Below are 227,721 nucleotides of genomic sequence, written 5' to 3'. Positions count from 1 at the left end.
CCAGTCCCATATGTCGCCGTCGGAGTAGGACAACTGGATCGTGCTGCCGGTCACCTCGACCGGGTCGCCGTACATCGCGGTGGGGTAGTACTCCGCGGCATCTTCGGTCGACAGGTTGATGCAGCCGTTGGTGACGTTGGTGTTGCCCTGCGCGCCGGCGCTCGATGGATTGGCATGGATGAACTCGCCATTGTTGGAGATCCGCACCGCCCAGCGTTCGTGGGCGTTGGTGTAACCGGCCGCGGGGTTGGACATGTAGAAGTCCGCGTATTTCTCGGTGACCACGTGGATGCCGTTGCGAGTCACGTTGCGCGCCTTATCGGCCTCTCCGTAGCTGCAGGGGAAGTCCATGATCACGCCTTCGTCGCGGACCACCTGGATGCGGTGCGACGTCACCTCGGCCTTGACCACCTGCTTGCGGCCGATCTGGATCTTCAGCGACATGTCCTGCAGGCCGTAGGCGCCGTCACCGAACGGCAGCCCGTAGAACTTCGCGTCCACGTTGACGGTGGTACCGGCCGGGTAATACTCGCGGGTCCGGTAGTGGATGCGGGCACCCTGCTGCTCGTCGGGCAGCCAGGCCCAACTGCCCTCGACGGGCGGGTTGGTGGTGACGGTCAGCGCCTTCTCAACGGCCGCCTTGTCGCTGATCGGCGCATCGAACTGGATGATGATCGGCGCGGCAACGCCGACGGTCTGGCCGTCGGCCAACTGGAAGCCGCCATCGACCTTCTTGCTGGGCGCGACAGTGGTGAATTTGCCCGCGACGGGCACCGTCTTGCCGTCGTGGCCGACGACCGACCCGCTCCAGCTATAGCTGGTGTCGTAGCCCAACGGTTCGGTCGTCGTGTACACGGTGCGGTCCTGGTTGAACGCTCCCGCGACAACCTTGCCCTCGGAGCTCGTCAACGCCACCTTCTGGAACCAGCCGTCGCTGACCACAACGCTGACTGGCGCGATCGGAACCACATCCGCGGCGGCGTCGGCGGGCTGGTATTTGAGATTCGGCGCCGACTGCTCTTTCTTCTGCGTTTGCTTGGTCACGGTGCCGCTGCAGGCCGCCAGCACGCTCGGCGCGAACACACCCAGCCCGAGGGCTGTCAAAGCCACCCGCCGATTAATCGGCGGCTCGGCGCGGGTTGTGCTCACGAAATCCAAAGATACCGGCAGGAACGACACGCTTTCCGCCACGACAAGTCGCGAAAATCTACTGGTACGCGAAATTCACGGCTACAGCGCGCACCCGAGCAGGACGGGTTCGGGTTCCAGTGTGATGGCAAACACGTCGCGGACCCCGTCGCGGACGGTGCGCGCCAGCCTGATCACGTCCGCGGTGCAGGCATTGCCGCGGTTGGTCAGAGCAAGCGCGTGCTTGGTGGACAACCGGCAGGGCGCGGCCGGGTCGTCCGGATAGCCCTTGCCGAAGCCCGCGTGCTCCACCAGCCAGCCGGCGGCCAACTTGACGCCGTCGGGCGCCGGGTAGTTGGGCACCGGGCCGTCGGTCCGGTGCGCCAGCGATTCGTAGACCTCCCGCGCGACAACCGGGTTGGTGAAAAACGAACCCACGCTCCAGGTGTCGTGGTCGGCCGCGTCGAGCACCATGCCCTTGCGGGCCCGCAGCGCCAGCACCGCTTCGCGAACCGCGCGCGGCTCGGCACGCTCACCGGTGGCCGCGTTCAGTGCCGCCGTGAGCTCGGCGTAACGCAGGGGCGCGCTGCGGCCCGAATCGTCCAGTGCGAACTCCACTTCCAGTACCACGCTGGGAACCTGCTGACCGCCGGCCCGTTTGAACATGCTGGTGCGATAGCCGAAGCCCAACTCGCCGCCGGGTATCCAGCGCACCGCACCGCTGGCGCGATCCAGCACCCGCACGCGGGTGATCGTGTCGGCCACCTCGGCGCCGTACGCTCCGACGTTCTGCACCGGGGTGGCACCAGCCGAGCCTGGGATGCCGGACAGGCATTCCAGTCCACCCAGCCCGTGTTCGATGGCCGCCACCACCACGTCGTCCCACACCGCGCCCGCCTCGGCGCGCACCAGATTGCCGTCGATGGTGATTCCGCGAGAGGCCAACTTCACCGCGGTCACGTCGGTCAGATCGTCGGCGATCACCAGGTTGGAACCGCCCGCCAACACCAGCACCGGTCCGTAGTCACCGCCGCGGGTCGCCGAGTCCAGCTCAGCCAGCACGGCGACGACCTGTTCGCTACTGGTGCAGGTAATCAGGCGTCGCGCGACCGGTCCCACCCGCAACGTGGTCAACGGCGCTAACGGCACCGCCTCGGCGACGCGTGCACCAGTGAACAGCGATCCGGCTTCGCTCGGATTCATGGCCCGTAACGGTAGCCTGACCTGCTATGCCCCGCTCATTCGACTTATCTACGGACTACGTGGACAGCGTCGAGGATCTTCATCGGGCTTTCTGCGAGGCGGACTACTGGCGGGCCAGACTGGCCGACATTCCGGTCGACGAGGCACGGCTGGAATCGATCCGGGTCGGTGGTGAATCCGGGGACGACGGCACCATCGAGGTGGTGACGCTGCAGGAGGTGCACAGCCACAACCTGCCCGCCATGGTCACCCAGCTACACCGGGGCGATCTGTATTTCCGACGCGAAGAGACCTGGGGACCGGTGACCGACGGTGTCGCGACGGCGTCCATCAAGGGCTCGATCGTGGACACCCCGGTGAATGTGTCGGGGACTGCCGAGCTGTCACCCATTGCTCGCGGCGGCGCCCGCCTGACGTTTCGGGTCACCATCCACGTACGGATCCCCCTGATCGGCGGCAAGGTGGAGAAGATCATCGGCACCCATCTGTCCGATCTGGTGACCAGGGAACAGCGCTTCACCACCGAGTGGATCACCAACAACGCCTGACCGACGCGGGGCTCCTAAGCTGGCGACCATGCGAATCGCGTTGGCGCAAATGCTGAGTGGCAGCGATCCGGCGGCGAACCTGGCGCAGGTCCGCGATTACACCGGCCGGGCTGCCGACGCCGGCGCGACGCTGGTGGTGTTTCCCGAAGCCACCATGTGTCGGTTCGGTGTCCCGCTGGCACCGATCGCCGAGCCCGTCGACGGGCCGTGGGCGGACGGCGTCCGGCGGATCGCGGCCGACTCCGGCATCACGGTGATCGCCGGTATGTTCACTCCGGCCGGTGACGGACGCGTGACGAACACGCTGATCGCGACCGGTCCGGGCACGCCTAACCAGCTGGACGCCCACTACGACAAGATCCATCTCTACGACGCGTTCGGCTTTACCGAGTCGCGCACCGTCGCACCCGGCCGGGAACCGGTGGTGATCACGGTCGACGGGGTCGGCGTGGGCCTGACCATTTGCTACGACATCCGCTTCCCGCAGCTCTACACCGAGCTGGCCCGGCGCGGCGCCCAACTCATCGCCGCCTGCGCGTCCTGGGGTTCGGGTCCCGGAAAGCTCGAGCAGTGGACCTTGCTGGCCCGCGCACGCGCGCTGGACTCGATGAGCTACATCGCCGCGGCCGGGCAGGCCGATCCCGGTGACACACTGGCCGGCTCTGGGTCGACGTCGGGTGCGCCGACGGGCGTCGGCGGCAGCCTGGTGGCCTCGCCGCTGGGCGAGGTGGTCGCCTCGGCCGGTGCCGACCCGCAATTGGTGATCGCCGACATCGACGCCGCCTTGGTCGCGAAGGCCCGGGACAGCATCGCGGTGCTCCGCAACCAGTCGGACTTTGCTCGCAGCGATAGGGCAGAATCGGTCAAGTGACGAAACCACAAGGACCACCGAACGACGGCCCGTCATCGTGGTCTCGTCCCGGGGATCAAGGTCCGTTCGGCCCACCCCCCACCGCGCGGCCTGGTCCCGCCGACTCCGGCGCCGCAGCGCAGCAGTATTCGCCCAGTGCCGACACGCAGCAGGCCGGCTTTCCGCCGCCGCCTCCGCCAGCGGCCCCCACCGAACGGATCGCCGCCCCGCGCGAAGAGCCGGCACCGGCGAAGAAGAAAAGGTTCCGCGATCCGCTTTCCATCGTCCTGATCTGCATCATCGTGGTTTCACTGCTCATCGCGGGACTGATCGGAGGCGAGCTGTACGCCCGGCACGTGGCCGACACCAAGGTCGCCGAGGCGGTGGCGTGCGAGGTCCAGGATCAGGCCACGGCGTCGTTCGGGGTAGCCCCGCTGCTGCTGTGGCAGCTCGCGACGCAGCATTTCACCAATATCTCGGTGTCGACCGCGGGCAACCAGATCCGCGATGCCAAGGGCATGAAGATTGACATCGGCATCAAGGACGTCAAGCTGGACAGGAGCTCCTCGTCCAAGGGCACCATCGGATCGCTCGACGCGACCATCACCTGGACGAGTGATGGCATCAAGGAGTCGGTGCAGAACGCGATCCCGGTGCTGGGCCCCTTCGTCACTAACAGTGTGACCACCCATCCCGCCGACGGCACCATCGAGCTGAAGGGGATGTTGGACAACATCACGACCAAGCCCGTGGTGTCCGGCAAGGGAATTCAGCTACAGATCCAGAGCTTCAACGCACTGGGCTTCACCATGCCGCGGGAAAGCGTCCAGTCGACGCTGGATGCGTATACCGCGAAACTGACCGCCGACTACCCATTGGGTATCCACGCCGACAGCGTGCAGGTGACACCGACCGGCGTGACGAGTCACTTCTCGACCCAGAACGCCACCATTCCCGCCGGCGACAACAACGATTCCTGCTTCGCCAACATCTAGGCGCGCCGCGGTTTAACCGAGGCCGTCGAGGACTGTCCGCGTGCCGGACAGGCCGAGCCTGGTCGCCCCGGCATCCACCATCGCGAGCGCGTCGGCGGCGGTGCGAATCCCGCCGCTGGCCTTGACCCCGAGGCGACCGCCGACGGTCTCGGCCATCAGTGCGACCGCCCGCACCGACGCCCCGCCCGCGGGATGAAACCCGGTCGAGGTTTTGACGAAGTCCGCGCCGGCATCTTCGGCGGCCCGGCACACGTCGGTTAGTGTGCGCCCATCCGAATCACCCAGCAACACAGCTGATTCCACGATCACCTTGAGTACGGCATCGGGTATCGCGGCGCGCACCGCAGCGATGTCGGACCGCACCACACCCAGCCGGCCGGCCAGCGCGGCGCCGACGTCGATGACCATGTCGACTTCGCCCGCACCGGATGCCACCGCCTGGGCGGCCTCTTGGGCCTTGACCGCGGGCACGTGTTTGCCGGACGGAAAGCCGGCCACCGTCGCGACCCGCACACCGCCCGTCGCCACGGCAACCGGGACCATCGACGGGGATACGCACACCGCGTAGACACCCAGCGCGGCGGCCTCCTCCACCAGCGCGACCACATCGGCGTCGGTGGCCTCGGGCTTGAGCAAGGTGTGGTCGACCAGCGCCGCGAGTTGCCCTCGACTCGGCGTCATCAGAAGGGCTCTTCCGGGCCGCCGGGATTGCAGCCGGAGGCGAACATCTCGGCGTCGTCGACGACGGGCCGCCATGGCTCGAGGTTCCAGCTCGTCTTGCCCGGTTGCGCCATTTCGGCGAACTGCCAATGGCAGAGGAACTGTGCACGCATGCCGGGAGTGTCGGCGCCCGGTGCCATCGCCAGCACCTCGGCCCAGGCCTCGTCGGCCGCGGCCGCGGTGCCGGGTTGTTTAGCCGCCAGCCGCCCGGATGGCGTCGGAAAGACCCGCAGGCTGGTCAACCGTCCCCACTGCGTCCATTGCGTGTGGTCGACGAACGGTGCGGCAGGCTTGACCTCTCCGGTGCCGGGTTCGGCCAACGCGGTGCCCGTCACGGGCACCCAGGCCAGCAGGGCGACGACCGCCGCCGCGGGCGCGGCCAGCAGGACCTTCATCGCGTCAGCGCGACTTGCCCTGAATTTCCAGCAGTTTGGGCCGCACATCGACCAGATACACGCCGGCCGCGCAGGCCGCGATTGCCATTCCGAGCACGCCGAAAACGAAGCTCAGAATGGACGTCAACGCGACGGCCAGGCCCAGAATCACCAGCCATACCGGCTTCGTCAGCTTTTCCGCGGCCGTATACGCGTCGGACCGCTGCATTGCTGCGTGCACGAAGGCGTACACCGCCATCACCAAGACAGCGATCTGCAGAACCAACATGACGGTACCCACGGCTTGGTTCACGCCTCAAGGGTATGCGGGCGGCGTCGGAAACGTCGAATCCGAGTTGCCCCGCAGGGCAACCCGGAATCCGTACTACTTCTGGGTGACCTTCTTGGCCGCCGACTTCTTGGCCGGAGCCTTCTTGGCCGGAGCCTTCTTGGCGGGGGCCTTCTTGGCCGGGGCCTTCTTCGCGACCGCCTTGCCGGCCGACTCGGCCTTCTTGGGCAGCTCGATGCCGACCAGCTTGGCCGCACGCTCGCCGACCGCGCGGGTCTGCGAAGCCACGGTGCCCAGCGCTTCCTGGGTCAGCTCGACGGCCTGGTCGACGTAGCCCTCGGCGCGCGCCGTGGTCTCCTCGAACGGCCGCTGGTTGCGCAGCCGCTGCAGCGCGGCCTCGCCCCGCTCGACCAGCTCGTTGTAGCGGTTGGTCGCGGCGTCCAGGTAGCCCTCGGCAGCCTTACGCAGCTCCTCGGGAGTGAAGCGCTCGCGCAGCTCGGTGAACTGCTCGGGCAGTTCGTCTTGCAGCTTGGCGATGCGAGCGCGGCTCTCCTCGACGCGACTGCGGGTGTCGGTGCGCGTGTCTTCGGCGCGGTCGCGCAGGTTGCCGAGGAGCTCGTTCACGGTGGCCAGGGCCAGGTCGGCCGCGCCCAGGGCCGCGAGCAACGGTGCCCGCAATTCTTCGATATTCGTGTTGTCAGCCATGGTGTTTTCCTTTCATGGTTGGTTTTCGTTCTCAGGTTTGTGAAGTGTGTGGTTGGGAAGTCGGGGCAAGCGTCGGCTCCTCGTGCGAGGAGTAGTCAAGACCCGCGGATTGACATGGCACGCGACTTGCCGGGAAACCTCCTGGTTGGTCGGGTCGGGTTGACGATCGAGTGGGTTTCGGCGCGTGGGCGCCGGGGAATCGGTGCATCCTTCCCTTCTGGGTAACCAAGCGGCCGTTGGGATATACGTCACCAACGTGAGCTCAGGCGATTTCGCAGCTGAGCCGCCCAGCCGGGCTACCTCACTCGTGGTTTGCGGATTCGGTCGAACACTCCTCGTGGCTGGATTCGCTTTGCTGGGCAAATGAGGCGTAGATGTCGAGCAGAATCTGCTTTTGACGCTCGGTGATCGCCGAATCGGTGATGATCGCGTCCCGCACTTGGCTCTTGTCGCTTGGCTCGAGAATCCCGGCCCTCACGTAGAGGACCTCGGCGGAAACCCGCAGCGCTTTCGCGATCTGACTGAGAACGTCGGCCGACGGCTTGCGCAGTCCGCGCTCGACCTGGCTCAGGTAGGGATTGCTGACACCGGCCAGCTCGGCAAGCTGTCGGACCGAGACCTGGGCGAGTTCACGCTGGCTTCGGATGAAGCTGCCGATGTCGGAAGCTGCAGTGGACACCTTGGCGGAGAGCGTCTCCTCCGGTGGCATTGCGTGCTCCTCGGGTCCGTTGGCCGACCTTGACAGCTACCGAGCGTACGGACATGTGCTTGCATTTGCAAGCAGTAGTTAGCACCCCTAGAAAAACAGCTGCGCGGCGGCGTAGATCAGCAGGCCGGCCAGCGAGCCCACCACCGTGCCGTTGATCCGAATAAATTGCAGGTCACGTCCCACGTGCAGTTCGATCCGCCGGCTCGCCTCCTCGGCGTCCCAACGTTCGATCGTGTCGGTGATGATCGCGGTGATCTCGATCCCGTACTGCGAGACAAGGTGCTGGGCCGCCCGCACAATCCAGTTGTCGACCTTGTCGCGCAACTCGGCATCGTCGCGCAAAGACTCCCCGATGCGTACGACGGCTTCCGCGATACGGGTGCGCAACGCGCTGGACGGATCATCGACGCCCTCGAGCACCAAACGTTTGAGGGTCTTCCACGCGCTCGCCGCCGCATTGGCGATCTCATCGCGCGCCATCAGCTGCTCTTTGACCGCGTCGGCGCGCGCAATGGTATCGGGGTCGTGTTGGAGGTCGTCGGCGAATTCAAACAGGAAGCGGGTCGCCGAACGGCGTAATTCGTGGTCCGGGTTGCGGCGCACCTTGTCGGTGAAGTCCATCAATTCGCGGTGGATGCGGTCACCGACAAGGTGGTCAACGAATCGCGGCGACCAGGTCGGTGAGTCACGCTCGACCACTCGCTGGATGATCTCGCCCGCGTTCAGCGACCACTGGAAGGCCCGGTCAGCGAGCAACTGGATGAGGGCCTCCTGCCGGTTCTCGGCGAGCAGCGTCGACAAGACCCGGCCCACCGGCGGCCCCCACTGGGGTTCGGCGATGCGGCGCACGATCATCCGGTCGATCACCTGCTGGACGTCCTCGTCCCGCAGCAGCTCGACGAGCACTCGCAACACCGTCGCAGCCTCGCTCGCCACCCGCCCGGCATGCGAGGGCTCCGACAGCCACTTGCCGAGCCGACCCGGGACCTGGGCGTCGCGCAGCTTGGTCTCCACCACCGCCGGCGACAGGAAGTTCTCCCGCACGAAAGTGCCCAGGCCCTCCCCGAGCTGATCCTTCTTGCGCTTGATGATCGCGGTATGCGGGATCGGTATGCCGAGGGGGTGCTTGAACAGCGCGGTCACCGCGAACCAGTCCGCCAGGGCACCCACCATGCCGGCCTCGGCGGCCGCGCCGACATAGCCGACCCAGGCGCCCACGCTGCCGTGCGCCTGCGCCCAGCGGCAGGCCAGGAACACGACGGTGGCACCGACCAAGAAGCTCAGTGCCACCAACTTCATCCGGCGCAGCCCCACCCGCCGCTGCGCGTCCGCCTCCGGATCGGCACCAGCGAATGACTCGGCGAGGGACGCCCGAGTCCGATCCGCCGGGGCCGACGGCACGGTTGACTCTGGCCGCGAAGCGGCCGAGCCGGATGCCTCGGCTCCCGGTGAGGCTCTGTGTACCACCACACCATCATGTATCGCGCGGGCCAGTTAGTGTTACTAGACGGTTGATGAAGGGCCTTTCCGAGAGGTCTCATCCGCCTAATCGGCTCCCCAACGCCGTACTATCGGGGGCGTCTAGGGAATGGAATCGTCGACAGTGACAGAGCAAATCCCGGCTGCAATCGTGAAGACGGACGGCCGCAAACGGCGCTGGCATCAACACAAGGTGGAACGGCGCAATGAGCTGGTCGACGGCACGATCGAGGCAATCCGCCGACTCGGCCGCCACCTCAGCATGGACGAGATCGCCGCCGAGATCGGCGTTTCCAAGACGGTTCTGTACCGCTACTTCGTCGACAAGAACGACCTGACGACCGCCGTGATGCGCCGGATCGCGCAGACCACGCTGATTCCGAACATGGCCGCCGCGCTGACATCGAATCTCGACGGCATCGACCTGACCCGCGCAGTCATCCGCGTCTATGTCGATACCGTGGCGGACGAGCCGGAGCCGTACCGGTTCGTGATGGCGAACAGCTCGGCCAGCAAGAGCAAAGTGATCGCCGACTCCGAGCGGATCATCGCCCGCATGATCGCGGTGATGATGCGCCACCGCATGATGCAGGCCGGGATGGACACCGGCGGCGCGGAGCCCTGGTCCTACTTGATCGTCGGCGGTGTGCAATTGGCCACTCACTCGTGGATGTCGAATCCGCGGATGAGCAGAGACGAACTGATCGACTACTTGACCATGCTCAGCTGGAACGCGCTGTGCGGCATTGTCGAAGTCGGTGGGTCGTTGGACAAGTTCCGAGAGGAGCCGCATCCGTCGCCGATCCTGCCGCCGCGGGAGCCCTGAACCCGCGCTGGCGTGCAGCTCGTTTTGTGAATTACGCCTGTTCCGTGTGACCCTATGACTCTGCCGCGTACGCGATTCGTGCCGGTTGAACCGATAGCATGCAGAGGGCATGCACCGGAGGCCGTTGGGTATTACCTCTCAATTCGTCCGTAGTTCCGGGATATAGAAAGGCTTCCTTCGTTATGGCCGTGCAGCTCACGCCGCATTTCGGCAACGTGCAAGCGCACTACGACCTGTCTGACGACTTCTTCCGGCTCTTTCTGGACCCCTCGCAGACCTACAGCTGCGCGTACTTCGAGCGCGACGACATGACCCTGGAAGGGGCGCAGCTCGCCAAGATCGACTTGTCGCTTTCCAAGCTGCGCCTCGAGCCCGGCATGACGCTGCTGGACATCGGCTGCGGCTGGGGCGCCACGCTACGACGTGCGATCGAGAAGTACGACGTCAACGTCGTGGGCCTGACACTGTCCGAGAATCAGGCCGAACACGTTCAGAAGTCCTTCGATCAGCTGGACACCAAGCGCACCCGGCGAGTCTTGCTGGAGGGCTGGGAGAAGTTCGACGAGCCGGTCGACCGGATCGTATCGATCGGTGCATTCGAGCACTTCGGCCGCGCGCGATGGGGCCGCTTTTTCGAGATGGCGCACTCGGTGCTGCCGGCCGACGGCGTCATGATGCTGCACACGATCGTGCGTCCGCCGTTCAAGGAGGCCAGGGCCAAGGGTCTGCCGCTGACCCACGAAGTCGTTCACTTCACGCAGTTCATCCTGGCCGAGATCTTCCCGGGCGGCTGGCTGCCCACCCCCCAGTTGGTGGAAGAGCACGCTCTTGCGGCCGGCTTTAAGCTCACCCGGGTCCAGTCCTTGCAGCTGCACTACGCGCGCACCCTGGACATGTGGGCCGCCGCGTTGGAGGCCAACAAGGACACGGCGATCGCAATCCAGTCACAGAAGGTCTACGACCGGTACATGAAGTACCTGACTGGTTGCGCGAACCTGTTCCGCCAGGGCTACACCGACGTCGACCAGTTCACGCTCGAGAAGTAAGCGGGCCGGACAGCACTGCGCCCGGCCCGCCGTTCCTGCTCACGTCTACTTCACACACTCGCGTCTACTTCACGCAGGTGAATTGCCCCACGTTGCAGATGCCCTTGAGGAAGAAGTTCTCGCAGCCCGTCAGGTAGTGCACGTAGCGGTCGTAGATCTCTTCGGACTGGATCTCGATCGCCTTGTCCTTGTTGGCCGCGAGGTTGGCGGCCCACATGTTCAGTGTCCGCGCGTAATGCGGCTGCAGCAATTGCACCTTTTCCACCGAGAATCCGGCGTCCGGCGCGAGCTTCAAGAGGTCCTCCACTGCCGGCAACTGTCCGCCCGGGAAAATCACGTCGCCGATGAATTTCATGAATCGGATATCATTCATCGTCAATTTGACGCCGTTTTCATGCATCTGCTTCTGGGTGTAGGCGAGAATTGTATGCAGCAACATCCTGCCGTCGTCGGGAAGGATGTTGTAAGCACGGTCGAAGAACGCGGGGTAACGCTCCGATTTGAAGGCTTCGAAGGCGCCGATCGTGACGATACGGTCGACTCGGTCCTCGAATTCTTCCCAGCCCTGCAGCCGCACCTCGACGGTGCGGTCGGTGGGGATCTTGGCCAGCCTGTTCTTGCTGTACTCGAACTGGTTGCGGCTGAGCGTGATTCCGATGACGTTGACGTCGAACTTCTCGACCGCTCGTTGCAGCGCTCCGCCCCAGCCGCAGCCGACGTCGAGCAACGTCATCCCGGGCTCCAGGTTCAGCTTGCCCAGCGCCAGGTCGAACTTCGCGTTCTGCGCTTCTTCCAACGTCATGTCGTCACGCTCGAAGTATGCGCACGTATAACCCATCGTCGGGTCTAGGAATAGCGCGAAAAACTCATCCGACACGTCGTAGATGGACTGCGACTCTTCGTAATACGGCCTGAGCTGCGTCATGCTAAATAGATACCTCTCGCGTCGGTGACCGCGAGAATGATACCCGACGTGTGCGCACGACTCTCACGACGTCAATGCACAGGTCCGTGAAAATCTTGCGAAACGGTTTCAGTACGAGTAGAAACCCTGACCCGATTTCTTACCCAACATTCCGGCCTCGACCATGCGCAGCAGCAGCGGCGGCGGCCCGTAGTGCGGCTCCTTGAATTCCTCGAACATCTTGTCCGCGATCAGTTTGAGTGTGTCCAAGCCAACAAGATCCGACAGCCGCAGCGGGCCCATCGGGTGCGACAGGCCAGCAACGACCGCCTTGTCGACATCCTCGATGGTGGCGAATCCCGCCTCCACCATCCGGATGGCCGACAGTAGATAGGGCACCAAGAGGGCGTTCACCACGAATCCGGACCGGTCGGAACAGCGCACCACTTGTTTGCCCAGCACCGCGCCGGCGAACTCCTCGGTACGAGCGGCGGCGGCGGTGTCGGTCACCAGCGTGCTGACCAGTTCGACCAGCGGCAGCACGGGCACCGGGTTGAAGAAGTGCAAGCCCAGCACCCGCTGGGGGTTCTTGGTGGCCGCGGCGATCTTCATGATCGGAATGCTCGAGGTGTTCGACGCCAGCACCGCGTCGGGGTCGGTAATCACTTGGTCGAGTTTCGCGAAGACCTCAGCCTTGACGGCCTCGTCCTCGACGATCGCCTCGATCACCAGCTGGCGGTCGGCCAGGTCCTTCAGGTCGGTGGTGAAGGTGAGCTGACTCAGGGCGCGGTCCCGTTCGCGCTCGGTCACCTTGCCCGCGCTGACGCCACGCTCGAGCGACTTCACGATGCGGTTGCGGCCCGCCGTGATCAGCGCCTCGGTGGTCTCGTAGACGGTGACCGCGACGCCGGCGCGGACCGAGACTTCGGCGATTCCGGACCCCATCTGGCCGGCCCCGACAACCCCAACCCGCTGAATCCCTGTGTCGCTCAATGCATTTCTCCAGTCATATTGTCTTACACAGCAATAGGCCCCGCCCAGGATCGCCGGGCGGGGCCTATGCTACTTCAGCCGCGAGGTAACGCAGCTGGGCTCAGTGACTTCACCTATCGGTTTCACTTCGATCCTCGCGGGCTCACGCCCGCTCGTCCTCAGTGACTTCACCTATCGGTTTCACTTCGATCCTCGCGGGCTCACGCCCGCTCGTCCTCAGTGAAACTGACCCTCTTCGGTGGAGCCGGTCAGCGCGGTGGTCGACGAGGTCGGGTCCACCGTGGTGGCGATGCGGTCGAAGTAACCGGCACCGACCTCGCGCTGGTGCTTCGTCGCGGTGTAGCCACGCTCTTCGGCGGCGAACTCGCGCTCCTGCAGCTCGACATAAGCGCTCATCTGGTTGCGGGCGTAGCCGTAGGCCAGATCGAACATCGAGTAGTTCAGCGCGTGGAAGCCGGCCAGCGTGATGAACTGGAACTTGAATCCCATTGCACCAAGCTCTTTTTGGAACTTCGCGATGGTGGAGTCATCCAGGTGCTTCTTCCAGTTGAAGGAAGGCGAGCAGTTGTAGGCCAGCATCTGGTCGGGGAACTCGGACTTGACGCCCTCGGCGAACTTGGCGGCGAGGTCGAGGTCCGGGGTTCCGGTCTCCATCCAGATCAGGTCGGAGTACGGCGCGTAGGCCTTGGCCCGCGCGATGCACGGCTCGAGGCCGTTCTTGACGCGGTAGAAGCCTTCCTTGGTCCGCTCACCGGTGATGAACGGCCGGTCGCGCTCGTCGACGTCCGAGGTGATCAGCGTCGCCGCCTCGGCATCGGTGCGCGCAATCACGACCGTCGGCACCCCGGCGACGTCGGCGGCCAGACGCGCCGAGGTCAGGGTGCGGATGTGCTGCTGAGTCGGGATCAGCACCTTGCCACCGAGGTGGCCGCACTTCTTCTCCGAAGCCAACTGATCTTCCCAGTGCGACCCCGCGACGCCTGCGGCGATCATTGCCTTCTGAAGTTCGTACACATTGAGGGCGCCACCGAAGCCGGCCTCGCCGTCCGCGACGATCGGCGCCAGCCAGTTCTCCACCGACCGGTCACCCTCGACCTTGGCGATCTCGTCGGCGCGCAGCAGCGCGTTGTTGATGCGACGGATGACCTGCGGCACCGAGTTGGCCGGGTACAGGCTCTGGTCGGGGTAGGTGTGGCCGGACAGGTTGGCGTCGCCGGCGACCTGCCAACCGGAGAGGTAGATGGCCTTCAGGCCGGCGCGCACCTGCTGCACGGCCATGTTGCCGGTCAGCGCACCCAGAGCATTGATGTACTCCAGGTCGTGCAGCTGCTCCCACAGCACCTCGGCGCCGCGGCGGGCCAGGGTGTGCTCCTCGACGACGCTGCCCTGCAGGGCCACGACATCTTGGGCGGTGTAGGTGCGGCTGGTGTCTTTCCAGCGCGGGTTGTTGTCCCAGTCGTGCTGGATCTGTTCGGCGCTCTTCGGGGTGCCAACGACAGACATTTGGGCTTACTCCTTACGGATCAAAATTTGTTAAGCCGTACCACCTTCGGGTAGCAGCTTCACTCCTGTGCTAACACGACCATGGCACAGCCTGTTGATGCTGGTCCACCCATTTCCATTGCCAATTTACGCCACGACCAGGCAAGGATTTTGCAAAGTTTGCGAAGGTGCATGGTAACTGAACCGGTTCAGAAGCTACCCGCCAGTAACTAGAATCCGCAGGTCAACCAACAATTTACCGGGACGCTTGTCCGGTTAGAGATTGAAGAGCGAAGCGACCGCTTTCGCCTCGTCGCCGACCGCATATGTGAGCGTTGTAACAGGGCGATCGGCCAGCCCGGGACCGAATTGTTCGGTCGATCCGGCCGGATGGACGTGCGAGATGATCTCCAGCTTGTCGCCCAGCGCCACCGGCGCCTCATGCTCGATCGTGATGCGCAGCGGTCCGGCCATCAGTTCCAGATGCGACGCCAGGTAGTCCTCGATGACGCTCCAGTACACCGAGTTGTTCATATGGTCGAACAGGTCGATATCGGTGACCCGGACCGGAAACTCGTGGATCTCGGCGGCATCATCGCGGCTGCCCGGCTTCAAGTAGCCCTTCCAGCGCAGCCGGTCGACGGACGTGGTCTTGTGCAGACCCTCGAGGAAGTCGTCGGAGATGCGCGACGGCATCTGGGTTTCCCGGTTGATGTTGATCCAGAAGGCCTCGGATTCGATCAGGCCGCCCTTGCGTCCGTCGACGCGAACCCGCATTTCACACCACCGGTTCGAGGTGCCCGAGCACCACCGCCGACAACGCAGCATGTCCTGGAACTCGATCGGGTGCAGCAAATCGAGCATCGTGCGCCGAACGATCCACAGCGGGTGGGTCTCCTCGAAGCCCATCTCACGCAGCTGGTCCTGCCCGATGTCTTGGATGTGCCGGCACGCGGCATCCAGCCGCAACCGGCCGGTGCGGTCGATATCGCCGACCCGCAACGGCCATTCGCGGTCGAATACGTCGGGGTGACCGTCGGGCACCGGCATCATTGATTTGTCCAGGCTCACGACTTCGCTCCCACTTGCCTTACCTGCGTTGTCCCGGGGTTTACCCGAGACCCCGCTGCGAATTGTGCCAATCACGGCGCACAAACGCCAAACCTGACGAGGCCGGGCGTCAGATGCCAAGTCTGCTAACCCAATCTTCGCAGCGCAGGTAACCTGGGTTGAATGTCCAAAACGTTCGTCGGCTCCCGCGTTCGCCAGCTGCGTAACGAGCGCGGATTTTCTCAGGCCGCGCTGGCTCAGCTGCTCGAGATCTCGCCGAGCTACCTCAACCAGATCGAGCACGACGTGCGGCCACTGACGGTGGCCGTGCTGCTGCGGATCACCGAGGTGTTCGGGGTGGACGCGACCTTCTTCGCCTCCCAGGACGACACCCGGCTGGTCGCCGAGTTGCGCGAGGTGACCATGGACCGCGATCTGGACATCAACGTTGACCCGCCCGAGGTCGCCGAGCTGGTCAACGCCCACCCCGTCCTGGCCCGCGCGGTGGTCAACCTGCACCGGCGCTACCGGATCACCACCGCGCAGCTGGCCGCCGCGACCGAGGAGCGCTACTCCGACGGCAGTGGGAGCGGATCGATCACCATGCCGCACGAAGAGGTACGCGACTACTTCTATCAGCGGCAGAACTACCTGCACGAGCTGGATACCGCCGCCGAAGACCTCACGATCCACACCCGGCTGCACCACGGCGACCTGGCCCGCGAATTGACGCGACGGCTCACCGAGGTGCACGGCGTCCACATCAACAGGCGCATCGACCTCGGCGACACGGTCCTGCACCGCTACGAGCCCGAGACCAAGACGCTGGAGATCAGCAATCACCTCTCGCTGGGCCAACAGGTGTTCAAGATGGCCGCGGAACTGGCGTACCTCGAGTTCGGCGACCTGATCGACAGCATGGTCGCCGACGGCAAATTCACCAGCGACGAGTCCCACACGCTGGCCCGGCTGGGTCTGGCCAATTACTTCGCCGCCGCCGCGGTGCTCCCCTACCGCCAATTCCACGATGTCACCGAGAATTTCCGCTACGACGTCGAGCGGCTGTCGGCGTTCTACTCGGTGAGCTACGAGACCATCGCCCACCGGCTCTCGACGATGCAGCGACCGTCGATGCGGGGTGTGCCGTTCTCGTTCGTCCGGGTTGATCGCGCTGGCAACATGTCAAAGCGCCAGTCCGCCACCGGTTTCCACTTCTCTTCCAGCGGCGGCACCTGCCCGCTGTGGAACGTCTACGAGACGTTTGCCAACCCGGGCAAGATCCTGGTGCAGATCGCTCAGATGCCCGATGGCCGCAACTACATGTGGGTGGCCCGCACCGTGGAGCGGCGCGCCGCCCGGTATGGTCAGCCGGGTAAGACCTTCGCGATCGGGCTGGGCTGCGAACTGCGGCACGCGCACCGGCTCGTCTACTCGGAAGGACTCGACTTGTCGGGAGACCCAGGCCGTTCAGCCACACCCATTGGCGCGGGTTGCCGTGTCTGCGAACGTGATAACTGTCCACAGCGGGCCTTCCCGGCTTTGGGCCGCGCACTCGATCTCGACGAGCACCGCAGCACGGTGTCCCCGTACTTGGTGAAGCAACCATGAGCGACACGAAGGCCGGCCACGCCGCCCGCATCCCGTCGTCCACCAAATTTCGCCGGCTGGGCCCGATCAACTGGCTCCTGGCGAAAGGGGCCGCCCGCAAATTGCGGGCTCCCGAGATGCATCTGTTCACCACGCTCGGTCAGCGTCAGGGGCTGTTTTGGGCGTGGTCGCTTTACGCCGGCCGGCTGCTGCGCGGCCGACTACCCCGCGCGGATACCGAATTGGTGATCCTGCGCGTCGCGCATTTGCGTTCGAGCGAATACGAGCTGCAGCACCATCGGCGGATGGGACGCCAATTCGGTCTGGACGCTCACATGCAGGAGACGATATTCGCGTGGCCCGACGTGCCGGACGGCGACGGCCCCCGCGTGATCCTGAGCGCCCGGCAGCAGGCGCTGCTGAACGCGACGGATGAGCTGATCAAGAACCGGTCCATCAGCGAGGACACCTGGCAGCAACTTGCATTGCACCTCGACCGGCACCTTCTCATCGAATTCTGCTTGCTCGCAACGCAATACGACGGGCTCGCGGCGACGATTTCCGCCCTCAACATCGAGTTGGACAACCCGAGGTAACGCCTCAGGCGTAGACGTCGGCCAGCACGGCCAGCGACAAAACCACCGGCAAGATCGGCAGGTCGAACGCGAACGCCGCCCACAGATACTTGCGGCGCCGGCGCAGCACCAAACCCCCGATGGCGGCGCCGACTCCCAGCAGCGCCGACCCCAGCAACACCAGCGGACCCCAATGACCCGCGGTCGCGTTGTCGCCCGCGACCGAAATGGCAAGCAGCCACAGCACATAACCGGTGGCCGCACCACCGATGGCACCGAGAATGGTCTCGCCGCGAATCATCGCCGGACTCAGAAGTTGATCATGTGGCCGGTCAGGCCGTGGAAGCACTCCTGCAGCGCCTCGGACATGGTCGGATGTGTATGCACATTGCGGGCCAGCTCGGTGGCGGTCAGGTCCCATTTCTGCGCCAAGGTCAGCTCGGGCAGCAGCTCGGACACGTCATGGCCGACCAAGTGGCCCCCCAGCAATTCGCCGTATTTGGCGTCGGCGATCAGCTTGACGAAGCCGCTGGGGTCGCCCACGCCATGCGCTTTGGCGTTGGCGGTGAACGGGAATTTGGCTACCACCACGTCGTAGCCTTCGTCCCGGGCCTGCTGCTCGGTCAGCCCGAAGCTGGCGACGTTGGGCTGACAGAACGTTGCGCGCGGCAGCATCCGGTAATCACCGAGTGCCAAAGTCTCTGCACCGGCGATGGTTTCGGCCGCCACCACACCTTGCGCCTCGGCGACGTGGGCCAGCTGCAGCTTCCCGGTGACGTCGCCGATCGCGTAGATGTGGTCGACGTTGGTGCGCATGTAGTCGGTGATCCCGATCGCCTTTCGATCGGTCAGTGCGACGCCGGCCCGGTCCAACCCGAAGCCCTCGACGTTGGGCGCAAAACCGATGGCCTGCAACACCTTTTCGGCCTTGAGTTCTTCCGACTTACCGTCCTTGCTGATCGCTACCCGGACCACGGACCCGTCGTCGGAAATGGAGTCGACCTTGGTTCCGGTGAGGACCTTGACGCCCAGTTTCTTGAACTGCTTCTCGATCTCCTTGGAGACTTCGGCGTCCTCGTTGGGCAGGGCGCGCGGCAAGAACTCGACGATGGTGACGTCGACGCCGTAGTTCTTCAGCACATAGCCGAACTCCATGCCGATGGCGCCGGCCCCGGCGATGACGATCGACTCCGGGAGCTCCCGGGACAGGATCTGTTCTTCATAGGTCACCACATTTTCCGACAGCGACGTGCCGGGAACCAGGCGCGTACTGCTGCCGGTGGCGATGATGACGTTGTCGAACGTGACCGTTTCGGTACCACCGTCGTTGAGATCGACCGACAGCGTGTGCGGGTCGGTGAATCGGCCATAGCCGTGGATCTCGGTGATCTTGTTCTTCTTCATCAGGAAGTGCACGCCGGCGACGCGGCCCTCGGCCACCTTGCGGCTGCGGTCAAAGGCGGCTCCGTAATCGAAAAACGCCTCGCCGCTGATGCCGAACGTCTTGGCTTCTTTGGTAAAGATGTGGGCGAGTTCGGCGTTGCGCAACAGCGCCTTGGACGGAATGCAGCCGACGTTGAGGCAGATGCCCCCCCAGTACTTCGGTTCGACGACTGCGGTGTTCAGGCCGAGCTGCGCGGCGCGAATGGCCGCAACGTATCCGCCGGGACCGGCCCCGAGGACAACGACGTCATAGTGAGAAGTCACGAGCCCAGACTAGTGGGCGAGGACTTCGCACTGCACGACACCGTGGGTGACGGGACCCAGCCTCATAGGTCAATATGGGATGACGGCGACCAGACAATGGCCCGCGCGCGCGCAGTAGTAATAGCCGTACAGGGGTGCCGCGGCGATGACGGAGCCGAACGGTCCCGACATCACCGCGATGGACAGCGCAGCGATCACCGGCCTGCCCTGGACCATCGCCAACATCACCCCGCCGACGGTGCAGGCGACGACGTAGACCAGGGCCATGAACACCGCGGGGGTCTTGTCGAGCGTGTGATACCACCAATAGAACAGACTCAGCCCGACCTCGGCCGTCGCGGCCCACACGCCGATGAGCACCAAGACCAACTTCCACCACTTCAGGTACTGGTAGCGGCCGGGCACGATGACCGACTGCGCCGCAGCACCGGCTTCCTGGAGTTCGGCAACCGGGGGCGTCTCGGCCGCGTCCTTGACGTCCGCTACCTCCGGCTTCTGCGCGGCGAACGATATCGGCTGCGAGCCGGTATCACCGAAGTTCGGCACGAACGGCACCGAGTGCTCACCGGTGTCGTCGAAGTCCGGGACGAATCCCCGGGTGCCGGTGTCCTCGAAGTCCGGAACGAACGGCTCGGTCCCCGGGTTCGGCGCGTGGTCTTTGTCGACCCGCTTGTCAGCCACCGGAGGTCACCTGGATGCCGACGAGCACCCCGAACCAGCCGGGTCCCATGGCCAGAATGAACGCGCCCAGCATCGTGACCCAGCGACGTCCGGAGAACAGGATCGTCAGCAGCCCGGCCACGCTGGGCAGCCCGACCACCAACGCGATGGCGACGTCGGGGCGCACTCGGGTATGAACGAGCACGGTCGACGCCACCCCCGCCAGTAACCCGACCGCGGTGCCGATCAGCAACGCGCTGGCCAGCAGCCAGGGCCGGGGTAACGGGATCACCTCATCGAGCGTACTGAGTTACCGAGTACGAGGCGGGCACGTTTCCGGCACGGCTTGGTCAATAATCGCGCCTCGAACCGACGGGCGCGCGCCTTCCTCGTACGACGCGCCGGTGATCACCGGGATGGCTTCTAGCTGGGCTTTTTCGTCGTCCGAGAAGATGCGGCCGCGACTGAGAAATCGCATGCCTTCGGGTGCCTCCAGGCTGAATCCGCCGCCGCGGCCGGGCACCACGTCGATGACCAGCTGAGTGTGCTTCCAGGCCTGGTATTGCGGACCCGAGATCCACACGGAGACACCGTCGGCTCCCACGTCGAGGACTCCCAGCAGGACGTCACGGTCGCCGACGAGGAAGTCGCCGCGCGGGTAGCACATCGGTGACGACCCGTCGCAGCAGCCGCCCGACTGGTGGAACATCACCGGACCGTGGCGGTCCTGCAGTCGGCCCAGCAGCTGGGCCGCCGCGGCGGTGATGACCACGGCCGCCGGGGCACTCATCAGAAGAAGCCCTGCGCCTTGTCGGTGTAGGACACGAGCAGATTCTTGGTCTGCTGGTAGTGGTCGAGGGCCATCTTGTGGGTTTCGCGGCCGAATCCGGATTGCTTGTAGCCACCGAACGCCGCATGCGACGGGTACACGTGGTAGCAGTTCACCCACACCCGGCCAGCCTTGATCTCGCGACCGGCCCGGTAGGCGGTGTTGCCGTCGCGGCTCCACACCCCGGCACCGAGTCCGTAGAGGGTGTCGTTGGCGATGCCCATCGCGTCGTTGAAGTCGGTGAACGACGTCACCGTCACCACCGGCCCGAAGATCTCCTCCTGGAAGACGCGCATCTTGTTGTTGCCGGAAAAGATTGTCGGCTGCATGTAGTAGCCGCCGGACAAGTCGCCGCCGAGTTCGGCCCGCTCACCGCCGGTGACGACCTTGGCGCCCTCCCCCTTGCCGATCTCGATGTAGGACAAGATCTTTTCCAGCTGGTCGTTGGAGGCCTGCGAACCCAGCATGGTCTCGGTGTCCAGCGGGTCGCCTTGCCGGACCGCCTTGGTCCGGATCGCGGCGAGCTCCAGGAACTCGTCGTGAATGTCGGACTGGACCAGGCTGCGCGACGGGCAGGTGCACACCTCACCCTGATTGAGCGCGAACATCGTGAAGCCCTCGAGGGCCTTGTCCTGGAAGTTGTCGTTGGCGGCCATCACGTCGGAAAAGAAGATGTTGGGGCTCTTGCCGCCGAGCTCCAGGGTTACCGGGATCAGGTTCTGCGACGCGTACTGCATGATCAGCCGGCCGGTCGTGGTCTCGCCGGTGAACGAGACCTTGGCGATGCGGTCGCTGGATGCGAGCGGCTTACCGGCCTCGACACCGAAGCCACTGACGACGTTGACCACGCCCGGCGGGATCACGTCACCGATCAGCGACATCAGGTAGAGGATCGACGCCGGCGTCTGCTCGGCGGGCTTGAGCACCACCGTGTTGCCGGCGGCCAGGGCCGGCGCCAGCTTCCAGGCACCCATCAGGATCGGGAAGTTCCACGGAATGATCTGCCCGACGACGCCGAGCGGCTCCTGGAAGTGGTAGGCGACGGTGTGCTCGTCGATCTGCGACAGCGAACCCTCCTGGGCGCGAATCGCCGCGGCGAAATACCGGAAATGATCCGCGGCCAGCGGGATGTCGGCGGCCAGCGTCTCGCGGATCGGCTTGCCGTTGTCCCAGACCTCGGCCAGCGCCAACGAATCCCGGTTCGCCTCAATGCGATCGGCGATCTTGTTCAGCACCGCGGCCCGCTCGGCCGGAGAGGCCTTGCCCCACGCCGGAGCCGCCGCGTGCGCGGCGTCGAGCGCCTTGTTGACGTCCGCCTCGTCGGACCGCGCCACTTCGCAGAACGTTTGGCCCGTCACCGGCGTCGGATTCTCGAAGTAGAGACCCTTGGCGGGGGCGACCCACTGGCCGCCGATGAAGTTGTCATAGCGAGACTGGTACGACATCAGTGCCCCGGCAGAACCCGGACGTTCGAAAACAGTCATCTGCTCGGCTCCTCGCTCGGATCGTCAACCACAGCTGTAATGCACTTCACACTACCGCTGGGGCCACAATGGCTTCCATGACAGCAGAGGTTGCCGAGGACCCTCAGTCGACTGAAGACGCGTACCTGTGGCTCGAGGACGTCACCGCCGAGACGGCCCTGGATTGGGTCCGCGCCCGCAACGAGCCGACCCGGGCGGAATTCTGCGATGCGGACTTCGAGCGGATGCGCGCCGAGGCGCTGGAGGTCCTCGACACCGATGCCCGCATCCCCTATGTTCGGCGCCGCGGCGACTACCTGTACAACTTCTGGCGCGACGCCGCCAACCCGCGCGGGCTGTGGCGACGCACCACGCTGGACAGCTACCGCACCGACTCCCCCGATTGGGACGTGCTGATCGATGTCGACGAACTGGGCCGCGCCGACGATGAGAAGTGGGTGTGGGCCGGCGCGAGCGTGATTGAACCGGAGCTCACCCGCGCATTGGTCAACCTGTCCCGCGGCGGCTCCGATGCGGTGATCGTGCGCGAATTCGACATGCTGACACGCGAATTCATCCCCGACGGGTTCGCGCTTGAGGAAGCCAAGTCGCAAATCGGCTGGGCGGATCCGGATACCGTGTTGGTGGGCACGGACTTCGGCGCCGACTCGCTCACCGAATCCGGATACCCACGGATCGTCAAGCGATGGCGTCGCGGCACACTGTTGAACGAAGCCGAGACGATCTTCGAGGGAACGCGCACGGATGTCAGCGCGTCCGCGAATGTCGATCGGACGCCGGGCTTTGAGCGAACTTTCGCGGGCCGCTCAGTCGACTTCTGGAACGAAGAGACCTACGAATTGCGTGGTTCGGACCTGATCCGCATCGACGTACCGACTGACGCCGGCGTATCAGTTCACCGCGAGTGGCTACTGATCGAGCTGCGCACCGATTGGACCGTCGGTACCACCACCTACCGCGCCGGCTCGCTGCTGGCGGCTGACTACAACGAATTCCTTGCCGGGACAGCAGATTTGCGAGTGGTTTTCGAACCCGACGAACACACCTGCCTGCATCAGAGCGCGTGGACCCGTGATCGGCTGTTGCTCGTCACCTTGTCCGACGTCGCCAGCCGGGTCGAGATCGTCACGCCCGGCACCTGGCAGCGCGAGCCCATTACCGGAATCCCGCCGGCGACGCACACAGTGATCGCGGCCGCCGATGACACGGGCGACGAATTCTTCTTGGATTCAAGCGGATTCGACATGCCCTCGCAGCTGGTGCGCGGCACCGATGCTGAGCACCTGGAAGAGATCAAGTCCGCGCCGGCATTCTTCGATGCCGAAAACCTGGACGTGAAGCAGTATTTCGTCCCGTCCAAGGACGGCACCGAGATCCCCTACTTCGTCGTGCGGTCACGGACTGTCGAAGGGCCCGGCCCCACGCTGCTCGGCGGCTACGGCGGGTTCGAGTCCTCCAAGACACCCGGGTACAGCGGCGTGCTGGGCCGGCTCTGGCTGGCCCGGGGCGGCACCTACGCGATGGCCAACATTCGCGGCGGCGGCGAGTACGGGCCCGGCTGGCACACCCAGGCGATTCGCGAAGGCCGGCACAAGGTCGACGAGGATTTCGCCGCGGTGGCAGATGATCTGGTGAACCGCGGCATCACCACCGTCGAGCAGCTCGGCGCGCAGGGGGGCAGCAACGGCGGCCTGCTGATGGGCATCATGCTGACCAAGTACCCCGAGAAATTCGGCGCGCTGGTTTGCGATGTGCCGCTGCTGGACATGAAGCGCTACCACCTGTTGCTGGCCGGCGCGTCGTGGGTCGCCGAGTACGGCGACCCTGACAACCCGAGCGACTGGGAGTTCATCTCCAAATACTCGCCCTACCAAAATATTTCGGAGACCCGACACTACCCACAGGTGCTTTTCACCACGTCGACGCGCGACGACCGCGTGCACCCCGGACACGCCCGCAAGATGGTCGCCGCTTTGGAGGCCGCGGGCCATCAGGTCTGGTTGTACGAGAACATCGAGGGCGGGCACGCCGGCGCGGCGGACAACGAGCAGGCTGCGTTCAAGGCGGCCCTGAGTTATTCGTTCCTCTGGCGGACCCTGGGAGGCCCAGCGTGAAGATCCTCGACATCATCGAACTCGGCCTGGTCGCTTCCGGTCTCGCCCTGATCATCGCCGGTTGGGCGCAGGCACGTTTTCGGTTCATCCGCGAGCGGCGCAAGGCCCGGTACTTCTACTGGGGCACCTCAGCTCTCGGCATCGTCTTCTTTGGCTTCGGGACCGGACAACTCTGGCCGAATGCCGTCATCACGACGTTGATCTTCACCACCGTCGTCGTGAGCACGGCGTACTTCACCACGCCGTATTTGAAGGTCGGCGATCAGATCTACGCCTCGACACCGGAAAACCGGGAGCCCGACCCGCCGGTCGAGTAGCGCTAGCCCACACTGAGGCTATGTCTGACTTCGAGACGCTGCTATACAAGGCCGCCGGCCCGGTCGCCACCATCACGCTGAACCGCCCCGAGCACCTCAACACGATCGTCCCGCCGATGCCCGACGAGATCGAGGCCGCCATCGGCCTGGCCGAGCGGGACCCGGGGATCAAAGTCATCGTGCTGCGCGGAGCCGGTCGCGCGTTCTCGGGCGGTTACGACTTCAGCGGCGGCTTCCAGCACTGGGGCGAGACCATGATGACCGACGGCAAGTGGGATCCGGGTAAGGACTTCGCGATGGTCAGCGCCCGCGAGACCGGGCCGACGCAGAAGTTCATGGCCATCTGGCGAGCGTCCAAGCCGGTGATCGCGCAGGTGCACGGTTGGTGCGTCGGCGGGGCAAGCGACTACGCGCTGTGTGCCGACATCGTGATCGCCAGCGAGGACGCCGTGATCGGCACCCCGTACAGCCGCATGTGGGGGGCTTATCTGACCGGCATGTGGCTGTACCGGCTGAGCCTGGCCAAGGCCAAGTGGCACTCGCTGACCGGCCGGCCGCTGTCCGGCGTCCAGGCCGCCGACATCGAGCTGATCAACGAGGCGGTGCCGTTCGAGCGCCTCGAGGCGCGGGTCGCCGAGATCGCCGCCGAGCTGGCGCACATCCCGCTGTCCCAGCTACGGGCCCAGAAGCTGATCGTCAACCAGGCTTACGAGAACATGGGCCTGGCCTCCACCCAGACGCTGGGCGGCATCCTGGACGGCCTGATGCGCAATACTCCCGACGCGCTCGACTTCATCAACACCGCCGAAACCCAGGGAGTACGGGCGGCAGTAGAGCGGCGCGACGGCCCGTTCGGTGACTACAGCCAGGCCCCAGCTGACCTGCGACCCGACCCCTCGCACGTCATCGTCCCTGATAGCGATGGCTAGTAAGACGGGCTAGAAGATAACCAAGACTCGCCCACGGCCCGCCCGAAGTGCTACCGTAACAACTATGTCTCGGCTGACTTCTTGCCTGCGTGCAGGCGCCGCCTTTCTTGCCCTGGGTATGGCCGCTGTGATTTTCCCGACGACCGCGGTAGCAGACTCCACGGAGGACTTCCCGATCCCCCGCCGGATGATCAACACCACCTGCGATGCCGAGCAGATACTCGCGGCCACCCGGGATACCAGCCCGGTGTACTACCAGCGGTACATGATCGACTTCAATAACCACCCGAACGTCTCGCAGGCGGCGATCGACAAGGCGCACTGGTTCTACTCCTTGGCGCCGCAGGATCGCCGGGCCTACTCGGAGAACTTCTACGCCCCGGTCTCCGACCCGCTGTGGGTGGCCTGGCCCAACCACATGAAGATCTTCTTCAACAACAAGGGTGTCGTCGCCAAGTCGACCGACATCTGCAACACGTACCCGCCCGGCGACATGTCGGTCTGGAACTGGGGCTGACTAACCCCCTGACTCACTCCAATTGGCCCCGGGCCGGGCCCGGGGCCAATTGCTTTTCCGTCCCCCGATCGGGGGAGCACCGAATCAACCGTTGTCAGCCCGTTCGGTGGATGTTTGGTGGCCACCTCGCGGGGAATAGTTGTGGCCATGCGCACCGCGACCCCGGCAATGAACCCAGCCACGGCCCTCGACTGGCGTGACCTCGTCGGCGACTCCGACGCCCCGACGACACGGATCGTGCACGTGCACGCCCGCGAGGCCGGGCTGATCGTCGACATGCTGTGTGTAGTGCGTGGCCAGCACGTCGAGCCGGAGGCACGGGTGAAGGTCGGACGCCTTCGGCGCTACCCGGGCACGCACTGCCGCACCTGCGGCGAGTCGGGGCTGCAGGCAAGCGACATCCTGCCGCAAGTGGTGGCGCTGTGACGCCGCGAGGGCGTCAGTAGGGTGGTGAGCTCGTCTGGAGGCGATCGGTGTTGGCCGCCTCCCCGTCGGTCGATCGGTCGTTGTCGGGCGACAGCAGCGGTTCATTGAGCAGCGTACGAACCGCTGGGCGGGGCCCGAACGGCCGCAACATCTGGCTGGCCGGACGCGTCCGCACCGGCGTCGGCCACTAGAACCAGCGGCCCATCAAGGCGGCGACCGACGGCACCATGGACGAACGCACGATTCGCATATCCCAATCTTCTTTCCGCTCATGGCGATTCGGCGAGGAGGCCATACAGGTGGCGCTGAGCACCCGGGCAGGCGCTGGGCCGAATTCGATGTTCCACTGCTCGGGCGGCATGGCCTCCGGGTTATCGGCGTAGGCGTCGGTGAGCCGCTCCGGCGGATTGGCGATCCGCCGGAAGGCGGCGGCGAACGAGTAGGGTTGAACCAATCCGTAGCCCCGGTCGTCTCGAATAACACGTATGCAAACAATTGCGCTCATCGGCTTCCTCGGCGGCCTGATCACCGGCATCTCACCGTGCATCCTGCCGGTGCTCCCGGTGATTTTTCTGTCCGGCATGGGCGGCGGCACCGGCGCCAGCAGTCGCAGCATGCGCGCCACGACCCGTCCATACATGGTGATCGCCGGCCTCGTTTGCAGCTTCAGCATCGCCACGCTGATCGGGTCCGCGCTGTTGTCGGCGTTGCATCTTCCGCAGGACGCCATCCGGTGGACCGCCCTGGTGGTGCTGACCCTCATCGGCCTGGGGTTGATCTTTCCGCCGCTGCAACACCTGATCGAGCGGCCGTTCGCATCCCTGCCACAACGCCAATTTGGTAGCGGCACAGATGGTTTCGGGTTGGGATTGGCGTTGGGCGCGTTGTATGTGCCATGCGCGGGACCGGTGCTGGCCGCGATCGTGGTGGCCGGGGGCACGGCACAGCTAGGCCCGGCCGTGGTCGTGTTGACCGCGACGTTCGCGCTCGGCAACGCGCTTCCGCTGTTGGCTTTCGCGCTGGCCGGTCGGCACGTCGCCGAGCGCGTTGCGTCCTTCCGCCGCTGGCAGCGCCAGATTCAGATCGTCGGGGGAATCGCGATGATCGTGTTGGCGGTCGCGCTGGTGTTCAACTTGCCCGCGATGCTGCAACGCGCCATCCCCGACTACACAACGGCGATGCAAAATCGATTGGACGTCAACGATATCCAGCGCACGCTGATTCCGACTAGCCGCCCGCAGCAACCGGCCACTGGTAGCAACCTGCAATTCAATTCGGGCAACACGAGTAACGGTCTCATCACCAACTGCACCGACGGCTCCACCGAGCTGCAAGAGTGCGGGCAGGCACCCGCCCTCACCGGCATCACCGAATGGCTCAACACGCCGGACGGCAAGCCGCTCGACGCGGCTTCGGTGCGGGGCAAGGTGGTGCTGATCGACTTCTGGGCCTACTCCTGCATCAATTGCCAGCGCGCCATCCCGCACGTCGTCGATTGGTACAACCGGTATCGCGACAGCGGATTGGTGGTGATCGGGGTACACACCCCCGAGTACGCGTTCGAGCGGGTCGCCGGCAACGTGGCCAGCGGTGCCGCCGGGCTGCACATCGACTACCCGATTGCGCTGGACAACGACTACGCGACCTGGAATGCGTTCAGCAACATGTACTGGCCGGCCGAGTACCTGATCGACGCGAACGGAGCCGTCCGGCACACCAAGTTCGGCGAAGGCGACTACGACGGCACCGAGAAGCTGATCCGCCAGTTGCTGGTCGATGCCAATCCGAACGCCCGGCTGCCCGCGCCGGCGAACGGCGTCGACACCACGCCGAAGACCAACCTCACCCCCGAGACCTACCTGGCGCCCGACAAAGCCACCTACTACGGGGGGGACGGCAGCTACCAGCCCGGCACCGCCGGGTTCAACTTCCCGGGGCAGGTGGCCAACGACAGATTCGCCTTGCGCGGCCGGTGGACCCTGGACGACCAGGGCATCACCGCCGAAAGCGACGATGCCGCCATCCGGCTGAACTACACGGCCAGAAATGTCTATGCCGTCGTCGGCGGCACCGGAACCATCACCGTGACCCGGGATGGGAAGACCACCACCACACCGATCGGTGGTGCTCCCACGCTGCACCAGATCGTGGCCGACGACGGCGCGCACCGTGATCAGCTCGACATGCAAGTCAGCAAGGGCCTGCAGGTGTTTTCGTTCACTTTCGGCTAGAAATCGGTTAAGCAACCAGCAGCCCATCCGCCAGTTCGTCGGCTCCGAATAGGAGTTGTGGACTCGTCACACGCGCGGTCGGTTGCCGTCATCGGCAGCGGCGTGGCCGGCCTCACCGCCGCCTACGTCCTGTCCGGCCGTGACCGCGTCACCCTGTATGAAGCCGACGTGCGGCTCGGCGGCCACGCTCACACCCATTTCGTGGACGACGGCGGCCGCGTTATCGGCGTCGACTCGGCGTTCCTGGTGCACAACGACCGGACCTATCCGACGCTGTGCCGACTGTTCGACGACCTCGGCGTGGCCACCCAGCCGTCGGAGATGTCGATGTCGGTGCGCGCCGACGACATCGGGCTCGAGTACGCCGGCGCCCTGGGGGCCAGCGGGTTGTTCGCGTGCCCGCAGGCGCTGCGGCCCCGCTACCTGCTGATGCTCGGCGAGATCATCCGGTTCCACCGCGCTGCCTCGCGGCTGCTCCGCGAGGACGCCGCCGCGCAGGACGTCCCGGAGACGCTGGAAGCCTTCCTGAACCGGTACCGGTTCTCGTCGTTTTTCATCGACTTTTTCATCACCCCGCTGGTGGCCGCGGTGTGGTCGTGCGCCGGAGACGACGCCCTGCGCTATCCGGCCCGCTACCTGTTCGTCTTTCTCGACCACCACGGCATGCTGTCGGTGTTCGGCTCCCCTACCTGGCGCACCGTGACCGGAGGCTCGGCGCAATACGTGCAGGCCGTCGCCGCTCGCCTCGCCGAGGTGTCGACCGGGACGCCGGTGAATTCGCTGCGGCGGGTACCCGGTGGCGTGCGGGTGCAGGCGGGCGCCAACGCTCCGCGCTTCTTCGACGCCGCCGTGGTCGCCGTGCATCCCGACCAGGCGCTGCTGCTGCTCGACGAGCCGAACCCGTGGGAGCGCGCGGTGCTGGGCGCGATTCCGTACTCGACCAACCGCGCGCAACTGCACACCGACGAATCGGTGCTGCCCCGGCATCCCCGGGCCCGCGCATCATGGAATTACCTGGTCACCCCCGAGAAGGACCAAGTCGTGGTCAGCTATGACGTCAGCAGACTGATGCGACTGAATGGCAACCGCCGCTATCTGGTGACCCTGGGCGGTCACGACCGGGTCGATCCGGCGTCGGTGGTCGCCGAAATGACCTACAGCCATCCCTTGTACACGCTGGAATCCGTTGCAGCACAAGCATTATTGCCGACGCTGGACGACGACCGGGTGGCATTCGCGGGCGCCTACCACGGCTGGGGCTTTCACGAGGACGGCGCCGCCTCGGGCCTGGCCGCGGCGCGCCGTCTCGGTGCCGACTGGCCGGCGGCGACCCGCCGGGAGGCGGTGGCACGGTGCTGACGCCCGCGATTTATCGCACCACAATCAGCCATTCGCGACAGGCCCCCGTACGCCATTCGTTCGAATACCGAAGCTACAGCTGGTATATCGATGTCGACGAGCCGCCCCGGTTGCCCTGGTGGCTGCGGCCGTTCGCCCGGTTCCGGGCCTCGGATCACTTCACCGACCCGCAGCACGGCTCATTGCGCGACCGGCTCGGCGTCTTCTTCGCCAACCGCGGCCTGGCCGCCCCCGACGGTCGCATCACCGCGCTGCTGCAGGCACGCGTATTCGGCTATGTCTTCAACCCGCTGAGCGTCTTCTGGTGCCACGACCGCGACGGCCGGCTGCGCCATGTGATCGCCGAGGTACACAACACCTACGGCGAGCGACACGCCTACCTCCTGCCCCCGGCCGAGCTGCCGGTGGTGACCGCGAAGAAGCTGTATGTTTCGCCGTTCAACGCGGTGGACGGTTACTACCTGGTGCGAGCACCACGGCCCGACACCGAAGTCGACATCACCGTGGAGCTGCGCCGCGATCGACAGCCGGCGTTCGTCGCCAACGTGCGCGGACAACGGCGACCGGCGACCGTACGCCAGGTCGCGATCATGCAAATCATTTCGCCACTGGCACCGCTGGTGGTCGCCGCACGCATCCGAATTCAGGGGATCAAACTGTGGTTACGTCGAGTTCCGGTGGTACCGCGATGACCGTACAGACCATCCGAAAGCATTCGGCGGCAATCGAATCCAGGAACTGGCCGGCCGTCGCGAAGGTACCGTCCGGTCCCGTCAGCTCGGCATCAGCCGTGGCCGCCGACCGGCTGCTGCGCCGCGCGGCCGCTCGCCTACCGCTGCGAGTGGCCTACCCCGACGGCACGGCGGTCGGCGCGGCCGACCCGACGGTGCCGACCTTGGTCGTCCACCACCCGGAAGCGTTGGCCCGCCGGATCGGGCGCTACGGCCTGATCGGATTCGGCGAGTCCTACATGGCCGGCGAGTGGTCCTCGGATGACCTCAGCGAGGTGTTGACGGTGTTCGCCTCGTCGGTGGGCGAGCTGGTGCCGCGACCGCTGCAGTGGCTGCGTCCGATTGCGCCGGCCTTCCGGCCGCGGTGGCGGGACGCCAGCCGGGAGCGCGCCCGGCGCAACATCGCCGAGCATTACGACTTGTCCAACGACCTGTTCACCGAATTCCTCGACGAGACCATGACGTATTCCTGCGCTCTGTTCAAGCAGCTGCCGGCGTCCTCGTCGGATTTGGCTGCGGCGCAACACCGCAAGATCGATCGGCTGCTCGATATCGCCGGAGTTCACCAGGGCAGCAGGGTGCTCGAAATCGGCACCGGATGGGGCGAGCTGTGCATCCGCGCTGCCGCCCGCGGAGCAGAGGTCCGCTCGGTGACCTTGTCGGTCGAACAACAGCGGCTGGCGCGGCTTCGGGTTGCCGCGGCAGGGCTGTCCGACAAGGTGGCGATCGACCTCTGCGATTACCGCGACGTCAACGGGTGTTACGACGCAGTGGTGTCGGTCGAGATGATCGAGGCAGTGGGATTCCACGCGTGGCAGCGGTATTTCACCACGCTCGAACAGCTGGTGCGGCCGGGCGGCCGGGTGGCGATTCAGGCGATCACGATGCCGCACGGCCGGATGATGGCCAGCCGCAACACGCATACCTGGATCCAGAAGTACATCTTCCCGGGCGGACTGTTGCCATCCACCCAGGCCATCTCCGCAATCACCGAGTGCCGCACGAATTTACGCACGGTCGATATGGCGTCGCTGCGCCCGCACTACGCCGAAACCCTGCGGCTCTGGCGGGAACAGTTCGTCAGAAAACGGGACCGGTTGGCGCACTTGGGTTTCGATGACGTGTTCCAGCGGATGTGGGAGCTGTACCTGGCGCATTCGGAAGCCGGCTTCCGATCCGGCTACCTCAACGTCTACCAGTGGACGTTCGCACGCGAGGGGCACCGATGAGCGTTGTCATGAATTTGGCCGAGGTGTCCGGTGCCTCGGTTGTCGTTCTCGCCGTGGTGCATTCGGTCACGTTCGCCATCGGCAGGCACATCGGCCGCTATAACGTCGTCGACGTGGCGTGGGGCATCGGCTTCGTCGCCATTGCCGCCGCGGCGGCCATACTGGGCCACGGCGACCCGACCCGGCGCTGGCTGCTGCTGGCGCTGGTGACGATCTGGGGCCTGCGGCTGAGCTGGCACATCCAGCGCAAGACCGTCGGCAAGGGCGAGGATCCGCGCTACGCCGCGCTGCTGCGGGACACCACACCCGGTCTGGTCGTGCGCAAGGTCTTTCTGTTGCAGGCGTTCATCACCTGGTTCGTCTCGTTCCCGCTGCAGCTGTCCGCGGTGACCGGCCCCACCCCGAAACCGCTGACCGCGGTCCTCGCGCTCGGTGTGGCGGTGTGGTTGGTGGGGATCACCTTCGAAGCGGTCGGCGACCGGCAGCTGCGGATCTTCAAGGCTGACCCGGCCAATCGCGGCGTGGTGATGGATCGCGGCCTATGGGCGTGGACGCGTCACCCCAATTACTTCGGTGATGCCACCGTGTGGTGGGGGGTGTGGCTGATCACCGTCAACGGTTGGTGGCCACTGGCCACGGTCGGCTCCCCGCTGCTGATGACGTACTTCCTGGTCTACGTGACCGGAGCTCGGCTGACCGAGAAGTTGATGGCCGGCCGGCCGGGCTTCGCGGAATATCAGCAACGGACGGCGTGTTTCTTTCCGCGACCACCGCGACCGGCACGGCGGTAGCCGTCGCCGCGGCGACTCGGTGGGGAGCGATAGGCTACCTGATAATGACCGGACTGCCGCAGCTGAGCAGCGACCTGGATGAGTTGCTGCGCGAAGTCGCGCGCGGCGACACCCAGGCGTTCGCCGCGGTCTACGACCTCACCAAAAGCCGGGTGTTCGGGCTGGTGATCCGGGTCTTGCGCGACGCCGGCTACAGCGAGGAAACCACCCAGGAGATCTATCTCGAGGTGTGGCGGTCGGCGTCCGACTACGACCCCGCCCGCGGCTCCGCGCTGTCCTGGCTGCTGACGATGGCGCACCGGCGGGCCATCGACCGGGTGCGCGCCGAGCAGGCCGGCAGCCGCCGGGAATCGCGCTACGGCGCCGCCAACGTCGACACCGACCATGATGTGGTCGCCGACTCGGCGATCGCCGGGGACGAGCGCCGCCGAGTCGCCGACTGCCTGGGCTCGCTGACCGACGCGCAGCGCCAGTGCATCGAAATGGCCTACTACGGCGGGCTGACCTACGTCGAGGTATCGCAGCGACTGGCTGCCAATCTGTCGACGATCAAATCGCGCATTCGCGACGCGCTGCGCGGGCTGCGTAACTGCCTGGACGTGCCATGACCGAACCCGCTGATTTCGAACTGCTCGAGCTGGCCACGCCGTATGCCCTGCACGCCGTCTCCGACGCCGAGCGCGTCGACATCGACCGGCAGGTCGCCGCCGCGCCCGCCTCGATCGCGTCGGCCTTCGCCGAGGAAGTTCGTGCCGTGCGCGAGACGATGGCCGTCGTCTCGGCCGCGACCGTCGCCGAGCCGCCGCCGCAGCTGCGGGCAGCCGTGCTGGCTATCGCCGCGTCGAGCCCACTGAAGCGCCAACGACGTTGGCGCACAACCGCGTTGATATCTGTAGCGGCTGCGATCGTGGCGGGGCTGACGGCATTCGGCGTCCAGACGCTGTTGCGCCCGACGCCGTCGCGGTCGGTAGCCGAGCAGGTGATGGCGGCTCCGGACGTGCGCACGGTTTCCCGCCCGCTGGCCAACGGGACGGCCACGGTGGTGTTCTCGCGCGATCGCGGGGCGGGCGTGCTGGTGATGAACAACGTGCCACCGCCGAATCCGGGCACCGTCTACCAGATGTGGTTGATCGGCGCCCAAGGCCCGACCTCGGCGGGGACGATGGGCACCGCGGCCGTCTCGCCCTCGACGACGGCGACGCTGACCAACCTGGGAGCGTCGACCGCACTGGCCTTCACCGTGGAACCCGGCGCCGGCTCACCGCAGCCGACCAGCCCGATACTGGCCACCTTGCCGCTGGCCTAGGTCTGCTTCTTGAGCAGGCTGCCCAGCACCGCGACGATCACGCCGAAAACCACCAGCCCTGCGCCGGCGGTCAGCGTCAGGTTCAGCCATTGACGCAGACCGGCCTCGGCGCCATGCACCATGGCGCCCCCGATCTGGCGGAGGTCACCGGTGGTGCGATTGAGCACGTAGTCGACGTAGCGGCCCGCGACCTCGATGCCGACCCACCCGGCCGCGCCGACGAGCAGCGCAGAGACACCGAGACTCGTCAGCGCCTTGCCGCGGCGCCGGGCGGCGAGCAGCGTCAGCAGGGCGAACCCACCGCACAGGACGGCCGCACCCAGACTCGCCTGCTTGCCCCAGGCGGCGACCCGGCTCAGCTCCCCCTGCCGCAGCTCGTGCGGCACCGACGCCGTCAGCGGAACCGTCAGCGTTGCGGGCACTTGCACGTTGTACTCGCTCAAGATCGGCGCAAACGCGCTGTCGTTGAGCATCGGGGCCACGTCGACCGCCCAGGCGTCGCCGGATCCGGCGTCGTCGAACAGCCAGCGATGCGCCGCCTGGTTCGCCGTCGCGAACAGCGGCGGGAACGAGGGACCGGCCGTGAATGTCGCGGCGGCGTCGTGCACTTGCGAGCTGTCGACCGGATAGCGCCCGGCGCTGTGCTGGGCGATCAACGTCATCGCCCGGGTGGTGAGTTCACCGGCCATCGCGGACTGCAGGGCGGGGTCACCGGCCGCCTGCTGGGCCAGCGCGGTGTAGCCGTTCTCGTCGACGAGATTGCGCTGCACCCATGCCGCGGGGACCGCCACCGCCAGCGCAACCGTGGTGAACAGCCACAGCACTAGCGTCGCGAGGAATCGCACTTGCCCAATCTACGGGCCGATTTACGGCGCGATCCCCCGCACGTATGCCGCTTGCCCGAGGTGCTGGGCGCAATCGTCGACGATGCTGACCAACCGGGCGCTGGCCGTCACCGGCGGGTCCCAGTTGGTGTCGACGACGCGGCCCAGCTCGTCGGCGGTCACGCCGGCGATGTACTCCAGGCTGAGCTTGTGCACCGCGTGGTAGTAGCCGGACAGCAGGTCGGCAGAGGCCCGCACCTTTCCCACCTCTGCCGGGCCGTGGCCGTAGCCGGTGTCCCGGCGGGGCAGGTCCAGCGCGAATCGATCCACCCAGCCGTCGCGGGTCCAAACCTCCTCGACACCGGCCACGTCGGCCAGCTGGATGTCCTGCACTCGGGCGCTGTGCCAGAGCAGCCAGGCGATGGTGTTGGCGTCCGGGGTAGGGCGGTAGCTGGACAACTCGTCGGTCAGTCCGTCGGTGAGCTCGTCGACGTGTTCGATCAACCGGGTGAACGCGTCGCGGAGTAGCTCCCGGGTGGCGGCGTCGCTATCTGACATACCGCGACCTTACTGATCGGCCGCGTGGCGATCGCGAGCGCGGCGGAGCCGGGCGAAGCGGGTCGCCACCATCAGGCCCCGTGATGGACCGCTTCGACGTTGTTGCCGTCCGGATCGCGCACGAACGCACCAAAGTATCCGGGGTGGTATTCCGGCCACAACCTGGGCTCATGCAACGATTCGGCACCCAGCCGCAGCGCCGCCTCGTGAAACGCGCGTACGGCGTTTTCGTCGGCGGCCGCAAAGGCGATGTGGGTCTCCCGATTGGGACCCATCCCGGCGCCCGCAGAAGCATCCGAGATCCAGAACGTCGGCGTGCCGTCGCGTCCGTAACCGATGGCCTCGCCGAAATCCAGCTGCCGCGTAAAGCCCAGGACCGCCAGGACGGTGTCATAGAACGCCTGGGATTTCGAGTAGTCGGCGCAGTTAATACCGATGTGGTCGATCACGAAATGATCGTGGCACGACTTCGGGGACGGTCGTAGATTGATTAGGTGAGCTATGACCTTCTGATTCGCAATGGCACCATCGTCGACGGCCTGGGGAGTGAGCCGTACGTCGGCAACGTCGGAGTAATCGGTGGCGTCATCACCGCCGTCGGCGCCACCAACGGCGACACCGCGGAGCGCGAGATCGACGCGACCGGCCTGCTGATCACGCCGGGTTTCGTCGATCTGCACACACACTATGACGGTCAGTCCATCTGGTCGGAGCGCCTGACGCCGTCCTCCGCGCACGGGGTGACCACCGTGGTCATGGGCAACTGCGGCGTCGGGTTCGCGCCCTGCCGCCAGGAAGACCACGACGTCCTCGTCGACGTGATGGCCGGGGTCGAAGACATTCCGGGCGTCGTGATGACCGACGGTCTGCCCTGGACCTGGGAGACCTTCCCCGAATACCTGAACGCGCTGGACGCCGGCCGTCGCGACATCGATGTGGCCGCCTACCTTCCGCATTCGCCGTTGCGCGTCTACGTGATGGGGCAGCGCGGCGCCAACCGTGAACCGGCCACCGCCGACGACCTCGCGAAGATGCGGGCGCTGGCCAAGGAGGCCATGGAGGTCGGGGCGCTGGGATTCGCGTCGTCCCGGTTGACCATCCACAAGACCGAAAGCGGTTCGCCCATACCGAGTTACGACGCCGCCCGCGAGGAGATCGAGGAGATCGCCAAGGGCGTCGTCGACGGCGGCGGCGGGCTGCTGCAATTCGTGCCCGACATTCCGGCCGGTGGCTACCAACCGGTGCTGCAGACGGTGTTCGACGTCGCCGAGGAGGTCGGGCTGCCGGTCACCTTCACGCTCGTCGTCGCCAACGCCGGCGACCCGACGTGGCCCGACGCGATCAACATGGTCGAGAAGGCGAATGCCGCCGGCGGCGACATCACCGCGCAGCTGCTGCCGCGCCCGATCGGGTTGATCATCGGGCTGCAGCTCACCGCCAACCCGTTCGTGCTCTACCCCAGCTACCAGGAGATCGCGCATCTGCCGTTGGCCGAGCGGGTCGCCGAGATGCGCAAGCCCGAGGTCCGCGCCCGCATCCTGGCCGACAAGCCGGGCCCCGGGCACCCGATCCTGTATGTCGCCCAGATGTGGGACTGGATCTTCCCGTTGGGCGAGCACCCCAACTACGAGCCGGACCCGGCGGACAGCATCGGCGCCCGGGCCAGGGCCCGCGGGGTGAATCCGATGGAAGAGGCTTACGACCGGCTGCTCGACGACGAGGGCCGCGCCATGCTGCTGGTCGCGACCAGCAACCTGGAGCGGAACTCGCTGAACACCGTGGGCGAACTGCTGCACCGCGACGACGTGGTGCTCGGACTGGGCGACGGCGGCGCTCACTACGGAATGATCTGCGACGCCAGCTATTCGACGTTCTTCCTGTCGCATTGGGCCCGGGACCGGGCGTCCGGGCGATTCTCGGTGCCCGAAGCCGTCCGCGAGCTGACCTCGGTTCCGGCGCGGGTCGCCGGACTGGCCGATCGGGGCCGCATCGCGGTTGGATACAAGGCCGATCTCAACGTGATCGACCACGCCGCGCTGCGCCTGCACAAGCCGGTGATCACCTACGACTTGCCCGCCGGCGGGCGTCGTCTGGACCAGACCGCGGAGGGGTACGTGGCCACGATCGTGTCCGGTGAAGTGATCGCCGAAAACGGCAAACCCACCGACGCGCGTCCCGGCAAGCTGATCCGCGGCCGGCAGACCGCACCCGCACCAACGCCATAACGCCACGAAGAGGGGCCCGTCCCGGTTAAGTTATTGCAGTGACGAGCCCGCATTTTGCGTGGTTGCCGCCAGAGATCAATTCGGCCCTCCTTTACGCCGGTCCTGGATCGGCGCCGCTGCATGCTGCCGCGGAAGCCTGGGACGGGCTTGCGGAGAACCTGACCTCGTCCGCGTCGTCGTTTTTTTCCGTGGCATCGGATCTCGCCAACGGGTCCTGGCAGGGCCCCTCGGCGACCGCGATGCTGGCCGTCGCGACCCAATACGTGAGCTGGCTCAAGGCCGCAGCGGCCCAGGCGGAGGCGACCTCAAGCCAGGCCGCGGCCATCGCGGGCGCGTTCGAGACGGCACTGTCGGCCACGGTGCAGCCGGCGGTGGTCAACGCCAATCGCGCGCTGGTGCGGGCGTTGGCGTCGACGAACCATCTGGGGCAAAACGCCCCGACGATCATGGACATCGAGTCCGCCTACGAGCAGATGTGGGCCACGGACGTGGCGGCGATGTCCGGGTATCACGCCGACGCCTCGGCGGCCGCCGAGCAGCTGGCGCCCTGGCAGCACGTCCTGCAAAACCTCGGCGTGCAGTTCAGCAATGGCAACCTGACGTTCGGACCTCACACCGGCACCGGCAGCCTGGCGCACCACGTCAACGCGCTCGCCAGCCTTGATCACACCGGCGGCCATGTCGGGTCCTGGTTGACGGACACTCCCGGCACCGGGTTAGCGCATGCCGGCCCGGACGTGAGCCTGCTCAACTCGCCCACCGCGAGCACCGGCTTCAACCCGGGCACCGCGAGCCTTGGCCTGCTCAGCGATCTCGGTACGGGCGCCACACCGACGGGTTCGGCGGACTGACCCCGCACCGGCGACGCCTATCCTCGAGATCATGCGCACGAAGAAGAAGGTGGACCTGGGCAGGCTCGCCGCCGCCCTGCCCGACTACCCGTTCGCGTACCTGATCACCGTCGACGACGCCTACCGCGTGCACACCGTGACGGTAGAACCGCGGCTGCGGGAATCGATCCTCGACGTCGGTTTGATCGGCGGAGGCACCCGCGAGAACTTGGCCCATCGCAGCGATGCCACCCTGTTGTGGCCCCCGCCCGAGCCGGGTGGGTACTCGCTGATCGTCGACGGCCGCGCCGAGCTCACGGGTGCGGGCTCCGACGCTGTGCGCTGCGAGGTGGTGCCCACCCGCGCACTGCTGCACCGCGACGCCGATCCGGACTCTCCTGAAACGGCCAAGGGCTGTCTGCACGATTGCGTGGTGTTCTCTTTGCCCGCCTGACGGATCGGAACAGCCACCGCCGTACAGGATGTTGATTTCTCAGTAGCGGCAGCAGATCTCGTCGTCGACGACGTCGTCGCCACCGATCCGAGGGTGCCGATGCAGGCCGATGCTCCGGTGACGACAGCGGTACTGCCGGGTGAGGGAGTCGGACGGTTACGGACCCGAACCTACAGGCCCCTCCTAGCCGGACAGCGCGTCGAACAAAGCCGCCAACTGATCCGGCGACACCGACGTGTTGCAGCGGCTGCGCAGGTCCAGGAGCGGCTGCGCGATACCCTTCAGCTCCAACGCCTCAGCGGGATGACTGAGAAAATAGCCACGGACGGATGATTTCGCGTCAGCGGGCGATTGGTTGACCGCGGCAGTCAGCACGTTGTCGGCATCGGGATGGCCATCGAGGTATCCGCTCGCCGCGTTCAGGACCCCGCTGGCGGTGGCAGCGACCCCGCTCGCCGAGCACGGATCAGGCGCGGCAACCGCGGTCGGCGCGATCGTGACGCAGAGAACGCAGCCGACGGCCACTCCGAAAGCTGTGCGCCATGGCGATTTGCTCATTGCTTGATCCCTTCGTATTCGACTGTTCAGTACACCAGTTACCCAAAACGCCGAAAATGCCCGGCCCGAAGCAGACCGGGACGCTGACCGACTTGCCCGCCTAGTAGCGACAATTCGGTCTGTCGCTCGTAGCCGGGCACACTCAATGCCAGCTCACCGGGAGACGGGTGGGACAGTCCGGGTCCGGCCGTCGGACACGAAAGAGCCCGGCCCCCAAAGGGAACCGGGCTCTTTCAGTGCTCGGGACTTTTCCGCCCTTGGGCTTAGAAGTCCATACCGCCCATGCCACCGGTCGGGTCGCCCGCCGGAGCGGCCGCCTTCTCCGGCTTGTCGGCAACGACGGCCTCGGTGGTCAGGAACAGCCCAGCGATGGACGCCGCGTTCTGCAGCGCCGAACGGGTGACCTTGACCGGGTCGGCAACGCCGGCCTTGAGCAGGTCCTCGTACTCGCCGGTGGCGGCGTTCAGACCGACGCCGGCCTTCGAGTTCTGGACCTTCTCGGCGACAACGCCGGGCTCAAGCCCGCCGTTGAAGGCGATCTGCTTCAGCGGAGCCGACAGCGCCACCCGGACGATGTTGGCACCGGTGGCCTCGTCGCCCTTGAGTTCCAGCTCGTCCAGCGACGGAGCCGCCTGCAGCAGGGCCACGCCACCACCGGCAACGATGCCCTCCTCGACGGCGGCCTTGGCGTTGCGGACCGCGTCCTCGATACGGTGCTTGCGCTCCTTGAGCTCCACCTCGGTGGCAGCTCCGGCCTTGATCACCGCAACACCGCCGGCCAGCTTGGCCAGGCGCTCCTGCAGCTTCTCACGGTCGTAGTCGGAGTCGCTGTTCTCGATCTCGGCGCGGATCTGGGCCACCCGGCCGGCGATGGCGTCGGTGTCACCGGCGCCCTCGACGATGGTGGTCTCGTCCTTGGTGATCACGACCTTGCGGGCCTTGCCGAGCAGCGAGATGTCGGCGGTCTCCAGGGAGAGGCCGACCTCTTCGCTGATGACCTGACCACCGGTGAGGATGGCCATGTCCTGCAGCATCGCCTTGCGACGGTCACCGAAGCCGGGAGCCTTGACAGCCACCGACTTGAAGGTGCCGCGGATCTTGTTGACGACCAGGGTGGACAGCGCCTCGCCCTCGACGTCCTCGGCGATGATCAGCAGCGGCTTACCGCCCTGGATGACCTTCTCCAGCAGCGGGAGCAGGTCCTTGACGGTCGACACCTTGGAGCTGACCAGCAGGATGTACGGGTCCTCCAGGACCGCTTCCTGACGCTCGGCGTCGGTGACGAAGTAGCCCGAGATGTAACCCTTGTCGAACCGCATGCCCTCGGTGAGCTCGAGCTGCAGGCCGAAGGTGTTGGACTCCTCGACGGTGATGACACCCTCGTTGCCGACCTTGTCCATCGCCTCGGCGATCAGGTCGCCGATCGACTGGTCGCCCGCCGAGATGGCCGCGGTCGCAGCGATCTGCTCCTTGGTCTCGACGTCCTTGGCCGACTTCAGCAGGGTCTCGGTGATCTTCTCGACGGCCTTCTCGATGCCGCGCTTGAGGCCCAGCGGGTTAGCGCCGGCCGCGACGTTGCGCAGACCCTCTTTGACGAGGGCCTGAGCCAGCACCGTGGCAGTCGTCGTGCCGTCACCGGCGACGTCGTCGGTCTTCTTGGCAACTTCCTTGACCAGCTCGGCGCCGATCTTCTCGTACGGGTCCTCCAGCTCGATCTCCTTGGCGATGGACACACCATCGTTGGTGATCGTGGGAGCGCCCCACTTCTTCTCCAGGACGACGTTGCGGCCCTTGGGACCCAACGTCACCTTTACCGCGTCGGCGAGGGCGTTCAGACCCCGCTCGAGGCCGCGACGGGCCTCTTCGTCATACGCAATTGTCTTGGCCATTGCGAAGTGATTCCTCCGGATTGGGGATGACACGTTCTGGCCGGGCGCAGTGCCCGCGACGGACGACCGCAGCTGTCTAAGGGCTCGGTCTCACCGTCCCGACCTAGCACTCACTGGTCGCGAGTGCCAATGACATTATTAGCACTCGCCCATGCCGAGTGCAAGAACGGGGCCGCCGCTATCGTCCAGCGCGTAAGCCGTCGACGACGACGTCGGTAACCCGTTCGGCCAACTCCGCGTTGTAGGCCTCCATCGCCTGGCATCCGACCAAGATCGATTTGACTTCGCGCACCCCCACGTCCGCGCGCGCCGCGCCCGCTTCCTGCGCCGCGCTCAGCAGATCGCCGAGCATGGCCAGAAAGGCACGCTCGGCGTCGGGCGCCACGGTTTCGATGTCGATGCCGAGGCCGGCCAACGCGTCGACCAGCCCGCGGTCGGTAGCACCCCACCGCAAGACCAGCGAGCGCAGATAGGCGAACAGCGCCTCCCCGGGCCCGACCGATTTCAGCAGCGCATACCCGTCGTCGACCAGGTGCTGCATCCGATCCCGGATGACCGCGGCGAACAGCGCCTCTTTCGTCGGGAAGTGGCGGTATACGGTCCCGGCCCCCACCGCCGCGCGCCGGGCGATCTCGTCGATCGGCACCGACAACCCCTCGGCCGCGAAGGTTTCGTAGGCGACCTCCAGTACCCGGGCACGGTTGCGCGCTGCGTCCGCGCGTAGCGGCCGTGCGGGTTGCGTCATCTGATCCATCCTTGCGTTTGACAAAGCGGGGCGTGCGTTCCGTATAGTGACAATCAACCGGAGCGTTCGCCCCGTTTACTCTACAAGCGTAGGAGCTTTTCATGGCCAAATGGACCACCTCGGACATTCCCGACCAGTCCGGCCGCGTCGCCGTCATCACCGGAGCCAACACCGGCCTGGGCTACGAAACCGCCGCCGCGCTCGCCGAGCACGGCGCCCATGTGGTGCTGGCGGTACGCAACCTCGACAAGGGCAAGGACGCGGCCGCACGCATCACCGCCCAAAGCCCACACGCCGACGTCACGCTGCAGGAGCTCGACCTGACGTCGCTGGAGGCCATCCGCGGCGCCGCAGACCAGCTGCGGTCCGCGCACGACCGCATCGACCTGCTGATCAACAACGCCGGGGTGATGTGGACGCCGAAGTCGACCACCAAGGACGGCTTCGAGCTGCAATTCGGCACCAACCACCTGGGCCACTTCGCGTTGACCGGCCTGCTGCTGGACCGGCTGCTGCCGGTTCCCGGTTCCCGGATCGTGACGGTCAGCAGCATCGGCCACCGCATCCGCGCCGACATTCACTTCGACGACCTGCAGTGGGAGCGCGGCTACAGCCGGGTCGGAGCCTACGGTCAGTCCAAACTCGCCAACCTGCTGTTCACCTACGAACTGCAGCGACGGCTCGCGCCGCATGGGACGACGATCGCCGCGGCCGCCCACCCCGGCGGCTCCCGAACCGAGCTGACCCGCAACCTGCCGCCGCTGATTGCGCGTGCGTCATCCCTGATCGAACCGCTCTTCCAGGGAGCCGACATGGGCGCGCTTCCCACGCTGCGCGCCGCAACCGACCCAGGCGTGTTGGGCGGCCAGTACTTCGGCCCCGATGGCTTCGGCGAACAGCAGGGCTACCCCAAGGTCGTGGCATCCAGCGACAAGTCGCACGACCTGGACGTGCAGCGCCGGTTGTGGACGGTCTCCGAGCAGCTCACCGGCGTGGTCTATCCCGTCGACTAGGGCGGGCTGGTGCCGACCCGCTGCGCCCGGCGCATGCGCCGCGCTTGCGATCGGCACTACGGTCAGCGCAGATCGAGCAGCTGCTCGTAAAATCCGCCAAAACCGCGCGGGCGGTCGACCAGATGGATCTCCAGGATCCAGTGGCACGGCCGCCCGCCGGCGTCTGCGCGCCGCATCGGCTTGCCCGAGCCGGGCGTGATGTACCACTGGACGCCATCGCCGGTGATCTTCTTGTGCGGAAACTCGCCCACCAGATGGCCGGCGATCGGGCTGCCCCACTCGAAACCCTCGGCGCGGGCCACGCCGACGACGTAGTCGAACAACTCGGCACCGGTGACGGATGCGTGCTCGTCGAAATAGTCGCGCCCGGCCTGCCACACTCGCGGAAGTGCGTCGCGGACAGCCTTTTTGGCCGGGTCGTCGCCCAGCACAAACGTGCGCCCGAAGTCAGCTTCCCACTCCTCAAAAATGGGCCCCAGGTCGAGGAACGCGATGTCGTCGGCGGCGATCACCCGGTCCGGCGGATGTTGCTTGAACGGCTGCAGGGTGTTCTCGCCGGCGCGCACGATCCGCCGGTGCCAGTGCCGGGTCACGCCGAACATCTCGGCGGCCAGGTCGCGGATCTCGTCGGACAACGCCTGCTCTCCCACGCCGGGGCGGATCATCGCGCGTCGCGCGATCTCGTCGAACAGTTGCGCCGCCTTGCCCTGGGCATCCAGGAGCCGCTCCACGCGCACATTTTCCCGTGCATTTTGCGGGGTCTCCACTCACGCGATGCTAACTGGCAGGCTGACAACCATGTCTCTGGTCGTGCCGCCGTACCCGCCGCCCCGCTACACCGCCGACGAGCCGGAGGTCAGCGCCTGGGTCAAGCGGGCTGACGCGGCGCCGGACTACGAGACCGCCGGGGTCAAGTACCACTACCTCGCCAACCAGCAGGCGACCGACGGCGACTACGGCCTCTACCGAGTCGACATCGCCCCGGCCGGCGGCGGGCCCCCGGCACACTTTCACCGGACCATGTCCGAGGCCTTCTTCGTGCTGTCCGGGACGTTGAAGCTCTACGACGGCACCGAGTGGGCCGACGGCCAACAGGGCGACTTCCTCTACGTCCCGCCGGGCGGGATCCACGGCTTTCGCAACGAAGCCGACGAACCCGCATCAATTCTGATGCTGTTCGCGCCGGGGGCGCCGCGCGAGGGCTATTTCGAGGGCTTCGGGGCGCTGGCCGACATGACCGACTACGAACGCAGCGAATGGTTCGTCCGGCACGACAACTACTGGATCTGAACGCTCAGGTCGCCCTCGACGTAGCGCTGCAGGTTGGGGCCGACCGCGGCGATCGCCTCGGCGTCGGTCATCGATGCGATGGGTTCGACCTTCCAGACGTAGCGCATCAGCGCGAAGCCCATCATCTGCGACGAGACGAGACCGCTGCGCACCAGGCGGTCGTGTTCGTCGGCGCCCAGCTGTGACACGCCCATCAGGCTGCCCTCGACCACCCGTCGCAGCTTCTCGCGAGTGGATGGTTCGTGCGCTGCGGTCTGCAGGATGGCCCGCAAGGTCGGCCCGACCTCGTCGTCGGCCCAGGCTGCCAGCAGCAAGGTGATCAGCGCGGTGCCGAGTTGGTGGATCGGCGTCGTCCAGACCTTGGCAACGCTCTCCAGCCATTTCTGCGGCGGGGTCGTCGCGGCGTCCAGCAGGCCTTCCTTCGAGCCGAAGTAGTGGTAGACCAGCGCTGGGTCGACATCGGCCGCCCGCGCGACCGCCCGGATGGTGGTTCCGGCCCAGCCGTGATCGGCGAACTCCGCACGGGCAGCGGCCACAATTCGCGCGGCCAGCACCCCGCGTTCATCCCGCGGACCTGGAGTTATCGATTTCTTCGGCATAAGTTTCATCATAGCGTGAATTTCCTCTTGCGTTGAGACTTGTTTCAACGTAGCGTGAGACTAGTTTCAACGAGACGTGAAAAACAGGAGTACGCCATGAGCACTGCCGCTAACCCCGACGTCATGGTCGTCGGCGCCGGCCCGGTCGGCCTGGTCGCCGGCTGCGAACTTGCCCGCCGCGGCATTCGCGTGCGGGTGATCGACAAATTGGCCCAACCGACCGATCAGTCCCGCGCGATCGCGGTGCACGCCCGCAGCCTCGACATGTTCGACCGGATGGGCATCGTCGACGAGATGCTGAGCACCGGAATCAAGGCCACCGCGATGCAGATGTACGCGGGGCGCAGCAAGCTGTTCCGCATCCCGCTCGGCGGTGTCGACAGCGCGTTCCCCTTCACCCTGACCACCGCGCAGACCGAAACCGAACGCGTGCTGGGCGAACACCTACAGTCGCTCGGGGTCACCGTCGAGCGTGGGGTCGAGCTGGTCGCGCTGAGCCAAGACGGCGACGGCGTGCGCCTCACACTGCGGCACCCCGACGGAGCCACCGAACAGGCCGCCGCCTCCTGGGTGATCGGGGCCGACGGAGCGCACAGCATCGTGCGCAAGCTGGTCGGCACCAAGCTCGCCGGTTCCTTTGTCGGCGAACGGTTTCTGCTCGGGGACGTCGACGCCGAGCACACGCTGGACCTCGACTCGATGCATACCTTCTTCGCACCCGACGGCCCGGTCGTGGTGCTGCCGATGCGAGACGGGCGCATGCGGTTTCTCGCCGAGGTGCACGATGCGCCCGGCACCCCGCTGAACCTGCATCCGACCCAGCAGGAACTCCAGTCCATCCTCGATCGGCGGATCGGCGGCATCCGGCTGCGAAAATCACACTGGCTGACCAGTTTCGAGATCCACCACGCGCGGGTGCCCGCCTACCGCTGGGGCCGGGTGTTTCTGGCCGGCGACGCCGCTCACATCCACAGCCCGGCCGGCGGCCAGGGCATGAACACCGGCATGCAGGACGCTTTCAACCTGGTCTGGAAGCTGGCGGCGGTCGTCAACGGTGACGGCGGCGACACGTTGCTCGACAGCTACCAGGCCGAACGCCTCCCCGTCGCCGACCAGGTCATCACCTTCACCAACCGCCTCACCAAGGTGGGCACGCTATCCGGTGTGCCACGCCTGATCCGCAACCTGGCGGTGCGCGTACTTTCACACGTCCCAGCGATACGGCGGGCCATGGCCGACACCGCCGAGGAGGTCAACGTCGGGTACAGCGGCAGCCCGATCGCCGTGGGCCCACGTCTGAAGAACGCCAAAGTGGTTGCCGGTGATCATCTTCCGCACGTCGCCGACGATCTTGTACAGAAGCAGCTCAGCGTCGCCTGCGGCGCGCGTAACCTGAGTCACGCCGTGCTCACCGTCGCCACCGGGCAGGTGGCCCCCGCCGCCGGTGGACCCGGTCAGCTGCAGGTACTGGTCAACGCCGACGACACTCCGGTGGCCGGATACGACGCCGTCATCGCAGACCCGAAAGGCATTGTGGGACAGCGCTTGGGGCTCACGAACGGCGGACGCCTGGTGATCCGCCCGGACGGCTACATCGGGGCCGTCGCCGCCCTCGACGACACCGCCACCATTGCCGACTACTTCGCCACAGTCAGGAAATGAACCGCCATGTACACCTATGCCATCGACGCCGCGGACATGTTCACCGACCGCACGCACCAGTTCGAGAAATTCGGGATCCCGCTCGCCGACATCGAACGGGTCCGGGCAGCCGTCACCGACATGTGGGCCGACACGTCCGGCGGCTGGACCTACGAATGGTCCAAGCTGGCCAAGGAATACGCCGACCGCGGCGACCACTACTTGGCCTCAATGGTCTACGGGTGCGCCAAGTTCCCGTGCCTGACCGACCAGGCACGAGTGACCGCCCTGCACAACCAGCTCGAGCAATTCCAGTTGGCCGCCAAGGACTTCCCGGTGTCCTTCGAACGCCGCATCATCACCGTCGCCTACCGCGGCGGCACCGTCGAGGTGCCCGTCCACCTCTACTCCGTCGACGGCGACTACGCGGCGCGGCCGGTGCTGATCGCCAGCGGCGGGGTGGACACCTGGAAGATGGACATCCACCCATGGTGGGTCGGGTTCACGATGGGCGCCGGTGTATCGACGCTGGCCTTCGACCACCCCGGCACCGGCGAGACGGCGATCCCGCTCGACCAGCACGCTGACGAGGTGATCCGCGGAATCGTCGACTACGCACGAACACTCGGTGACGGCAGGGTGGCCCACTTCGGCGCCTCGTTCGGCGGAAACTTCTCCGCGATGTCCGGGCTGGCCGGGATCGTCGATGCCGCGGTCGATCTCGGCGGCCCGGTCGTCGAATCGTTCGAAGCAGCGAACGTCAAGAACCTGCCTTACGGCATGCACGACATCCTAGGCAACGCTATGCAGTGGGATCACTCGCCCACCCTCGACGAGCTCAGCGCCGGACTCGGAGGTCTAAATCGAGAGAAACTGCTTGCGCAACAGAGTAATTCGTCGATGTTAGTCGTCAACGGCGCCGATGATTATTTCATCCCGCAGTCGGACACCCTGGTCTTCGAAGGCCGCCCGAACACCGAGGTGCACCTGATCGAGGGCACCGGTCACGTCGCGATGAGCAAGGCACCCGAGGTGGTGCCGATGATCATCTCGTGGCTGCGCGCGCAAGTCACACAAGTCTAGGGACTAGCAGCCGAGTTGGTCTGCGAGGTCGAGGAAGTCCCGCGCGGTGAGCCCGTAGGAGGGCGCGGGTTCTGCCCCATGCCCAGGCCGGCGTTCATCGGGGCGGGGAATGAAAGCCGTTTGGAATCCTTGCTCGTGCGCACCTTGCACGTCGTACACGTGGCATGCGACGAGCATGATTTGATCTGGCCGCAGTGCCAGCCATTCGGCCGGGCCCAGGTACGCGCGTGGATCGGGTTTGAAGGCTCCGAACATCTGCACCGACAAAAGCAGGTCAAACCTCAGGCCGGCCGCTTTCACGGTGCGCGTCATTGCCGGGACATCGATGTTTGTCAGCACTCCCAGGGTATGGCGGGTGGTCAACCGTTCTAAGCCGGGAGCAACATCCGGCCAGGGGCGCCGTTGCTCCTCAAAGGCCAGCGCGAGCTCTTCGACGTCGTCCCTGCTGTAGTCCGTGAGACCGTAGGACGGCAGCAGCGGCACGAGCCCCTCCCGGTACACCGCGCGTGCACTCCGCCACGGCGCGGCCTTACCGCCCTGCGCGCCATAACCGATGGTCTGTGCGTAATGGCGGCGCCAGTCGGTCAGTAGCCCATCCCAGTCGGCGTCGGGATGACGGCCGGCATCCACGCGACGGCAGGTGTCGATGACGGAGTTGTAGAAATCGACGCACGTACCCTGCAAATCGAACAAGATCACTGCCGGATTCACCGTCACCTCCGTGAGTATAGTGTTGCCGCCAAAGCATTTTGGCATCTTTATCCAGAGAACCGGTGTACAGCAGCGGCCCCGATAGCGATCGCGGGCACCAGCACCGACACGGCGAACGCCCACGACAGCAGCGTCTTGGTCAGCCTGCCCTTGTCCTCGGCGGCGTTCCCCAGAATCAGCGCACCTCCGACGTGCACCGGACTCATGACCGGTGTCGCTGCAGCCATCGACACCGCAACTAGTCCTAAGAACAACGGAATCCCTCCGTGGGAGCAGAGCGAAATGCAGAGCGGGACAGCGACACCGACGATGACGACGGTCGACGACTCGACGTTGGACAGTATCGCGGTGAAATACGTCAGGGCCGCGACACCCCATACCGGCCCGGATAGCGACAGCAGGGCGCTTTTGAGCGCGTTGAAAACACCGGCCTTTTCGGCTGCACCCAGATATAACAGCAAACCGGTCACCAGAATGACAATCGACCACGGCACGCGCGCCAAAATCGTTGCTTCGTCGGGCCGAAAGACCACCTGCAGCAGAAAAGCCAGGCCGACAGCCACCAGGCCGGCGTTGACATTCGTCAGGATCGAGCTGATCGCCAACACGACGAGCGACACGGCACAAGCCCACCGGTAGCGCACATCGACTCGTGCTGCCTTGGTCGGCTCGGGCTCGATCCGCTCAGGTGACGTGTTCGCGTCTAACGTTCGAGAGTGCCGGGCAGATAGATCTTTTCGATAGAACACAACAACGAGCGCTGATATGACCAAGTGCCCGAGCACGACGATGGCCCATAACCCCCACGGCGAGTAATAGAGGTGGGCCCTGCCAGTCAGGGTGCGGATCAGCGCCCCGCAGGGGCTCAGCGGTGAGAAGCCACCCGAGATGGCTCCCAGCACGGTCGCCACTGACACGGCGACGTAATTGGTCCGATACGCGACGGCGAACTTGGCCATCAGCGGCACCACCAACGCCATGATCGCCGACGGAAACCCGCCAACGGTAGTCAGTACCGCTCCGAGCGCAAATCCGACCCAGGGCACTATGTGAGACCGGTCTCCAATCAGGTTGGTACACAGGGCGATCAGGCGGTCGATGGCACCGCTCTGCTGTGCGTGCGAAAAGAGCAGGCTGACGCCCACGATCAGCACACACAGGTCGGCGGGGAACGCTGAGAGTACCTGTTGCGACGACATCGAGGTGACGCTCGCCAGAATCAGAACAGCCGCACCCGAGGTGATACCCAGATTCACACCCCGCCAGAGCGAGATAACGAGGATGGCTACGAACAGCGCCACAGCCAACGCGGTCACACTCAAAAGGGTCCCTGTTCTGCCGAATTGTCTGCCGTTCTTGTTCTACAGCGCACGACGCGGCGGAGGCGCACAGCACCGGGTGGGCGGCGACGGCATCGCACCGGATGTGCAGCTCGGCGGTGGGACCACACTTTGGATCAGTGTGGATTATTCTCCCCAGGGCGACAAGCTAATCGAGCAGGTGATAGTCGTCGGCAATCATGCTACGAGTGCGCTCGAAGAATGTCTTTCCGCTGTAAGGCAATTGGGTGACAACCTTGCCGCTGGGATGTCGAAAGTAGTTCGTGCAGGCGAGCCAGACCTTGCCCTCCATCGCGGTCTGGATCTCGACGTTGTAGCGGCGCTGGGCGTCCCGCGTGACCTCGATGGTCCGTACCCCGCGACCGCCCATTACATCGAGTATTCGGCGGATGAACGTCGTCTGCGCCTCGTGGATGTAGATGATCGAGTTGACACCATTGGTGTTGGGGCCGTAAAGCGTAAAGAAGTTCGGGTATCCGGCGATCAGCGTGCCCAGGTAGGCTTCGGCGCCGTCGCGCCAGTCCTCGCGCAACTGACGGCCACCGCTTCCGTGCACGTCGATGCTGGCGAGGTAGTCGGCGGCTTTGAAGCCGGTGCCGTAGATGATCGTGTCTACGCGGTGCTCGACGCCGTCGGCGGTGCGCACGCCGCGTTCGGTGATCTCGGCGATTGCGGTCGTTTCCAGGCCGACGTTCGGCAACGCGAAGGTGGGGTACCACTCGCGCGACATCAGCGGCCGCTTGCAACCGGCCGGATAGTCCGGCGTCAACTTGGCGCGCAGTTCGGGGTCGCCCACCTTGCGGTGCAGGTAGCTGCGGGCAAGCTCGGTCGCCTCGCGGGTCTGCGCGGCGTCGACGTCGAAACTCGATGCCTCATAGGCGTCGAAGGCCTCGTCGCGCAGCTTTTGCGCCGCCGCCGGGTTCCGCTCGAACTCTTCGTGCTGTTCCGGGGTGAACGGGAAATCGAAGCGGGGGGCGATCCAGATCGGGGTGCGCTGAAAGACGGTGAGGTGCGCCGTTTCCCGCGCGATCGCGGGGACGTATTGGATCGCGCTGGCGCCCGTGCCGATGGACGCGACCCGCTCGCCCGCCGTCGACTTGCTGTGATCCCACCGAGCGGAGTGGAATCTGCGGCCCCGAAATCGCTGCGCCCCAGGGATATCGGGAATGTGGGGCACATCGAGCATCCCGACGGCGCCCACCACAACGTCGAACTCGTACTCATCGCCGCCATCGGCCACCAGCGTCCATCGTCGCCGGCTGTCCGACCAGCGCACAGTGCTGATCGACGTGTGGGGCCGCAGGTGCGGGCCCAGCCCGTGCCCGGCGGCCACTGCCTCGAGGTAGGCCAGGATCTCGGGCTGGTTCGCGTACGTCTTGGACCATCGGGGGTTGAGCGCGAACGAATACGAGTACAGATGCGACGGAACGTCGCAGGCCGCACCCGGAAAAGTGTTGTGCCGCCAGGTGCCTCCGAATCCGTCGGCGCGGTCGAAGATGGTGAAGTCGTAGCCGCCCGCGGCGAGCTGGATTCCCATCGCGATGCCGCCGGCACCCGCGCCGACGACCCCGACCCGCGGCTTTATCCCCATTGCGCGAAGTAGGGTCGCTCCGGCCGGCTCTTCTCCACCAGGATGAACACCACTCCCCAGGGATCGACGAACCAGGTGGTGCGTACCCGCGCCACCTCGGCGATTCCGCTGACGAGGAAACGGACTCCTTTGCCTTCGAGCTCGGCCCGGGTGGCGTCGAGATCTTCACAGATCAGCGCGACGTGCGAGAGCCCGTGATCGGTCAGGGCCCGGCCGTCGGCACGCTGGCCGGCGGGAGGGTCACCGTCCACGTTGAGGTACTCGATCACCTCCAGCACGCGGTCGCTGCCGTCCGCGAAGCCGACGATGGCCGCTTTCATGCTGGGATCCGCCACCAGCTCACCCATGTCGTCGCGAATGGCATTACCGCTCATGACATACGGCGGCGAGAGCACACGCAGCCCCAATACGTCCCGGTAGAAGACCACTGCGGCCTCACAATCCGGGACGCACACCCCGGTGTGGGCCAACCCGGTAATCACGTTCTCGACCTTACGTCCGGGTGGCGCAGATGGGGAGTGCGTCGGCAGCGGAATCTGACGGGCCGATAATGGCCAGGTGCGGTCAGTCGAGGAACATCAGCGCGTTGTCGCCGCAATGATCAGTGCCCGCCCCGGCGGCACGGTGCCGCTGACGGAGGCGCAAGGCCTGGTCCTGGCCGACGACGTGGTTGCGGACCTGGCGCTGCCGGTTTTCGACAATTCCGCGATGGACGGATACGCCGTGCGCGCCGAGGACACGGCAGATGCCACCCACGATCACCCGGTGGTGCTGCCGGTCGCCGAGGACATCCCGGCCGGGCGTACCGACCCATTGACGCTGCAACCCGGAACCGCGCACCGCATCATGACCGGCGCGCCGCTGCCGGCGGGGGCGACGGGGATTGTGCCGGTCGAAGACACCGACGGCGGCGTGGACACGGTGGCGATCCGCTCACGCGCGCAGCCCGGCAAGCACATCCGCCGGGCGGGCGAAGACGTGGCACCGGGCACCACCGTCCTACGCAGGGGCCAGGTCGTGACACCCGCGGTGCTCGGCCTGGGCGCGGCGCTGGGATTGCCGCGGCTGCCGGTGATTCCGCGGCAGCGGGTGCTGGTGGTCTCGACCGGGACGGAGCTGGTGACGCCGGGCACCCCGCTAGAGCCCGGACAGATCTACGAGTCCAACTCGATCATGCTGGCCGGAGCCGTACGTGAGGCAGGCGCCGACGTGATCGCCGTCGCGACCGCCGAAGACGACGTCGCGCAGTTCAGCGCGATCGTCGATCGGCACGCGAGCGACGCCGACCTGATCATCACCAGCGGCGGAGTCAGCGCCGGCGCCTACGAGGTCGTCAAAGACGCCTTCGGTCGCGAGGGTGATCAGGGAGTCGAATTCGTCAAGGTGGCAATGCAACCCGGGATGCCGCAGGGCGTCGGCCGGGTCGCCGGCACGACGATCGTCACCCTGCCCGGCAACCCGGTCAGCGCGCTGGTGTCCTTCGAGGTGTTCATCCGTCCCGCGCTGCGCGCGGCCATGGGCCTGCCGGATCCGCACCGTCCGCACCGGTCCGCGATTCTCGCCGAGTCGTTGACCTCGCCGCGGGGCAAACGCCAGTTCCGGCGCGCAATTCTCGACATCTCGGAAGGCAGCGTGATCAGCTACGGGCCGCCGGCCTCGCACCATCTGCGGTGGCTGGCCTCCGCGAACGGACTGCTGGACATCCCCGAAGACGTCGTCGAAGTTTCCGCCGGAACCGAGCTGCAGGTCTGGGATCTGAGCTAAGCCGCGGCCGCGTCTTCGTGAAAGTCGTCGGCGGCGTCGAAGGCCCTGGTGCAGCGAACGGCGATCGCCGCGACGAAGACCATCACCGGAATGGTCACCAACGCCTCCGTCAGCCCGATCCAGTCGGCAAGGTGGCCGATCAGCGGCGGCCCGAGCAGATAGCCCAGCCAGCCGCTGGCGGCAACGACGGCAATGGACGACCCCGCGTTGCCCGCCGAGTAGGCGGCGCTGAACGCGGTGGGCACCAATAACGCGACGCCGGTTCCCAGGCAGGCGAATCCGATCACGCTGGCAACGGGGTTGCCGATCGCCAGCGTGACGCCCATCGCGATCGCCGCGAACAGCGCCAGCGCCGGCAGCAGCACGCGGGCCCGGAGGCGCGCCTGGAGGTGAGTGCCCCACAATCGCGTGACAACCATCGTCAGGGTGTACGCGGCATAGCTCAGCGCGGCCAGGCCCGGACTGGCGCCGAGCACGTTGTGTGCGTAGTTGGCCGACCAGTCGGCCGCCGCGCCCTCAGACAGGAAAGACGCAAACGACACCGCGGCAAGGATTCCCACGGTCGTCGTCAACGTGGCGCGCTTCGCCGGCCCCTCCTGCGAAACGAGTGCCGTCGCTTGATCGGGTATCAGGTAGCGGATGAACGGTGCCACGCCAACGAGGGCGATGGCCCCCATCACCACCAACAGCGGGGTGAGCCCGACGCCGGCGCCGACAGAGGCCGCCCCGGTACTCGCTCCCAGCAGGCCCCCGAGGCTCCACATGCCGTGAAAGCGCGCCATGATCGGAGCCTTGCTGAGCCGCTCGACGGTGCCGGCCGCAGTGTTCATCGCGACGTCCATGCCGCCCTGAAAGAAACCCCATACCGCCAGCGCCGCAAACAGCGACAAATGGGAGGAGGCCAGGCCGATCCCAGGCCCGGCGGCCGCATAGCCGACGAGGGTGAGGGGAACCACCCGCTGGCTGCCCCACCGGGGTAGCGACCAATGGCAGAAGACCATGGCCAGGACCGAGCCCAGCGGCATGCCGAACAGTGCGGTGCCGAGCGCCGCGTTGGACAGGTCAAGCTGAGCTTTGACGTGGGGAATGTGGGCAACCCAGGACGCCGCCATCACCCCGTGCGCGACGAAGATGACGGTGACGCTGATTTTCGCGCGGCGCAGCCGCATCGCCGGGTTGTCGCGAGCCTGCGATTGCGTCGGAATTCGTATACCGCCTTCCCGCGTATTAGTTCAATGCTTTCGGGTTGCCCGCCCGAACGACGCAGCACGCCACCGGGGCTCCGTAAGATGACGCCCGTGGCACGACGCCCCCGCCCTTCCACTGAGGAAGGCCCGTCCTACCAGGGACCGACCATCAGCCCACGGCACATGCTCGAGTTGGTGCGCGCGACGGTGCCGCCGGTGCATCCCGCGGGACTGCCATTCATCTCGGCCAGCTTGGCGGTCGCCTTGGTCGGACGCAACCGGAGATGGCCGCGTCGGGCCGGCCTGTTGGCCGCCGGTGCCTGCGCGGCGTTCTTCCGGCACCCGCCGCGGGTGCCGCCCACCCGGTCCGGTGCCGTCGTCGCCCCCGCCGACGGCGTGATCTGCCTGGTCGACACCGCGGCGCCGCCCGCGGAACTCAGCATGGGCGACGCGCCGCTGCCGCGGGTCAGTATCTTCCTGTCGATCTTGGACGCCCATGTGCAGCGCGCCCCGGTCGGCGGCGAAGTGATCGCGGTGCAGCACCGGCCGGGCCGCTTCGGCTCGGCCGACCTGCCCTCGGCGAGCGCCGAGAACGAACGCACCAGCGTGCGGATCAGAACCGACAGCGGCGCCGAGGTGGTCGCCGTGCAGATCGCCGGGCTGGTCGCGCGCCGGATCGTGTGCAACGCGCATGTCGGGGACAAACTGTCGATCGGGGACACCTACGGCCTGATCCGGTTCGGTTCACGGCTGGACACCTACCTGCCCCCGGGCACCGGGCCCATCGTCGCTGTCGGACAGCGCGCGGTGGCCGGCGAGACAGTATTGGCCGACCTGCGATGACCAACAGGATTCGGGGCCGGGCGGTCAACCTGCAGATCCTGCCCAGCGCGATGACGGTGCTGTCCATCTGCGCGGGGCTGACGTCGATCAAGTTCGCCCTCGAGCACCAGCCGAAGGCGGCGATGGCGTTGATCGCGGCGGCGGCGATTCTCGACGGACTCGACGGCCGGGTGGCTCGCATCCTGGACGCGCAGTCACGGATGGGCGCGGAAATCGATTCGCTGGCCGACGCGGTGAACTTCGGCGTCACCCCGGCGATCGTGGTGTACGTGACCCTGCTGGAGACGTCGCCGGCCGGCTGGATCGCGGTGCTGCTCTACGCGGTATGCGTGGTGCTGCGGCTGGCGAGGTTCAACGCGCTGCAGGACGACGGCACCCAGCCCGCCTACACGCACGAATTCTTCGTCGGCATGCCCGCGCCGGCGGGCGCGGTCTCGATGATCGGTCTCATCGGGCTCAAGTTGCAGTTTCCGCAAGGCGGCTGGTGGTCGTCGACGGCGTTCCTGTGCCTCTGGATCGCCGGGACGTCGATGCTGATGATCAGCAAGATCCCGATGCGCAAGATGCACGCGGCGGCGGTGCCGCCGAATTGGGCCGCGCCGCTGCTGGCCATCCTGGCGATCTGCGCGGCGGCGGCGGTGCTGGCGCCCTACGTCCTAATCTGGGTGATCATCATCGCCTATCTCTGCCACGTCCCCTTCGCGGTGCGAAACCAGCGCTGGCTGGCCGCGCACCCCGAGGCGTGGGACGAAAAGCCCGAGCAACGGCGCGCCGCACGGCGCGCGAATCGTCGCGCACAGCCCAATCGTCGACCGATCGTCCGGCTGGGCAGACCGAGCGGGCGATCGATGGCGCGGCTGGGGCTGCGCAAGCCGGGTGGGCGATTGCCATGACAGGGCCTGGCGCGGCGTCCGGACAGCTGACGTTGACCGCCCGGCTGAACACGTCAGCAGTCGACTCGCGCCGCGGCGTCATTAGGCTGCACCCCAATGCCATTGCCGCCCTTGGCATCCGGGAATGGGATGCGGTGTCGCTGACGGGATCGAGAACCACAGCGGCGGTGGCGGGGCTCGCCGACCGGGCGATTCCGGTCAGCACGGTGCTACTCGACGACGTGACGCTGTCCAACGCCGGGCTGCGCGAGGGCACCGCGGTTATCGTCAGCGGCGTCACGGTATACGGCGCCCGGTCGGTGACGCTGAACGGCTCTTCGCTTGCCACCCAATCGATTACATCGGCCCACCTGCGACAGGCCCTGCTCGGCAAAGTAATGACCGTGGGCGACGCGGTGTCGTTGCTACCCCGCGACCTCGGCCCCGGAGCCTCGGCCCCTCCTGGCAGCCGGGCGGCTGCCACCGCGCTGGCGGCCGCGGTCGGGATCAGCTGGACCTCGGAGTTGCTCACCGTCACCGGCGTGGACCCCGACGGACCGGTAAGCGTGCAGCCGAATTCGTCGGTCACCTGGGGCGACGGGGTTGGCATCGGCGCCGCCGCGCCCCGGCCGGGACGTGTCAGCGTCGCGGACCCCGCCATCCACGTCGAGGATCTCAAGGGCTCCCAGGCGCAGGCCCGCAAGCTCAGCGAATGGCTCAAGCTGGCCCTCGACGAACCGCACCTGCTGAAAACCCTTGGCGCCACGACGAATCTGGGTGTGTTGGTGTCCGGGCCGGCCGGCGTCGGCAAGGCGACGCTGGTGCGCGCGGTGTGCGCGGGCCGCAGGCTGGTCGAACTCGACGGCCCGGAGGTCGGTGCCCTGGCGGCCGAAGACCGGCTCAAGGCCGTGGCCGCCGCGGCGACCGCGGTCCGCGACGGCGGCGGCGTACTGCTGATCACCGATGCCGACGCGCTGCTGCCGGCCACCGCCGAGCCGGTGGCCGCCCTGATCCTCGCCGAGCTGCGCAGTGCGGTGGCCAGCGACGGCGTGGCGTTGATCACCACATCCGCGCGACCCGATCAGCTCGACCCGCGGCTGCGCTCCCCCGAGCTGTGCGACCGGGAACTCGGCCTGCCGCTGCCCGACGGCGCGACACGCAAATCGCTGCTGGAGACGCTGCTGAAATCAGTGCCCACCGGCGACCTGGACCTCGATGAAATCGCCGGACGCACACCAGGTTTCGTCGCCGCTGATCTGGCCGCGCTGGTGCGGGAAGCCGCGCTGCGGGCGGCATCACGGGCCAGCGCCGACGGCCAGCCACCGAGGTTGAACCAGGACGACCTGGTCGGCGCCCTGTCCGTCATCCGGCCGCTGTCCCGCTCGGCCAGCGAGGAGCTGACCGTCGGAAACCTGACACTCGACGACGTCGGCGACATGACGGAAGCCAAGCAGGCACTGACCGAGGCGGTGCTGTGGCCGCTGCAGCATCCCGACACCTTCGCGCGCCTCGGCGTCGACCCGCCACGCGGAGTACTGCTCTACGGGCCGCCCGGCTGCGGCAAGACTTTTGTGGTCCGCGCCCTGGCCAGCACCGGACAGCTGAGCGTGCACGCCGTCAAAGGGTCCGAGCTGATGGACAAATGGGTCGGCTCCTCGGAGAAGTCGGTCCGTGAATTGTTCCGGCGCGCACGGGATTCGGCGCCGTCGCTGGTCTTCCTCGACGAGGTGGACGCGCTGGCACCGCGGCGTGGCCAGAGTTTCGACTCCGGCGTGACCGACCGAGTGGTGGCCGCGCTGCTGACCGAGCTCGACGGCATCGACCCGCTGCGCGACGTCGTGGTGCTGGGTGCCACCAACCGGCCAGATCTGATCGACCCCGCGCTGCTGCGCCCGGGCCGCCTGGAGCGACGGGTGTTCGTCGAGCCGCCCGACGCGGCGGCCCGCCGCGAAATCCTGCGGACCGCAGCCAAATCCATCCCGCTAAGCGCCGATGCCGATCTCGACGCCATCGCCGCCGAACTCGACGGGTACAGCGCGGCCGACTGCGTCGCCCTGCTGCGCGAGGCCGCGCTCACCGCGATGCGGCGGTCCATCGACGCCGCCGAGGTCACCGCCGCCGACCTCGAGACGGCCCGCGAAAACGTGCGACCCTCCCTGGACCCTGTGCAGGTGGAGTCGTTACGGTCGTTCGCCAAAGCTCTCTAGCACCGCACGCACCGAGGCTGCGACATCGACCTCCAGCCAGGACGGCATCGGGTCGTCGCGCGCGTGCCGCCGGACGACGGCATAGGGCAAGTCGGCGACGGCGCGCGCGACGGCGTCCACGGTTCGGGAGTCTTTGCGCCCATAGAGTTTTCGGGCTAATACACCGATCTGCTCGGTCAGCGGCGCATTCATCGCGGCCACCGTCTCCTGAAATCGGGCGTCGGGCTGGTCGTCGAGCAGGTCAGCCGGTCGGATGGTCAACAACAGCCGGGCGTCCTGCGGGAGTTCCCGCGCGAAAGCGATCGCGGCCACTGCCATCGCGACCGCGGTTTCGGCCGGCGTATCGGCTGCGTCGCTCTCCGAGGCCGCCATCGCTCGGGACTGGAAGCGGTCCAGCGCCCGCAGCCATGCCGCGGTCAGGATGCCGTCGCGGTTGCCGAACCGGTGATACAGCGTGCCTGCCGGCGCGCCGCTGGATTTAGCGATCGCCGCCACGCTGGCCGCACGCGGTCCGCCCTCGAGCACCAGCGCTCGGGCTGCGTCGAGGATCACATCGGTTTCATGCTTCCGCGGAGGTGCCATGATCTAGTACATTCCTTCTATATGGAACGATTACCCTATATCGATGAGCATGCCATAACTGTCGACGCGAATCGCGTAGACACGTGGTCGGCGCTGCTTCGCGTGATGTGTCACGACCCGCACGACCCGACAGGAGTGCCAATCGGTTTCGTGCTCGACGACGCACAGGAGCCGGAACGGTTGGCGCTGAAGGGCCGCCACGCGTTCGCGGTCTACCGGTGGGTGTTCGAGTTGGACCCGCTGAACGGCATAGCGCCGTCGGGCCGCACCCGAGTGCGCGCCACGACCTGGGCGGACTTCCCGGGACTGCACGGAAAGATTTATCGCGCCCTGGTCATCGGCAGCGGCGCACATCGCGTTGTGACCCGATGGACGCTGAAACGTGTTGCGGCGGCGGTGTTCGCCGAGGGCACCCTGACCGGCGAGACCGCGGCCGATTACACGGACGTCTTCGAAGTCCCCCTCCTCAACGGCGACGCGCGCGGCGCCGAACAGATGTTCCGCGACGCGCTGGGCAGCGCTGCGGGCGCGGGCGGCGGCCTGGTGTTGTGGATCCACCGACACGTGTTGAGATTTCGCCTGGGTCCGTATTCCTCGCCCGATCACGTAATCGGTTGGCCGATCGTGCATTCGGATCACGACGAGATCGTGCTGACGACCAGTGGACCCCTGATGCGCGGCGAGCTGACGCTGCGGCGCCAAGACGGCCGGCGTGCCACCCTCACCACCCGCGTGCACTATGGCCGCAAAATCGCCGCCCGCATGGTGTGGACCGTGGTCGGCCCGCTGCACCGAGTCGTGGCACCGCGGCTGGTGCAGCGCGCGGCCCGCCCCGGCCCACAACGAGTCCCTGTCTCGTAACTGAACCTTGCGGCGCCCTGGCGCGTAACCCGGTCGTATAGATCATCCCGAAGAGGGTGTCGGCCCACCGCATTCCGACACCCAGAGGAGGGTTCAGGATGCCGCACGACAGCCCGGCGAGACCGCGATGATCGCGCTGGAGCCCGCTCCCGCGCTCGTTCGCCTCGGTTCCGCACGCCGGGTCGGATCACTGCGGAATTGGCCTGCTGCCGCGCCGACGAGTCGGGTCATGGTGGTGGCCACCATGGTGTCGATGGTCGCCTTCTTCGACGTCACCGTCGTGAACCTGGCACTCCCGGCCACGGAGCGTGACCTCGGCGGAGGCCTGTGCTTGCAGCAATGGGTGGTCGACGGCTATCTGCTGGCGCAGGCGGCGATGATTCTGCCGGGCGGTTCCATTTCCGATCTGTTGGGGCGAGTGCCGGTCATCCGTTTCGGGCTGGTGGCATTCGGGGCGGGTTCGGTGCTGGCTGCCACCGCGCCCTCGCCGGTCATGCTGATCACCGGGCGGGTCGTCCAAGGCCTTGGTGCGGCTTTTTTGGTGCCAGGATCCCTCGCGCTGATCAATTCCACGTTCGATCGCGCGGATCGTCCCGCGGCCATTGGGTCCTGGACCGCCTGGACCGGTACCGCATTCGCACTCGGTCCACTGCTCGGCGGCATGGCGGTGGACCTGCTGAGCTGGCGATGGATCTATGCCTTGTCGGCGGTCCCGATGGTGATCGGTTTCGCCTTGACCTTTTGGCTGTGCCCGGTACCCCGGCCCGCGCAGCGCGCCCCACTCGATGTCGCCGGGGCCGCCTTGTCGGCCGCCGGGCTGACCGGCACCGTGTATGCCCTGATCGAATCGAGGGACCATGGCTGGGCCGACGCCCGGGTCGCCACGTCGTTGATCACCGGCATCGCCGCACTACTGGCGTTCGTGGCATGGCAGCGGCGGGCCACGCACCCCTTGGTGCCGCTCAGTCTGTTCGCGATCCGTAACTTCGCGGCCGCCAATGTCACCTCCGCATTCGTCTACGGCGCCATTTCCATGGGAGCCCTTGCCATCTCGCTCTACACCCAAGAGGTCGCCGGATATTGCGCGACCGTCGCGGGTTTGGCCACCCTGCCCACCCCCGTGGTGTCGTTTCTTTTCGCCAAGCGCGTCGGCAAGCTGGCCGCACGCTTCGGACCGCGGGTCTTCCTGACCGTGGGACCAACGCTGGCCGGGTTCGGGTTACTGCTCATCCGTCCCGGTCACGGATTCGACATCGTCACCCATCTGCTGCCCGGAACGATCGTGGTTGCCATCGGTTCCGTACTCACGCTGACGCCGCTGGCCGCGGCAAGTCTGGGTTCGGTCGACCCGGCCCGCAGCGGTGTCGCCGCCGCTCTACAAAACGCGGTGGGCAGGACCTCGGCGCTGAGCTCCGTGGCCTGCGTGGGGCTGATCACTGCCGGCACGCTGACCGATTCGAGTTTCGCCAGGCTGCTACAGGTCGCCGCGGGGCTGTATTTTATCGGCGCGCTGGTCGGCGCCCGCTTTGTCACCAAGCCGATGGGCCATGCCGAAACGCCATGCGGCAACGAGACATCCGCGATCGGCGACCGCCCAATGACGCTGGTCGAGGCGCGCTCCGCGGCCGCCTAATTGCAGATAACTGCATTATTGCTTTCTGCTGCACTTTGGGCTTACGATCACCCGATGACAAGTACGGCAGCGCGGCCAGTCACCGAATTCATGAACGACCCGATCGGGTTCTTCGGCCAGTCCTACACCCAGATGCACAGCATCGGACGCGACGAACTCGAAGAGTTACAGCGCCAGGCCATGGGCATCCGATTCCGCGAGCACTACCAACGCATCGAGATACTGCGCAAACTGGCCGACCGGCTCGGCATCACGGAGCTCAACGAATTCAACGACGTCGTGCCACTGCTGTTTTCGCACACCGCGTTCAAGTCATACCCGGCCGCACTGGTCGACAAGAAACGCTTCGACTTGATGACTAGGTGGCTGGACAAGCTGACCAGCTACGACCTGTCCGCGGTCGATACCACCGGCTGCACCGGGATCGACGATTGGATCGAGCGACTCGACGAGCAGACACCGCTCGAGGTCATCACCTCCAGCGGCACCACCGGAACCATCTCAATCCTTCCCAAGGACAAACACGGTGCCGCGGAAGGCATGACGCTGTGGAAGATCTGCCTTTTCCAGACTTTCGGCCAGGAGCCGACCGACGTCGAACTCAACCCGTCGGTCGATGTGGTGTGGCCGAACTTCGCCAACGGCAAGCTCGGTCATCTGCGGATTGCCAACATGATCAAGCGCGGCTTCACCGGTGGCGACGAAACCCGGTTTCATGCGCTCTACCCCTTCGCGGTCGACACCGACCTGATGTTCCTGGCCTCCAAGATGCGGGCAGCGGCGTCGCGCGGGGAGCTCGACCGCCTGGAGATCGACCCCGCGCTGGCCGCTCGCAAGGACGAGTTCATCGCGATGCAGGCGCGCCAGGCCCAGGACATGGATGCCTTCTTCACCCGTATCACCGAGCAGCTACGCGGCAAACGGGTGTTCATGCTCGGCACCTACCACTTGATGTACGACATCGCCAAGGCCGGATTGGAACGCGGCGTGCGCAACGTCTTCTCGCCCGACTCAGCGATTCTCACCGGAGGCGGCATGAAAGGTGTTGCGCTGCCTGAGGATTTCATGACTGTCATAAAGGACTTCCTCGGCGTCGAGCGCATCCAGGTCGGCTATGGCTTCTCCGAGTCGAGCACCTTCCACTGGGGTTGCGGCCAGGGCCGCTACCACGTCGCCCCCTGGGTCATCCCGTTCGTGCTCGACCCCGAGACCAGTGAGCCACTTCCCCGTACCGGTGTGCAGACCGGCCGCGCGGCGGTCTACGACATCCTGCTGCGCGCGCACTGGGGCGGCGTCATCTCGGGCGACGAAGTCACGATCGACTGGGACCTGAAGTGCCCCTGTGGCCAGGCCAGCCTCGCGTTCGAGCCGGACATCATGCGCTACAGCGAGAAACAGGGCGTCGAAGACGACCGGATCACCTGCGCCGCAACACATGAGGTGCACAACGAAGCAGTGGACTTCATGAAGGGTGTCGCCCTGTGATCGCCTACACCGTCCCGCTGTTCTTGCGGGGACAGGTCATTACCGACGATCTCGTCGGATTCGACACTCGCATCGGCGCCGCCCGATTCCAGGCCCCGGACATGGGCAAGTACGTCGAGCAGCTGCCGCTCAAAAACCCCGGGCAGATGAGCGACCTCTACGACCTGAGCTTCGACGAGATCCTCGACGTGCTGGCCGCCCTGGGCGACGCGCTGGACTTCGAGACGAACACGCATCTACAGGAGGCCTACGAGGCCTCCCTGGTGGCCAACGTGCTGCCGGCGGAGATGATGAAGAACAGCTATCTCGTGCTGCGGCCCTTGTTTTCCCGGGACAACGTCACCGAAATCGCGGACAGCCAGGTCGGGCTGGACTACCTCAACGGCTGGGTCCCGCACACATTGCGCGACGGACGCGAACTGCGCGTGCGCGCCTTCGGATCCCGAGTGCTGCATATCCCGGCGGGCAACGGCGGATTGGTCTCGGCCGTGACGATCCTGCGGTCGGTGATCACCCGATCCGACGCCATCATCAAGGCCCCGTCCAACGATCCGCTCACCGCGATCGCCATTGCCCGCACACTTGCCGATGTCGCGCCCGACCACCCGATCACCAGACACCTGGCGGTCGGATATTGGAAGGGTGGCGATCTGGCCGTCGAAGAGGCGCTCTACCAACCCCAGCACATCGAAAAGATCGTAGCGTGGGGTGGCATGACCTCGGTCAAACACGTAACCCGGTACATCCAACCGGGTTTGGAGCTGATCGCGCTGGACCCAAAGCGCAGCGCGACCATCATCGGCGCCGAAGCGTTCGCCGACGAAGACACTTTGCGAGAGGTGGCACGGCGCGCCGCGACGGACATTGGCGTGGCCAACCAGGAAGGGTGTGCCAACGCGCGGGTCATCTACGTGCTCAGCGGAACCGACGCCGGCGGTCTGGCCAACGCGAATCGGCTCGGCGAATTGATCTACCGAGAACTGGTCTCGCTGCCCGACGTCGTGAGCACCCCGCCGCGCTACCCCAACCGCGAGCTGCTCGATCATCTCGAGGCATCCCGCATGACCGACGACTTCTACCGCGTCATCGGTGGCGAGCGGCGCGAGGGCGCCATCGTCGTCTCCCAATTCGACGAGCCGGTCGACTATTCGCCGATGCTGTCCGGGCGGGTCGCCAACATCGTGCCGGTCGATAGCATCGAGCGGGTGACCGCGGCAGTCAACGCCTACACTCAGACCATCGGCATCTATCCTGAGTCGCTCAAACGACAGTTACGAAACACGCTGCCGCTGTTCGGCGCCCAACGCCTGACCAGCCTGGGCTACGCGTGCAGTGTCGCGATCGCGATGCCTCAGGACGCCATCGAGCCGATCCGGCGGATGTGCAAGTGGATCGTCGACGAAGAATGCGACCCCGCCGCGGTCGTTCCGCTCTGGCAGCTGGCCCGCCAATGACCGACCGTCGGACCGCGTATGAGGTCGTCGAGGGAATCGACCTGTCCGGCAAGGTGTGTGTGATCACCGGCGCCTCATCCGGCCTGGGCCGCGAGTCGGCGCGCGCGCTGGCAGCCGCGGGCGCCCACGTGATCCTGGCCGCCCGCAACCAGCAGGCATTGGCCGAAGCCGCCGGGTGGGTACGAGACGAGGTGCCGGGCGCGGCGACCTCGACCGTCGAGCTCGACCTCACCGCACTGTCCAGCGTTCGTGCGGCGGCGGCGACGATCCGCGACATCACACCGGTGGTGCATGTGTTGATGAACAACGCCGGGGTGATGTTCACCCCCCTCGGCCGGACTCGCGATGGGTTCGAATTGCAAATCGGGACAAATCATTTCGGACACTTCGAGCTCACCCGGCTGCTGGTCCCGCGGCTGGCCGCGGCGGGGGGAGCCCGGGTGGTGATCCTGTCCTCGGGGGGTCACGTGATGGGCGACGTGGACTTCGACGATCCCAACTGGAAGCGCCGCGACTACGACAAGTTCGTCGCATACGGCGCCGCCAAGACGGCGAACATCCTGCATGCAATAGAAGCCGACCGGCGGTTGCGCGAGTTGGGGATTCGTGCCTACGCCGTTCATCCCGGCACCGTTGCCACCGCGCTGGCGCGGTATATGTCGCGCGAGGATTTCTCAGACCTCCGCAAGCTCGTCGTGAACAACAGCACGCTACGCGGCGAAACGAACAACGGCCTACTTGACTTCGCCACGCCGGAACAGGGTGCGGCCACCCAGGTGTGGGCCGCGGTAAGCCCCGAGCTGGCCGACCGGGGCGCGCTCTACCTGGAAGACTGCGCGATCAGCGACGCGTGCGCAGCGTATGCGCGCGACGAGCAGCGCGCCGGGGAGTGGTGGACGCTTTCCGAGAAGCTGTGTGCCAGCGCATGAACAGACTGGAACGGCGCAAGATCGAAATGCGGGAAAAGATTCTGGTGGCCGCGTTCGACCTGTTTCTGGCGCACGGGGTCGCGGCCACCACCATCGAGGAAATCTGTGAGCGCGCCGACGTCGCGAACCGGACCTTCTTCAACCACTTCGCGACCCGTCAGGACATGATCCGCGCACTGGCGCAGCGGCGATTGGTCAATTTGCACGACGTCGTCTTCGACCGCTCCGACGAACCGATCCCGGCGCGGCTGGTGGGCGTGTTCGACGACATCGGCACGACGCTGGTCAAAGCGGGCGACACCTACCGCGAGCTGATCGGCGAGATGCTGGCCACCACCGGCTACGGCATTCAGCGTGGATTCAACCTGCACGCCACGTTCGGCGAGCTCATCAAGGAAGGAGTCTCCCGCGGCGAGGTCAGTTCGCGCCACGACGCAGAAACTTTGGCCGACATCATCGTCGGTGCGCTCTCGGGCGGCATCGTCAACTGGACGATCGACGACACCTACTCATTGGAAACCAACCTGCACAACCTGGGTGTCGCGCTGGCCGACTTGCTCAAAGCCTGAGGGCTCGTTTCGCCGAGCCTGTACATTTGCGGACGAAGTCGAGTGAGAGCCTGCAGATTTACAGGCTCGACGAAGCTGATGCGTACTCACGGCTCCGGCAACGCTTTCCAGTCGCGGGACACTCGCGAACCGAACCGCGGACGCCGCCGGTCGAAGAACGCTGCGACGCCCTCACGGGCGTCGGGGGTGCCCATCACGCGGTGGTGCAGCCGCGTTTCCAGCGAGGCGACCTGCCGCGGCGTGTAGTTGTGGATCGCGCTGTCCCACAACAGACGCTTACACAGCGCCGCCGACATCGGCGCGACGTTCACCGCGATGTCGCGGGCCATCTCCAGTGCGTGAGCGAGCACCTGTCCGGCGGGCAGCGCCCGATTCGCGATGCCGAACTCCACTGCCTCCGCGCCGTTGAACGTGCGCCCGGTCAGCAACACCTCGGCGGCCACGCCGAGATTGGTCAGGTGCGTCAATGTCCAGTGCGACATGCAGTCGGGTATCACTCCCCGGCGCACTTGCACCACACCATATTTGGCATCCTCGGCGACGACGCGGATGTCGGCCTGCAGCGCAATGGTCAGCCCGATTCCGATGGCATGGCCGTTGACCGCGGCGATCACCGGCTTGCGCAATTCGAACGCCGGCGGGTCGATCGGCGACGCCGAGAACGCGGCATCGTCGGACGGGCTCTCGAACGGCGTTGCGCCGCCGGAGAAATCGGCACCCGCGCAAAACGCCGGGCCCGCCCCGGTGAGCACGATGGCGCGCACGTCGTCGTCCTCGTCGCAGTCCCGGTACGCCCCGCTCAACAACGCCCCCATCTCCGCGGTGTAGGCGTTGAGGTGGTCTGGTCTATTGAGCGTCAGCACCGCCACGCCCGCGTCGACGTCGACCACCAGATCGGTGCTCATCGCCGTACCGGGCTCCGGTGCAAGGCGCCGATCAGCTCGGCGATGTCCGTGCTGGATGGCGTGTAACCCGGGAAATAGCAACACACTTCGTCGACGTGATCGCCGAACCGCTCGGTGATCTGCCGGGCACACTGCTCGGGGGTTCCGACGATGCCGATCCGGGCCACCATGTCGTCGGTGATCAGGCCCCGCATCTCGGTGAAGCGAGCCTGCTTGGACAACGCGTTGAGTTCCGGCTGGATGTCCGCCCAGCCCTCGACCTCGAGCACCGGCAGGTAGGCCGGTGTCGAGCCGTAGAACGCGATCAGCGAACCGACACCGTTGACGGCGGCGGCCAGGTCGGCCTCGTTGCCGCCGACCGCGACCATGGCCTGGGCGATCAGCTGAAAATCGTTGGCCGATCGCTGCGAACGGCGCAATCCCTCATCGATCGCGGGCAGGGTGCGGTCAGCGAAGTGGCGGGCGCTGTTGAAGGGCATCACCAGCAGGCCGTCGGCGACTTCGGCCGCGGTGCGTGTCATGATCGGACCCAGCGCCCCCATCAGCACCGGAGGCGGCCCGAACGGGTTGGGGCCCGGGTTGAAGTTGGGCGCCATCAGAGTGTGTGTGAAGAACTCACCGCGAAAGTTCAAGCGGGACTGACCTTCCCACGCCGCGAATATCGCCTTGATCGCCGCGATCGTTTCGGCCATGCGCGCCGCCGGCCGATCCCACCGGCTGCCATAGCGCTTTTCGATGTGGACTTTGATCTGCGAACCCAGACCGAGCCGGAATCTGCCGCCGCTGAAGACCTGTAGATCGTAGGCGGCGTGGGCCAGGTGCAACGGACTGCGCGGCGCGGCGATCGCGACGTTGGTCATCAAGTCCAGGCGGGTCTCGTTGGCGGCGATGAGCAGCGGGAAGAACACATCGTGCTGACCTTCGAACGTGAACAGGCCGTCGGCGCCCGTCTCGGCGATCTCGGCCGCACTTGCCGATGCTCCGGTCGGCGATCCGTTGACTTGCAGATGTACCTTCACTCAACCATCCAGTCGCGCAATTAGTTTCCCTATAGGAAAGCACAGCCCGTTATTCCGACAATTGGAACTCCACCATCTCTGCAATCGCGTCGACCGCCTCGCGCAGCGCCACGAGCCGGTCGGCCGCCGACGGCGCCGACAGCACGGCGTAGCGGTCGGCCGCACCGATCGGGATGCGAGACGCCAACATGAACAGCCGCTGTCCCGGGTCATCCTCGTCCGGGCCCAGCAGCGCCTCGCGCTCCGGCAGTGCGGCGCCGCGCGCTTCGGCGATCCGCTCGAACAGAGCCATCATCCGGTCTTCGACATCGACAAGCTGGGCGACAGTCACGGATTCCCCGGGCTCGTCGGGCCACAGGCTCACCGTCGCGCGGGGGTAGGGATCGTCGGGCAGCCACTCGCCCACCCGAATCCGCTCGCCGGTCCGGCTGCGCAGCGAGTATCGGTCGGCGCCCTGATCGATGCATTCGGTGATCCTGCACAGGACGCCGACATCGCATCGTGCATCGCCGCCACCGACTTCGCGGCCGCGCGAGATCAGCACCACGCCGAAGGGCTCACCGGTGTCGACGCAGTGCCGCACCAACGCGACGTAGCGGGGCTCGAAGATGCGCAACGGCAGCTCCTGGTTCGGCAGCAACGCCGTCTCCAGCGGGAACATCGCCAGCTCCATCAGATGTCCAGTTCGCCCACCAACGCGTCGACGACCGCGCGCAGATCGCCGTCGTGCTCTTCGGCCACCCGCCGCTGCCGCTGATAGGAAGCACCGTGGCGCCAAATGTCCTCCACCGCCGCGAGTTCGTCGGTGCAGCGCAGCAACTTCGCGACCGGCTCCAACCGGGTCAGCAGATCGGCGAGATCGTCGGTCACCAAACGCTCGTTGCTGTCGGCGTCCAGGATGATCTCCGCGTCCAGCCCGTAGCGAGCCGCGCGCCATTTGTTCTCCTGGTTGTGCCACGGCGGCATGGTCGGCAACGACTCGTCGGCGTCCAGCTTGCGGTCCAGGTCGACGACCAGGCAATGCGTCAGCGCGACCAGCGCGCTCAGCTCTCGCAAGTTGGACACGCCGTCACAGACTCGCACTTCGAGTGTGCCCAGATGTGGCGAAGGCCTGATGTCCCAACGGACTTCGTCGACATGGTCGATGATGCCGGTCTTCTTCTGGTCGTAGACGAACCCCTCGAATTCCGGCCACGTCTGAAACTGGAACGGCAACCCGGCGGTGGGCAACTGCTGGAACATCATGGCCCGGTTGCTGGCGTAGCCGGTGTCCACGCCGGTCCACCACGGCGACGAGGCCGACAGCGCCAGCAGGTGCGGGTAGTACCTCAGCAGTGACGTCATGATCGGCATCACCTTGTGTGCCGAGGAGATCCCGACGTGTACATGCACACCCCAGATCAGCATCTGCCGTCCCCACCACTGGGTGCGCTTGATCAGCTCTGCGTAGCGCGGCGCGTCGGTGAGCTTCTGGGTAGTCCACTGCGCGAATGGGTGTGCCCCGGCACAGAACAGCTCCATGCCGCGGTCCCGGACGACCCGGCGCGCGGGGCCCAGGGTGTCGCGCAGATCCTGGATCGCCTGCGCGGTGCAGTCGCAGATACCGCTGACCACCTCAACGGTGTTGCGCAATAATTCCTTGTGCACGCGCGGGTTTTCGCCGATCTCGGCGATGACGGAGGTGGCCTCGTTGCTCAGGTCGCGGGTCTGTGCGTCGACGAGCGCAAACTCCCACTCGACACCGAGAGTCGGCCGCGGCGACCGGGCGAAATCGATGTGCGGGACGGTCCTGCTAGCCGGCACCAATGACACCGCACGCCACTCGCTTGCCGGCGTCACCAGTGCTCATCGTCATCGCATCCGGACCCGGCGCCCCGTTGGTCTGGCTGTAGCGCTCCGGCGGGATGTTGGCGAAGTTGTCGGCACCCGCGTGGATGATGATCGCGGTCTTCTCACCCGTCAACAGGTCGTCCAACGCGAAGGCGTCCGTAGTGGTGACCAACGTCCCGGAGCCGTCTTTACGAACCTCCAGTGAGGTGAGGTCCCCGCTGGCGGGCTCGTTCGAGTGACCGGGCGCCTGGAAGTGGCCGCCCGCGGAGAGAAAGTCACCGGGCGCACCGCCAGTGGGGCCAACCGAATTGGCCTCGCACTTGCCCACTTTGTGGATGTGCACACCGTGGAAGCCGGGCGTGATCAGCCCCGCTCCGCTCGTCGCGATCGTGATGCTGGCGTAGCCGTTGCTGAAGTCGAATGTCGCCGTGGCGACCTGGGTGCCGTCGGGCGCCCGCAGATGGGTGGTGATGCTCGGCTTGCGCTCGCCTTCGGCGGCCGCGGCTCCCGACGGCGCGGGTGATCCCGTCCAGACCGGCGGCACGGTACCCGGGACCGACGACGCGTGCTGGGGCGACGAACACGCACTCAGCAAAGCGACGCTGGTGGCTGCGGACAGTGCGGACATGGCGGCGGCAACGACGTTGCGGTGACCGGCAAGCGTAGGCATAGCGAGAGCCTAACCCGGCTCAGGACCCGGAGTCAGCCCGTGACCAAGACGATGACGCCGGGCGGCTGGCCGCTGAGTGCGGGGAGGCGCGGTTCGACGGGCGCGCCCAGGTTTTTGCCCACCGCGTCGGCGGTGGCGTGCTCACCGTCGGCGTCGGTGAAGTACACCGTCGTCACCGTCACTTCGGGTACCGTCAGATTCCCGACGTCGACGACCTTGAAGCCGCCGGCCTTGAGTTGGTCAGCGGCGTGCCCGGCGATGCCTTCCTTGCCGGAGATGTTGAAGACGTGGACATCGGCATCGGTCGCCGCGGGCTTCGGGCTGGTCGAGGTCGATGCGGCAGGGCTGCTGGAGCTGGTCGCGCTCGAGGCGGCCGAAGCCGAGTCGTCGTCGGACTTCCCGGAGGAGCTCAGCGCCTGCCATCCGAGCAGCAGGAAGATGACGCCGAGGAACAACAGCACCATCACCATGGCCCGCAGTGGGAGCCCCGTCGAATCGGGAACGCGCTCTTTCATCGAGCCCTACTGTAGCTAGTCAGGTCACCTCGAAGCCGAGGCGCCGCGCGGCGCGTGCCTTCTGACGGCTGGCGCGCAATCGCCGCAACCGCTTCACCAGCATCGGATCGGCGGCCAGCGCCTCGGGCCGATCGACTAGTGCGTTGAGCACTTGGTAGTACCGCGTCGCCGACATCGAGAACAGCTCCTTGATCGCGTCTTCCTTGACACCGGCGAATTTCCACCACTGACGTTCGAAGGCCAGGATGTCGTGCTCGCGGCGGGTCAGCCCATCGGCGATCTCAGAATCGTCCCCCGATCGATTTGCCCGCGCCATGGCGCTGTCCATATAGCTTCCCCTGGACCCTTCCGGCGAACTCGTCGTACTCGAATGACTTGACTTATATAGGGGCATGTTTCGGCGAATATTGAACCACGCCGCGAACCCTCAAGCCGTAATCCAGACCCGCGAGTCGGCCGATTGCCTTCATTGCTTGCGAAGCCGCCCCTTAAGCTAGCCGACCATGGCAGTCGTTCCCATTCGCATCGTGGGCGATCCGGTGTTGCACACACCGACAGAAGCGGTGCCCGTCGGTGCCGACGGTTCGCTACCGGCAGACCTCGCCGGATTGATCTCCGACATGTACGACACCATGGACGCCGCCCACGGCGTCGGGCTGGCCGCCAACCAGATCGGACACGGTCTGCGGTTGTTCGTCTACGACTGCGCCGACGATCGCGGAATGACCGAGCGCCGCCGCGGGGTGATCATCAATCCGATCCTGGAGACCTCCGAGATACCCGAGACGATGCCCGATCCCGGCGACGACGACGAGGGTTGCCTCTCCGTTCCCGGAGAATCATTTCCCACCGGGCGCGCGAAATGGGCCCGGGTCACCGGCCTCGACGCCGACGGCACGCCGATCACCATCGAGGGCACCGGACTGTTCGCCCGGATGTTGCAACACGAGACCGGGCACCTCGACGGCTTCCTCTACCTGGACCGCCTGATCGGCCGGCATGCCCGCGCCGCAAAACGCAGCGTCAAATCCCACGGCTGGGGCGTCCCCGGGCTGTCCTGGACACCGGGCGACGGACCGGATCCGTTCGGTCACTGATGGTCTCGTGGCCGGACCTCGGAACCCGAGTAACGGTTCGCTACCGGCGTCGGCCAGGATCGGTGCCGCCGCTGACGGATGCGGTGGGACACCTGCTGGCGGTGGATCCGGTGGTGCGGGTGCGGACGAAGACGGACGCAGTCGTCGAACTCGCCGCCGCCGATGTGGTGGCGCTGCGGGTCCTGACCGACGCGCCGGTGCGCAATTCGGCGATCCGGGCGCTCGAGCATGCCGCCGCGACGGCCTGGGGCGGCGACGAACACGCCTGGCTGGACGGCTGGCTGCTGCGGGCCGGGCCCGAAACCGGCCGCACGGCTAATTCGGCAGTGCCACTGGATATCTCCGCCCGGCTCAGCTCGGTCCCCGCGATCGTCGCCTGGTACGACAATCGCGGCCTGAGCCCGCGGCTGGCCATCCCGGATCGTTTGTTGGCGTTGCCGCCCGACCTGGTGGCCGAGCATTCCGAGCGGGTGTCGGTGCGCGATCTGCCGAGCGTCACGCCAGAGCAATGGCCGGGCGATCGCCGGCTCGGCGAATTCGCCCGCGCGGCGGTGACCGATGCGCCCGACGGGACCCGCTGGGTGGGCCTCTCCGAGGTCCGCGCGGCCGGCGGTGCCGCCAGCCTGGAGTGCGAGGAACTGCTTTCCTGGGGTGCGCGTCGCGGCGCCACCCGCGCCTACCTGGAAGTCGCCGAGGGCGCCGACGACCTCGCCGAGCGGCTGGGCTTCCGGCTGCACCATCGCCGCCGCTACTTCGGAGCCCGGTCGCGTGCCTGGGATACCGTCTAGCCATGCCCGACGGCCCGGTCGATGCCGGCGACCCTCCCCCGCAAGCGGGAGGTGCGCCCATCCACCCGGCTTCGCCGCGTTTGCGTTCGCCGCGCCTACGCCTGGCGACCTGGAATGTGAATTCGATTCGCACTCGCCTGGACCGAGTCGTCGACTGGCTCGCCCGCGCCGACGTCGACGTGCTGGCCATGCAGGAGACCAAGTGTTCCGACAGCCAATTCCCCACCCTGCCGTTCCTGGAACTCGGCTACGAGGTCGCGCACGTCGGCTTCAATCAATGGAACGGCGTGGCAATCGCCTCTCGCGTGGGGCTGGACGAGGTGGAGATCGGATTCGACGGCCAACCCACGTGGAGCAGTAAGCCGGAGGTGGCGGCCACCGCGGAAGCCCGCGCCCTGGGCGCCACCTGCGGCGGCGTCCGGGTCTGGAGCCTGTACGTGCCCAACGGCCGCGCCCTGGCCGATCCGCACTACGCCTACAAGCTGGATTGGCTTGCCGCCCTGCGCGATACGGCGGCCGGCTGGCTACACGACGATCCCGCGGCACAGATCGCCATGGTCGGCGACTGGAATATCGCCCCGACCGACGAAGACGTGTGGAGCACCGAATTCTTTGCCGGTGCCACGCATGTGTCCGAGCCGGAACGCCAAGCGTTCAAAGCCATTGTCGACGCGCAATTCACCGATGTAGTAAGGCCTTTCACTCCGGGTCCCGGCGTCTACACCTACTGGGATTACACCCAGCTCCGGTTTCCGAAAAAGCAAGGCATGCGCATCGACTTCATTCTCGCCTCGCCGGCGCTGGCCGGGCGGGTGGCCGATGCGCAGATCGTCCGGGACGAGCGCAAAGGCAAGGCCCCCAGTGATCATGCACCGGTTTTGATCGACCTGAATCCTGAGTAGACCGCGGGCATTCCAGATGTCTCGCGTTGTCTGTGCCTTTGCGACGTGGCAACATTTCGCGTATTAGATACGTGAACAATTTTCGTGGCCGCTGTTAACTTCCCGTTCGGCGGGTATACATGTGGCTACGCAGTTGCAATAGAGCGACCGAAGAACCAGGAGTCATCATGGGCGTCGTCGGAGGGGCAGTCCGTAACGCGGGGAAAACTGTCAATCGCGCGGCAGATGCCACCACCGCCGCCGCGGGCGCCGTCGGGGGCGCCGCAATCAATGGAATCGTCGGTGGTGTCACCGGCGCCGCGGAGGGCATCAAGCGTGGCATCAACTCGGGCAGCCATTCGACTCCCGCGGCCGCACTGGCCATCAGCGCGCTGGGCGTGGCCGGCCTGATCGAGTGGCCGGTGCTGTTGGCCGTCGGCGGTGGCGCGTTGGTGTTGCACCGGCTCAACCGGAAACCGGGAGTCCCGGCCAAGGCCAACCTCACGCCGGTACCCAGCGAGTCGACGCCGCAAAAAGCCGCACCGCGCAAGTCCGCGGCCAAGTCGCCCGCCAAGAAGACGGCGGGGCGCCGGGCCGGCGCCGCCGAGTTGCGCAGCACGAACTGACCGGGAGCCGACCTACGCCGACGCGCGCCGCGACTGACTGTGTGGCCGCCCCGCAGCGTGGGCTGACGGGTCCGGGCAGAGCGTCCCCGTGGCCCTCGGAGCGACCCGAGATGAAAACCGCGGGGCTCGGCGATGCGTCCGATCGGGCTGGACAATCTCCACGATCCCGACGCGCCACAGAAGCGCATAGAGTTCGAGCAACGGCACGCGCAGCACCGAAGCGACAGACGAAAATATCGGATCGGCCAGGGAGTCGGTCGTCGACATAGGTCCGACGGTGACCAAGTCACCCGGCGAGTTGGGAAACCCCTCGTTACTGAAAGGCAAATGATGGCGGAAAAGAAAACTCGCCGGACAACCTCACAGCGCGACGCGGTGGAGAAAATTCGCGAAGGCGAAACCTTCGTCGTGAAGTTGCCGCTGGTCGGGCAGACCGAGATTCCGCGGCCCGAACAGCTGGCGTACTACGGCGGTCTGGCCGCCCTGGCCGCCCTGGAGCTCATCGACTGGCCGGTCGCCCTGGTCATCGTGGCCGGACACCTGCTGGCCAGCAATCACCACAACCGGCTGCTGGAAGAAATCGGCGAGGCGATGGAAGAGGTCTAGCGGCCGTTTTCCGCCGGAATGTGCTCGTGGACCGTCAGCAACAGATGGTCGAACTGGCTCTGGACGGCCGCCGACATTGGCGGCAGGCCGCTGACCTCGTGGATCAGTTGCTTGGCCAGCGTGCGCAACTTGACGTTGGTCTCCTGCGAACGCCATTGCAGCACCCGGAAGGCCTGGTCGGGGCTGATCCGGTAGACGGCCATCATCACACCCTTGGCCTGCTCGATGGCCGCGCGGTTTTCGAACAGATCCGGCAGCGCTTCGTCGAGCACCTCCTGGCGGCTCTCGTTGCGGGCTTCGTCGAAAGTGCCGGTGAGGTCGATGTAATAGCCTGCCGTCCCCTGCACCGCGCCCGAGCCGTCGTCCAGGATGCGATCGGCCACGACGATCGCCTCGTGCACGCCGCCGGACGTATCGACAAACCGGTGCCGGCTCGAGAAAGCCTCCCCGGAATGCAAGGCGTGCAGGAGCAGATCCCGGACGTGTTCCCGATCATCGGGGTGCTTGTGGGACAACATCAATTTCGTCGTCGGAGCGACCGTCCCGGGTTCGTAGCCGTGCATCCGCGCGACCTCGTCGGACCACTCCCAGCGCTCACCGTCGAACCAGAACCGGAAGGTGCCGACAGTGAGATACGCGAGCGCGCCGTCCGCGGTCGCGCTGGTCGGCCGCTTCGGCGCCCGGGTGACGGTCGCGGGGCCCGTTTGCTTGGGCTGCTGCACGTCTTCATCTTTCCACTCCAGGCGATTCACGGTAGAGAATCCACTGATTGAAGTGGTTTTCCGGCCAGCTTCTGCGCCCGTGCGGCGCGAATGACCCAGGTGGGGGTAACGTCGCGTGCAGGCGTTTTTTGGCCACCGAAAAGTAAACAACCGCGGGAGCGCACGCCGAGTGTGCTGAGAGGACGGCTTGGGGCCGTCGACCGTACGAACCTGACCGGGTAATGCCGGCGTAGGGAGATGAAAATGACCGACACCTTATCCGAAACCACTGCACCCTCCGTGACCACCGGACCCATCTGGGGTAGCAGCAAGGCTTACCGCGAAATAGCGGGCCCGGATGGAACCACACTCCGGGTGCCGCTGCGACGAGTGCACCTGTCCAACGGAGACGACTTCGACCTGTACGACACCTCGGGTCCCTACACGGATCCGGGTGCGACGATCGACCTGGCCGCCGGTCTGCCGGCCCGGCCCGGCCTGGTCCGCGACCGCGGCACCCAGCTGCAGCGCGCCCGAGCCGGGGAGATCACCGCGGAGATGGCGTTCATCGCCGTCCGCGAAGGCATGTCCGCCGAACTGGTGCGAGACGAGGTCGCCCGCGGACGTGCGGTCATCCCGGCCAATCACAACCACCCGGAGATCGAGCCGATGATCATCGGCAAGGCCTTCGCGACAAAGGTCAATGCGAACATCGGCAACTCGGCGGTGACGTCGTCGATCGCCGAGGAGGTCGACAAGATGGTGTGGGCCACCCGGTGGGGTGCGGACACCATCATGGACCTGTCCACCGGCAAGAACATCCACGAGACCCGCGAGTGGATCCTGCGTAACTCGCCGGTCCCGGTCGGCACGGTGCCGATCTACCAGGCGCTGGAGAAGACCAAGGGCGACCCGACCGAGCTGACCTGGGAGCTGTACCGCGACACCGTGATCGAGCAGTGCGAGCAGGGTGTGGACTACATGACGGTGCACGCCGGCGTGCTGCTGCGCTACGTGCCGCTGACCGCCAAGCGGGTCACCGGCATCGTCAGCCGCGGCGGCTCGATCATGGCGGCGTGGTGCCTGGCACATCACCAGGAGTCGTTCCTGTACACCAACTTCCACGAGCTCTGCGAAATCTTCGCCCGCTACGACGTCACCTTCTCCCTTGGCGACGGACTCCGGCCGGGCTCGATCGCCGACGCCAACGACGCGGCACAGTTCGCCGAGCTACGCACCCTGGGTGAGCTGACCAAGATCGCGAAATCCCATGGCGTGCAGGTGATGATCGAGGGCCCGGGACACGTCCCGATGCACAAGATCGTCGAGAACGTGCGACTCGAAGAGGAATGGTGCGAGGAGGCCCCGTTCTACACACTGGGCCCGCTGGCCACCGACATCGCGCCGGCATACGACCACATCACCTCGGCGATCGGCGCGGCCATCATCGCCCAGGCCGGTACCGCGATGCTGTGTTACGTGACGCCCAAGGAGCACCTGGGCCTACCGGACCGCAAGGACGTCAAGGACGGGGTGATCGCCTACAAGATTGCCGCGCACGCCGGTGATCTGGCGAAGGGACACCCGCACGCCCAGGAGCGCGACAACGCCTTGAGCACGGCACGATTCGAGTTCCGGTGGAACGACCAGTTCGCGCTGTCGCTGGATCCCGACACCGCGCGGGAGTACCACGACGAAACGCTGCCGGCCGAGCCCGCCAAGACCGCACATTTCTGTTCGATGTGCGGGCCGAAGTTCTGCTCGATGCGCATCACGCAGGATGTCCGCGACTATGCCGCCAAACACGGCCTGGAGACCGAAGAGGACATCGAGGCCATGTTCGCCACCGGAATGGCGGAGAAGTCGGCCGAGTTCGCCGACCACGGTAATCGGGTGTATCTGCCGATCACGCAGTGAATTTCCTGCCGCTCGCACCGCCCGGTACAACGCCGCCGCGGGTGTTGTCCATCGCCGGATCGGACTCCGGGGGCGGCGCGGGCATCGAAGCCGATATGCGCACCATCGCGATGCTGGGTGTGCACGCGTGCATTGCGGTTACTGCGGTCACCGTGCAGAACACCTTGGGGGTCAAGAGCTTTCACGAAGTCCCAGACGAGGTGGTCGCCGGCCAGATCGAAGCCGTGGTCACCGACATCGGCATTCAGGCCGCCAAGACCGGGATGTTGGCGTCGCCGCGCATCATCGACACCGTGGCCACCACCTGGCGCCGGCTCGGTTTGGCGATCCCGCTCGTCGTCGATCCGGTCGCGGCGTCCATGCACGGTGATGCGCTGATGGCGCCGGCTGCCCTGGATTCGCTTCGCAATCAACTGTTTCCGTTGGCGACGCTGGTGACGCCGAATCTCGACGAGGTCCGCCTGCTGGTCGGCATCGATGTGGTGGACGCGAAGTCGCAGCGTGCGGCGGCCAAGGCACTCCATGCGCTGGGCCCACAGTGGGTTTTGGTGAAGGGTGGTCACCTGTGGTCGTCACAGCGCAGCTGCGACCTGCTGTATGACGGGGCGGATTTCCACGAATTCGATGCACAGCGGATCGCGACCGGCAACGACCACGGTGGCGGTGACACGCTGGCGGCCGCGATCGCCTGCGCGCTGGCCCACGGGTTCACCGTGCCCGAGGCCGTCGAGTTCGGGAAGCGATGGGTCACCGAATGCTTGCGCGCCGCCTACCCGCTCGGCCACGGCCACGGCCCCGTGTCCCCACTGTTTCGCCTGTCATGATGGATCTCGACCGGATCGCGGGCATCGCACACCAACCTGACGTGGGCCCAAAGGGTGGTCCGAAAGGGATAGTGGTGCTTACCCACGGCGCCGGAGGTGACCGTGAATCCGAGCTGCTGCAACGAGTTTGCGACGAATGGGCGCGGCGCGGCTGGCTGGCGATACGGTACAACCTGCCGTACCGCCGGCGCCGGCCCAAGGGACCGCCGTCCGGCTCCGCGGCGACCGACCGCGCCGGCATTGACGAGGCAATCACCCTGTGCCGCAGCCTCAACAACGGGCCGCTGATCGCGGGCGGGCATTCCTACGGGGGTCGGCAGACGTCGATGGTGGTCGCCGAGGCGAGCCCCGCGCAGGTGGACGTCTTGACGCTGTTTTCCTATCCGGTCCATCCGCCGGGAAAACCGGAACGCGCCCGCACCGAACACCTGCCCGATATCCGGGTGCCTACCGTCTTCACGCACGGAACGTCGGACCCGTTCGGCACCCCGGCCGAGGTGCGCGATGCCGCCGCGCTGATCGCCGCACCGACCGAAGTTGTCGAAATCACCGGTGCCCGACACGACTTGCGTTCGAAGACCCTCGACGTACCCGCGCTCGCGGTGGACGCGGCGCTGCGCCTGTTGCGCTGAGGCGGAAGACCCCGTCGCTGTGGCGGGAAGCAGCATTTAGTCAGTCCAAACTGGACAGCTTTAACTGTCTAGTTTAGGGTGGTGGGATGGATGGCATCGGCGAGTCCGCTGCAACCGCCGCTCGGGATATTCGAGTGGTCTTCAGCCGCCTACGGCGTCGGTTGAGGGACGTCGAGGTCCGTAGCGATCTCACCCCGTCACAGACAGCGGTGCTCACCCGGCTCTGGAAAGACGGGGCATCGTCGGCGAGCGCGTTGGCCGGCGCCGAGCGGGTACGTCCCCAGTCGATGGCCACCATCCTGGCCGCCTTGGGTCAACGCGGACTCATCGAGCGCGCGCCCGACCCCGAAGATGGTCGGCGCCAGGTGGTCTCGTTGACCGAGGCGGGCCGTCAGCGCGCCGAAAGCGACCGCCAAGTGCGGGAGGAGTGGCTGGCACGCATCTTGCAGGAGCGCTATTCCGAAGCCGAACGTCGCACCATCCTCGACGCGCTGTCATTGCTCGAACGATTGACCGAATCATGAAAGGACGTTGGTTGCAATGGAATTAGGTGTGCACTTTATCGACTTTCTGCCCGGCGACCCGGCTCAGCTGGGTCCGACATTGGCGGACGCGGCCAAAACCGCCGAACAAGCAGGCGTGACGATGTTTACCTTGGCCGACCATTTCCTTCAGATGGAGACCATCGGACGGCCCGCCGAAGATCCGTTCCTCGAGGGCTATACATCGCTGGGTTTCCTTGCCGGGCAAACGACTACGATCGACCTGACCCTGTTGGTCACGGGGGTCACCTACCGCTATCCGGGAGTGCTGGCCAAAACGGTCACCACGCTCGACGTGCTGTCGCAGGGCCGCTCGATGCTGGGCCTGGGCGCGGCGTGGTACGACCGCGAGCATGCGGCCCTGGGCATTCCGTATCCGCCGCTGAGCCAGCGCTTCGAGATGCTGGAAGAGACGCTGCAAATCTGCCGGCAGATGTGGAGCGACGACAACGGGCCGTACGAAGGCAAGCACTACCAGCTGGCCGAGACGATCTGTGAACCGCAACCGATTCGGCGCCCGCCAATTCTGATCGGCGGCGACGGCGAGAAGAAGACGCTGCGGCTGGTCGCGCAGTATGCCGACGTGTGGAACAGCATGTCGTCCGACGTCGACGAACTCCAACATAAGATCGATGTGCTGAATCGCCACTGCGACAAGGTCGGCCGCGACCCCGCTGAAATCCGCAAGACGGTAGGCCTTTTGGTGGTCGACCCGTTCGAGAACGTCGATGAATACCTGAAAACCGCGGAAAGCTACGCCAAGCTAGGCGTCGACATGATCAACGCTGGGCCGGTACCGGGCAACCCCGATCCGGTCGGCTTCATCCGTCGTCTCGGTGACGAACTGATTCCTCGAATCACCGAGATCGGCTGCGCGCCAAGCAGTTAGGCAGCATCGTCGAGGCTCACCGGTAGTGCAACAGCGTCCACGGTGAGGACCACAGCGGGAGCGCCCGAATAGTGGTGGTGTTCTTCAAAACTGCCGCTGATCACCGAGAGGATCCCGCCGATGATGCCGAACACGATCAGCACCGCACCGATCGCTATTCCGGCGATTGCCAACCCGCGGCCGCCTTCACCGGTTTGTTTGATCTTGCCCAGGGCGAGGATGCCGAAGATGATGCCCAAGACCGGCCCGATACCGCAGAGCCATCCCAACAACGAACAGACCAACGAGGCGATCGCCATGCCGTTGGTCCCGACGGCTTGCGGGTAGCCGGGTCCCGGCGGGGGCGAATAGCCCTGCCCCGGCGGGGGTGAGTAGCCGGGCCCCGGCGGGGGCGAATAGCCCTGCCCCGGCGGGGGATACCCGGACTCGCCCGGTGGCGGCGGATAGCTGGGCGGTTCTTCCGTCACGGACGCCTCCTGAGGTCGAGTGGGCCTTACTCTAAGGGCTCAGCCCGGATAGCGCGAGTAGCACGCATCCATGTTGCCGGCCACGCCGCCACGGAACGCCGCGATGCGCGTGAAGCCGGCCGGCACACTGGTCCCATCCGCGTCGCTGGCGACCATATGGTTGGTGAGCAACCCGGCGACGGCCTCGTCGAGGTCACCGGCGGTCAGCAACAACTCCTTGTGCGAGGGGGTGTCGATCGGTTCGGCCATCTTGCGGTGCACCACACCGGTCAGGCACGCGGTGCGCAGCGCGGTCCACGGGCTCTGCATCGGCAGACCGCGTTCGTGCTGTACCGCGAGCGCGTATCTCGACATGACGACCGAAAGGGCGGTGTCGTCACCCTGCGGCAGGGTGTGTTCCTTCTCGTCAGACACCTTCGCCATCGCCGCCAGACCGGACAGGTCGACCAGGATGGTGTTGGTGGCCGGGCAGTAGGACGCGGGTGGACTGGGTTTGGCATCCGGGCAACCGTCCGTCTGGAACGACAGCGTCGGCGGATTCGTCGGTGAGAACACCTTTCCCAACAGCTCCATCAGGGTCGACAAGGTGTCTTCGTTGAGCGGCACCTCACCGGTCTCCGGGTCGCCGTTCGGATCGGTCTGCAAACCCTTGGGCAGGTCGCCGCGGCGCTGCGCGATTTCCTGCGTATTGATCCCGGCGCAGGCCGAAGCGCCACTGATGAAGCCCATCTGGAAGGCGCTGACCCGGTCCAGCGCCGAGCCGTGCTCGTCGTCGTTCTCGGTCTCGGCATCCATCACCGGGTCACGGGTGGTGATGATCCCGGCCAGCACATGGTCGAGCCCGTCGGCGGTGCTCAGCGTGAAGCGCGGGGACTTGCCGGCGGCGACCCAATACAGATACACGCCCGCAAAGCAGTCGGCCTGCTGCTCACGGACGATCGTGGGGTCCCTTCTCGTCACCAGCTTCGCCATCTGCTGCAGGGCGTGTCCGAACTCGTGCGCCAGCACGCCGGTGACCGACATGTCGCCGAAGTAGCGTTGCGCGACGGGCATGAACACCCCGCGATCCCAGGCGATCAAGTTGCAGCGCGACGTGAAAAAGGCGTTGACGAGCTTGTACGTCTCGTTGTGGCAAACGATGGGACTGCTCGGATCGTTGGAGTCGTAGGAGACCAGTTTGGCGACGGGAAGGAACGTTCCCTTCAGCGACTGGCTGTACGTCGATTTCCAGTAGTCCTCGATATCGTTAACCGACAGCAACGACAACTTGTCGATCGCCCCATTGTCGGTGTTGACCACCGTGCCGTTCGTCGCGGGTCCGTTCGCGCGGGGCCCGCTGGGGCCGTTGGTAGCCGCAAGATCGCCCACCCGAAAGGGGTCGTTGAGCATCGACAGGGGTCGCCCCTCGAGGACGGTGGTACACCCCGCTACCACAAGCACCGTGGTTGCACAGGCAATTGCCGCCCCCAGCGAACCGAGCACGGCACGCGTGCGACCGCCATGGCGCCGACGTCGATCTTGCCCGTGGTTCTTCATGACCAACCTCATCCCGACCCGACTGCACGGCAGCATCAAAGGGTCTCATTCTAGATCCGCTGGTTGACTAGCGGAGGAGAAATGAGCGACCCCAGCAAACGCCGCTAGGGCACTCGGGTCCGATGCCTTTTGCCGTGGGGTGGGACGCCGTTGACGCCTGAAATCGACTCGGCATAGCTGCCCACCGCGAATGCCACGCCAGAACCCATGACGGCCAATGCTTCCCGGTTGATGTTGTCGATCGTGTCCCGGGAGCTCTGGAAGTTGGGATCGAACCCGACCCCAACCTGGCCGCCCCACAAGCGCGCTTGCACAGGGGTTTTCAGCTGCGACGCCCCGGTGCTCATGCCGCCTACCGGCACGCCAGCGATCATGAAGGGGTGGTAGTCGGTCCGGGTGCCCAATGGCATGTCGGCGGGCCGCTTTCCGGCCAAGTTGAGATAGCCGGACAGGGTGCGTTCGATACCGGCCGACCCCTCGGGCACATCGCCGAACGTGATCCCCTGTCCGGGCGGACCCGACTGATCACCGTCGTCGGTGAAGAAGCCGGCGTTGGGCGAACCGAGCAGATTGAAGTTCAGGTACATCGCGAGGTCGTTGAGCTGCTGGTCATCCAGGCCGAACACGTAATCCATCACGCCGTTGAGCCCGTCCTCGTCGGCTCCCCAGAATACGAAGCGCACCGCGTTGTTCACCGGCGCCAACGGGCCCAGTTGCAGCGCCGTTTCCAGCACCGCGGCCACCCCGGACCCATTGTCGTTGATACCCGGCCCGGCACGCGGGCCGTCGAGATGGGCACCGACCATGATCACGTCGTTCGGCGAACCGGTCTTGGTCTGCGCCAAGATATTTCGCGATGTGATCTTGCTGTTCTCCGCATCCAGCACCAGTCGCACCGGCGCGCTGGCGTGGGCCAGCGCACTGCCGCCGTAGCTACCCACCACGGCAACCGGCATGGTCAGCTGCTTGTAGTAGCCCGGGGTGAACAATGTGGCCGGGGCGCCCTGACCGTTGGGTGAGCTCACCACGATGAGTGCCGCCGCCGACTTGGCCTTCGCGCTGTTCTGTTTGTCGACGACCGAGCAATGGGCGTCGTCGACGACCGCGATCGCACCCACGGGCAGCGCGGCCGGGTAGTCGCCCGGCGCGCAGCCCGACGGTTGCGTGGGCCGAACCGGTTGGCCGGTGAGGCCACCGGCCGGCGTGCGGACCAGCAACGAAGCCTGGTCGACCGAATAGTTGCTGCCGGCGATCGTCAGCGACGGCTTACCCGGCGACACCGCGTACAACCGGTCAAACTGCGGCGTGGCCACTTCGAACCCCTTGCCGCGCAATACCTTCGCGACATAGTCGACGCTGGCTTCGTAACCCGGCGTCCCCTCGGCCCGGTTGCCCTTGTTGGCGTTGGCGATATCCTGCAGCGCACGCAGGTGGACGAACATCCCGTCCGCGGTAACCTTTGCGGCCAGCGCCCGACCGAGGTCCGGCGGGGCACCCGGCGGTCCCGGCCGCGGCGACGAGCAGCCCGCCACCAGCCCGGTCAGCACCACCACTGAGCACAGCCGGCGGATCATCGGCCCGATCATGGCTTTGCGAGCACGTGGCGGGTGCGGTCCACCATGACTGGAACCCCGTTACGTCCGGAGAGGTCTTGGGCGTACAGAGCCACCGCGTAGGCGACGCCGGCGCCATTGATGCCCAGCGAGGTGCGATCGATGTGATCGAGGGTGTCGGTCTTCTTGTGATAGTTCGGATCGAACGGCTCGTCTGCCGCGCCGCCCCACAGCTTGGCTTGATCGGCGGACTTCTTGGACTCCGCGCCGGAGAACAGGCCGCCCGCCGGGATGCCGGCCAAGGTGAAGCCGTCGTAGTCGGAGCGTCCGTCGAAAGAGGTGTCCTGCGCGGTCTTGCCGGCCGACTTCAGGTAGGCGACGAATGTGCGCTCGATCCCGGCCGAGCCTTCCGGTACCACCGGTTGGCCGCGGGTGTCCGTGGGCAGGGATTGGTCCCCGTCGTAGGTGAAGTAGCCGGGGTTCGGCGAGGCGAGCATGTCGAAGTTGAGGTACAGCGCAATGTTTTTGAGGTCGTCGATATTCAGGGATTCGACATAGTCGCGTGATCCGATCAATCCGAGTTCCTCGGCACCCCAGAAGGCGAAACGCACCGCGTTGTGCACTTGCGGCGAATTCCCCAGCTGCACTGCGGTTTCCAAGACCGCGGCTACGCCAGAGCCATTATCGTTGATACCCGGCCCCTCGGGCACGCTGTCCAGGTGGGCGCCCGCCATCACCACATCGGTGGGCGATCCCGTCTTGGTCTGCGCAATGATGTTGCGCGCTTTGAAATTCTGGCTGCTGGCGTTCAGCTTGATCGTGGTCGGTCCCGACTGGGCGCGCAGTTGCATTCCGGTGGACTTGGTGACCCCGACCGCCGGAATCTTCACCTCGGTCTGCGCCCCAAGGGTGCCGCCCATCTGCTCCTCGTCGACGTTGTCGGCGACGATCATCGCCACGGCTCCACGCTGCACCGCGGCGTTCTCCTTCTGCGCGAACGGGCAGGTGCCGCGGTTCACCAACACCACCGCGCCCTGCACCGCAAGGTTGCCGTAGTCGGGAGCCGTGCAGCCCTCGCCGTTGCCCGCCGACAGCACCAGCAACGGTCCGCTCACCCCGTCGGGTCCCGTGCCGAGGCTGTATTCCAGCGCACGCGATTCGACGGCCTTGCCGCCGACCGTCACGGCCGGCTTGTCGGCGTGAAAGACGCGGGCCGAGAACTCGGGCGTTTGCACATCGAAACCGCTGTGGCGCAACGTGTTAACCACATAATCGACACTGGCTTCATAGCCGGGGGTGCCGACCGCCCGAGTGCCGTTATTGGCATTGGCGATGTCCTGAAGCTTTGTCAGGTGCATCATCATCGCGTCGGCCGTGACCTTGTCGTGCACGGTGCCGGCGAACACCGCCGCGGCAGGATCACCCGCCGGCTCTGAGTTGACCGACCGATGAAAACAGCCTGTCGACAATGCGGCGAGGGCGACCGCGGCGAGCAGCGCCGCCGGCGTTCGTGATTTGTTCACCATCGCGCCCAAGGTTAGACGCCCGTCGCTCGTCAGGGCAGTCGGCTCACCGCGGCGTGAAATCAGACATGCAACCCGCTGAATGGGGCAAACGGAATGTTGCGGACCACAAACCAAACCACCACCAACGACAGCGTCACGGTGGCCGCCCAGCGCTGGTGTTGCCAGCTCCTGATCCGCCTACCCGTCACCCGGCCGTAGGTCCAGACCAGGTAGGCCCACACCAACAACACGACTGCCGCCAAGCCCAACGCGTTGAACCTGGCGGCCGCCATCACATTGCCGTGCAAGAGCGAATAGAGCATTCGCAGGCTGCCGCATCCGGGACAGTCGATACCCAGCAGCGCCTTGGTGGGACATACCGGCAACGGGCCACCCGGGGTGGTCGGATCACCCACCCAGGTAGCGGCACAAACCAGTGTCGCGGACGCAGCGACCATCAGCGGGGCACCGAGCCCACGCGGAAGGGACCACTGGAGGGTCACCGGAAATGCAACCCCTTTAGATCATTGCGGCAAGCGCCGCGGGAGTTGAGGTGTCGGCGGTCAACGCAATGATCGCCACCACGATGCCGTAGAGGACAGCGCTCACAACCGCGGCGATGACCGACCACTTCACCCACTTCTTAGCGGCATCGGCGGCCGCCTGAGCCTCGGCGTACTGACCCTGCGCCCACAATCCACTCACCTGAGTGGATTTGACGATTGCCACGACGCCGAAGGGCAGGCAGCAGAACAGCGTCGCCAAAATGGACCACACCAAGTAGTTATCCGGTTGCTGCCCGGCGGGCTGCTGCGGCGGGTAGCCCGGGGGTGGCGGTTGTGCAGTCATGGATTCTCCAGTCACGAGAAGTTAGCTGGCGTGAAGCGGTGCTTACCATACCTGAGCGAAGTCGACAGGGCACTACGTACGCAAGAATCAGTTCGCCGAGGTTCCCGACATCGACGTCGCCGCAGGGGCGCTCCCCGCCGCCCGGACCCGACAGAAGCCGATGTGCAGCCGAAATTCGTTGCCTGCATCCGCTCGGATGTCATCACCAATTGCGCAGGTCAGCGGCGAATATGGCGCAGCAAGACAATGTCCGGCGGATCGCGTTACACAGCTTGGACATGGGCCTACGATTCGTGTAGTCACACGGCCGCCCGGCAACGCTAAGGAGTCGTTGGATGTCACCTCTGACCGACGCGCTGCGCGCCCCGGCGGCCGCGGCGCTCGTGGCCGGTTTCGCGTTTGCGGGCGCCGCGACTGCGACCGCCGATCCCAATACCGGTAGCGGTGCGGATCTCAACACGTTGGCCGGTGCGCTGTCGAAGGGATACGGCCTCAACAACTGCACCGCCCAGGCGGTTCCCACCGGCGCGCTGGCCTACCTGCAGTGCGGGCCGAGTCCCGACCCCAGCGGGCCGATGCTGGGCAAGTATCTCCTGTTCGGCGACGGCAACGATCTGGCAAACTCGTTCACGGCGCTCGTCGCGGGTGACACCGTGGGTAACTGCGGCGATGCTTCCTCGCCGACGCCGTGGCATCAAGGCAGCTCCACCACCAAAGCGGGATCGGTGGCGTGCGGGACCTTTCAAGGCCATGCGGAAATCATTTGGACCAATGACACCAAGAACATGCTGGGCGTGATTCGCAGCTCCGGCAGCGACGTCCCGTCGCTCTACCAGTGGTGGCGAAACAACGGCTGACGTTTCCCGGTTGGGCGGCAACAGGTTCCGTGCCCGAGTCACCCGGAATGTTGCCAGTGTAAATGGTATTCGGCGGAATTGGTTGCGTCGCCGTCGTTTAGCTCTACGATCATTCTGGCAAACACTTTGCTGGGTCAGTCCCGGCGGTCCGACAACCTCAGGAGTCGAGGATGCTCAACCCGACCAACACGCTGCGCGCCGCGGCGGCCGCAGCACTTACGGCTAGCTTTTTCTGCGTCGGTACCGCCACCGCGACCGCGGACACCACCGGCAGCTCCGCAGACGTCAACACCCTGGCCGCTTCGCTGGCGAAGGGCTACGGCCTCAACAATTGTCAATCCACTGCATTGACGGGTGCCGAAGTCGCAGAGCTCCAATGCGGGCAAAGCCCCGATTCCAACGGACCGGCTTCCGCTATCTACCAGCTCTTCAAGAGCGGTAACGATTTGAGCGGTGCTTACGCGTCCAACCTCAGAGACGTGACCCTCTCCTCGTGCAGCGGCAGCGGCAGCAAAGATCCCGGCCCCTGGCACCAAGGCAGTTCCGACCAGTCGGGCGGCCAAATGGCTTGCGGCACGTACAAAGACGTCAGCTTGGTGCTCTGGACCGTCGACGGCAAGAACGTCTTGGGCTCCATCTTTTCCAAGACTGACGTCCCCGCGCTGTACAAGTGGTGGCAGGCAAACGCCTGACGTTTACAGTTGGGCCACAACGAGTTCCGCGACCGCGCGCATCCCGGCGCTGTTCGGATGCAGCGGCGCGGGCCGGCCGGGCAGCGGCACAACGTATCTCGCCGGTGTGGTCGTCCACGGCTGCGCAGACCATGCATGATGTGCCCGGCTGGCCGCGGCGGCGCCGATGACCTCGCAGCCGGTTGCCGCGGCCGCATCGGCAGTGAGTCGTTCCAGGGTGGCCGCGACGTGGCGGCCCAGGTCGGCATCCGGCTCCGAAATCGGCGGCGCGGGGGTTCCCGCGGGCGGCAGGATGGTCAGGTAGTCGACGAAGAACACCCGTGCGCGTGGAGCCCGCTCGCGCACCGCCTTGCCGACCGCGCACAAGGAATCGAACACCTCATCCAGGGCCCGGTCACGCGCATCACGGTCGAGCATCTCGGCGATCCGGCTGCCCAGCAGCGGTAGCCGCCGGGCCGGCCGCGGCAGTGCCGCCGCCATCAGCAGCGGAACGTAGCCGACGTCGTTGCCACCGATGGTGACGGTGACCAAGTCCTCCGAGCCGTCCAGCGCGGCGGTCTGGGGCAAAGCACCGTGCTGAGGATCGGCGAGCAGGTGGGCGGTGGTCGCACCGGAAAAGGTGACGTCCAGTAGCTCGAGGTTCATCCGTTCGGCGACCTGATGCGGGTAGTTGCGGGCCGATCGGCCCGACCATCGGGGAGCGCCTTGGGCACGCGGCCGGATGCCGGGACCGGCGGCCATCGAGCTACCCAGTGCTACATATCTTTTCATCGTTGCGGACTGGAAGCCTGCGCCCAGAAGCGTTTCGGGATTCGCCCGGCACGTCGCGCCAGGTAGCCGGCGGTCACCGCGGCCGCCATCGCGGCGGCCATGCCGGGCGGGTCGGTGGCCCGGGTCACCGCGGTGGCCAACAGCACCGCGTCACAACCCAATTCCATCGCCAGCGCAGCGTCACTCGCCGTGCCGATGCCGGCGTCGAGAATCACCGGAACGCCGGCCCGCGCGACGATCATCTCGATGTTGTGCGGGTTGGTGATGCCCAGGCCGGTCCCGATCGGCGAACCCAACGGCATCACTGCGGCGCAACCCGTGTCCTCCAGCCGGTGGGCGAGCGCCGGGTCGTCGTTGGTGTAGGGCAGGACCACGAACCCGTCATCGACCAATTGTTCTGCGGCCCGGACTAATTCGATCGCATCAGGCAACAGCGTGCGTTCGTCGGCGATCACTTCGAGTTTGACCCAGTTGGTGTTCAGCGCTTCGCGGGCCAGCTGGGCGGTGAGCACCGCTTCGGCCGCGCTGCGGCACCCCGCCGTGTTGGGCAGCGGGGTGATGCCGAGCCGATTGAGCAGGTCCAGCAATCCGGTCCCGCCCTCGGAGTCGACCCGGCGCATCGCGACGGTGGTCAACTCGGTGCCCGAGGCGGTCAGCGCCTCCTGAAGCACTGCCAGGCTTGTCGCTCCCCCGGTTCCCATGATCAGCCGCGAAGCGAAGCTGCGGTCCGCGATCGTCAACTTGGATTCCGCCCCGTGAGGATGCGGGTCAGCATGGCCCGCTGTGGGGGTACCTCCCGCTTGCGGGGTAGAGAGGGGCACATTAGACCTAGCCACCCTGCACCGCCGTCACTATCTCGAGCCGAGCCCCATCGAAAAGCTTTGTGGTCCAACTAGACCGCGGCAGCACGGCGTCGTCCATGGCTACCGCGACACCCCGTTGTGGGAAGCCCAGCGACTCCAGCAACCCGGCGACGGTGGTCTGTCCGTCGATCTCGACCGCATTTTCGTTGACTACCACGATCATCAGCGCACTCCAACCGGAACGAGTTCGGACACAATCTGTTCGGCGGTCCACGGCGCCAGCAGAAACCCTGACCGGCCGTGCCCGGAGGCGACCAGAGTGCGTTCGTCCAAGCGATGCACGAGGGGCAGATTATCCGGTGTCATCGGGCGCAGCCCGGCGGCGCACTCGGCCAGCTCGTACTCGCCCAGCGCCGGCAGCACCGCACACGCGTCGTCCAGCAGGTCGCGCACGCCGGACACGACCGGGGCGGTGTCGCGGCCGTGCTCGTACTGCGTCGCGCCCACCACCACCCCATCGGCACGCGGCACCACGTACACCTGGCGACCATGCACGCGCGCCCGAATCACTCTGCCCAGCAGCGGCATACAGCCCTTCCGCCAGCGCAGCCGCAACACCTCGCCCTTCACCGGGCGCACCGGCAGGCCGGGCCATAACGCCGGCGCGTCGATGCCGTTGGCGATCACCACCGCGTCACCCGCGACCCGCGACAGCTCGTGCGCCGCGGGTGCCCACTCGACGCCGAGCCGGTCGCAGTCCGCCGACAGTGCGTCGAGGATCGCGCGGTTGTCGACGGCCAGCTCGGTAGGCGCCCGGAAGCCGTGCCGGATGCCTTGCGCCAGAAGTGGTTCGACGTCACGGGCGGCAGGCTCCCAGACCACTGGATGTCCCTGGCCGGCCAGCCAGTCCGCGACGGTGCGCAAGTCGGCGGCGTCAGCCCGGTCGACGGCCACCACCAGCGACTCGCGGGCGGTGACCACCTCCGGCGGCAACCCGTCCAGATAGCCGCCCTCACGCCACAGCCGCAGCGACTCCAGGCCCAGCCGCAGCAATCGTTCCTCACCGGGCCAGGCTTCGCTGTGCGGGGCGAGCATGCCGCCGGCGACCCAGGACGCCCCGTGCTCGTCGGTGCGGTGCACCCGCACCGACCATCCGGCCTGCGCCGCCCGGCGCGCCACCGACAGCCCGATGACGCCGCCGCCGACGACGGCCAGCGCCCCTACCTCTGAAGGCATCTTCAGCTCCCTTCGCCGGCATGATCCGGATCAGGTGTGACGGTAAGGGCAGCTCCGGTTGTCCCGGCTGTGCCCACTCTCAGCCCCGCAGATCGCCCGGGACTCCCGTGTATCTCGTTGTTCGGGTTCTACGCTAGCGCGCTAGCGTCGCGGTGTGCACGATCCCGCCACCCGTCTTACCGCCGCGCGGCTGTATCTGTGTACCGACGCGCGGCGCGAACGCGGCGACCTGGCCCAATTCGCCGACGCCGCCCTGGCCGGCGGGGTGGACATCATCCAGCTGCGCGACAAGGGCTCGGTCGGTGAACAGCAGTTCGGCCCGCTGGAGGCGCGCGACGAGCTGGCCGCCTGCCAGATCCTCGCGGACGCGGCACGCCGGCACGGCGCGCTGTTCGCGGTCAACGACCGGGCCGACATCGCCCGCGCGGCCGGGGCCGACGTGCTGCACCTGGGACAGGGCGACCTGCCGCCGGCGGTGGCTCGCGAAATCGTCGGGCCGAACCCGCTGATCGGCCTGTCCACCCACGACGCCGACCAGGTCGCCGCGGCCGCCGACGATGTTGCCGACTATTTCTGCGTGGGCCCGTGCTGGCCCACCCCCACCAAACCGGGGCGCGCGGCCCCGGGGCTGGGACTGGTCCGCGCCGCGACCGCCGTCGGGACCGCCAAACCGTGGTTCGCGATCGGGGGCATCGACGAGCGGCGGCTGCCCGAGGTGCTCGCGGCCGGAGCCCGTCGAATCGTGGTGGTGCGCGCGATCACCGCGGCCGACGACCCCCGGGCCGCGGCCGAGCGGCTCAGGTCAGCGCTTCTAGCAGCGAGCTGATCCGGGGACTGAGCTGCGACGGCGCCTGATCCGCATCACCGGGCATGCACCAGACGAAGACTCCGTCGTCGATCTCCAGCGTTCGCGGCAGGTGCTGGCGCCGTTGGTCGCCGCGGCCCAGCGGAACCAGCGCCGTCGCGGTGCGCAGCCGTTCCCAGCTGGCGGCGAAGCCAGGATGCAGCGGCAGGTCGGTCACCTCGTTCTCGGCGACCCAGCGCATCTCGGCGCTTTCCCGGTTGGGCACCGTGTGCAGCAACTCGCCGGCGTCGGCGACGACAGTCGTGTAGGTCCAGTGCGTACCGGCGAGTCCGGTGACCTGTGCGGTGACCACGGTCGCCCGCACCGCGAGGCGCTCGGCCGACAGACCGGCCTCTTCGTGGGCCTCGCGGACCGCCGTCTCCTCCGGACTCTCGTGGCTGTCCCGCGCACCGCCCGGCAACCCCCAGGTGCCGCCCTGATGGCTCCAGACCGCCCGATGCTGCAAAAGCACCGCAGGGGTACCGTCAGGCCGTGGGGCCCGCACCAGCAAACCGGCCGCGCCGTACCGACCCCAGTAGTGGGCGCCGTTGTCGGATATCACCCATCCGTCACCGTCGCCATGCACGCGTTCAGGATATGCAGGCGATCACCGAAATTGGGTCCGCCTCCCCCCATCCGTCCCGACATTCTCTTAGAATTCGCTTATACAGGTTCGAGTAGCGCATTCCGGAGACCGAAAGTTGAGGTCTGAACAGACGTGACGGTTGAGCTGGCGCACCCGTCAACCGAACCGCTGGGGTCGCAGTCGCCGGGCGAACCGGCCCACCCCCGTTGGTGGTTCATCTCGACGACCCCGGGCCGCATCCTGACGATCGGCATCGTCTTGGCGGCACTCGGGGTCTCCAGCGCCTTCGCGACTTCGACCACGATCAACCACCGCCAGCAGGTGCTGTCCACCGTGCTCAACCACACCGAACCGCTGGCGTTCGCGGCCGGACGGCTCTACACGACGCTGTCGGTGGCCGACGCCGCGGCGGCCACGGCGTTCATCGCCCAGGCCGAGCCGTGGCCGGTGCGGATGCGCTACGAGCAGGCCATCACCGACGCGGCGGTCGCCGTGACCCGCGCTTCGAGCGGCCTGACCGATGAGCCGCTGGTGCAGCTGCTCGGCAAGATCAACGCCGAGCTGGCCGTCTATACGGGCCTGATCGAGATTGCGCGGACCAACAACCGGGAGGGCAACCCGGTCGGTTCGTCGTACCTGTCGGAAGCCTCGGGCCTGATGCAGTCGACGATCCTGCCCGACGCGGCGCAGCTCTACCAGGCGACGGCAGAGCGGGTGGACTCGGAAACCACCGCGTCCACGCATTTCCCGGCTCCGGTGGTCCTCGTCATTGCCACCACGGTGGTCTTCGGCGTGTTCTCACACCGCTGGCTGGCCCGGCGGACCAGGCGACGGATCAACCCGGGGCTGGTCGTGGGCGCGCTCGGTATCCTTGTCATGGTGGTGTGGGTCGGGACTGCGCTAACAATCTCCACGGCCGCCAGCCGTAGCGCGAAAGACACGGCGGCCGAGTCGCTCAAGACCGTGACCAGCGTGGCGATCACCGCGCAGCAGGCCCGGGCCGACGAGACGCTGTCGCTGATTCGGCGCGGCGACGAGCAGATCCGCAAACAGTCGTTCTATCAGCGCATCGACTTCATGCATCAGCAGATCGACCAGTACATGGCCCGCAGCGATGCCGTCGACAAACCCGACCTGCAGGGCGCCGACCAGCTGCTGGTCCGCTGGCGCCAAGCCAACGACCGCATCAACTCCTACATATCGGTCGGTAACTATCGCTCGGCCACCCAGATCGCGCTGGGCAGTGCCGAAGACGACTCGACCCCCGCGTTCGACAAGCTCGAAGACCAGTTGGGCAAGGCCATGACCCAGTGCCGCACGCATCTGCGCAACGACGTGATCAACGCCCGCAGCGGGCTGTCCGGCGCCCAGGTCGGCGGTGTGGTGCTCAGCCTGGGGGCCGCGATCGCTGTCGCTTTGGGCCTGTGGCCGCGGCTGAAAGAGTATCGATAATGGACCGTCTGCCCAGGACCCGCCGGGCGTGCGTTGTGCTCGCCACGGCGATCCTGCTGGCGGGTTGCGGGCACACCGAATCGCTGACCGTGGCCACCGCGCCGACCTTGCCGCCGCCCACCCCGGTCGGCATGGAGCAACTGTCGGCAGAACCGCCACTGCCGCCGGATGAAGCCAGCCAGGATTGCAACGCCACCGCCAGCCTGCGCCCATTCGCCACCAAGCCCGAGGCCGACGCCGCGGTGGCCGACATCCGGGCCCGCGGCCGGCTGATCGTCGGGCTCGACATCGGCAGCAACCTGTTCAGCTTCCGCGACCCGATCACCGGCGAGATCACCGGTTTCGACGTCGACATCGCCGGTGAGATCGCGCGCGACATCTTCGGTGCCCCTTCGCACGTCGAATACCGAATCCTGTCGTCCGACGAACGCATCACCGCGCTGCAGCACTCCGAGGTCGACATCGTCGTGAAGACGATGACCATCACCTGCGACCGCCGCAAGCAGGTGAACTTCTCCACCGTCTACCTCGACGCCAACCAGCGCATCCTGGCCTCGCGCGACTCGCAGATCGCCAAGGTGGCCGACCTGTCCGGCAAGCGCGTCTGTGTGGCCAGGGGCACCACGTCGTTGCACCGAATCCGCCAGATCGACCCGCCGCCGGTCATCGTGTCTGTGGTGAACTGGGCGGACTGCCTGGTCGCCATGCAGCAGCGGGAGATCGACGCCGTCAGCACCGACGACTCGATCCTGGCCGGGCTGGTCGAGGAAGACCCGTATCTGCACATCGTCGGACCGAACATGGCCACCCAGCCCTACGGCATCGGGATCAATCTGGACAACACCGGGTTGGTCCGGTTCGTCAACGGCACGCTGGAACGAATCCGCCGAGACGGCACGTGGAACACCTTGTACCGCAAGTGGTTAACGGTTCTCGGCCCAGCGCCCGCCCCGCCCGTACCCAGGTATGTGGACTGATGGTCGAGACCGAACCCGACGCCGGTTCCGACGACACCGATCCGGGCACCCAGCCGCCGGACACCCAGACGGGTGCGACGACGGGACGGGCGAACGCCACCCAGGCCCTCTTCCGTCCCAACTGGGACGACGATGACGACGACTCCCTGCCGCATATCACGCTCGGCAGCCCGGACACCGAACCGCAAGACCGGATGACGGTCGCGACCCGAGTGCTTCCGCCTACCCGGCAGCTCGGTGGTGGGTTGGTCGAAATCCCCCGGGTACGCGACATCGACCCGCTCGAAGCCCTGATGACCAATCCGATGGTGCCGGAGCGTAAGCGGTTCTGCTGGAACTGCGGAAAGCCCGTGGGCCGGTCCGGATCCGAGGGCAAGGGCGAATCGGAGGGCAAGTGCCCGTCCTGCGGAAGCCCGTATTCCTTCCTGCCCCAGTTGAATCCCGGCGACATCGTCGCCAACCAGTACGAGGTCAAGGGCTGCATCGCACACGGCGGGCTGGGCTGGGTGTACCTGGCCGTCGACCACAACGTCAACGACCGCCCGGTGGTGCTCAAGGGCCTGGTGCATTCCGGTGACGCGGAGGCCCAAGCGATCGCGATGGCCGAGCGGCAGTTCCTCGCCGAGGTGGTCCACCCGCAGATCGTGCAGATCTTCAACTTCGTCGAGCACACCGACCGGCACGGCGATCCGGTCGGCTACATCGTCATGGAGTACATCGGTGGGCAGTCACTCAAGCGGGGCAAAAAGGACCCCAGACTGCCGGTCGCCGAAGCCATCGCCTACATACTGGAAATCCTGCCCGCGCTGAGCTATCTGCATTCCATCGGCTTGGTCTACAACGACCTCAAGCCCGAGAACATCATGCTCACCGAAGAGCAGCTGGAGCTGATCGACCTGGGCGCGGTGTCGCGGATCAACTCGTTCGGCTACCTCTACGGCACACCCGGCTACCAGGCGCCGGAGATCGTGCGTACCGGCCCGACGATCGCCACCGACATTTACACCGTGGGGCGCACGCTGGCGGCGCTCACGCTGAAGCTGCGCACCCGCAACGGCCGCTACGTCGACGGGCTGCCCGAAGACGACCCGGTGCTGGCCACCTACGACTCGTTCGGCCGGCTGCTGCGCCGCGCCATCGACCCCGACCCGCGGCGCCGGTTCGGTTCCGCCGAGGAGATTTCCGGGCAGTTGATGGGGGTGCTGCGGGAGGTCGTCGCCCAGGACTCCGGGATACCGCGGCCCGGGTTGTCGACGCTGTTCAGCCCGAGCCGCTCCACCTTCGGCGTGGACCTGTCGGTCGCCCACACCGACGTGTATCTGGACGGGCAGGTGCATTCCGAGAAGCTGACTGCACGGGAGATCGTGACGGCGCTGCCGGTGCCGCTGGTCGATCCGACCGACCTCGCCGCCCCGGTACTGCAGGCCACGGTGCTCTCCCAGCCGGTGCAGACCCTGGACTCGTTGCGCGCCGCGCGGCACGGTTCGCTGGCCGCAGAGGGCATCGACGTGTCGGAGTCCGTCGAGCTGCCGCTGATGGAGGTCCGTGCGCTGCTGGACCTCGGCGACGTGGCCAAGGCGACGCGCAAACTCGACGACCTGGCCGAGCGGGTGGGCTGGCGCTGGCGACTGGTCTGGTTCCGGGCCGTCGCCGAGTTGCTCACCGGCGACTACGACTCAGCCATCAAGCATTTCACCGAGGTGCTGGACACCTTCCCCGGCGAGCTGGCGCCGAAATTGGCGCTGGCCGCCACCGGCGAGCTCGCCGGCAACGTCGACGTGGACAAGTTCTACCGGACGGTGTGGCGCACCAACGACGGCGTGATCTCGGCGGCTTTCGGGTTGGCGAGATCGCTTTCGGCCGCAGGTGATCGAATGCGCGCGGTGCGCACCCTCGACGAAGTGCCGGCGACCTCACGGCATTTCACCACGGCGCGGCTGACCAGCGCGGTGACCCTGCTGTCCGGCCGGTCGACCAATGAAGTCACCGAGGAGCAGATCCGCGACGCCGCCCGGCGCGTGGAGGCGCTGCCGCCCACCGAGCCGCGGGTGTTGCAGATTCGCGCGCTGGTACTCGGCGCCGCGATGGACTGGCTCGAAGCCAACCAGGCCAGCACCAACCACATCCTCGGCTTCCCGTTCACCCAGCACGGGTTGCGGCTGGGTGTCGAGGCATCGCTGCGCAGCCTGGCCCGGGTAGCGCCCACCCAGCGGCATCGCTACACGCTCGTCGACATGGCCAACAGGGTGCGACCCACCAGCACGTTCTAGTTTCTGCTTCCGCTTACCGCCGCCCGCTTTCGCTTCCGCCCGCTTTCGCTCGCCCCGCTTTCGCTCGCCCCCCTTTCGCTCGCCCCCCTTTCGCTCGCCCCCCTTTCGCTCGCCCCCCTTTCGCTCGAGTGTGCATCCTGGTCGACCTGAGCGCACACTCAAAACCCCTGGCGCACACTCGATGCGGCCAATGCGGCGCGGACCCGTCTCAGGATCGCGGCGGGCCGGTCCTCGGCCACGACCCGGACGACGACCCAGCCCATCTGCTCGAGCATTTCCAGCCGCCGGATGTCTTTGACGTATTGCCGTCGATCGGTCCGATGTTGGTCGCCGTCGTACTCGACCGCGACCAGCCGGTCCGGCCAGCCTAAGTCCAGGTATGCGACCGGTATGCCGTCTACCCCGAGCACCGGTATCTGCGTTTGCGGCCGGGGCAGGCCCGCGTCGACGAGCAGTAGCCGCAAGTAGCTCTCCCGCGGCGACTGAGCACCACCGTCGACCAACTCCAGCGCGGCCCGCAGGCGGCGAACTCCGGGCGAGCGCGAGTGGCACGCGACGATCTGCAGCACGTCGTCGATCTTGAAGCCCGTTGCCCGAGCGAGCGTGTCCAGCCGCGCGACCGCCGAGTGGACGGCCCCTCGCCGGCCGATGTCGAAGGCAGTTCGCTCGGGCGTCGTCACACTCATTCCGTCGACGAGCTGTACCTCGTTGTCCTGCAGCCCATCACGCCGGGCCAGTACACCCGGTGGGGTACGTGAGTTGGCGTGTATCAGCTCTACGGGGACACCATCGGGAATCCATTGGGCGCCGTGCAATGCGGCGGCCGCCGCACCGGCGACAACGCCTCGGCGCTTCGACCAGAGCCAGGCGGCAATGATCCGCCGTTCCAGCGATATCTCGACATCGTTAGACAGGTAGACATTCGGAAACAGCGCGCGGTGGTTCGTCTGCAGTTGATGGCGGGTCAACGCGCCGCGCGCGAGGGCCACGCTGCCAATAAACGGTTGTCCCAGGTACGGCATGTAGCGAACACTCGCACATCAGCGGCGAGTGCGATTTCGTCTATCCACAAGCCCGTCGGTGAGCATCGACGGCGCCCTGGACGCACACTCAAAGCCGTGAGCGCACACTCGATGCGTCGGGCGTCGGCTCATCCCGCCAGCAGGTCTGCGCAGTCGCGGGCGATGGCCAGCTCCTCGTTGGTCGAGATGACCAGCACGGTGATCGGTGAATCATCGGTCGAAATCCGCTGCGCGCCTTTACCTGCCGACGCGTTGCGGCTTTCGTCGAGCACGACCCCCAGCTCTGCCAGTCCCGCCATCGCGTCGCGACGCACCGCCGAATCGTTCTCGCCGATCCCCGCGGTGAAGCTGATGACATCGGTGTGACCCAGCACGGCCAAGTAAGCACCGATGTACTTGCGCAAGCGGTGAATGAACACCTCGTACGCCAATTGTGCTGAACTGTCGCCCGATTCGATCATCGCGCGCAGCCTACGGAAGTCGCGTTCGCCGGCCAGACCCCAGACACCCGACCGATTGTTGAGCATGGACTCGATCGCATCCACATCCATGTTCGCGGTGCGCCACAGGTAGCTGATCACGCCGGGGTCGATGTCGCCGCTGCGGGTGCCCATCACCAGACCCTCCAACGGGGTCAGACCCATCGACGTGTCGACCGGCCGGCCACCGGCGATCGCCGACGCCGACGCGCCGTTGCCCAGATGCAGCACGATCTGATTCAGGCTGTCGAGCGGTCTACCCAGAAACGCGGCGGCCTGCTCACTGACGTAGCGGTGCGACGTGCCGTGAAATCCGTAGCGGCGTATCTGGTATCGCTGCGCCAGCTCCCGATTCACCGCGTATGTAGCGGCCGCGGCGGGCAGGTGATGGAAGAAGGCCGTATCGAACACGGCGATCTGTGCGACGTCGGGGAGCAGTTTGCGCGCTACCTTGATGCCCTGCACCGCGGGCGGATTATGCAGCGGGGCAAGCTCGGACAGCTTATCCAAGTCGGCGACGACGTCATCGTCGAGCAATGTCGGGCGGTAAAAATCCTGACCGCCGTGCACGACTCGATGTCCGACCGCCAACAACCCGCTCGACTTCAGGTTGATTCCGTCCTCGGCCAGCTGGCGGAACGCAAGGCGCAGCGCCTCCTCATGGTCGGCGGCCCGCCCTGACGGCTCGCCGATCTCCCCGATGACCCCGCTGGCGCGTGTCGCGCCGGAGCCGGGTTCCAGCAGCTGGAATTTGAGCGACGACGACCCCGAATTGATGACGAGCACAGCCCGATCAGCCATGACCGACACCCTGCGCCTGGATTGCGGTGATCGCAATTGTGTTGACGATGTCTTCCACCAACGCGCCGCGGGACAAGTCATTCACCGGCTTGCGCAGGCCTTGCAGCACCGGGCCGATCGCGATGGCCCCCGCGCTGCGCTGCACCGCCTTATAGGTGTTGTTGCCGGTGTTGAGGTCGGGGAAGATCAGCACGGTGGCGTGACCGGCAACCGCCGAGCCGCGCAGCTTGGTCGCCGCGACCGAAGGTTCTACCGCGGCGTCGTATTGAATCGGCCCCTCGACCAGTAGCTGCGGATCCCGGACGCGCACCAATTCCGTTGCCTTCCTGACCTTGTCGACGTCGGCCCCGCTGCCGGAATCGCCGGTGGAGTAGGACAGCATCGCCACTTTCGGCTCGATGCCGAACTGCGCGGCGGTGCGTGCCGAGCTGATCGCGATATCGGCGAGCTGCTCGGGCGTGGGGTCCGGGACGATCGCGCAGTCGCCGTAGGCGAGCACCCGGTCGGGCAGGCACATCAAGAAGATGCTGGACACCGTCGAGACGTCCGGGGCCGTCCGGATGATCTCGAACGCCGGGCGAACCGTGTGTGCCGTGGTGTGGGCGGCACCGGAAACCATGCCGTCAACCATGCCGTTGTGCACCAGCATGGTGCCGAAATACGAGACGTCGTGCACGATCTCGTGGGCTCGCTCGACAGTGATTTTCTTCGCCTTGCGTAGTTCGGCGTACTGCTCGGCGAATCGGTCGGACAGCTCTTCGTCATGCGGGTCGATGATCCGCGCATTGCGCAGGTCGACTCCGAGTTCTGCTGAGCGCAAACGAATTTGAGCTTCGTCGCCCAGGATGGTCAGGTCCGCGATAGAACGCTTCAGCACCCGTCCCGCGGCCTTGAGGATCCGGTCGTCGTTCCCTTCGGGAAGTACGATGTGCTTGCGATCGGCACGGGCCTGCTGCGTGAGCCGGTGGGTGAACATCTGCGGGGTAGTCACCGCCGGGATTGGAATAGCCAGCCGCGCAATCAGATCCGCGACGTCCATGTGGCTGTTCACCAGCTCCACGGCGGTGTCGATCTTGCGGTGCGAGCTGGCCGTGACCCGGCCCCGGGCCGCGGCGACCACACTGGCCGTGTCATAAGTGCCCAACGCGGTGGCGACGATCGGTAGCCGCAGCCGCAGGCCGGCCACCAGCGACGCGATGGACGGATGCAGGTCGAAGCCGCCGTTGAGGATCAGGCAGCACAGCGACGGAAACCCTTCGGCAGCATGCGCACTCGCGACGGCCAACACCACATCCGAGCGATCGCCGGGAGTGATCACCGCCATGCCGTCGCGTAGCCGTTCCAGCACATGGTCCGCGGTCATTCCCGCCACCAGCACGCCCGTCGCCTCGCGTCCGACCAGTTCGGCGTCGCCGCTGACCAGTGTGCCGTGCACCGCAGCCTGTAATTCGACCACCGTCGGCGCAAGCAGCAGCGGATCATCCGGCAACACATAGGTGCGCGGTTCGAACGAGCGCAGCGCGGCCGCGACTGCCTGAAGCTCCGCGGGCTCGCACCGGTTGGCGACCACGGCCGCGGTGTGGGCACGCTGCGCGGCCAGCTCGGCCAGACATATCTCGACGACCCCGGCGACCTGATCGGCGCTGCGGTCCTTGGCCCGCACCGCCAGCAACACCGGCGCACCGAGATTGACCGCGATGCGCGCATTGACCGACAGTTCGGCGGGACCGGTGACATCGGTGTAGTCGCTGCCGACGATCACCACTGCATCGCAGGCCTGCGCCATCGCGTGATAGGCGTCGACGATGCTGGCGATCGCCGCGTCGGTATCGGCGTGGATCTGCTGGTAGGTGACGCCCACGCACTGTTCGTAGGACAGGCCCGCGGTAGTCCGCGTCAGCAGCAACTCCAGGATGTAATCGCGATCCTCACTGGGATCCTCCGGCGATCCGCTGCGCCCGGCTGTACCGCGCTTGCCATCGCCTTCGAGCCGGGTGATCGGCCGGAACACACCGACTTTGGCGACTGTGGCGGTCAGTCGGTTCAGTAGTCCCAGCGCGATCGTCGACTTGCCGGTCTCCGGCTCGGGCGCCGCGATGTAGATCGCTTTCGAAACGGAACCAGTGTCAGCCAAGTCGCCGCAACCTGGGCGCCAGATCCTTTTCGAAGAGCTCCAGGAAGCGCCGCTGGTCGTGCCCGGGCGCGTGGAACACCAGGTGGTTGAGGCCCCAGTCGACGTAGTCCTTGACCTTCGCGACCGCTTCGTCGGGATCCGATGACACGATCCAGCGCTTGGCCACCTGCTCGATCGGCAGCTCGTTGGCGGCCTTCTCCATCTCAAGGGGGTCGTGAATGCTGGTCTTCTGCTCGGCCGTCAGCGATAGCGGCGCCCAGAACCGGGTGTTCTCCAGCGCCAGGTCCGGGTCGGTGTCGTAAGAGATCTTGATCTCGATCATCCGGTCGACCTCGTCGGGGTTCTTGCCCGCCGCTTCGGCGCCCTCGCGCATCGCGGGGATCAGCTTGTCCTTGTACAGCTCCTCGCCCTTGCCGGAGGTGCAGATGAAGCCGTCGCCCGCGCGGCCCGCATACTTGGCGACCTGCGGTCCACCCGCCGCGATGTAGATCGGGATGCCGCCCTCGGGCACGTCGTAGATCGAGGCGCCTTTGGTGTGGTAGTACTCGCCCTCGAAGTCGACCCGGTCACCCAGCCACAGCTCGCGCATCAGCCGCACCGATTCGCGCAGCCGGGCGTAGCGCTCTTTGAACTCCGGCCATTCGCCCTCGTATCCGGTAGCGATCTCGTTGAGCGACTCCCCGGTGCCGACGCCGAGGAAAATGCGATCCGGGTAGAGACACCCCATCGTGGCAAACGCCTGGGCGATGACGGCGGGGTTGTACCGGAAGGTCGGAGTCAGCACCGAGGTCCCCAGGATCAGCCGCTTGGTGCGCTCGCCGACCGCGGTCATCCAGGCCAGCGAGAACGGGGCGTGTCCGCCCTCGTGCCGCCACGGCTGGAAGTGGTCACTGACGGTTGCGCTGTCCATGCCGTGCGCTTCGGCGGCGACGGCGAGTTCGACGAGCTCGCGCGGAGCGAATTGTTCAGCGGACGCTTTGTATCCAAGTTTGAGTTCAGCCACGAGTCTTTTCTACTCCTATCCCCTTCTAGACTCGCGGGCATGGCATCAGCGCCAAGACTTGTTCAAATCACCGACACCGTGCACCTCGCCCGGGGTGAGGCCGTCAACTGGACGCTGGTCACCGACGACACCGGCGTGATGCTGATCGACGCCGGCTATCCCGGCGACCGCGAGGCGGTGCTGGCCTCGCTGAAAATGCTGGGCTACGACGCCGGCGACGTGCGCGCGATCCTGCTGACCCACGCCCACATCGACCATTTGGGCTCGGCGATCTGGTTCGCCGGCGAGCACGGCACTCCCGTGTACTGCCATGCCGACGAAGTCGGCCACGCCAAGCGGGAGTATCTGGAACAGGTATCGGTCCTCGACCTCGCGCTGCGGATCTGGCGGCCACGGTGGGCCGTGTGGACCGCCCATGTGGTGCGCAGCGGCGGCCTGATCCGCGACGGAATTCCGACCACCAAGCCGCTGACGCCCGAGATCGCCGCGGGGCTGCCGGGCCACCCGCGGGCCGTTTTCAGCCCCGGCCACACAGGAGGCCACTGCTCATACCTGGTCGACGGCGTGCTGGCCAGCGGCGATGCGCTGGTCACCGGGCATCCCCTGATACGTCACGACGGGCCGCAACTGCTGCCCGCGATCTTCAGCTATAGCCAGCAGAGCTGCATCCGAACCCTTTCGGCGCTGGCCCTTTTGGAGACCGAGGCCCTGGCGCCCGGTCACGGCCCGCTGTGGCGCGGCCCAATCCGCGAAGCGACAAACGCGGCACTGGAAAAAGCGGGCGCTCGGTGACTGTTGCCAAGTCGATCGCGTTGTTCGCCCTGGCGGCGCTGTTCGAGATCGGCGGTGCCTGGTTAGTGTGGCAGGGAGTGCGCGAACATCGCGGCTGGGTGTGGGTGGGCTCGGGCGTTATCGCGTTGGGCGCCTACGGCTTTGTCGCGACCCTGCAGGCCGACGCCCATTTCGGTCGCATCCTGGCCGCATATGGCGGCATCTTCGTGGCCGGCTCGCTGTTGTGGGGCATGGGCTTTGACGGGTTTCGCCCCGATCGGTGGGATGTCTGCGGCGCGCTGATCTGCCTGCTCGGTGTGGCCATCATCATGTACGCCCCGCGAACTCACTGAGTCCCAGATGATCTCGCAACGTCTCGCCGGCGTACTCGGTGCGGAAAGCGTCGCGCTCCTGCAATAGGGGCACCACCCGGTCGACGAATTCGTCGAGACCGTGCGGCGTCAGATGCGGCACCAGGATGAACCCGTCGCACGCGTCGGCCTGGATGTACTCGTCGATCTCGTGCGCGATCCGGACAGCGGTGCCAACGAACTGTTGGCGGCTGGTGACGGCGATGATGAGCTCCCGGATCGACAACTTTTCCGCTTCCGCGCGTTCGCGCCAACTGGCGGCGACCGCTACCGGGTCGACGTGGCGGACCCGACCCTCGGTGATGCTGCTGTCGGTGACCGGATCGACATCGGGTAGCGGGCCCTCCGGGTCGTAGTCCGACAGGTCGCGGCCCCAGACCTGCTCGAGCATCGCGATCGCCGTCGCACCACTGACCTGCTGGTAGCGGATGTGGCGCGCCTTGTCCTCGGCTTCGGCGTAGGTATCGCCTAGGACGAAGGTTGCCGCCGGAAAAACCTTGAGCTGGTCGGGATCTCGACCGTAAGATGCCGCCCGGCCCTTGACGTCGGCGTAGTAGCGCTGCCCGTCTTCGAGTGACGAATGCAGGGTGAACAAGGCGTCGGCATAGCGCGCGCCGAAGGAGCGGCCATCGGCGGAGTCACCGGCCTGCAGCAGGATCGGATGGCCTTGCGGCCCCACCGGTAGCGTCGCGAAACCCCGCACGTCGAAGTCGGGACCCGCATGCTCGACCGCGCGGATCCGATCCGGATCCACGTAGACCCCGGCCTCGATATCGGCCAACACGGCGTCGGCATCCCAGCTGTCCCAGAATTGCCGTGCGACGGTGAGGAACTCCTCGGCCCTCCGGTATCGGTCGGCATGATCCAGGAACCCGCCGCGCCGGAAGTTGGCGCCGGTGAACGTATCCGACGAGGTGACGATGTTCCAGCCGCCGCGACCACCGGACAGGTGGTCAAGGGTGGCGAATTGTCTTGCCACCTCGAATGGTTCGTTGAAGGTGGTGTTGATCGTCCCAGTCAGCCCGATCCGGTCGGTGACAGCCGCCAGCGCCGCCAGCACGGTGAAGGTGTCCGGCCGGCCCACGACGTCGAGATCGTAGATCCGGCCGCGGTGCTCACGCAGTCGCAACCCTTCGGCGAGGAAGAAGAAGTCGAACAGTCCCCGCTCGGCGGTGCGGGCCAGGTGCACGAACGAGTCGAATTCGATCTGGCTGCCCGCCGTGGGGTCGGCCCACACGGTGGTGTTGTTGACGCCCGGGAAGTGGGCAGCCAAGTGAATCGGCTTGCGGTGCTTCCCGTTTCTGATGCTCATTCGGTCAAGCCCCAGCGCTTGGCGATCAGCTCATGGGACCGCAGCCGGTCGGACTGCCGGTGCGTCACCGACGTGATCACCAGTTCGTCGGCGCCGGTCACCCGCTGCAGTGCCTCTAACCGTTCGGCCACCTCGTCCGCGGTACCGACGAATTGCGTTGTGATCCGGTCCTTTACGACGGCCAACTGCTCTTCGGTCAGCGGTGGAAGGTCGTCGGGGTCGGGATAAGGCATGGCGCCCAAGCCGGTTCGGATCGAGTACACCCAATGGCCGTAGCCGGCGGCCAACCGCTGCGCGGCGGCGCTGTCATCGGCGACCACGATGTCGGCCGACACCACCACGTAGGGCTTCGCCAACGCCGCCGACGGCACGAACGTCTCGCGGTAGGCTTCTATCGCCTCCAGCGCGGTGGCCGGCGTGATGTGATAGCTGGCCACGAACGGCAGTCCCAGGGCTCCGGCAACCCGCGCGCTTTGTCCCCGGGTGCTGCCGAAGATCCACGGCCGCAGCCCAGTACCTTCGCCCGGCACCGCATGCACGTCGAATTTGCCGACCCGATATGTGCCATCGAGGAAGGCGAGAATGTCGTTGACCTGCTCGGCGAAGTCGGGTGATAGCGCCTCCGGCTGCTGCAGGATTCCCATCGTCGCCTGCAACTGTTCGAGATCGAGCAGCCCGCGCAGGTCGAAGGGAGTCGGAACGACGACACCGTCCACCTCGTGCCACACCCGCGGCGGCCGGGGTTCCGTCGTCTTCTTGGGTTTGTATTCCTCGGAGCGGCGCTGCCCGGACCGGCCGACACCGAGATCGATGCGCCCGGGATAGAAGGCCTCCAGCATTCCGAAACTTTCGACGACCGCGATGGCGGTGGTGTATCCCAGCTGCACCGCCGCAGCACCCACGTGAATCGTGTTGGTAGCGGCCGCGATTTGTCCGATCAACACCGCCGGAGCGGCACTGGCCACAGCGACGAAGTGGTGCTCGGCCACCCAGTAGCGGCGAAAACCCCAGCCTTCGGCACGTTGGGCCAGTTCGATGGTGTTGCGCAACGCCGTCGCGGCGTCGTCCCCCGCGCTGATCGGCGCGAGGTCCAGAATTGACAGCGGAACGTTCATCGCTTCACCACCGCATATCGGTTGGGCGCCACCGGAAGGCCGAGTCGGGCGCGCAGCGTTTCGCCATCGCGATAGGCGGTACGGAATCGGCCGGCCCGCTGCAGTAGGGGAACCACGTCGTCGACGATCACCGGCAGATCGGTGGCGTTGACTGCCGGTCGCAACCGCGCGCCGTCGATGCCGAGGCGCTGCCACTCCAGCAGCAGGTCCACCAATTCCTGTGGATCTCCGGTGAAGTTGAGCGCATCGGAGCGGGGATCGCCGTCACCGCCGAACGACACCACCACGTCGGCATAGACCTTGAGCCGCGCGCCACCGGCGGCGGACACCTCGTCGAGGATGCTGCGCAACGAGGTCTCGTCGGAGGGCGTGATGAACACGAGATCAGCACTGGCAGCAGCGAATTCATAAACCGGTCCGAGGTGGGCCAACGCGGCGACGACCGGCTGACCCTGCGGCGGGCGTGGTGTGATCGACGGCCCTTTCACCGAGAAGAACTTTCCGACGAAGTCGATGTAGTGCAGTTTGTCGACGTCGACGTAGCGGCCGGTGGTCGCGTCGCGGATAATCGCGTCGTCCTCCCAGCTGTCCCAGAGCCGGCGTACCACGTCGACGTAGTCAACGGCCTCCTCGAACAAGCCGTCCAGCGATCCGTCCCGGCGGCCGAACAGCGCCGCCTCGTGCGCGGTGGAGCTGACCCGCGGCTGCCAGCCCGCCCGGCCGTGCGAGACATAGTCAAGGGTTGCAATGGATTTGGAGATGTGGAAGGGCTCGGTATGGGTCACCGTCGCCACCGGGATCAGCCCGATGTGGCGCGTCACGGGCGCGATGCGGGCCGCGACCAGCGCGGCGTCGCCACGCCCGGCGAGCCGTCGCGGGGAAATCTGTTCGCGCCGGCCGGGCTGCGGCATCAAGCTGTCGTCGATGGTGAGGAAGTCGAGCAGCCCGCGTTCGGCGCTGGCCGCAAGACCCGCCCAGTAGCGGCCGCTCAGCGCCGACAAAGTGTCGGGGTCCGACGCCAGGGTGGCCCGCCACGCCTGGGGATCCCAGCCGTATCCGTCCAGCGCGACGGCCAGGTGCAGCTGCTCACGGCTCATGTGAGCCACTTCTCGAATGCGATCGGGAAGACCGGACCTTCGGACGGCAACGGCTCGGACAACCGGCTGTATCCGGTGGCCTGATACAGCTCCTCGGCCTCGGGCTGACGATTGCCGGTCATCAGGTAGACCTTGCGGTAGCCGCGCGCGACGATCTGTGCTTCCAGCTCGGCCAGCAGTGCCATCGCGTACCCGCGGCGGCGGTGCGCGCTGTCTGTCCAAATTCGCTTGAGTTCTGCCGTCTCGGCGTCGAATCGACGAAACCCGCCGCCGGTCACCGGGCGGCCATCCAGTAGGCCGATCAACATGCCCCCGTCCGGTGGCGCGAACTCGTCGGAGGGGTTGTCCTGGAGCCACGCCAGCACCGTCGGTGGTGTGCTGTCGTAGCGCTGCGCGTACTCCACGGCCAGCTCCGCCAGCAACGGCTGCGCCAGCGCGTCGTCCAACGCCGCCGCCACGAACTGGAGCCGGGTCTTGGACATCACCTCACCTCCAACGCCTACCAGGCGGATGCATTCCGGCCGGCGGTCTGCCCGGGCCTGGCCGATCGTGTTGCGGTGACATATCGGGGCGTAATCGCATTGTCATCGGGGGTGCCACGCCAGCGGGTGCCCATTCCGATCGCGGTGAACAGATCAGCGACATTCCTTTCGACGGTCTGCCAGCCATGGTCCGCCAGATACTGCGGGACAGCGCGATATTCGCCCGGGTAGATCAACCCGGCCAAGTCGACGTCGAGACCGAATTGCCGCCAGCTGTCGACGAACGTCTGCGCGGCCTCCAGCTGGAATGAAGTCCAGGTCGGTAGGTGATCGCCGGCGAATCGACTGCCCGGCGCACTGACCGCACAGACGTCACGCAGCAATTGGTCCTGTCCCTCGGGGGGCAGGAACCCGATCAGCAGTGTCTCGGCGATCCAGGCCGTCGGTTGGGCGGCGTCGAAACCCACCCGCTGCAGGGGCGTCAACCAATCTCGCCGCAGATCGGCGCCCACCGCGCGACGGTTCGCGGTCGACTCGGCGCCCAGTCCGCGCAGCACGGCCGTCTTGAAATCGATGACGTCCGGCTGATCGATCTCGTAGACCGTCGTTGCGGGCGGCCACCACAGCCGGTACGGCCGGGTGTCCAGGCCGGAACCCAGGATCACCACTTGGCGAACGCCCGCCCGTCCGGCAGCGGCAACGAATTCATCCAAGAACCGGGTGTGCGACCCGAGGAGGCTGATCAGCCCGGCCATGATGGCGTTGTCGCCGCCGTCGTCCGCGTACCGTTGGTCTTCGACCATCCGGGTGAAGTACTGCACGCCCGCGGCACGCACCAACGGCTCGGCGAACGGGTCGCTGAGCAGACCCTTAGTGGTCGCCAGCGCCCTGGCGACCGCGCCGAATGTCGCGGTCATTCCGACGCCGCTGTCGGGACCCCACGTGTCGTCGTCGGTCCGTGCCATCAGACGTCGGAGCGGCGCCGCAACGCTAGTGCGACGACCGTTCGCCAACCCAGTAGCAACAGTGCGGTGACCGACGCCGCGACCACGACGAAACTCGCGGCCACACCCGCGGAACTGGCCTTGCGCAACACCATGCCGATCACGACGGTGCACAGCCAGATCACCACCCCGGTGGGCGCCACGGCGGTGGGCCGCCGCCACCCCCGGCCGACCAGCCAACCGATCACCGTGCCGGTGAGAAACGGCCAGGCCGTCGTCGCGATGCCGGGGATGTTGAGGCCTTCGTCGTGGCTGCGGCGTCCCACGGCACAGAACAGGAGCACAGACAGCACGTCGACGCCCAGCCACCCCAGCCGCTGCATGCAGCGAGACTACCGGGCTGGGCGGGGACACTGTTCTTCGCGTCGGACGCGGTGGCAGGCTGACCTCTATGAGTACTCACAAGCCTCCGGCGTTCAACCGAGAAGACCCCCTCGGCCTCGACGCATCGTTGTCGAGCGATGAGATCGCGGTGCGAGACACGGTCAGAAAGTTCTGCGCCGAGCACGTGATCCCCTACATCGCGGAGTGGTTCGAGATCGGCGACCTTCCGGTCCGCCAACTCGGCAAGCAGTTCGGCCAGCTCGGCCTGCTGGGCATGCACCTGGAGGGCTACGGATGCGGCGGTGCGTCGTCGGTGCACTACGGCCTGGCCTGTACCGAGCTGGAGGCCGCCGACTCCGGGGTTCGGTCGATGGTCTCGGTGCAGGGATCGCTGGCGATGTTCGCGATCTGGAACTTCGGCTCCGAGGAACAGAAGCAACAGTGGCTTCCCGGCATGGCCGCCGGCGAACTGCTCGGCTGCTTCGGGCTCACCGAACCCGACGCCGGGTCCGACCCCGCGGCGATGAAAACCCATGCGCGAAAAGATGGTTCGGACTGGGTTCTCAACGGCCGCAAGATGTGGATCACCAACGGTTCGGTCGCCGACGTCGCGGTCGTGTGGGCCAACACCGATGACGATGGGGGCCGCGGAATTCGGGGTTTCCTAGTCCCGACCCGGACCGCGGGCTTCACCGCCAATACGATTCACCACAAGCTGTCATTGCGGGCGTCGATCACCAGCGAGCTGGTACTCGACGACGTGCGGCTACCCGCCGACGCGATGCTGCCCGATGCCCAGGGCCTGCGCGGCCCGCTGTCCTGCCTGTCCGAAGCGCGTTACGGCATCGTCTGGGGATCCATGGGAGCGGCACGCACGGCGTGGCAGGCGGCGCTCGAATACGCGACGCAACGCACCCAGTTCGGCCGGCCGATCGCGGGATTCCAGTTGACCCAGGCGAAACTCGTCGACATGGCCGTCGAATTGCACAAGGGACAGCTGCTGTCACTGCACCTCGGCCGACTCAAGGACAGCGTCGGGCTGCGTCCCGAGCAGGTCAGCTTCGGCAAGCTCAACAACACCCGTGAAGCGATCAAGATCTGCCGGGTCGCTCGAACCATACTGGGCGGCAACGGGATATCGCTGGAATACCCGGTGATCCGGCACATGGTCAACCTGGAGTCGGTGCTGACCTACGAGGGCACCCCCGAGATGCACCAGCTGGTGCTCGGCCAGGCTTTCACCGGTAGCGACGCGTTCCGCTGACAGGAGTACCCAATGCCCGCGCGACTCGAATACACCTCCGAACATCACCAATTCCGGGAACTGGTACGCGATTTCGTGCATCAGACGGTGGTTCCCTCCCACGAGACCTGGGAACAAAACGGTCAATGGGACCGCTCGCTGTTCATCGAAGCGGGAAAGCTTGGGCTGCTGGGCTTTTCGGTCCCTGAGCACCTCGGCGGGGCGGGGGTGACCGACTTTCGCTATAACGCGATCGTGATCGACGAATTGCAGCGGGCCGGGGCCGCGTCCGAGGCGATTTCGTTCACGCTGCAAAACGACATCGTGCTGCCCTACCTCACCGATCTGACGACGCCCGCGCAGCAGCAACGATGGCTACCCGGCGTGGTGACGGGCGAGACGGTACTCGCGATCGCGATGACCGAACCCGGCACCGGAAGCGACTTGGCCGGGATCCGCACCTCCGCGGTGCGCTCGTCCGATTCGCAAGGCGACCACTACGTCGTCAACGGGTCCAAGACGTTCATCTCCAACGGCCAAAGCGGCGACCTGTTCGTCATCGCGGTGCGCACATCGCCGGACCGGCACAGGGGCCTGTCACTGCTCGTCGTCGACGCCGACACCCCGGGATTCCACCGCGGCCGCAATCTCGAGAAGATCGGCCTGCACGCCCAGGACACCAGCGAGCTCACGTTCACCGACATGCGGGTGCCAGCAGACAACCTGCTTGGCGAAGAGGGCGCGGGCTTCTACCAACTGGTGGGGAACCTGCCTCAGGAGCGACTCGCGCTGGGGGTGGGCGCGGTGGCCGCCGCCGAAGCCGTCTTGGCCGAGACGCTCGAGTACGTCCGCGCCCGCAAGGCCTTCGGCACACCGATCGCCAGCTTCCAGCACAGCCAATTCGTGCTGGCCGAACTGGCGACCGAACTCGACATCGCCCGCACCTATCTCGACGACTGCCTCGCCGAACACCTGGTCGGCGGGCTGACCGCGGCGCGGGCCGCCCGGCTGAAATGGTGGACCACCGACCTGCAGGTACGCACCGCCGATCGGTGCCTGCAACTGCACGGCGGATACGGCTACATGCGCGAGTACAGCGTGTCGCGCGCGTTCGTCGACGCCCGCATCCAGACGATCTACGGCGGGACCAACGAGATCATGAAGACCATCATCGCCAAGGACCTGGGTATCTGATGGCCGTCGAAGCCAATGTCAGTGTCGCCTTGATTTACAAGTGCTTTGGTTACGTGCTCAACTCCTTGGTCGACGGGTAGCACGCACGGCTGTAAGACTCAGGCATGCCGTACGTGCGCTTGGTCGCGTGTCTGGTCGCCGCGTGGCTCGTGGCGGCCTGCGGGCACAATTCGCCGCCGACCTCCTCACCGGCCGGCTCCGCCGACCAGGCCAAGGCCGATGCCGTGCTGCGGGTGGTGCAGAACTTCATGACGCAGGCGCACCTGAAAGCCGCGATCGTTCGCGTCACGGTGGACGGCAAGGAGGTCCTCACCCAGGCCGTCGGCGAATCGATGACCGGGGTGCCGGCGACAACCGACATGCACTTCCGCAACGGGGCGGTCGCCATCTCCTACGTGTCGACATTGCTGCTGAAGCTGGTCGACGAGAAGAAGCTGAGCCTTGACGACCGATTGTCGAAGTGGCTGCCCGACTTTCCGAATGCCGGGCGCGTCACGCTGGGGCAACTGGCGCAGATGACATCCGGGTACCCGGATTACGTCATCGGCAACGATCAGTTCGACAACGATTCGTACGCAAACCCGTTCCAGCAGTGGACAACTCAAGACCTTCTCGCGCAGATCTCCGGGCGGCCGCTGCTCTACGATCCGGGAACAAATTGGAACTACGCGCACACCGATTACGTGCTGCTGGGGCTGGCGATGGAGAAGGCGACCGGTCAAGGCATGCCGACGCTGCTGGGCAACGAGGTGCTGGGCCCGCTCGGTCTGAAAAACACGGCGAACTCCGATACCCCCGCAATTCCCTGGCCCGTCCTGCACACCTTCAGCTCCGAGCGGCGTAAGGCGCTCAGAATCCCCGCTGGGACACCGTTCTACGAAGAGTCCACGTACTGGAACCCGTCCTGGACCATCACCCACGGCGCCATTGAGACCACCAACATCTACGACATGGAAGCCACCGCGGTCGGCATCGGCTCGGGCAAGCTGCTCTCGGCGGACTCGTACCAGAAAATGGTGTCGACCGCGCTGCGCGGCAAGACGCACACCCAACCGGGCTGCCCAAGCTGTTTCGACCAAAGCGAGGGCTACACCTACGGTCTGGGCATCATCATCTCCGGCGATTGGCTGATGCAGAATCCGTTGTTCTCCGGGTGTGCGGGTGTCGAGGCCTACCTGCCGGCCCAGAAGATCGCGATCGCCGTCGCGGTCACGTACGCCCCGGAGGCATTCGACGACCAGGGCAACTACAGTAATCAGGCCGACATACTGTTCCGCAAGATCGGCGCGGTGATGGCTCCGAACGCAGCCCCACCGATGCCGCCGGGGAGATGAGCGAAGGAGTTTCAGGTATGCGGGTTCGTGCAATCGCCGCCTGCACGCTGGCCGTGGGTGCGCTGGCCGTGCCAACTGCCGTCGCCGATCCCACCGGCACGCTGCCCCCGATGACAGCGACCAACGGCGGTCCGATCATCGGCGGCGGGGGTGCCGCCCCGCAGATGTCGCAGCAACTCAAAGGCCTCAACGATCCGAACGTGCAAGAGGTCGACGGCCCGGATGCGGCTCAATTCATCGCTGCCGCAGCCGGTATCAGTGATCGCGACCTCGCCTTGCCCTTCATGGCGCTGCAGCGGGCGTTGGGATGCCAGAAGAACAATGCCGGATTCGGGGCGCGTGCCTACCGCCGCAACGACGGGAAGTGGGGAGGCGCGATGCTAATCATCGCCAAGAGCGCTTTCCCGGACGCCGCTGCGATGAAAGCGTGCGAAATGTCCAACTGGCGCAGGCCTTCGATGGGCAGCCCAACGTCGATGTGCAACAGCGGCTGGGCTTATCCCCCACCGACATTCAACGACAAGGGGGGTGACTACATCGTGTTGCTCGCCGGCACGAACTCCGACTTCTGCACCGCGCTCAACGGGAACTACAAGGGCACCGCGGCCGCCTGGCCGTGAGCCTTCGTCCTGACAGCTTTCACAGCGGCCCTGCTACCTAAAGCCACTGGCCATTCGCGTAAACGTGTTAAATTTCCCTAGTCAGACTCCTGTCCAATACGAGGTGAACGCCATGGATTTTGGGTTGCTGCCGCCGGAAGTGAGCTCCGCGCTCATGTACACGGGTCCCGGGGCGGGGCCGATGTTGGCCGTCGCGGCGGGCTGGGACGCGGTAGCCGCCCAGTTAGAGTCCACCGCCAGCGGTTACTCGTCGGAGGTCTCGGGGCTGACCGGCCGGTGGTGGGGGCCCTCGTCGATGACGATGGCCGCCGCGGCCGCACCGTATACGGCGTGGCTGCAGGCTAGCGCCGCCCAAGCCGCACAGACTTCCGCCCAGGCGTACGCGGCGGTTGCCGCCTACGAGGCGGCGTACGCGATGACGGTACCCCCGCCAGTGATCGCGGCCAACCGGGCGCAGCTGATCGCCCTGGTCGCGACCAATTTCCTGGGGCAGAACACTCCCGCGATCGCGGCCACCGAAGCCCAGTACATGGAGATGTGGGTCCAAGACACCACCGCGATGTACGGCTATGCCGCTGCTTCCGAGTCCGCGAGCACCTTGACCCCATACAGCGAACCGCCGCGGACCACCAACCAGACCGGGCAGGCCGCTCAGGCCCGCGCGGTAACTCAGGCCGTAGGCAACACCAGCGCCCGCACCGCCACCCCCGGCCAGGGCAGTAGCGGTAGCCCGCAAGGTGGCCACGGCGGTCGCGGTGGAGGCGGTGACGGTGGCGGGCACTTCGGCGGCGGCGGCAGGCACTTCGGCGGCGGCGGCTTTCACGGGGGCTCCCCGACCCCATTGACGGCGCAGGTCTCCGATCCGACCGGGGTTTCCAGCTTGTTGGGATCACCAGGGCTAGCGGGTACCTCAGGGATCCAACCTCAGTTCGATCCCGGGCTGTTGAGCGGGTAGCGAATTACGTTGTAGCCGTCACCGGCTATCGGGTTCTCCCGCGGCCAACGTGGCGATCGCGATCCAGCGGTGATGGAAATGCCGATAAATGCCGCTCCGCAATGCTTTTCACGATCTTGGAAGAGTCGCAGCCGAAGCCCGGAATGAGATCGGCACCGACTCTTCGGCACGTTAATCGTCGATGTGCGTCGGTGGCTCGTTGAAGGCAAGACCCGAAGGGTGCTGATCGGGACCCAGCGTCTGGCAGTTCGTACTGGTGACGTACACGGGAGACCCGTCGCGCCCGCCAGCAGGGGGGAACACTACGCAGCGTTGCCAAGTGCCGTCGGGCTGAACGGGCCCGTCACACTTGCTGACAGCGAGTCCACCGAACTGGCAACCAGCACTGGCAGGGGGCGACACGGCGATCAGCGCGCCGGCCGTCAGTACGGTAGCCAGTCCTTCGCGGATGAGGTGTTTCAACGGCGTCCCCGGCTCAATCGTCGATGTGCGTCGGCGGGTCCGCAAAGCCGAGACCCCCGGGGTGCTGGTCAGCGCCCATCACATCGCATTGCTTTTCGGGCACGAGGAAGGAACTGGCGCCGCTGGGCACCAAGCGGGTGGTTACCACGCACCGTTGCCAGGTGCCGTCAGGCTGGATGGGTCCATCGCACCTGCTCATAGAGCTGCCACCGTATTGGCAGCCGGCACTGGCCGGGGGCGCGGCGGTGAACAGCGCGCTGGCCGTGAGCACGGTGGCCAGTCCTGCGACGATGAAGTGCTTCATGCTGGTTGGGACATTACCGCTATTGAGCAGGCCGGCGGGATGAGCGCGCCAGAATGTACCGACCGTGTGTCCGGACATCAGGTGTACCCACCGACAACTGAACGTTCATCTCGCTGAAGTCGTACGGTGGACTTGCGCTGCGGAGACTGTAGAGGCCAAAAGGATCTCGAGACCTGAGGAGAACCATGTCGCGCCATCGCGTCGTCATCATCGGAAGCGGGTTCGGCGGGCTGAATGCGGCCAAGGCGCTCAAGCGCGCCGACGTCGACGTCACCCTGATCTCGAAGACGACCACCCACCTGTTCCAGCCGCTGCTCTACCAAGTCGCCACCGGCATCTTGTCCGAAGGCGAGATCGCCCCGGCCACCAGGCTGATCCTGCAGAGGCACAAGAACGTGCGGGTGCTGCTGGGCGAGGTCTACGGCATCGACATAAAGGCCAACACTGTGACGTCGAAGTTGATGGGCATGGAGACGGTGACGCCCTACGACAGCCTGATCGTGGCCGCCGGCGCCCAGCAGTCCTACTTCGGTAACGACCAGTTCGCGACCTACGCCCCCGGCATGAAGACCATCGACGACGCCTTGGAGCTGCGCGGCCGAATCCTCGGCGCCTTCGAGGCCGCCGAGGTCACCGACGATCCCGCCGAACGGGAGCGGCGCCTGACATTCGTCGTGGTCGGAGCCGGACCGACCGGCGTCGAGGTGGCAGGACAGATCAAGGAACTCGCCCACCGCACCTTGAAGGATGCGTTTCGGACCATCGAGCCCCGCGATTGCCGGGTGATCCTGCTCGACGCCGCGCCCGCGGTGTTGCCGCCGATGGGCGAGAAGCTGGGCCTCAAGGCACAAAACCGGCTGGAAAAAATGGGCGTCGAGGTCCAGCTGAACGCGATGGTCGATGACGTGGACTACATGGGCCTCACTGTCAGGGAGAAGGACGGGACCAAGCGCCGCATCGAATGCGCGTGCAAGGTGTGGGCGGCCGGCGTCCAGGCCAGCTCGCTGGGCAAGATCATCGCCGACCAGTCGGACGGCACCGAGGTCGACCGCGCCGGACGGGTCGTCGTGGAGCCCGACCTGACCGTCAAGGGCCACCCCAACGTCTTCGTGGTCGGCGACCTGATGTCGGTGCCCGGGGTTCCAGGGATGGCTCAGGGCGCGATTCAGGGCGCGCACTACGCCACCGCAAGGATCAAAGACATCGTCAAGGGCACCGACGATCCGGCAACGCGCAAGCCCTTCAGCTACTTCGACAAGGGCAGCATGGCGACGATCTCCCGATTCAGCGCGGTCGCCCAGGTCGGCAAGCTGGAGTTCGGCGGCTTCATCGCCTGGCTGGCGTGGCTGGGGCTGCACCTGCTCTACCTGGTCGGCTTCAAGAACCGGTTCACCACAGTGATCGCCTGGTTTATCACCTTCTTGGGCGACGGGAGGGGCCAGATGGCGATCACCACCCAGATGATCTACGCCAGGGTGGTGACACAGAACTGGCTCGAGGCGCAAAACCAGGAAGCGCTGGCCGCCGCTGACCGAGCGGCCGAACAACGAGCCGGCTAGCTCAGGGCCTGGTCGATATCGGCGATCAGATCGTCGGTGTTCTCCAGGCCGACCGAGATACGGACCACGCCGTCGCCGAGCCCGATCGCGGCGCGACCGTCCGGCCCCATCGCCCGGTGTGTCGTCGTCGCCGGGTGTGTGACAAGCGATTTGGCGTCGCCCAGATTGTTCGAGATATCGATCAGGCGCAGCTTGTCCAGCACCTCGAACGCCCGCTCCTTGGCACCGCCGGGTGCGTCTAGTTCGAAGGTGAGAACCGTTCCACCGCCGGACATCTGACGCTTGGCCAAGTCGTACTGCGGGTGCGATGCGAGATACGGGTAGCGCACCCATCTCACCGCCGGATGTCCTTCCAGGAACTCCGCGATCCGGTGCGCCGAGGCGTTGCTGTAATCCACTCGAACCGCCAGTGTCTCTAGGCCTTTCAGTAGCACCCAGGCATTGAACGCGCTCATCGCCGGGCCGGTGTGCCGCATCAGCTTCTGCACCGGGCCGTCGATGTACTCCTGGTCGCCGAGGATGGCACCGCCCAGCACCCGACCCTGACCGTCGATGTGCTTGGTGCCGGAGTACACCACCACGTCGACCCCGAGCGGAAAGCCTTGCTGCAGCAGCGGCGTGGCAAAGACATTGTCCAGCACCACTTTTGCGCCCGCACTGTGCGACAGCTCGGTCACCGCGGCGATATCCACCAGGGACTGCATCGGGTTCGACGGCGTCTCGAAGAACACAGCTCGGGTGGGCTTGGAGGAGTCGGCCAGCGCCCGCTCCCATTGCGCGAGGTCGTCGCCGTCGACGAAGACGGTCTCCACACCCCAGCGCGGCAGGATCTCGTTGCACACCACGAAGCACGAGCCGAACAGGCTGCGGGCGGCTACCAACCGATCGCCGGCGCCCAGCAGCGCGCCCAGTGAGGTGAACACCGCGGCCATGCCGCTGGCGGTCGCGAACGCCGCCGGCGCGCCCTCGATCAACCGCAGCCGTTCCTCGAACATCGACACGGTGGGATTGCCGTAGCGCGAGTACACGAAGCGCTCCAGCTCGCCGCTGAACGACTGCTCGGCCGCCGCCGCCGACGGATAGACGTAGCCGGAGGTCAGAAACATCCCCTCGGCGGTCTCGTCGAACTCGGACCGCAACAGCCCGCCGCGCACGCCGAGGGTGGCTTGGCCGACGCCATCGGGCAGTGCTGCGGGTGTGCGAACCGACGGTTTGTCGGTCATTGCTGTTTCCAGGGCAATCCGACCGCGCGCCAACCGCTTTCACCACGGTGGCCGAGCGCGTCGAGATTGCCCTCGAAACCGTCCAGCACGTTGTAGGACGGCGCGATGCCCGCGTCGGTCGCAGTCTCGGCTGCACCGATGGAGCGGTTGCCCGAGCGACACAGGAAGACCACCGGACCTGACTCCGCCGGGAGCCGGTCCTTCAGTTCGGCCAGGAAGTTCTGGTTGCGCTGCCCGGACGAGGTGTTCCACTCGATGAAGACCGCATCGCGGCCCAGACTCGACAAGTCGGGCACCCCGACGAACCGCCATTCGGCGTCGGTGCGCACGTCGACCAAGACCGCCTGGGGATTGTCGCTCAGCAACTTCCATGCCTCGAGCGGGGTGATATCTCCTGCGTAGCTCATTCGCGTGAGTCTAGTTAACGGCCCCGGGACACCGCGGCGGCCACGTCGCGCGCCCGGTCTCGCGCGGCCGCCACATCCGGTGCGGTGGCCAGTGCGACCCCACACCGCGGGCCGGGTCCTCGATCGAACACGCGGAGATCGCTTTCCGGAACGGCCAGCGCCCCGGTCAGCGCCGCGGCAGTGGACGCCGGGTGACTCGTGCGCGCGGCGGCCGGTGAAATCATCAGGGCGTCCACCGGTAGGCCGAGAATTGCCCGAGCCTGCAGGTCGAACGCCGAAAGCCGCTGGCTGCGCAGGGTTACCCAGGCACTCTGCGGCAGGACGGCGCTGACGTCGGCGAAGTACACCTCGTCGCCGTTGATCATCAATTCGACCCCGAACACACCGCGGCCACCGAGTGCTTTGACGATGCGCGCGGCGATCGACTTGGCGGCGTCGAGGGCGGCCGGGCTCATCTTCTGGGGCTGCCAGGATTCCAGCACATCGGGTTCGGCGCGACGGTGCCCGATCGGTGAGCAGAACTCGATCACCGGGCCGGTCGGGCCCTCACTGCGAATTGCGAGCAGGGTGACGCAAAATTCGACCTCGACCACCGTTTCGGCCAACACCCGCTGCTGCGCGGCTTGCCCCACCGCGCGTCGCCAGGCGGGCTCGATGTCGTCGGACCCGGATACCAGCGAACGCCCGGCCGTCGGGCCCAGCGACTCCACCAGCAACGGATACCCGCCGTGCGCGGCCACCGCCTGCAGTTCGCCGACCGATCCGACGAACCAGAACGGCGCGGTAGGCAGGCCCAGCTGGTCGGCCGCCAACCGGCGCAGCGCCTCCCGGTCGTGGGTCAGCCGGACGGTACGCGCGTTGGGCACCAGTTCGACGGCGTCGTCGTCGGAGCGGGCAGCGAGCACCTCGAGGGCAGCGACGGAGACCGGCTCGGTGGCGGTCACCACGAAGTCCGGTCGCAGCCGGTCGATCGCTGCGGACAACGCGTCGGTCACCGGGTCCGTGTGCTCGTCGACCTGGGCGCCGAGCCGCCGCAGGGCGAGTGCCAGCTCCCGGCTGAGCTCGCCGGAACCCAGCAACATCACCCGGGGCCCGCCCGCGGTCTCTAGCTGTCCTTCGGTCACGCCGTCAGTCACCAGCTAAGGATAGGTGCGCCACGAGAGCAGTCCGGCGCCGATTACGGCTGACCGGGCAATAACCGCACCATAAGGCCGGTGCCTTCGGCCAGAACCGCGTCGTCACCGTCGATCAATTCGGCGGAGACGAAGGCCTTGCGCCCCTCGGTACCGGTGACCCGGCCCCGCACCAGCAACGGCACGTCGATCGGGGTGATCTTGCGATAGTCGACATGCAGGAACGCGGTCCGGCTGATCGGGCGACCCGCGGCGTGCGAGATCATCCCGAACATGTGATCAAACAGCAGCGGCAGCACACCGCCGTGCACCGCCATGTTGCCGCCGACGTGGAACCGCGTGAAATGGCCTCGCATTTCGCAGCCGTCGGGCTCATATCGCGTCAACGTCCACGGCGGCAACAGCAGACTGCCCATGCCGGGCAGTGCCGGAGCCCGCCCGGACGGCGCTACACCCTCATCGGCCTGAAACGGCCCCAGCAGCTCGACCAGTGCGGCGGCCCGATCGGCCGCGTCGTCCCAGACGTCGTCGGCCGGATCGGCCGACACGGCAAGGTCCTGCAGCCGGCGCATGGCCGCCACGAACCGCACGAATCCCGGGCCCGGGGTGACCGGGCCGTATTCCGGGAAGCCGCCGTGGTGTTCGTATTCGGGATCGAGTTCTTTCGGGTCGGCTTCCGTCACTGGCGCGCCGCCAGGATGTCGCGGCGCACGATGGTCTGATCCCGTCCCGGCCCGACGCCGATGCACGAAACATGTGCTCCGGCAAGCTCTTCCAGGCGCAACACGTAGTCACGCGCTTTGGCGGGCAAGTCGTCGAACTCGCGCGCGGCGGAGATGTCCTCCCACCAGCCGGGCAGCTCTTCATAGATCGGTTCGGCTCGGTGCAGATCGGTCTGGGTCATCGGCATCTCGTCGGTCTGCACCCCGTCGACGCGATAGCCGACACACACCGGCACGGTTTCCAGGCTGGACAGCACATCCAGCTTGGTCAGGAAGTAGTCGGTGATGCCGTTCACCCGGGTGGCATAGCGCGCGATCACGGCGTCGAACCAGCCGGTGCGGCGCCGGCGCCCCGTGGTCACGCCGAACTCACCGCCGGTCTTGGACAGGTATTCGCCGAACTCGTCGTGCAGTTCGGTCGGGAACGGCCCGGAGCCCACCCGGGTGGTGTAGGCCTTGAGGATTCCGAGCACGGTGGTGATGCGGGTCGGGCCGATGCCGGATCCGACGGCCGCGCCGCCCGCGGTCGGATTCGAGGACGTCACATAGGGATACGTGCCGTGGTCGACGTCGAGCAGCGTGCCTTGCGAGCCCTCCAGCAGCACGATCTCGCCGGCCGCCAGGGCGTTGTTGAGCAGCAGCCGGGTGTCGGCGATGCGGTGCCGGAACCCTTCGGCCTGTTGCAGCAGGGCGTCGACCACCTGGTGGGGATCCAGCGCCTTGCGGTTGTAGATCTTGACCAGGATCTGGTTTTTGAGGTCCAGGGCGCCCTCGACCTTGTGGGTCAGCAGCTCGGGGTCGAGCACGTCGGCGACCCGGATACCCTGGCGGGCGATCTTGTCCTGGTAGCACGGGCCGATGCCGCGTCCGGTGGTGCCGATCTTCTTGTTGCCCATGTAGCGCTCGGTGACCTTGTCGATGGCCACGTGGTAGGGCAACAGCAGATGCGCGTCGGCGGAGATCAGCAGCTTCGAGGTGTCGACACCGCGATCCTCCAGGCCCTTCAGCTCGTCCAGCAGCACACCGGGATCGATCACCACACCGTTGCCGATGACGTTGGTGACACCGGGCGTCAGCACTCCCGACGGAATCAGATGCAGGGCGAAATTCTCCCCGGTCGGCAAGACGACGGTGTGCCCGGCGTTGTTGCCCCCCTGATACCGCACCACCCACTGCACACGCCCACCGAGCAGGTCAGTGGCCTTACCTTTGCCCTCGTCACCCCATTGGGCGCCGATGAGGACGATTGCCGGCATGACATGCTCCCGCCTGGTCTCGCCTGCTTATTGTGGTCCAGCCGGGGACCAACCATATCCTGGCGACGATGCGGGCCGGTTGCGGCCCGCTGAGGAGGCAGGCAATTCAGCTCGAGCCCAGCAGGTCGCGAGGAGCCCATGAATATCGCCGCGGACACGGTCGGCGTGGCGGTGTTGTGCTTCGCGGCGCGGCGAGTGCCTGCTCCGCTCGACGGCCTGCCGACCCATCACGCCGAGAGCGCGGCCGACGTCGCCGCCATCGACGCCGCGATCGGGCCCTACCGACGACTGGTCATCCTCGGCGTCGACGCCGAGCTGGCCGCCGTGCTGAGCAGGCTGCTGCGCGCCGAACGACTCGACATCGAAGTGGCCTACGCCCCGCCCCGCCGCACCCGCGCCACGCGTATCTACCGCTCACCGGCGGGCCGGCGAGCGGCCCGGCGGGCCCGGCGCGGCACGCCCCGGCGAGTCACTCTGGTGCGCGACGAGACCGGCGCGGTGATCGTGGGCCGGGCCGGCTGGCTGCCTCCCGAGGGCCGGCAGCGGATTCACGGCGAGGCCGTCGTCGATGACACACAGCTGTTCGACGGCGACGTCACCGGCGCGTACATCGAGCCGACACTGGCCATGCCGGGCCTGCGAGCCTCGGTGCACGGAACCTGGCGCCGGTGGGTCGCCGGCCGCGCCGTCCAGCTGGGCAGCACCGGCGTCAAGGTGATCCGGGACGGTGTCGCCGCGCCCCGCCCGGCCCGGCGATCGACGTTCTACCGCCACGTCGAAGGCTGGCTGCTGGTCCGGTAGTTTCGACCGGTGGACTCACACGGGCACGCATCGGTGCGGCCCAGCCCGATCTTTCTGGCACTGGTCGGATTGACGGCCGTCGGAGGCGTGCTGGCCTGGCTGGCCGGCACGACCGTCCGGCCGATTTCGTACGCCGGGGTCTTCATCTTCGTGATCGCCGGCTGGTTGGTGTCGTTGTGCCTGCACGAATTCGGGCACGCGGCGACCGCGTGGCGATTCGGCGACCACGACGAGGCCGTGCGCGGCTACCTGACCCTGGATCCGCGGCGCTATGCCCACCCCGGGCTGTCACTGCTGCTGCCGATGGTTTTCATCGCGCTGGGTGGGATCGGCCTGCCCGGGGCCGCGGTGTACGTGCGCACCTGGTTCATGACGCCGACCCGCCGCACCCTGGTCAGCCTGGCCGGCCCGGCGGCCAACCTGTTGCTGGCGGTGCTGCTGCTGACGCTGACCCGGCTGCTGTTCGACTCGGAGCACTGGGTGCTCTGGGCCGGTGTGGCGTTTCTGGGTTTCCTGCAGATCATGGCGGTGGTGCTGAATCTGCTGCCCATCCCCGGCCTGGACGGCTACGACGCCCTGGAACCGCATCTGAGCCCCGAGACACAGCGCGCCGTGGCGCCCGCCAAGCAGTACGGCGTGTTCATTCTGCTGTTTCTGCTGTTAGCTCCCGCGGTCAACCAGTGGCTGTTCGCGATCGTGGACTGGTTCTTCGACTTCTCCGGGGTGCCGCACCTGCTGGCCAGCGCCGGCAATTCGCTGACCCGCTTCTGGAGCCGCTGGTTCTAAGTCTTGCAATACATGCGATTCCACGCATATATTGATCGGCATGGGCGCCGGACACAGTCACACCCCCGCCGAGGCCGACGCGTCTCGGATGATCCCCCGCATGATCATGGCCGCCGGGATTCTGGCGACGTTCTTCGTCATCGAGCTCACCACGTCGCTGCTGATCAATTCCCTTGCACTGCTGGCCGATGCCGGGCACATGCTGACCGACGTCGTCGCGGTGTTCATGGGACTGGCCGCCGTGATGCTGGCCAAGCGCGGCAGCACGTCGCCGGACCGCACCTACGGCTGGCACCGCGCCGAGGTCTTCACCGCGGTGGCAAACGCCGTGTTGCTGGTCGGGGTGGCGCTGTTCATCCTCTACGAGGCGATCGAACGGCTCGGCACGGGAGCGTCGATCCCCGGCGTGCCGATGATCGTGGTCGCGCTGGCCGGGTTGGTCGCGAACTTCGTAGTGGCGATCCTGCTGCGGTCACAGTCCGAGGGCAGCCTGGCGGTCAAGGGTGCCTATATGGAGGTCATCGCCGACACTGTCGGCAGCCTGGGCGTGCTGATCGCCGGCATCGTGACCGTCACCACGCACTGGCCCTACGCCGACGTCGTGGTCGCCATCTTGGTGGCCCTCTGGGTGCTGCCCCGGGCGTTCGCTCTGGCGCGTGCGGCACTGCGGATCCTGTCCGAGTCGTCGCCGGCCCACATCGACGTCGAGGAGTTGCGTTCGGCGCTGGGCGCCGTTGACGGCGTCACCGACGTGCACGACCTGCACGTGTGGACGCTGTCGCCGGGCAAGGACATGTGCACAGTGCACCTGACCAGCGCCGGCGACTCCACCCGCGTGCTGAGCGATGCGCGCGAGGTCCTGCACGACCGCGGGCTCGAGCACGCCACCGTGCAGATCGAGAATCCCGACCGCGACAACGAATGCTCAGAGAGCAGCTTCTAGAGCCCCAGCTCGTTGCGGGCCGCCGGGTCGCAGTCGTCGAGCAGATCCAGGCAGCGGTTCACCTCGTCGATCTCACCGATCGCGTCGGCGGCCTTGGCCAGCGCCGCCACACAGCGCAGGAAGCCGCGGTTGGGCTCGTGCGCGTAGGGCACCGGCCCGAAGCCCTTCCAGCCGTTGCGGCGCAACTGGTCCAGGCCGCGGTGGTAGCCGGTGCGGGCGTACGCATACGCCGTGATGGCCCGGTCCTCGGCCAGTGCCTCCTCGGCGAGGGCCGCCCAGGCCACCGACGCCGACGGATGAGCCGCGGCGACGATGCCCGGATTCTCGTCGGCGAGCAGTTCGGCTTCGGCTTCGCTGTCGCCGGGCAGCAGGATCGGCTCGGGTCCCAAGAGATCGCCCATCGGTGTCATAAGTTCTATTCTGCCGTCCCGCCGCGGGTCGCTAAGCTGCAACTCATGCCCAACCCATCGGAGCCCGACCGCGAACACGGGGTCGAGCCTGCTGGCGGCGCGGAATCGGAGCAGGTCGATGAGGCCACCGAGGCCTACCCGCTGGTCCCTCCCGACCCCGAGACCGAAACCGTGGTGATCAATCCCGATCCGAACAACCAGCTCGAGGGCGACCCGGCAGCGCAGCAGCTCGAACGTCGCTTCACCGCGCCCGGCTTCGACGCGAAAGAAACGGCGATCATCGCCACCACTCCGGAGCCCGCGACAGAAGTGTTCTCGACGGTACCGGGGCGGCCCGGCTCGCCCGGCCCGCTTGGGCAGCCGCCGTTGTCTCCGAAAGCCGCTGCGCCGCAATCTATCCCGGGCCGCGACGGGAACAAGCCACGGTCGGTGTCCAGGAACTTCAACTGGGGCTGGGTGCTGGCGATCACCGTGATCGTGTTGGCACTGGCGGCGATCGCAATCCTGGGGACCGTGCTGCTGACCCGCGGAAAGCACTCCCACGTCTCGCAGGAAGACCTCGTGCGCCAGTCCATCCACTCCTTCGACACCGCCGTGCAGCGCGGCGACCTGACCCAGCTGCGCAGCATCACCTGCGGCACCACCCGCGACGGCTACGTCGATTACGACGAGCACTCCTGGAGTGAGACCTACCAACGGGTTTCGGCGGCCAAGCAGTTTCCGGTGATCGCCAGCATCGACCAGATCGTCGTCAACGGCCAGCACGCCGAGGCCAACATCACCACGTTCATGGCCTACGACCCGCAGGTCCGCTCGACGCGCAGCCTCGACCTGCAGTTCCGCGACGATCAGTGGAAGATCTGCCAATCCCCGAGCGGCTAGACGCGGAGTTTCGCGCCGAGTGCGCGGCCAGCCGCACGTTCGGTGCCGAGTGTGCGGCCAGCCGCACGTTCGAGGAGAGCGGCTAGACGCCGACTGACTTTCCGGCGCAGTGCAGGTCGTTGCAGGCCTCCACGACGCGCTCGGTCATGCTGGCCTCGGCCTTCTTGAGGTAGCTGCGCGGGTCGTAGACCTTCTTGTTGCCCACCTCGCCGTCGACCTTGAGCACGCCGTCGTAGTTGGTGAACATGTGGGCGGCGAGCGGGCGGGTGAACGCGTACTGGGTGTCGGTGTCGACGTTCATCTTCACCACGCCGTAGCGCAGCGCCTCCTCGATCTCCGACTTCAGCGAGCCCGAGCCGCCGTGGAAGACGAAATCGAACGGCTTGGAACCCTCGGACAGTCCGAGCTTGGCGACCGCGACCTTCTGACCCTCGTCGAGGATGTCGGGACGCAGCTTCACGTTGCCGGGCTTGTAGACGCCGTGCACGTTGCCGAAGGTCGCGGCCAGCAGGTACTTGCCGTGCTCGCCGTGGCCCAGCGCGTCGATGGTCTTCTCGAAGTCTTCCGGGGTGGTGTACAACTTGTCGTCGATCGCGCCCTCGACGCCGTCCTCCTCGCCACCGACCACGCCGATCTCGACCTCGAGGATGATCTTCGCCGCCGCGGCGTCCTTGAGCAGCTCCTTGGCGATCGCGAGGTTCTCGTCGATCGGCACCGCCGAGCCGTCCCACATGTGCGACTGGAACAGCGGGTTCTTGCCCGCGGCCACCCGCTCCGCCGAGATCGCCAGCAGCGGGCGCACGTAGGTGTCCAGCTTGTCCTTGGGGCAGTGGTCGGTGTGCAACGCGACGTTGATCGGGTACTTGGCCGCGATGCTGCGGGTGAACTTGGCCAAGGCGACCGCGCCGCTGACCATGTCCTTGACGCCGAGGCCGGAGGCGAACTCCGCACCACCGGTGGAGAACTGGATGATGCCGTCGCTGCCGGCGTCGGCGAAACCCTTGATGGCGGCGTTGACGGTCTCCGAAGAGGTGCAGTTGATGGCCGGGAAGGCGTACGCATTCTCCTTGGCGCGTCCCAGCATCTCGGCGTAGACCTCGGGGGTGGCGATGGGCATGAATTCCTCCTGAAGACTTCAGTTGCCCCAGTATCGCAACCCGACGTTGGCGGCGGGCACCCACCTCGGGGCCGGTATGTTGAGACATCATGAGCACCGCCGTGACGGCCCTGCCCGACATCGTCGACCCGATGTTCTGGATCGGACCCCAGGGCCTGTTCGCCTCCGCGGTGCTGCCGACCATCCTGGTCATCGTCTTCGTCGAGACCGGCCTGCTGTTTCCGCTGCTACCTGGCGAGTCGCTGCTGTTCACGGGCGGATTGCTGGCCGCCCATGGAACGCTCAATATCTGGGTGCTGGCCCCGTCCGTCGCGCTGGTCGCGATCCTCGGCGATCAGACCGGGTATTTCATCGGTCGACGGATCGGCCCGGCGCTGTTCAAGAAGGAAGATTCCCGGTTCTTCAAGCAGCACTATGTGACCGAGTCGCACGCCTTCTTCGAGAAGTACGGGCCCGCGGCGATCATCCTGGCCCGCTTCATGCCGTTCGTGCGGACGTTCACGCCGGTCGTCGCCGGGGTGTCCTACATGCGCTATCCGGTGTTCCTGGGATTCGACATCGTCGGCGGCGTGCTCTGGGGCAGCGGTGTGACGGTGGCCGGCTACTTCCTGGGCAACGTGCCGTTCGTCCACCAGAATCTGGAAAAGATCATTCTGGCCATCCTGTTCGTCTCGCTATTGCCGGCGCTGATCGCCGCCACGCGGAGTTACCTGGCGCGACGGCGCAACCAGGTCGATCAGGACACCTGAGTTCTGCGGTACTGAACGAAGCCGTCGAACAGCTCGGGCCTGTCCACCGAACTCTGCTGCACGGCATCGGCCGGGTCGGTACCGAGCAGGATCCGCTTGATCGGGATCTCCAGCCGCTTACCGGTCAGCGTTCGCGGAATCCCCGCAACCACCAGGATGTCGTCGGGCACATGACGCGGTGAGGCGTGGCGGCGGATCTCCGCCACGATCCGCGAACGCAGCTCCTCGTCGAGCTCCACCCCCCCTTCGAGGTCAACAAACAGCGGCATCCAGTAGCCGCCGTCGCTCTGCTCGACGCCGACGACCAGGCAGTCGCGCACCTCCGGGATACCTTCCACCGCGCCGTAAATCTCCGCGCTGCCCATCCGAACCCCTAGCCGGTTCAGGGTGGCATCCGAACGGCCATGCACCACAACCGATCCCCGATCGCTGATGGTGATCCAGTCGCCGTGACACCACACCCCCGGGTACTTCTCGAAGTAAGCGGCGCGGTAGCGGCTGCCGTCGGGGTCGTTCCAGAAGAACACCGGCATCGAGGGCATCGGCTGGGTCAGCACCAGTTCGCCTTCTTCGCCGATCACGGGTTGCCCAGGGCCCGTCCAGGATTCGATGGCCGCGCCGAGGCAGATGCAGGACAGCTCGCCGGGCACCACCGGCACCGTCGGACTTCCGCCGATGAACGCGGTGCACACGTCGGTGCCACCGGACAGCGATACCACCGGAACTTTGCGGCCCAGCCCTTCCTGCACCCACGCGAACGCGGAGGCCGGCAACGGCGAGCCGGTGGAACCCACCGCGCGCAAGTTGTCGAGCGGGTACGACTTGCCGGGCGTGAGTTCCTTTTTCGCGCAGGCCAGCAGGTAGCCCGCGCCCGCGCCCAGCATCGTGACGTTGTTTTCCGCCGCGACGCGCCAGAGGCCGTCGGTGCCCAAATGTGTTGGGCTGCCGTCGTAAAGCACGATGGTTGACTCGACCAGCAGCCCGGACACCAAGAAGTTCCACATCATCCAGCTGGTGGACGAGTACCACAGGAAGCGGTCGCCGGGGTGCAGATCCAGTTGCAGGCTCAGGTATTTCAGGTGCTCGAGCACTACGCCGCCGTGACAGTGCACGATGCCCTTCGGCTTGCCGGTGGTGCCGGACGAGAACATCACCCACAGCGGATGCGCGAACGGCACCGGCGTGATCTCGAGGGGAGCCTCTTCGGCGACCGCCGCCGCCCACGGCACCAGTTGGTCGTCGCTGGGCACGTCGAGTCCGAGCCGCGGCACCAGGACCGTGGCCCGCAGCGTCGGCATCGCCTGCCGAATCGCGGCCAGTTCGTCGCGGCGATCAATCCGCTTGCCGCCGAACACCGAGCCGTCGGTGGCCACCAATACGGCCGGATTCACCTGACCCAGCCGGGCGATCACGCCGTCGACCGCGAGGTCCTGGTTGCACACCGCCCAGTACGCGCCGATGCTGGCCGTGGCCAGCGCCGCGACGACGGCCTCGCCGACATTGGGCAGGAATCCGACAACGCTGTCGCCGGACTGGACGCCCAGGCCGCGCAGGTACGCCGCGAACGCCGCGGTCTCGCGCTGCAGCCGCGCCCAGGACCACTCGCAGGTGCCGTCCTCGCCGACGACGATCATCGCGGGCCGCTCGTCGGTGGCGTGCCGGAACACCTCGGTGGCGTAATTCAGCGTCGCGCCGGGGAACCACTCGGCGCCGGGCATGGAACGGTTGCCCAGTACGGCCAGCGGTGGGGTGTCGGCCTGGACGTCGAAGAACTTGAAAATCGCGTCCCAGAACCATTCGATGTCGGTGACCGACTTCGACCAGAGTTGTTGGTAGTCATCAAAATGACCGCGCCCGGTCTCGTTGAGCCAGGCCGAAAAGCGGGTGAGGTTGGCGGCCTCGAGGGTCGCCTCGTCGGGAATCCAGCCACCCGGTTCGGTCATTGGCCGGGCCGTTCGGCGTCGTTGCCTGCTGTCACGGCGGTGACGTTACATGCGGCCTCCATCAGCATCCACCCCGACAGCTGCACCGACAGGTCCCGCTCGGGAGTCGCAGAAGCGTTCACCGCGCCCGCGACGAACTGCGCCTGTGCGCCACCGATCGTCGGCAGCTCGGCGTCGCGGTCCCAAAACGACCCGAACAGCGGCAGCCCGTCCACTGTCTGCCGGTAGTCCCAGGCCGATTTCGCGCTGGACAGCACGATCGTGCGCGCGGTGTCACGGGCCACCGCATCGTCGGCGGACTCACCGGGCAGGTCGGTGACGACCAGCGCGAGGTAGCGGGCGGTGATGCCGGCGAAGAGTCCGCCGTCGCCGCCACCGGAACCCTTTAGCACCCCCGACGGCGCCATGTGTTCATGCACGGCGGCGACCAGCCGGTGTACCCGCTGGCCATGTCTGGCCCTGACCTCGGCGCCGGTGCGCTTGGCCAACTCGGTTTCCAGCCCGAGCACGACGCCCTGGCAGTAGGTGTACTGCGCGCGGACCAGCGAGCCGGCCTTGATGCCGTCGAACACCAAATGCGTTTCGGGGTCGATCAGGGTGCGGTCAATCCAGTCGCCCATCTGCCCGGCGCGTTTGAGGTGGTCTCCATACCGGGCCAGAAAGATTCCGGCCGGCCCGTTGCCCGGGGCGTTGAAGAACTGGTCTTGCTTGCGCCACGGAATGCCGCCGCCGTCTTCGGGCACCCACGCCTTGAGGAACTGGTCGGCAAGCGTGGGCAGGGCGCGGCTGCGCTCGACGCCGGCTATCCGGGCGGCGCGTTCCAGCGCCAGCGCCAGCCACGCCATGTCGTCGTAATAGCTGTTGGTCCAGCGAAAGTTGTTGCGCAGTCGGTGCGAGCGGACCTGCCGGTTGATCTGGGTGTGCCGGTGCGGCTGCGGGTCGCGCAGCTGCGCATCGACAAGACAATCGAGCAGATGCGCCTGCCACCAGTAGTGCCAGGTGCCGAACAGCCGGTCCCGCCGCGTCGCCGGCCAGGCCACCACTCCCAGCTGGGTCCCCGGCAACCCCCACAGCCGTTTCAGGTGGCGTTGCGCGACAGCCGCTTCGGCGCTGGCAGCCCGGTTGGCCCATAGCTGATCCATACCTGCCGATCCTGCCTCATCCACCGCACCGGCGGAGTTGACCTGCCGCTGAACCAAAGGTGACCTACTGTGAAATATGCGCTATCGGCAAACCATTTCGGGGACCACGCATTCCTTTGCGGGGCTGGTCGACGTGATGGCGAAGGCAAGTCCGTTGCGCTCCGGTGACCAGCTGGCCGGTTGCGCGGCCGGATCGGACGCCGAGCGGGCCGCCGCGGCGTGGGTGCTCGCCGACATACCCCTGGCGACGTTCCTCAACGACGTCGTCGTGCCGTATGAGACCGACGAGGTCACCCGGCTCATCATCGACAGCCACGACCGCGAGGCATTCCGCCCGATCGCACACTTGACCGTGGGGGGTTTCCGCGACTGGCTGCTGGAGGCGGCATCCCGAGACGACAGTGCGGGGCGCATCGCCGCCATCGCCCCTGGGCTCATCCCGGAAATGGTTGCGGCGGTGTCGAAGATCATGCGCAACCAGGACCTGATCCTGGTGGCCGCCGCCGCGACGGCCACCGCCGCTTTTCGAACCACGATCGGATTGCCGGGCACGCTCGCCACCCGCCTGCAGCCCAACCACCCCACCGATGACCCCCGCGGGATAGCCGCGGCGGTGCTCGACGGCCTGCTGATGGGCTGCGGTGACGCGGTGATCGGCATCAACCCCGCGACCGATTCGCCGCACGCGACGTCGGACCTGTTGCACCTGCTCGACGACATTCGCCAGCGGTTCGCGATTCCTGTGCAGTCGTGCGTGCTGTGCCATGTCACGACGACGATGGAACTGATCGACCGGGGCGCGCCCGTCGACTTGGTTTTCCAGTCGATCGCGGGCACCGAGGGCGCCAATGCCGGCTTCGGCACCTCCATCGCGATGTTGACGGAGGCCAATGAGGCCGCCCGGTCGCTGCACCGCGGCACCGCCGGCGACAACGTCATGTATCTGGAGACGGGTCAGGGTTCGGCGCTGTCGGCCGGGGCTCACCTCGGCGTGGGAAACAAACCGGTCGACCAGCAGACGCTGGAGGCGCGGGCCTACGCGGTGGCTCGGGCGCTGCAGCCGCTGTTGATCGACACCGTGGTCGGGTTCATCGGACCGGAGTACCTCTACGACGGCAAGCAGATCATCCGCGCCGGGCTGGAAGACAACTTCTGCGGGAAGGTGCTGGGCCTGCCGATGGGCGTCGACGTCTGCTACACGAACCACGCCGAAGCCGACCAGGACGATATGGACACGCTGCTGACCCTGCTGGGCGCGGCGGGTACCGCGTTCGTCATCGCCGTTCCCGGCGCCGACGACATCATGCTCGGGTACCAGAGTCTGTCGTTTCACGACGCGTTGTACGTGCGAAAAGCGTTGGGACTGCGGCCCGCACCCGAATTCGAAGCCTGGTTGGCCGGCCTCGGTATGGTCGACGCCGACGGCCGGATCCTTCCCGTCGACCTCGCGACGTCTCCACTGCGCGCGCTGGCGGCCGGTTGATGGGCGACATCTGGGCGCCACTGCGGGCCACCACGCAGGCCCGCATCGGGCTCGGGCGTGCCGGGAACTCGTTGCCGACCCGGCGCGTGCTGGAGTTCCAGGCCGCGCACGCGGCGGCGCGTGATGCCGTTCACGACCCACTCGACGTCGACCGCCTCGTCCAGCGGCTGCGCGAGATCGGCATCGACGAGCCGCTTCGGGTGAGCAGCCAGGCGACGTCGCGCAGCGAGTACCTGCGCCGGCCCGATCTCGGTCGCAGCCCCGCGGACTTGTCGAGATTGCCAAAGACCAAGGCGGACATTGGTTTTGTGCTCGCCGACGGGTTGTCGCCACGTGCCCTGATCGACCACGCCACCGGCATGGTCGACGCGCTGATTCGCGAATTCGACGGCCGCTACCGCATTGCCCCGCTGGTGATCGCCACTCAGGCGCGCGTAGCGCTCGGGGACCACATTGGTGAAGCCCTCGGCGTCACAACGGTTCTCGTGCTCATCGGCGAACGGCCCGGGCTCTCCGTCGCCGACAGCCTGGGTATCTACTTGACACATCGCCCGGCGCCGGGGCGCACCGATGCGGACCGCAACTGCATCTCGAACATTCATCCGCCCGACGGCCTCGACTACGCCACGGCGGCGGCCGTCGCTGCGGCGCTCGTCGCCGGGGCCCGCGCGCTCGGCCATTCGGGCATCGCCCTCAAGGACACGACCCGCCACAGTTCAGCCGAGATTGGCTGCCGCGGTGTGTAATTCATGCAGCGCCTGGCATGCCATGGCGCCCAGGTCTTGGTCCGCGCCGGGTTCGGCCCAGCGCGCGTAAGCCGTCTTGAACGCCAGGGCACCCAGCTCCGCCGCCAATACCGCGGTCGGCTCGGGTACGCCGCGGGATTGCAGCGCTTCGACCATCGCCAAGGCCAGCCCAATCTGCTTGAGCGCATTGCGTTCCTGAAGCTCGACGCTGGCAGCGATCGCGGCCTTGAGCCGGGGGGCGAGTTCCCGGTTGAACGACGTGAACGCTGCCGCTGCCGACTTCAAGCCGGAGCACACAGCGCTCAGCGGTGTCGCGTCGGCGGGCGCTGCGCCGATGCCCTCGCGGAGCAGTTTCGCGATGGCGTCTTGGCCAGCCGCCAGCACGTCACGCTTGTCCGGGAAGTGCCGAAAGAACGTGCTCTTGGTCAGGCCCGCGCGCTCGGCGATCTGCGCAACCGTCGTCTCGTCGTATCCGCGTTCGCTGAACAGGTCCAGCGCCGCGGCGACCAAGCGTTCGCGTGCGTCCGGTTCCCAACGAGCCATGACCCCACCCTAGTGATGCGACCATTATCCCGTCACTGCTGTACGGTGATGGGACCATAGTCGCATCACATGAACGGAGCTGCTCGTGCGCGTATTCGTCACCGGCGCCAGCGGAGGAATCGGCTCGGCCGTCGTCTCGAAACTGATCGCCGCCGGTCATCAGGTCGTGGGCTTGGCCCGATCCGATGCCTCGGCCGCGACCATCACCGGACTCGGCGCTGAGCCGCTGGGCGGGGACATCACCGACCTCGCCGTCCTGCAGCAGGCGGCCCGCGACACCGACGGCGTCGTCTACCTGGCGTTCTCGCACGACTTCAGCGCTGTCGGGGACGCCGTCGGAGACGAAGCCCGTGCGGTCGCCGCACTCGGCGACGCGCTGGTCGGCACCGGCAAGCCGCTCGTGCTGGCCAACGGCACCCCGGTGGTGGCCGGACGCCCGAGCACCGAAGATGATCCCTTCACCGTCGAGGGTCCGGTGGCCGGACGCGGTCGCACTGGCCAGGCTGTCATCGATCTGGCCGAGCGCGGTGTCCGGTCCGCCGTGGTCCGGCTGCCGCGGTCGGTCCATGACGCCGGGGGCCGCTACGGCTTCTCCAGTCTGTTGATCCAAGCCGCACGGCAGCGCGGCGTATCGGCCTACGTCGGCGACGGTGCGCAACGCTGGCCCGCCGTGCACCGAGACGATGCGGCGTCGTTGTTCCGGCTTGCCCTCGAAGATGCCCCGCCGGGCTCGGTGTTGCACGCGGTGGGTGACGAAGGAGACCCCATGCGGGTGATCGCCGAAGTGATCGGCCGCCGGCTCGGTGTTCGGGTCGAATCCGCGTCCGCCGAGATGTTCGGCCCGCTGGGCACCATATTCGCTGTCGACCAGCCCGCTTCCAGCGCACTGACCCGTCAGCGGTTCGGTTGGCAGCCAACACATCCGACACTGCTCGAGGATTTGGAGACCGGCGACTACCCCGAGTAAGCGCCCATTCGGGCGGGGCGTCGGCCGTGCGTCCTTGGCTCTGACTGTGCGCTGGCGGTTTTGAGTGTGCATCGGAGGCCGGGCTCGGTCGGCGTGTCGACGCACACTCAACGCCGTGGGCTCATACTCGACGCCTCCGGTGGAGAGGATGGGCGCCTCACACTCGACGCGGTACCTAGGGTCGACCCGCTACCAGGCGCGGCTGAGGTCGCCGTGCTGCCGGATCCAGGCATGCATCGCGATCCCTGCGGCGACACCGGCGTTGATGCTGCGAGTCGAGCCGAATTGGGCGATCGACACCGTGAGCGAGGCCCCGAGCCGGGTGTCGTCGGTGATGCCCGGCCCTTCTTGACCGAACACCAACAGGCACCGGCGCGGCAGCGAAATTTCCTCCAGGCGCGCGGCCCCGGGGACGTTGTCCACCGCGACGACGCTCAATCCGGCTGCCGTCGCGAAATCCATCAACTCGGCGCTGCTGTCGTGATGGCACAGCCGTTGATAGCGATCAGTCACCATGGCGCCGCGGCGATTCCAGCGACGCCGGCCGATGATGTGCACGGTGTCCACCGCGAAGGCGTTGGCGGTGCGCACGACCGAACCGATATTGGCGTCGTAGCCGAAGTTCTCGATCGCGATGTGCAGCGGGTGCCGGCGTTGGTCGATGTCGGCGATGATCGCTTCCCGGGTCCAATACCGGTAGGAGTCGACGACATTGCGAGTATCGCCGTCGCGCAACAGAATTGGGTCGTACCGCGGATCGTCGGGCGGATCGCCCTCCCAGGGCCCGACGCCGGTCGGCGATACTCCCCATTCGGTGGGCCCGGGTTCACTCATCGCTGCGTCCAGACACCCGCGTGGGTGCCGACGATCGCCACCGTCGCATACAGCAACGCCTGGTTGATTTCGCCCTGGGTGCACAACGACGCCGAGACGTGCACCGCGTCCAGCGAGGCGTCGGGCAGGATGAGCACCGACGACCCGTACACCGCACAGGCCGGGTTCAGGCCGCGGCCGGGCACGGTCGGCGACGCGAGCAGCATCATCGGGCCGCCGCGGCGGGCGGAGTCGTCGCGGTAGCGGGCCGCGATGGATTCGGTCTGCAGCCCCAACAACATGTAGCCGTTGCCGGTGAAGGCACCCGGATCACCGAGCTGCTCCTTGGTCACCGGGGTTCCGTCGGCACGCCAGGCCGTCAGGCTGGTGGTCTGGACTACCAGGCCGGTGTCGTTGACGTTGGTCGGCATCAGCCCCAGCGGGAACGCCGCCGGATAAGCGGCGGAGGTATCGGCGATGCGGTCCCGCGGCGAATAGGTGTACACGCCGCGCACCTGACTGCGGTCCTTCAGCGGGCCCAGGCACACGGTCCCGGTCAGCCGGTCGGGGGGCGCCGACAGGGGCGACCGGATGTCACGCACCGTGGCCATCGCGTTGTCGCAGCTGCCCAATCCGGTGGACTCCATCGGGTGGGCGACTGCGCCGTAGAGCCCGAACCGGATGTCCTCGGGTTTGGCGTGCGGTGCCTTCGGGTCCGTCGGTGAGGCGTCGACGTCGATCAACACGTAGTCGCCGTCCCACCGCAGGTTCGACACCGACATGTTCCAGCCCAGCAGTGCCAGCGATTCGCCCAGTCGCGCGCCCTGTGCGCCGTAGGGCTGCACGGCGTGGTTGGACCCTGAGCAGCCCGTCAGGCAGACGGCCAAACAGGCTGCTATCGCAAGGAAAGTGCGCACCGCGGTGACGGGCCCTAGCCCAGCCCCAGATCGGCCAGGCCCAGCACGCTGCGGTACAGCAGTCCCTCCGCCTGGATGGCCTCCGCGGCGCCGGTGGCACGGTCCACCACGGTGGCCACGCCGACCACTTCGGCGCCCGCGTCCTGGACGGCGTGCACCGCCGTCAGCGCCGAGCCGCCGGTGGTGCTGGTGTCCTCGACCACCAGCACACGTTGACTCGTTACCTCGGACCCCTCGATAAGACGTTGCAGGCCATGGGCTTTCGCCGACTTGCGCACCACGAACGCGTCGATCGGGCGGCCGGGCGCATGCATGATGGCGGTCGCGACCGGATCGGCGCCCAGGGTCAGCCCGCCGACGACCGCGTACTCCCAGTCCGCGGTGAGTTCGCGCATCAGGATGCCGATCAGTGCGGAGGCCCGGTGGTGCAGGGTGGCGCGACGCAGGTCGACGTAGTAGTCGGCTTCCTTGCCCGAGGACAGCGTGACCCGGCCGTGAACCACCGACAGACGGCGTACCAGCTCGGCCAGTTCCGCACGGTCAGATTCGGCCACGGCCTTAAGCACCCTTTATTTGTCTACCGTTGCAGCACAACAGATTTCAGTGGAGGTAATTGCTGGCCTGCTGGCCGTTGCGCCCGGTGGACGGCGGCGGGCGCCGGATGGCTTCGGTGCGGCCCTCGTCGCGGCGGCCCGGCTCCGGGGCGCGGCGGTTGGCCTGAACATCAGAGCCGAGCAGCCCGGACACATCCTGAGCCGAGCGCCGCGGCGGCAGCTCCGCCCGCCCGGCCGGGGCCAACGGACGGCTCGGTGCCGCGTTGCGAAGTCCTGCGGGCTCGTCGCTTTCGGCAGGCACCGGCGGCAACACCCGCAACAGGTCGTTGAACTGACGCACCGTCCGCAGACCCTCGTCCCACTGGGCGCGAGTGCTGGAGACGGGCAGGGCGACCAGCGTCCAGTTCTGCTCGTTCCACATGATCTCCGCGCTATCCGGCGCGGTGTGCGCGAAGGTGACCATCCGCCGGTCGCAGGCCCGACGGGCCGCGTCCAGGTTAGTCGAGTACACCATCCGCGGGCCGATCGCACCCAGCAGCCAGATGTCACTCTCGCGGGGCTCTTTGAGTCCCTTGAGCCGCAGGTCGACCACGACGTTGGTACCCACCTTGCGGTGCAACGCGATCACCGTGGCGACTTCCTCGAGATCGAAGATGTACACCGCCTCGCCGCGGATTTGCCCCAGCACGACGTTGTGGGCGGAGACGTCTCCCACCGTCGACATCACGCCGCGCTTCCAGCGCTTGAGAATGTCGGTCGATTCGCGCTCGAAGTCGAAACCGTGCGAGCGGGCCCACGATTTACGCCTCCTGCTGCGTCCCCGCCGTCGATCGATGTCGACGTACAGCAACACCACCGCGCCGACGAAGCACAGCGCGGAGAGCGTGAACCATAGGGGGACCATCCTAAGTAGCGTATCTGCTATGGGACCGGAACCAAGAATGCGACCTGGTCACAACCACATTAAGGTTTGCTGGGCCGCGTAGGGTTCCGTCCATGGTCTACGAGGGCTACCAGCTGATACGCGTCGCCGCCGCCAACGGCGTTTGCCGGGCGACGATCGACAACCCCCCGATCAACCTGCTGGACGTGCCACTGCTGAACGAAATCGGCCGGCTGGCGCGCGAGGTCGCGGCCGACGACGAGGTACGCGTGCTGGTCGTCGACTCGGCCGACCCGGAATTCTTCATTGCCCACGCCGACGTCGGGCTGATCCTGGACCTCCCCGCCTTGACAACTGGAGCAGACGTCGCGCTGCACGACGAACTGACGCCGTTCCACGCGACGACGGAGTTGATCCGCACCCTGCCGAAGGCCACGATCGCGGTCATCGAGGGCGTCTGCCGCGGTGGCGGCTGCGAGTTCGCGATGGCGTTCGACATGCGGTTTGCCGCGCTCGGCTCGACGGTCCTGAGTCATCCGGAGTTGGCGGTCGGGATCATCCCCGGCGGTGGCGGCACCCAGCGGCTGCCCCGGCTCATCGGCCGGGCGCGGGCACTGGAAGTCATCCTCGGCTGCATGGACATCGACGCCGCGACAGCCGAAGCCTGGGGATATGTGAACCGCGCGCTGCCGGCCGATAAGCTCCGGCGATTTGTCGACAAGCTCGCCGCACGCATCGCGTCGTCGCACGCGGTAGCCATCGCGAACGCGAAGCGTGCGGTAGACGCCGCTGCCGAAGGCGACGTGGCGACCGGCCTGCGCATCGAGGATCAGCTGTTTCGCGAGACCCTCGCGCAGCCGCGCGCACGCCAACTGATCCAGGCAGTGATCGACGCCGGCGCCCAGACCCGTGACTTCGAGTTGGGCGACCGGCGTCGATAGAACTGCCTTGAATGGTGACGACCCGCAAGCGGGAGGTGCCCGGCTACGCCGTGCTCGCGATGGCCACTAGCCCAGGATCAGCGCGTCCCCGTCGGGACCGACATTCACGGGAATCGTGTCGCCGTCGTGCACCTCGCCCGCCAGCAGCATCTTGGCCAACTGGTCGCCGATGGCCTGCTGCACCAGCCTGCGCAACGGCCGGGCGCCGTAGACCGGGTCGAATCCTCGCTGCGCCAGCCACTGCTTGGCCGGCAGCGACACCTCGAGCTGCAGCCGCCGCTGCGCCAACCGCTTCTGCAGCTGGGCCAGCTGGATGTCGACGATCGCCACCAGCTCGCCGGGCTCGAGGCCGTGGAAAATGATCACGTCGTCGAGCCGGTTGATGAACTCCGGCTTGAACGCCGAGCGCACCGCGGCCATCACCTGCTCCTCGCTGCCGCCTGAACCGAGGTTGGACGTCAGGACCAGGATGGTGTTGCGGAAGTCGACGGTGCGGCCCTGGCCGTCGGTGAGGCGGCCCTCGTCGAGCACCTGCAGCAGCACGTCGAACACGTCCGGGTGCGCCTTTTCGATCTCGTCGAACAAGATCACCGTGTAGGGCCGCCGGCGCACCGCCTCGGTCAGCTGACCGCCCTGGTCGTAGCCGATGTAGCCGGGCGGGGCGCCGACCAGCCGGGCCACCGAGTGCTTCTCGCCGTATTCGCTCATGTCGATGCGAACCATCGCGCGTTCGTCGTCGAACAGGAACTCCGCCAGCGCCTTGGCCAGCTCGGTCTTGCCGACACCGGTCGGCCCCAGGAACATGAACGAGCCCGTCGGCCGGTTGGGGTCGGCGACTCCGGCGCGAGAACGCCGTACGGCGTCCGAAACCGCTGCCACCGCCTTCTTCTGCCCGATGACACGCTTGCCCAGTTCGTCTTCCATCCGCAGCAGCTTGGCCGTCTCGCCTTCGAGCATCCGCCCGGCGGGGATACCCGTCCACGCCGACACCACGTCGGCGATGTCGTCGGGACCGACCTCCTCCTTGAGCATGACGTTCTCTCGAGCCTCGGCCTGCGGGAGTGCGGCGTCGAGCTTCTTCTCGACCTCGGGGATGCGCCCGTAGCGCAGCTCGGCTGCCTTGGCCAGGTCACCGTCGCGTTCGGCGCGCTCGGACTCCCCGCGCAGTGTGTCCAGCTGTTCCTTGAGTTCGCGGACGATGTCGATGGCGTTCTTCTCGTTTTGCCACCGGGTGGTCAGTTCGGCCAGCTTCTCCTTCTGGTCGGCCAGCTCGGAACGCAACTTCTCCAGCCGTTCCTTGGACGCCGCGTCTTCTTCCTTCTCCAGCGCCATCTCCTCGATCTCGAGCCGGCGCACCAGGCGCTCGACCTCGTCGATCTCGACGGGCCGGGAGTCGATCTCCATCTTCAGCCGGCTGGCGGCCTCGTCGACCAGGTCGATGGCCTTGTCCGGCAGGAACCGGGCGGTGATGTAGCGGTCGGACAGGGTGGCCGCGGCCACCAGCGCGGAGTCGGTGATGCGCACCCCGTGGTGCACTTCGTAGCGATCCTTCAGCCCGCGCAGGATGCCGACGGTGTCCTCCACCGACGGTTCGCCGACCAGCACCTGCTGGAAGCGGCGTTCCAGCGCGGCGTCCTTCTCGATGTACTTGCGGTACTCGTCGAGGGTGGTGGCGCCGACCAGCCGCAGCTCGCCGCGAGCCAGCATCGGCTTGATCATGTTGCCGGCGTCCATCGCGCCCTCGCCGGTCGCGCCGGCACCGACGATGGTGTGCAGCTCGTCGATGAAGGTGATGATCTGCCCGGCGGAGTTCTTGATGTCGTCGAGCACGGCCTTGAGCCGCTCCTCGAACTCGCCGCGGTACTTCGCGCCGGCCACCATCGACCCCATGTCCAGGCTGACGACGGTCTTGTCGCGCAGGCTCTCCGGGACGTCGCCCGCCACGATGCGCTGGGCCAGGCCCTCGACGATCGCGGTCTTGCCGACGCCGGGCTCACCGATCAGCACGGGGTTGTTCTTGGTGCGACGAGAAAGTACCTGCACGACGCGGCGAATCTCGTTGTCCCGCCCGATAACCGGGTCGAGTTTGCCCTCGCGGGCGCGCTCGGTCAGGTCGGTGGAGTACTTCTCCAGCGCCTGATAGGTGGCCTCGGGATCGGCGCTGGTGACGCGGGCGCTGCCGCGCACCTTGACGAACGCCTCTCGCAACGCCTGCGGGGAGGCACCGTGGCCGGTGAGCAGTTTGGCGACGTCGGAGTCGCCGGTGGCCAGGCCCACCAACAGGTGTTCGGTGGAGACGTATTCGTCGTCCATCTCGGTGGCCAGCTGCTGGGCCGTGGTGATCGCGGCCAGCGATTCGCGGGACAGCTGCGGTTGCGAGCTGGAGCCGCTGGCCTGGGGCAGCCGTTCGAGCAGGTGCTCGGCTTCGCTGCGAATGGTCGAGGGCTCGACGCCGACAGCCTCCAGCAGCGGCGCGGCGATCCCGTCGTTCTGTGTCAGCAGCGCCAACAGCAGATGAGCGGGCCTGATCTCAGGGTTACCGGCCGCACTGGCCGCCTGTAAGGCTGACGTCAGAGCCGCTTGCGTCTTGGTTGTCGGGTTAAAGGAGTCCACTCCGCCCTCCATCGTGGGTCTAAAAGGGGTATGCAAAATGCTTGTCGCGTTGTTCAACGCCGTCAAGGTTGAGTCTGTTCCGCTCAAGTTTAGATTTTGTGGAGGAATTTTTCCAGCATGGGCACCGTCTACTCCGGCCTCGCTCCGCCGCCGCGCAGAATTCCGGTGGCTTTCCGGATCGCCGAGGCGCTGCCAATGCGCTGGCGCTATGTCTGGACGCTCTTCATCGTCGCGGTCGCACCGATCGCGCTGTGGCTCCGAGTACCCCTGGCCTTCGCCGCGACGGCGACATTCACCCTCGCCGGGATCTACGCAGCACACCTGTACGGCGCGCGTACCCGGATCGGATTGCTGAGGTGGGGCCGGGTCGCGTCCGTGACGAGCACCGAAACACTCTCGCGCGCAGCGCGGTTCAACGCCCGTCTTCCGATGGCACGCGGATGGAGGGTCACCCGGCAGCGCTACAGCGGCCCGAACACCAGGACGAAGGTGTCCTACACGCTCGACGGCCATCCGGGAGACCTCGTGGTGCGTGGGCGGGAATACGTCGACGGAGTGATCCTGGCCGACGAGCGCAATCCGGCGCGGGCCCGCGGCGTGACCGCGTTCGCCTACGACCTCGACCGCGACCAGAGCGGCAACTGGGTCGGCACGCTGCGCCCGCGCCTACGAGTGGGGATGGCCTCCTGGCTGGTCATCGTGATCGGGTGGCTGGTGCTGGCCGGTTTGGCAGCCACCGGAATGCGCACCAACCTCGCCGGCGAGAGCCCGTCCGCGAATGTGCCGGACGCCGGCACGTTGCAGGTCAGCGGAAGCGGCACGAAAAAGACCATCCCGTGCAACGGCGGCTATCTCTCGGTGAGCGGCGTGGACAACATCGTCACCGTCACCGGCCACTGCACCAGCGTCAGCGTCGCCGGCAAGGGAAATCGCGTCACCGTCGACAGCATGGATGCGGTCAGCATCTCGGGCACCGGCAACGTCGTCACCTATCACTGGGGCTCGCCGGAGGTCGCCAACGCCGGAACCTCGAACGCCGTTCGACAGCGTTGACGAGGGCGATGTCTGCCTGGGCGAGCTTAGAATCGGCCTCCGTGGGCTTAGACGACTCCGATGCGCTGCGGGTGCTGCGCGACGCTCTCGCCCCGGACGACTCGGGCGCCGGTGGCGAACTCGTCCACCGCTTCTACACCCACTGGTTCGCCCTCGACGTCTCGGTCCGCGACCTGTTCCCACCCGAAATGGACGCTCAGCGAGCCGCTTTCGGTCACGCGCTGCACTGGGTCTACGGCGAGCTGGTGGCGCAGCGTGCCCAGGAGCCGGTGGCCTTTCTTGCTCAGCTCGGCCGGGATCATCGCAAATACGGTGTGCTGCCAAGCCATTACGAGTCGTTGCGGCGCGCGCTGTATGCGACGCTGCGCGCCCAGTTGGACCAACAAAGCCCGGGGGCCTGGACCGACGCCGTCGAAGAGGCGGCCGGTCAATCGCTGAATCTGATCACCGGGGTGATGAGCGGTGCCGCAGATGCCGAAGAGGGACCCGCCTGGTGGGACGGCAGCGTCATCGAACACCACCGCGTCTCCCGCGACCTCGCGGTCGTCCGGCTGCGGCTGGACCGGCCGATGCATTATCACCCCGGTCAGTACGTCAACGTCCAGGTCCCGCAGTGCCCGCTACGCTGGCGATTCCTCAGCCCCGCCATCCCGGTCGATCCCGACGGAGGCATCGAGTTTCACGTCCGCCAGGTTCCTGGCGGCCTGGTCAGCACCGCAATCGTCAACGAAAGCCGACCGGGCGACCGCTGGCGGTTATCCAGCCCGCACGGCGGCCTGCAGGTCGACCGCACCGGCGCCGACGTCCTGATGGTGGCCGGCAGCACGGGTTTGGCACCGCTGCGGGCGCTGATCATGGACCTGTCCCGCTACGCGGAAAACCCGCGGGTGCATCTGTTCTTCGGCGCGCGCTACCGCTGCGAGCTCTACGATCTGCCCACGCTGTGGCAGGTCGCTTCGCACAACCCCTGGCTGTCGGTGTCGCCGGTGTCGGAATACAACGGCGACCCCGCATGGGCCGCCGACTACCCGGACGTCACGCCGCCGCGGGGCCTGCACGTACACCAAATCGGGCGGCTGCCTGACGTGGTGACGAAATACGGCGGCTGGGGCGACCGGCAGATCCTGATCTGCGGCGGGCCCGCGATGGTCCGCGCCACCAAGGATGCGCTGATTGCCAAAGGTGCCCCGCCGGAGCATATTCAGCACGACCCGTTCTCGCGCTAAGCCCGGTTACTACAGCTAGGCTGGCCGCGTGCATGTCGTGACCCTGCGCGACCCGTCGTCGTCGTTGGCCGCCCAATTCGTGCCAGACGCGGGCATGATCGGCACCTCGCTCACCGTCTCCGGAGTGGAATTGCTCGGCCAGCGCCGCGGACTGGATGCCTACCTCGAAGCCGGCAAGACGATGGGGATACCGATTCTGTATCCCTGGGCAAATCGGTTGGGCAGCAACACTTATACGGCCGAAAATGTGACCGTCGAGTTGACGCCGGGTGAAAACGGGGTACGGACAGACCCGAACGGGCTGCCCATCCACGGCACTCTCGCCGCTTATCCGGGCTGGCGGGTGGTGGCCGAGTCGGCCAACGAGCTGACCGCCGAAGTGGACTTCGGTGCCGAGCCGCGGCTGCTGGCCAGCTTCCCGTATCCCCATCTGCTGACGGTGTCGGTGCGGCTGGCCGACCGGACGTTGACGGTGCGCACCACCGTCACCGCGACCGGCGACATCGCGGTCCCGCTGTGCTTCGGCTTTCATCCTTACCTACAGGTGCCGGACGCGGCGCGGCGCGAGTGGATCCTCGAGACGCCGCCGCTGCGGCATTTGAGCCTCGACGAACGAGGACTGCCGACCGGCGAGGCTTCCGAGCAGCCGGCCACGAAAGAGACTTTGGGCGACAACACTTTTGACGATGCCTACGACCGCGTGGACGACGGAGCGGTGTTCGCGGTGTCCGGCGGCGGACGCCGCCTGGAAGTGCACTTCGAACAAGGGTATTCAGCGACCCAGATCTTCGCGCCGCCCGGCGAGGACGTGGTCTGCTTCGAGCCGATGACCGCTCCGACCGATGCGCTGAGCCGCGGCGGCTACCCATCCGCGCCCCCCGGTGAGCCGGCGGTCGCGGTGTTCTCCATCCGGGCCTAACGGACGGCATCCATGCATCCCGAGATCGCGCAGATGATCCAGCACTGGGACTCGGTGATAGCTCTTCTCGACGCGCAAGTTCAGCGGATGCGCACCGAGGCGTTCGCGGTCAGCGACGAGAGCGGCACCGTCGAGGCGACCGTCAACGGACAGCTGCGCCTGACCGATCTGCGTATCGATCCCCGGATCCTCGGACTCGGCGCCCGGGAGGTGAGCGGGCGGATCAACGAAGCACTCGGCGCGGCAGCAGAATTCACGAACGAATGCATCGAGGCGGAGGTCGGTGAACTGGAGGACGAGGTCGTCGAGGCCTTGGTAAAGCTGCGGAACTTACCGCCGGCGAAGTAGGGCCTCAGGCCACCCAGATCCGTCGCTCCTGCCGGTGGGCGGACGGCGCATCCAGCTCCGGATTGCCGTCGGCGCGGAGCGTGTAGGGAAATATCAGTCCGATGGCCACGTCAACTCGCGCACCGACTATCCGCAAGCGGTCCCGATCGTCGTCGACTGGCTGCAAAATCTCGATGAACGCGTACCGCCCGATGAAGACCGCCGAGCGTGGCGGACTGGGCTGATACGCAATTTGATCACCAAGCACGCCAAGGGAAACCGTGCCGCGGTCGATGTTCTGTTTCACCAATTCGAAATTGAACCGCCGCTGAGCAACCTGGAACTCGAGGCCGCCGGTTTTGCGCTGGCCGAAGTCGCGGACCGCTCCGACTTCCCGCGAGTGGCCGCCCTGATCCGCTCCGAGCGAGATTTCCCGACCAAGTCGGTACTGGTCGAATGGCTAGGCAAATTCAAAACAGAAGAAGCGAAAGAGCTTGCTGTTAGCCAACTTCCGAATCCCGCAACGCGGATCCCGGCCATGCGTGCCCTGGTGCGACAGAAGGCCACCGGGGTGCGTGACGCGGTCGCCGTGTACCTCGACAAAGAACACGAAGTCTTCCGCAAGGAAGCACGTAAGACCCTCGACAAACTCCCCGAGGACTAACGGCCCTTACGCGGCTGCCACACCACCAGCGCGGTGCTCTTGGGCACCACCGCGACATCGCGGCGCTGGTTGGCGCGCAGCACGGCGATCTCCTCGGCCATTTCCTTCAGCCGAGATTGCAACGCCTCGACCTGGTTGGTCAGCTCGATGATGCGCTTGATGCCGGCGAGATTGACGCCCTCGTCTTGCGAGAGCCGCTGCACCTCGCGCAGCAGATCCACGTCGTGCTGCGAATAACGCCGCCCACCACCGGAAGTGCGGCTCGGGATGACCAGCCCTAGGCGATCGTAGGTGCGCAAGGTCTGCGCATGCATACCGGCCAGCTCGGCCGCGACCGAGATCAAGAAGGTCCGGGCCTCTTCTCGCTTAGAGTTTTTCGGCATCAGCGATTACCCGCCCATCCCGCCCGGGGATTGAAACCGCTGGCGCGCTCAGCCTCCGCATACGCCTCCAGCGCCTCCTGAGCAGCGCCCTCCAGGTTCGGCGGCACAGCGACTTTCACGGTGACCAGCAAGTCGCCGCTGCCGCCGCTGCGCTTGGGCACACCGCGTCCACGCACCCGCAGGATGCGTCCGTCGGTGGTGCCTTTAGGCACCCGGACGCCAACCTTCCCGTCCAGCGTGGGCACTGAAAGTGTTGAGCCCAAAGCTAATTCGCTGAAGCTGACCGGAACGGTCACGGTGAGGTCGTCGCCGTCGCGGCTGAAGACCTTGTCCGGCCGGACATGCACCGTCACGTACAGGTCACCCGACGGCGCTCCGCGCAACCCTGCCTCGCCCTGCCCGGGCAGCCGAATCCGTTGTCCGTCTTCGACTCCGGGCGGGATCCGCACGTTGATGGTGCGGGTGCGGGTGGTGACGCCGGTGCCTTTGCATTCGTCGCAGGGGTGCTCGATGATCGATCCGCTGCCCCGGCAGTCGGTGCACGGTTCGGAGAATCCGAATGCCCCCTGGTTGCTGCTGACCACGCCGGCGCCGTTACAGGTGGGACACACCTTCGGGCTGGTGCCCGGACGCGCCCCGCTGCCATGGCAATTCGTGCATGGCGCCGGGCTGGTCAGCCGCAATGGCATCGCGACGCCTTGGGCGGCCTCGACGAAGTCCAGCTCGGTCTCGGTTTCCAGGTCGTTGCCGCGTCGGGGCCGGCTGGGACGGGCACTTGCTCCGCGTCCGAACAAGCCGCCGAAGAGGTCACCGATGTTGGTGCCCCCGCTACGGCCCGCGGCGTCGAACAGATCGTTCAGATTGAACTCTGCGCCGTCGCCACCTACGTTGAAGCCACCGAAGCCACCGGTGTCAAACCTTCGACCGCCAAGACCACCGCCGGCGAAGAGCCGACGGGTTTCGTCGTACTCCTTGCGCTTAGCGGCATCCGACAGCACGTTGTGTGCTTCTGACACCGCTTTGAACCGCTCACCCGCGGCGGGGTTGTCGGGGTTCGCATCCGGGTGCAGATCGCGCGCCAACTTGCGATAGGCGCGCTTGATCTCTTCGGGGCTGGCGTCGGAGGAGACGCCAAGCTCCTTATAGAAGTCCTTTTCGACCCATTCACGCTGGGCCATGTCGCGTCACCCCCTTTCACCTTTCTCGTTGTTGTCCTGATTCTGTGCCTTATTCACCGGAGGTGTCGGCGTTATCGTCCGTGTTGGCCGGTCCGGTGTTGGCGGGCTCGGGTGCGGCAGCGGCTCCGCTGTCAGCCGGAACGGTGTCGACGACGCCGACCAGAGCGTGACGCAGCACGTTTTCGCCCAGTTTGTAGCCCTGCCGCATGACAGTGCCGATCACCGGCCGGGACCCGTCGCCTTCGTGCTGCACGGCCTCGTGCAGTACCGGGTCGAAGTCCTCACCCTCCTCGCCGAACGCCGTCAAGCCGAGCCCGGTCAGCGCGCTGTCCAGCTTGTCGGCAACCGACTTCAGCGGACCCGATTCCAGATCACCGTGCTTGCGCGCGCGATCGAGATCGTCGAGCACGCCCAGCAATTGGCTGACGACGGTGGCCTTGGCCCGATCCGCCGCGGCCTGCTGGTCGCGCAGCGCCCGCTTGCGGTAGTTCGCGAAGTCGGCTTGCACCCGCTGCAGATCGGCGGTCAGCTCGGCAACCTTGTCGTCGGCGCCTTGCTCGGTCCCGGAACCTGCCGGGGCGGTCCCTCCCGGCACCCCACCTTGTGGGGGTCCGGGAGGGACGTTCCGTACTTCTCCGGTCTCGGGATCAATCCGCCGCTTGTCGGTCACAGTCACCTGTTCCTGCGGATTGCCATCCCGTTGTTGATTTCCTTGAGTCACTTGGACTCCCGGTCGTCGTCGACCACCTCCGCGTCCACGACATCATCAGCGGAGCCGGATGAGCCGCCGGACTCGGGGCCACCGGCCTGCGGGCCGGCCGCCTGAGTGGCTTCGTAGATCGCCTGACCCAACGCCTGAGACTCCTGGCCCAGCTTCTCCATCGCCGACTTGATCGCGGCGATGTCGGTGCCGCCCAGCGCCGACTTGGCGTCGGCGATCGCAGCGTCGACCTTGGACAGCGTGTCTTCGGGAACCTGCGACCCGCCCTCGGCTTCGCGCTGCTCCTTGACGAACTTCTCCGTCTGGTAGACCAGCGATTCGGCCTGGTTGCGAACGTCCGCCTCCTCGCGGCGGTTACGGTCCTCCTCGGCGTGCGCCTCGGCGTCCTTGATCATCCGGTCGATCTCCTCCTTGGACAGGCCGGAGCCCTCCTGGATTTTGATCGTGTTCTCCTTGCCGGTGCCCTTGTCCTTGGCCGTGACGTGCACGATGCCATTGGCGTCGATGTCGAAGGTGACCTCGATCTGGGGCACGCCGCGCGGAGCCGGCGGGATGCCGGTGAGTTCGAAGGAACCGAGCAGCTTGTTGTGCGAAGCGATTTCGCGCTCACCCTGGTAGACCTGGATCTGCACCGACGGCTGGTTGTCATCGGCCGTGGTGAAGGTCTCCGACCGCTTGGTCGGGATCGTGGTGTTGCGCTCGATCAGCTTGGTCATCACGCCGCCCTTGGTCTCGATACCCAAGCTCAGCGGTGTGACATCAAGCAGCAGAACGTCTTTCACCTCACCCTTCAGGACACCCGCCTGCAGGGCGGCGCCGACGGCCACGACTTCGTCGGGGTTGACGCCCTTGTTGGGCTCCTTGCCTCCGGTGAGCTCCTTGACCAAGTCGGTCACCGCGGGCATGCGGGTGGAACCACCGACCAGCACCACGTGGTCGATCTCGGACACCGAGATACCGGCGTCCTTGATGACCGACTGGAACGGCTGACGCGTGCGGTCGAGCAGATCCTGTGTGATGCGCTGGAATTCGGCGCGCGTCAGCTGCTCGTCGAGGAACAACGGGTTCTTGTCCGCGTCGACGGTGATGTAAGGCAGGTTGATCGACGTGCTCTGGCTCGAGCTCAGCTCGATCTTGGCCTTCTCGGCGGCCTCACGCAGCCGCTGCATCGCCATCTTGTCCTTGGTCAGGTCAATTCCGCTGGTGCCCTTGAACTTGTCGACGAGCCACTCGACGACACGGTCATCCCAGTCATCCCCACCGAGGTGGTTGTCACCACTGGTGGCGCGGACCTCGACCACACCCTCGCCGATCTCGAGCAGCGAGACGTCGAAGGTGCCGCCGCCGAGGTCGAAGACCAGGATGGTCTGCTCCTTCTCGCCCTTGTCCAGGCCGTAGGCCAGTGCCGCCGCGGTCGGCTCGTTGACGATCCGCAGCACGTTCAGGCCGGCAATCTGGCCGGCTTCCTTGGTCGCCTGACGCTGGGCGTCGTTGAAGTAGGCGGGTACGGTGACGACCGCGTCGGCGACGTCCTCGCCCAGATACGCTTCGGCGTCTCGCTTCAACTTCATCAGCACGCGGGCGCTGATCTCCTGAGCGGTGTATTTCTTGTCATCGATCTCGATGGACCAGTCCGTGCCCATGTGCCGCTTGACCGAACGGATGGTGCGGTCGACGTTGGTGACCGCCTGGTTCTTGGCGGGCTGACCGACGAGCACTTCACCGTTGCGCGCGAAGGCGACAATGGACGGCGTGGTGCGTGAGCCCTCGGAGTTGGCGACGACGACGGGGTCGCCACCTTCCAGGACTGCGACGACGGAGTTGGTGGTCCCGAGGTCGATACCGACCGCACGAGCCATAGTGATTCCTCCTGATTGAGTAGAGCTTCTTTGGTGCCACTATGCTGAGTGAACCCCGCTCAAGCCTGCCCCTGAGGGCCTCGGCCTGTCAACCCAGTATTGAGTCTGGGTCACTCAACTTGTCGATTATGCTAACGATCGGTGCCGGCAGGTTGTTCCCGGCGGCCTCACGATTTTTCAGACGGTCATCGTCGGCCCCGCCACCAGGCAAGACGGCGCCACCACCACAACTCGCCATGTCGTTGAAATGACGTTCTCGTTAATTAGACGTGCGTAGATCTACTAAGCAGTACCGTCTGGATGTCTTGCACATCTGTCCCAGTTCCTCCACGAGAAGGGCGAAGCACCATGACTGCTCCGCGGGCCGTCGTTGCGCTTCGCGCAACCCCATACTGTTGTTCCCACCTGCGATGAAATCCGGCCGTTCGGCATCGCGCTCTGCGTGGTGGCACGAGTGGGCCGCGCCCCTGTGGATCGGCTGTAACTTCACCGCCTGGACCCGCCTGCTGGTCCGCAACCACTTCGCCGTGCACTGGAGCCGCTGGCACTACGTGGTGCTCTACACGGTCCTCAGCGTGGTCAACTCTTTTCTGGGGATGTGGCAGAGGGTGGTGTTCGGGAAGCGAGTCGCCAACACGGCGATCGCCGATGCGCCGATCTTCATCGTCGGACACTGGCGTACCGGCACCACCATGCTGCACGAGATGCTAGTCCTCGACGATCGCCACACCGGTCCCACGACTTACGAATGCATTGCCCCGCACCACTTTCTGCTGACCCAGCGGTTTGCCCGATTCGCCGAATTTCTGACGTCGAAGCACCGCGCCATGGACAACATGGACATGAGCATGGCGCATCCGCAGGAGGACGAGTTCGCCTGGTGCATGCTTGGCCTGCCCTCGCCGTACCTGACCATCGCGTTCCCGAACCGGCCGACCCAGGACGAGCAGTATCTGGATATGGACAAGCTGACCTCGCGAGAATTGGAGACGTGGAAGCAGACCCTCTTCCGTTTCGTTCAGCAGGTTTACTACCGTCGTCACAAGGCAGTGGTGCTGAAGAGTCCGACACATAGTTTCCGGATCAAGGTGCTGCTGGAGATATTTCCGCAGGCGAAGTTCATCCACATCGTCCGGGATCCGTACGTCGTATATCCGTCGACCGTCAACCTTTTCAAATCGTTCTCCCTTGTCCACGGCCTGCAACGGCCGACCTTCCAGGGATTGAACGAGAACGTGCTGTCCACCTACCTCGACCTGTATCGAAAGCTGGACGAGGGGCGAGAACTCGTTGACCCGTCAAGGTTTTACGAATTGCGCTACGAGGATCTCATCGGCGATCCCGAGGAGCAGCTGCGCAAGATGTACGAGCACTTGGACCTGGGCGACTTCGAGCGATACCTGCCGCGGCTGCGGAGATACCTTGGCGACAAGGTGGCCTACCGGACGAACAGCTACGAAATGACGATCGAGCAGCGCGCGCTCGTCACGGAGCGCTGGGCCGAGGTCATCGATCGCTACGGTTACGGGACCGCGGCCCAGGATGCGCTGTTCGAGCGCGAGAAGGCTGCCGCCGCAGGGTAATTCAGCGAGCCGCGATTTCCTCGATCAGCGCGAGTACCGCCCGGGTGGCCGCGCTCGTCGACCGGGCCGCAGACGTGGTGACAAACAATCGCCATTCGAGGTCGTAGTCGCTCACGCGCAGTGTGGCCAGGCCGAAATCATCGATCTCATCCAGGACGGTCCAACTCAGAAACCCGATCCCCAGGCCGTTGCGGATGTAGGTCGCGGCGGTGCCCAGGTCGGCGACCTCCACCGCGACGGTGCGTTCGACGCCGGCAGCGGTGAATGCGTTGTCGATCACCGTTCGGGTGCCGTATCCCGGTGGGCTGTCGACGAACGACATTCCTTCCAACTCGGCCAGCGGCACCGAGTCTCGTTGGGCAAGTGGATGATCCGCAGGCACGACCAGGAGCAGCGGAACGGCGGCGACCAGACGGGCATTCAGGTCGGCTGGCGGCGGCCCGGTGAAGACGAGAAAGGCGACGTCGAGATCGCCATCGCGGAGCTGTCCGGCGAGGCCGGCCGATCCGGCGCTGGCGGCGCGCAAGTGAACCGTCACTCCGGGATGCCGGGCGTGCAGTTCGGACAGCACCGCGGGCATGTCGATCACGCTGATCGACGTCAGAATCCCCACCGTGACGGTGCCGCGAATAGAGCCACGGGTGGCGTTGACGGCGTCCTTTGCCGCGCGGGCGGCGTCCAGGGTTTCGCGGGCGCGGGGTCGCAGCTCCTCTCCCGCGGGCGTCAGCTCGACGCCGGCGGAGCCCCGGACAAATAGCTCAGCGCCGAGTTCTCGTTCCAACGCCTTGATCGTCGCCGACACACCCGATTGGACGACATGCAACTTCTTCGCGGCCTCCGTGAAGCTCCGGTTGTCCGCGACGGCGAGAAAGTACTCAAGATGGCGAAGCTCCATGCAGCAATTATCACCGTCCGTGCTGACTTCTATCAGAACATGTCGTTGGCCCTGATGCCTCAGCTAACCGTAGCGTCGACCTCGTCGAGCGTGCCCGACCGCCCGTTGACCAACCCAACCCCCAACATTGCTGGACGTGCCAATGACTCTGCAAGCTCCCGCCCTTACCAGGACCAGAACGCGCTGGTCGTCTCCGTCCACCGACGACCAGTTCGTCGTCGAGAACCCCGCGACGGGCCGGACCGTCACCGTGGTCCAGGGAGCGGGGCCCAACGAGGTCGACCAGGCCGTTCGCAAAGCCCACGCCGCGCACCTGCGCTGGAAGCAGCGGCCGGCCCGAGAACGAGGCGGCTACCTGCGCGAGATCGCCAAGGTCATCCGCGACCACGCGGATGAACTCGCCATGCTCGAGTCACGGGAAATGGGCAAGCCGATCGTCCAGGCGCGCCAGTTCGACCTCGAAGCGGCGATCTCCATCTTCGAGTTCTTCAGCAGCATCGTGGAGTCCTTGCCGAACAAGGCGCGCGACCACAACACGGTCCTGGACGTCACCACGTTGGAGCCGTACGGGGTGATCGCCGCCATCGTGCCGTTCAACTGGCCACCCATCCACACCGCCGGAAAGATCGCGCCGGCACTCGCCGTGGGTAACGCCGTCGTGCTGAAACCACCGGAGCAGACGCCCTCGGTCGTGCTGCGCATGGTGGAACTGATCCAGTCGGTGCTTCCGGACCGCGTCGTGCACGCCGTACCCGGCAAGGGTGAGGTGGGTGCCGCCCTCGCCGGACACCGGCTAGTGGGCAAGGTGTCTTTCACCGGGTCCCCGAGGACGGGCTCGGCAGTGATGCGCAATGCTGCCTGCAACCTCACCCCGACGCTGATGGAGCTGGGTGGAAAGAACCCGTTGATCGTCTTCGAAGACGCCAACATCCACGAGGCGCTGATGGCGGCCATCGACGGTGGCTTCTTCAACCAAGGCGAAGCATGCACCGCGTCGTCGCGAATCCTGGTGCAGGACAAGATCTATGACGAGTTCTCGGCGAAGCTGTGCAGGGCGGTGACCCGGTTGCGAGTGGGCGACGGCGCCGACCCCAGGACCGACGTCGGGCCATTGGTCACGCGCGCGCAGCAGAAACAGGTCCTGGACTATCTCAAGCTCGGCGTGGCCGAAGGTGCGCGCATCGCCGCCCAGGCGCCGCTGCCCGACGATCCTCGCCTGGCCGACGGCTTCTACGTATCACCGACCGTGCTGACCGATGTGACTCCGCGTATGCGGGTAGCCAGGGAGGAGATCTTCGGTCCGGTGGTCACGCTGATCCCGTTCACCGAAGAAGGTGAGGCGGTGCGGATCGCCAACAGCACCCCGTTCGGATTGGTTGCGGCGGTGTTCACCCAGGACAGCGATCGGGCGCTGCGGGTGAGTCGGCAGATCCGGGCCGGCGCTGTCTTCGTCAACAACTATGTGCGGATCGCCATCGGCACCGGATTCGGCGGGGTCGGCCACAGCGGATTCGGGCGCGAGCATGCCGAGGAGACGTTGGCGGAATACGGGTACACCAAGACGATCCGGTGGGCCGCTAAGCGCGACGAACTGCCCTACTGGACCGCCGCCAACCGCGTACTGGAGAGCTAGGGACAACCAAGTGCGGACCATCGCACTCGAAGAGCATTACGCCACACCGGGATTCCTGCGTGGGCCGGGTAGCTGGCTCGCGTCACGTGCGGGCCTGATCGAAGCCATCTCCGATCTCGGCGACGCCCGCATCGCGGCGATGGACGAGGCGGGTATCGACCTGGCGGTGCTGTCCTTGGCCGCGCCCGGCGTCGAGCAGCTGGACGGCCCGAAGGCGGTTGCGCTGGCGCGTGAGTGCAACGATGAGCTCGCGGCGGCGGTCGGTCGATACCCCGAGCGGCTGGCGGGCTTCGCGACGGTACCGATCAGCGCGCCCGACGCGGCGGCTGACGAACTGGAACGAGCAATGCGCAAGCTCGGCTTTTTGGGCGCGGTGATCAACGGGCACAGCCAAGGTCGCTATTTGGATGACCCCTACTTTGAGCCGGTCCTCGATCGCGCGGCCACGCTCAACGCTCCGATCTACCTGCACCCGACGATCCCACCGGCGGCCGTCATCGAATCCAGCTACGCGGGGTTCGCCCCCGAGGTCACGTTCGCGCTGGCGACGGTGGGCTGGGGCTGGCACATCAACACCGCCACACATGTGCTGCGCCTGATCCTTGGTGGCGTGTTCGACCGCTACCCGGACTTGCAGATCGTCATCGGCCACATGGGCGAGGCGACATCGTTCATGCTGCCGCGCTTTGACGCCACGTTGAAGCCGGAACTGACCGGGCTCAAGCACCCCGTCAGCACTTACCTGCGACAGAATCTGCACTACACGTTCGCCAACTTCAACGACGAGGCGACCTACGCGAACCTGGTCGCGCAGGTCGGCATTGACCGCGTGGCGTTTTCGGCCGACTATCCGTTCGGATCGATGAAGGCCGCCCGCGCCTTCCTGGACGCGCTGCCCCTCACTGACGATGAACGGGCGCGCATCAGCCATCGCAACGCTGAGCAGCTGCTGGGGCTGTGACCCGCGGTAACACTTTGCCAACGGCAATATTTCAAAAGCGCGTCGCCACCGTTCGTTTCGCCACCCACTGCGTAATCTACGTCTGACATCTCGAATCTTGGGGAGCGAACGCGTGCGCTTATCGCAGAATGCACGGCGGAGCCTGGCGGGTGGCTCGCTGGTGCTCGCCGGCCTGCTGGCCAGTCCCGTGCTGATGTCGGGGTGCAGCTCCGTCATTGAGGGCCGGCCGGTCGCCCTGCCCGGCACCGGACCCACCGAGCCGGCCTTTCCCACCCCACGACCAAGCGCGACTCCGCCGTCGCCGTCCAGCCCGATTGCGGCCCCGCCGACCACGCCGGCCACCCCGACCTTGCCTGCCGGGGCCATCCCGCTGCCGCCCGACCAGAACGGCTACGTCTTCATCGAGACCAAGTCCGGCATCACGCGCTGCCAGATCAACAAGGACAGCGTCGGGTGCGAGGCCCCATTCACCAACTCGCCCTTGCAGGACGGTGAGCATGCCAATGGTGTCCACATCACCTCCGGTGGCTCTGTCCAATGGATATTGGGCAACCTAGGCGCCATCCCGGCCGTCACGATCGACTACAAGACCTACGACGCGCAGGGTTGGACGATCGACGCTTCCGAAGCCGGCACCAGGTTCACCAACGGCCACACCGGGCACGGCATGTTCGTCAGCGTCGACAAGGTCAACACCTTCTGAGTCGCGTCGCCCAACGGCTACCCGTGGACGCCGCTACTCGCGCTACCACCACTTGAGCTGCTGGAACCACCGCTACTCTCGCTGCCACCGCTTGAGCTGCTCGAACCGCCAGGGCTACTCTCGCTGCCACCACCACTGGGGGATCCGCCGCCACCAGCCAGCCCGCCGCCAGAAGTTTCGTCGCCACCAGCCGGCCCGCCACCAGAAGGTTCGCCGCCACTGCCGGATGGCCCGCCGCCGCTGGGCGACACCCCACCTCCGGCGGGCGTACCACCCTGGGGCGGCCCGTCGCCGGGAGTCCCGTGGCCCGGGGCGGGGCCGCTACCGGGCCCACCACCATGCGGCCCTCCACCTTGTGGCCCACCACCATGCGGCTCACCACCGCCGGGATTCCCGCGGGTAGGACCTGGGCCGCCGTCGCCCGGGTTGCCGGAGGGCCCGCCGGGCCTGCCACCTCCCGGCCACGACCCTTGCCCCGCCGGGGGTTGGTGGGGCGGCGGGACGCGGACCGGCGGCGGGACGTGGACCGGCGGTTGCTCGGCAGGCGGCGATGGGCGAGACGGAACCCGGATCGGGGGCGGGTTTGCCGGCGGGTCAGGCAGATAATCCGGCGCCGCCGGAATCGGCGGGAGCAGCACCGGAAGCGGCACGGCCGGGGCCGCGGGAACCGGAGCTGCGGGCAGTGGGGCTGGGGGAACCGGGGCTGCGGGCACCGAAGCTGCCGGCGCTCCGCCGGCGGGTGGGCTCAGCGGCTTGGGCGCTGCCGCCTTCGTAGCCGCCGCTGGCCCGAGTTCAGGCACGAGTGCCTGCTGGACCGGAGCGATGAGGTCGTGGATCGGGGCGGGCAGCAAACCGACAGTCGTGCGAATGCCAAGGCTCAAGGCGACCTCTAATGCCAGCGCGGCGCTAAAGCCGGCTACTGCCAACCCAGTTCCGACCAAAAGGCCTGCCCTACGTCGCGGTTCGCTCTCACCCGAAGCGCCCAGGACGACAGTGCTGGCATTCGCCTCGTCGTCTGCCACGGCGCTGTAGGCGATGTCCTCCTCGCCTCGCGCGTCGCCGGTGAAGCTCAGATATTCGGGTAGGGCAGACACATCGATCGCGCCCGTGCCGGGGTCTTGTGCGTAGGCCAGCACGCCAGTCGAAGACGCGAGCATATTCGCGGACGCCAGGGCGGCTCCCCGCGCTAGGGCTGTCTCCGGCTCCTCCGGTGTGTTCACGGTGAGCGACGTCGCCTGTTCCAATTGCGGCTTGATCGGCGCGATGTCGACGCCGCGGCCGATCACAAACAGACCGCCGGGGCGCGTCGGCAGCTCGTCGAGCCCGGCCACCAGCTCCATCAGCTCGGCGTTGGCAATCTGCCCCGAGGGGCTGTTCAGGTGTTCTTCGTGGATATCCGCGATGGAACCGTCGGAGGTTTCGACAACGGCCAAAGTCGCGGTGCCCGGCTCCAGGAACAGCACCGCGGTGCTGTCGTAACCCATTGCCCCGCCGACAAATTGGGTCAAAGCGGTCGCCGCCAGGAACGCCGAGACCAGCATGACGTTCTCAACTTTGTGGGCGGCCAGCGCGTCGCGTAGCGCTGCCGCTTCGAGTTGGTCGGTGCACGCCACCCCGACGGCGGACAGGTCAAGGCCGGCGCCGGCCGCATCTTCGCGGGTGCCCAGGATGGCGGCGACCACTCGATCAGACGCAGTGACGGTGGGTGAGTCGTCGCTGGCGGAGACGTCGAACTCGTTCTCGTCTACCGTGGCGCCGTCAGCGTTTTCGCCTTGCAGCAGGACCATCTGAACCGAGGCCGGCGCCATCGATACTCCAAGCACGATGTCCATGAGCCACGCCTCCACAATCTTCGCGGCCGGCCATGGCCAGGCTGAGGGAGAGACCACGCGGACCGCAAACTGATCGTCGCCGGGCGAGCTGTGCCGGCTTCCTGCCGTAGTTATGTGGGCCTTATGAAGTTCAGGTAGCTACGAGAGGGCATGGACCGCCTGCTTGTCAGTACGATCGGTGCCGTGGCACGCCCACCTGAGGACTTCAATCAACCGACCCGGCATCGAGACGTCAATCCGGGTGATCGCGCGGCATCCGGCGAGCCCCCGCCGCCCGCTCCCGACCAGTTCGGGCCCCCGCTGGATCCTCTCGATGAGGAGACCGAGCCCACCGCCTGGTACCGCAGGCCGGTGATACTGATCGGCTGGGGCTTGATGGTGCTGATCCTGATCGCCCTGATCATCTACGGCATCATCCAACTCGTCGAAGACCAGGGCACTGGCGGCACCCCAAGTACCACCACGACGCCGTCGCTTACCCCCACGACCACGACCACCACGACGACCACCACGACGACTCCGCCGCCGAGCACCACAACCACGACGACCACGGCGCCACCCACCAGCAGCGCCGCCCAACCACCCGCACATCAACCGACCCAGCAGGAACCCACGCGTCGGCATCACTGGCCGTCATGGCTACCCACGACCATCCCCGCGTTGCCCTAACAACTTGGTTTCAATTAGGTCAACGTTTGACGGCCGATCGGAAGCTGCGCGCGTGGGGTCCGCGCCCGCGGAACTCTTCCGGCTAGTCTCGGCGACCATGGCAAGGCACGCGCCGGCGGACTATGGCGTCGATGACCCGACCGTCTACATCTATTACGACGACGAGTACGGCAGCGCGGATCCCGAGCCCGACGACCCGATTCCCGGTTGGCGCAAACCGGTTGCCTTGGTCGGGTGGGGCATCCTGATCGCGATTCTGATCGCGCTGATCGTCTGGGGCATCATCCAGCTCGCGCACGGCGCCCCGCCGCAGGAGCCGGCACCCAGCACCACCCCCGTGACCGCCACCACGACGACGACCCGGCCGTCGAGTACCGCGAGTGTGACGCCAACGCCATCGAGTGAGCAAACGACCACCACCGAGCCTCCGACGGCATCCACCGAGGACACGCTCCCGTCGACGACGCCGACCACCTCGTCGGGCGGGGCGTACCCGTTGCCGCAACTGCCGTCGGTGATCACGCTGCCCGAGCTGCCCGGGCTACCGACGGAGATCACGTTGCCGCCGGGCCTGTGAAAAGGGCTTCCACTTAGACTCGCGGGAACCCACAGCCACAATTACGACAAAACACAGGGGTACACCAGATGAGCGAGTCGCTCGGGTTGTCGATCGGGGTAGCCAACCTGGTCGCGGCGCGCGCCGATCGCGATCCGGTGACTCGCAAATCCGTGTTGACCCTCTTCGACCAGCGGCCATCCGAAGTCGGCCTCCCGGAGGAAAATCCGGATCCCGCTGAAACCGGCCTCGTGATGCGGGGATTCGTCGAACGGGTCGGCGACCGTACGCCATTGGTCGCATCCGACGGGACCAAGTACCTCGGGGACGCGCTGACCGTCGAAGCGCTCGAGGCGATGGCACGCGCTGTCGACTACGGAACGCCGGTCACGATCGCTGTACCCGCGTATTGGTCGCCGGAGCAGTCCGCGGCGCTGCGCGAGGAGTTTTTCGCCCAACCGGGTTTGGCGCCCGGCGGCGTCCCGCCGACGCTGGTCTCCGATGCCACCGCCGCGCTCACCGCGCTGCGCGCCGAACCGGACTTCCCGACGGAAGGCGTCGTCGCACTGTGCGACTTCGGCGCCAGCGGCACCACCGTGACACTGAGCGACGCGGGGGCGGGCTTGGCACAGATCGGGCCGTCGGTTCGGGATCGCGATTTCTCCGGCGACGCGATCGATCAGCTCATTCTCGACCGCCTGCGCGAAAGCATTCCGAGCGACAGCAGCGGCGGCGTGGCCAGCACGACGCGGATGGGGTCACTGGCCCGTCTGCTCGACCAATGCCGGCGCGCCAAGGAGGACCTGTCGACCGCGACGGTGACCACGCTCCCGGCGATTACCGGCGAGGATGTCGAGTTGTCCCGCAACGAATTCGAGGAGCTACTCTCCGGACCGTTGGACGAATTCGTCACAGGCGTCGAAAATATCTTGCTACGCAACGAGATTCCGAACTTGGCCGCCGTGGCCACGGTCGGCGGCGGCGCCGTCATCCCGCTGCTCGGCATCCGACTCTCCGAACGCCTTGGGGTGCCGATCCACACCGCAGCACAACCTGCGTTCAGTGCCGCAATCGGCGCGGCCACCATCGGTCAACGGCAACCTGCGTCCGGTCAGCAGCCCGCGTCGAGCGCCGTGGCGAGTCCCCCCATCGAGAACCCGACGCAATTGGCGAGCGTGGCGCCGGCCGACATGACGCAAATCCTCCCGGGCGCCCCGGTCGAAGAAGAGGGGCCCCTGGCGTGGTCAGAGGACGAAGAGGAGGACGATCCCGTCCCCTACACGGGCCCCGAACACAGCGGCCAATATGTCCGCGACGCAATGGAATTCGACGACGCGGACGACGATCCTTACGGTGCGCCGCCGCCCTGGTACAAGCGCACCGCCGTGGTATTGAGCCTGGTCGCCGCGGGAGTTGCCATACTGGTGGCCGTGGTGCTGGCATTGACGCTGGGCGAGGAGAACCCCGGGCCGGTCCAGAACCCGCCGACTCAACCGACGGCCCCTCCGCCTGAGCAAACGGTGACCATCACCGAGTCGAACACCAGCCCCACCACGACGACCCCGCCACCGCCGCCCCCGTCGACGACGACCACTACCGAGGCGCCCCCGCCGCCGACCGAGGCGCCCACCACGACCTATCAGCCGCCGCCCGCACCGACGACGACGGTCCCACCGCCGACCACCGACACCTTCACGCCGCCGATACCGCCCACCCGAGAGCGACACTGGCCGTGGCGGCGCTACTGACGCGGCTGGACGTCAGACATGTCGTATCCGCGTGCGGCGAAGTCGGCCACCATCGCCTCGGCGCTGCGCACCGCGGCACGGCAAGCCTTAGTGGTGAATGGGTCGTTGAGCGGATGCTCGGCCCGGCGGCGCCAGCGTTGCGCCGCGGCGAATGCGGCCCGCGGGCCCTCGCGGGAGTCGGCGTTGCGATCCTGGGGATCCAGACCCAGCCGGCTCGCAGCCCGGGTGCCCGACCCGCCGATGATGCGGCGCAGTGACGCGATTTCTTCAGGGTTCAATGTCGTTGGACGAGAAGATAATTGACTGAGCAGCCGAAGCTCCTCGAATGCGTTGGTGTCGGCCAGCAGCGGGTCGATATCGGCAATGACGTAGGGCGTCGCGACGATCGGGAAAACCTCCACGAACCTGCGCAACGACACCAGCGCGGTGTGCGCCTTGAGCATGTCGGAGCGCTGCGCGAATTGCTGATCGATGACCTCACGCAGCGCCACCAGACCGCTGCGCTCCAGCAATTCGTCCGCCAGACCGGCCGCGTCGGCGACTCCGGCGGCCAGCACGGCGAGCGAGATCCGCAGGCCGAACATGCCGAACCGGTCCAGCAATTGGGCGCGGGTCACCGCGTCGACGGGCAGCGGACTGTCGACCCGGACGAAGCGGTCGACACTCAGCATGGCCTTGCTGAGTTCGGCCTTGTCTGCCCCGGCGAGCTTCTGCAGTGCGATGAACTCACTTTGGCGCAGCGTGCGGGCGGTCAGCGCCAGCAACCCCGATACCGGCACCACCGCTTGGCAGATCCCCGTCTGATTCATCTCCTTGGTGAATCGCTGCGCCACGTCGGCCGCCGAGAGCATCGCGTCGATCCGGCCCGCTCCGATCTCGTCGGCCCGTGATGCCACGCCGATGATGCCCAGTGCGCCCGCGGACCCGCCGACGAGTTGCCCAATCTGTTTGAGCAAAGCGATATCTGCGGCGTTGAGGGTACGCAGCAGGAACACCACCGCGTCCACCCGCGGCACCCCGTCGGGGGGTACCAGCAGCCGCAGGGTGCGCTCGGAGGCCTCACGCGTCAACGACGACGTTCCCGGGGTGTCGATGATGGTGGTATCGGCTAGCTCTTCGGCCGGCCATTCGACGTCCAGGTCGGCCACGTCGGCGGGGTTGAGCATCCGGAAGTCGAACGTCAGCCCGGATCCGTGATTGATCGGTACATTGGAATGCCTTCCGCCCCAATGGTTTGCGGTGACCTTTGGGGTGGGCCCGTGCCGGAACCAGGTCACGATCCGGGTGGCCTCGGTGGCGTCGGTCGGGGCGATGTCTTGGCCGACCAATGCGTTGAGCAGAGTGGACTTTCCGGCCTTCAGCGTGCCGGCCAGGGCGATGCGGATCGGTTCGTTCAGCCGTGCGCCGATGCGGTCCAGTTCGTAGAAAACCTCGGGCCGCTGCCGGTACGCCGGCTCACTGCGGTAGGCCTGGATGGTCCCGCCCAAAATCGCACGGACTCGATCGCTAGTGCTCACACCCGTCCTACGGTCACCTGTGGCGTCAGTTTGTCCACATTGTCGGTGACCTGGTTCAGGATATTCAACTGCCGCTCGAGTTCACGGACCTTGTTGTCGCGCTCCGCTTCCTCCACGTGCGCCGCGGCGATGATGGACTGCAGCGATTCGTTGAGCGAACGGGAGATCTCGTTGGCGATGTCGCGGTAGTGGTCGCGCAGCGTGCGGTGGATGATCTTGAGTCGGTCGCGAGATTCCTTACCGACCACGAACGAGATGTCGTCGACAAAGCGCCGTACATTCGTCTTGGCCTCGGCGCGGGCCCGCAGCAACCGGTTCTCCTTGTCCTCCTTGTAGGCCATGCGGCCCAGGATCAGCCCGGCGCCCACCGACAGCGGGTTGAACAGGCCCAGCCCCGCTACCGAGGACAACATGCCGATCATCACCACGCCTCCGTACGAACCGCGCAGCCCGCTGACCGCTTTCTGGCCCTTGCCGGCCGGCTTGGACTCCAGCTCGGAAATCGACTTGAGCTGGCCGAAGTCCTCGCCCATCGCGCGTTGACTCAGCTCGGGAGTCAGCACCGAATCCAGCCCCGCCGCGGCGAACGAACGGGCTACGTCGTCGGCCAGCTGCTCGGCGCGCTGGTAGGCCCACACGAAGTTGTCCCCGACGGCGGTCGCGACCGCTTCCTCGACGTCACTGCCGATCTCGGCCCAATGCCGGGTCGGGTCGCACGAGTCGATCTGGCGCTCGATGTCCTCGGTGAGCGCGCGGAATCGGGCCCGCATGTCGTGGTCGACATCGGTGCTCAGGTCGGTGAATCCATCGTTGAGCACCTGCTGCCACAGTGCGGTCCGCTCCAGCGCGTCCAGCGCGTCACGCTTGCGCCGCTCCAGGTCGTCGCCAAGCCGGTCACGCAGCCCCGGATCGTTGACGACCGCGAGTTCTGAACCCGCAGACATTGTCAATTGCTCTGCAGCCGAACGGATATCGCGTAAGACCTGGTCGCGCACCCGGTCGGTCTCGCGGGAAAGCACCTTCTCGCTGAGGAATTTGACGATCGCCGGGAAGTTCGATTCCTCGTTGAGTTCGGTGTCGTTCTGTGTGACGGCGTGGCTGCGCAGCAGCGACGAGACCGGCAGGATCGGTATCGGCACGCCGGCGCGCTGCAGGTGCGCGGTGTTGGCGGCGACGACGTCGCGCCAGTGCGGATAGAGGTCGGTCTTGGTGGCCGCCAGCACCCCGACGGGGCAGATCCGGTGGGCCTGCCGGAGGAACCACATCTCCGGTTCGGTCAGTTCCTGGCTGGTGTCGCTGACCATGATCAGCGCGTCCGCGTTGGGCAGCAGTCCGAGCGTCGCCGACAAGTGCGGCTGCCCGTGGCCACCCACGCCCGGGGTGTCGATGAACGCCAGCCCGCCCTGCAGTAGCGGGCTGGGTGCAGCGATCTCGACGCGCAAGACTTCACGGCTGCCGGCTTGCGGCGCTCGTCGCAGGTCGGTGTTGATGTCGTCGATCGGGATGTCGACTGGCATGGATTCACCGTCGGGGCCGGCGGCCACGATCAGCCGGGCCGACGGCGGGTCGCCGTGGCTGACAACGGTGACGACCACGGTGGCCTCGTCGTCGCCTACCCGCGCCACCGGCAGGTTGAGCAGCGAGTTGAGCAGTTGACTCTTGCCCTGTTTGAGCTGTCCGGCGATCACGACGCGGATCTGCGGGTCGGTGATGCGCTCACGGGCGCGTGCTAGTCGCTGCACGAGGTCATTGCGTTCGTTGAGTTCGGCGATAGCAATGGTGTGGTCGATCAGCTCGACGATCACGCTGACCCGTCTCGGATCACTGGGTTGAGTCACCGCACGTCCCCACTTTCTCACATCTGCGATTACGGTATGCGCGCGAATCGGCGGGGATCAAAAGATCCCCGCCGATTCGCTATGTCCGCGCGTTACCCGTGCGGACCTCCGACGTGAGCGGGCGACGGGTGGGGCGCCGGCGCCGGTGCGTGCACGGGGGCCGGCGCGTGCGGAGTGCCTTCGAACACCGACGGACTGTGCGGGGCCGGGGCATGCTCGACCGGAGCCGGCGCATGCTGAATCGGCGCGGGCGCATGCTGAACCGGGGCCGGCGAGTGCTGAATCGGCGCATGCTCGACCGGGGCCGGCGAGTGCTGCACCGGCGCGGGCGAGTGCTGAACCGGGGCCTGTTGCACCGGCTCGTGGATCACCGGTCCGCCCGCACCGGCGTGGCCGGCAGCACCGCCCGAACCCCCACCGTGCAGGCCAGAGCCGGGGTTCGACGGCGGCGTCGCGTGCCCACCAACGCCGCCTCCGGCACCGCCGCCGCCCTGAATGACCGGGCCCTGTCCGGCCGGTCCGGTCGGACCGTGCTGAGCGCCGATGCCGCCGTTGCCGGCGACGCTGCCGCCGCCTCCCAGCGTGGCGCCTTCTTGGCCGAGGATGCCGCCGTGGGCACCGCCGCTGGCACCCGTGTTGATGCCGCCGCCAGCTCCACCGGCCGGGAAGCCGCCGCCAACGCCGACCCCCCCAGCGCCGCCGGCAACGGCGTGGCCGCCCAAACCTGCACCGCCGGCTTCAGCGTGGCTGCCCAAACCTGCGCCGCCTGCAACGGCCGAGGATTGCGGCGTCGCGTGGCCTCCCAGTCCACCCTCGCCGCTCAACATGCCGGTGCTGCGTTCGCCGCCGACGCCAAGACCAGCGCCACCTGCTGCGGCGGCACCGCCTTGACCACCGACGCCGACTCCCCCGAGCGGGCCTGCCACATGAGGAGTGGCGGCACCGTTCAGCGCAGCACCCTCGCTAGCGATCAACCCCGCCTGACCGCTAGCGCCGGCGCCCAGTGCGGCGTTACCCCCCGCGCCGGCGAATGCGCCGACGTTGCCGGCACCGGCCGGCTGGCTGCCGGCACCGGCCGGCTGGCTGCCGGCACCGGCCGGCTGGCTGCCGGCACCGAAACTCGCCTGGCTCGCCAGAGCGGCCTGGCCTCCGAAGCCGGCTTGGCCGCCAAGACCTGCCTGACCACCAGCACCGGCGCCGAAACCTCCGCCGGCTTGACCGCCAAACCCTCCACCGGCCTGGCCGCCGAAGCCACCGGCAGCCTGGCCCCCCAAGCCCGCCTGACCACCAGCACCGAAACCACCACCGACCTGGCTACCAACGCCGACCTGGCTACCAGCACCAACGCCGCCGCCAACCTGGCCACCAAAACCGCCACCGGCGCCAACCTGACCGTCGGCACCGAATCCCCCGCGGCCCCCGAAACCGCCACCAGCCTGACCGCCAGCACCAGCACCGAAACCACCGCCAGCTTGGCCGGCAAAGCCACCAGCAGCCTGGCCCCCCAAGCCCGCCTGACCACCAGCACCGAAACCACCACCGACCTGGCTACCAACGCCGACCTGGCTACCAGCACCAACGCCGCCGCCAACCTGGCCACCAAAACCGCCACCGGCGCCAACCTGACCGTCGGCACCGAATCCCCCGCGGCCCCCGAAACCGCCACCAGCCTGACCGCCAGCACCAGCACCGAAACCACCGCCAGCTTGGCCGGCAAAGCCACCAGCAGCCTGGCCTCCCAAGCCCGCCTGACCACCAGCACCGAAACCACCACCGACCTGGCTACCAACGCCGACCTGGCTACCAGCACCAACGCCGCCGCCAACCTGGCCACCAAAACCGCCACCGGCGCCAACCTGACCGTCGGCACCGAATCCCCCGCGGCCCCCGAAACCGCCACCAGCATGCTCACCAAAGCCGCCGCCAGCCTGGCCGGCAAAGCCGCTGCCGGCCTCACCTCTCAGGCCAGCAGCGGTGTGGCCGCCCAAGGCTGCACCTCCGCCAAAGCCGCCTTCGCCGTTGAGACCAGCGCCAGCACCGAATCCAGCGCGACCACCGAGACCATCCTCACCGCCAGCACCCGCGCCGCCTCCGAACCCAGCGCCGCCTTCAACTCCGCCACCAGCCCGCAGCCCAACACCCTCACCGAAACCAGCACGGCCGCCAAAACCGCTCTCACCACCAAGGCCGAGACCGGCACGGCCGTCCAGGCCAACTTCACTGGCCAGACCGAAACCGGTGTGTCCACCAAAGCCACCACCAAGACCAGCGCCGCCGTCGCCGCCGAAACCAAGACCGGCGCGGCCGCCGAATCCGGTCTGGGCACCCAAACCGACGCCCGCCAGACCGCCACCGCCAAGACCAAGGCCGGTGTGTCCACCAAAGCCACCCCCAAGACCCAAGCCCGCATTTATCCCGACGCCCAGACCGAACTCGCCGCCGAAACCGCCGCCAAAGCCGGTGCCGTGGCCGAATTCACCTACGCCAGGCCGTCCGTCGCCCCAGCCGTGCCCCCAACCGGGCCGCCCGTCGCCCCAACCGGGCCGTCCGTCGCCCCAACCAGGCCGCCCGTCGCCCCAACCGGGCCGTCCGTCGCCCCAACCAGGCCGCCCGTCGCCCCAACCATGGTGGGGTCCTCCCCAGCCTGGCTCACCCCAACCCGGACGGAAGCCGCCCCAGCCAGGCGCGAAACCGGGGCCAAACCCACCGGTGCCCGGACCGAATCCGCCCCAACCGGGCTGAAAGCCGAACCCGCCGTAGCCAGCGCCGTACAGTCCGGCGTCGACAGCGCCGACGAGCCCGCCAGCCACGTCACCCACCAGGGCGTCGCCCACTCCGAGGGCGGCGCCGACGCCGTCGACAACCGGCGCAACCGCGTCACCCACCAGCGCGCCCGCGTCCTGCGCAACTGCGTCGATAAGGCCGGGTCCGTACCCGTAGCCCGGGTCGTACCCCGCGTACCCGGGGTCATAGCCGCCATAGCCCTGGTCATAGCCGCCATAATCGGGGGCGAAGCCGTACTGGTCGGTGAGCACCTGCTGCAACCCACCGATCGGGTCGCCCAGGCCAAGTGGCAGACCCGGTACGGCGCTGGCCAGCGCGGAGGAGAACTCCTCCGGAGCCACATTGACCAGACCGGCGTCGGTCATAGCCTGCCCGGGACCCGAAACGAAAGCGCGGGCCGCGTCCGGGTTGGCAAATAAATCCATGATGTATTGGATCAGGCGGTCCATGATTGATTCCCCTTCGAAATCCCCTTCGCCGGCTCGACCGGCGTTCTGCAATACACGCTATGGGCTTTGCGGATGCTCGGAATCGGGGACGGATCCCCCAGCTCGCCAGGACCTCACCGGGATCCGCCGGGTCGCCCCGTTAGGGGATTAGGGGGTTTGCGGGGGGTCCCGATACAGGACCGACGATGCCCCTATTAGGCAGCATTAACGCAGATCAGGAAGGTTATTGCTCGACCGCGGAAGCAGCGGTTTAGCCGTGCAGGCCGAAGTCGTGGTGCTCGGGGTCGGCGGGGTGCGGGTGGGCAGCCGGGTGGTCCCACACACTCAGATCGTGCGCCGGAAATCCACCGTGGTCGACCGGGCTATCTTGCGCCTCTGCTCCGGTGAACTGCACCGATGCTCTGGGAGGGTCAATGCCCAACGGCTGCGGATCGACCGGCGGCCGGATGGGCGCCGGAGTGGCAGGCTGATGGATCACGCCGCCTGCTGGTGCATGAGAATCGACCACGCCGGCGGGAGTGTGCGGAGTGAAAGCATCGAGAGCGGCCGCGGCCGCGCCGCTTGCCCAGACGTTTCCGTGATCAGCGGCGGGCGTCCCCGAGACAGGGCCGGCCGGAGTGCCCACCGACAGCGAATCCGTCACCATGGGAATCAGATTGTTCACGTCCGCGCTGGTCACATCGGTAAGGTGGGCATCCGCGATGGACTGCGCGGGATTGGCGGCGTAGCGCGCCGCGGCGTCGGGATCACGCACCAGCGAGATCACGAAGTCGAGCAATGAGTTTGCCATCGAGCGCACCTCCTTGCCGCCCTCTGCCCTTGCCGTCGTCGTCGCCAGGGAAAACCCAGTGAATTAACACGATGCTATCGGCTCAACCGAGCCATGTGATCGGTGCACAACCCACTTGCCACCCGACTGCGTTAGGGGGTGTTGCTTTAGGGGAATAGTGGCGCTACGGGGATGGCTACCCAGCTGCGGGGGTTGGTGCGGTTATGGTGAAAAAACCGCTCCCAACCACCAACGCAGCACCGATTAGGGGGTACGCGCCATGAGCGACTCCCCGATGGCGGCGGAAACCGTCCAGGCCCTGGCCAACGCGTCGGTGGTTCCAGTGAAGCTTGTAATCAGTGGTGGAGTCGGAACCGGCAAGACCACCGTCCTTGCTGCCGCCCGGGACACGCTGCGGCAGGCCGGGCTAACCGTACTGGCCCGGCCTCCCCACCCAGGCGATCCCCCCGATGTGGCGCTCGTGATCGACGACGCTCACCTGCTGAGCGAGCCCGAACTGCTAAGTCTCACCGAGCGCGTCGCCGACCCGCGCACCACGGCGGTGGTGGCCGCCGAGCCGCAGGCGCGCCTGCGGGACCTGACCGTGGCGATGGAACGGGATCGACCGCGCATATCCCTGGGTCCTCTTCCCGTCGCCGAGGACGTGCTGGCCTGCACCGCCGGTCTCCCGTTTCTGGTGCACGCAACGGCCGAGGGCGCACACTCCCCGACCCGTGCGGTCAGGTTCGCGTTGATCGCACGGTTGCGCCGGCTCGATGAGCCCGACCTGGACACGCTGCTCATCATGTCGCTGACCCAAGAATTGGGAGCAGCTGATGTGGCCGCGGCACTGGGGATTTCGACGGCGGACGCACGCCAACTGGTCGATCGGGCACACGCCAGTGGACTGATCGAGCCGTCGCACAGCCCCGACTTCCTGGAGCTGCTACACGGCGCGACTGCCCAGATCGTTGGTAACGCCCACCATCGCGAGGTTGAAACCGCGTTGCTGCGTTCGCAACTCGACATGTCGGCGGTTTCGCCTCAGCTCGCATTGCGGCTCGCCGAACACGGGCTCAAGGACGATCGACTGGCGGCCATTCTCGCTCGGCAAGCCGCCACTGCGCGCGGCGAGTCCGCCAGGGCCGCAAGGCTTTACCAGGCCGCGGTCAACGCCGGTGCCGAAGGGCTGACGTCTCGTGTCGCCGACGCGCTGGCTCTCACCGGAGACAGTGCTGCCGCGGCAGCACTGGCCGACGGTCTGCTCAGCTCCCCCGATTCCGCCGAACGCGCTGCGGCGGTTCGGATTGCGGCCAGCGTTGCGGCCCATGAGGGCAACGCGAATCAGGCGGCGGAATTGTTCGGCTGGCTTGGCCCGCACCCGGACGCGGTCGTCGGCGCGGCCGCAGTGATCACGCTCGCCGCGATCGGCGATCTGGCAACGGCAGGCGCCGCGCTGCGCCTCAAGGACTCCGGCCCGCCGACGATCGCCGCCCGCACCGCGCGCAGTCTGGCCGAGGGGCTACTGATGACCATGGACCAGCCGTATCCCGCCGCGATGGCGAAACTCGGCCAGGCCATCTCCGCCGAACAACCTGCGAGCGAAGTCATTCCGGACAGCCCGGCGGCGCTGATTGCCTTGGCCGCGATCCACGGCGGTGATCCAGTCCGCGCCCGCAGCGTGATCGGCCGCGCCGTGCGCGCCGACGGTGACGGGCTGTTTGCGCCGCGACACAACTTGCTGTCCGGCTGGATCAAAATGCAGGACGGACAGCTGGCATCGGCAAGCGCGGACGTCGCCGCCGCCGGCTCTGCCGGGCTGCACCGGCGCGACGCGTTGTGGGCGGCGGCACTGCAGACGGCGATCGCGCGTCGCGGCGGCGACACCGGCGCCCTGCACAAACATTGGTACGCAGCCATGGAGGTGCTGGCCGAGTATTCCGTCGACCTGTTCACGCTGCTGCCGCTGGGCGAGTTGTGGGTAGGTGCCGCCCGGATACGCCAGGTCGAGGCGCTGCGCCATGCCCTGGATCAGGCCTTCACCCTGCTGGAATCGCTGGGCAGCCCGATTTTGTGGTCAATCCCACTGCATTGGGCCGGTGTGCATGCGGGAATCCTCGCCAACGCACCGGAGTTGGTCGCCCCGCATGGGCAGGCCCTTGGCGCGGCGGCCGGAGCCAGCACCGTTGCGCAGGCCCTGTCAGGCGCCGGCCGCACCTGGCTACGCGTTCTGGCCAACCAGGTCGACGCCGACGAGGTCACCGCATCGGCCCGGTCGCTATCACATGTCGGTTTGACCTCCGACGCGACCCGGCTGGCCGGCCAGGCCGCGCTGCAAACACCTGACGGCAGAGTGTCCGGAGCGATGCTGCAACTGGCGCGCGACCTCAAATTGGGCGCGTCCCCGGGCGACATTCCCAGCGGGCTGACCGACGACGAACCGCAGGGCCCGACAACGCCGTCGCCGCCGCACCAACCAGCCTCGGGTTCTCCGCTGTCCCAGCGCGAACGTGAAGTCGCCGAACTACTGCTGCTGGGCATGCCGTACCGCGACATCGGCGGACAACTGTTCATTTCGGCGAAGACGGTCGAGCATCATGTCGCCCGGATCCGTCGCCGGCTGGGCGCCGGATCGCGCTCCGAGATGTTGTCTATGTTACGTGCCATGCTGACCCCGGAGAGCTAAGCCGCAGGTCAGTGGCTTTGAGCAAACCCGGTTAGGGCAACCTTTCTCGCGTCGATAGCGGCGCAGATGTCACTATGAGCTAGCAAAGATCGAACGAATTTTCGTTAAGTAACGATGCAATGGGGAGAGACCTGCTGTGACCACGCAGACGCTCATCAGGATGGTGCTGGGGCTGGGCCTGACCGCGGTCGTGGTCTTGTTTGCACTCAAACGCGTCTGGTGGCTCTACCGGCTGGTCATGTCGGGCCAGCCGGTCAGCGGCCGCACCAACGACATCGGCACCAGAATCTGGACTCAAGTCGCCGAGGTGTTCGGCCAGCGCAAGCTGCTGAAGTGGTCCATCCCCGGTCTTGCCCACTTCTTCACCATGTGGGGCTTCTTCATCCTCATCACGGTCTACATCGAGGCCTACGGCACGCTGTTCCAGCCCAATTTCCACATCCCGATCGTCGGCCGGTGGGACGCGCTGGGCTTTCTGCAGGACTTCATCGCCCTGGCCGTATTGGCCGGCATCACGACCTTCGCGATCATCCGGTTGCGCAGCGAGCCAAAGGAATACGGCCGCCAATCACGTTTCTACGGTTCCCACACCGGCGGCGCGTGGCTGATTCTGTTCATGATCGCCATGGTCATCGTCAGCTTTGCGATCTTTCGCGGCGCCTCCGTCAACACCGGAAACTTCCCGTACGGCTGGGGGGCGTTCTTCTCGCACGGCATGGGCGCGCTCATGCATCCGCTGGGTACGACGGCCAATGAATGGATCGAAACATTCGCGCTGCTGGCTCATATCGCCGTGGCGCTTATCTTCCTGATCATCGTGCTGCACTCCAAGCACCTGCACATCTTCCTGGCGCCCATCAACGTGACGTTCAAGCGGCTGCCCGACGGCCTGGGCCCGCTGCTGCCGATGGAATCCGGCGGCAAGCCGATCAACTTCGAGGATCCCGGCGAGGATGACGTTTTCGGTCGCGGCAAGATCGAGGACTTCACCTGGAAGGGCAATCTCGACTTCGCGACCTGTACCGAGTGCGGGCGTTGCCAATCACAATGCCCGGCCTGGAACACCGGTAAGCCGCTGTCACCGAAGCTCGTCATCATGGACCTGCGCGACCACTGGATGGCCAAGGCGCCGTACATCCTGGGCGAGAAAAAAGCAGAGCCGCTCGAGGGTCTGGACCTCGAAACGGTCCACGAAGAGGGCCACCACGTCCCGGAGTCGGGCTTCGGCCGCATTCCCGGGCACGGACCGGAACAGGCGGCCCGACCATTGGTCGGCACCGCCGAACAGGGCGGTGTGATCGACCCCGACGTGCTGTGGTCGTGCGTGTCCTGCGGCGCCTGCGTCGAACAGTGCCCGGTGGACATCGAGCACATCGACCACATCATCGATATGCGCCGCTACCAGGTGATGATGGAGTCGGAGTTCCCGTCCGAGCTGTCGGTGCTGTTCAAGAACCTGGAGACCAAGGGCAACCCGTGGGGCCAGAACGCCGGGGACAGGACCAACTGGATCAGCGAGGTTGACTTCGACGTCCCCGTCTACGGCGAAGACGTCGACAGCTTCGACGGCTACGAGTACCTGTTCTGGGTGGGGTGCGCCGGCGCCTACGACGACAAGGCCAAGAAGACGACCAAGGCCGTCGCCGAGCTGCTGGCCATCGCCGGGGTGAAGTTCATGGTGCTCGGCACCGGGGAGACCTGCAACGGTGACTCGGCACGCCGGTCCGGCAACGAGTTCCTGTTCCAGCAGCTGGCCGCCCAAGCCGTCGAGACCCTCGACGGGGTGTTCGAGGGCGTGGAGACCGTCGACCGCAAGATCGTCGTGAGCTGCCCGCACTGCTTCAACACGATCGGCAAGGAATACCGCCAGCTGGGCGCCAACTACAGCGTGCTGCACCACACCCAGCTGCTCAACCGGCTGGTGCGAGACAAGAAGTTGGTGCCGGTGACCCCCGTCTCGCAGGACATCACCTACCACGACCCCTGCTACCTGGGCCGACACAACAAGGTGTACGAGGCACCTCGTGAACTGATCGGCTTCGCCGGGGCGAACCTCACCGAAATGCCGCGCAACTCCGACCGCAGCTTCTGCTGCGGTGCCGGCGGTGCACGCATGTGGATGGAAGAACACATCGGTAAGCGCATCAACCACGAGCGGGTCGACGAGGCGCTGGCCACCAACGCGACGACGATCGCGACCGGCTGCCCGTTCTGCCGCGTGATGGTCACCGACGGTGTGAACGACCGGCAGGAAGAGGCCGGCCGCAGCGGGGTCGAAGTGCTCGACGTCGCCCAGATCCTGCTCGGGTCGCTCGAGTACGACAAGGCGACGCTGCCGGAGAAGGGCACAGCAGCAAAGGAAGCTTCCGAAAAGGCTGAACGGGCCGCGAAAGCCGAGCCCAAGGCCGCTGCACCGGCGGCGCCGGCCGAGGCTCCGGCCGAGACCGAAGAACCCGTGGCTGCCGAGCCGGAGCAGCCGACCAAGACTGCCGCGGCGCCCGCGAAGGGGCTGGGGATCGCCGGCGGTGCCAAGAAGCCGGGCGCCAAGAAAGCCGCGGCCCCGGGCGCCGAAGCTAGCACCGAGGCCGCGGAGGCCAAGGCTCCCGCCGCACCCGCCAAGGGCCTGGGGATCGCCGGCGGCGCCAAGCGACCCGGCGCCAAGAAAACAGCCGTTGCCCCGGCCGCCGAGGCACCGGCCGCCGAGACCGCGGAAGCTAAAACGGAAGCCGCACCCGCCAAGGGGCTGGGTATCGCCGCCGGCGCCAAACGACCCGGCGCCAAGAAAACAGCCGCCCCGGCCGCCAAGGCACCGGCGCAGGAGGCCGAGCCGGAGAGCACGGAGCCCGCTGAGCCCAAGACCGAGGCAGCGGAACCCAAGGCGCCGGCCGCACCGGTCAAAGGTCTGGGTATCGCCGCGGGCGCCAAACGGCCCGGCGCCAAGAAGGCGGCACCTGCAGCCCCGCCAGCCGAGACCAAGCCGGCCGCCGCGTCCGACGAGCAAAAGACCGAGGCCCAACCGGAGCCGAAGCCGCAGCCAGCCGAGGAAACCAACGGCGACGCGGCACCACCAGCAACGCCTGTTAAGGGGCTGGGCATCGCGCGCGGCGCCCGTCCTCCGGGCAAACGCTGATCACGGATTGGCCTTATCAGCAAATTTCAGTGGACAGCGATGGCAGCATAGGTGACGTGACCACTCACCAGGTGCCCGTGCACAGCCCCGGCCACCACCGGCAGCGGACCTTCGCGCAGTCGTCCAAGCTTCAGGACGTTCTGTACGAAATCCGCGGTCCGGTGCACCAGCATGCTGCGCGGCTGGAGGCCGAGGGTCACCGCATTCTCAAGCTCAACATCGGCAACCCGGCGCCGTTCGGCTTCGACGCACCCGACGTGATCATGCGCGACATGATCCAGGCGCTGCCCTATGCCCAGGGCTACTCCGACTCGCAGGGCATCCTGCCGGCCCGGCGCGCGGTGGTCACCCGCTACGAGCTGGTCGACGGCTTCCCGCGATTCGACGTCGACGACGTATTCCTGGGCAACGGGGTATCCGAGCTGATCACCATGACGCTGCAGGCCCTGCTCGACAACGGCGACCAGGTGCTGATTCCCTCCCCCGATTACCCGCTCTGGACGGCGTCGACCTCGCTCGCGGGCGGCACACCGGTGCATTACCTGTGCGACGAAACACAGGACTGGCAACCGGATCTCGCCGACCTGGAATCGAAGATCACCGAGCGCACCAAGGCGTTGGTCGTGATCAACCCGAACAACCCCACCGGCGCCGTCTACAGCCGCGAAGTCCTGAGTCAGATGGTCGAGCTGGCGCGCAAGCATCAGCTGCTGCTACTCGCCGACGAGATCTACGACAAGATCCTCTACGGCGACGCCAAGCACATCAGCCTGGCCACACTGGCGCCCGACCTGTTGTGCCTGACCTTCAACGGCCTGTCGAAGGCCTACCGGGTCGCGGGATACCGGGCCGGCTGGCTGGCGATCACCGGGCCCAAAGACCACGCCGGCAGCTTCATCGAAGGCATCAGCCTGCTGGCCAACATGCGGCTGTGCCCGAACGTCCCGGCCCAGCATGCGATCCAGGTCGCCCTAGGCGGCTACCAGAGCATAGAAGACCTGGTGCTGCCCGGCGGTCGGCTGCTAGAGCAGCGAGACGTCGCGTGGACCAAACTCAACGAGATTCCTGGGGTGTCCTGCGTCAAGCCGGATGGCGCGCTGTACGCCTTTCCGCGGCTGGACCCCGAGGTCTACGACATCGAAGACGACGAGCAGCTGGTCCTCGACCTGCTGCTGCAGGAGAAGATCCTGGTAGGGCAGGGAACCGGCTTCAACTGGCCGGCACCGGATCACCTGCGCATCGTGACCCTGCCGTGGGCGCGTGACCTGTCGGCCGCAATCGACCGGCTGGGCAACTTCCTGACCAGCTACCGACAGTAAGCGGGTTCCCCCCGCCTCTACGGTGGACCGGGTGACCCACTCTCACGCGCACAACCTGTCGTCAGGTCCGTCCCCGCTGGGGCCGTTGCCAGCCAAAATCGTGGTGGGCCTGCTGGTGGCGATCGGGATAGCCGTTTTAGCCGGTGCGGCGTTGTTGTGGCCCAGCCAGCAGCATGTCGACATCCCGATGCCGTACCAGAGCGCGACCGGCGGGGTAGTGACCACCCAGCGCGCGCACGTGCTGTCCAGTGGACTGGGCGACTGTGGCAGCGCGTCGGCCAGTCAGGTGCTCACCACGGATCCGCAGCCGGCAGCTCCGGGTGCGGGACGCTGCGTCGAGACGGTGGTCGCAATCGATTCGGGACCGAATGCCGGCGCGAAAACCTTGTTGGAGTCCTCGCCGGGGCCCGGCCAGCCGCAATTCGCCGCCGGCGACCACATCCGGGTCACGCGGCAGGTCGACGCCGACGGCGCCACCACGTACGCGTTCTACGACTTCGAGCGCGGCTGGTCGCTGGTCGCGCTGGCCCTGGCGTTCGCGGTGGTCATCGTCGCGGTAGCGCGCTGGCGTGGGCTGCTGGCGCTGGTCGGGATCGTGGTCGCGTTTCTGGTGTTGGTGGTGTTCTTGCTGCCGGCGCTGCGCGACGGCGCACCCGCGGTCCCGGTGGCCCTGGTGGCGTCGGCGGCGATCCTGTACGTGGTCATCTATCTCGCGCACGGAGTCAACTTGCGCACCAGCGCCGCCTTGCTGGGCACCTTGTCGGCGTTGCTGCTAGCCGCCGGATTGTCTTGGGCGGCAATAGAGGTGACGCATTTGACCGGGCTGTCGGATGAACAGAACTCTGCGGTCAGCGCGTATCTGGGCAGTGTGTCGATCAGCGGCCTGCTGCTCGCCGGATTCATCATCGGATCGCTGGGTGTGCTCAACGATGTGACGGTGACGCAGGCCTCGACCGTCTTCGAGCTCGCCCATGTCGGCGGCGACACCTCCCGGCGGGCAATCTTCCTGAGCGCCATCCGAGTGGGGCGCGATCACATCGCGAGCACCGTCTACACGCTGGTGCTGGCTTACGCCGGCAGCTCGCTGCCACTGCTGTTGCTCTTCAGCGTCGCCAACCGGTCGCTGAGCGACGTGCTGATCAGCGAGAGTGTGGCCATCGAACTCGTGCGCTCCGCGGTCGGCGGAATCGCACTGGCTCTGTCGGTGCCGTTAACGACAGCGATCGCCGCGGTGCTGGCCAAACCGACTGGTGTCAACCCCGTTCCAGCAGCTCCAGCAGGTAGCCGCCGTACCCGGACTTGACCATCGTGCGCGAGCGGGTCGCCAGCTCGTCATCGGTGATCCAGCCCTGCCGCCAGGCGATTTCCTCGGGCACGCCCACCTTCAGTCCCTGCCGACGTTCCAGCGTGCGGACGAAATCGCTTGCGTCCAGCAACGAGTCGAATGTTCCGGTGTCCAGCCACGCCGTGCCGCGGGCCATCACCTCGACCGCGAGCTGACCCCGGTTCAGATAAATCCGGTTGACGTCGGTGATCTCGTACTCGCCACGGTCGGATTTCTTCAGGCCCTTGGCGATTTCGATCACGTCGTTGTCGTAGAAGTACAGGCCCGGCACCGCGTACTTGGACTTCGGCGTCTCAGGTTTCTCCTGCAATGACAGCGCCATCCCGTCTTCACCGAACTCGACGACGCCGTAGGCCGACGGGTTCGCCACCCAATACGCGAAAATTGCTCCACCACTTACAGATTGGAAGCGGCTCAGGTTGGTACCCAAACCCGGGCCGTAGAAGATGTTGTCTCCCAACACCAAAGCCGCCGAATCGTTGCCGATGTGCTTGGCGCCCAAGACGAAAGCCTGCGCCAGACCGTCGGGCTTTTCCTGCTTGACGTAGCTGAGGTTGATACCGAATTGCGAGCCGTCGCCGAGGAGACGCTGAAATCCAGCCGCGTCGTGTGGGGTGGTGATCACCAAGATGTCGCGGATTCCGGCCATCATCAAGGTAGAGAGTGGGTAGTAGATCATCGGTTTGTCGTAGACCGGCAGCAACTGCTTGCTGATGCCCATCGTGATCGGGTGCAGCCGGGTGCCCGAACCACCGGCCAAGATGATTCCGCGCATGTGTGGCTCCTATGCCTAGGTAACGAGGTCGGCTTCGGTGAGTTCGGTGGCCGCCAGCGCCGACGCCAGGTCCTCATGGCGGAATACCGAGGTGACATGGTCGTGGACCACCCGGAATGCCAACGCGCCGGCTCCTTGCTGCTCGGCGACCACGACGCCGTCGTGCACATACAGCTGGCCGAGCTCTGTGGCCGCCGAGCGGGAGGTGGCCCAGTTGCGCAGCGCTTCGTGGCCCTGGGCGGCTCCGTGCGCGTTGCCAATCTCGATGTCGTCGCTCGATAAGGCCGCCAGGGTCTCGGTATCAGCGGTGTTGAGCGCGTCGTGCCAAGCCAGTACGGTGGCGATCTCCGATGTGGTCATGGTCTGCAAATTACCGTGTGGCACTTTCCAGCACGTCGTTTCCCCGACGTTGCTAGAGAGGCGTGCGCTCCAGCCAGCTTTGCCACACGGCGTCGTCGCCGAACAACTCGATACTCGTGTCGGCGAGCGCAGTTCGGCGCGCGATCGCCAGCAACAGCTCGGTGGCACCGCCCCGTAGCGCCACGCTGCCCTTGCCGTGCTCGTGTGACCAGGTGATGCCGGTGCCGGAGACGCCGATCGTCCATTCGCCGGCTTGTCCCAGCCCGGGGTCGGTCGCGTGCAGGTGCAGGGTGTCGCCGTCCGCGAGCGGCAGCGGAATTCCGTTGCTGCCGGCCCGGATCTCGATCCGCTCGAGGAACTCGGAGATCCCGTCCGCGGCGATATCGGGTCGGAGGCTGAATTCGCGCCCGAGCGCGATGGCCGCGTCGGCCCGATGCACCGACGTTTCGTGCAGGCGACGCCGGATCCACCAGTTCGCAGGACGCTCCCCGAGAAAGGTCCACACCGGCGTCTGCACACCCGAGAGCTCGACGGCTTCGACAAGACGTTGCGCTCCGCCGTGCAACCAGGAGATCGCGTCGGCCGGGTCTGGCGGCGGCTTGCCGCCCTCGACGCTGTAGATGTCGAGCGGCTGGTCGAGTCGGTCCCGCACGATTTGCGCCGCCCAGCGATCGCCGCGCCCGACGTGGCGGAACAGCTGCTTGAGGTTCCAGCCCGGGCAGGTGGGCACCGGGTGTGACTCGTCGACATCGCGGAAAAGCTCCGAAAAAGCGCGGTTTTCGTCGAGAAAGGCAGCCGCGTAATCCACGGAATCAGGCTACTCGGCAGAAGTGCGACCTAGGGGCGCCGCGCTCCGAGCCGGTACACCCGCCACCCCGCCTGTTTCCAGCGTTCGGCGTCCAGGCAGTTGCGACCGTCGACGACGACGCGAGCCCGCACCCGGTCGGCGAGGTCGTCGGGGTCAAGGCTGGTGAACTCCGGCCACTCGGTCAGCACCAACACCGCGTCGGCGCCCTCGCATGCCTCCGCGACCGAGACCGCGTAGTTCAGCGTCGGGAACAGGCGCCGCGCGTTTTCCAAGGCTTTTGGGTCGTAGACGTTGACGGCGGCCCCGTTGAGCTGCAGCTGGCCCGCGACGTTGAGCGCCGGCGAGTCACGGACATCGTCGGACTCGGGCTTGAACGCCGCACCGAGCACGGCGATGTTGGCGCCAAGCAGCGAACCGCCGCACGCGGCGGTGGCCAGCTCCACCATTTTGGTGCGCCGGCGCATGTTGATGCTGTCCACCTCGCGCAGGAACGTCAGTGCCTGGTTGGCTCCCAACTCACCCGCGCGGGCCATGAACGCCCGGATGTCCTTGGGTAGGCAGCCACCGCCAAAACCCAAGCCCGCGTTGAGGAATTTGCGTCCGATCCGTGAGTCGTACCCGAGTGCATCGGCCAGCAGCGTGACGTCGGCACCCGACGCCTCGCACACCTCGGAGATCGCGTTGATGAACGAAATCTTGGTCGCGAGAAAGGCGTTCGCCGCAACCTTGACCAATTCCGCTGTCTGCAAATCGGTTACCAGGAACGGTATGTCGGCAGCTAGGAGCGGCGCATACAGCTCGCGGATAACCTCCTCAGAGCGCACCGAATCCTCTTGGATACCAAGCACAATGCGGTCCGGCTCCAAGGTGTCGTGCACCGCGTGCCCCTCACGCAGGAACTCTGGATTCCACGCGATTTCGACATCGACTCCCGAAGGTGCCAGCGCAGCGGCCCGCACGGCCAGCTCTGCCGCAGTGCCCACGGGGACAGTCGACTTGCCGACCAGCACGGCCGGCCTGCTCAACCGCGGTACGAGATTGTCGATGACGGCGTGGACGTGGCTGAGGTCGGCGCCGTATTGACCCTTCTTTTGTGGGGTGCCGACGCCCAGGAAGTGCACGTCGGCGAAATCGGCGGCCAAGTCGTAGTCGGTGGTGAACCGCAGCCGCCCGGCAGCCAAGTTGTCGGTCAGCAGCTCTCGCAGACCCGGCTCGTAGAAGGGGATGTCACCCGCGGCGAGCTTGGCGACTTTTCCTGGGTCGATGTCGACACCGATGACCTCGTGCCCCAGTTCCGCCATCCCGACCGCATGCGTGGCACCCAGATAGCCGGTGCCGAAGACGGTGCATCGCATACGTCCGGTGTAGGTGGCCGCCATGAGCTAATTGCATCGCGTCGCTGAGCGGGAGGCAAACGGAAGGTGACAGGTGGCTCTCGGAGAACTACCGGTGACCAAACCCGCCGTGACCGCCACCGAAACCACCGCCACCGTGGCCGCCGCCCGGGAAGCCGCCGCCACCGGGGAACCCACCGCCACCGTGACCTCCGCCACCGGGGAAGCCGCCGCCACCGGGGAACCCACCACCGCCGTGGCCGCCGCCCGGGAAACCGCCGCCGCCAGGGACCCCACCACCATGGCCGCCGCCGGGGCCCGGGTTGCCGGGGAACCCACCACGACCGGGACCTTGATTGCCGGGGAACTCACCACCGCCGGGACCCGGGCCGATCGGCCCGCCGGGCACACCAATGATCGGTGGGATCGGGATCGGGATCGGTATCGGAATGGGGGGCGCGACCGGCGCGGGAGCCGGAGCCTCCGGAACCGGAATCGGAGCGGGAGCCTCGGGAACCGGGACGGGAGCGGGCGCCGCCGGGACCGCGACCGGCGCCGGCGCCGGCGCCTCCGGAACCGGAACCGGAGCGGGCGCCTGAGGAACGGGTGCCGGCGCCGGGATCGGGGCGGCCTCGGGCGCGGGAGCGGCCGGAGCCGGTGCGGGAGCCGCGGGCGCCGGAACGGGTACCCCCTGGGCGGGGGCGACGATGTTGTGGCCCGGAACGGGCTTCACACCGGCGGTCGGCCGGATTGCGATCGCCAGTGAAACGACCAGCGCCGCCACCCCGACGATGAAGATCGCTGCGACCGCGCTGCCTACCAACCCGAAGGACCTGCGCTCGCGGTAGTCGGCAAGCTCGGTCGCGGCGGTGTGCGTACCGGTATAGGCCTCGGCGTAGTCGTCGGGGACGGCGCTGTATGCCAGCGCGTCCTGATCGGAATCCGCGACATCGAAGTATCCGGGCGCCACCGCGAACGGGTCGAGGGCACCGGTGCCGGGGTCCTGGGCGTAGGCCTGCGCGGCCGTGGATGACGCGAACAGTGGGGCATGCGCCGAGGCGAGCGCCGCGCCGCGAGCCAGCGCGGTGTCCGGCTCCTCGGGCATCGCCAGCGGCAGCGTCGTTGCCGCCTCCAGCGCGGGCTTGATCAGTGGGATGTCGACGCCGGAGCCCACAACGAAGACCGCACCCGGGCGCGTCTCCAGCGCCTCAGCCTCCGAGACCATCGTGGCCAGCTGCGCGACCGCCGCGTCGTCGTCCTCGGGCAGGGTCTGGCGATGCACATCGGCGATCGATCCGTCGGCGGTGTCGACGATCGCCAGCGTCGCGGTGTCGGGTTCGATGAACAACAGCGCGGTCTGCGCATAGTTGGTCTCGTTGCCGACCGCTTGCGCTAGGGCCGCCGCGGCGAGGAACGCCGAGACCAGCATCACATTCTCGACCTTGTGCGCGGCCAATGCATCGCGCAGCGCGGCAGCCTCGACGGGATCTGTCCAGGTGACTCCCGTCGACGTCAGCTGGTAGCCGCCCTGGGCCGCACCCTCCTGGGTTCCCAGGATCGCCGAGACCACTTGGTCGGCGGCGCTGGTCGTTGCCGCGTCATCGTCGGACGCAACGTCGAAATTGTCTTCATCGACGGTAGCGCCGTCGCCATTTTCGCCTTCGACCAGCACCATCCGGACGGCCGTCGGCGCCATCGAAACACCAAGTACGGTGTCCACTGCCCCTCCAATGTCGTTTGCTAGACAGTGACTTGAGGAACGGCGTCATCGCAGGCTCCGGCCACCTCGAGACGTCGTGAATCCCCACCCTGTATTCCCCTAGCGACTCGATTTTACGCGTGCTCCCCTACCCGCGCCCGGGCGCGAAACGACTAATGGTGCCCGCCGCCACCGCTGTGGCCGCCGCCGAAGCCACCGCCACCTCCGAAGCCACCGCCACCGCTGTGACCGCCGCCACCAAACCCGCCGCCCCCGCCACCGAAGCCGCCACCACCGTGGCCGCCACCCCCGAACCCGCCGCCGTGGCCGCCGCCCCCGAAGGGGCCGCCCCCGCCGATAGGACCACCACCGCCACCTCCGAAGGGACCGCTCGGAGCATGGCCGCCGCCACCACCCATGGAACCGCCGCCACCGAAGGGACCGCCGCCACCGAAGGGCCCAGACCCGCCAAAGGGTCCACCCGAAGGCCCACCACCGATCGGCCCGCTCGGCGCGTGTCCGCCGCCGCCGAGGGGACCACCGCCGATAGGACCGCCTCCCCCAAAGGGACCGCCGCCGCCAAAGGGACCACCGCCGCCGCCGATAGGCCCACTCGGGGCGTGCCCACCACCACCCGGACCCGAGCCGGGCAGATGACCTGGACCGCCACCATTGGCACCACCCGAACCTGAGCCAGGCGGTGGAAAATGCCCACCACCTGGACCACCGGGGCCAGAGCCGGGCAGGCCTGACTCGGGAGGAGTTTGATGCGGGGGCGACTGCGGGTCCGTGCCCCAGCCCGGCCACTGACCACGGACCGGTAACGGTTGTTGCTCCACGGGTAGTGGGGGCATCAGCCGCGGCGGAGCCTGGATCACCGGCGGGCCCATGAGCCAATTCGGAGCAGGCAGGTGCACGGGAGCCGGGACTACCGGAGGCAGCACAACCGGTACCGGGGCCGCGGGAGCCGGGGCCGCGGGCAACGGCGGCGGGGCCGCCGGAAGTGCTGCGGCCATCGGCGGCTTCAACGGCTGAGGAGCCGCCATCGGCCGGGGCGCACTCACTTCCGGCCTTGGGGCGGACGCCTGAACGGGCGGCGCCGCGGGGGCCGGTTGGGCCGGGACGATGAGGCTTTGGTTGGGGGTCGGATGCAGCGCGATATCCGTCGTACGGATGCCGATCGCCAGCGCGATCTCCAGCGCCACCACCGCGCTGATCGCAACCACCGCCATCCCACTGCCGAGCAGCAGCATCGGTCTGCGACGGGGCTCGCCGTCGTCCGGATCGTCAAGATCGGATGGGCTGATGACGACGGTGGGAGCGTCGGCGTCGTCGTCCGGCATCAGGCTGTAGGCCAGCTCGTCGAGCTCGGTGCCGGAAAGGTACGTCACGCCAAGGTATTCGGGACTGGCGGACGGATGGACGGCACCGGTGCCCGGGTCTTGCGCGTAAGCCAGTGCCGCGGTCGACGAGGCGAACAGCGGGGCGTTCGCCGACGCCAACGCGGCCCCGTGGGCCAGCGCCGTTTCCGGCTCTTCCGGCACGCTCACCGTCAACGCGGTCGCCGACTCCAGCGCCGGCTTGATCGCGGCGATGTTGACATCCGAACCGACCACGAACACGCCGCCCGGCGGCAGGTCGAGCTCCTCGAGCCCGGAGATCATCCCGGTGAGTTGTGCGGTGGCCTCTTCGTCGGACTCGGGATCGAGCTGTTCTCTGTAGACGTCGGTGATGGCACCGTCGGCAGTCTCGACGACGGCCAGCGTCGCGGTGTCGGGCTCCACGAACAGCACAGCGGTGGTCTCGTAACCCATTGCGCCGCCGACGGATTGGCCGAGCGCGGCGGCGGCAAGGAACGCCGAGACCAGCATGACGTTCTCGAGTTTGTATGCGGCCAGCGCGTCGCGTAGCACGGCGGCGTGCAGCTGGTCGGTCCATGTCACGCCGATCGAGGACAGCTCAAGGCCGGCATCGGCCGCACCCTCGCGGGTGCCCAGGATTGCCGAGATCACCCGATCGGGAACAGCGGTGGGTTCTGTGTCGTCGGTCGCGGCGACGTGGAATTCATCCTCGTCGACCAAAGCGCCATCGGCGTTCTCGCCTTCAACCACGACCATCTGGACCGACGTCGGCGCGATCGAAACCCCGAGCACGATATCCAAAACCAACCCCCTCCAAAGGTGTTGCTAGCCGAGCGATGCTCGGGCGGAGGAGAAACCATTGACTATCTAATAATCGCGCAGGAAAGCTGTGCGGGCACCCTGGCGAAGCTATGTAGATCTTATGAAGTTCTCATAGGAGCGAGACGGCGTCGGCCCCCGCTGCCCCTGGTACTTCGAGCCGACCCGCGAACTGCCGTACGGGTGTTCGGCCGGGCTGGTCAGTCGCAAGATGCACAGCTGCCCGATCTTCATGCCGGGCCACAGGGTGATCGGCAGGTTGGCGACGTTGGACAGCTCAAGGGTGATGTGACCGGTAAAGCCCGGATCGATGAAGCCCGCGGTCGAGTGGGTCAGCAGGCCAAGCCGGCCCAGCGACGACTTGCCTTCCAACCGGCCGGCGAGGTCGTCGGCTAACGCGACCTGCTCCAGGGTCGAGCCGAGCACGAACTCGCCCGGGTGCAGCACGAACGGCTCCCCTTCGGCGGGTTCCACCAGGCTGGTCAGTTCGTCCTGCTGCTTGGCGGGGTCGATGTGGGTGTAGCGGGTGTTGTTGAACACCCGGAACATGCTGTCGAGGCGAACGTCAACGCTCGAGGGTTGAACCAGGGTGTCGTCGAACGGGTCGATGCCCAACCGGCCGGCGGAGATTTCGGCCCTGAGATCGCGATCGGAGAGCAGCACGCGACGAGCCTATCGGTTGCTCGTTGTCCCGCGTTCAGTCGGCGAGATACGTTTCGCCACCCTTGGCGTAGCCGCCTCCGGTCGTCGTGATGTGGACGTGGTCATAGTGGCCGAGCCTGCTCGTTTGCGCTCCATGAGGCGTGTAGTAGACGCCGCGCCAAATCGCGTCCTGTATCCCGAATCGATTCGCGTTCTGCAGCACGTACGCGACGATCGCGTTGCCCAGCGCGATGCCCTGCGCGCTCTCGGGACTGGGGATCATCACATCCAGCGCCAGGCCGAGGGGATGCCAAGGCAGCGGATCCGGTCGGACACCGCCGATTTCGTGAATCTCCGGGAACGTCGCACTGATTGCGCGCGACGTCAGGATCGTGCGCACCTGCAGGCCCTGCTCGGAGGCGAGCCCGACGGGCAAGAAACGGGATCGGACGTGGTATCTCGATGCGACCGGCTGGACATCGGGGAGGCCCATGCCCGCTGTGCCGTGCGGGATATTCGCTTCCGCCGCGACGATTTCCAAATGGCTCGGCGCGACGTCACTAATAACGGGTGTGGCTTCCGCCGGGGCGGCGAATGGACCGACATCTCCCGCCACCGCGAAGAAGACAGCAGCGGGGGCCAGCAGCGCTGCCAGGACTACCGGCGACTTGCGTCGCTTCCTGGCTAATCTGTGCCGCCCCATCCCGAGCACATTACGACATGATCACGAAAGAATAAATGTGAGCATTTTAAATTTGCGGTGATAGTCCCATTAGAGCGTCGGCATTCAACGGTCGCGACTGGCCGCGGACCCGGGTGCTAGCCTTCTTGGGCAACCGCGCCGATGTAGTTCAATGGCAGAACATCAGCTTCCCAAGCTGAATACGCGGGTTCGATTCCCGTCATCGGCTCCACGATGAACTGCTGGTCGCATGGTCAGATTCGGCCTTCTGCGTCGGCGTAGCGCCGAAATATGGCCCACAGCAATTGATTTCGTAACAACACCCAGCCTGCCGCTGAGGGTATAACCCGCTGGTAGCTTTACGCCCATGGGTGCTTTGGATGGACGCGTGGCCTTGATTACCGGCGGAGCTCGAGGACAGGGGCGTGCACACGCACTGGCGTTAGCGGCCGAAGGAGCCGACATCGTGGCCGCCGATGCCCCGGATGCGATGACGGACCTGACCTACCCCCTGGGCACCGAGGACGACTTGCGGGATACGGCGAAACTGGTTGAAGCGCTGGGTCGGCGTTGCGTGCCGCTCACCCTGGACGTGCGCGATTCGGCCGCGGTGCGCGACGCGATCACACAGACGGTCGCCGACCTGGGCAGCCTCGACATCGTGTTGGCCAACGCCGGAATCGTCAGCACCGGGCTACTGGAAGACGTCAGCGACGTGGTGTGGCGACAACTGATCGACACCAATTTGACCGGCGCATTTCACACCCTGCGGGCGGCCATTCCGGTGATGCGGCAGCAGCGTTTCGGCAGGATCGTCGTGACGTCCTCGATGGGTGGCCGGATGGGCATCCCCGAGCTGGCCGCATACAACGCCACCAAGTGGGGCGTCATCGGCCTGGCGAAGTCCGCCGCCCTGGAGGTCGCCAAGGACGGCATCACGATCAACGTCGTCTGCCCGACGACGACTCAGACACCGATGGTGCAGCCCGCCGGCGGCGACGACATCCCCGACGATCTGGTGCGCCGGATGATGAAAGCCAACCCGATACCTCAACCCTGGCTGCAACCCGAGGACGTCAGTCGCGGAGTGCTGTATCTGGTCACCGACCCCGGGGTCATCACCGGAAGCGTGCTAGAGATCGGCCTCGGCGGCAGCGCGCGCATCCACTGACAATCTGGCCTACGGGAGTATGTGCACACCCCACCTGCCGAGCAGAGGCTGCACCAGTACGAAGTAAGTGATGTTGGGGTCACCCGCGAGCGATGTGGACATCACCAGGCCGACCGCGGTCACGGTGCCGTCGGCGTTCTTCACATAACCCGGACCACCACTGTCGCCTGGCTGGGCGAACACGTTGGCTTCGATGACTTCGCCGTCAATGCTCTTGACGGTGCCGCAAGTCTCCCCCGTCATTGCACCGAGCTTGCAGAACGGCATGCCGGCCTTGATCTGGGAAGCACTCAAGGCACCCCGGACGCGTTGGCCCGCGACATCACCGCCCGGAGCACCGACGCCCGGGTCAAGACGGATGATCGCGGCGTCTTTGAGGTCGCCTAGCACCTCGCTGCTGGTGATGTGTCCGAGCGGGACGTTCTCGTCGTAGGTGAAGGGCGCAGCGTGGTCGCAATGCCCGCTGGTGAACAGGTAGTAGCTACCGTCGTTGCCTTGGGCGGCGAAACCCGTTGTGCACTTGGTGATTCCATCGCTGACCAGGATTCCCGGCGCGGGAGGCGGCGCCGCCAGGGCTGTACCCGCGAAGGAAACCGCGCACGTCATCGCGGCACCGGCCAGCCCAACCCCTCGAACCCAACGTGCGGCCACACCGCTCTCCTTTTCTTGGCTGCCCTCGACCACGGCCCGACATCACGTTGACAGAACGCCTCGCCGTTGCCAAATCGTGACCGATACTTGATCAATTGATCACGCGCCCTTGCGCTTCCGCAGCTCAGCGGCCATTTACCATCTCTATTGCAACTCTGTCAGTTAAAAAGGAATTGGGGCTATGCGCGCGGATATTCGATGTGCCGTTGCTGTCATCGGAATCGGCGCGAGCGTGATCGCGGGGACCGCCGTCGTCAATCTGCCGGTCCCGGTGCCGGCCGACGTGAGCCTGGCGGCGGCGAGCCAGTCGAACCCGTTTCCGATCGCGTCGATGCTGCCAACCCGCGGCCAAACGGTGGGCGTGGCACACCCCGTCGTGGTGAACTTCCGCGCACCCGTCGCCGACCGGCATGCGGCCGAGCGTGCGCTGGGGATCACCTCGACGCCCGCGATGACCGGCAAGTACGAATGGCTCGACAACAAAGTGGTGCAGTGGACTCCCGACCGATACTGGCCGGCGCACACCACGATCGCACTGACGGTGGAAGGCCAGCCCACGGAGATCAAAACGGGCCCCGCCGTCATCGGTATTGCCAGCATCTCCGAGCACACCTTCACCGTAAGCATCGACGGAGTCGAGACAGGCCCGCCGTCGTCACTGCCGGCGCCGCACCACCGCCCGCACTTCGGCCAACAAGGCGTGCTGCCGTCCTCGTTGGGTAGACCCGAGTACCCGACCCCGGTCGGCTCGTACACGGTTCTGTCCAAAGAACGCTCGGTTCAGATGGATTCGAGCAGCGTCGGCATCCCCGTCGACGATCCCGACGGTTATCTCGTGACGGTCGACTACGCCGTCCGCATCACCAACCATGGCCTTTTCGTGCACTCAGCTCCCTGGGCTGTCAATTCGCTCGGGCTGGAAAATGTCAGCCACGGCTGCATCAGCCTGAGCCCCGAGGACGCCGAGTGGTACTACAACAAGGTCAACGTCGGCGACCCGGTGATCGTGCGAGAGAGCACTAACGAATTGCCCTCGTCGTAATACCATTGTCGTGCAACCTCTTTGCTGACGTTTGTCGCGCGCCCCTTTACTGACGTCGAGTTCGGCATGATCAGATGCGCTCTGCTACAACAAAAATGACCCGCCAGGTGTAAACCCGGCGGGTCATTCAATTCGATCGGTGATCAGCCCCCGTGCACCGGCGACGGACCTGGGGAAACCGGCTGCCCGGCGACCGGCCCACCGGTCGGCGCCGGACCGGTCGGCGCGTCCTTCACGCCGGACATGTCGATCAGTGGCGCAACGGGAATGCCATCCGCGACCCCACCAAGGGCAACCAGCGGAGCCCCCAGCGGCAACGGAGCACCAATCGGAGCGCCCAACGGCAAGGGGGGAACCACAGGCACCGGAGGCCCGAGCGCAATCAGCGGTGCGCCCGCCGGAACCGGAACAATTCCCGGACCGGGCACCACCATTGGAATGCCCGCCATGTCGGTCAACGGGGCGGCGCACGGTGCTGCCGCTGCTCCCGCGGCACCCACCGGTCCGCCGGCTGCCGGGGCGGCGCCGGCCTCGCCGGCCTGCCCGTACATGCATGCCCCGCCACCTGTCATATGTGGGACGGCTGCAGCGTCCGGGCTCAACGCTATGGCGGCACCGCATAATCCAGCGCTAGCAACAACACCGATGTTGAATCGATCGAAGATCGTCATCAACGTCCAACTCCTTCATTCGCGCAGCAGAACCACATAGCCGTGTTCACGTCGCTCCTCGACGACGACCCCATTCTTAGTGGCGCGTGTAGAACACGACGCGCGCCGCACCGCGCCGTTTCCAAATGGTGACGTTACGACGGCGTCACAGGTAGGTAGCGCGAATACTGCCGCGCGCCAAGGGGATCAGCGAGGCGATGGCTGACGGCTGTAAAGCCGGATCAGCGCCATGATCCCGGTAAGAAGAATGGTGAATAACGCTGCTGACGCGCCTGATTCATACACGTCGGCAATCTGGATGGTTTTGCCTCCGCGGACCGCGACGCCGTCGGGCGCATGGATCAGGCTGGTGAAGACCTGGGTGGTAGTGGAAAGCCAGAACAGGCACAGGAACCGGGTTTGGTACTGCGGGTCGGTGGCCGGGTCGACCGAAAGCACCGTCAGCGCGTCTTGGCGCGGCAACCGCGGGTGCAGGTACACGGTGCCCATCGCACCGGCACCGAGCACCTGCAGGATGGTGTATCCCGCGAACTCTTGGCCGGCCGCGAGCGGCATGAGCAAATCCTAAGCCGAGCTCGCAGCATATTCTCGTCGTTTCGTCCAGCGGGCTACTCCGACGGTGGGGCCGCCTGACCTTACGGTGGCGACCCGGGACAGGTTAGATCTCCACTATGGGCGAACGTGTCACGTTCCAAAGCTCCACGGGCGCGAAACTGGCCGGGATCGTCGAGATCCCGCAGACGGAGGTGCGCGGTTGGGGGGTGTTTGCGCACGGCTTCACCCTCGGCAAGGACTGTCCGGCCGCGGCCCGCATCTGCAAGCAGCTCGCCGCCGACGGAATCGGGATGCTGCGCTTCGACGCGCTGGGTCTCGGTGGATCCGACGGGAACTGGGGTGACGGGTCGTTCACCGTCAAGGTCGACGACGTCGTCCAGGCTTGCGAGTTCATGGTCGACCGCGGGACGCCGGCCGACATCCTGGTCGGGCACTCTTGGGGTGGCGCCGCGGTGATCGCCGCGGCGATGCGGTCGCCGGGCGTGCGGTCGGTCGTCACGGTCGCGGCGCCGTTTGACCCCAGCCATGTCGAAAAGCATTACGACGCAGTGGTCGACCGCTGCTTGTCGGAGGGCAGCGTCGAGTGGCTGGTCGGGGGGCGCAAGCTGACCCTCAAGCGCGCCTTCGTCGAGGATGTCCGCGCGGCGCACCTGCACGACAAGATCAAGAGCTTGCGGCTGCCGCTGCTGATCCTGCACTCGCCCACCGACAACACGGTCGGCATCGAGAACGCGAGCGAGATCTTCCGCTTGGCCCGCCACCCCCGCAGCTTCGTCTCGCTCGAGGGCTCCGATCACCTACTCACCGCCCGCGGCCAAGCTCACCGCGCCGGCCGGATCATCGGCGCCTGGGCCGACGCATACCTGGGGGCCGACGCGGTAAGCCAGCGGACAGACGGCAATTCGCGCATCGGCTGAGTCTTCGGGCGGCCGACGAACAGTTCGCAGATCCAGCGCCCGTGCAGCTGGACGATGAGGTGCCAGCGCGCACCGTCGCGGCGGCCGGGTGATCGCCCGCACTGGCCAAACGGCGGCCTCACCCGCCGATCATCCACCGATGAGTTCAGAGGCCCGCTCGGCGATCGCATAGACCGTCGCGGCGGTGTTGGCCGACGGAACCGAGGGCATGACGGATCCGTCGGCGACCCGCAGGCCGCTGACGCCATGGACCCGCAATTCACTGTCGACGACCGACATATCCGTATCGCCCATCGCGCACGTTCCCACCGGGTGGAAGTACGACTGATATGCCGCCTTCACGAAGATGCGCAAGGCATCGTCATCGGCGTCGCGTCCGGGTGCGACTTCCGCGTCACGCCACGAGTCGTAAGCACTTGCCGCGCCGATCTTTTGGGCCACCCGCAGGGCGGCGACCAGCGTGCCCAGGTCGCGCTCGTCGCCGAAGTAGTTCGGGTCGACGATCGGCAGCACGCCGGCGTTCGGCTTCGACAGCCGCACGCTGCCGCGGCTGTACGGCAGCATCACCGAAGCCGCGATCACGTAGCCGATCACGCTGCCGTCGTCGCCCGGCAAGCCGATGCCGGTGGAATCGATGAACAGCAGTTGCGCGTCGGGGCCGTCGCCCGCGTGCTCGGTCTGGATCAAACCCATCGCCTCGCCGTGACCGCTGCGGCTCGGCGGTAGCGGCCGGGCAGCGCTGTACACCACCGGCGCCATGACGTGGTCGTGAAAATTAGAACCCACGCCGGGCAGGTCGAGGGTGACCCCGACGCCGACGTCCCGAAGGTGTTGCGCCGGGCCAACTCCCGACAGCATCAGCAACTGAGCCGAGCCAATCGTGCCCGCGGCCAACACCACTTCACCCGAGCGGGCGACCGACATCGACGTCCCGCCGCCCGTGCTGTATTCCACGCCGGTGCAGCGGCCGTTCTCGATCCGCAGCCGGTGCACCGTGGCGTCGGCGACGAAGTCGAGGTTCGGCCGGCCCAACACCGGCAACAGATATGCGTCCGCGGCGCTGAGCCGTTTCCCGTCGACGATGTTCAGGAAGGCCGGTCCGAAGCCGACCTCCAGTCCCCCGCCGATGTCGGTGGCCCTGCGGTACCCGCACTGCACGGCGGCATCCAGGCCGGCGGCGATAACGGGATGCAGCGGATCGATCTCGGCGATCCTCATCGGGCCGCTATCGCCGCGCAGTGCCGGATCGCCGCCTACAGCGGTTTCGCTGCGCTTGAAGTAGGGCAACAGGTCGTCGAACCCCCAGCTCTTGGCGCCGACGTTCTCCCACGCGGCATAACTGGACCGATGTCCGCGGACGAACATCATGGCATTGGTGGACGACGACCCGCCGATGCCCCGACCCCGGACCAGCCGGATTGACGACCCGGTGGCCGCCTGCACGGTCGTCGAGTCACCCCAGTCGGCCGGACCGCCGATCATCGTGGGCCACAGCTGCGGGGTGGCACTGGCGGCAGGTGGGGTCGCGCCGCCGGCTTCCAGGAGCAACACCCGGATGCCGGGCTGCGCCGAGAGTCGGCTGGCGATCACACATCCGGCGACGCCGGCGCCCACGACGACGACGTCGTAGGAGCTCGACGGATTCGATGCTGACGACATGGAGGCTTCCTTTACGTCTATTGTTAACAGTGATAACAACAGACACGGTATCATTGATTGCTAACACCGCAACGTCGAATTTGTTATCGTTGAAAACATGGATAGTCGCCGAACGCGTACCACCGGCGCCGAAGCGGCCGAGAAGGTACTGGAAGCCGCAGCCGGGCTGTTGGTGTCCGGCGGCGTCGACGCCGTCTCTACCAGGGCCGTCGCGTCGGCGGCGGGCGTGCAGCCGCCGACGATCTATCGGCAATTCGGCGACAAGCAAGGGTTGCTCGATGCGGTCACAGGCCACGTGTTGCAGAGCTACCTACAGGACAAGAGGCGGGCCGTCATTACCGACGACCCCGTGCAGGACTTCCGCGACTCGTGGGATCTGCACGTCGATTTCGGCCTCACCTACCCCGATTGCTACATCCTCGCGTATGTCCAGCCGCGCCCCGGCAAGATGCCGGCACTGGCCCGCGAATCGCTGGAGATCCTGCACGGGTTGATCGGGCGAATCGGTGATCACGGCCTGCTCAAGATGAGCGTCAAGCGTGCCGTGGAGTACGTGCATGCCGCGGCGGCGGGTTACGTGCTGGCCCAGATTCGCATACCACCGGAGGGACGCGACCTGGAGCTGTCGACCATCACCCGGGAGAACGCCATCGCCGCGATAGCGACCGACGGCTTCCGGCAGGCGGCCCCTTCGGATCTTCCGGGACGGGCAGTCGCGCTACGAGAGTCGTTGCGCGGCAGCACTAATGGCGCGCTGACGCCGGGCGAAAAGGCGATGCTCGCGGAATGGCTGGACCGCTTGGCCGATCAGGCGGACGCGTAACGCCGCTGTTCAGCGATGCGGGCGGAACACCGGCAGAATCCGGTATTTCGCGGTGAAGCTCGCTTCGCTGTATTCGTCGCCGACCTCACCGTCATGGGCGACGATCGTCGGCGCGTCGACCGCCGAGAAGCTGAATTCGGGCACCTGCAGCTCGTGGTAGAGGGGGCTGCGCCGCAGCCGTCCGAAGACGAGCGCGGTCAGAATCCTGGCCGTGGCGAACCGGCGACCCGTTTCGAGGATCCGCACGTCGATCAGACCGTCATCCAGGCGGCTGCGTCGGGACGGGGCGAACCCGCTGGGCAGATACAACGAGTTACCGAGAAAGAACAGCGACGTCAGCAGCGTCTTGTTGTCGTAGCGGATGCGGACGGGCTGGTCGCTGCGCAGCGTGTGCAGCATCGCGTAGAACCCGGCGAGCGGCTTGCCGATGCGTTTCTCCAGCTTTTCGCGCTTTTGTACGAAAGCCGGATACGCACCGATGCTGGCGGTGTTGATCACGATCCGACCTTCGTTGAGGCACACCAGATCAACGCGCGCCACGCTGCCGCGACGGATCGCCTGCACGGTCTTGCCCACGGTGTCGCAGCCGATGTCCTTCGCGAAGTGGTTGAGCGTTCCGGCGGGAAAGACCGCCAGCGGCAGCCCCGCGTCGACGGCGACCGCCGCGGCGGTGGACACCGTGCCGTCGCCCCCGCCCACCGCGAGCACCTCGGCCCGCGAGGCGGCATCGCGCAGCGCCTGCTCGGGGTCGTCGTCGGGACCGAGTGCCACGATCTCCGCCTTCGGCAGCTCGGCACGAACCTGATCGATGACGCGAGCCCCGGTGCCGCTGCCCGACGCCGGATTGACCACCAGCACCACTCCGGAACCATCGGGCCGTTCCGGCGTCTCGACGCGCAGCGGTTCTGACTGTGGCAGAGCGGGTTCCGCAACCGGCGGGACCAGCCGCCCACCCAGGACCGCGATCCCGGCGCCGATGCCCAACCCGACGACGACATCACCGGGGTAGTGCGCGCCGGTCGCCACTCGCGACAATCCGACCAGTCCGGCCAGCAGCGCCAGCCCGAAGCCCAGTGGCGGATTCTCCAGACCCACGCCGACGGCGAACGCGGCGGCGCTGGCCGAGTGTCCCGACGGTAATGAGTTGGAGGTCGGGCGGCGGTGGGCTCTTCTGACCACCGGCACCGAGTCGTAGAGCGGGCGGGGGCGCGGGCGGATTCGCTTGGCGACCTGGTTGGTGAACAAGCTCGTGACACCAAGCGTCACCAGTCCACGGGTTGCGCCGCGCTGCACGGACGGCTTCCTTGTCGCGAGCAATCCGCCGGCAATGACGAACCACAGCTTGGAATGGTCGGCTGCCCGGGTCAGCGGCGGCATGACCGTGTCGAGCAGCGGGGTGGGAGTTTCGGCCACCGCGACGAACAACTCGCGATCGAGGGTGCCCAGACCCCGGGTGATCTGCTTGATACCGCGCGCGCGTTGCCAGGGGCCCCTGCTCATTTGCTACACCCTAACCGGGGGACTGATAAGAATTGACGCACCATGACCAGGCGGGCGACGGACTATCACCGGCGGTGGCTGGCCAACGCCGAACGTCTGGGCGTGCCGCCGGCGGTCACCGCCGCGATCGCCGGGCAACACGGCATCACGCCGGAGAGCTTTCACGTCCTGAAGGAAATGGCCGAGATCAACGACCCGGATGGCAAGTCGTTCTTCCTGATTCCGCCGGGCACCACCGGCGCCGAGGCGCGCGGCGCCACGCTGCTGACCTACGTCTTCAACGCGGGCACCGGCTACGGCGGCCCGACGAGACAGCCCACCGATTTCCCCGAGACGCCGTACTCCGCCGACGAGGTGCAGCGGATTGTCGATCGGCAAGAGGCAAACAAATGGAGCTACGACCAGGACGTCGGATTCGTCGACCGCAATGGCGGTCGCCTGGTCACCACACCGAACGGCATGCTGATGGGCCTCGGCGGCAACTGGATCCAACGGCTGTTCAGCCAGCAGGGCGGCACCGCTTGGGGTGACATCTTCATGGTCAACGTCTCGATCGACGAAACGGGGCCCGCTCGTCGGCTCCGCCAGATCGTGGAGTCCGGGCACGCGTGGTACTCCGACCGCAACGGCCGGCCGAGGGAAAGCAATCTCGCCCTTGACCGCGTGCTGCACCACGAGGAGCTGCATTCCCAGCAGTGGGCCGCCAGAGGACACGCGCGCATGATCACCGCTTACCTCTGGGAAGTGCTCCGCGACAGGCTGTTTGGCAAGACGAACCGGCTCGAAGCGCAGGCCGGTCTGGCCGACGGCGGCTACCAATGATACAAGGCGCGAATGCCGTTGTGTAGCACCATCAAACCGATCAGGACCAGGATCGCCGCCAGCAGCGCGGCGTTGTTTTTCTCCATCCAGTTCTTGACGCGTTCCAGGAGATCATCGAGACGGTGACCCGCGGCGGCGTAGGCCAGGATCGGGACCGCGACCGTTGACGCGGAAACGGCGACGAAGATGACACCGGCCGACAACTTGTCGACGTCGTGCAGGTCGCTGGTCCCGATGGCCACGCCGGCCGCCAAGCACATCAGAAGCACCTCTAGCCGGATCACCGTGAGCACCAGCCCGGTGATGGCCGCGCGCCTGGGGCGCATTGTCGAAAACGAACGCATCCAGGCGGGTGACTCGGTGTGCCGATGCCGGGTCACCCACCGGTAGATGCCGAACAGGATCAGCGCGGACCCGAGCACCACCCGCAGCCAGGACGCCCATGCCGGTGGCGACTTGTGCATTCCGCCAAGGGCGCCGGAGCCCTCGACGAAGAGCACCGTCTGTGCCACCAGCCCGAACAGCCAGCCGCCGAGGAAGGCCAGCCCGGCCGGCCGCGGTTGCGGTGCGTGCAGCACGAGGACGGCCGGGATGAGCGACAGCGGAGAGATGGCGATGACGAGCGCCAGCGGAATGAGCGTGGTCAACAGCGAGCTCCAGCTTCCTGCCACGGGCAGCAATCCTCTCATCGAGCCGGCCGTCGTGCCACCGAGCGCGGCGCGCTCGCTGTCCCGGCGCTCACCAGACACACCCGGATGGTTGTATGTGAATTGCAGCGCAACCACATTCATCGATCCCGCCCGGACAGCCTCAGGCAACCAACACGATAGGCAAGACGTTCGAGGGAGACACTAGGGGAAGATCACGTGGCTCGGATTCACCTTGGGCACATTTTCCACCTCGCCGGCTCTCCGCTGGTGTCCGAAGCCGTCGACGCGCTGGTGTCAATCCCGGGAGGCGCATTGGTGGTCGAAGACGACGGCAAGGTCGCGTTCTGCGGTGACCGCGCCGGCGTCCCACTCAAGTACCGGTCGACACCCGTGACGGATCACCGGCCCGGGTTTCTGCTTCCGGGCTTCGTGGATACCCACGTTCATTTCCCGCAGACCTTCGCCGGCGACTCCTACAACGGTGGGCAACTGCTGGAATGGCTGAACTACTGCATCTACCCCTCGGAAGCCCGCTTCGCCGACCAGAACTTCGCACGGCGGGCGGCGGTCGAATTCTGCGATCGGCGCATCGCGAGCGGAACCACGGCAGCCATGGTCTTCGGATCCCCGTTTCCCGAGGCCCAGGATGCCCTGTTCACCGAAACGGCTCGCCGCGGGCTGCGGATCGTCAGCGGCCGTGGCATCCAGACCGTCGGACCCCAGGCCGCCAAACCGTTGATGACGTCGGAAGACGACGCGATCCGACTGGCCCGCGAGGAGATCAACAAATGGCACGGGGCCGACACCGGCAACGTGCACACCGCCCGGTTGCATGTGGCGCTGGTACCGCGATTCGCGATCGCGGTCACCGCGGAGACTCTGAAAAGGCTTGGCGAACTTTATGATTCGGTCCGAGATCGCGGCGTGTACTTCCACACGCACCTCAACGAGAACAACCGCCCGGGCAGCGGCGAAGTCGACACGACCAAGCAGATTTATCAGGTCGACTCCTACCTGGACACCTACGACGGCAAGTTTCTGCCCGGCTCCAAAGCCGGCGGCCCGAGCATGCTCGGGCGGCGCAGCATCATGGCGCACGCGGTGCACTGCCAGGACGTGGAGCTGCAGCGGATGTCGGAGACGGGCACGTCGATCGCGCATTGCCCCGTGTCACAGCAGTTCCTCGGCTCCGGCACCATGCCGTGGCTTCGCACGGTTGCTTCGGGGGTAAACATCGCCGCCGGAACGGATTTCGGCGGCGGAGACGAGTGGCCGATTCCGCAGGTGCTCGCCGCGGCGTTCAAGGTACACATCTGCGAGCCGGGCGACGCGGGCGTGACGATGCATCCGGCCGAGATGCTGTTCCTCGGAACGCTCGGCGGTGCCCGCGCGCTCGACATGGAGGACCGTTTCGGCAACTTCGACGTGGGCAAGGAGGCCGACTTCGTCGTCATCGACCCGAACCGCACACCCGCGCTGCGGGCCGTGATCACCGAGGGCGTGCGATCCGACGACCCGGCGATGGCCCGGGACCAGACGCTGTTCGGCTTGCTGATGCGAACGCGCGAGACCTCCATCAACGGTACCTACGTTCAGGGCCGCCGGCTGTAACCTCCACCGGGCCTAGCCCTTTCGGCGCAGTGTCCAGGCCGGCACCCAGTGCGTCACGGTTTTCCGCTTGGACCCGTACACGACGGGATAGGTCACCAGCCCCCACCAGTCGCCCTGCTCGCACAGGCCCCAGCAGCTCAGCAACCCTTCGACGACCTTGTGCAGCTGCAAACCGTTGGGCTGATACCGGCCTGAGCGATGCGGCTCGCGCGGGAAAAGCACCGTCAGGTCGATCAGCACCGCGATCGGCGGACGCACCACCCGAAACGGATGGCGGACCGGCTGCCCGTTGTATCCGATCGACGCGAGCGGCCCCATCGTTCGATCATACGTTCGAAAGATGAAGGTCTGGTTGCGTTCGGTCAATCACAACTCGGCAACCCGGGCAAATCGATATAGTTCGGCTCGCAACCGACCGCTACGACGGGAGAGATCCGGATGACCAGGCTTATCGCTGCGGGCTTACTGGCCTTGGGCGGGCTGATGACCATCGCGGTGGGCGTGGCCAATGCCGACGAAATTCAGGTCGAGGGCGTCTACTCGACGCTGGGCGCGTGCGAAGCCGACGGCCCCCATGTCGAGCTAGCCCAAAACGACCACTTGTGGACGCATTGGGACTGCCGCCAGCACGACGATGGCCTGTACTACCTGTACCTGACCAACTAGAAGAGCGCGCCCGGCAACGCCCGGGTGTGCTTCTGGCACCATAACGGTGTGTCAGGGCGTCGCGTGCTGGACCCGCTGATCGTCGGAGTACTGGCCACCGCGGTAAGCCTTGTCGACGCCGGCCGTCCCTCGTTCTGGTACGACGAGGCCGCGACCATATCGGCCGCATACAGTCGCTCCCTTGGTCAGCTGTGGCAGATGTTGAGCAACGTCGACGCCGTCCACGGCCTGTACTACCTGCTCATGCACGGCTGGTTCCAGCTCGTCGGCGCAGGCGAGTTCTGGTCTCGCGCACCAAGCGGTCTGGCCGTCGGAGGCGCCGCGGCCGGAGTCGTGGTGCTGGGCAACCAGTTCTCTTCTCGCATCGTGGCGCTGACCGCCGGGGCGATCTGCGCGGTGCTGCCGCGGTCGACGTGGGCAGGCATCGAAGCCCGCCCCTACGCCATGTCGATGATGGCCGCGGTGTGGCTGACCGTACTGTTCGTCTACGCCGCGCGCCGCGACAGCGCCGCAATTTGGCTGGCTTACGGTGTTGCTCAAGCGGTTTCGATCGTGTTCGACGTGTACCTCGTACTGCTGTTGCCGGTGCACTTCGCCTTCCTCTGCGCCTTCCTGCGCACGCGAACGGTGGTGGCCCGGTTTGCCATCACGTCGGTTTTGGCGAGTTGTACCGTGGCGCCGTTTCTGGTCGTGGCCGCGGGTCAAGTGCATCAGATCAGTTGGGTCGCACCGATCGGGCACCGAACGATCGAAGACGTGGCGGTTCAGCAGTACTTCGAGCGCAGCCCGTGGTTCGCGGTGTTGTCGGCACTGGTGATCGCGGTAGCCCTTGCCGTGTGGCGCTGGACAGATACCAAACTCGTTGCGGCAGATAAGCAGTTGCTGACGTTGGCGGTCGCGTGGCTGCTGATACCGACCGCGGTGATCGTGGTGTGGTCGGCCCTGGTTCACCCCATCTACACGCCGCGCTATCTGTGCTTTACCGCGCCGGCGCTGGCCCTGGTCCTGGGCGTCTGCATTGGCGCACTGGCGGCCAAGCCCTGGGTGGCGGCGGCGCTGGTCACCGGTTTCGCCGTCGCGGCGGCACCGAATTACCTTCGGGTGCAACGTAGCCCGTATGCCAAGTACGGGATGGACTACAGCCAGGTGGCCGATCTGATCACCGCCGAGGCGGCGCCGGGCGATTGCCTACTGATTAACGACACAGTGACGTTTATGCCCGCACCGATGCGGCCGTTGATGGCGGCGCGCCCCGACGCCTACCGCAAGTTGATCGACCTCACCCTGTGGCAGCGGGCAACGGACCGCAAGGACGTCTTCGACACCAACCTGATCCCGGAAGTCGTCGCCCAACCGCTCAGTGGTTGCCACGTCGTGTGGATCATCACCCAGGCCGACGAGTCGCTGCCCGCCCACGAGCAGGGTTCGGCGTTGCCGCCCGGGCCGCGCTATGGAGCCACACCGGCCTTCGCGGTCCCGCACGACCTCGGCTTCCGGCTCGTCGAGCGCTGGCAGTTCAACCTTGTTCAGGTGTTCAAAGCGACGCGGTGATCACCAGATGCGGATGTAGTCGACGAGCATCCTCGCCGGGAAAACACCCGCGGCGGGATCGCCGGCACCGACGCCGCCCACCGCAAGCGTGAACATCGGCGTCATCCAGTAGCCGGGGATGTTGAACGGCCACCGGAAATCGTCGGGAGCACCGCCGGCAACGTGAATGGGTTTGTTGCCAACCTTGAAGTACTCGGCGCCGTCCCGCGAGAACTCGAATCCCTCTTCGCCCCAATGCATTCGCCAGGTGTGCCAGTCGCCGTCGACCAGTCCGGGAATCGATTTGCCTTCCCAGGTCTTGCCGTTGGATGCCGCGTGCACCGTGGTGCCCGGAGCCCAGGTGCCATTGCCGTACCACTCGAAGATGTCGACCTCGCCGTCCGGCAGCGGGTCCTCGTTGACGCCCCAGAACGAGGGCCACAGACCGGGGGTCAGGCAGTCCAGTTTGATCTTGGCTTCCCAGGTCTGGTTGATCATGCTGCGGAAATTGCCACGCAGTTTGCCGCTGTAATAGGTGTTGCTGAAAAAGTCGTGGGTGGCGCACAGGACGAGGTTGGAGTGCCCGTCCTGAAAAACGTTTTGTCGGTCGTCGCGGTAGATCCCCTCGACGGGCGGGAAGACGTCGTCCTGCCAGGTCTGGATCGTCCACTTGCCCGGATCGGGAGGAGATCCCGGAGGCCCGTCGAACTCGTCGGCAAAGATGAACGGCCCACCCGGTCCAGCAGTCGGCGCGTCCGGCGGTGCGGGGCGCGCCGCGGCTTCCGGGAGAGGCGTCGCCGCCGCAGCTGCCAGCATGCCGAGCCCAGTCGTCAACAACATGCTGCGACGATCCATATCCACGTACCACCCATCGCTAAAAGGCCGGGAAATCCGGCTTGGCACGATGCCCCTCGGCCAACTCTCGCAAACGGTGTTATACAACCATGCGTCGGGATAGCGCGCATCCTGCACCCAGAGGCATCAGAAGACCCGCACCCAGTCGACCAGCATTTCCGACGGATAGGCGCCCGCCGCAGGGTCACCGCCCCCGGAACCGCCGACCGCGAGGTTCAGCACCGGAAACATCGTGTACCCGACGTCGTTGAACGGCCACATTCGGAGCGAGTCGTGCAGATCCTCGATACCGGTGGCCGGGACGCTGAAGTACGGTTCGGCACCCTCGGCATAGTCTTCCCAGAAGTACATGCCGCCCGCATTCCACGTCACCCGCCAGTTGTGCCAGGCGCCGTCGACCGCGATCGGGCGGGTCTCAAAGGCCGTGCCGTCCGGATTGGCGTGCACGGTGGTACCCGGGGGCCACTGCCCGTTGCCGTACCACTCCATCAGGTCCACTTCCCCGCTACGACCCGGATCGTCATTGGACAACCACCAGGCCGGCCAGCAGCCGCCGGTAAGGCAGTTGAGTTTGACGCGCGCCTCCCAGGTGGTCCCGATGGCGCCCCGCCAGGTGCCGCTCACCAGGCCGCCGAAGTAGTCGCCCCCGTCTCGGTTGGCGCGCAGTACCAGGTTCGACTTGCCGTCGACGAACACGTTCTGCCGGCTGTCGCGGTACTGCCCGAAAAACTCGGGCCGGTCGAACCCGGTCGGATTATGGATCGGCGTACGGTGGTTAGCCACAAGCCATTTCGACGGATCGGGAGCCGAGCCGGCCGGGCCGTCGAATTCATCGTGAAACAGGTACGACCCGGAGCGGGCCGGCGCGGCGCCGGCGCTCGCAGTGGGGATGGCCGCGGCCAGCGCACCGAATCCCGCCAGCGTCATCATCCGGCGACGATCCATACCTGGCATCCGCAGACCGCTTTCGGCTCAAGGGGTGCCCGCAGCATAAAGCAGTTCCTTGAGCTGACTTTGCTGCTCGGCGGCGAGCCGGGTCAGAATTCGCTGCTCGGCGACCGCCACGGCGGTATCGGCGCGCTTCAGCAGGGCCTTGCCGCGCCGCGTCAGTTGGGCCGGCATCGCGCGACCCGCCGGCGCCGACGTTGCCCGGCTCAGTGCGCCGCGGTCCTCGAGTGCATGCAGCACCTGGTTCATCGCCTGCGCGGAGACGTTGGTGCCGCGCGCCAATTCCGCACTCGTAAGCCCGGGGTGGTTGGCCAAGATCCGCATGCAGACGAATTCGGGCAGGCCGATCCCCAGCGGTTTGAGCTCCGCGGCAACCTGGGGCCGCAACGATGCCATCACTCGGTACAGCAGGAACCCCAAAGGCTCATCGTGGGATTGACTCATCCCCACATGCTGGCACGCGCCGCATCGTTTATCCCACGCAACCATCAACTTTGTTGACATTACCGGAGTCGGTGGTATCAAGGAGCTTGATGGTCCGACAAGAAAGGAACACAAAGATGTCTGGTGACGGATTGTTTGGCGGCCCCGGCGGTTTCGGGGGCGGTTTCGGTGGTCCCGGCTTCGGCTTCGGCGGCTTCGGTGGCGGTCCCGGCGGTTTCGGAGGCGGGCCCGGTGGCTTCGGGGGCGGTTGGGGTAAACACGGTTGGGGCCATGGCGGGCCCGGCGGTCCCGGTTTTGGAGGCGGTTTCGGTCCGGGTGGCCGCCCTCCGCTCAAGCGCGCGGCGTTTGTCACCGCGGCGCTGCTACTCGACGGGCCGGCCGACGCCGCGCAGATCGTGCAGCGGGTGACCGAGGCGACCGAGGGAGCGTTCACCCCGCCGCAGGACGTGGCAGAACTTGCCATCGGGCTGCTCGCCGGCCGTGGCGTGGTGACCGTCGACAACGGCGTGGCGACGCTGACCGAGCTCGGCAATAACCTGCTGGCCTGGCGGGGCGTCAGCAGCGAAACCGCGCACGCGTTCCTGGGGCGGGCAGCCAAGTTCGGCGACGTCTTCAAGATCCGCCGCGAACTGTTCGAGATCGCCGGCCTGGCGCGCACGATCACCTGGACGGGCACCGATGAGCAAAAGCAACAGCTCGCCGCGGCGCGGACCAAGGTTCTCGAAGCGCTACGCGAGGCGAAGAAGACGCTGCATCGCGTTCTCGGCGAGGAGTAGCGCAACCACTCCCACCGCCCACACGAGTATCGGTCTCGGCCGGGCGCAGCATTTGCCCGCCTCCGAGCGACAAGCCATGACCGCAGTCGATGGCGCAATCTGTCGCTCGGAGGCGGGCAGAGGGCACCTACCTTTGGGCAGCGAACGCATGAGACGGATGTGAGAACCCGCAGCGCCCGCCCAGCCCTCAGGCGGATCCGGGCTCGCTGATCTTGACCAACGTCTTGCCGATGTTGGCCCCGGTGAACAACCCGTTGAGAGCGTCAACGCACGACTCGATGCCCTGAAAAATGGTCTGGCGGTGCTTGAGTCGGCCTTCGGCCTCCCATTGACGCAGCGAGGCGAAGGCTTCCTCGAATCTGCCCCACTGATCGAGCGCGTTGAATCCCTGCATCAGCGCTGTCTTCGACAGCAGGTTCACATAGTTGGCCGGACCCGGGTGCTCCCCGGTCAGGTAGCTGGAGATGACGCCGCAGAGCACGACTCGCGCGTTGGCCGCGAGCCGGCCGAGCACCGCGTTGAGGATCGGGCCGCCGACGTTGTCGAAGTACACGTCGACGCGGCGCGGGCAATGCTGCTTGAGGGCGGCGGGCACGTCTTCGTTCTTGTAGTCGATGCACGCGTCGAATCCGAAGTCCTCGACCACCGCCCGGCATTTCTCGGGTCCGCCCGCGATGCCGACCACCCGGGCGCCGGCGATCTTGGCGATCTGCCCGGCCACCGACCCGGTGGCACCCGCCGCCGCCGAGACCACCACCGTCTCACCAACCTTCGGTTTACCGATGTCCGTCATGCCGAAGTAGGCGGTGGCACCGGTCGGGCCGTAGACCGACATGATCGCCAGCTGGTCGTCCTCACCCGGGATGGGTGTGCTGAACAGGTCGTCGCGGACGATCACGTATTCCTGGAAGCCGGTCAGCGTGGTGATCACGTCGCCAACGGCGTAGGCGTCGCACCGGGAGGCGACGACTTCGCCGATGCCGGCCGCCCGGATCACCTCGCCGAGCTGCACCGGCGGAAGGTAGCTCGGCTGGTCGTTCAGCCAGGTCCGGACCGCCGCGTCCAACCCGACGTAGGTAGTCCGGACCAATGCCTCACCATCGGCGGGTTCGGGTGCCTGGCCGGTGATCAGCTCGGTGTCATCGGGTGCAACCAGCCCGGTCGGGCGGCGACGCAACAGGATCTGGCGATTCGGCATGTCGGGCACGGTGCTGAAACTACCGATTGAAGCCGAAACTACCTATCAGGCACCGTCCAGTGGGAGCATCTGTCCATGGAATCGCAGGACGACCCGGAAAAACGGATTCGGGACCTGGAGCGCCCGTTGGCCGACGCCGCGCGCGCGTCCGAACTGGGAGGCGCACCGCAGGGCGGTCAGAGCTACCCGCCGCCGCCACCCGGGCCTGTTCCGCCTCCACCACCGCCGATGTACGGCTATGGCGGCCCCTACGGCGGGCCCGCGCCCAAACCACCGGCGGGCAACCGCATGTGGTGGATCGTGGGCACGATCATCGTCGTCGGCGTGCTGGTTCTCGCGGGAGGCATCGCGGCCTTTGCCGCACACCAGCTTTCCGGTGTCCGGTCGATCATCAGCTCAGGTGTGACCACCTCGCCGGTGACCACTTCACCCCGAACCACGACGCGTAGCCCGGGACCGTCGACGTTGCCGCAGCCGCCACAGGGCGCGCCGCTCGACGTGTCCGGCATCGACGAGAACAAGACCATCGCGTGCAACGACAACGCGGTCACCGTCAGTGGAATCAACAATACGATCGTGATCACCGGCCACTGCGCGAGCCTGTCCGTGTCCGGCATGAAGAACTCGGTCACCGTCGACGCCGCCGACACCATCGAAGCGTCCGGCATGAACAACCATGTGACGTTTCACTCGGGCGCGCCGACGGTCTCCAACTCCGGTGTCGACAACGTCGTCGAGCAGGGCTGAGCTGCCTCAGTCGGCGTCCATCGCGTCGGCCAGCGCCAGATAGCCCTCGAATTCGGCGTGTTGCGCCCTGGCCCGAAACCCTTGCAGGAATTGCCGATAGCCGGACTCGTCGCCACGGATTCGGGCCAGCAGTGCCCGCAGCCGCAGCACCGGAATGTCGTGCAACACGAAGCCCGGCTCGGTCGGGACGTCCGCGAGTCTGTCGATCGCGCGTTCGGCCGCCTCGATATCGCCGGGGCCGCCGCGTGCCAGCAATGTCTCGACAAGTGCGGTGGTGGCGGGCGCCCGGAACATCATCGTCCCGGCTTCGAACTGCGCGTTGAGGATCCGGGAAACCAGGTCGATCGCGCCGTCGAGATCACCGGATCGGGCACGCCCACGGGCGATTTCGACGTCGGTCATTCGACGAATCGCGACGATCAGCTTCTCATCGACGAGCATCTCGCGCGCCTTGGCCAGATATTCGAAGCCCGTCCCTGCGCTTTCGTCGTTGCAGTGGATCAGCGCGGTGGCCCGATTCACTAGCGCGTACGCCAGCGCGGCGTTGTCACCGGACCGTTGCGCGATTTCCAGCGACTCAGCCGTCTGCGTCACGTCGTCGGCGTTGGGCAGCACCCCGCCGTTCTGCACCGCGGCCGCATATTTGTACAGCTGCGCGAACGGGTGGGTGGTCGGGTCGAACGACCTGGCCATCGCAATGCCCTCCTCGAGATCCTGTCGCCAGCCCGACCGGCCCAAAAACATTCCGGCTGCGCCCTTTAACGTGATCGCCCAGGCCAGCGGGGAGCCGATCACGAAGTTACCCATAGTGGGATCGCCGTGAGCGACGTCGATGATCCGTTGCGCCAACTGCAGGCATTCGGTCGCCTCGCCGACCTCCCACTTGGCCTGGGCGGCAGCGTAGAAAAGCCCGGCAGTCATCGCCGGATCGCCGATCGACTCGACAAGCGTGGCGAACTCCATCGCCATGTCGGCCGCCTCCCGATGTTGGGAGTTGAACGTCAGCGTGGTGAGGTGGCCCGCCATGCCTACCGCCAATGACCTCTTATCGCCCGCCTGCGTGGTAAGAGCGCGTAATTCGTCGAATCCTGTCTCGTCGGGCGTGCCGCCCACTTGAAATGCACTGCCGCACAGCAAGGCTCGTGGCGCGATGCGCATGGCCAGTCGATCGGGGTGATCGTCGGGGAGCCGGTCGGCGAATCGCTCGGCCTGTTGCCAACTGGCCCGGGCGGCGCGGATATCCCGTCCGCCATACCAAGTTCCGGCCCGCATGTACCACTCGTAGGCCTCACGCACGTCCCCGGCCGCCGCGTACTGAGTTGCGACGATCGAGGCCTCGTGGCCGGTGAACTCGCCGTAGGTGCGCTGCAACACCGCCGCCACCCGGCGGTGCAATTCGGCTCTGCCGGACTTCAATTGGGATTCGTAGGCCACCGCCTGAATAAGCGGATGACAGAAGGCGTACGTCGCGTGCGGGGCGAAGCCGACCTGTTCGACCAGTGCCGCCTGCACCAGTGGCGCCACGTCGACAGTGCCCAGCAGACATTTCAGCAATTCGGTGTCGAACTGCGCGCCGATGACGGCTGCGGCGTTCAGAGTGCGCTTCGCCGTGGCATTGAGCCGATCGATGCGTGCCCCGATGATGCCCTGCAGGCTGGCCGGAACGTGGATTTCTCGCACTTCGCGCACACACACGTAGGCGCCCGGCACGCCCTCGAGCTCACCCCGCTCGGCGAGGTCACGCACGATCTCCTCGGCGGCGAATGGCACGCCGGCCGCCCGGTCGGCGATCACCGCCGACAATCCGGCCACCGAAGGGTCGGCCCCCAACAGCTCATTCATCAATTCGGCGATGTACGAATCACCCAGTGGCTCAAGGGCGAACGGATGCGCGCCCGGGATATGTGCCAGCGGCCCCGAGTATTCGGGTCGATAGGCAACGAGCAACGTCGCGTGCATTCCGGGTACCGCCGCCGCGAATTCGGCAAGCAGCGATTCGCTCACGCTGTCGATCCACTGAGCATCGTCGATGACGTAGATCGCGGACTCGGGCCGAGCCAGCGAAATGGTGTTGATCAGGTCGACCAGCCGGCGGCGCCGGGCGTCCGGGGTGATGTCCGGGCACGGCGTATCGGGATCGCGGATGCCGAGCAGGTCATCGAGCAGCACCAGGTCCTCGGCACCCGCCCCGGGGATTTCGGTGCGCACGCGTGCCCGTGCCACCTCCAGGGTGAGGCCGCCCAGACCGAAGACCGCGCGCAGCAACCGGGAGATCACGTGGAAGGGAATCTCGCGGGTATGGGATTCGCAATAGGTGACCGACACCTCGAATCCGGCACTGCGCGCTATGCCTAACGACTCGCGGACCAGCCGGGTCTTGCCCACGCCCGGGCGGCCCGTCACCGTAATCACCGTTCCGGCGCCGCGGCTGGCCTGGTCCAGTAATTCCGCGACGGCTTCCTTCTCCCGCTGCCGCCCGACGAGGCGGGACTGGCGGCGCGCCTTGCGGTGTTCGCCGTCGGTGGCCAGCAGGCGCCGCGCCGGCACGGTGGTGGCGAATCCCTTGATGTGCACGGTCTCGGGCTCACCCAGCACGGCCCGGTCCTCGACGAGCCGTGCCGTCGATTCGCTGAGCATGACACCGCCGGGCGGCGCCACCGATTCCATCCGCTGGGCCATGCCCACCTGTTCGCCCACCGCGGTGTACCCGAGATGAGTCGCCCCCAGATCGCCGGCGATCACCTGGCCGGAATTCAGCCCGACCCGCAAGCGCAGGTCGATCCCGTCCCGGCGGCCCACCTCGACCGCCAGTTGGCGGACCACCTCCTGTATGTCCAGCGCCGCCAGGCAGGCGCGAAACGCATGATCCTCCAACGTGATTGGGGCGCCGAAAAGCGCCATGATGCCGTCGCCGGTGAACTTGTCGACGGTGCCGCCGTAACGCTGGACCACGGTTGCCGACTGATTGACAAGCTCAGTCATCACTTCGCGCAGCCGCTCGGGGCCCAACGACGCGGCGATGTCCATCGACCGCACCACGTCCGCGAAGAGAACGGTCACTTGCTTGTATTCGGCCGTCTCGACATTGGGCGCAAGCGGGGCGCCGCAGGAATCGCAGAAGCGTGCACCTTGACGCGGCTCCGAGCCGCACACCTGGCACACCAACGATGCTGGCGTCACAGCTCGACCCTAGGCGTAATCCCCGCTAGTGGGAACGCCCGCAAATCGGCGGATTATGTTTGCTCATCCGCGTTGTCGTCGAGGACGCTGACCGCGATGCCATAAGGCAGGAACCGCACCTTCCGCTTCGGATCGACATTGTTCTTGTTCGCGCGCAACGCGTCGAGCTCGTTGGCATAAACCTCTTCGACCTGAGCTCCACCCGCGGCATCGACGGTGTAGATCGCCCAGACGCCGTCACCGGCCTCGCCCGCGGTTTCCGGCCGGGACCGCGGCCGCCGCGACAGGTCGTCGAAGAACGCAGACCAACCCGTCCGGGCGCCCGGAGCAGCGGCGAACCTGCTGACCCGCTCGAACACGTCGCGCAGCCCCTCGCTGCCCTCCCTGATCACCCGATCGAACTCCTCGGGATCAAATCCGAATGCACCGTGCTCGCCCACGCGGCCTCCTTGCAGCTCGTAGCGTTACTGCCCAGTGTGCGCCCGCGCGAGGTGATTCGCCACGGAGTTTGCTTCAAGCGAGAAAACAGCCGCTAATAGCCGGGGCCCAGGAACGGGTTCTGCGGGTACCCGCCGCCCGGATAGCCGCCTCCGTAGCCCCCGCCCGGATACTGCCCGGGATATTGCTGGGCCGGATATTGCGGAGCCGGGTTCGCGGGTACCTGACTGGCCGGCACTTGGATCGGGATCGGCACCGGCAGCAACGGAACGTGGATCCACTGCGTGGTCATCGGCACCGTCGTCGAGGTCGGCGGCGGTGGTGGAGGCGTCGTCGTGGGCGGCGGCGGCGGTGGAGGCGTCGTCGTCGGCGTCGTCATGACCGGAGGCTGAGTCGTCTGCGGTGGACGCGGGTGTGGATGCGTGACGACCGGCGGCGGTTCGGCGGTGACGACTGGTGGCGGCGGCGGAGGTGCCGGCGGCGGCTCCGGCGGCGGCGGTGGGGGCGGGGGCACGCTGACGGGCGCCGGCTCGGCGCTGGGCGGCGGTGGCACGGCGGACGGCGGCGCTGGCGGAGGCGGGGCAAGGCTTGGCAGCATCGAACTCACCGGCGGCACCGGGACGGGCACCATGGTGGGCACCGGGGGCGCCTGATGGTTTTCGATTCCCGTCAGCGTGTACGCCACGCCGCCGATCGCGGTCATGGCCACCAGTGCGAACATCCCGACGACCAACTGCGACAGCCGCACCCGCCGCCACGCCCGTTGCCGGGGTGGTTCGATCACGTTCAGGCGCATCGACCAACCACCGGGGTTGCTTTCTTCGTCGAACGCCTCGGGCGTGTACGGCACCCGGATATCGCCGGGGTATTCGGTCTGCGACCAGGCCAACTCGCGATCGGTGAGAGCTTCCTCGTCGATCACCAATAGGTCACCGACACCCAGGTCGACGACCTCGCCTGCGGCGGCCGACGAGGTCAGCAAGCCGATCGACGTGCGGGTGCGCAGGTCGACTTCTTCACCGCGGGCGGCCAGCAGTAGCGCGCCGGCAGCGGCCGCGAATGCGGGTTGCGACGGTGACACGACCGGTCGTCGGCTGTGCACCGAAAGGCGTTCGTTGACAAGAGGAATGCTGGCGCCGCCGCCGACGGTGACCACCGCGGACAGGTCATTCCAGCTCTTGCGATGCCGGCACAGCATGTCGTCGAACGCGTAGATGAGCCCGGTCAGCCGGTCCTGGATCAGGTCACCCAGCTCGTCACGGGTGAACTTCATCGTGGCCCGGCGTCCGCCGAGTTCAGCGGCGAATTCCGTTGCCCGTTCGGTGGATAACTGCTCTTTTGCGGACCGGCACTGCTCTCTTAGCCGGGCCAGCTGCCCGACCGCTGCGGTGCTGGCCGGGTCGATACCGCTACCGTGTCCCAGCTCCTCGAACACGCAGAGTAACAATGCCTGGTCGATCACGTCGCCGGAGAAATCCGTGTAACGCATTGTGGCGCTGAGGGGTTTGAAATCGCCCGCGAGGTCTATCAATGTGGCCGACGTCCCCGAGCCACCGAAATCGAGCAATCCGACGACACCGGTTGCCGCGAGGCACAGCTCCGCATTCGCCGCGGTCAACGACGCGATCGCGTCCGAAACCAGGCGGGGCGCCATACCGCTTCGAACAAAGCCCAAATGTGTTCGTAGCCCGTTGCGTAATGCCTGGGCGGTAGCGGGTTTCCAGTACGACGGAACGGCGATCGAGATCTCCGAGGAACCTGCGTCCGCACCGGCAGCCAAAACCATCGCGTCCAGTGCTTCGACCATCAACAGGTCGGGGTCGTGAGCGGAGCCGTCGACGGACACCAGCGCCACCGAGTCACCGACGCGGTCGACGAACCCGCTCATCAACATGCCGGGCTCAGTGAGGTTCGGGTCCTCTTCGGGTAGACCAACTTTCGGTGCGCAGTGTGGGTAAAGCGTTAGTACCGCACGACGTGAAACCGGTGGGTTTCCGTCACGCGCTGCGACCAGGTTCGTGGTTCCGATCGACAACCCAAGGGGGTCGTACATAGAGCGAATACTTTCGTCTATAGGGGTCGGTGGCCAGCGTTAACGATAGCCGCGGACACGCGGAAAGCCGATGGCTTGCAATGCCATTGGTATCGCGCCGATGCGATTGTGTCACCGAAGCGGTACTAAAAACCCCTTGACAAGCGCGCCGCGGTCACACGACGGTGAGTGGCAGCGAACGCCGCGGCTCGAACTGAAACGACGCTCCGCCACTGAACTTGACCACTTCCACCTCAGGTAGTTCGGCTGCCGTGGCTTCGGTTTCGGTGAATCCGGCGGTCCAGTCGGTGACCGTCCCGCTAACACGCACCTCGATATGCGGATCCACCGCGGTGGCGATCGCTTGCAGGGGCTGCACAGAGTCCGGCGAGCACAACGAGATCCACGAACCGTCGTCATGGGCCGGCGACCGATGCACGGCCAGCCGGTTGGCCTCGATGTCCGCCGAGACGTAGCCCGCTGGATTGAGCAGCGGATGCAGCTCCAGCACCCGGAGCACGCCTTCGGGCCCGCCCGGCAACTTCAGCGCCCGGTGAATGCGTTCGGCGGCCACGCCCGCGATGCCGATCAAGCCGCGGGTGCATACCGAGAGGGCTTCGGCCTCATCGGTGGCACGTGCGCGCACCGCGATCGCGAACGACAGGTAGAGCAGGTGCATCTGCAGGCAGACCTCGTCGGCGATCCGGACCAGTGCCGAATGCGAGAAGGCGGCAAAGTCGAGATCGGACAGCAATGCGCCGGAGTAATCCGGCTGCCCCTCGTCGGAGGTATCGATAGCAGCGAGTTCCCATGTTGCGGCGCGGGTTTGGCGAACGATGTCGAGCGCCGGGATGCCCTGGACCTCGGGATACGACTCGTCGATGATGACGGTCCACGCGCAGTGCGGATGCCGATCCGCGGGGGTCCGCGGCGGCCGGTGCAGCGGACGCACCTGAGCGCGGGCGTTGGTCGCCACGGCGGTGGCGTCGAAGGTCGGGTCCTCGATGGTGTGGCACATCCCGAACACGTACTGCTCGCCCATCGGCTCGACGTCGAGCAGGGCGCCGCAGTGGTCCAGGTGGAATTCGCCGTGCCAGCGGTCGTGGACGGTGTAGCGGAAATCCATGAACTGCGGCGGGGCGCCGATGTCGAGCTGCAGACCCTTGAAAATGGTCACGATGTCGACGCCCTCGTACTTCAGGGCCTGCTGCATGCGCCTGGTGTAGATCGGGCTGGCGCCCGCCCACTCCTCGATGGCGATCTGCACCATCTCGTCGCGGCCGAACGAGCTGATGCACCACGCCATGCCGGACCGATCGATCAGCTGCCCGACCAGCAGCAGTTCGGGAACCAGAACGGCCAGCTCGGCACGGGACAATTGCGCGTATCGCGAGGGGCTGCTCACGCTACAAAAATAGACTCGACTATGTTATAAAGTCAACAATGTCCATTGCTGCAGGCCAGACGCCGGGACGCGCCGCCAGTCCGACCCGGCGCACCAGTGCGCCGCGCAAACGTGGCGACGACACCCGGGCAAGGATCATCGACGAGACGGTCCGCTGCATCCAGGAGGAGGGCTTCGCCGCTGCCACCGCCAAGCACGTGGCCGAACGCGCGGGAGTCACGTGGGGCGTCATCCAATACCACTTCGGCGATCGCAACGGGCTGCTGATGGCCGTCGTCGACGACGGGGTGGACAGACTGATCGAGAGCCTGTCGTCGGCCGATGTCAGCGAGCTACCGCCGCAAGAGCGTCTCGAAGTCGTCATCGACACGGCGTGGAGTTGCTACAGCAGCCCGACGTCGATGGCCGCCTTCGAAATCCTGCGGGCAACCCGCGGGAGCCTGGGTGATTCTTCGCGTCGGCACCTGCTCGAGATGAACTCCGCGATCGCCGAGCTCGGTCGGCTGATCACCACAGATCCGGCGAATGCTGGTGTGGCCGAAGTGATTTGGGCGACGCTACGGGGTGTGGTGCTGGCCCAGATGGTCACCGGGACCAGCATCGATTGGAGCCTGGAACGACGGGCCCTGATCGACATGGTCGCCCGTGTGCTGCAATGACGGAATGACCCTCGACGATCTCGCCGACATCGAAGCCATCAAGCAAGTCAAATACCGGTATCTGCGCTCGCTGGACACCAAGCGCTGGGACGACTTCACCGACACGCTGGCCGAAGACATCAAGGCCGACTACGGGCCGTCGATCGGTAACGAACTGCACTTCACCAACCGTGCCGACTTGGTCGAGTACATGCGCACATCGCTTCCGCAGAACGTCGTCACCGAACACCGGGTGACCCATCCGGAGATCATCGTCACCGGCGATACCGCTACGGGCAGTTGGTATCTGCAGGATCGCGTCATCGTCGCCGAGTTCGACTTCATGCTGATCGGTGCCGCCTTCTACCGCGACCAGTATCGGCGCACCGACAACGGGTGGAAGATCAGCGGCACCGGCTACGACCGGACCTACGACGCCACAATGTCGTTGAAAGGCTTGGACTTTACGCTCAAGTCCGGGCGCGCAATCGCCGGCGTCGACTGAGCGCTACTTGGTGATCGCGATGACGGCGCCGGGCCGCAGCCATTTCATGATCGACACCAGCTGAGCATCGTCGACCGCTACGCAACCCTCGGTGGGTGCGCCGTCGGTGGTGTGGAAGAAGAACGCGGCGCCGCCGCCCGGGGTTTTGTTCTTGTTGACGCCCATCACCACCGCGTGCTTGTACTGCGGGATTTGCAGGTTCTCACTCTCGCCGGTGTTGAACGGGCACTGCGCCTTCGGGCACACCTGCATCGAGTTGAAGGTGGGGCTGTGGTCGTCGCCGCTCCACCAATGGTTGGCATCGCCAACTTGGGTGTAGGGCAGCCCGGTACCGGGGTTCGGCGCCGTCCCGAATGCCGAGTCGAGGCTGTAGACGCCCGTCGGCGTGGCCGGAACTCCGCTCTTGGCCTGCGGCGCCATGCCCGCCGACCCGACGTGCGTCGGGACGCCGGTGCGCAGCGGCTGCCAGCCGGCGGCGGTGCGCTGATAGATATCGATGGTCGCGTTCGAGCCGCCGGTGCTGACGACCGAAACCACCTGAGTGGCATTGCCCACCTGGTTTGCGAACCACGGCGTGCCGGCCAGGGGGTTACCCGTCGGGGCGGCGCACGAAATCGGGGCGAGAACCAGTAACGCGAAAAGTGCGCACGCCGCGGCGCGCAGCAAAGCTAGCAGTCGGCGCATGCCCTCAATCGTCGGGCCCCGCCAGGCTCAGGGTCAAGTAAAGCTTTAGCCCCGGTTGGGTCACAGCGCTGTGATCAACGAAAACCCAACCACAGCAACGGTTTAGGACGAAGCACCACGAGCCACACCAGCGTGTACAGATATCCCAGTGCCCACCCGGCCAGCACGTCGGACGGGTAGTGCACGTTCAAGGCGACCCGGGAAATCCCAACCAGGACCAGGACGAGGGCGCTGACCGTCAGCGCGACCCGACCCTTCGTCGCGCTCATCATCGGCGACACGACGGCCAGCAGGGCGAGCAGGGAAGCCGTCGTCTCGAGGGCGTGACCGGACGGAAACGACGTCTGGGATATGGCCACCAGCGTGGTCGACGGTCGCGGGCGGTTCGCCAGGCCCTTGGCCGCCGCCGTCACCAATCCATTCAGCAGCCCGCAGGCCAACAGCAGCAGCGCGGCGCGAACGTTGCGTCGCACCAATGCGGCCACCGCCGCCACCGTGTCCAGCAGCCGCAGCGGCACCGGCCCTAGCGCAATCGACACCGCGTCCCAGAACCGCACCCACACCGGATGCTTGACCGCAACGTCGTGCGAGGCGTTCAGCAACGACCAATCGAAAGAATGCAGCCAACCCCAATCCTGGCGGTAGCCCACCCACATCACCGCGTATGCCGCTATGGCCACCAGAGCGGCACAAACGGCAATACCGGCGCGTGGGCGGGTCATCCCTTCAGCGATACCAGCCTCACCACGCAGATCGGGGTAGCCACTCGGGGCGCGTCATACTGGCGTCATGGCGGTTTTTGTCCGCAGGTTGCTCGGCATCGGCAAGCTCCCCGACGACCTGCATGCAGAAGTCGAAGCGGAAGGCCTGCTGTATCTCGCCGACTATGTGGCGGTGACCAGGCGGTTCAGCGGCATCATCCCCGGGGTGCGGATGCCGCGCAGCGTCGCCTACTACACGGGCTCGCTGGTGCTCACCAGACAACGCGTGCTGGCGACGCTGTCGATGTTGCCGAAGCTGGCCGGCGTCACCGTCGACGTGCGCTGGGATGCGGCGCACACCGGCGCGGCCCGGGCCGAGATCTCGTCGGCGGGCTTGGCGGTCAACGTCGACGTCGCGCAGGCGGACGAGAGGTTCAGCGGCGAGCTTTCACTGCTTTACAAGGCCTCCGTGCCGGCGGATGTGCTCAGTGGACTGCCGCTGCGCTTGCTGACTTTTGACATGTCGCCGGACTGCATCGTCCGCGCGGTCGGTGCCACCTATAGTCCGTGAAGTCCGTGTCGGGCCAACTCACAGCCTGAACATTTCGCGGGACATCGCCGCATCCTCGACGAAACTTTCGCGCCGGTGGTAGCGGGGTTGGGCAGGCATCTCCCGACGCCGCGGCGTGACGACCGCGGCGCAAACACCGATGACGGTGTCGGCGACCCGGCGTGCGATTTGCCGACCAGTCGAGTTGCGCGGCGCGGAAATTCGGTCGGGACTGATCCGTTTGTTGACCGTGGGCCGCCTCGCCCCCACCGCGATGTCAGTCACGGGTTGATTCCGCGAATGTGAGCTGCTGTCCGGCCAGGCGTTGCCGGGCATACTCGCGCCCTTTGTCGCGGTCACGCAGCACGGCGCCCGCGATGTCGGCAAGACGGACCACACGCCCGCCGGCACCCCAGTTGCCGTCGGGGATTTCGTTGCCAATGACCCAGACCCGCAGCCGGTCCTGGTCGTAACGCCCGTTTTCGGCCGCCAGGATCGCGTCGGTGATGGCGGCGAAAGCGCTTGCGGCACGCGCCTCGTCGAGCTGGCCCTGGGGCACTGAGGCGATCACCTTGTAGTGCGGGGCCGCGGGCGTCTCGCCGGCATGCAGCACCGCCGCGGGCCGGTGCAGCCACACCTTGGCCAGCGACCGCGCAACAGGATCGGACGGGTCGGCTCCCTCATGCTCGATCAGGATCTCGGCGAGCTGGCGCAGCAAGCTCTTTTCGGCGTCCGCGGGCAGGGCCTGGTCGGGAATGTACTCGTCGAGCATGGGCATAGCGGTCTGCCTTCCGATCGCGGTGGCGGGCCTCAACCACCCTGAGTTGTTTAATACAACGCAGACTAAGGAAGCTGGGTTGCAAAGTCAAACCCTGATAGGGTGGCAACATGTCCGATCTGCGGGACCGCTATGTCGCCGACAACTGCTCGATCAAGCGGGCGCTCGACGTTGTCGGCGAAAAATGGACCTTGCTGGTCATGCGGGAGGCGTTCTACGGCGCGCGCCGCTTCGAGCACTTCCAAGCCCGCATCGGATGTGCACGCAACATCCTCAGCGAACGCCTGGTGACCCTGACTGAAGCCGGGATACTCAAGCGGGTTCCTTACCGCGAACCCGGACAACGCGAGCGACACGAATACCGGCTCACCGACAAGGGGTTGGACCTCATCACCGCAGTCATCGCCCTCATGCAATGGGGCGACCGTTGGCAAGCCGATGCGGATGGACCGCCGGTCCAGATCCTGCACCACGATTGCGGACATCCCGTCGAAGCCGTCCTGCGCTGCTCCCACGACAACACTGTCCTGACCGCCCGGGACCTTCAACCCGTAGCCGGTCCCGGCGCTCGCCTGGCATCTGACAGGTAGAGATTTGGCAGAGGCGTTGTCCCGGCGCCCGTTCCGGCAGCACGCTCAGCGGGTGATCCGCACCGCCTAGGTGATCGACCAGAATTCGAGCAGGGTGCGCAACGTCGCGACCAGCGGGAGCGGTTGATCGAGCATCGGATGGTGGCCGGCTTCGGCCAGCTCCACGAACGGGCCCCGGAGTTGGAAGATGGAGCGGAGCCGCTCGCCCATCGCAGCGGACACCAACCCCGCCTCGCAGCTCAGATATCCTATGCGGCAACGCATTTGGGCAATCATGGTTTCCATCGACTCTTCGTCGTCGGGTTGTGGTTCGAGAAACTCACCGTCGAAGATTGTCGGGTCGAATTTCCACACCCACCTTTTGCCTTCTTTGCGGACCGATTCGCCGGCGATGTGCTTTGCGATGTAGGGCAGGACCAAATCCTGCGTGGGCACCGCTGCGAAGTGGGACAGGATTTCATCTCTCGACCCATAGTCGGTGCGTCTACGGTTGCGCAGCCGTTTGGCTTCGGGCGCACGGTCTCGCAACGGCGAGTCGACCACCACGACGCTGTTGATCTGGTCGCCACACTGCATCGCCGCGATCGCCGCCACCCAACCGCCCATGCTGTGGCCGACGATCGTGGGCCGCCCTGAGGCCCCGGCGGCAGGCAAGATCTCCATCACTTCCGTTGCCCAGGTTTCCAGGTCGTAGTCGGCGCGGGTGTCGCTGTCGCCGTGCCCGGACAGATCCGGTGCAATCACGCGATGGGTACGGGAAAAGAACGGCGCGATGTGGTCCCACCAGCCGGAGTGCGCGGCGCCACCGTGGACGAACACGACGGGCGGTTGTTCCGGGGCGCCCCAGGTGCGCAGGTGAATTCGGCATCCGTCGACTTCGACATCGCAATGGTCCGGTTTTTGACCGAGCGCAGCGGTGAACCAGGACGGTTCGGCCGGTGTCGGGTGAGAACGGGAAAACAAGTCCGTACCCTCCGTGTTCACGATGAAAGTCAGCTCAGTCGACGTCCCACACTAGCGGCGGCGAATCGAATCTAAACGACACCAAGCCCTCTTGGATCAACCTCAGCGCGGTAGGCGGCTTGGCGACCTGCTACTACGCGATGTAGTATTTGGCTATTGTCCGCCGGCCCCATGGAGGTGCACGGTGAAGTGGAGTTTCGCCCAGATCGCTCTGCTGATCATTTGTGCTCTGCACGTCATTCAGGCTGTGATCGGCCTCATTCTCGAGCCCAGCTTCGCCACCGGTCCCGGCGCGCCGACCGTGCAACTGCTCGGCATGGACTACAACGGCTGGCACGCCGTGGCTGGCCTGGCCCTCTTCGCGCCCGGCCTGGTGTTCGCCAGACGAAAGTCGTGGGCGGTGCTGTACCTGATTCTCGCCGCGATCGCCGGTGCGCTACCGGGAATCTGGGCCTTCTTCTCTCATCAAGTCGCCTTCATCTTCACCTTCCCCAACAACACCACCGACGCGGTGGTCCACCTGGTGACCGGGGCGGTGATGGCCGCGGTCGCGGCAGTGCAGATCCGCCTCGACGGTGGACTCAGAAACTCGCTGGCCGATTTACATAAAAGCCCTTGATCGCCGAGCGGTAGGCCGTACCTTGTTGGCGGCAAACAACTTTCACAACCGCTGCCACGGACAACCCGCCGTGCGGTCGGTTACCTATTCTGCGTGATCGTCATCAGCGGCCATGGCGGCTGCCGGAGCACGGCCAGGCTGCCGATCACCGCCGCGAGCAGGCCGGTAAGCACACCGATCAGCGCGACGCGATTGGCGTCGACGGCCGGCACCCAGGATGCCTTGCCCTCGCGGATGACGAAGACGCCGCGCGGCTTTTCGACCGGGATCACGGTGGCGCCGTCGGCGGTCTCGAAGGGCTCGCCGTAGACGCGCCGGGCGCCGCCATCGATGGGCAGTTGGTCGAGCACGTCGGAATACTTCACTGCACACTCCTTTTCGTGGTGTTCTGAGCCCGCACCGTCGGTCGATATTGCTCGTTGTGTTCGCGCAGCGTTGCTAGATTGACGCTAATGCCATTCTCCGCCGACGAGTCCCCCGATGGCGCAGTGAGCGAACATGCGTTCAGCCCACCGGATCGTCGCGTGGTGTACCGGGTGATCGCCGAACGCCGGGACATGCGGCGGTTCGTGCCCGGCAGCACGGTGCCCGAGGAGGTGTTGGCCCGCCTGTTGCAGGCCGCGCATGCCGCGCCCAGCGTCGGGCTGATGCAGCCGTGGCGTTTCCTCCGGATCACCGACGACGCGCTGCGCCGCGGTATCCACGCGCTCGTCGACGAAGAGCGCCCGCGCACCGCGCAAGCGCTGGGACCGCGGGGCGAGGAGTTTCTGCGGTTGAAGGTCGAGGGCATCCTCGAATGCGCCGAACTCCTCGTGGTGGCGCTGGCCGACAATCGCGACGTCCACGTTTTCGGCCGGCGCACGCTGCCGCAGATGGATCTCGCGTCGGTGTCCTGCGCGATCCAGAACCTGTGGTTGGCCGCTCGGGCCGAAGGGCTTGGGGTCGGCTGGGTTTCATTGTTCGATCCGCAACCCCTGGCTGAGCTGCTGGCGATGCCCGCCGGCGCGGAGCCGGTGGCCATCCTGTGCGTGGGCCCGGTGCCGGAATTTCCGGATCGGCCGGCGCTGGAGCTCGACGGCTGGACGCACGCGCGACCGCTGTCGGAGTTCGTCTCCGAAAATCAATGGGGTCACCCGCCGGACGACCGGCCCGGCCGGCCCGCGCCGGGCAACGGTACCGGAACGGCCACCACGGTGCCGTCCCATTCCGTGTGACGCGTCAAAAGCGGGTAGCTTTCGATTTCTGTTCGCGCAGATCGTTTCGACCAGCTGGCAATCTGCTGTTGTCCGACTGGGTGGCACACCCAGATTCATCGCGCGTCATTCCGGTATCGTCGCCGGTCGCAGGACAAGGTGAATAAGGTGACGGAAATGACCGGCGACAACGTACTTATCGTGCACTGGCACGACCTCGGGCGCTATCTCGGCGCCTACGGTCACCCGGATGTCTGTAGCCCGTGCTTGGACCAGCTCGCCACCGAGAGCATCCTGTTCACCCGGGCCCATGCCACCGCGCCGCTGTGCACGCCGTCGCGAGGATCGTTTTTCACCGGCCGCTACCCACAAAGCAACGGCCTCGTCGGTCTGGCCCACCACGGCTGGGAATACCGCGCCGGCGTTCAGACCCTACCCCAGCTACTATCCGAATCTGGCTGGTATTCAGCTCTTTTCGGCATGCAGCACGAAACGTCCTACCCGAAACGCCTGGGGTTCGACGAGTTCGACGTGTCGAACTCCTACTGCGACTACGTGGTGGAAAAGGTCGAAGAATGGCTGCGCAACGAGGCCCCGCAGCGGGGTGGCCGACAACCGTTCCTGCTGACGGCCGGATTTTTCGAAACGCACCGACCGTACCCGCGGGACCGCTACGAACCGGCCGATAGCGCGGCCGTCGATCTGCCCGACTACCTGCCCGACACCCCGGAGGTGCGCGGTGATCTCGCCGACTTCTACGGCGCCATCACCTCGGCCGATGCGGCAGTCGGGCGGATGCTGGACACGCTGGCCGAGACGGGCCTGGATGCCAGCACCTGGGTGGTGTTCTTCACCGATCACGGGCCGGCCTTCCCCCGGGCGAAATCCACCCTGTACGACGCGGGAACCGGCGTAGCCCTGCTCATCCGCCCGCCCACCGGGCGCGGGCTGGCCCCGCGGGTCTACGACGAGTTGTTCAGCGCCGTCGATCTGGTCCCGACGTTGCTGGAGCTGCTCGGCCTCCACGTGCCGGCCGAGATCGAGGGCGTGTCGCACGCGCGCGCCCTGCTCACGCCCGACACGCCGGCAGAGCCGGTGCGGGAGCAGGTGTACACGATGAAGACCTATCACGACTCGTTCGACCCGATTCGGGCAATCCGCACAAAGGAATACAGCTACATCGAGAATTACGTGCCACGCCCGCTCTTGGACCTGCCGTGGGATATCGAACAGAGCCCGTCCGGTTTGGCGGTCGCGCCGTTCGTCCGATCGCCACGTCCGGAGCGCGAACTCTACGATCTGCGGACCGATCCCACCGAGACCACCAACTTGCTGACCAATGGCGATTCGGGCATGGACGCGATCGCCGCCGATTTAGCTGTCCGCCTTAATGATTGGCGCCAGCGCACCGGCGACGTCATCCCCTCGGACTTCGCGGGCAGCCGCATCGCGATGCGCTATACCGAGACCTATCTACAGATCCATCACACGACGCCGACAAGCCGCTCGGCGATCGCCGCCGATCGCGGCGTCGAAGAGTAGGAAGTCCTTATCCGTCGACCCGGCCGACCTCGGCGACGATGAACACCCGCCGGAACGGGAAGATCGTCGTGCCGTCAGCCCGGGGCGGGTAGGCGTCGTCCAGCAACGGGATCAGCTCCTCGCGAAACTGCTCCCACCCCTCGTCGTCGAGCCGCTCGCGCACCGGAACCAGGGCGGTGCCGGTGATCCATTCCAACACCGGGTGCTCCCCGGTCAGCTGGTGCAGATACGTCGTCTCCCAAGCGTCGACCCGGCAGCCCACATCCATCAACAGATTGGCGTAGTGCGACGGCGGCTGGACCACCGCGCCGACCCGGAAAGGCACGTCTTTCAGCGTCTTTGCGTAATGTTCGCGACGCGCCACCGCGCGTACGGCGGCATGCGACGGGGTTTCGAAGTTGCCCGGAATCTGGACGGCGATCCAGGATCCGGCCGGTAGCTGGCTGGCCCAGCGAACCAGCAGGTCGGCGTGATCGGGAACCCAGTGCAGGGCCGCGTTGCTGACCACCACGTCGGTGTCGGGTTTCGGCCTCCAGTCACGTAAGTCGCTGACGGAGGCATCGATCCCGCGTTCCCGGGCGGCGGCCACCATCTCCGGCGAGGTGTCCAGGGCCTCGATGGCCGAGCCGGGCCACCGCTTCACCAGGTACTTCGTCAGATTGCCTGGTCCACAACCCAGGTCGACCACCCGACGTGCCCGCTCGATCCCCACCCTCGAGAGCATGTCGTAAAACGGGCGGCTGCGATGGTCTGCAAATACGAGGTAGACGTCGGGATCCCACATGTCGGTCCTCCTGATCAACACCGCAACTGGTCGGCCATCTAGACAGAACCGTATTACCGCATCGTGCCCCCGCGCTCCCCGAGTGGCCCAGAAATCCGCACCGGAACCGGTCAAACGCCCAGGATCGGCTTCTCCGGCGGGATAGCATCGGCATTCGTGGCGTCCGGAACAGATCCCATCGATCCGCCCATCCCAGTTCCCGACGTTCCCGGTGCCGACGTTCCGCCCGGCGCCGAAGGATTGCCTCCGCTCTCGGCATTGTCGGCACATGAACGCAGGGTGGTCGCGGTCTCCGCCGCCGGCGATCTCGCATTGCGCACCTGGGTCTCGTCGCTGCTGGCCGCGACGACCGCGCCGGTCGTCGTCGCCACCTCGTTGCGCCACACCAAATCCGGTAGCGAGCGCGCCAACCTGAAGTTCTACGCCGAGCTGGCGGCCGAGCATGACCCGGCGAAGTCGTTCCCGGCGCCGACCGAATTGCCACAGGTGTCGTCGCGACCGGCGGGCCCGCTGGCGAAATGGATCGCACGCGGCACCGTCGACAACATCTCGTTTCCCAGCAGCTTCACGGCGATCAACCCCGCGATGCGTAAGCGCTGGGATGCCTGGAGGTCCAATAACGTCGTGCGCGCCCAGCATTGGCGCCATGACGACGGACCGCGCCCCACGCTGTGCGTCATCCACGGCTTCATGGGGTCGTCGTACCTGGCGAACGGCCGCTTCTTCTCGATGCCGTGGTATTACCGGTCCGGCTACGACGTCGTGCTGTACACGTTGCCATTTCACGGCCAGCGAGCCGAAAAATGCTCGCCGTTCAGCGGTTTCGGCTATTTCGCCGGCGGACTCAGCGGCTTCGCCGAGTCGATGGCCCAGGCCGTACACGACTTCCGGTCCATCATCGACTATTTGCGTCACACCGGCGTTGACCGCATTGCGCTGACCGGCCTCTCGCTGGGCGGCTACACCTCGGCACTGGTGGCCTCGGTCGACGACCGGCTGGAGGCCGTCGTTCCCAACTGTCCGGTCGTCACGCCGGCGACGATGTTCGACCAGTGGTTCCCGGCCAACAAACTGGTCGGCCTGGGGCTTGGGTTGTCCGGCATCAGCCGCGAGGAACTAAGCGCCGGGCTGGCTTACCATGGCCCGTTGAACTACCGACCGCGGCTTTCCAAGGACCGGCGGATGATCATCACCGGCCTCGCCGACCGGATGGCTCCCCCGGCACAGGCCGTCATGCTCTGGGAACACTGGGATCACTGTGCGCTGCACTGGTTTCCCGGCAGTCACGTACTGCATGTGAGTCAACTGGACTACCTGCGCCGGATGACCAGCTTCCTGAGCGGCTTTATGCTGGACTAGCCGCTTCGGTTCGCAGCGCGCGATGCGCTCCCGCCACCGGCGTCGGCCAGTCCAGGCGCGCCAGCAGATCGCCGGGCGGGTCGGTGTGACCGTCAAGTCGTTGCGTGGACAACAGATCCAGTGCCGCCAGCGCCGGCCCCTGGTTGCCGCGCTGCGGTATCAGCCCGGCTACCGGCAGTGCGCCTTCCGGTGGCGTGTCGGTGAGGAAGGCACACGCGGCCGCGACCGTGTTCTGGTCTCCCGACCGCGGGCCGGCGATCTCGAGGGCGGTGCACGTCTCGCGGGCCGGATGTGAGCGGATCGCCGCCAAGGTCTCGGGCAACGCCGCATCAACCGCGATCCGGTATGCCGCAACGTAATCCGAGCTTCCGCGCTGCACCGCACGCCAGGCCTCGCGGGCATTGGCCGGCAGCCAGCGTGGCACGTCGTCCGGCGCGACAGTGCTCGCTTCCCATCCGATTTCGCGAAGGTGGTCCGCGAGCCGCCGGGCGGCAACCTCGGCGGTCTCATACAGCGGGATGCGCGACGAGCGTGCCTGCAGCGCCGGCAGGTTATCCGCGGCCGACACCGTGATACCGACCCATGTCTCGCGCCGTGAGACGTCGGATGCGTTGTCGCGGCTGGTGATACGCACCTTGTCGGCGCGGATGCCGTAGCGGTCCAGGTACCGGGCGATCAGCTCCAGCGGAAGCACCGCGCCGTCGGAGCTGGACGGGCCGATCCGCACCAACGCGGTTGTCTTTGCGACAACGGCGGACTGAGTCTCAGGTTCCGCCGTTCGGTTGGAACCGCGGCCCATGATGGCCAGCCGACGCCTCAGGATCGTGGTGAAGTGCAGACCACGCCACCAACCGAACAACACGATCACCGCCGCCACGGCGATGCCGATCAGCCAGTAGTCGCGATTCGAGTGCCAAGGGTAGGCCAGCGCCGCGGGCACAATCGCCAGTGCCGCCAAGCTGATTCGGGCGCTCCCCGGGATCGGGATCGAGCTCACGAGGTGGTCTCCTTCCGTCGGCGCGCGGCGATTGCGGTTGCGGCGGCAACCGCCGCGACAATCAATGCCAGCGCGGCGGTCCCGACGAACGCGACGGTCCGCGGGGTGTTGTCTTTGGGCGCCGGTGCCGGGGGCACGGCGACCGGCTTCGCCGGCGTTGCGGCGGCCCCGGTGCTTGCGGGCAATTCCCACGTCAGGGCTGCCAGTGGGTCCACGCTGCCGGTGCCGACGATGTTGGACGGGGCCCGGGCACCGTTGTGCGCGGTCGCGGTGATCCGGCGCACCACCTCCGTGGCGGACAGCGTGGGGTACTTACTGCGGACCAGCGCCGCGACGCCCGATACGTAGCCGGAGGCGTAGCTGGTGCCGCTGAGCGCGCTCAGTTGCTGATGATCGTCGGGCAGGCCGTTGGCGAGGCTGCCGCCGTCGCGATTGCTCACCGACACAATGCTTTCGCCCGGCGCCGCGATACCCACCCACGGCCCGGACATGGTGAATTTCGACGGTTGCCCATCCGGGTTGAGGGAGGCCGCCGACAGCACGTACGGCTGCCACCACGACGGAGTGGACACCGACGTGACGCCGGCCCAATTCCGCGCATCGTCCGGTCGGCCAAGATCGGTGAGCGGGTTTGACTCACAGGACATTCCGCCGCCGACCGATCCGGTCGCCCCGGTATTGCCCGCGGCCGCGACGAGCACGGCGTCCTTGTCCACCGCAGCGTAGCGGATCGCCGCCCCGAGCGCGGCCTGATCGACGGGTCGATCGGCGGGTACGCACGTTACCTCCGAGATGTCGATCACCCGGGCCCCGAGATCGGCCGCATGCACGATCGCCCGGCCCAGCGTGGCGACCTCGAGGGACACCCGCGCCACCATCGGATCGCCGCCCGGCGAGCGCGGCGAGAACTTGCCGGACGCCGTCCGGATCGCCAACACGCGCGCGGCGGGGGCGACCCCTGAGAAGCCGTCCTCGGCGGACGGCTGGCCGGCGATGACTCCGGCCACCAGCGTGCCGTGCCCGTCGCAGTCGGTCAGTCCGTCCGTCGTCTCCACGAAATCGCCACCGGGATCGACATTGGGTAGCCGAGGCCCCGGCCGCACGCCGGTGTCGAGCACTGCCACCAGCTGACCCTCACCGCGGGAAAACTGCCATGCCGCAGGAAGATTCAGCATCGCCTGGCTGCGGGTCACCGCAGCGGGATCGCTCCCCGGGATGACACCGGAAGTGCTGCAGGGCCCGCGTTGCTCCATCGGCTGCACCGGTCCCGCAGTTCCGCTGGGCGGTTGCGCACCCGGGTCGACCACCGGCTGGCTGATCGCCGACGCTGGTGGACAAGCCCATGGCGCAACGGCTTGCGAAAAGGCCAACGCCGCCGTGAGGCAAGCGAATCCGGCACGAATCATCGATTGAGCACCCAGGCGAACAGACCGACCAGATAGGCGATGACGGGAATCAACGAGGCGTCCAGGCCGGCCGCGACGAAGCCCAACAGCCGGCGCAGCGGCAGCGAATAGGTCTCGGGCGAGGCGATGCCCGGGTTCAGCGCCACCACGGCCCACGCCAACGCCAGCGCGACGAGCACCACCGCCGCGATGAGTGCGGCGAAGAAGCGTCCGGTCGAGGCATACAACACCAGCAGGGCACCGGCGACCAGGTAGGGCTGGGACAGCAGCCAGGCCTTGCAGGCGGCCGAATCCCACACGCGGGCACGCAGGACCGAGGTAGCCGCGATGGCCGCCACCACGTACCAGCCCCATCCACTCAACGACTCGGGGCGCAACGCGATCGCCACCGAGCCCAGGACACTGAGCAGCACGGCGCCGGCGATAAAGCCGTTCTGATGAGCATCACCGATGCGCACCCGCCGAGGCAGGTCCTCGAGCACCCGAAGCGCGGGCGCCGACGGACTCGGGTCACCGGGCGCCGGAATGACCGGCAACGGGAAGCGCGCCCACAGCGCGGAAAGCTGCGCCGCTTCGATGATCACCAGCAGCGCCGCCACGATCAATCCACCGCCGATAGCCAGTATCGGTAGCCGCCAGAGCAATTCGGCGCCGGCGGCCAACAACACCCCGGTCCCGAGCACGGTAGTCGCGGTGAAGAAACCCACGATCCGCTCGCGCTCGTTGCTCGGCACCATCAGGACGATCAGCGACCACGCGGTCACCCCGGCCGCGGACAGCACCAGCTGTGCCGCCCCGAACTTTCCGGGCACCGCCAATGCCAGGGCCGCGCCGATGGGCACCAGCGCTGCCATCGACAGCGCCGTTCCGGTGCGTTCCGAGCGCAGCGTGACGAACAAACCGGTGATCGCGGTCACCGCCGCGATCACGCTGACCGCGACCAGTCCGGTCAGCGCGCCGGTGGCTACGCGGTAGCTCACGCCCAGGCCCGTCGCCAGGAAGGCCACGACGATCGCTGCGGCCAGCGCCCCGCGCTGGATCTGCGCTATACCCCATGGCTTCAGCCGTGATGTCGAGAAGATCATCGCTGCGTCGGCAATGTCCTCGACGATGCCTGGTGCGGCCGGGCCGGTCGGGACCGGCTGCAGCGCAAGCAAATCCCCATCGACGACGCCGACGGTGTCCAAGCTGGCGTCCAGACTGAACGGCGCTCCGCCGATGGGCGCCAGGCTCAGCTGGGAAACCGCACCGGGGCGCGCTGCACCCTCGGGGTCACCACCATCACCGTTCTGGGCTGTCGGGACCACCAATCGCTGTACCGCGGGCAGGATTTCGCGCAGCGGCAGTTCGGTGGGCAGGGCAACTTCTGTCAGCCTGCTGTGCGCGAGGATTGCCACGCGAACGATTGGCATGACGGCGCCGGACGTCACCGGACCCTCGAATTAGACTGCGGCCGTTCCTGGAACATCGTGTTCTCTCTCTATTTCGTTGCGATTACGCGTATTGGGTGGACAAATCTCGGGACAGCCGCTGATTGGGGAACCAGTGGCCATCGGGCAGGCAGGCGGTCAAATGCTCGATCGCGACGGCAATCGCGAACGGTGTTCCCGGACTGAACGTCGAGACCCATTCGCCGTCGAACGCGCGGGACGGACTGACCAGGATCCGGCCCGCGGTGGTGTCCACGATGCTCATTCCGACTTCGGTGGTGGCATGCCGGCCGTCGCGATGGCAGCCGGCGACGACCTCCACGTAACTACGCGGGCCGGTGAAAACGGATTCCACCACCGCTCGCGCCGATTCCGGAATACCCAGGTAGTCAAGGACTTCCGCCAGCGGCGCACCGGAGCGCAGTCGCTCGTCAGCCCGGGCTCCAACGCGCGCCGGCATGCTGAACTCCGCGAACTGCGCCGGCGGCCGCTGGCCCATGCCGACACCGAGGACCGGAACCAGCGCCCGGGCATCGTCGATGTTCATGGCGGTGAAGGTGACCAGCTGCGCGCTACGCAGCGCGACGATGGTCGCCGAACGCGTGCCGGTATTGCCGGCGCGCCGCGCGACAATGCCGCGCAGCAACTCGCCGGCACCGCCGGCTGCGCCGGAGCCCACATAGCGCAAATCAAGCCATTGGTCGGGAAAGCACACCACTTTGATCCAGTCCGCGACCGCCGGATTCACCACACCGTCCGGTGACATCAGACCCATCCGGGTCAACTCGTCCTTCTGACTTTTGAAGAACGCGGCTCGTTGCGCGGCATCGCGGTATGGCGTCGTGATCGCCAAAACCCATGGGAAGCTACCTGCTCCACTGGTTTCCGCGATAAACCACGCGTTTTCGACCGTCAGCTCGACGGCATTGGGCTCGACACTCATCGAGGCGGGACTAGCCGCCCCACTTGGCGGCTTCAGCCGTGTCGCGGGCATACATGGCCAGCGTGTTGTTCTCGTGTGTGCTGGCCATGGCCTGGTAGGACCGCACCAACGCCTCCATGGCCTGGTTCCACTGCGCCTGCCAAACCTGGTAGGTCATACCGGTGTCACCCTGCCAGGCGTTCTGCAGTGCGGCCTGTTCGGTGGCGATATCGGCGCCCAGCCCCTGCATCGTGCCGGCGTAGCCGGACATGTCGGCGGCATGGCTCAGCATCGCCGGGTAGTTGTACATAATCTGCGACATCTCAAGTCCTTTCGCGGTTACTAGTGGTCGGCTCAGAACGAGGTGTAGCCGGACGCGGCAGCGGCGTCGGCGGCCACATAGGTGCCCGCTGCGTCACCGAGGTTGGCCTGGGCGATGTCCAGCAGGGTGTTGACCCGCGCGGCCATTTCCACGAATCGGGCGTGCGCGGCCTGAAACGCCGCCGACGACTCACCCTGGTGGAAAGCCTGGGCGGACATTGCCTCCTGCTCGGCCCCGTTGATCGTGCTGCGCATCAGGGCCGCCTTGGCGCTGAACGCCGACTGCGAGGCGACCAACTGCGGAATGTGAGCATCCAGAAGACTCATGATGTTTCCTTTCTCTTCCGTCCCTTACGATTTCGGTTATTGGCTGACATATTGCTAACTTTCGGGGCCCCCTCCCCCCGCTTCATCGGGCCCACCCGAGCCCTCGCCGTTCTGGTCCCAGGTGCCCGGCACCATCGGCATCCGCGGGCCGCTGCCGAATTCATCGCCGGCCATCTCGGTCAGTCCCGACGCCCGCAGATCCGCGTCCTTGTGCGCGGTCCCGGCGAACCCCAGTCGTCCGGCCCCACTTCCCGAAGCCATCGCGGCAGCAGCCAGTAGCTCTTCGTCCGCCGGGCCACCCCAGTCCGGGTCGACATCGACGTTCATATCGAGGAATTCGTCGCCGTGGTCACGCATTGCGGCACGGCGGCGCCGGCGCGCCGCGGCTGCCCGACCCGGCACCGCCGCAGCGGCGGCCGGGATCGTCGCGGCCGGCGCCTTGACCCCACTGCGGCCACCCAGCGTCGGGCCAAACCCGGTTTCCGGGTCGCCGCCGGCGGCGACCGCGTAACCGAAAGTCCCGGCGACCGGCGCCGGTGCCGGCGCGGGCGCCGGACTGGCCGCCGAGGCGGGCGCGGACGCCGGAGCCGAAGCGGGCGCCGGCGCCGGTGGGGCCATGGCGGCCACCGGAGGCATCGAGGGAGCTTCAGACGCGAGAGCCGGTGCCGGTGGCAGGGCCTCGGCGGGCGCGGCGTCGGGATTCTGCAAATAAAAGTAGGCGCCGAGGCCGATAATGAGCGGTATCAACAGGAACGGCGCCGTCAACAGCACGGTCCAGAACGTAGTACCGAATGGAATGAAAAACGCCTCGTAGGCGATAAAGAACAGCAGCGGGCCGTTGGCCACCAGGAAGGGCCCCAAAGCCTGCATGAACTGCTGGATCATGTCGGACAGGTTCTGGAAGAACTGCTGCAGTTGCTTGAGCAGATTGTCCAGCCAGTTGCCGGAGTCGGAGTCGTTCGGCGCGGCCAGGGTCGAGAAGTTGTTGGCTTCGGCACCGGGGCGCAGCACGTTGGGCGCCGGGCTCAGCTCCGGCGCCGCCGCCAGCGCCGCACCGGAGACGACCTGATACGTGCTCATCGTCGTGGCGGCCTGGACCCACATCCGCGCGTAGTCGGCCTCGTTGACCGCAATCGGAATCGTGTTGATCCCAAAGAAGTTCGTCCCTACCAACACTCCGTGGATGGTGTGGTTGGCGGCCAACTCCGCCAGCGTCGGCATGGCCGCGAGCGCGCCGGTGTATGCCGCCGCCGCGACCTCGTGCTGAGCGGCCACACCAGCGCTGTCGGCACTGGCCTGCATCAGCCACGCCAGATATGGCACATGCGCGGCCGCATACTGCTCGGCGGTCGGCCCTTCCCACGCCCCCGCTTGTACCTCCGCCAGTAGCCCACTGAGTTCGGCTGCCGCGTCAGCGTATTCGGTGCTGAGCGAGGTCCATGCCCCGGCGGCCGCCAACAGCGGCCCCGGTCCGGGACCAGCGGTCAGCAACGCCGAATGCACCTCGGGCGGAGCAGCCATCCAGATGGGCGCGGTCATGATCAGGCGCCCGCCGCTCCGTACGTGACGGCTGCCGCGGCGTCACCCGCGAGATAGCTCGCCCCACCTTCGCCCACACCCACACCGGCGCGGCCCAATTCCTCGACACCCTCGGCGGCCACCGC

General features: G+C 66.6%; 228 protein-coding genes, 1 tRNA gene, 3 pseudogenes and 1 riboswitch (2 of these 233 cut by a window edge). Of the genes and pseudogenes, 104 read left to right on the top strand and 128 right to left on the bottom strand.

Going from position 1 to position 227,721, the window contains the following annotated elements:
* On the bottom strand, positions 1–1,191 hold the 5' portion of the coding sequence (locus tag OK015_RS05470; RefSeq protein WP_268129857.1) for a L,D-transpeptidase. Its footprint begins 177 nt before the window's first position; only the first 1,191 of its 1,368 coding nucleotides appear in the window; it begins with the start codon at positions 1,189–1,191; its stop codon lies off the left edge, out of view.
* A 39-nt stretch (positions 1,192–1,230) separates the two neighbouring features.
* A complete protein-coding gene (locus OK015_RS05465; RefSeq protein WP_268129855.1) occupies positions 1,231–2,331 on the bottom strand; it encodes a UDP-N-acetylmuramate dehydrogenase in 1,101 nt (366 codons plus the stop codon).
* 26 nt (positions 2,332–2,357) lie between these two features.
* Between OK015_RS05465 and OK015_RS05460 the strand changes: the two genes are divergently transcribed.
* From OK015_RS05460 to OK015_RS05450, 3 genes are read left to right on the top strand one after another with little or no spacing between them, the layout of a single operon-like run.
* Positions 2,358–2,879: a DUF2505 domain-containing protein gene (locus OK015_RS05460; protein WP_268129854.1), complete on the top strand. Its 522-nt coding sequence runs from the start codon at positions 2,358–2,360 to the stop codon at positions 2,877–2,879.
* A gap of 28 nt (positions 2,880–2,907) precedes the next feature.
* Positions 2,908–3,750, top strand: a complete 843-nt coding sequence (locus OK015_RS05455) for a carbon-nitrogen hydrolase family protein (protein ID WP_268129852.1) — start codon at positions 2,908–2,910, stop codon at positions 3,748–3,750.
* The gene (locus OK015_RS05450) at positions 3,747–4,724 is read left to right on the top strand and encodes an LmeA family phospholipid-binding protein (protein ID WP_268129851.1); all 978 of its coding nucleotides are present in this window, start codon (positions 3,747–3,749) and stop codon (positions 4,722–4,724) included. The genes OK015_RS05455 and OK015_RS05450 overlap by 4 nt, the downstream gene beginning before the upstream one ends.
* 12 nt (positions 4,725–4,736) lie before the next feature.
* On the opposite strand, the gene deoC is transcribed toward OK015_RS05450, so the two are convergent.
* From deoC to OK015_RS05420, 6 genes are all read right to left on the bottom strand, one after another.
* Complete coding sequence (gene deoC, locus OK015_RS05445; RefSeq protein WP_268129850.1) at positions 4,737–5,405, bottom strand: deoxyribose-phosphate aldolase; 669 nt, start codon at positions 5,403–5,405, stop codon at positions 4,737–4,739.
* Positions 5,405–5,839, bottom strand: a complete 435-nt coding sequence (locus OK015_RS05440; protein WP_268129848.1) for a DUF2599 domain-containing protein — start codon at positions 5,837–5,839, stop codon at positions 5,405–5,407. Before OK015_RS05440 ends, deoC begins: the two co-directional genes overlap by 1 nt.
* A 4-nt stretch (positions 5,840–5,843) precedes the next feature.
* Positions 5,844–6,131 (bottom strand): DUF2516 family protein, encoded by a 288-nt coding sequence (locus tag OK015_RS05435; RefSeq protein ID WP_268129847.1) that lies wholly within the window; start codon positions 6,129–6,131, stop codon positions 5,844–5,846.
* A gap of 72 nt (positions 6,132–6,203) precedes the next feature.
* Entirely contained in the window at positions 6,204–6,812 is a 609-nt protein-coding gene (locus OK015_RS05430) for a heparin-binding hemagglutinin (RefSeq protein WP_268129846.1), read from the bottom strand.
* A gap of 301 nt (positions 6,813–7,113) precedes the next feature.
* Positions 7,114–7,521, bottom strand: coding sequence for a helix-turn-helix domain-containing protein (locus OK015_RS05425; protein WP_268129844.1), 408 nt, complete (start codon positions 7,519–7,521; stop codon positions 7,114–7,116).
* Between the two features lie 87 nt (positions 7,522–7,608).
* A complete protein-coding gene (locus OK015_RS05420) occupies positions 7,609–8,991 on the bottom strand; it encodes a DUF445 domain-containing protein (RefSeq protein ID WP_442791207.1) in 1,383 nt (460 codons plus the stop codon).
* A gap of 133 nt (positions 8,992–9,124) precedes the next feature.
* Here OK015_RS05420 and OK015_RS05415 point away from each other — a divergent pair, with 133 nt between their 5' ends.
* Together OK015_RS05415 and pcaA are read left to right on the top strand one after the other, a co-directional pair.
* Positions 9,125–9,826, top strand: a complete 702-nt coding sequence (locus tag OK015_RS05415) for a TetR/AcrR family transcriptional regulator (RefSeq protein ID WP_268129843.1) — start codon at positions 9,125–9,127, stop codon at positions 9,824–9,826.
* Positions 9,827–10,008: 182 nt separating this feature from the next.
* Entirely contained in the window at positions 10,009–10,872 is an 864-nt protein-coding gene (gene pcaA, locus OK015_RS05410; RefSeq protein ID WP_268129842.1) for a cyclopropane mycolic acid synthase PcaA, read from the top strand.
* 64 nt (positions 10,873–10,936) lie between these two features.
* Here pcaA and OK015_RS05405 read toward each other — a convergent pair whose 3' ends face one another.
* The 4 genes from OK015_RS05405 to OK015_RS05390 all read right to left on the bottom strand — a co-directional run bounded on the left by OK015_RS05405 (position 10,937) and on the right by OK015_RS05390 (position 15,322).
* The gene (locus OK015_RS05405; protein ID WP_268129840.1) at positions 10,937–11,797 is read right to left on the bottom strand and encodes a cyclopropane mycolic acid synthase family methyltransferase; all 861 of its coding nucleotides are present in this window, start codon (positions 11,795–11,797) and stop codon (positions 10,937–10,939) included.
* 108 nt (positions 11,798–11,905) lie between these two features.
* The gene (locus OK015_RS05400) at positions 11,906–12,769 is read right to left on the bottom strand and encodes a 3-hydroxybutyryl-CoA dehydrogenase (protein ID WP_268129838.1); all 864 of its coding nucleotides are present in this window, start codon (positions 12,767–12,769) and stop codon (positions 11,906–11,908) included.
* 216 nt (positions 12,770–12,985) lie between these two features.
* The gene (gene aceA, locus OK015_RS05395) at positions 12,986–14,272 is read right to left on the bottom strand and encodes an isocitrate lyase (protein ID WP_268129837.1); all 1,287 of its coding nucleotides are present in this window, start codon (positions 14,270–14,272) and stop codon (positions 12,986–12,988) included.
* A 255-nt stretch (positions 14,273–14,527) separates the two neighbouring features.
* Positions 14,528–15,322: an acyl-[acyl-carrier-protein] thioesterase gene (locus tag OK015_RS05390; RefSeq protein WP_268129835.1), complete on the bottom strand. Its 795-nt coding sequence runs from the start codon at positions 15,320–15,322 to the stop codon at positions 14,528–14,530.
* Between the two features lie 162 nt (positions 15,323–15,484).
* On the opposite strand from OK015_RS05390, the gene ramB reads away from it, so the two are divergent.
* Positions 15,485–16,909 (top strand): acetate metabolism transcriptional regulator RamB, encoded by a 1,425-nt coding sequence (ramB, locus tag OK015_RS05385; protein ID WP_268129833.1) that lies wholly within the window; start codon positions 15,485–15,487, stop codon positions 16,907–16,909.
* Positions 16,906–17,484, top strand: coding sequence for a carboxymuconolactone decarboxylase family protein (locus tag OK015_RS05380; protein WP_268129831.1), 579 nt, complete (start codon positions 16,906–16,908; stop codon positions 17,482–17,484). The genes ramB and OK015_RS05380 overlap by 4 nt, the downstream gene beginning before the upstream one ends.
* A 4-nt stretch (positions 17,485–17,488) precedes the next feature.
* Here the strand turns inward: OK015_RS05380 and OK015_RS05375 are convergent, their stop codons facing one another.
* The 6 genes from OK015_RS05375 to exaC form a co-directional block, all read right to left on the bottom strand.
* Complete coding sequence (locus OK015_RS05375; protein ID WP_268129829.1) at positions 17,489–17,764, bottom strand: hypothetical protein; 276 nt, start codon at positions 17,762–17,764, stop codon at positions 17,489–17,491.
* Positions 17,765–17,772: 8 nt separating this feature from the next.
* Complete coding sequence (gene lpdA, locus OK015_RS05370) at positions 17,773–19,170, bottom strand: dihydrolipoyl dehydrogenase (RefSeq protein WP_268129828.1); 1,398 nt, start codon at positions 19,168–19,170, stop codon at positions 17,773–17,775.
* A 69-nt stretch (positions 19,171–19,239) separates the two neighbouring features.
* Positions 19,240–19,851 (bottom strand): hypothetical protein, encoded by a 612-nt coding sequence (locus tag OK015_RS05365; RefSeq protein ID WP_268129826.1) that lies wholly within the window; start codon positions 19,849–19,851, stop codon positions 19,240–19,242.
* Complete coding sequence (locus OK015_RS05360) at positions 19,844–20,122, bottom strand: putative holin (RefSeq protein ID WP_268129824.1); 279 nt, start codon at positions 20,120–20,122, stop codon at positions 19,844–19,846. Before OK015_RS05360 ends, OK015_RS05365 begins: the two co-directional genes overlap by 8 nt.
* Before the next feature lie 18 nt (positions 20,123–20,140).
* Positions 20,141–20,620: a DUF779 domain-containing protein gene (locus tag OK015_RS05355; RefSeq protein ID WP_268129822.1), complete on the bottom strand. Its 480-nt coding sequence runs from the start codon at positions 20,618–20,620 to the stop codon at positions 20,141–20,143.
* A complete protein-coding gene (gene exaC, locus OK015_RS05350; protein ID WP_268129820.1) occupies positions 20,620–22,143 on the bottom strand; it encodes an acetaldehyde dehydrogenase ExaC in 1,524 nt (507 codons plus the stop codon). Before exaC ends, OK015_RS05355 begins: the two co-directional genes overlap by 1 nt.
* A gap of 77 nt (positions 22,144–22,220) precedes the next feature.
* Between exaC and OK015_RS05345 the strand changes: the two genes are divergently transcribed.
* The 5 genes from OK015_RS05345 to OK015_RS05325 all read left to right on the top strand — a co-directional run bounded on the left by OK015_RS05345 (position 22,221) and on the right by OK015_RS05325 (position 26,446).
* Positions 22,221–24,257 carry a prolyl oligopeptidase family serine peptidase gene (locus tag OK015_RS05345; RefSeq protein WP_268129819.1) on the top strand — a complete coding sequence of 679 codons (2,037 nt, stop codon included), beginning with the start codon at positions 22,221–22,223 and terminating at the stop codon, positions 24,255–24,257.
* Positions 24,254–24,574: a hypothetical protein gene (locus OK015_RS05340; RefSeq protein WP_268129818.1), complete on the top strand. Its 321-nt coding sequence runs from the start codon at positions 24,254–24,256 to the stop codon at positions 24,572–24,574. Before OK015_RS05345 ends, OK015_RS05340 begins: the two co-directional genes overlap by 4 nt.
* Before the next feature lie 20 nt (positions 24,575–24,594).
* Positions 24,595–25,503 carry a crotonase/enoyl-CoA hydratase family protein gene (locus tag OK015_RS05335; RefSeq protein WP_268129816.1) on the top strand — a complete coding sequence of 303 codons (909 nt, stop codon included), beginning with the start codon at positions 24,595–24,597 and terminating at the stop codon, positions 25,501–25,503.
* A gap of 64 nt (positions 25,504–25,567) precedes the next feature.
* Complete coding sequence (locus OK015_RS05330) at positions 25,568–26,020, top strand: DUF5078 domain-containing protein (RefSeq protein ID WP_268129814.1); 453 nt, start codon at positions 25,568–25,570, stop codon at positions 26,018–26,020.
* Between the two features lie 147 nt (positions 26,021–26,167).
* Positions 26,168–26,446, top strand: coding sequence for a hypothetical protein (locus OK015_RS05325; RefSeq protein ID WP_268129812.1), 279 nt, complete (start codon positions 26,168–26,170; stop codon positions 26,444–26,446).
* 13 nt (positions 26,447–26,459) lie between these two features.
* Here the strand turns inward: OK015_RS05325 and OK015_RS29035 are convergent.
* Positions 26,460–26,702: pseudogene (locus OK015_RS29035) on the bottom strand (hypothetical protein); the annotation flags it as partial.
* A gap of 229 nt (positions 26,703–26,931) precedes the next feature.
* On the opposite strand from OK015_RS29035, the gene OK015_RS05315 reads away from it, so the two are divergent.
* From OK015_RS05315 to OK015_RS05285, 7 genes are read left to right on the top strand one after another with little or no spacing between them, the layout of a single operon-like run.
* Complete coding sequence (locus tag OK015_RS05315; RefSeq protein WP_268129810.1) at positions 26,932–28,677, top strand: cytochrome c biogenesis protein DipZ; 1,746 nt, start codon at positions 26,932–26,934, stop codon at positions 28,675–28,677.
* A 57-nt stretch (positions 28,678–28,734) separates the two neighbouring features.
* Complete coding sequence (locus tag OK015_RS05310; protein ID WP_268129809.1) at positions 28,735–30,036, top strand: NAD(P)/FAD-dependent oxidoreductase; 1,302 nt, start codon at positions 28,735–28,737, stop codon at positions 30,034–30,036.
* The gene (locus tag OK015_RS05305; RefSeq protein ID WP_268129807.1) at positions 30,030–30,728 is read left to right on the top strand and encodes a DUF1365 domain-containing protein; all 699 of its coding nucleotides are present in this window, start codon (positions 30,030–30,032) and stop codon (positions 30,726–30,728) included. The genes OK015_RS05310 and OK015_RS05305 overlap by 7 nt, the downstream gene beginning before the upstream one ends.
* Positions 30,725–31,996 carry a class I SAM-dependent methyltransferase gene (locus tag OK015_RS05300; protein ID WP_268129806.1) on the top strand — a complete coding sequence of 424 codons (1,272 nt, stop codon included), beginning with the start codon at positions 30,725–30,727 and terminating at the stop codon, positions 31,994–31,996. Before OK015_RS05305 ends, OK015_RS05300 begins: the two co-directional genes overlap by 4 nt.
* 8 nt (positions 31,997–32,004) lie before the next feature.
* Entirely contained in the window at positions 32,005–32,787 is a 783-nt protein-coding gene (locus OK015_RS05295) for a DUF1295 domain-containing protein (protein WP_268132460.1), read from the top strand.
* 44 nt (positions 32,788–32,831) lie between these two features.
* On the top strand, positions 32,832–33,395 hold the full coding sequence (locus OK015_RS05290; protein WP_268129805.1) for a sigma-70 family RNA polymerase sigma factor: 564 nt from the start codon (positions 32,832–32,834) through the stop codon (positions 33,393–33,395).
* Entirely contained in the window at positions 33,392–34,093 is a 702-nt protein-coding gene (locus tag OK015_RS05285) for an anti-sigma factor (RefSeq protein WP_268129803.1), read from the top strand. The genes OK015_RS05290 and OK015_RS05285 overlap by 4 nt, the downstream gene beginning before the upstream one ends.
* Here the strand turns inward: OK015_RS05285 and OK015_RS05280 are convergent.
* The 3 genes from OK015_RS05280 to OK015_RS05270 all read right to left on the bottom strand — a co-directional run bounded on the left by OK015_RS05280 (position 34,090) and on the right by OK015_RS05270 (position 35,924).
* Complete coding sequence (locus tag OK015_RS05280) at positions 34,090–34,938, bottom strand: hypothetical protein (protein ID WP_268129801.1); 849 nt, start codon at positions 34,936–34,938, stop codon at positions 34,090–34,092. The two genes, OK015_RS05285 and OK015_RS05280, sit on opposite strands and share 4 nt — an antisense overlap.
* Positions 34,939–34,959: 21 nt before the next feature.
* Positions 34,960–35,475: a mycothiol transferase gene (locus tag OK015_RS05275; RefSeq protein ID WP_268129799.1), complete on the bottom strand. Its 516-nt coding sequence runs from the start codon at positions 35,473–35,475 to the stop codon at positions 34,960–34,962.
* Positions 35,476–35,546: 71 nt separating this feature from the next.
* A complete protein-coding gene (locus tag OK015_RS05270; protein ID WP_268129797.1) occupies positions 35,547–35,924 on the bottom strand; it encodes a VOC family protein in 378 nt (125 codons plus the stop codon).
* Positions 35,925–35,969: 45 nt separating this feature from the next.
* Between OK015_RS05270 and OK015_RS05265 the strand changes: the two genes are divergently transcribed.
* The 3 genes and pseudogenes from OK015_RS05265 (at position 35,970) to OK015_RS05255 (ending at position 38,984) form a co-directional block, all read left to right on the top strand.
* Entirely contained in the window at positions 35,970–37,700 is a 1,731-nt protein-coding gene (locus tag OK015_RS05265) for an N-acyl-D-amino-acid deacylase family protein (protein ID WP_268129795.1), read from the top strand.
* Between the two features lie 38 nt (positions 37,701–37,738).
* Positions 37,739–38,327, top strand: a pseudogene (locus tag OK015_RS05260) (PPE family protein); the annotation flags it as partial.
* Between the two features lie 255 nt (positions 38,328–38,582).
* Complete coding sequence (locus tag OK015_RS05255) at positions 38,583–38,984, top strand: pyridoxamine 5'-phosphate oxidase family protein (protein WP_268129792.1); 402 nt, start codon at positions 38,583–38,585, stop codon at positions 38,982–38,984.
* Between the two features lie 183 nt (positions 38,985–39,167).
* Here OK015_RS05255 and OK015_RS05250 read toward each other — a convergent pair whose 3' ends face one another.
* From OK015_RS05250 to OK015_RS05240, 3 genes are all read right to left on the bottom strand, one after another.
* A complete protein-coding gene (locus OK015_RS05250) occupies positions 39,168–39,542 on the bottom strand; it encodes a heme-binding protein (protein ID WP_268129790.1) in 375 nt (124 codons plus the stop codon).
* Between the two features lie 263 nt (positions 39,543–39,805).
* Complete coding sequence (gene groL / locus OK015_RS05245) at positions 39,806–41,431, bottom strand: chaperonin GroEL (RefSeq protein ID WP_268129789.1); 1,626 nt, start codon at positions 41,429–41,431, stop codon at positions 39,806–39,808.
* Positions 41,432–41,609: 178 nt separating this feature from the next.
* The gene (locus tag OK015_RS05240; RefSeq protein WP_268129787.1) at positions 41,610–42,176 is read right to left on the bottom strand and encodes a TetR/AcrR family transcriptional regulator; all 567 of its coding nucleotides are present in this window, start codon (positions 42,174–42,176) and stop codon (positions 41,610–41,612) included.
* 101 nt (positions 42,177–42,277) lie between these two features.
* Here OK015_RS05240 and OK015_RS05235 point away from each other — a divergent pair, with 101 nt between their 5' ends.
* Positions 42,278–43,189 (top strand): SDR family NAD(P)-dependent oxidoreductase, encoded by a 912-nt coding sequence (locus tag OK015_RS05235; protein WP_268129786.1) that lies wholly within the window; start codon positions 42,278–42,280, stop codon positions 43,187–43,189.
* A gap of 62 nt (positions 43,190–43,251) precedes the next feature.
* On the opposite strand, the gene OK015_RS05230 is transcribed toward OK015_RS05235, so the two are convergent.
* A complete protein-coding gene (locus OK015_RS05230; RefSeq protein ID WP_268129784.1) occupies positions 43,252–43,956 on the bottom strand; it encodes a M24 family metallopeptidase in 705 nt (234 codons plus the stop codon).
* Positions 43,957–43,987: 31 nt separating this feature from the next.
* On the opposite strand from OK015_RS05230, the gene OK015_RS05225 reads away from it, so the two are divergent.
* On the top strand, positions 43,988–44,479 hold the full coding sequence (locus tag OK015_RS05225) for a cupin domain-containing protein (RefSeq protein WP_268129783.1): 492 nt from the start codon (positions 43,988–43,990) through the stop codon (positions 44,477–44,479).
* Here OK015_RS05225 and OK015_RS05220 read toward each other — a convergent pair.
* A complete protein-coding gene (locus OK015_RS05220) occupies positions 44,467–45,078 on the bottom strand; it encodes a TetR/AcrR family transcriptional regulator (RefSeq protein WP_268129782.1) in 612 nt (203 codons plus the stop codon). The two genes, OK015_RS05225 and OK015_RS05220, sit on opposite strands and share 13 nt — an antisense overlap.
* Before the next feature lie 96 nt (positions 45,079–45,174).
* On the opposite strand from OK015_RS05220, the gene OK015_RS05215 reads away from it, so the two are divergent.
* Positions 45,175–46,740, top strand: a complete 1,566-nt coding sequence (locus OK015_RS05215) for an FAD-dependent monooxygenase (RefSeq protein WP_268129780.1) — start codon at positions 45,175–45,177, stop codon at positions 46,738–46,740.
* 6 nt (positions 46,741–46,746) lie between these two features.
* Positions 46,747–47,802, top strand: coding sequence for an alpha/beta hydrolase (locus OK015_RS05210; protein WP_268129779.1), 1,056 nt, complete (start codon positions 46,747–46,749; stop codon positions 47,800–47,802).
* Positions 47,803–47,805: 3 nt separating this feature from the next.
* On the opposite strand, the gene OK015_RS05205 is transcribed toward OK015_RS05210, so the two are convergent.
* From OK015_RS05205 to OK015_RS05190, 4 genes are all read right to left on the bottom strand, one after another.
* Complete coding sequence (locus tag OK015_RS05205) at positions 47,806–48,519, bottom strand: HAD-IA family hydrolase (RefSeq protein WP_268129777.1); 714 nt, start codon at positions 48,517–48,519, stop codon at positions 47,806–47,808.
* 41 nt (positions 48,520–48,560) lie between these two features.
* On the bottom strand, positions 48,561–49,829 hold the full coding sequence (locus OK015_RS05200; protein ID WP_268129776.1) for an SLC13 family permease: 1,269 nt from the start codon (positions 49,827–49,829) through the stop codon (positions 48,561–48,563).
* A gap of 172 nt (positions 49,830–50,001) precedes the next feature.
* Entirely contained in the window at positions 50,002–51,444 is a 1,443-nt protein-coding gene (locus OK015_RS05195; RefSeq protein ID WP_268129775.1) for a flavin-containing monooxygenase, read from the bottom strand.
* Positions 51,435–51,926 carry a VOC family protein gene (locus OK015_RS05190; RefSeq protein WP_268129774.1) on the bottom strand — a complete coding sequence of 164 codons (492 nt, stop codon included), beginning with the start codon at positions 51,924–51,926 and terminating at the stop codon, positions 51,435–51,437. The genes OK015_RS05195 and OK015_RS05190 overlap by 10 nt, the downstream gene beginning before the upstream one ends.
* Positions 51,927–52,002: 76 nt before the next feature.
* On the opposite strand from OK015_RS05190, the gene moeA reads away from it, so the two are divergent.
* Positions 52,003–53,208: a molybdopterin molybdotransferase MoeA gene (gene moeA, locus OK015_RS05185; RefSeq protein ID WP_268129773.1), complete on the top strand. Its 1,206-nt coding sequence runs from the start codon at positions 52,003–52,005 to the stop codon at positions 53,206–53,208.
* Here moeA and OK015_RS05180 read toward each other — a convergent pair.
* A complete protein-coding gene (locus OK015_RS05180) occupies positions 53,205–54,377 on the bottom strand; it encodes an MFS transporter (protein ID WP_268129771.1) in 1,173 nt (390 codons plus the stop codon). The two genes, moeA and OK015_RS05180, sit on opposite strands and share 4 nt — an antisense overlap.
* Positions 54,378–54,506: 129 nt before the next feature.
* On the opposite strand from OK015_RS05180, the gene OK015_RS05175 reads away from it, so the two are divergent.
* From OK015_RS05175 to OK015_RS05165, 3 genes are read left to right on the top strand one after another with little or no spacing between them, the layout of a single operon-like run.
* Positions 54,507–55,238, top strand: coding sequence for a phosphatidylserine decarboxylase (locus tag OK015_RS05175; RefSeq protein WP_442791206.1), 732 nt, complete (start codon positions 54,507–54,509; stop codon positions 55,236–55,238).
* Positions 55,235–56,131: a CDP-diacylglycerol--serine O-phosphatidyltransferase gene (gene pssA / locus OK015_RS05170; protein ID WP_268129770.1), complete on the top strand. Its 897-nt coding sequence runs from the start codon at positions 55,235–55,237 to the stop codon at positions 56,129–56,131. The genes OK015_RS05175 and pssA overlap by 4 nt, the downstream gene beginning before the upstream one ends.
* Positions 56,128–58,317, top strand: coding sequence for an AAA family ATPase (locus OK015_RS05165; protein ID WP_268129769.1), 2,190 nt, complete (start codon positions 56,128–56,130; stop codon positions 58,315–58,317). The genes pssA and OK015_RS05165 overlap by 4 nt, the downstream gene beginning before the upstream one ends.
* Here OK015_RS05165 and OK015_RS05160 read toward each other — a convergent pair.
* A complete protein-coding gene (locus tag OK015_RS05160; RefSeq protein WP_268129768.1) occupies positions 58,291–58,899 on the bottom strand; it encodes a helix-turn-helix domain-containing protein in 609 nt (202 codons plus the stop codon). The genes OK015_RS05165 and OK015_RS05160 overlap by 27 nt on opposite strands.
* Before the next feature lie 21 nt (positions 58,900–58,920).
* Between OK015_RS05160 and OK015_RS05155 the strand changes: the two genes are divergently transcribed.
* The 6 genes from OK015_RS05155 to OK015_RS05130 all read left to right on the top strand — a co-directional run bounded on the left by OK015_RS05155 (position 58,921) and on the right by OK015_RS05130 (position 65,830).
* Complete coding sequence (locus OK015_RS05155; RefSeq protein ID WP_268129766.1) at positions 58,921–59,760, top strand: DUF2867 domain-containing protein; 840 nt, start codon at positions 58,921–58,923, stop codon at positions 59,758–59,760.
* Positions 59,761–59,887: 127 nt separating this feature from the next.
* Complete coding sequence (locus OK015_RS05150) at positions 59,888–61,393, top strand: MFS transporter (protein ID WP_268129764.1); 1,506 nt, start codon at positions 59,888–59,890, stop codon at positions 61,391–61,393.
* A gap of 54 nt (positions 61,394–61,447) precedes the next feature.
* Positions 61,448–62,878, top strand: a complete 1,431-nt coding sequence (locus tag OK015_RS05145; protein WP_268129763.1) for a hypothetical protein — start codon at positions 61,448–61,450, stop codon at positions 62,876–62,878.
* Entirely contained in the window at positions 62,875–64,332 is a 1,458-nt protein-coding gene (locus OK015_RS05140) for an acyl-CoA reductase (protein ID WP_268129761.1), read from the top strand. The genes OK015_RS05145 and OK015_RS05140 overlap by 4 nt, the downstream gene beginning before the upstream one ends.
* Positions 64,329–65,261 (top strand): SDR family NAD(P)-dependent oxidoreductase, encoded by a 933-nt coding sequence (locus OK015_RS05135; protein WP_268129760.1) that lies wholly within the window; start codon positions 64,329–64,331, stop codon positions 65,259–65,261. The genes OK015_RS05140 and OK015_RS05135 overlap by 4 nt, the downstream gene beginning before the upstream one ends.
* A complete protein-coding gene (locus tag OK015_RS05130) occupies positions 65,258–65,830 on the top strand; it encodes a TetR/AcrR family transcriptional regulator (protein WP_268129759.1) in 573 nt (190 codons plus the stop codon). Before OK015_RS05135 ends, OK015_RS05130 begins: the two co-directional genes overlap by 4 nt.
* 86 nt (positions 65,831–65,916) lie before the next feature.
* Here OK015_RS05130 and OK015_RS05125 read toward each other — a convergent pair whose 3' ends face one another.
* From OK015_RS05125 to OK015_RS05095, 7 genes are read right to left on the bottom strand one after another with little or no spacing between them, the layout of a single operon-like run.
* Positions 65,917–66,735 carry an enoyl-CoA hydratase-related protein gene (locus OK015_RS05125; protein ID WP_268129758.1) on the bottom strand — a complete coding sequence of 273 codons (819 nt, stop codon included), beginning with the start codon at positions 66,733–66,735 and terminating at the stop codon, positions 65,917–65,919.
* On the bottom strand, positions 66,732–67,754 hold the full coding sequence (locus OK015_RS05120) for a TIGR03617 family F420-dependent LLM class oxidoreductase (RefSeq protein WP_268129756.1): 1,023 nt from the start codon (positions 67,752–67,754) through the stop codon (positions 66,732–66,734). Before OK015_RS05120 ends, OK015_RS05125 begins: the two co-directional genes overlap by 4 nt.
* A gap of 49 nt (positions 67,755–67,803) precedes the next feature.
* On the bottom strand, positions 67,804–68,427 hold the full coding sequence (locus tag OK015_RS05115) for an LON peptidase substrate-binding domain-containing protein (RefSeq protein WP_268129754.1): 624 nt from the start codon (positions 68,425–68,427) through the stop codon (positions 67,804–67,806).
* Positions 68,427–69,566 carry a glutamate--cysteine ligase gene (locus OK015_RS05110; RefSeq protein ID WP_442791265.1) on the bottom strand — a complete coding sequence of 380 codons (1,140 nt, stop codon included), beginning with the start codon at positions 69,564–69,566 and terminating at the stop codon, positions 68,427–68,429. Before OK015_RS05110 ends, OK015_RS05115 begins: the two co-directional genes overlap by 1 nt.
* Positions 69,547–70,254: a superoxide dismutase[Cu-Zn] gene (gene sodC, locus OK015_RS05105; protein WP_268129753.1), complete on the bottom strand. Its 708-nt coding sequence runs from the start codon at positions 70,252–70,254 to the stop codon at positions 69,547–69,549. Before sodC ends, OK015_RS05110 begins: the two co-directional genes overlap by 20 nt.
* A 32-nt stretch (positions 70,255–70,286) precedes the next feature.
* A complete protein-coding gene (locus OK015_RS05100) occupies positions 70,287–70,769 on the bottom strand; it encodes a LytR C-terminal domain-containing protein (RefSeq protein ID WP_268129751.1) in 483 nt (160 codons plus the stop codon).
* 19 nt (positions 70,770–70,788) lie between these two features.
* Positions 70,789–71,097 carry a DUF3263 domain-containing protein gene (locus tag OK015_RS05095; RefSeq protein WP_007768412.1) on the bottom strand — a complete coding sequence of 103 codons (309 nt, stop codon included), beginning with the start codon at positions 71,095–71,097 and terminating at the stop codon, positions 70,789–70,791.
* Between the two features lie 175 nt (positions 71,098–71,272).
* Between OK015_RS05095 and OK015_RS05090 the strand changes: the two genes are divergently transcribed.
* The 4 genes from OK015_RS05090 (at position 71,273) to OK015_RS05075 (ending at position 74,161) form a co-directional block, all read left to right on the top strand.
* Positions 71,273–71,866, top strand: a complete 594-nt coding sequence (locus OK015_RS05090) for a peptide deformylase (protein ID WP_268129740.1) — start codon at positions 71,273–71,275, stop codon at positions 71,864–71,866.
* Positions 71,866–72,654, top strand: a complete 789-nt coding sequence (locus OK015_RS05085) for a GNAT family N-acetyltransferase, cg3035/Rv0428c family (RefSeq protein WP_268129739.1) — start codon at positions 71,866–71,868, stop codon at positions 72,652–72,654. The genes OK015_RS05090 and OK015_RS05085 overlap by 1 nt, the downstream gene beginning before the upstream one ends.
* Positions 72,655–72,656: 2 nt before the next feature.
* Entirely contained in the window at positions 72,657–73,556 is a 900-nt protein-coding gene (locus OK015_RS05080; RefSeq protein WP_268129737.1) for an exodeoxyribonuclease III, read from the top strand.
* 167 nt (positions 73,557–73,723) lie between these two features.
* Positions 73,724–74,161, top strand: coding sequence for a hypothetical protein (locus OK015_RS05075; RefSeq protein ID WP_268129735.1), 438 nt, complete (start codon positions 73,724–73,726; stop codon positions 74,159–74,161).
* Between the two features lie 12 nt (positions 74,162–74,173).
* Here OK015_RS05075 and OK015_RS05070 read toward each other — a convergent pair whose 3' ends face one another.
* Positions 74,174–74,428, bottom strand: coding sequence for an Rv1535 domain-containing protein (locus OK015_RS05070; protein WP_268129733.1), 255 nt, complete (start codon positions 74,426–74,428; stop codon positions 74,174–74,176).
* Between the two features lie 63 nt (positions 74,429–74,491).
* On the opposite strand from OK015_RS05070, the gene OK015_RS05065 reads away from it, so the two are divergent.
* A complete protein-coding gene (locus OK015_RS05065; RefSeq protein ID WP_268129731.1) occupies positions 74,492–74,767 on the top strand; it encodes a hypothetical protein in 276 nt (91 codons plus the stop codon).
* Here OK015_RS05065 and OK015_RS05060 read toward each other — a convergent pair.
* The gene (locus OK015_RS05060; RefSeq protein ID WP_268129730.1) at positions 74,764–75,519 is read right to left on the bottom strand and encodes a PAS and ANTAR domain-containing protein; all 756 of its coding nucleotides are present in this window, start codon (positions 75,517–75,519) and stop codon (positions 74,764–74,766) included. The two genes, OK015_RS05065 and OK015_RS05060, sit on opposite strands and share 4 nt — an antisense overlap.
* Positions 75,520–75,631: 112 nt before the next feature.
* Positions 75,632–75,742, top strand: a riboswitch (TPP riboswitch).
* Between OK015_RS05060 and thiC the strand changes: the two genes are divergently transcribed.
* The 5 genes from thiC (at position 75,733) to OK015_RS05035 (ending at position 80,272) form a co-directional block, all read left to right on the top strand.
* Complete coding sequence (gene thiC, locus OK015_RS05055) at positions 75,733–77,385, top strand: phosphomethylpyrimidine synthase ThiC (RefSeq protein WP_268129728.1); 1,653 nt, start codon at positions 75,733–75,735, stop codon at positions 77,383–77,385. It overlaps the preceding riboswitch by 10 nt.
* Positions 77,382–78,209: a bifunctional hydroxymethylpyrimidine kinase/phosphomethylpyrimidine kinase gene (gene thiD, locus OK015_RS05050; protein ID WP_268129727.1), complete on the top strand. Its 828-nt coding sequence runs from the start codon at positions 77,382–77,384 to the stop codon at positions 78,207–78,209. The genes thiC and thiD overlap by 4 nt, the downstream gene beginning before the upstream one ends.
* The gene (locus tag OK015_RS05045) at positions 78,209–78,841 is read left to right on the top strand and encodes an alpha/beta hydrolase family protein (protein ID WP_268132455.1); all 633 of its coding nucleotides are present in this window, start codon (positions 78,209–78,211) and stop codon (positions 78,839–78,841) included. Before thiD ends, OK015_RS05045 begins: the two co-directional genes overlap by 1 nt.
* Before the next feature lie 86 nt (positions 78,842–78,927).
* Complete coding sequence (locus OK015_RS05040; protein ID WP_268129725.1) at positions 78,928–79,365, top strand: MarR family winged helix-turn-helix transcriptional regulator; 438 nt, start codon at positions 78,928–78,930, stop codon at positions 79,363–79,365.
* A 16-nt stretch (positions 79,366–79,381) separates the two neighbouring features.
* Positions 79,382–80,272, top strand: a complete 891-nt coding sequence (locus OK015_RS05035) for an LLM class F420-dependent oxidoreductase (protein WP_268129723.1) — start codon at positions 79,382–79,384, stop codon at positions 80,270–80,272.
* On the opposite strand, the gene OK015_RS29210 is transcribed toward OK015_RS05035, so the two are convergent.
* The 6 genes from OK015_RS29210 to OK015_RS05005 form a co-directional block, all read right to left on the bottom strand.
* On the bottom strand, positions 80,269–80,739 hold the full coding sequence (locus OK015_RS29210) for a DUF4190 domain-containing protein (protein WP_268129721.1): 471 nt from the start codon (positions 80,737–80,739) through the stop codon (positions 80,269–80,271). The genes OK015_RS05035 and OK015_RS29210 overlap by 4 nt on opposite strands.
* A gap of 39 nt (positions 80,740–80,778) precedes the next feature.
* On the bottom strand, positions 80,779–82,275 hold the full coding sequence (locus OK015_RS05025) for a peptidase (RefSeq protein ID WP_268129719.1): 1,497 nt from the start codon (positions 82,273–82,275) through the stop codon (positions 80,779–80,781).
* Positions 82,276–82,379: 104 nt separating this feature from the next.
* A complete protein-coding gene (locus OK015_RS05020) occupies positions 82,380–83,849 on the bottom strand; it encodes a M28 family peptidase (protein ID WP_268129717.1) in 1,470 nt (489 codons plus the stop codon).
* An 8-nt stretch (positions 83,850–83,857) separates the two neighbouring features.
* Positions 83,858–85,354 (bottom strand): M28 family metallopeptidase, encoded by a 1,497-nt coding sequence (locus tag OK015_RS05015; RefSeq protein WP_268129715.1) that lies wholly within the window; start codon positions 85,352–85,354, stop codon positions 83,858–83,860.
* Positions 85,355–85,413: 59 nt separating this feature from the next.
* A complete protein-coding gene (locus OK015_RS05010; RefSeq protein ID WP_268129714.1) occupies positions 85,414–85,791 on the bottom strand; it encodes a DUF2752 domain-containing protein in 378 nt (125 codons plus the stop codon).
* Between the two features lie 61 nt (positions 85,792–85,852).
* A complete protein-coding gene (locus OK015_RS05005; protein ID WP_268129713.1) occupies positions 85,853–86,182 on the bottom strand; it encodes a CD225/dispanin family protein in 330 nt (109 codons plus the stop codon).
* 335 nt (positions 86,183–86,517) lie between these two features.
* On the opposite strand from OK015_RS05005, the gene OK015_RS05000 reads away from it, so the two are divergent.
* Together OK015_RS05000 and OK015_RS04995 are read left to right on the top strand one after the other, a co-directional pair.
* A complete protein-coding gene (locus tag OK015_RS05000; protein ID WP_268129712.1) occupies positions 86,518–87,039 on the top strand; it encodes a serine/threonine protein kinase in 522 nt (173 codons plus the stop codon).
* 170 nt (positions 87,040–87,209) lie between these two features.
* Complete coding sequence (locus OK015_RS04995; protein ID WP_268129710.1) at positions 87,210–87,731, top strand: serine/threonine protein kinase; 522 nt, start codon at positions 87,210–87,212, stop codon at positions 87,729–87,731.
* A 3-nt stretch (positions 87,732–87,734) separates the two neighbouring features.
* Here OK015_RS04995 and OK015_RS04990 read toward each other — a convergent pair whose 3' ends face one another.
* The 4 genes from OK015_RS04990 to thiO all read right to left on the bottom strand — a co-directional run bounded on the left by OK015_RS04990 (position 87,735) and on the right by thiO (position 90,541).
* Entirely contained in the window at positions 87,735–88,502 is a 768-nt protein-coding gene (locus OK015_RS04990) for an SGNH/GDSL hydrolase family protein (protein ID WP_268129709.1), read from the bottom strand.
* A complete protein-coding gene (locus tag OK015_RS04985) occupies positions 88,499–89,203 on the bottom strand; it encodes a thiazole synthase (RefSeq protein WP_268132453.1) in 705 nt (234 codons plus the stop codon). The genes OK015_RS04990 and OK015_RS04985 overlap by 4 nt, the downstream gene beginning before the upstream one ends.
* A 127-nt stretch (positions 89,204–89,330) precedes the next feature.
* Complete coding sequence (gene thiS / locus OK015_RS04980; RefSeq protein ID WP_268129708.1) at positions 89,331–89,528, bottom strand: sulfur carrier protein ThiS; 198 nt, start codon at positions 89,526–89,528, stop codon at positions 89,331–89,333.
* A complete protein-coding gene (gene thiO / locus OK015_RS04975; RefSeq protein WP_268129707.1) occupies positions 89,528–90,541 on the bottom strand; it encodes a glycine oxidase ThiO in 1,014 nt (337 codons plus the stop codon). Before thiO ends, thiS begins: the two co-directional genes overlap by 1 nt.
* 154 nt (positions 90,542–90,695) lie before the next feature.
* On the opposite strand from thiO, the gene thiE reads away from it, so the two are divergent.
* On the top strand, positions 90,696–91,367 hold the full coding sequence (thiE, locus tag OK015_RS04970; protein WP_268129706.1) for a thiamine phosphate synthase: 672 nt from the start codon (positions 90,696–90,698) through the stop codon (positions 91,365–91,367).
* Here the strand turns inward: thiE and OK015_RS04965 are convergent.
* Entirely contained in the window at positions 91,339–91,971 is a 633-nt protein-coding gene (locus OK015_RS04965) for an NUDIX hydrolase (RefSeq protein WP_268129705.1), read from the bottom strand. The genes thiE and OK015_RS04965 overlap by 29 nt on opposite strands.
* A gap of 132 nt (positions 91,972–92,103) precedes the next feature.
* Here OK015_RS04965 and glnX point away from each other — a divergent pair, with 132 nt between their 5' ends.
* The 3 genes from glnX to OK015_RS04950 are packed head-to-tail and all read left to right on the top strand — an operon-like array spanning position 92,104 to position 96,670.
* On the top strand, positions 92,104–93,423 hold the full coding sequence (gene glnX, locus OK015_RS04960; RefSeq protein WP_268129704.1) for a protein kinase G-activating protein GlnX: 1,320 nt from the start codon (positions 92,104–92,106) through the stop codon (positions 93,421–93,423).
* The gene (locus OK015_RS04955; RefSeq protein ID WP_268129703.1) at positions 93,423–94,400 is read left to right on the top strand and encodes a glutamate ABC transporter substrate-binding protein; all 978 of its coding nucleotides are present in this window, start codon (positions 93,423–93,425) and stop codon (positions 94,398–94,400) included. The genes glnX and OK015_RS04955 overlap by 1 nt, the downstream gene beginning before the upstream one ends.
* The gene (locus tag OK015_RS04950; RefSeq protein WP_268129702.1) at positions 94,400–96,670 is read left to right on the top strand and encodes a serine/threonine-protein kinase PknG; all 2,271 of its coding nucleotides are present in this window, start codon (positions 94,400–94,402) and stop codon (positions 96,668–96,670) included. The genes OK015_RS04955 and OK015_RS04950 overlap by 1 nt, the downstream gene beginning before the upstream one ends.
* A 158-nt stretch (positions 96,671–96,828) precedes the next feature.
* On the opposite strand, the gene OK015_RS04945 is transcribed toward OK015_RS04950, so the two are convergent.
* The 4 genes from OK015_RS04945 to fgd all read right to left on the bottom strand — a co-directional run bounded on the left by OK015_RS04945 (position 96,829) and on the right by fgd (position 102,109).
* A complete protein-coding gene (locus tag OK015_RS04945) occupies positions 96,829–97,692 on the bottom strand; it encodes an endonuclease domain-containing protein (protein WP_442791205.1) in 864 nt (287 codons plus the stop codon).
* 128 nt (positions 97,693–97,820) lie between these two features.
* Positions 97,821–98,972, bottom strand: coding sequence for an acetate kinase (locus OK015_RS04940; RefSeq protein WP_268129700.1), 1,152 nt, complete (start codon positions 98,970–98,972; stop codon positions 97,821–97,823).
* Positions 98,965–101,106, bottom strand: a complete 2,142-nt coding sequence (gene pta, locus OK015_RS04935; protein WP_268129698.1) for a phosphate acetyltransferase — start codon at positions 101,104–101,106, stop codon at positions 98,965–98,967. Before pta ends, OK015_RS04940 begins: the two co-directional genes overlap by 8 nt.
* Complete coding sequence (fgd, locus tag OK015_RS04930) at positions 101,099–102,109, bottom strand: glucose-6-phosphate dehydrogenase (coenzyme-F420) (protein ID WP_268129696.1); 1,011 nt, start codon at positions 102,107–102,109, stop codon at positions 101,099–101,101. Before fgd ends, pta begins: the two co-directional genes overlap by 8 nt.
* Positions 102,110–102,148: 39 nt before the next feature.
* On the opposite strand from fgd, the gene OK015_RS04925 reads away from it, so the two are divergent.
* Together OK015_RS04925 and OK015_RS04920 are read left to right on the top strand one after the other, a co-directional pair.
* Complete coding sequence (locus OK015_RS04925) at positions 102,149–102,901, top strand: MBL fold metallo-hydrolase (RefSeq protein ID WP_268129695.1); 753 nt, start codon at positions 102,149–102,151, stop codon at positions 102,899–102,901.
* Positions 102,898–103,233, top strand: a complete 336-nt coding sequence (locus OK015_RS04920) for a YnfA family protein (RefSeq protein WP_268129694.1) — start codon at positions 102,898–102,900, stop codon at positions 103,231–103,233. Before OK015_RS04925 ends, OK015_RS04920 begins: the two co-directional genes overlap by 4 nt.
* On the opposite strand, the gene OK015_RS04915 is transcribed toward OK015_RS04920, so the two are convergent.
* The 6 genes from OK015_RS04915 to OK015_RS04890 are packed head-to-tail and all read right to left on the bottom strand — an operon-like array spanning position 103,208 to position 108,584.
* Positions 103,208–104,563 (bottom strand): NtaA/DmoA family FMN-dependent monooxygenase, encoded by a 1,356-nt coding sequence (locus OK015_RS04915; RefSeq protein ID WP_268129692.1) that lies wholly within the window; start codon positions 104,561–104,563, stop codon positions 103,208–103,210. The genes OK015_RS04920 and OK015_RS04915 overlap by 26 nt on opposite strands.
* Entirely contained in the window at positions 104,560–105,678 is a 1,119-nt protein-coding gene (locus OK015_RS04910) for an LLM class flavin-dependent oxidoreductase (RefSeq protein WP_268129690.1), read from the bottom strand. The genes OK015_RS04915 and OK015_RS04910 overlap by 4 nt, the downstream gene beginning before the upstream one ends.
* Positions 105,675–106,775: an LLM class flavin-dependent oxidoreductase gene (locus OK015_RS04905; protein WP_268129689.1), complete on the bottom strand. Its 1,101-nt coding sequence runs from the start codon at positions 106,773–106,775 to the stop codon at positions 105,675–105,677. The genes OK015_RS04910 and OK015_RS04905 overlap by 4 nt, the downstream gene beginning before the upstream one ends.
* Positions 106,772–107,257, bottom strand: a complete 486-nt coding sequence (locus OK015_RS04900) for a GNAT family N-acetyltransferase (RefSeq protein ID WP_268129688.1) — start codon at positions 107,255–107,257, stop codon at positions 106,772–106,774. The genes OK015_RS04905 and OK015_RS04900 overlap by 4 nt, the downstream gene beginning before the upstream one ends.
* Positions 107,258–107,274: 17 nt before the next feature.
* Positions 107,275–108,222: an SAM-dependent methyltransferase gene (locus OK015_RS04895; protein WP_268129686.1), complete on the bottom strand. Its 948-nt coding sequence runs from the start codon at positions 108,220–108,222 to the stop codon at positions 107,275–107,277.
* Complete coding sequence (locus OK015_RS04890) at positions 108,222–108,584, bottom strand: DUF3054 domain-containing protein (protein WP_268129684.1); 363 nt, start codon at positions 108,582–108,584, stop codon at positions 108,222–108,224. Before OK015_RS04890 ends, OK015_RS04895 begins: the two co-directional genes overlap by 1 nt.
* 68 nt (positions 108,585–108,652) lie before the next feature.
* Between OK015_RS04890 and OK015_RS04885 the strand changes: the two genes are divergently transcribed.
* The 5 genes and pseudogenes from OK015_RS04885 to OK015_RS04865 form a co-directional block, all read left to right on the top strand.
* Positions 108,653–109,849, top strand: coding sequence for an acyl-CoA dehydrogenase (locus OK015_RS04885; protein WP_268129683.1), 1,197 nt, complete (start codon positions 108,653–108,655; stop codon positions 109,847–109,849).
* A gap of 12 nt (positions 109,850–109,861) precedes the next feature.
* Positions 109,862–111,022: an acyl-CoA dehydrogenase family protein gene (locus OK015_RS04880; protein WP_268129681.1), complete on the top strand. Its 1,161-nt coding sequence runs from the start codon at positions 109,862–109,864 to the stop codon at positions 111,020–111,022.
* Positions 111,023–111,126: 104 nt separating this feature from the next.
* Positions 111,127–112,356 (top strand): serine hydrolase domain-containing protein, encoded by a 1,230-nt coding sequence (locus OK015_RS04875; RefSeq protein ID WP_268129679.1) that lies wholly within the window; start codon positions 111,127–111,129, stop codon positions 112,354–112,356.
* Between the two features lie 17 nt (positions 112,357–112,373).
* Entirely contained in the window at positions 112,374–112,976 is a 603-nt protein-coding gene (locus tag OK015_RS04870) for a hypothetical protein (RefSeq protein ID WP_268129678.1), read from the top strand.
* Between the two features lie 112 nt (positions 112,977–113,088).
* Positions 113,089–113,712 (top strand): annotated as a pseudogene (locus OK015_RS04865) (PPE family protein); the annotation flags it as partial.
* 390 nt (positions 113,713–114,102) lie between these two features.
* On the opposite strand, the gene OK015_RS04860 reads toward OK015_RS04865, so the two are convergent.
* Together OK015_RS04860 and OK015_RS04855 are read right to left on the bottom strand one after the other, a co-directional pair.
* Positions 114,103–114,393: a CDGP domain-containing protein gene (locus tag OK015_RS04860; protein WP_268129676.1), complete on the bottom strand. Its 291-nt coding sequence runs from the start codon at positions 114,391–114,393 to the stop codon at positions 114,103–114,105.
* Between the two features lie 13 nt (positions 114,394–114,406).
* Positions 114,407–114,697, bottom strand: a complete 291-nt coding sequence (locus OK015_RS04855; RefSeq protein ID WP_268132449.1) for a CDGP domain-containing protein — start codon at positions 114,695–114,697, stop codon at positions 114,407–114,409.
* Between the two features lie 185 nt (positions 114,698–114,882).
* Between OK015_RS04855 and OK015_RS04850 the strand changes: the two genes are divergently transcribed.
* On the top strand, positions 114,883–116,256 hold the full coding sequence (locus tag OK015_RS04850) for an NAD(P)/FAD-dependent oxidoreductase (RefSeq protein WP_268129674.1): 1,374 nt from the start codon (positions 114,883–114,885) through the stop codon (positions 116,254–116,256).
* Here OK015_RS04850 and OK015_RS04845 read toward each other — a convergent pair.
* Genes OK015_RS04845 through OK015_RS04825 form a run of 5 tightly spaced genes read right to left on the bottom strand, consistent with a single transcriptional unit; the run spans position 116,253 to position 120,997 of the window.
* Positions 116,253–117,479, bottom strand: a complete 1,227-nt coding sequence (locus OK015_RS04845; protein WP_268129672.1) for an O-succinylhomoserine sulfhydrylase — start codon at positions 117,477–117,479, stop codon at positions 116,253–116,255. The two genes, OK015_RS04850 and OK015_RS04845, sit on opposite strands and share 4 nt — an antisense overlap.
* On the bottom strand, positions 117,476–117,886 hold the full coding sequence (locus tag OK015_RS04840; protein ID WP_268129671.1) for a rhodanese-like domain-containing protein: 411 nt from the start codon (positions 117,884–117,886) through the stop codon (positions 117,476–117,478). Before OK015_RS04840 ends, OK015_RS04845 begins: the two co-directional genes overlap by 4 nt.
* A gap of 14 nt (positions 117,887–117,900) precedes the next feature.
* The gene (locus OK015_RS04835) at positions 117,901–119,022 is read right to left on the bottom strand and encodes an ATP-grasp domain-containing protein (RefSeq protein ID WP_442791204.1); all 1,122 of its coding nucleotides are present in this window, start codon (positions 119,020–119,022) and stop codon (positions 117,901–117,903) included.
* A gap of 41 nt (positions 119,023–119,063) precedes the next feature.
* Complete coding sequence (locus OK015_RS04830) at positions 119,064–119,702, bottom strand: PaaI family thioesterase (RefSeq protein ID WP_268129669.1); 639 nt, start codon at positions 119,700–119,702, stop codon at positions 119,064–119,066.
* Positions 119,699–120,997, bottom strand: a complete 1,299-nt coding sequence (locus OK015_RS04825; RefSeq protein WP_268129667.1) for an adenylosuccinate synthase — start codon at positions 120,995–120,997, stop codon at positions 119,699–119,701. The genes OK015_RS04830 and OK015_RS04825 overlap by 4 nt, the downstream gene beginning before the upstream one ends.
* A gap of 138 nt (positions 120,998–121,135) precedes the next feature.
* On the opposite strand from OK015_RS04825, the gene OK015_RS04820 reads away from it, so the two are divergent.
* Genes OK015_RS04820 through OK015_RS04810 form a run of 3 tightly spaced genes read left to right on the top strand, consistent with a single transcriptional unit; the run spans position 121,136 to position 123,527 of the window.
* On the top strand, positions 121,136–121,798 hold the full coding sequence (locus tag OK015_RS04820; protein ID WP_268129665.1) for a peptidase M50: 663 nt from the start codon (positions 121,136–121,138) through the stop codon (positions 121,796–121,798).
* Between the two features lie 9 nt (positions 121,799–121,807).
* The gene (locus OK015_RS04815) at positions 121,808–122,584 is read left to right on the top strand and encodes a site-2 protease family protein (RefSeq protein ID WP_268129663.1); all 777 of its coding nucleotides are present in this window, start codon (positions 121,808–121,810) and stop codon (positions 122,582–122,584) included.
* Positions 122,585–122,624: 40 nt separating this feature from the next.
* Positions 122,625–123,527: a cation diffusion facilitator family transporter gene (locus tag OK015_RS04810; RefSeq protein WP_268129661.1), complete on the top strand. Its 903-nt coding sequence runs from the start codon at positions 122,625–122,627 to the stop codon at positions 123,525–123,527.
* On the opposite strand, the gene OK015_RS04805 is transcribed toward OK015_RS04810, so the two are convergent.
* The gene (locus OK015_RS04805) at positions 123,524–123,937 is read right to left on the bottom strand and encodes a DUF3151 domain-containing protein (protein WP_268129659.1); all 414 of its coding nucleotides are present in this window, start codon (positions 123,935–123,937) and stop codon (positions 123,524–123,526) included. The genes OK015_RS04810 and OK015_RS04805 overlap by 4 nt on opposite strands.
* 45 nt (positions 123,938–123,982) lie before the next feature.
* Here OK015_RS04805 and OK015_RS04800 point away from each other — a divergent pair, with 45 nt between their 5' ends.
* The gene (locus OK015_RS04800; protein ID WP_268129658.1) at positions 123,983–124,819 is read left to right on the top strand and encodes an Rv0361 family membrane protein; all 837 of its coding nucleotides are present in this window, start codon (positions 123,983–123,985) and stop codon (positions 124,817–124,819) included.
* Positions 124,820–124,901: 82 nt separating this feature from the next.
* On the opposite strand, the gene fbaA is transcribed toward OK015_RS04800, so the two are convergent.
* Entirely contained in the window at positions 124,902–125,936 is a 1,035-nt protein-coding gene (gene fbaA, locus OK015_RS04795) for a class II fructose-bisphosphate aldolase (RefSeq protein WP_268129656.1), read from the bottom strand.
* An 89-nt stretch (positions 125,937–126,025) separates the two neighbouring features.
* Between fbaA and OK015_RS04790 the strand changes: the two genes are divergently transcribed.
* On the top strand, positions 126,026–126,685 hold the full coding sequence (locus tag OK015_RS04790; RefSeq protein ID WP_268129654.1) for a DedA family protein: 660 nt from the start codon (positions 126,026–126,028) through the stop codon (positions 126,683–126,685).
* Here the strand turns inward: OK015_RS04790 and OK015_RS04785 are convergent.
* Together OK015_RS04785 and OK015_RS04780 are read right to left on the bottom strand one after the other, a co-directional pair.
* A complete protein-coding gene (locus OK015_RS04785) occupies positions 126,673–128,628 on the bottom strand; it encodes an acetoacetate--CoA ligase (protein ID WP_268129652.1) in 1,956 nt (651 codons plus the stop codon). The two genes, OK015_RS04790 and OK015_RS04785, sit on opposite strands and share 13 nt — an antisense overlap.
* A complete protein-coding gene (locus OK015_RS04780; protein ID WP_268129650.1) occupies positions 128,625–129,770 on the bottom strand; it encodes a glycoside hydrolase family 76 protein in 1,146 nt (381 codons plus the stop codon). Before OK015_RS04780 ends, OK015_RS04785 begins: the two co-directional genes overlap by 4 nt.
* 76 nt (positions 129,771–129,846) lie before the next feature.
* Here OK015_RS04780 and OK015_RS04775 point away from each other — a divergent pair, with 76 nt between their 5' ends.
* Entirely contained in the window at positions 129,847–131,253 is a 1,407-nt protein-coding gene (locus OK015_RS04775; protein WP_268129648.1) for an ethanolamine ammonia-lyase subunit EutB, read from the top strand.
* Complete coding sequence (gene eutC, locus OK015_RS04770; RefSeq protein WP_268132447.1) at positions 131,253–131,999, top strand: ethanolamine ammonia-lyase subunit EutC; 747 nt, start codon at positions 131,253–131,255, stop codon at positions 131,997–131,999. Before OK015_RS04775 ends, eutC begins: the two co-directional genes overlap by 1 nt.
* Here eutC and OK015_RS04765 read toward each other — a convergent pair.
* On the bottom strand, positions 131,970–132,542 hold the full coding sequence (locus OK015_RS04765; protein WP_268129646.1) for a TetR/AcrR family transcriptional regulator: 573 nt from the start codon (positions 132,540–132,542) through the stop codon (positions 131,970–131,972). The two genes, eutC and OK015_RS04765, sit on opposite strands and share 30 nt — an antisense overlap.
* A gap of 85 nt (positions 132,543–132,627) precedes the next feature.
* Between OK015_RS04765 and OK015_RS04760 the strand changes: the two genes are divergently transcribed.
* Positions 132,628–133,509 (top strand): SDR family oxidoreductase, encoded by an 882-nt coding sequence (locus OK015_RS04760; RefSeq protein ID WP_268129645.1) that lies wholly within the window; start codon positions 132,628–132,630, stop codon positions 133,507–133,509.
* Between the two features lie 189 nt (positions 133,510–133,698).
* Here the strand turns inward: OK015_RS04760 and OK015_RS04755 are convergent, their stop codons facing one another.
* From OK015_RS04755 to ttfA, 4 genes are read right to left on the bottom strand one after another with little or no spacing between them, the layout of a single operon-like run.
* Entirely contained in the window at positions 133,699–134,343 is a 645-nt protein-coding gene (locus tag OK015_RS04755; RefSeq protein WP_268129644.1) for a TrmH family RNA methyltransferase, read from the bottom strand.
* Entirely contained in the window at positions 134,340–135,239 is a 900-nt protein-coding gene (locus OK015_RS04750; protein WP_268129643.1) for a hypothetical protein, read from the bottom strand. Before OK015_RS04750 ends, OK015_RS04755 begins: the two co-directional genes overlap by 4 nt.
* Positions 135,240–135,253: 14 nt before the next feature.
* The gene (gene pyrE / locus OK015_RS04745) at positions 135,254–135,793 is read right to left on the bottom strand and encodes an orotate phosphoribosyltransferase (RefSeq protein WP_268129642.1); all 540 of its coding nucleotides are present in this window, start codon (positions 135,791–135,793) and stop codon (positions 135,254–135,256) included.
* Between the two features lie 46 nt (positions 135,794–135,839).
* On the bottom strand, positions 135,840–136,697 hold the full coding sequence (ttfA, locus tag OK015_RS04740) for a trehalose monomycolate transport factor TtfA (RefSeq protein ID WP_268129641.1): 858 nt from the start codon (positions 136,695–136,697) through the stop codon (positions 135,840–135,842).
* Between the two features lie 92 nt (positions 136,698–136,789).
* Here ttfA and OK015_RS04735 point away from each other — a divergent pair, with 92 nt between their 5' ends.
* Entirely contained in the window at positions 136,790–137,617 is an 828-nt protein-coding gene (locus OK015_RS04735; protein WP_268129640.1) for an enoyl-CoA hydratase/isomerase family protein, read from the top strand.
* A 66-nt stretch (positions 137,618–137,683) separates the two neighbouring features.
* Here the strand turns inward: OK015_RS04735 and clpB are convergent, their stop codons facing one another.
* Positions 137,684–140,230, bottom strand: coding sequence for an ATP-dependent chaperone ClpB (gene clpB, locus OK015_RS04730; RefSeq protein ID WP_268129638.1), 2,547 nt, complete (start codon positions 140,228–140,230; stop codon positions 137,684–137,686).
* 117 nt (positions 140,231–140,347) lie between these two features.
* Between clpB and OK015_RS29205 the strand changes: the two genes are divergently transcribed.
* From OK015_RS29205 to OK015_RS04705, 5 genes are read left to right on the top strand one after another with little or no spacing between them, the layout of a single operon-like run.
* A complete protein-coding gene (locus OK015_RS29205) occupies positions 140,348–141,283 on the top strand; it encodes a DUF3060 domain-containing protein (RefSeq protein WP_268129636.1) in 936 nt (311 codons plus the stop codon).
* A gap of 41 nt (positions 141,284–141,324) precedes the next feature.
* Positions 141,325–142,509: an FAD-binding oxidoreductase gene (locus OK015_RS04720; RefSeq protein WP_268129634.1), complete on the top strand. Its 1,185-nt coding sequence runs from the start codon at positions 141,325–141,327 to the stop codon at positions 142,507–142,509.
* A gap of 28 nt (positions 142,510–142,537) precedes the next feature.
* Complete coding sequence (locus OK015_RS04715) at positions 142,538–143,428, top strand: aldose 1-epimerase (RefSeq protein ID WP_268129632.1); 891 nt, start codon at positions 142,538–142,540, stop codon at positions 143,426–143,428.
* A gap of 12 nt (positions 143,429–143,440) precedes the next feature.
* Entirely contained in the window at positions 143,441–143,776 is a 336-nt protein-coding gene (locus OK015_RS04710) for a YbaB/EbfC family nucleoid-associated protein (protein WP_268129631.1), read from the top strand.
* Between the two features lie 34 nt (positions 143,777–143,810).
* The gene (locus OK015_RS04705) at positions 143,811–144,419 is read left to right on the top strand and encodes a hypothetical protein (RefSeq protein WP_268129630.1); all 609 of its coding nucleotides are present in this window, start codon (positions 143,811–143,813) and stop codon (positions 144,417–144,419) included.
* On the opposite strand, the gene OK015_RS04700 is transcribed toward OK015_RS04705, so the two are convergent.
* From OK015_RS04700 to dnaK, 4 genes are read right to left on the bottom strand one after another with little or no spacing between them, the layout of a single operon-like run.
* The gene (locus tag OK015_RS04700) at positions 144,416–144,802 is read right to left on the bottom strand and encodes a heat shock protein transcriptional repressor HspR (RefSeq protein ID WP_268129628.1); all 387 of its coding nucleotides are present in this window, start codon (positions 144,800–144,802) and stop codon (positions 144,416–144,418) included. The two genes, OK015_RS04705 and OK015_RS04700, sit on opposite strands and share 4 nt — an antisense overlap.
* A complete protein-coding gene (gene dnaJ / locus OK015_RS04695; RefSeq protein ID WP_268129627.1) occupies positions 144,802–145,980 on the bottom strand; it encodes a molecular chaperone DnaJ in 1,179 nt (392 codons plus the stop codon). Before dnaJ ends, OK015_RS04700 begins: the two co-directional genes overlap by 1 nt.
* Before the next feature lie 49 nt (positions 145,981–146,029).
* Positions 146,030–146,701, bottom strand: a complete 672-nt coding sequence (gene grpE / locus OK015_RS04690) for a nucleotide exchange factor GrpE (protein WP_268129625.1) — start codon at positions 146,699–146,701, stop codon at positions 146,030–146,032.
* Positions 146,698–148,560 carry a molecular chaperone DnaK gene (dnaK, locus tag OK015_RS04685; protein ID WP_268129624.1) on the bottom strand — a complete coding sequence of 621 codons (1,863 nt, stop codon included), beginning with the start codon at positions 148,558–148,560 and terminating at the stop codon, positions 146,698–146,700. The genes grpE and dnaK overlap by 4 nt, the downstream gene beginning before the upstream one ends.
* Before the next feature lie 410 nt (positions 148,561–148,970).
* Here dnaK and OK015_RS04680 point away from each other — a divergent pair, with 410 nt between their 5' ends.
* Entirely contained in the window at positions 148,971–150,143 is a 1,173-nt protein-coding gene (locus tag OK015_RS04680) for a sulfotransferase family protein (protein ID WP_268129622.1), read from the top strand.
* Between the two features lies 1 nt (position 150,144).
* Here the strand turns inward: OK015_RS04680 and OK015_RS04675 are convergent, their stop codons facing one another.
* Positions 150,145–151,038, bottom strand: coding sequence for a LysR family transcriptional regulator (locus OK015_RS04675; protein WP_268129621.1), 894 nt, complete (start codon positions 151,036–151,038; stop codon positions 150,145–150,147).
* Between the two features lie 142 nt (positions 151,039–151,180).
* Here OK015_RS04675 and OK015_RS04670 point away from each other — a divergent pair, with 142 nt between their 5' ends.
* From OK015_RS04670 to OK015_RS04660, 3 genes are all read left to right on the top strand, one after another.
* Positions 151,181–152,671 carry an aldehyde dehydrogenase family protein gene (locus tag OK015_RS04670; RefSeq protein ID WP_268129619.1) on the top strand — a complete coding sequence of 497 codons (1,491 nt, stop codon included), beginning with the start codon at positions 151,181–151,183 and terminating at the stop codon, positions 152,669–152,671.
* A 10-nt stretch (positions 152,672–152,681) separates the two neighbouring features.
* Positions 152,682–153,632 (top strand): amidohydrolase family protein, encoded by a 951-nt coding sequence (locus OK015_RS04665; protein WP_268129618.1) that lies wholly within the window; start codon positions 152,682–152,684, stop codon positions 153,630–153,632.
* Positions 153,633–153,744: 112 nt separating this feature from the next.
* On the top strand, positions 153,745–154,335 hold the full coding sequence (locus OK015_RS04660) for a hypothetical protein (protein ID WP_268129616.1): 591 nt from the start codon (positions 153,745–153,747) through the stop codon (positions 154,333–154,335).
* Between the two features lie 17 nt (positions 154,336–154,352).
* Here OK015_RS04660 and OK015_RS04655 read toward each other — a convergent pair whose 3' ends face one another.
* Positions 154,353–156,167, bottom strand: a complete 1,815-nt coding sequence (locus tag OK015_RS04655) for a DUF7159 family protein (protein ID WP_268129615.1) — start codon at positions 156,165–156,167, stop codon at positions 154,353–154,355.
* Positions 156,168–156,350: 183 nt separating this feature from the next.
* Between OK015_RS04655 and OK015_RS04650 the strand changes: the two genes are divergently transcribed.
* The 3 genes from OK015_RS04650 to OK015_RS04640 all read left to right on the top strand — a co-directional run bounded on the left by OK015_RS04650 (position 156,351) and on the right by OK015_RS04640 (position 159,140).
* Positions 156,351–156,836, top strand: a complete 486-nt coding sequence (locus tag OK015_RS04650; RefSeq protein WP_268129614.1) for a hypothetical protein — start codon at positions 156,351–156,353, stop codon at positions 156,834–156,836.
* Positions 156,837–156,933: 97 nt separating this feature from the next.
* A complete protein-coding gene (locus OK015_RS04645) occupies positions 156,934–157,413 on the top strand; it encodes an oligopeptide transporter substrate-binding protein (RefSeq protein WP_268129613.1) in 480 nt (159 codons plus the stop codon).
* 68 nt (positions 157,414–157,481) lie between these two features.
* Positions 157,482–159,140 (top strand): Hsp70 family protein, encoded by a 1,659-nt coding sequence (locus OK015_RS04640; RefSeq protein ID WP_268129611.1) that lies wholly within the window; start codon positions 157,482–157,484, stop codon positions 159,138–159,140.
* Here OK015_RS04640 and iniC read toward each other — a convergent pair.
* From iniC to OK015_RS04620, 4 genes are all read right to left on the bottom strand, one after another.
* Complete coding sequence (gene iniC / locus OK015_RS04635; RefSeq protein ID WP_268129609.1) at positions 159,134–160,657, bottom strand: isoniazid-induced dynamin-like GTPase IniC; 1,524 nt, start codon at positions 160,655–160,657, stop codon at positions 159,134–159,136. The two genes, OK015_RS04640 and iniC, sit on opposite strands and share 7 nt — an antisense overlap.
* Positions 160,654–162,495 (bottom strand): dynamin-like GTPase family protein, encoded by a 1,842-nt coding sequence (locus tag OK015_RS04630; RefSeq protein ID WP_268129607.1) that lies wholly within the window; start codon positions 162,493–162,495, stop codon positions 160,654–160,656. Before OK015_RS04630 ends, iniC begins: the two co-directional genes overlap by 4 nt.
* Before the next feature lie 92 nt (positions 162,496–162,587).
* Positions 162,588–165,704: a hypothetical protein gene (locus tag OK015_RS29200; RefSeq protein WP_442791264.1), complete on the bottom strand. Its 3,117-nt coding sequence runs from the start codon at positions 165,702–165,704 to the stop codon at positions 162,588–162,590.
* 274 nt (positions 165,705–165,978) lie between these two features.
* Positions 165,979–166,518 (bottom strand): Rv0340 family IniB-related protein, encoded by a 540-nt coding sequence (locus tag OK015_RS04620; RefSeq protein ID WP_268129604.1) that lies wholly within the window; start codon positions 166,516–166,518, stop codon positions 165,979–165,981.
* A 259-nt stretch (positions 166,519–166,777) separates the two neighbouring features.
* Here OK015_RS04620 and iniR point away from each other — a divergent pair, with 259 nt between their 5' ends.
* From iniR to OK015_RS04600, 4 genes are all read left to right on the top strand, one after another.
* Positions 166,778–169,183, top strand: coding sequence for an isoniazid response ATPase/transcriptional regulator IniR (gene iniR / locus OK015_RS04615; RefSeq protein WP_268129602.1), 2,406 nt, complete (start codon positions 166,778–166,780; stop codon positions 169,181–169,183).
* A 136-nt stretch (positions 169,184–169,319) separates the two neighbouring features.
* The gene (locus tag OK015_RS04610; protein WP_268129600.1) at positions 169,320–172,313 is read left to right on the top strand and encodes a heterodisulfide reductase-related iron-sulfur binding cluster; all 2,994 of its coding nucleotides are present in this window, start codon (positions 169,320–169,322) and stop codon (positions 172,311–172,313) included.
* A 29-nt stretch (positions 172,314–172,342) separates the two neighbouring features.
* Positions 172,343–173,632, top strand: a complete 1,290-nt coding sequence (locus OK015_RS04605) for a pyridoxal phosphate-dependent aminotransferase (RefSeq protein ID WP_268129598.1) — start codon at positions 172,343–172,345, stop codon at positions 173,630–173,632.
* 31 nt (positions 173,633–173,663) lie between these two features.
* The gene (locus OK015_RS04600) at positions 173,664–174,935 is read left to right on the top strand and encodes a YibE/F family protein (protein WP_268129597.1); all 1,272 of its coding nucleotides are present in this window, start codon (positions 173,664–173,666) and stop codon (positions 174,933–174,935) included.
* Here OK015_RS04600 and rfbA read toward each other — a convergent pair.
* The 8 genes from rfbA to OK015_RS04560 form a co-directional block, all read right to left on the bottom strand.
* A complete protein-coding gene (gene rfbA, locus OK015_RS04595; RefSeq protein WP_268129595.1) occupies positions 174,886–175,752 on the bottom strand; it encodes a glucose-1-phosphate thymidylyltransferase RfbA in 867 nt (288 codons plus the stop codon). The two genes, OK015_RS04600 and rfbA, sit on opposite strands and share 50 nt — an antisense overlap.
* A 15-nt stretch (positions 175,753–175,767) precedes the next feature.
* On the bottom strand, positions 175,768–176,112 hold the full coding sequence (locus tag OK015_RS04590) for a nuclear transport factor 2 family protein (RefSeq protein WP_268129593.1): 345 nt from the start codon (positions 176,110–176,112) through the stop codon (positions 175,768–175,770).
* Positions 176,113–176,164: 52 nt separating this feature from the next.
* Positions 176,165–176,920: a maleylpyruvate isomerase family mycothiol-dependent enzyme gene (locus tag OK015_RS04585; RefSeq protein WP_268129591.1), complete on the bottom strand. Its 756-nt coding sequence runs from the start codon at positions 176,918–176,920 to the stop codon at positions 176,165–176,167.
* 29 nt (positions 176,921–176,949) lie between these two features.
* The gene (locus OK015_RS04580) at positions 176,950–178,275 is read right to left on the bottom strand and encodes a UDP-glucose dehydrogenase family protein (RefSeq protein WP_268132445.1); all 1,326 of its coding nucleotides are present in this window, start codon (positions 178,273–178,275) and stop codon (positions 176,950–176,952) included.
* 88 nt (positions 178,276–178,363) lie between these two features.
* A complete protein-coding gene (locus tag OK015_RS04575) occupies positions 178,364–179,974 on the bottom strand; it encodes a DUF7159 family protein (protein WP_442791203.1) in 1,611 nt (536 codons plus the stop codon).
* 152 nt (positions 179,975–180,126) lie between these two features.
* On the bottom strand, positions 180,127–182,070 hold the full coding sequence (locus OK015_RS04570) for a DUF7159 family protein (protein ID WP_268132441.1): 1,944 nt from the start codon (positions 182,068–182,070) through the stop codon (positions 180,127–180,129).
* A 153-nt stretch (positions 182,071–182,223) separates the two neighbouring features.
* Positions 182,224–182,796, bottom strand: coding sequence for a dCTP deaminase (gene dcd, locus OK015_RS04565; protein ID WP_268129589.1), 573 nt, complete (start codon positions 182,794–182,796; stop codon positions 182,224–182,226).
* Positions 182,797–182,830: 34 nt separating this feature from the next.
* Positions 182,831–183,478, bottom strand: coding sequence for a hypothetical protein (locus OK015_RS04560; protein WP_268129588.1), 648 nt, complete (start codon positions 183,476–183,478; stop codon positions 182,831–182,833).
* Positions 183,479–183,615: 137 nt separating this feature from the next.
* Here OK015_RS04560 and OK015_RS04555 point away from each other — a divergent pair.
* Positions 183,616–183,689: transfer RNA gene (locus OK015_RS04555), tRNA-Gly, on the top strand.
* 135 nt (positions 183,690–183,824) lie between these two features.
* Entirely contained in the window at positions 183,825–184,628 is an 804-nt protein-coding gene (locus OK015_RS04550) for a mycofactocin-coupled SDR family oxidoreductase (RefSeq protein ID WP_268129587.1), read from the top strand.
* Between the two features lie 9 nt (positions 184,629–184,637).
* On the opposite strand, the gene OK015_RS04545 is transcribed toward OK015_RS04550, so the two are convergent.
* Positions 184,638–185,279, bottom strand: coding sequence for a S1 family peptidase (locus tag OK015_RS04545; RefSeq protein WP_442791202.1), 642 nt, complete (start codon positions 185,277–185,279; stop codon positions 184,638–184,640).
* A 181-nt stretch (positions 185,280–185,460) separates the two neighbouring features.
* Here OK015_RS04545 and OK015_RS04540 point away from each other — a divergent pair, with 181 nt between their 5' ends.
* Positions 185,461–186,321 (top strand): L,D-transpeptidase, encoded by an 861-nt coding sequence (locus OK015_RS04540; protein ID WP_268129585.1) that lies wholly within the window; start codon positions 185,461–185,463, stop codon positions 186,319–186,321.
* Between the two features lie 143 nt (positions 186,322–186,464).
* Here the strand turns inward: OK015_RS04540 and OK015_RS04535 are convergent, their stop codons facing one another.
* Entirely contained in the window at positions 186,465–186,992 is a 528-nt protein-coding gene (locus OK015_RS04535) for a hypothetical protein (protein WP_268129584.1), read from the bottom strand.
* Between the two features lie 186 nt (positions 186,993–187,178).
* The gene (locus OK015_RS04530) at positions 187,179–187,547 is read right to left on the bottom strand and encodes a hypothetical protein (RefSeq protein ID WP_268129582.1); all 369 of its coding nucleotides are present in this window, start codon (positions 187,545–187,547) and stop codon (positions 187,179–187,181) included.
* Between the two features lie 116 nt (positions 187,548–187,663).
* Between OK015_RS04530 and OK015_RS04525 the strand changes: the two genes are divergently transcribed.
* On the top strand, positions 187,664–188,464 hold the full coding sequence (locus tag OK015_RS04525) for an alpha/beta hydrolase family protein (RefSeq protein WP_268129579.1): 801 nt from the start codon (positions 187,664–187,666) through the stop codon (positions 188,462–188,464).
* 129 nt (positions 188,465–188,593) lie between these two features.
* On the opposite strand, the gene OK015_RS04520 is transcribed toward OK015_RS04525, so the two are convergent.
* On the bottom strand, positions 188,594–190,123 hold the full coding sequence (locus tag OK015_RS04520) for a GMC family oxidoreductase (protein ID WP_268129577.1): 1,530 nt from the start codon (positions 190,121–190,123) through the stop codon (positions 188,594–188,596).
* 97 nt (positions 190,124–190,220) lie between these two features.
* Here OK015_RS04520 and OK015_RS04515 point away from each other — a divergent pair, with 97 nt between their 5' ends.
* Positions 190,221–190,946 (top strand): TetR/AcrR family transcriptional regulator, encoded by a 726-nt coding sequence (locus OK015_RS04515; RefSeq protein ID WP_268129575.1) that lies wholly within the window; start codon positions 190,221–190,223, stop codon positions 190,944–190,946.
* Between the two features lie 9 nt (positions 190,947–190,955).
* Here OK015_RS04515 and OK015_RS04510 read toward each other — a convergent pair whose 3' ends face one another.
* Entirely contained in the window at positions 190,956–192,446 is a 1,491-nt protein-coding gene (locus OK015_RS04510) for a bifunctional phosphatase PAP2/diacylglycerol kinase family protein (protein ID WP_268129573.1), read from the bottom strand.
* Positions 192,447–192,488: 42 nt separating this feature from the next.
* Between OK015_RS04510 and OK015_RS04505 the strand changes: the two genes are divergently transcribed.
* A complete protein-coding gene (locus OK015_RS04505; protein WP_268129571.1) occupies positions 192,489–193,268 on the top strand; it encodes a hypothetical protein in 780 nt (259 codons plus the stop codon).
* Here the strand turns inward: OK015_RS04505 and OK015_RS04500 are convergent.
* On the bottom strand, positions 193,259–193,957 hold the full coding sequence (locus OK015_RS04500) for a GAP family protein (RefSeq protein ID WP_268132439.1): 699 nt from the start codon (positions 193,955–193,957) through the stop codon (positions 193,259–193,261). The genes OK015_RS04505 and OK015_RS04500 overlap by 10 nt on opposite strands.
* Positions 193,958–194,134: 177 nt before the next feature.
* Between OK015_RS04500 and OK015_RS04495 the strand changes: the two genes are divergently transcribed.
* On the top strand, positions 194,135–195,529 hold the full coding sequence (locus OK015_RS04495) for an amidohydrolase family protein (RefSeq protein ID WP_268129569.1): 1,395 nt from the start codon (positions 194,135–194,137) through the stop codon (positions 195,527–195,529).
* Positions 195,530–195,541: 12 nt separating this feature from the next.
* Here the strand turns inward: OK015_RS04495 and OK015_RS04490 are convergent, their stop codons facing one another.
* Positions 195,542–195,847 (bottom strand): hypothetical protein, encoded by a 306-nt coding sequence (locus OK015_RS04490; protein ID WP_268129567.1) that lies wholly within the window; start codon positions 195,845–195,847, stop codon positions 195,542–195,544.
* A gap of 120 nt (positions 195,848–195,967) precedes the next feature.
* Between OK015_RS04490 and OK015_RS04485 the strand changes: the two genes are divergently transcribed.
* Positions 195,968–196,195, top strand: coding sequence for a hypothetical protein (locus tag OK015_RS04485; RefSeq protein WP_268129565.1), 228 nt, complete (start codon positions 195,968–195,970; stop codon positions 196,193–196,195).
* A gap of 48 nt (positions 196,196–196,243) precedes the next feature.
* Positions 196,244–197,746 carry a glycosyltransferase family 39 protein gene (locus OK015_RS04480; RefSeq protein WP_268129563.1) on the top strand — a complete coding sequence of 501 codons (1,503 nt, stop codon included), beginning with the start codon at positions 196,244–196,246 and terminating at the stop codon, positions 197,744–197,746.
* Here OK015_RS04480 and OK015_RS04475 read toward each other — a convergent pair whose 3' ends face one another.
* The 3 genes from OK015_RS04475 to OK015_RS04465 form a co-directional block, all read right to left on the bottom strand.
* A complete protein-coding gene (locus tag OK015_RS04475) occupies positions 197,747–198,580 on the bottom strand; it encodes a glycoside hydrolase family 16 protein (protein ID WP_268129561.1) in 834 nt (277 codons plus the stop codon).
* A 126-nt stretch (positions 198,581–198,706) separates the two neighbouring features.
* Positions 198,707–199,540 carry a glycoside hydrolase family 16 protein gene (locus OK015_RS04470; protein ID WP_268132438.1) on the bottom strand — a complete coding sequence of 278 codons (834 nt, stop codon included), beginning with the start codon at positions 199,538–199,540 and terminating at the stop codon, positions 198,707–198,709.
* A 12-nt stretch (positions 199,541–199,552) separates the two neighbouring features.
* The gene (locus OK015_RS04465) at positions 199,553–199,972 is read right to left on the bottom strand and encodes a MarR family winged helix-turn-helix transcriptional regulator (protein WP_268129560.1); all 420 of its coding nucleotides are present in this window, start codon (positions 199,970–199,972) and stop codon (positions 199,553–199,555) included.
* Between the two features lie 116 nt (positions 199,973–200,088).
* Here OK015_RS04465 and OK015_RS04460 point away from each other — a divergent pair, with 116 nt between their 5' ends.
* Entirely contained in the window at positions 200,089–200,748 is a 660-nt protein-coding gene (locus OK015_RS04460; protein WP_268129558.1) for a hypothetical protein, read from the top strand.
* A gap of 187 nt (positions 200,749–200,935) precedes the next feature.
* Here the strand turns inward: OK015_RS04460 and OK015_RS04455 are convergent, their stop codons facing one another.
* Positions 200,936–201,955, bottom strand: a complete 1,020-nt coding sequence (locus OK015_RS04455; RefSeq protein WP_268129557.1) for an NADP-dependent oxidoreductase — start codon at positions 201,953–201,955, stop codon at positions 200,936–200,938.
* Positions 201,956–202,021: 66 nt separating this feature from the next.
* On the opposite strand from OK015_RS04455, the gene OK015_RS04450 reads away from it, so the two are divergent.
* Positions 202,022–202,693 carry a DUF3060 domain-containing protein gene (locus OK015_RS04450; RefSeq protein WP_268129556.1) on the top strand — a complete coding sequence of 224 codons (672 nt, stop codon included), beginning with the start codon at positions 202,022–202,024 and terminating at the stop codon, positions 202,691–202,693.
* 6 nt (positions 202,694–202,699) lie between these two features.
* On the opposite strand, the gene OK015_RS04445 is transcribed toward OK015_RS04450, so the two are convergent.
* The 4 genes from OK015_RS04445 to OK015_RS04430 all read right to left on the bottom strand — a co-directional run bounded on the left by OK015_RS04445 (position 202,700) and on the right by OK015_RS04430 (position 209,748).
* The gene (locus tag OK015_RS04445) at positions 202,700–205,873 is read right to left on the bottom strand and encodes an adenylate/guanylate cyclase domain-containing protein (protein WP_268129554.1); all 3,174 of its coding nucleotides are present in this window, start codon (positions 205,871–205,873) and stop codon (positions 202,700–202,702) included.
* 53 nt (positions 205,874–205,926) lie between these two features.
* Positions 205,927–206,313 (bottom strand): hypothetical protein, encoded by a 387-nt coding sequence (locus OK015_RS04440; protein ID WP_268129552.1) that lies wholly within the window; start codon positions 206,311–206,313, stop codon positions 205,927–205,929.
* Between the two features lie 92 nt (positions 206,314–206,405).
* Entirely contained in the window at positions 206,406–208,364 is a 1,959-nt protein-coding gene (locus OK015_RS04435) for an Hsp70 family protein (RefSeq protein WP_268129550.1), read from the bottom strand.
* A 154-nt stretch (positions 208,365–208,518) separates the two neighbouring features.
* On the bottom strand, positions 208,519–209,748 hold the full coding sequence (locus OK015_RS04430; RefSeq protein WP_268129548.1) for a hypothetical protein: 1,230 nt from the start codon (positions 209,746–209,748) through the stop codon (positions 208,519–208,521).
* Positions 209,749–209,786: 38 nt separating this feature from the next.
* Between OK015_RS04430 and OK015_RS04425 the strand changes: the two genes are divergently transcribed.
* Both OK015_RS04425 and OK015_RS04420 read left to right on the top strand, forming a co-directional pair.
* Positions 209,787–210,407, top strand: a complete 621-nt coding sequence (locus OK015_RS04425; RefSeq protein WP_268129546.1) for a TetR/AcrR family transcriptional regulator — start codon at positions 209,787–209,789, stop codon at positions 210,405–210,407.
* The gene (locus OK015_RS04420) at positions 210,394–210,891 is read left to right on the top strand and encodes a nuclear transport factor 2 family protein (protein ID WP_268129544.1); all 498 of its coding nucleotides are present in this window, start codon (positions 210,394–210,396) and stop codon (positions 210,889–210,891) included. Before OK015_RS04425 ends, OK015_RS04420 begins: the two co-directional genes overlap by 14 nt.
* 3 nt (positions 210,892–210,894) lie before the next feature.
* Here the strand turns inward: OK015_RS04420 and OK015_RS04415 are convergent, their stop codons facing one another.
* Together OK015_RS04415 and OK015_RS04410 are read right to left on the bottom strand one after the other, a co-directional pair.
* Positions 210,895–211,575, bottom strand: coding sequence for a L,D-transpeptidase family protein (locus tag OK015_RS04415; RefSeq protein ID WP_268129542.1), 681 nt, complete (start codon positions 211,573–211,575; stop codon positions 210,895–210,897).
* 74 nt (positions 211,576–211,649) lie between these two features.
* A complete protein-coding gene (locus tag OK015_RS04410) occupies positions 211,650–212,297 on the bottom strand; it encodes a phosphatase PAP2 family protein (RefSeq protein ID WP_268129540.1) in 648 nt (215 codons plus the stop codon).
* Positions 212,298–212,364: 67 nt separating this feature from the next.
* Between OK015_RS04410 and OK015_RS04405 the strand changes: the two genes are divergently transcribed.
* Complete coding sequence (locus OK015_RS04405) at positions 212,365–212,847, top strand: hypothetical protein (protein ID WP_268129538.1); 483 nt, start codon at positions 212,365–212,367, stop codon at positions 212,845–212,847.
* Between the two features lie 18 nt (positions 212,848–212,865).
* Here OK015_RS04405 and OK015_RS04400 read toward each other — a convergent pair whose 3' ends face one another.
* Together OK015_RS04400 and OK015_RS04395 are read right to left on the bottom strand one after the other, a co-directional pair.
* Positions 212,866–213,111, bottom strand: a complete 246-nt coding sequence (locus OK015_RS04400) for a hypothetical protein (RefSeq protein WP_268129536.1) — start codon at positions 213,109–213,111, stop codon at positions 212,866–212,868.
* Positions 213,104–213,604 carry a hypothetical protein gene (locus tag OK015_RS04395; RefSeq protein WP_268129534.1) on the bottom strand — a complete coding sequence of 167 codons (501 nt, stop codon included), beginning with the start codon at positions 213,602–213,604 and terminating at the stop codon, positions 213,104–213,106. The genes OK015_RS04400 and OK015_RS04395 overlap by 8 nt, the downstream gene beginning before the upstream one ends.
* Positions 213,605–213,714: 110 nt before the next feature.
* Between OK015_RS04395 and OK015_RS04390 the strand changes: the two genes are divergently transcribed.
* On the top strand, positions 213,715–214,194 hold the full coding sequence (locus tag OK015_RS04390) for a winged helix-turn-helix transcriptional regulator (RefSeq protein ID WP_268129532.1): 480 nt from the start codon (positions 213,715–213,717) through the stop codon (positions 214,192–214,194).
* A 66-nt stretch (positions 214,195–214,260) separates the two neighbouring features.
* Here the strand turns inward: OK015_RS04390 and OK015_RS04385 are convergent, their stop codons facing one another.
* The gene (locus tag OK015_RS04385) at positions 214,261–215,178 is read right to left on the bottom strand and encodes an alpha/beta fold hydrolase (protein WP_442791201.1); all 918 of its coding nucleotides are present in this window, start codon (positions 215,176–215,178) and stop codon (positions 214,261–214,263) included.
* Positions 215,179–215,341: 163 nt separating this feature from the next.
* Here OK015_RS04385 and OK015_RS04380 point away from each other — a divergent pair, with 163 nt between their 5' ends.
* Positions 215,342–215,776 (top strand): DUF4383 domain-containing protein, encoded by a 435-nt coding sequence (locus OK015_RS04380; RefSeq protein ID WP_268129531.1) that lies wholly within the window; start codon positions 215,342–215,344, stop codon positions 215,774–215,776.
* A gap of 80 nt (positions 215,777–215,856) precedes the next feature.
* Here OK015_RS04380 and OK015_RS04375 read toward each other — a convergent pair whose 3' ends face one another.
* Positions 215,857–216,141: a hypothetical protein gene (locus OK015_RS04375; protein WP_268129529.1), complete on the bottom strand. Its 285-nt coding sequence runs from the start codon at positions 216,139–216,141 to the stop codon at positions 215,857–215,859.
* 87 nt (positions 216,142–216,228) lie between these two features.
* Between OK015_RS04375 and bluB the strand changes: the two genes are divergently transcribed.
* Entirely contained in the window at positions 216,229–216,990 is a 762-nt protein-coding gene (gene bluB, locus OK015_RS04370; RefSeq protein WP_268129527.1) for a 5,6-dimethylbenzimidazole synthase, read from the top strand.
* A gap of 156 nt (positions 216,991–217,146) precedes the next feature.
* Positions 217,147–218,511, top strand: coding sequence for a sulfatase family protein (locus OK015_RS04365; protein ID WP_268129525.1), 1,365 nt, complete (start codon positions 217,147–217,149; stop codon positions 218,509–218,511).
* Between the two features lie 7 nt (positions 218,512–218,518).
* Here the strand turns inward: OK015_RS04365 and OK015_RS04360 are convergent, their stop codons facing one another.
* Positions 218,519–219,295 carry a trans-aconitate 2-methyltransferase gene (locus OK015_RS04360; RefSeq protein WP_268129523.1) on the bottom strand — a complete coding sequence of 259 codons (777 nt, stop codon included), beginning with the start codon at positions 219,293–219,295 and terminating at the stop codon, positions 218,519–218,521.
* A gap of 156 nt (positions 219,296–219,451) precedes the next feature.
* On the opposite strand from OK015_RS04360, the gene OK015_RS04355 reads away from it, so the two are divergent.
* A complete protein-coding gene (locus OK015_RS04355; RefSeq protein WP_268129522.1) occupies positions 219,452–220,654 on the top strand; it encodes an alpha/beta hydrolase family protein in 1,203 nt (400 codons plus the stop codon).
* Here OK015_RS04355 and eccE read toward each other — a convergent pair.
* The 8 genes from eccE to OK015_RS04315 all read right to left on the bottom strand — a co-directional run.
* A complete protein-coding gene (gene eccE, locus OK015_RS04350) occupies positions 220,641–221,651 on the bottom strand; it encodes a type VII secretion protein EccE (protein WP_268129520.1) in 1,011 nt (336 codons plus the stop codon). The genes OK015_RS04355 and eccE overlap by 14 nt on opposite strands.
* Positions 221,648–223,057 carry a type VII secretion-associated serine protease mycosin gene (mycP, locus tag OK015_RS04345; protein WP_268129518.1) on the bottom strand — a complete coding sequence of 470 codons (1,410 nt, stop codon included), beginning with the start codon at positions 223,055–223,057 and terminating at the stop codon, positions 221,648–221,650. Before mycP ends, eccE begins: the two co-directional genes overlap by 4 nt.
* On the bottom strand, positions 223,054–224,469 hold the full coding sequence (eccD, locus tag OK015_RS04340; protein ID WP_268129516.1) for a type VII secretion integral membrane protein EccD: 1,416 nt from the start codon (positions 224,467–224,469) through the stop codon (positions 223,054–223,056). Before eccD ends, mycP begins: the two co-directional genes overlap by 4 nt.
* An 82-nt stretch (positions 224,470–224,551) precedes the next feature.
* Positions 224,552–225,430 (bottom strand): ESX secretion-associated protein EspG, encoded by an 879-nt coding sequence (locus tag OK015_RS04335; protein WP_268129515.1) that lies wholly within the window; start codon positions 225,428–225,430, stop codon positions 224,552–224,554.
* Between the two features lie 10 nt (positions 225,431–225,440).
* Positions 225,441–225,731, bottom strand: a complete 291-nt coding sequence (locus tag OK015_RS04330; RefSeq protein ID WP_061558056.1) for a WXG100 family type VII secretion target — start codon at positions 225,729–225,731, stop codon at positions 225,441–225,443.
* A 32-nt stretch (positions 225,732–225,763) separates the two neighbouring features.
* The gene (esxG, locus tag OK015_RS04325; protein ID WP_268129514.1) at positions 225,764–226,057 is read right to left on the bottom strand and encodes a type VII secretion system protein EsxG; all 294 of its coding nucleotides are present in this window, start codon (positions 226,055–226,057) and stop codon (positions 225,764–225,766) included.
* Positions 226,058–226,111: 54 nt separating this feature from the next.
* Positions 226,112–227,596: a PPE family protein gene (locus OK015_RS04320; RefSeq protein ID WP_268129513.1), complete on the bottom strand. Its 1,485-nt coding sequence runs from the start codon at positions 227,594–227,596 to the stop codon at positions 226,112–226,114.
* A gap of 2 nt (positions 227,597–227,598) precedes the next feature.
* On the bottom strand, positions 227,599–227,721 hold the end of the coding sequence (locus tag OK015_RS04315; protein ID WP_268129511.1) for a PE family protein. Its footprint extends 186 nt past the window's final position; only the last 123 of its 309 coding nucleotides appear in the window; its start codon lies beyond the right edge, outside the window — the gene reads right to left on this strand; it ends in the stop codon at positions 227,599–227,601.

The organism is Mycobacterium sp. Aquia_216 (assembly GCF_026723865.1).
Taxonomy (GTDB): Bacteria; Actinomycetota; Actinomycetes; order Mycobacteriales; family Mycobacteriaceae; genus Mycobacterium.
Note: the sequence above shows the minus strand (reverse complement) of the source record. Positions and strands in the feature narration are given on the sequence as shown.

Coding starts and splice junctions, on each gene's coding strand:
- OK015_RS04735 (WP_268129640.1), top strand. CDS start 136,790: ATGGTCTACGAGGGCTACCAGCTGATACGCGTCGCCGCCGCCAACGGC.
- OK015_RS05335 (WP_268129816.1), top strand. CDS start 24,595: ATGTCTGACTTCGAGACGCTGCTATACAAGGCCGCCGGCCCGGTCGCC.
- rfbA (WP_268129595.1), bottom strand. CDS start 175,752: ATGCGCGGAATCATCTTGGCCGGTGGTTCGGGCACCCGGCTGCACCCG.
- OK015_RS05145 (WP_268129763.1), top strand. CDS start 61,448: ATGACAAGTACGGCAGCGCGGCCAGTCACCGAATTCATGAACGACCCG.
- OK015_RS04335 (WP_268129515.1), bottom strand. CDS start 225,430: ATGAGTGTCGAGCCCAATGCCGTCGAGCTGACGGTCGAAAACGCGTGG.
- OK015_RS04790 (WP_268129654.1), top strand. CDS start 126,026: ATGAGCACCGCCGTGACGGCCCTGCCCGACATCGTCGACCCGATGTTC.
- OK015_RS05180 (WP_268129771.1), bottom strand. CDS start 54,377: ATGCGGCTGCGCCGCGCGAAAATCAGCGTCACCGTCATCTTCGTCGCG.
- OK015_RS04410 (WP_268129540.1), bottom strand. CDS start 212,297: ATGACCCGCCCACGCGCCGGTATTGCCGTTTGTGCCGCTCTGGTGGCC.
- OK015_RS05100 (WP_268129751.1), bottom strand. CDS start 70,769: ATGAAAGAGCGCGTTCCCGATTCGACGGGGCTCCCACTGCGGGCCATG.
- OK015_RS04405 (WP_268129538.1), top strand. CDS start 212,365: ATGGCGGTTTTTGTCCGCAGGTTGCTCGGCATCGGCAAGCTCCCCGAC.
- OK015_RS05095 (WP_007768412.1), bottom strand. CDS start 71,097: ATGGACAGCGCCATGGCGCGGGCAAATCGATCGGGGGACGATTCTGAG.
- OK015_RS04900 (WP_268129688.1), bottom strand. CDS start 107,257: ATGTCCAAGACCCGGCTCCAGTTCGTGGCGGCGGCGTTGGACGACGCG.
- OK015_RS05150 (WP_268129764.1), top strand. CDS start 59,888: ATGATCGCGCTGGAGCCCGCTCCCGCGCTCGTTCGCCTCGGTTCCGCA.
- OK015_RS04850 (WP_268129674.1), top strand. CDS start 114,883: ATGTCGCGCCATCGCGTCGTCATCATCGGAAGCGGGTTCGGCGGGCTG.
- OK015_RS05325 (WP_268129812.1), top strand. CDS start 26,168: ATGCGCACCGCGACCCCGGCAATGAACCCAGCCACGGCCCTCGACTGG.
- sodC (WP_268129753.1), bottom strand. CDS start 70,254: ATGCCTACGCTTGCCGGTCACCGCAACGTCGTTGCCGCCGCCATGTCC.
- OK015_RS04945 (WP_442791205.1), bottom strand. CDS start 97,692: ATGCCGTACCTGGGACAACCGTTTATTGGCAGCGTGGCCCTCGCGCGC.
- OK015_RS04885 (WP_268129683.1), top strand. CDS start 108,653: ATGAGTACTCACAAGCCTCCGGCGTTCAACCGAGAAGACCCCCTCGGC.
- OK015_RS05425 (WP_268129844.1), bottom strand. CDS start 7,521: ATGCCACCGGAGGAGACGCTCTCCGCCAAGGTGTCCACTGCAGCTTCC.
- OK015_RS05080 (WP_268129737.1), top strand. CDS start 72,657: ATGCCCGACGGCCCGGTCGATGCCGGCGACCCTCCCCCGCAAGCGGGA.
- OK015_RS04675 (WP_268129621.1), bottom strand. CDS start 151,038: ATGGAGCTTCGCCATCTTGAGTACTTTCTCGCCGTCGCGGACAACCGG.
- OK015_RS04640 (WP_268129611.1), top strand. CDS start 157,482: ATGAGCGAGTCGCTCGGGTTGTCGATCGGGGTAGCCAACCTGGTCGCG.
- OK015_RS04580 (WP_268132445.1), bottom strand. CDS start 178,275: ATGCGATGCACCGTCTTCGGCACCGGCTATCTGGGTGCCACGCATGCG.
- OK015_RS04855 (WP_268132449.1), bottom strand. CDS start 114,697: ATGAAGCACTTCATCGTCGCAGGACTGGCCACCGTGCTCACGGCCAGC.
- OK015_RS04540 (WP_268129585.1), top strand. CDS start 185,461: ATGCGCGCGGATATTCGATGTGCCGTTGCTGTCATCGGAATCGGCGCG.
- OK015_RS04520 (WP_268129577.1), bottom strand. CDS start 190,123: ATGTCGTCAGCATCGAATCCGTCGAGCTCCTACGACGTCGTCGTCGTG.
- OK015_RS05020 (WP_268129717.1), bottom strand. CDS start 83,849: ATGATCCGCCGGCTGTGCTCAGTGGTGGTGCTGACCGGGCTGGTGGCG.
- OK015_RS04955 (WP_268129703.1), top strand. CDS start 93,423: ATGGACCGTCTGCCCAGGACCCGCCGGGCGTGCGTTGTGCTCGCCACG.
- OK015_RS05090 (WP_268129740.1), top strand. CDS start 71,273: ATGGCAGTCGTTCCCATTCGCATCGTGGGCGATCCGGTGTTGCACACA.
- pssA (WP_268129770.1), top strand. CDS start 55,235: ATGACCAACAGGATTCGGGGCCGGGCGGTCAACCTGCAGATCCTGCCC.
- thiO (WP_268129707.1), bottom strand. CDS start 90,541: ATGCCTTCAGAGGTAGGGGCGCTGGCCGTCGTCGGCGGCGGCGTCATC.
- eccD (WP_268129516.1), bottom strand. CDS start 224,469: ATGCCAATCGTTCGCGTGGCAATCCTCGCGCACAGCAGGCTGACAGAA.
- OK015_RS05405 (WP_268129840.1), bottom strand. CDS start 11,797: ATGACGCAGCTCAGGCCGTATTACGAAGAGTCGCAGTCCATCTACGAC.
- OK015_RS04505 (WP_268129571.1), top strand. CDS start 192,489: ATGACCAGGCGGGCGACGGACTATCACCGGCGGTGGCTGGCCAACGCC.
- thiS (WP_268129708.1), bottom strand. CDS start 89,528: ATGATCGTGGTAGTCAACGAAAATGCGGTCGAGATCGACGGACAGACC.
- OK015_RS04895 (WP_268129686.1), bottom strand. CDS start 108,222: ATGGCACGGACCGACGACGACACGTGGGGTCCCGACAGCGGCGTCGGA.
- OK015_RS04490 (WP_268129567.1), bottom strand. CDS start 195,847: ATGGGGCCGCTCGCGTCGATCGGATACAACGGGCAGCCGGTCCGCCAT.
- OK015_RS04655 (WP_268129615.1), bottom strand. CDS start 156,167: ATGGACATCGTGCTTGGAGTATCGATGGCGCCGGCCTCGGTTCAGATG.
- OK015_RS04985 (WP_268132453.1), bottom strand. CDS start 89,203: ATGGGAACCGGGGGAGCGACAAGCCTGGCAGTGCTTCAGGAGGCGCTG.
- OK015_RS04320 (WP_268129513.1), bottom strand. CDS start 227,596: ATGACCGCGCCCATCTGGATGGCTGCTCCGCCCGAGGTGCATTCGGCG.
- OK015_RS04950 (WP_268129702.1), top strand. CDS start 94,400: ATGGTCGAGACCGAACCCGACGCCGGTTCCGACGACACCGATCCGGGC.
- OK015_RS05285 (WP_268129803.1), top strand. CDS start 33,392: ATGACCGAACCCGCTGATTTCGAACTGCTCGAGCTGGCCACGCCGTAT.
- OK015_RS04825 (WP_268129667.1), bottom strand. CDS start 120,997: ATGCCGGCAATCGTCCTCATCGGCGCCCAATGGGGTGACGAGGGCAAA.
- OK015_RS04500 (WP_268132439.1), bottom strand. CDS start 193,957: ATGAGAGGATTGCTGCCCGTGGCAGGAAGCTGGAGCTCGCTGTTGACC.
- OK015_RS05135 (WP_268129760.1), top strand. CDS start 64,329: ATGACCGACCGTCGGACCGCGTATGAGGTCGTCGAGGGAATCGACCTG.
- ttfA (WP_268129641.1), bottom strand. CDS start 136,697: ATGGTCCCCCTATGGTTCACGCTCTCCGCGCTGTGCTTCGTCGGCGCG.
- OK015_RS04670 (WP_268129619.1), top strand. CDS start 151,181: ATGACTCTGCAAGCTCCCGCCCTTACCAGGACCAGAACGCGCTGGTCG.
- OK015_RS04590 (WP_268129593.1), bottom strand. CDS start 176,112: ATGACCACATCGGAGATCGCCACCGTACTGGCTTGGCACGACGCGCTC.
- OK015_RS05240 (WP_268129787.1), bottom strand. CDS start 42,176: ATGACGCAACCCGCACGGCCGCTACGCGCGGACGCAGCGCGCAACCGT.
- OK015_RS05375 (WP_268129829.1), bottom strand. CDS start 17,764: ATGATTCGCGGCGAGACCATTCTCGGTGCCATCGGTGGTGCGGCCACC.
- deoC (WP_268129850.1), bottom strand. CDS start 5,405: ATGACGCCGAGTCGAGGGCAACTCGCGGCGCTGGTCGACCACACCTTG.
- OK015_RS05045 (WP_268132455.1), top strand. CDS start 78,209: ATGGATCTCGACCGGATCGCGGGCATCGCACACCAACCTGACGTGGGC.
- mycP (WP_268129518.1), bottom strand. CDS start 223,057: ATGATTCGTGCCGGATTCGCTTGCCTCACGGCGGCGTTGGCCTTTTCG.
- OK015_RS05065 (WP_268129731.1), top strand. CDS start 74,492: ATGGCGGAAAAGAAAACTCGCCGGACAACCTCACAGCGCGACGCGGTG.
- OK015_RS04845 (WP_268129672.1), bottom strand. CDS start 117,479: ATGACCGACAAACCGTCGGTTCGCACACCCGCAGCACTGCCCGATGGC.
- OK015_RS05085 (WP_268129739.1), top strand. CDS start 71,866: ATGGTCTCGTGGCCGGACCTCGGAACCCGAGTAACGGTTCGCTACCGG.
- OK015_RS05165 (WP_268129769.1), top strand. CDS start 56,128: ATGACAGGGCCTGGCGCGGCGTCCGGACAGCTGACGTTGACCGCCCGG.
- OK015_RS04360 (WP_268129523.1), bottom strand. CDS start 219,295: ATGTGGGATCCCGACGTCTACCTCGTATTTGCAGACCATCGCAGCCGC.
- OK015_RS04875 (WP_268129679.1), top strand. CDS start 111,127: ATGCCGTACGTGCGCTTGGTCGCGTGTCTGGTCGCCGCGTGGCTCGTG.
- OK015_RS05220 (WP_268129782.1), bottom strand. CDS start 45,078: ATGCCGAAGAAATCGATAACTCCAGGTCCGCGGGATGAACGCGGGGTG.
- OK015_RS05195 (WP_268129775.1), bottom strand. CDS start 51,444: ATGGGGATAAAGCCGCGGGTCGGGGTCGTCGGCGCGGGTGCCGGCGGC.
- OK015_RS05215 (WP_268129780.1), top strand. CDS start 45,175: ATGAGCACTGCCGCTAACCCCGACGTCATGGTCGTCGGCGCCGGCCCG.
- OK015_RS05125 (WP_268129758.1), bottom strand. CDS start 66,735: ATGAGCACCGATCTGGTGGTCGACGTCGACGCGGGCGTGGCGGTGCTG.
- OK015_RS04710 (WP_268129631.1), top strand. CDS start 143,441: ATGCATCCCGAGATCGCGCAGATGATCCAGCACTGGGACTCGGTGATA.
- OK015_RS04890 (WP_268129684.1), bottom strand. CDS start 108,584: ATGCAGCGGCTGGGGTGGCTGGGCGTCGACGTGCTGTCTGTGCTCCTG.
- OK015_RS04990 (WP_268129709.1), bottom strand. CDS start 88,502: ATGAAAAGATATGTAGCACTGGGTAGCTCGATGGCCGCCGGTCCCGGC.
- dnaJ (WP_268129627.1), bottom strand. CDS start 145,980: ATGGCCCAGCGTGAATGGGTCGAAAAGGACTTCTATAAGGAGCTTGGC.
- OK015_RS04925 (WP_268129695.1), top strand. CDS start 102,149: ATGGCATCAGCGCCAAGACTTGTTCAAATCACCGACACCGTGCACCTC.
- exaC (WP_268129820.1), bottom strand. CDS start 22,143: ATGACTGTTTTCGAACGTCCGGGTTCTGCCGGGGCACTGATGTCGTAC.
- iniR (WP_268129602.1), top strand. CDS start 166,778: ATGAGCGACTCCCCGATGGCGGCGGAAACCGTCCAGGCCCTGGCCAAC.
- OK015_RS04560 (WP_268129588.1), bottom strand. CDS start 183,478: ATGGGGCGGCACAGATTAGCCAGGAAGCGACGCAAGTCGCCGGTAGTC.
- OK015_RS04805 (WP_268129659.1), bottom strand. CDS start 123,937: ATGACACCGATGGGCGATCTCTTGGGACCCGAGCCGATCCTGCTGCCC.
- OK015_RS04910 (WP_268129690.1), bottom strand. CDS start 105,678: ATGAACGTTCCGCTGTCAATTCTGGACCTCGCGCCGATCAGCGCGGGG.
- fbaA (WP_268129656.1), bottom strand. CDS start 125,936: ATGCCCATCGCCACCCCCGAGGTCTACGCCGAGATGCTGGGACGCGCC.
- OK015_RS04765 (WP_268129646.1), bottom strand. CDS start 132,542: ATGGCTCGTTGGGAACCGGACGCACGCGAACGCTTGGTCGCCGCGGCG.
- OK015_RS04905 (WP_268129689.1), bottom strand. CDS start 106,775: ATGAGCCGTGAGCAGCTGCACCTGGCCGTCGCGCTGGACGGATACGGC.
- OK015_RS04780 (WP_268129650.1), bottom strand. CDS start 129,770: ATGGATCAGCTATGGGCCAACCGGGCTGCCAGCGCCGAAGCGGCTGTC.
- OK015_RS04390 (WP_268129532.1), top strand. CDS start 213,715: ATGTCCGATCTGCGGGACCGCTATGTCGCCGACAACTGCTCGATCAAG.
- OK015_RS04535 (WP_268129584.1), bottom strand. CDS start 186,992: ATGACGATCTTCGATCGATTCAACATCGGTGTTGTTGCTAGCGCTGGA.
- OK015_RS04365 (WP_268129525.1), top strand. CDS start 217,147: ATGACCGGCGACAACGTACTTATCGTGCACTGGCACGACCTCGGGCGC.
- OK015_RS04700 (WP_268129628.1), bottom strand. CDS start 144,802: ATGCCGAAAAACTCTAAGCGAGAAGAGGCCCGGACCTTCTTGATCTCG.
- aceA (WP_268129837.1), bottom strand. CDS start 14,272: ATGTCTGTCGTTGGCACCCCGAAGAGCGCCGAACAGATCCAGCACGAC.
- OK015_RS05040 (WP_268129725.1), top strand. CDS start 78,928: ATGGATGGCATCGGCGAGTCCGCTGCAACCGCCGCTCGGGATATTCGA.
- OK015_RS05155 (WP_268129766.1), top strand. CDS start 58,921: ATGGAACGATTACCCTATATCGATGAGCATGCCATAACTGTCGACGCG.
- OK015_RS04645 (WP_268129613.1), top strand. CDS start 156,934: ATGGCAAGGCACGCGCCGGCGGACTATGGCGTCGATGACCCGACCGTC.
- OK015_RS04840 (WP_268129671.1), bottom strand. CDS start 117,886: ATGAGCTACGCAGGAGATATCACCCCGCTCGAGGCATGGAAGTTGCTG.
- dnaK (WP_268129624.1), bottom strand. CDS start 148,560: ATGGCTCGTGCGGTCGGTATCGACCTCGGGACCACCAACTCCGTCGTC.
- OK015_RS05000 (WP_268129712.1), top strand. CDS start 86,518: ATGTCACCTCTGACCGACGCGCTGCGCGCCCCGGCGGCCGCGGCGCTC.
- OK015_RS04940 (WP_268129700.1), bottom strand. CDS start 98,972: ATGGCTGATCGGGCTGTGCTCGTCATCAATTCGGGGTCGTCGTCGCTC.
- OK015_RS05130 (WP_268129759.1), top strand. CDS start 65,258: ATGAACAGACTGGAACGGCGCAAGATCGAAATGCGGGAAAAGATTCTG.
- OK015_RS04485 (WP_268129565.1), top strand. CDS start 195,968: ATGACCAGGCTTATCGCTGCGGGCTTACTGGCCTTGGGCGGGCTGATG.
- OK015_RS04475 (WP_268129561.1), bottom strand. CDS start 198,580: ATGGATCGTCGCAGCATGTTGTTGACGACTGGGCTCGGCATGCTGGCA.
- OK015_RS05075 (WP_268129735.1), top strand. CDS start 73,724: ATGGGCGTCGTCGGAGGGGCAGTCCGTAACGCGGGGAAAACTGTCAAT.
- OK015_RS04620 (WP_268129604.1), bottom strand. CDS start 166,518: ATGGCAAACTCATTGCTCGACTTCGTGATCTCGCTGGTGCGTGATCCC.
- OK015_RS04515 (WP_268129575.1), top strand. CDS start 190,221: ATGGATAGTCGCCGAACGCGTACCACCGGCGCCGAAGCGGCCGAGAAG.
- OK015_RS04680 (WP_268129622.1), top strand. CDS start 148,971: ATGAAATCCGGCCGTTCGGCATCGCGCTCTGCGTGGTGGCACGAGTGG.
- OK015_RS05255 (WP_268129792.1), top strand. CDS start 38,583: ATGCGCACGAAGAAGAAGGTGGACCTGGGCAGGCTCGCCGCCGCCCTG.
- OK015_RS04450 (WP_268129556.1), top strand. CDS start 202,022: ATGGAATCGCAGGACGACCCGGAAAAACGGATTCGGGACCTGGAGCGC.
- bluB (WP_268129527.1), top strand. CDS start 216,229: ATGCCATTCTCCGCCGACGAGTCCCCCGATGGCGCAGTGAGCGAACAT.
- OK015_RS05160 (WP_268129768.1), bottom strand. CDS start 58,899: ATGGCACCTCCGCGGAAGCATGAAACCGATGTGATCCTCGACGCAGCC.
- OK015_RS04435 (WP_268129550.1), bottom strand. CDS start 208,364: ATGTACGACCCCCTTGGGTTGTCGATCGGAACCACGAACCTGGTCGCA.
- OK015_RS05465 (WP_268129855.1), bottom strand. CDS start 2,331: ATGAATCCGAGCGAAGCCGGATCGCTGTTCACTGGTGCACGCGTCGCC.
- OK015_RS04775 (WP_268129648.1), top strand. CDS start 129,847: ATGCGCTATCGGCAAACCATTTCGGGGACCACGCATTCCTTTGCGGGG.
- OK015_RS05355 (WP_268129822.1), bottom strand. CDS start 20,620: ATGAGTGCCCCGGCGGCCGTGGTCATCACCGCCGCGGCGGCCCAGCTG.
- ramB (WP_268129833.1), top strand. CDS start 15,485: ATGTCCAAAACGTTCGTCGGCTCCCGCGTTCGCCAGCTGCGTAACGAG.
- OK015_RS04915 (WP_268129692.1), bottom strand. CDS start 104,563: ATGAGCATCAGAAACGGGAAGCACCGCAAGCCGATTCACTTGGCTGCC.
- OK015_RS04870 (WP_268129678.1), top strand. CDS start 112,374: ATGCGGGTTCGTGCAATCGCCGCCTGCACGCTGGCCGTGGGTGCGCTG.
- OK015_RS04785 (WP_268129652.1), bottom strand. CDS start 128,628: ATGACCGAACCGGGTGGCTGGATTCCCGACGAGGCGACCCTCGAGGCC.
- OK015_RS05330 (WP_268129814.1), top strand. CDS start 25,568: ATGTCTCGGCTGACTTCTTGCCTGCGTGCAGGCGCCGCCTTTCTTGCC.
- OK015_RS05455 (WP_268129852.1), top strand. CDS start 2,908: ATGCGAATCGCGTTGGCGCAAATGCTGAGTGGCAGCGATCCGGCGGCG.
- OK015_RS04800 (WP_268129658.1), top strand. CDS start 123,983: ATGCCCAACCCATCGGAGCCCGACCGCGAACACGGGGTCGAGCCTGCT.
- OK015_RS05440 (WP_268129848.1), bottom strand. CDS start 5,839: ATGAAGGTCCTGCTGGCCGCGCCCGCGGCGGCGGTCGTCGCCCTGCTG.
- OK015_RS05275 (WP_268129799.1), bottom strand. CDS start 35,475: ATGTCAGATAGCGACGCCGCCACCCGGGAGCTACTCCGCGACGCGTTC.
- groL (WP_268129789.1), bottom strand. CDS start 41,431: ATGGCCAAGACAATTGCGTATGACGAAGAGGCCCGTCGCGGCCTCGAG.
- OK015_RS05430 (WP_268129846.1), bottom strand. CDS start 6,812: ATGGCTGACAACACGAATATCGAAGAATTGCGGGCACCGTTGCTCGCG.
- OK015_RS04810 (WP_268129661.1), top strand. CDS start 122,625: ATGGGCGCCGGACACAGTCACACCCCCGCCGAGGCCGACGCGTCTCGG.
- pcaA (WP_268129842.1), top strand. CDS start 10,009: ATGGCCGTGCAGCTCACGCCGCATTTCGGCAACGTGCAAGCGCACTAC.
- OK015_RS05225 (WP_268129783.1), top strand. CDS start 43,988: ATGTCTCTGGTCGTGCCGCCGTACCCGCCGCCCCGCTACACCGCCGAC.
- OK015_RS05250 (WP_268129790.1), bottom strand. CDS start 39,542: ATGAGCAAATCGCCATGGCGCACAGCTTTCGGAGTGGCCGTCGGCTGC.
- OK015_RS05005 (WP_268129713.1), bottom strand. CDS start 86,182: ATGACTGCACAACCGCCACCCCCGGGCTACCCGCCGCAGCAGCCCGCC.
- OK015_RS04465 (WP_268129560.1), bottom strand. CDS start 199,972: ATGAGTCAATCCCACGATGAGCCTTTGGGGTTCCTGCTGTACCGAGTG.
- OK015_RS04415 (WP_268129542.1), bottom strand. CDS start 211,575: ATGCGCCGACTGCTAGCTTTGCTGCGCGCCGCGGCGTGCGCACTTTTC.
- OK015_RS05315 (WP_268129810.1), top strand. CDS start 26,932: ATGCAAACAATTGCGCTCATCGGCTTCCTCGGCGGCCTGATCACCGGC.
- esxG (WP_268129514.1), bottom strand. CDS start 226,057: ATGAGTCTTCTGGATGCTCACATTCCGCAGTTGGTCGCCTCGCAGTCG.
- OK015_RS05070 (WP_268129733.1), bottom strand. CDS start 74,428: ATGTCGACGACCGACTCCCTGGCCGATCCGATATTTTCGTCTGTCGCT.
- OK015_RS04550 (WP_268129587.1), top strand. CDS start 183,825: ATGGGTGCTTTGGATGGACGCGTGGCCTTGATTACCGGCGGAGCTCGA.
- OK015_RS04425 (WP_268129546.1), top strand. CDS start 209,787: ATGTCCATTGCTGCAGGCCAGACGCCGGGACGCGCCGCCAGTCCGACC.
- OK015_RS04525 (WP_268129579.1), top strand. CDS start 187,664: ATGGGCGAACGTGTCACGTTCCAAAGCTCCACGGGCGCGAAACTGGCC.
- OK015_RS04510 (WP_268129573.1), bottom strand. CDS start 192,446: ATGAGCAGGGGCCCCTGGCAACGCGCGCGCGGTATCAAGCAGATCACC.
- OK015_RS05380 (WP_268129831.1), top strand. CDS start 16,906: ATGAGCGACACGAAGGCCGGCCACGCCGCCCGCATCCCGTCGTCCACC.
- OK015_RS05015 (WP_268129715.1), bottom strand. CDS start 85,354: ATGGTGAACAAATCACGAACGCCGGCGGCGCTGCTCGCCGCGGTCGCC.
- OK015_RS05210 (WP_268129779.1), top strand. CDS start 46,747: ATGTACACCTATGCCATCGACGCCGCGGACATGTTCACCGACCGCACG.
- OK015_RS05025 (WP_268129719.1), bottom strand. CDS start 82,275: ATGAAGAACCACGGGCAAGATCGACGTCGGCGCCATGGCGGTCGCACG.
- OK015_RS04880 (WP_268129681.1), top strand. CDS start 109,862: ATGCCCGCGCGACTCGAATACACCTCCGAACATCACCAATTCCGGGAA.
- OK015_RS05235 (WP_268129786.1), top strand. CDS start 42,278: ATGGCCAAATGGACCACCTCGGACATTCCCGACCAGTCCGGCCGCGTC.
- OK015_RS04570 (WP_268132441.1), bottom strand. CDS start 182,070: ATGGTCGTGGTTGAAGGCGAGAACGCCGATGGCGCTTTGGTCGACGAG.
- OK015_RS04755 (WP_268129644.1), bottom strand. CDS start 134,343: ATGAGTGAACCCGGGCCCACCGAATGGGGAGTATCGCCGACCGGCGTC.
- OK015_RS05290 (WP_268129805.1), top strand. CDS start 32,832: ATGACCGGACTGCCGCAGCTGAGCAGCGACCTGGATGAGTTGCTGCGC.
- eutC (WP_268132447.1), top strand. CDS start 131,253: ATGGGCGACATCTGGGCGCCACTGCGGGCCACCACGCAGGCCCGCATC.
- OK015_RS04820 (WP_268129665.1), top strand. CDS start 121,136: ATGAATATCGCCGCGGACACGGTCGGCGTGGCGGTGTTGTGCTTCGCG.
- thiC (WP_268129728.1), top strand. CDS start 75,733: ATGACCGACACCTTATCCGAAACCACTGCACCCTCCGTGACCACCGGA.
- OK015_RS04530 (WP_268129582.1), bottom strand. CDS start 187,547: ATGCCGCTCGCGGCCGGCCAAGAGTTCGCGGGATACACCATCCTGCAG.
- OK015_RS29205 (WP_268129636.1), top strand. CDS start 140,348: ATGGGCACCGTCTACTCCGGCCTCGCTCCGCCGCCGCGCAGAATTCCG.
- OK015_RS05115 (WP_268129754.1), bottom strand. CDS start 68,427: ATGGAGCTGGCGATGTTCCCGCTGGAGACGGCGTTGCTGCCGAACCAG.
- OK015_RS04460 (WP_268129558.1), top strand. CDS start 200,089: ATGTCTGGTGACGGATTGTTTGGCGGCCCCGGCGGTTTCGGGGGCGGT.
- OK015_RS05295 (WP_268132460.1), top strand. CDS start 32,005: ATGAATTTGGCCGAGGTGTCCGGTGCCTCGGTTGTCGTTCTCGCCGTG.
- OK015_RS05460 (WP_268129854.1), top strand. CDS start 2,358: ATGCCCCGCTCATTCGACTTATCTACGGACTACGTGGACAGCGTCGAG.
- OK015_RS04995 (WP_268129710.1), top strand. CDS start 87,210: ATGCTCAACCCGACCAACACGCTGCGCGCCGCGGCGGCCGCAGCACTT.
- OK015_RS04395 (WP_268129534.1), bottom strand. CDS start 213,604: ATGCCCATGCTCGACGAGTACATTCCCGACCAGGCCCTGCCCGCGGAC.
- OK015_RS04330 (WP_061558056.1), bottom strand. CDS start 225,731: ATGTCGCAGATTATGTACAACTACCCGGCGATGCTGAGCCATGCCGCC.
- OK015_RS05345 (WP_268129819.1), top strand. CDS start 22,221: ATGACAGCAGAGGTTGCCGAGGACCCTCAGTCGACTGAAGACGCGTAC.
- OK015_RS05035 (WP_268129723.1), top strand. CDS start 79,382: ATGGAATTAGGTGTGCACTTTATCGACTTTCTGCCCGGCGACCCGGCT.
- OK015_RS05010 (WP_268129714.1), bottom strand. CDS start 85,791: ATGGTCGCTGCGTCCGCGACACTGGTTTGTGCCGCTACCTGGGTGGGT.
- OK015_RS29200 (WP_442791264.1), bottom strand. CDS start 165,704: ATGGATTTATTTGCCAACCCGGACGCGGCCCGCGCTTTCGTTTCGGGT.
- OK015_RS05300 (WP_268129806.1), top strand. CDS start 30,725: ATGACCGTACAGACCATCCGAAAGCATTCGGCGGCAATCGAATCCAGG.